Genomic DNA, 230,069 nt, shown 5'->3' on the forward strand with positions numbered 1-230,069 from the left:
CCCAAGGCGGTCCCCTCCCCGACTCCCCCGGGGGCCCCCGCCAACGATCTGGCGAGCCCTCTTTCGCCCCGGCCCTGACCGGACCCTGCGCGGGGATTCGCAAACCTGGTTGAATTCCGGTGAAGGACGCCTCGGTGGGGCGTACAGAGGCCAGTTGCGGGGAGAGCATGGACGACGGGAAGCCCACCGGGCCGCAGGCGAAGTGGTGGAGCCGCCCCACGGCGGGGCGTGCCGACCGCACGGCGCCGGACAGCGGGCCGGCCCCGTCGGACGCCGCACCGCCCGAGGACCGTGGGCCGACGGCCCCGGCCACCTCTTCGACCCCCGCCGCGGACGCCACGGCGACCTCGCCCCCGGACGGCACGGCCCCCGTCCCGGCCACCGATCCTGCCCCGGACGCCGCGCCGGCCCCGGCCCCGGCCGGCCCGCCGTCGGCTCCGCCCTCCGACGCCGCCGGCAGCCCGGCGGTCCACGGAGGCCAGGAGGTTCCGCGCCCCCGCCCCGCCGGAGCCCCGCTCCACGAGCCCGACGAGTACAGCACCCCGCCCTACGGCGGCCCCGGCCCCTGGGCGCCCGCCCCGCCGGTGCAGCACCCCACCCCGGCCCACGGCACGGCCGTACCGCCGGGGGCCGGAGCACCGGCCCCGCAGTACGCCGCGACGAACGGCGCCGGAGCCCCGGCCCCGCACCCCGCGCCCGCCGACGGCTTCCCGGCCCCGCAGGCCCAGCCCGCCGACGGCTTCACCGCCCACGCCGCCCACGTACCGCAGCCGCCGCACGGAGCCCCCGGGACGCCCCAGGGAGCCCCCGAGCACCAGGGGCAGCACCCGCAGCAGCACACCCAATGGCTCCAGTACGACCCGTGGGGCGCGCCGGGCCAGCCGCTGACCCGGCCGGGACCCCTCGGGGGCACCGAACCCGGCCGCGGGAAGAAGCGCCGGGGCGGGGCGTTCATGGGAGTGCTCCTGCTGACCCTGGTCGCCGGCGGTATCGGCGGAGGCGTCGGCGCGTACGTCGAGCGCAACGGCGGCCTGACCACCGTCGAGCTGCCGCAGGCGGGCCGCGACAACGGTGACCGGGCCCCCGAGAGCGTCGCCGGCATCGCCGCCAGCGCCCTGCCCAGCGTGGTCACCCTGCATGTCAGCGGGACCTCCGAATCGGGCACGGGCACCGGCTTCGTCCTCGACGGGCAGGGCCACATCCTCACCAACAACCACGTCGTCGCCCCGGCCGGCTCCAGCGGGGACATCACCGTGACGTTCAGCAGCGGCGAGACGGCCTCCGCCGAGCTCGTCGGCAAGGACAGCGGCTACGACCTCGCGGTCGTCCGGGTCCGCGGGGTCTCCGGGCTCAAGCCCCTGCCGCTCGGCAACTCCGACAACGTCCAGGTCGGCGATCCGGTGGTGGCCATCGGCGCCCCCTTCGACCTCTCCAACACGGTGACCTCGGGCATCATCAGCGCCAAGCAGCGGCCGATCACCGCGGGCGGCGAGAAGGGCGACGGCAGCGACATCAGCTACGTCGACGCCCTCCAGACCGACGCCCCGATCAACCCCGGCAACTCCGGCGGGCCGCTGGTCGACACCCGGGCCCACGTCATCGGCATCAACAGCGCCATCCGCGCGGCCGACAGCGGCAAGGGCCCCGAGGCGGGCGGCCAGTCCGGCTCCATCGGCCTCGGCTTCGCGATACCCATCAACCAGGGCAAGCGCGTCGCCGAGGAGCTGATCAGCACCGGAAAGGCCACTCACCCGGTCATCGGCGTCACGCTGGACATGAAGTACACCGGCGACGGGGCCAAGGTCGGCACGGAGGGCGCCGACGGTGCGCCCGCCGTCGCGAAGGACGGCCCGGCGGCCGAGGCGGGCATCCGGTCCGGCGACGTCATCACCCATGTCAAGGGGCAGCGGGTGCACAGCGGCGAGGAGCTGATCGTGAAGATCCGGGCCCACCGCCCCGGCGACGAGCTCGACCTGAAGCTGACCCGCGGCGGCGAGGAGCGGACGGTGACCCTGACGCTCGGCTCGGCGAGCGGCACGTGACGTCCACCGCGAGGTACCGCCCGGACACCTTCGACAGGTACCTTTGAGCGGTCCGGGCGGCTGGAAGACCCGGGCCGCGATCGCACGGAGAACACGCGGAGAACACGAGGAGCAACAAGGTGTTCAATGACATTGGCGCACTGGAGCTGTTGACGCTCGGGGTGCTGGCCGTGCTGGTCTTCGGCCCGGACAAGCTGCCCAAGCTGATCCAGGACGTCACGCGCACCATCCGTAAGATCCGCGAGTTCTCGGACAGCGCCAAGGAAGACATCCGCTCGGAGCTCGGCCCGCAGTTCAAGGACTTCGAGTTCGAGGACCTCAACCCCAAGACGTTCGTCCGGAAGCAGTTGATGGACGGCAACGACGACCTGGGGCTGAAGGAGATCCGCGAGAGCTTCGACCTGCGCAAGGAGATCTCCGACGTCACCGACGCGGTCAACGGGCGCACCCCGGCCGCGTCCGATACCGCCAACAGTGCGGTGAACGGCTCGGCGGGCGCTGCGGCCGACGGGGTGACGACCAGCCTCACCAAGACCGGCGAAACCACCCCTGACCTGCTGAAGAAGGCCCCGCAGCAGGCACAGCCCGAGCGCCCGCCGTTCGACGCAGACGCCACCTGACCCCGGTCAATCCCGGCTCGTCCGGACGGTATGGCTATTCTCCATCTGTCCGGTTGCGAGGATGCCCAAGCCCGCGGGGGGCGGGCCGCTCCGGATCCTGACTGATCGAGGAGGCGGCCGCGCAGATGGAGACGACGAGTCGGATTGATACGGACGGTGTCCCGGGCACGGCCACGGCGGAGGAGGGGCCGGCGACGCGGCGTGCCGTCGACGGCTACCGGGAAGCGACCTTCCCCTGGTACGGGCTGGACGAGGCCTTCACCGGCCCGCGCTGGCTGATGCAGGTGGCCACCGCGGCGGACGGCACCGTGCAGCACGGTGCGACGGGGCACGGCGACGAGCCGTCGGTGAAGTCGGACGGCTCCGCCGACAAGGAGCGGTTCGCGGCGGTGATCACCGTCGCCGCGAGTCCGGTGAGACGCAGCGGTGACGGCACGGGCGTGCTGGACGCCACCACGGTGTCCTCGGCGGCCTGGCTCGCGGGCTCCGGCCTGCTGGCGTACACCTGGCCGCCGCAGATGGACCACACCCTGCGCGACGACTGGCTGGACCAGCAGACCGAGACGGCGTTCACCCTCGCCGACGACCTCGGCGGAGCGCCCTGGTCGACGCTCTCCCTCCCGGTGGACGGGGTGCCGGTGGAGTTCCACTACCGCGAGTCCGAGTTCGGCTGGGTGCTGGCCGGGTCCGCCCACGAGGGCGTGCACATCGGGGCGTACGGGCGGGGGATGAGCGCCTACGGCCTCGGCTTCGCGGCCATCAAGGACATCGGGACCTACGCGTAGCCGACGCCACGACCGGGCGGGCCGCACGAGCGGCTGAGCGACTCGGCAGGACGTACGCGCGACGCGACAGGGCAGGACGTACGCGCGGCGACGCGACAGGGCGGGCCGGATGACCACCGGCCCGCCCTGTGCCGCCCCCGGGGGCGCGTCAGAACTTGTTGCGCGGGGTGATCCCCAGCGACATGCCCGACAGGCCGCGCTGACGGCCGCCCAGCTTCCCCGCGATCGAGCGCAGCGCGCTGCCGGCCGGGGAGTCGGGGTCGGACAGGACGACCGGCTTGCCCTCGTCGCCGCCCTCGCGCAGCCGTACGTCGATCGGGATCGAGCCGAGCACCGGCACCTCGGCGCCGACCGTACGGGTCAGCCCCTCGGCGACCCGTGCGCCGCCGCCCGAGCCGAACACGTCGACCATCTCGTCGCAGTGCGGGCACGGCATGCCCGACATGTTCTCCACCACGCCGACGATCTTCTGGTGGGTCTGCACGGCGATCGAGCCGGCCCGCTCGGCCACCTCGGCCGCCGCCTGCTGCGGGGTCGTGACGACCAGGATCTCCGCGCCCGGCACCAGCTGCGCGACCGAGATCGCGATGTCGCCGGTGCCCGGCGGCAGGTCCAGCAGCAGGACGTCCAGGTCACCCCAGTACACATCGGCGAGGAACTGCTGGAGCGCCCGGTGCAGCATCGGGCCGCGCCAGACCACGGGGGCGTTGCCCGGGGTGAACATGCCGATGGAGATGACCTTCACGCCGTGCGCGGACGGCGGCATGATCATGTTCTCGACCTGGGTGGGCTTGCCGTCCGCACCGAGCATCCGGGGCACGCTGTGCCCGTAGATGTCCGCGTCCACCACGCCGACCTTCAGACCGTCGGCCGCCATCGCCGCGGCGAGGTTCACCGTCACCGAGGACTTGCCGACACCGCCCTTGCCCGAGGCGACCGCGTACACCCGGGTCAGGGAGCCGGGCTGGGCGAAGGGCACCTCCCGCTCGGCGGTGCCGCCGCGCAGCGAGCTCGCCAGGTCCTTGCGCTGCTCGTCGCTCATGACGTCGAGGGTCACCTCGACCCGCGAGACCCCCTCGACCCGGGCGACCGCCTCGGTCACGTTCCGGGTGATCGTGTCGCGCATCGGACAGCCGGAGACCGTGAGATACACCGTGACAGCCACTACACCGTCAGGATCGATCTCGACCGATTTCACCATGCCCAGCTCGGTGATCGGGCGGTGGATCTCCGGGTCGTTCACTGTCGACAGTGCCTCAAGCACCGCGTCTTCCGTAGCCATACAGACGATGTTACGGCGCACGGCGCTACGGGCGGGTAGCCCTTCAGCGGTCGCCTTCGTCACTCTCGGACGGGAAGCGCACCTGCCGCTCCTCCAGGTCCCTCACCATGTCCTGGAGTTCCGAGCGGATCCAGTCCCGGGTGGCGACCTCGCCCAGGCCCATGCGCAGGGCGGCGATCTCCCGCGTCAGGTACTCGGTGTCGGCGATGGAGCGCTCGTTCTGCTTGCGGTCCTGCTCGTGCGTGACCCGGTCGCGGTCGTCCTGCCGGTTCTGCGCGAGGAGGATCAGCGGAGCGGCGTAGGAGGCCTGGAGCGACAGCATCAGCGTCAGGAAGATGAACGGGTACTGGTCGAAGCGCAGGTCCTTCGGCGCGAAGATGTTCCACAGCACCCAGACGATGATGATCAGCGTCATCCAGACGATGAACCGCCCGGTGCCCAGGAACCGCGCGATCCGCTCCGAGAACCGGCCGAACGCCTCCGGGTCGTACTCCGGCAGCAGCCGCCGGCGCGGGTCCTTCGGCTGGTCCAGCCTCGTGCGCGGGGGCCGCACCAGGCCCGAGGCGCCGGTCGACGACGCCGCCTTCGCCCGCTCGTCACCCGCCATGGCCGATCCCCTCCTCCCCGTGCAGATCCGTCTCGCGCCAGTCGTCCGGCAGCAGGTGGTCCAGGACGTCGTCCACGGTCACCGCGCCGAGCAGCGAACCGGTCTCGTCCACGACGGGCACCGAGACCATGTTGTACGCGGCGAGATAGCTGGTGACCGTCGGCAGCGGGGTGTCCGGCGACAGAGGCACCAGGTCGCTGTCGACGATCGAGCTGACCAGGGTGAACGGCGGGTCGCGCAGCAGCCGCTGGAAGTGGACCGTGCCCAGGTACTTCCCGGTCGGGGTGTCGTCGGGGGAGCGGCACACGTACACCTGCGCGGCGAGCGCCGGGGACAGGTCCGCCTGCCGCACCCGGGCCAGCGCGTCGGCCACCGTCGCGTCGGGCAGCAGCACGATCGGCTCGGTCGTCATCAGACCGCCCGCCGTCCGCTCCTCGTACGACATCAGCCGGCGGACGTCGGCGGCGTCGTCCGGCCGCATCAGCGCCAGCAGCCGCTCCTTGTCCTCCTCCGGCAGTTCGGAGAGCAGGTCGGCCGCGTCGTCGGGGTCCATCGCCTCCAGGACGTCGGCGGCCCGCTCCTCCGCGAGCTTGCCGATGATCTCCACCTGGTCGTCCTCGGGCAACTCCTCCAGGACGTCGGCGAGCCGGTCGTCGTCCAGGGCGGCGGCGACCTCCGCCCGGCGCTTGGGCGAGAGGTGGTGCAGGGCGTTCGCCACGTCGGTGGGCCGCAGCCGCTCGAACGTGGCGACCAGACTCTCCGCACCCTGGCCGTGCTCGTCCAGCGAGAACCCGCTGACCGCCGACCACTCCACCGTCAGGGTCTCGCCCTTGCGGCGCAGCGCCCCGCCGCGCCCCTTGCGGACGAAGTACTTGTCGATCTCCCAGTCGCGGCGGGCCGGCAGCTGCTGGATGGCCACGTCCAGGACGGTGACCTCCTCGTCGTTCTCGACCAGCCGGACCCTTCGGTCCAGGAATTCGCCGAGGACGAGACGTTCGGTGGGCCGCTGTTCGAAGCGCCGCATGTTGACGACGCCGGTGGTGATGACCTGGCCGGACTCGACGCCCGTCACCCGGGTCATCGGGAGGAAGATCCGCCGCCGGCTGATCACCTCGACGACCAGTCCCAGGATGCGCGGAGGGCGCCCGCCGACCCGCAGCATCGCCACCAGATCACGCACCCGGCCGACCTGGTCCCCGTTCGGGTCGAACACGGGGACGCCGGACAGGTGCGATACGAAGACCCTGGGGGTGACCGCCGCCATCCTCGGCCTCCTTCGTCCGTCCGTGTCCACTGTGCCGTCACGTGTCCCGTGACCGTCCGCGCCCCGACCGCCCCGGACCGGCGCCGCCGGCCGGCGAATCCGCCGGTGCGCCGGGATCAGGCTAGCCCGTACCGCCGCGCCGTGCCCCGGCGGACCGGTCCGTACGGCTGGCTGCCGGGGAGCAGGCGCCTCCCGGGTACGCTGCCGTCTGCCACCCCCGATCGCCGTTGAGAGGCAGTGCGCCCGTGACCTCTTTCGCCCCGGCCGTGCGGAACCATCGCCGGACCGCCCTCGCTCTCGTGCTGTGCGGAGGGCTCACCGCGGCCCTGGCCGCCTGCGGCACGGAGGAGGACCCGGACAAGGGGACCAACGGCGTCGCCAAACTCTCCGCCACCGAGATCGACGCGAAGGCCAGAGCGGCGGCCGAGGCGGCGAGCGCCGTACGCCTGTCGGGCACGCTCGTCAGCAAGGGCGGCACCTACCGGCTGGAGATGAAGCTCAACGCGGAGGGCGGCATGGGCTCCGTGACCTCCAAGAAGCAGAGCTTCGCCCTGCTGCGGGTGGACGACGAGCTCTATCTCAAGGCGCCGGCCGAGTTCTGGACCCACGAGGGCAGCGGTGCCGGGGAGGGCGGCGCCACCGATGTGGCGGCTGCCGACAAGCTGGGCGGCAAGTACGTCAAGGTCCCCGAGGACGACCCCAGCTACGGCCAGCTGCGCGGCTTCACCGACAAGAAGGTCCTGCTCGACGGGCTCCTCGCGCTGAACGGCGAGGTCAGCAAGGGCGGCCGGGACACGGTCGCCGGGCAGCGCACGATCCAGATCCTGGGCGGCAAGGGCGCGGGCGGGGCGTTCGACGTCTCGCTGGAGGACCAGCCGTATCCGATCCGGGTGGCCCGGGGCGGCGGCGGGGGCACGGTCACCCTGGCCGACTGGGGGCAGGCCTTCCCGCTGGAGGCGCCCGAGGAGGACGACACCGTCGACTACGGCGGCCAGCTCCCCAAGTCCTCCGGCTGAGCCGACGCCCCCTCGCGGGGCCGCTCAGCCCTTCCGGCGACGCTTCAGCAGCAGCCGGGGGAGCGCCGCCGGGGCCGGCCGCCGGGTGGTGGCCCCGGTCGGCAGGGGGACGGCCGCCAGCGAGGTGTCCGGCAGCGCGGTGCTCACGGTGTCCGGCGCCAGCCGCACCACGGTGCACTCGCGCGCCCACCGCTCCGGCATCGACTCGGCGTCCGGCGCGTTGAGCCGCTTGCCCTTCAGCTCGGCGACCGCGGCCTCCCACTCCTCGGAGCGCGGCGGGAGGAAACGGCACGCCGCGCTCCAGGCGACGATCCGGCCGCCCTTGTCCTTGCTCCGTACGGTCACCTCGGCGCGCCCGCCGTCGGTCAGCCCCTGGGGCAGCGGCTGCTCGCCGGGCCCGCCGCCGACCAGCAGCGCCGCGCCGTCGTGCCAGACGTGCCACACGGCGCGGGCCGGCCCGTCGCCCCGCACCCAGACGAGACCGGACTTCTTCGTGGCCTCCTCGACGAGGGCCCGCTCCAGCAGATCGGCGGCGGCATCGGGTGCGGCGGCGTCAGTCATGGGCGCGAGCTTAGACCCACCGCGCTCAGAGCCAGCCGTTGCGCTTGAGGATGCGGTGGATGGAGAAACAGACCACCCCGATGACGCCGAGCACCAGCGGATAGCCGTACTTCCACTGGAGCTCGGGCATGTGGTCGAAGTTCATGCCGTAGACACCGCAGATCATCGTCGGCACGGCGATGATCGCCGCCCAGGAGGTGATCTTGCGCATGTCCTCGTTCTGCGTGACGGTCGCCTGCGCCAGATTGGCCTGGAGGATCGAGTTCAGCAGCTCGTCGAAGCCGAGGACCTCCTCCTGGACCCGGGCGAGGTGGTCGGCGACATCGCGGAAGTACTTCTGGATGTCGGGGTCGATCAGCCGCATCGGACGCTCGCTCAGCAGCTGCATCGGCCGCAGCAGCGGCGAGACGGCGCGCTTGAACTCCAGCACCTCGCGCTTGAGCTGGTAGATCCGGCCCGCGTCCGAACCGCGCGGGCTGCCCTTGGCCGGGGTGGAGAAGACGTCGATCTCCACCTCGTCGATGTCGTCCTGCACCGACTCGGCCACCGCGATGTACCCGTCGACCACATGGTCGGCGATGGCGTGCAGGACGGCGGACGGCCCCTTGGCGAGCAGCTCCGGATCGTCCTGGAGCCGGTGGCGCAGGGCGCGCAGGGAGCCCTGCCCGCCGTGCCGGACGGTGATGACGAAGTCCCGGCCGGTGAAGCACATCACCTCGCCGGTCTCCACGACCTCGCTGGTCGCGGTCAGTTCGGCGTGCTCCACGTAGTGGATGGTCTTGAAGACGGTGAACAGCGTGTCGTCGTACCGCTCCAGCTTGGGCCGCTGGTGGGCGTGGACGGCGTCCTCGACGGCCAGCGGGTGCAGCCCGAACTCCCGGGCGATACCCGCGAATTCGGCCTCCGTCGGCTCGTGCAGACCGATCCACGCGAAGCCGCCCTCCTCCCGCACCTGGAGCATCGCCTCGTGCGGCGTCGGGGTCGAGGGCGTCGCCAGCCTGCGGCCGTCGCGGTAGACGGCGCAGTCGACGACGGCGCTGGAGGCGGACGGGTCGCGGGTGGTGTCGTACGCGCTGTAGGGCGCGTTGTTCTTGCGGAGGGACGGGCGCAGGGACGGGCGCACGGCGGCGCGCAGGTCACGGATCATCGACATGGCTGGCTCCTTCACGGAGGGCCGTCGGCGAGGGCGTGGAACAGCCCGGAACGAGGACGTGCGCGCACGTCCGCAAAGCGGGCGGCACCGCGCGGGCGCGATGACGGCGTTCGCTACAGACAGGCAAAAACGAAGGGCTCTTCCGTCGCGCGAACTGCTGTCGAGGAGTCGTCCGGAGGTGACGGCGATGTCGGCACCGGGCGACCGACGAGGCGTCGGATCAACGGGAAATGCGAGGCGCGGAGGAGCGGTTGGTACTGCACGGTCGACTTGGATCCATAGCAGTCCCCACCTCCTCCGGCCGGTCCCCCGTGGGGGACGACGTGTCGTCGGGACGAAGAAGAGCGACGCTTCTGCGTGCTGTCCCGACCGGCGGCCAGGCTATCAGCCGCCACAGACCCAATCCCGTACTTTGCCCATTCCCTACGCGATCTATGCTCGCGGCATGGCAGAAATTCTCGCTCTGGTCGAGGCCCGGCTCGTTTCCGCCCTCGGGGAACCGGACGCCCGCGCCGATGTGACGTTCCTGGGCACCGACCGCATCGAGGTGCTGCGCTTCCTCGACGGCGACGTGGTGCGCTACGCGACGCTCGGCATGTCCGGTCAGCCGATGGCCGACCCCACCTCCCCGCTCGCCGACCCGGTGAAGGGCCCCCGCGCCGAGCTGATCCTCTCCGTACGGGGCGGGCTCGCCGACACCGACCAGGTGCTGCGCCCGCTCGCCGTGCTGGCCGCGTCCCCGCAGGTCGAGGGGTTGATCGTGGCCGCCGGCGCCTCGCTGGACCTGGGGGAGCCGCTGTGGACCGGGGCGCCGTTCACCTCGGTGCTGGTCGCGGAGTCCGGCGGTCTGGTGGAGGACCTGGAGCTGGACGAGCCGATGGACCCGGTGCGCTTCCTGCCGCTGCTGCCGATGACGCGCAACGAGGCCGCCTGGAAGCGGGTGCGCGGCGCGCAGGAGCTCCAGGAGCGGTGGCTGACGCACGGTACGGACCTGCGCGACCCGCTGCGCACGTCCGTACCGCTGGACTGACCGTCCCGGGCGGTCAGTCGGCGAAGACCGCCACGCCGTCCTCCCGCGCGTGCACCGGCGCCAGCTCCTCGGCCTCGTGGGTCAGCGCCGTACGCCGCACCCCCACGACCGCCGCTCCGGCGAGGGCGGCGAGCGCGGCCACCACGAAGGGGACGTGGACGTCGGTCCACTCCTCGATCTTCGGGGCGAGGAAGGGGGCGGCGGCGGCCGCGAACCAGCGGACGAAGTTGTATCCGGCGCTCGCCACCGGGCGCGGCGCGTCCGAGACGCCGAGGGCCAGCTCGGTGAAGACGGTGTTGTTCATGCCGATGAACGCGCCGGAGACGACCGTGGCGACGATCGCCGCGGTGTGGCTGCCGTACCCGAGGACCAGCAGGTCGGCGGCGAGCAGGACCAGCGAGCCCCCGAGCACCTTGAGCGAGCCGAAGCGGCGCTGGAGGCGCGGGGCGACCAGCACGGAGAAGACGGCCAGCAGCAGGCCCCAGGCGAAGAAGACCGCGCCGGACTTGTACGGGGTCATGTCCAGCACGAACGGCGTGAAGGCCAGGATCGTGAAGAACGCGTAGTTGTAGAAGAACGCGGAGGCCGCGACCGAGGCCAGGCCGCCGTGGCCCAGCGCCTTCACGGGGTCGAGCAGTGAGGTCTTGACGGCGGGCTTCGGCTGCTCCTTGAGGAACGCGGCGATGCAGAGGAAGCCGATCGCCATCAGCGCCGCGGTGCCGAAGAACGGGTAGCGCCAGCTGGCGTCCCCGAGCAGCGCGCCGACCAGCGGTCCGCACGCCATGCCGAGGCCGAGCGCCGACTCGTAGAGCAGGATCGCCGCCGCGCTGCCGCCCGCCGCCGCTCCGACGATCACCGCGAGGGCGGTCGAGACGAAGAGGGCGTTGCCCAGGCCCCAGCCGGCCCGGAAGCCGACCAGTTCGGCGACGGAGGACGAGGTGCCGGAGAGCGCGGCGAAGACGATCACGAGCGCGAGACCGGCCAGCAGGGTCCTGCGGCCGCCGATGCGGCTGGAGACGAAGCCGGTGACCAGCATCGCGAAAGCGGTGATCAGGAAGTACGAGGTGAACAGCAGCGACACCTGACTCGCCGAGGCGTCCAGCCCCCGGGCGATGGACGGCAGGATCGGGTCCACCAGACCGATCCCCATGAAGGCGACCACCGAGGCGCCGGCCGTGGCCCAGACGGCCTTCGGCTGGCGCAGGATGCCGCCTCCCGTGGCCCCTTCGTCGAACGGATCCTCTCCCCGCATGGGTTCTCTCCTTCTCCCTCGGCCCCTCCGGAGTTCTCCGGCTCCGGATCGATGCGTTATGCACAGAATAAGTTAGGCGGGCTAATAAATGCAACCTACACCTATTCTTGCCGGTCAGGGCCACGCTGCGGACGGGTGATCGTCCTTGACGCGAGGACCGGCGGGGAGGACGGTTGGTCCCTATGAGGGGCGAACCCAGTTGCCCGAAGTGCGGTGGCCGGGTCAGGGCGCCCGGTCTCTTCGCCGACGCCTGGCAGTGCTCCGTGCACGGCCAGGTCCATCCGATGCAGCCGGTCATCCCGCCGAGCGTCGAAGGCCTCGGCGTCGTGGTGCACCGCACCCAGGTTCCCGTCTGGATGCCCTGGCCGCTCCCCGTGGGCTGGCTGTTCACCGGGGTCGCCAGCGCGGGCGACGACCGCAGCGGCGGCCGGGCGAGCGCCGTGGCCTGCGCCGGACCCGGCCCGCTCGGCGGGATGGGCGAACTCCTCCTGGTGGCCGAGGAGATCGGGGTCGGGCTCGGCGCCCGGTACGCGGGGATCGACGGCCCGGACCCCGGGCTCCACCTGGACATCGACTCCGCCCCCGACGCCAAGGTCCACGCCGCCGGCCGGCCCACCCCCCTCTGGCACGTCAGGAACGCCCCGGAGGACCGCGCCGTCTTCGCGGGCGAGGCGCGGGGGCTCTGGCTCTGGGCGATCCTGTGGCCCGAGCAGTCGGGGCTCCTCATGTACGACGAACTGGTGCTCACCGACCTCCGGGACGCCGGGGGAGAAGTGGACCTCGTCCCCTGCGGCGCGCTCACCCCCCGCCTCCTCACCGCCCCCGAGGCGCCGCCCCGGCAGGGGACGGGCGAGCGGTAGGTCCTGTCGTCGAACCGCCGCCCGCCCTTCGGGCGACGACGGCAGTTCGACGACAGGACCTCGATCACGCGGGGCGGAAGGCTTCCGCGGCCCGGGGCCCGGTGGGCGACGGTTATCCTTGAGCGGTCCCCCGTCCGCCCGCGAGCCCCGGAGTCAGCCGTCGTGCGCATCGACCTGCACACCCACTCCACCGCGTCGGACGGCACGGACACCCCCGCCGAGCTGGTCGCGAACGCCGCCGCCGCGGGCCTGGACGTCGTCGCGCTCACCGACCACGACACCGTGGGCGGCCACCGGCAGGCCATCGACGCGCTGCCCGACGGGCTCACCCTCGTCACCGGCGCCGAACTCTCCTGCCGGGTCGACGGCGTCGGCACGCACCTGCTGGCCTACCTCTTCGACCCCGCCGACGCGGAGCTGGAGCGCGCCCGGGAACTCGTCCGCGACGACCGGGTGCCGCGCGCCCGGGAGATGGTCCGCAAGCTGCGCGCCCTCGACGTCCCCGTCACCTGGGAGCAGGTCGCCCGGATCGCCGGGGACGGCTCGGTCGGCCGCCCGCACGTCGCCGCCGCCCTCGTCGAACTCGGCGTCGTCCCCACCGTCTCCGACGCCTTCACGCCCGACTGGCTGGGCAACGGCGGCCGGGCATACGCCGAGAAGCACGAGTTCGACCCCTTCGAGGCCGTCCGCCTGGTCAAGGCGGCGGGCGGGGTCGCCGTCCTCGCCCACCCGGGCGCGGTGAAACGCGGCGCGGTGGTCCCCGAGTCCACGATCGCCGCCCTCGCCGAAGCCGGCCTCGACGGCGTCGAGGTCGACCACATGGACCACGACGAGCCCACCCGGGCCCGGCTGCGCGGCCTCGCCCGCGAACTGGGGCTGCTCACGACCGGCTCCAGCGACTACCACGGCACCCGGAAGACCGTCGAGCTCGGCGCGTTCACCACCGACCCCGAGATCTACGGCGAGATCACCCGGCGCGCCACGGGAGCCTTCCCGGTGCCGGGCGCCGGCGGACCCGGCCACCGCTAGAGGGCGCCCGGCGCAACACGGCCGGACAGCTCCCGGGCCCCGCCCACTTCACCGCACCACTCTTTTCCGCACTCCGCGCGCCCCCGTGCGTACCGCCGCGTGTCCGACACGGCGACGGCGCCACGCCGGACCCCGCGCCGCCTCCGTACCACCCGATCTTCTCTCGCAAGGCTCACTGTGTTCGACGTCGCTGTCTTCGGATCCCTTTTTCTCACCCTATTTGTGATCATGGACCCGCCCGGGATCACCCCGATCTTCCTCGCGCTCACCGCGGGCCGCCCCGCCAAGGTGCAGCGCAAGATGGCGCTCCAGGCGGTCATGGTCGCCTTCGGCGTGATCGCCGTCTTCGGTCTGCTCGGTCAGCAGATCCTGGACTATCTGCACGTCTCCGTGCCCGCCCTGATGATCGCGGGCGGACTGCTGCTCCTGCTCATCGCGCTCGACCTGCTGACCGGCAAGACGGACGAGCCCACGCAGACCAAGGACGTCAACGTGGCGCTCGTACCGCTGGGGATGCCCCTGCTGGCCGGGCCCGGCGCGATCGTCTCCGTCATCCTCGCGGTGCAGCACGCCGACGGCGTGGGCGGCCAACTCTCGGTGTGGTCCGCGATCCTCGCCATGCACGTGGTGCTCTGGCTGGCCATGCGCTACTCGCTGGTCATCATCCGGGTGATCAAGGACGGTGGCGTGGTGCTGGTCACCCGGCTCGCCGGCATGATGCTCTCCGCCATCGCCGTCCAGCAGATCATCAACGGCGTCACCCAGGTCATCCAGACCTCGTGACCCCCGCGCACCACAGCGCCCCCGCACGGACGTTCCGAGCGGGGGCGCTTCGTCTTCAGCGGCGCGATGCGGTGAGGCGCGAGGCCTCGTCAGGCGTCATGAGCCCATGAGCGTTACGAAGCCGTGCTGTCGGCCGGACGGATGTAGATGCGCTGGCCCGTCGCCGCGGCCTGCTGCACGATCCGGTTGACGGAGGCGGCGTCCACGACGGTGCTGTCCACGGCGGTACCGTCGACGTCGTCGAGTCGCATGATCTCGAAGCGCATAGGGCTTCCCTTCGTCTGATCCTCCTGCTGGAGAACTGCTGGCGCCGGTAGGGGCGTCCCACCGGCAAGACCAGGAACGCGAGGCTTCCCTCGCGTTCCTCATGGGTGACAACGGATTGCCTCCTACAAACATTCCCTACGCTAAGGAAATTTTTTGGATGTCTAAGTACCCGTCGGTAGTCACGCCACCACAGACCATGGGGTTCGCATGAACGAGGCGGACCCGCGGTCCCTCGGCGGAGCCGGTATCGCCGCCCGCCTGGACCGCACCAACGAGCTGCTCGAGCGCATGCTCACCGAGGTCTCGAAGACCCCGTCGACGCACGCGATCTTCGTGGACGCCGGCTATGTGTACGCCGCGGCCGGGCTGCTCGTCACCGGCACCGAGGACCGGCGCTCCTTCGACCTCGACGCCGAAGGGCTGATCGAGGCCTTCATCGACAAGGCCCGCACGATCTTCGCGGACAGCAGGCTGCTGCGCGTCTACTGGTACGACGGGGCCCGCCGCCGCATCCACACCACCGAGCAGCAGGCCATCGCCGAACTCCCCGACGTCAAGGTGCGGCTCGGCAACCTCAACGCCAACAACCAGCAGAAGGGCGTCGACTCGCTCATCCGCACCGACCTGGAATCCCTCGCCCGGCACCGCGCCATCAGCGACGCGGCGCTCGTCGGCGGGGACGAGGACCTGGTCTCGGCCGTCGAGGCGGCCCAGGGGTACGGGGCGCGCGTGCACCTCTGGGGCATCGAGGCCGCCGAAGGGCGCAACCAGGCCGAACCGCTGCTGTGGGAGGTCGACAGCCAGCGCACCTTCGAGCTCGACTTCTGCCGCCCCTACGTCACGCGGCGGCCCGTCACCACGTACGAGGACGACAGCCCGGCCCCCTCCCGGGAGGACGTCCGCTTCGTCGGAGCGCAGATCGCCGCCGCCTGGCTCGCCGCCCGCGGCCGGGAGTCCCTGGCCGACCTGCTGCCCGGCCACCCCTACCTGCCGGGCTCCGTCGACCAGGACCTGCTGGTGGAGGCCGAACGCCTGCTCCAGCACTCGCTGCGCGGCCACGCGCACCTGCGGCGGGCGCTCCGCGACGGCTTCTGGCAGCACCTCCAGGCGCAGTACTGACGGAAGCGGGGCCGGTGGCGGCGCCTTCGACGGCCGACGGGACGCGTCGGGGGCGCCACCGGCGCGTCAGACGGCCGGCAGACCGTCCCAGAACGCGGCCAGCGCCTCCGCTGTCTCCAGCGGGCGCGCGGTGTTGGGGGAGTGCTCGGCGCCGGCGATCGTGGTGCGGCGGGCGCCGAGGCGCCGCGCCATGGAGTCGAACAGCTCCACCGGCCACACCTCGTCGCGCTCCCCGGACAGGACGTGGACGGGCAGGCCGACGGCGGCCAGCTCGTCCACCCGGTCCGGTTCGGCGGCCAGCTGGGCCCCGGTCGCGATCAACTGCGCCGGGTGGTGGGCGAGCCAGCGGTGGCGCATGTCCGCGCCGTCGCCGGTGTCCGCGTCCTGCGGCGGATCCAGCGCCCGCATCGCCTCCCACACCTCGCCCATGGTCAGCACCGACAACGCGTCGCTCAGCATCTTCACCTTGTCCCGCTGGGCCGCGACGACCTCCGCGGGGCCCGAGGACATCAACGTCAGCGAGCGGAACGCAGTGGCGTCCAGCAGGACGGCGGCGCGGGCGATCTGCCCGCCGAGCGAGTGCCCGAGCAGGTGCAGCTCGCCGTCCCCGCAGCCCAGGGCCGCCGCCTGGGCCAGCACGTCACGTGCCAACTCGCCCTGGGCGTAGGTCTCCTGGCGATCCGTTCCCCGCGACTCGTACTGCCCCCGGCCGTCCGCGGCGACCACCCGGTAGCCCGCCGCGCACAGCGGCTCCAGCAGTGCGATGAAGTCCTCCTTGCTGCCGGTGTATCCGGGCAGCATCAGGACGGTGGCGCGTACCGGGGCGGGCGGCGCGGCGTCCAGCACGGCGAAGTCGCCGCGCTCGGTCCCGAGGACACGGGCGCGGGCACAGGGCGGCGGGGTGAAGGTGGGCGGGCGGCTCATACGGCGAGGCTATCCCCGCCGCCCCCGTCCCCGCCCCACCGGGCAGCGCAACCGGTGAGCCCGGAGACCCCGCGGCGGCACCGGCCCCACGCTGCGTGGCGGCCGGGTCCCGGAACGGGGCGGCAAGGTCGTACGGCCCCGCACCTGCGGACCGGGTCCACGGGTGCGGGGCCGTACGTGTGGTGCGGTGTCGCCGGGAGCGTCAGCTCTCGGTCGTCGTCGCCGACGCCTTGCCCGCCGGGCGGGTGGCACGACGGCGGCGCGGCTTCGTCTCGGCGGCTGCCTCGCTCACCACGGCCTCGGCCTCGAAGACCACGGCGGCCTCCTGGGTCGCGGTCGAGGTGACGCTGCGGGTGGCACGGCGGCGGCGCGGCTTGGCCGCCGCCTCGGCGGCCGGGGCCTCGACCGGGGACGGCTCGACGGCGACCGCCTTCGCGGTGGCCTTCGCCGTGGTCGCGGCGGTCTCGGCGGTCTCCGCCTTGGCCCGCGACTTCGTCGTCCTGGTCGCCCGGGCCTTCGGCTCGGCCGTCGTGGCCGCTGCCTTCGGCTCGGACGTGGCCTTCGTCGTGGCGCGGGCCGGACGGCGACGCGTCTTCACCTCGGGCTCCGGCTCGGCGGCCGGGGCGATCTGGAAGTCGACCTCGTCGGCCGGCTTCACGATCCGGGTGCGGCGGCGCGGCTTGACGGCCTTCGGCTCGGCGACCGGCTCCGCGAGGCCCGCGGCGAGGGCCACGGTCTGGAACTCGACCGGGGCCGGTGCGGCCGGAGCCGCGGCGACGGGCGACGCCGTCTCCTCGGTCACCGGCTTCACGGCGGCGCGGCTGCGACGGCGGCGCGGCTTGGTCTCCGGCACGGTCTCCGCGACCGGCTCGGCCACCGGCGCGGCCTCGATCACGGGCGCCGCCTCGGCGACCGGAGCGGGGACGGCCGGAGCCTCGGCGACCGCCACGGCCGCCTCGGTGACGGCCTCGGGGGCGCTCACGCGGGTACGACGGCGACGGCGCGGCGTACGCGGCGCGTCGTCGGACGCCGCCTCACCGGCCGGTGCGACCGGGGCCGCCTCCTTGGCGGGTGCGGGCACCGTCGCCGAGCCCTCCGCCGCGGCGGCTCCGCCGCGGGTGCGGCGGCGCTGGCGCGGCGTACGGGTGCGCGGCTCGCGCTCCTCACGGGCCGGGGCCGCGGCGGCGGCCTTGCGGCCGCGGCCGCCGGTCTCGCCGAGGTCCTCGACCTCTTCGGCGCGCAGACCCGCACGGGTCCGCTCGGCACGCGGCAGCACACCCTTGGTGCCCGCCGGGATGCCCAGCTCCTCGAACAGGTGCGGAGAGGTGGAGTACGTCTCCGGCGGGTCCGGGAACTTCAGATCCAGGGCCTTGTTGATCAGCTGCCAGCGCGGGATGTCGTCCCAGTCGACCAGCGTGATCGCGGTGCCCTTGGCGCCCGCGCGGCCGGTGCGGCCGATGCGGTGGAGGTAGGTCTTCTCGTCCTCCGGCGACTGGTAGTTGACGACGTGGGTCACACCCTCGACGTCGATACCGCGTGCGGCGACGTCGGTGCAGACCAGCACGTCGACCTTGCCGTTGCGGAAGGCGCGCAGCGCCTGCTCGCGGGCGCCCTGGCCGAGGTCGCCGTGGACCGCGCCGGAGGCGAAGCCGCGCTTCTCCAGCTGCTCGGCGATGTCGGCGGCCGTGCGCTTCGTCCGGCAGAAGATCATCGCGAGCCCGCGGCCCTCGGCCTGGAGGATGCGGGCGAGCATCTCCGGCTTGTCCATGTTGTGGGCGCGGTAGACGTGCTGGACCGTGTTCTTCACGGTCGTGCCCTCGTCGTCGGGCGACGTGGCGTTGATGTGCGTGGGCTGCGACATGTAGCGGCGGGCGAGGCTGATGACGGCACCGGGCATGGTGGCCGAGAACAGCATCGTCTGGCGCTTGGCCGGCAGCATGGTGATGATGCGCTCGACGTCGGGCAGGAAGCCCAGGTCCAGCATCTCGTCGGCCTCGTCGAGGACGAGCCCGCGGATGTGGGAGAGGTCGAGCTTGCGCTGGCCCGCCAGGTCCAGGAGGCGGCCCGGGGTGCCGACGATCACGTCGACGCCCTTCTTGAGGGCCTCGACCTGGGGCTCGTACGCCCGGCCGCCGTAGATCGCGAGAACGCGGACGTTGCGGACCTTGCCGGCCGTGAGCAGGTCGTTGGTGACCTGGGTGCACAGCTCGCGGGTGGGGACGACGACGAGCGCCTGCGGCGCGTCGGTCAGCTGCTCGGGCTTGGCGCGGCCGGCCTCGACGTCGGCGGGGACGGTCACGCGCTCCAGGAGCGGGAGACCGAAGCCGAGCGTCTTGCCGGTGCCGGTCTTGGCCTGGCCGATGACGTCGGAGCCGGAGAGGGCTACGGGGAGCGTCAGCTCCTGGATGGGGAAGGGGGACGTGATGCCGACAGCCTCAAGGGCTTCGGCCGTCTCGGAAAGAATGCCGAGGTCGCGGAACGTAGTCAGGGTGCTGCCTCTTCTGTGAGACGCGGTCCGAGGCGAACGCTGGGGGTCGTACCGTGCCGGGGTTGGTCATCCGGCCGTGGATGGGCCGGGTGGCGCGGGACCACTGCCGTCGCTCGAGCGCTCGTGCCGCTGAGGGGGCCCCTCATCTGCAGTCGTACGTGTCGTACGCACCGCGTGGAGGGCTGTCGGGTCGGAGCCGATCGGGCCACCGACCGGGCATCCTCATTCAAGGGCGCGCCCCTGGCACAGCACAGTGCTCAGTAAGCGCAATACCACTGTACCCCGGATTCGCGCATGTGTGTTGGACGAATTCATCGGAACGGTATGAGGGCCCCGGCTGACCAGGCCCTTCCGCCCTGGGCTGAGCGGGCTATCGTTCCGTTCATGGAGACGCCTGACCACGCCACTGAGAACCCCGCCGAAGCTTCCGCAGCCACCGGGATCGCCGCCCAGGACTGGGCCACCGCGGCAGCCGACCCGCAGTACCGCGCCGCGGTCGTGGACCTGCTCGGCGCCCTTGCCTACGGAGAGCTGGCGGCCTTCGAGCGGCTTGCCGAGGACGCGAAGCTCGCGCCGACGCTCGGCGACAAGGCGGAGCTGGCGAAGATGGCCGCCGCCGAGTTCCACCACTTCGAGCAGCTCAACCAGCGGCTCACCGCCGTGGACGAGGACCCCACCGCCGCGATGGAGCCGTTCGCCAAGGCGCTCGACGACTTCCACCGCCAGACGGCGCCGTCCGACTGGCTGGAGGGCCTGGTCAAGGCCTACGTCGGCGACTCGATCGCGAGCGACTTCTACCGCGAGGTCGCGGCCCGGCTCGACACCGACACCCGGTCGCTGGTGCTGTCCGTGCTCGACGACACGGGCCACGGGAACTTCGCCGTGGAGAAGGTGCGCGCCGCGATCGAGGCCGACCCGCGACTCGGCGGACGGCTCGCGCTGTGGGCGCGCCGGCTGATGGGCGAGGCGCTGTCGCAGGCCCAGCGGGTGGTCGCCGACCGCGACGCCCTCTCGACGATGCTGGTGGGCGGCGTCGCGGACGGCTTCGACCTGGCCGAGGTGGGCCGGATGTTCTCCCGGATCACCGAGGCCCACACCAAGCGGATGGCGGCGCTGGGACTGGCCGCGTAACACCCGGCCACCGGGGCCCTTCGTCCGGATCATGTCGGGCTCGCGGATTCCGGACGACAGGGCCTAAGCCGCCGCCGACCGGGCGAGGCGGCGGCCGCGTGGGCGGATCAGGAGCGACAGCGTCACCGCCCCGACGGACACGGCTCCGATCAGCGTCCCGACGATGTGGTCGGTACCCAGCGCCGCATGCGTCAGATACGCGCCGAACAGGGCGCCCAGCGTGCCGGTGAGACAGACCGCACGGCCCGACGGCAGTCGGTCGGCCAGTGATCGGAGCGCCGCCCAGGACAGGGCGAGTCCGAGGACGGCGGCGCCGAAGGATTCCCAGATCACGGAAGATCACCTCGCGGGGGTGTGCGGGGCGGGCAAATCGGTCGTAGGCGGTACTACCCCCGGCCTGCGCGGAACAACCCTCCGGCGGCCCGTTCCGACCCGTACGGGAGATCCGTGCGGGAGAGGCGGACGGAAGACGGGAGCGGCCCGGCGGGGAAATCCCCGCCGGGCCGCTCCCGTGATCCACGCGTCCGATGGACTACAGCGTCCCGAACCCCACCCGCCGGGTGGTCGGCTCACCGATCTCCACATACGCGATCCGGTCGGCCGGCACCAGGACCTTGCGGCCCTTGTCGTCCGTGAGGCTGAGCAGCTCCGCCTTGCCGCCCAGTGCCGCGGCGACCGCGCTCTCGACGTCCTCGGCGGAAAGCCCGCTCTCCAGAACGATCTCGCGGGGCGTGTGCTGCACCCCGATCTTGACCTCCACGGCTATGTCCCTCCGACGGTCAGTCCTTGCGCGGCGAACCGCGCCGTACGCAGCCACATTAGCCCGGCGGGAGCGGGGCTCAGGGCCCGACCGGCAACGCCCGCAGCGAACACGGCGTCGGACGCTCCCCGCCCGCGGGCTCAGCTCTGCTCGACGCCGTGCAGCGGGAAGCCCGCGATGCCCCGCCAGGCCAGCGAGGTGAGGAGCTGGACGGCCGTGTCGCGGGGGATGGTGGACCGGCTGGAGAGCCAGTAGCGCGCCACCACCTGGGAGACGCCGCCGAGGCCCACGGCCAGCAGCATGGACTCGTCCTTGGACAGGCCGGTGTCCCCGGCGATCACGTCGGAGATGGCCTCGGCGCACTGGAGGGAGACCCGGTCGACCCGCTCGCGCACGGCGGGCTCGTTGGTCAGGTCGGACTCGAAGACCAGCCGGAACGCGCCGCCCTCGTCCTCCACGTACGCGAAGTAGGCGTCCATCGTCGCCTCGACGCGCAGCTTGTTGTCCGTCGTGGAGGCCAGCGCCGTGCGCACGGCCTGGAGCAGGGACTCGCAGTGCTGGTCGAGCAGGGCCAGGTAGAGCTCCAGCTTTCCGGGGAAGTGCTGGTAGAGCACCGGCTTGCTGACGCCGGCCCGCTCGGCGATGTCGTCCATCGCGGCGGAGTGGTAGCCCTGCGCGACGAAGACCTCCTGTGCGGCGCCCAGCAGCTGGTTGCGCCGGGCGCGGCGGGGAAGGCGTGTACCCCGCGGGCGCGCGGCCTCTGTCTGCTCGATGGCTGTCACGCCGCCTCCCAAATATGTGTTCCAGCACAGCCGGTCCGTGCACGCTGCGCCGTACAGCCATCGTACTTTTGGGTAACCCGGGTGTGCGCGGCGCGGACGCAGAATTTCATGGACCGGACGGCTGTGGAAGCCACAGTTCTCCCAGGTGGTGAGCAAACCGGGGCGTACTACCGGTAATCGTCCTCATCCAGGGGGATCACCCTGCGCTGTTCCGCCACATCGGCCTCGTTGGCGGCGCCCGGGTCGACGCTTCCGGCGCTTTCGTCCTCCTCGGGGCGGACGTCCGTCCGCTGCTCGGCGGCGTCCGCCTCGGGAGCCTCCGGCCCCGCGTCCTCCGGTTCGGCGTTCTCGAAGGTGTCCGGGTCGCTCGGGTCGACCGTCATGTGCGCTCCCTTCCTTCCCTGAAGCGTAGGAGCTACCCGCCCGCCCCGCGATGCGGCCTGTGACGGCGAACACATGAATCGTGGCGTGATCGTCTCGTAACATTGGCGCATGTCTTCGACCGAGCTGCCGGGTGTCCAGGCCGCCGCCGCCGCGGTGGCTCCCACGGTCAGTGCCGTCCGGGTCGCCGACGGCGAACGGCTGCGCTCCGTGTCGCTGCCGGGGATCGGCCTGAACCTCCGCTGCCGGCCGGGCGACCGGACCGGGCTGCCCCCGGCGCTGTACGTGCACGGACTCGGCGGCTCGTCGCAGAACTGGTCCGCGCTGATGCCGCTGCTGTCCGACCTGGTCGACGGCGAGGCGGTCGACCTGCCCGGATTCGGGGACTCGCCGCCGCCGGACGACGGCAACTACTCGGTGACCGGACACGCCCGTGCGGTGATCCGGCTGCTGGACGCGGAGGAGCGGGGGCCCGTCCACCTGTTCGGCAATTCGCTGGGCGGCGCCGTCGCCACCCGGGTCGCCGCCGTCCGCCCCGACCTGGTGCGCACCCTCACCCTGATCTCGCCCGCCCTGCCGGAGTGGCGGGTGCAGCGGCCCGCCGTCCCGACCGGTCTCCTCGCGGTGCCGGGGGTCGCGTCCCTGTTCTCCCGGCTGACGAAGGACTGGACGGCGGAGCAGCGGACGCGCGGAGTCATGGCACTCTGTTACGGCGATCCGGCACGGGTCTCCGACGAAGCCTTCCGCAACGCGGTGGCCGAGATGGAGCGACGGCTGGAGCTGCCGTACTTCTGGGACGCGATGACGCGTTCGGCCCGGGGCATCGTCGACGCGTACACCCTGGGCGGCCAGCACGGACTGTGGCGCCAGGCCGAGCGGGTGCTCGCACCGACCCAGCTCGTGTACGGCGGACGGGACCAGCTCGTCTCGTACCGGATGGCGCGCAGGGCGTCCGCGGCCTTCCGCGACGCCCGGCTGCTGACCCTGCCCGACGCGGGGCACGTGGCGATGATGGAGTACCCGGAGGCGGTCGCCCAGGCGTTCCGGGAACTGCTGGACGATAGCGGCGGGAGCTGATCCGGGGCGTGGGACGACACAGTCGAAAGGGGTCCGGGGCGATCAGCCCGGACACGGCGGCAACGGAACCGGGCGGCGAGCGCCCGGCGGCGAGGCCCGCACCCGGCGGCGGGCGGCGCAGGCGGACCGGCCCCGCGCCCACCGGTGACGGGCGGGGCCCGTTCTCCGCCGACGCCCCGCAGGTGCGCGGCGGCCATCCCGAACAGCGTGAGCAGGGCGGCGGCTGGGGCGCCGGGCCGGCCCCCCGTCGCGGCCAGGAGTCCGGCGGCCCCGCGCCCCGCAGCGCCCCCCACGCCCAGGCGTCCTCTCCGCACCCCGGCCGGTACGCCGGCCCGGACAACCGTCCCGGTGACGCCCGGCCGTATCCCGGCGGGTCCGCCGGGCCCCAGGACGCCGCCCGTCAGCAGGCAGTGGCCCGTCAGGTGTCCGCCCAGCGGGCGGCCCAGCGCGCCGCGGACGGCCGGGCCGCGCGGCAGCCGGCGCCGGCGGACGCCCCGCTGCCGGGCCCGCGCCGGGAGTTCGTCGACGCCTTCGACACCGACACCCCGTCGGGTGCGCCCACCGCGCCGCCGGGCGGGACCCCGGCCGGCGTGGACGACGCCGACACCGAGGCGGGGGAGCCGGACGAACGCGCCGCGGCCCGGGGCGGCAAGGGGCGGACCTTCACCGGCATCGCTGCCGCCGCGGTGACCACCGTGCTCGCGGTCGTGGTGGCCGGACAGGTCGCCGAGGACTCCGGCGGCCGTACGGCCGCCGCACGCGCCGCCGACGTGGAGCGGCAGGGTCCGGGCGGCGAGGCCTCGCGCTCGGACGCCCGCCCGACCCCGGAGCAGCCCTCGGTGAAGCCCGAGGTCAAGCCCCTCTCGTACGCGGCCAAGATGGCGCAGCCGTTTCCGCTCGCCGCGGACCTCAGGGCGAGCGGCACGTTCGAGGCGGTGCCCGGACTCGCGAAAGCCCCCGGGAAGGGGCAGAAGCACCGCTACCGGATTGATGTGGAGAAGGGCCTGGGCCTCGACGCCGGGCTGTTCGCCGAGGCCGTGCAGAAGACGCTCAACGATGACCGGAGCTGGGCGCACAACGGCGCGATGACCTTCGAGCGCATCTCGTCCGGGACCCCGGACTTCGTGATCACGCTCGCCAGCCCCGGCACCACCGGCGAATGGTGCGCGAAATCCGGTCTCGACACCACGATCGACAACGTCTCCTGCGATTCCGCCGCGACCGACCGCGTCATGATCAACGCCTATCGCTGGGCGCAGGGCGCCGCCACCTTCGGTCCGGAGAAGCTGCTGTCCTACCGTCAGATGCTCATCAACCACGAGGTCGGCCACCGGCTGGGCCACAACCACGTGAGCTGCCGCACCCCCGGCGCCCTGGCCCCGGTCATGCAGCAGCAGACCAAGACCCTGAAGCTGGACGGCGTGGCGTGCAAGCCCAATCCCTGGGTGCACCCCAAGGGCTGACGACTCCCGCACGCCCTCGCCGCGGGACCGCGGCGGCCCGCCGGGCGGCCCGTGAGGACCTGGCCCCGGCCTGACTCTCCGTAACAACCGACCGCTGTATCGCGACGGAACGCGACCGGGGCGGGAAAGTTACGACGGTTCACCCCTTTCGGTGGTGCGACGGACAACCGTCCGTCGCGCCACCGGCGTATCCGCTTACGGTCGTCCCGCTGCGGGTCGCCATTTCAACGGCGGCCCCCCACAAGGGAGATCGGGGGTGTACTCGTGCGGATCGGACTGCTCACCGACGGTGGTTATCCGTATGCGACCGGTGAGTCCAGACTCTGGTGCGACCGACTGGTGCGCGGACTGCCGCAGCACGAGTTCGACCTGTTCGCGCTGAGCCGCTCCGCCCACCAGGAGGACCAGGGCTGGGTCCGGCTGCCGCCCCGGGTCAGCCGGGTGCGCACCGCGCCGCTGTGGACCCCCGAGGACGGCACCCTGCGCGGCAGCGGCGAACGCGGCCTGCTGGCCCGGCTGGTGACCGGCGGCGAACAGTCCTACGGACGTCGCGACCGCAGGCGCTTCGCCGAGTGCCTCACCGCCCTGGCCACCGCGATCTGCACCCGCGACGAGGCCGGCACGGCAGCGGGGGAGGGGACGGGCGCGGAGCTGTTCGCCGAAGGACTCCACGGCCTCGCCGAACTCGCCCGCGAGCGCGGCGGACTCCACCTCGCCCTGCGCTCGGAGGACACCGTCCGGATCCTGGAGGCCGCCTCCCGCGCCCCCGGCACCGGCCGCACCGTGCAGAGCGCCACCGTCCCCGACCACCTCGCCTTCGCCGCCGAGCTGGAACGCGCGCTGCGCCCCCTCTCGCTGGACTGGTACGACCAGGAGAGCCTCGGGGCCGTCGACCTCTGTCACGCGGCCTCCGGCGGCCCGGCCGCCCTCCCGGGACTCCTGGCCAAACGCTTCTTCGGGGTGCCGCTGCTGGTCACCGAGCACGGCGTCCCGCTGCGCGCGCACTACCTGGCCGCCTGCGACACCCCGTACGCGCCCCCCGTGCGGGCCCTCCTCGCCGGATTCCACGGCCGGCTCGCCACCGAGGTCTACCGGCAGGCCGCGCTCATCACCCCCGGCAACACCCATGTCCGCCGCTGGCAGCAGCGCTGCGGCGCCGACCCCGCCAAGCAGCGCACGGTCTACCCGGGCATGGCGGCCGAGCGGTTCGGCCGGGTCGGCGAGGACGCCGAACGCCTCGGCGCGGCCGGGGACAGTGACGACGCGGGCGGCCCCGACACGCTCGTCTGGGTCGGCCGCATCGAGCCCGCCAAGGACCTCGTCGCCCTCCTCCACGCCTTCGCCGAGGTCCGCCGCGCCGAGCCGGGCGCCCGGCTGCGCCTCTTCGGCGCCCCGGCGGACGGCGACGAGGCCACCGCCTACCGCGCCCACTGCGAAGCCCTGGCCGCCCAGCTGTTCCCGGACGAGGCCACCGGTGCGCACGCCGAGGGCGTCTGCCCGGTCACCTTCGAGGAGATCGGCGGCCCCGAGGTCCCCGACCTCGCCGAGGCCTACGGCGCGGGTGGCGTGATCGTGCTGTCCAGCGTCGTCGAGGGCTTCCCGGTCAGCCTCGTCGAAGCCATGTTCTGCGGTCGGGCCACCGTCTCCACCGACGTCGGAGCGGTCGTCGAAGTCATCGGCGGCACCGGCCTGGTGGTGCCCCCGCGCAATCCCAAGGCGCTCGCCGACGCCTGCGTCGCGCTGCTGCGCGACCCCGAGCGTCGAGCACGCCTGGGGGCCGCCGCAAGGGCCCGCGCCCTCGAACTCTTCACCGTCGAACAGAACCTCGCGGCATTTCGCGGCATGTACCTGGAGCTGATCTCCCGCACCCCGGTGCGCCGCGAGGCCGACACCGTGGACGCCCACGGCGACCCGCTGCCCTTCGCCACCCCGCCGGAGGCCCGCCTCCTCGGCCACTGGACCCAGCCCGGGCCGCACCTGCGCGCACAGCCGGGCCGGGCCCGGCCCGGTGAGCCCGAGCCGCAGCACGCGCGGGAGCCGGAGCCCGAGGGCGTCTGCGCGGTCGCGGCAGGGCCGGCGGGGGACGGCGATGCGTGACCACCCGGCCCTCCACCGACCGAGCCCGCACGAAGCGACCCCGCGTGCACCGGTCCTCCGCGAACCTGCCTCCCGCGAGCGGGCCTTCCGCGAACCCGTCCTCCACGAACGGGCTTTCCGCGTACCTGCCGTTCACGAATCGCCCCTCCGCGAACCTGCCTCCCGCGAACCGGCTCTCCGAGAACCGGGCCTCCCCGGCCCCGGAGACCGCCCCGACCCCGGAGACCCCCCGATGACCCGTCCGGACGACCCGGCGATCCCCGCGTCCGCTCAGGAACGCCCCGCGGAGATCCGGCCCCGCACCACGGCGCGCCGGACGCCCGGCGGCGCCTCCCGCCGGGGCCCCGCCGACCCGGTGAAGACCCTCCTCCACCACCACCGCGACCTGTGCGAACGGGCCGTGGACCCGCTGGAGATCGCCGCCGGACTGGAAGCGCACGGGCTCACCGACCGCACCGCCGCCCGCTACCGCCACCGGGACGTCTTCGCCCTCGCCGAGGAGCTGTACGCCCGGGTCCCGCCCCGTACGCGAGCACCCGCCGCCGGCCCGACCACCGGTTCCGTCCCCGTCCCCGGGCCCGACGCCGATGCGCGGGCCGCGTGGACGCTCCTCGCCCTGCTCCCGGGGGCCGCCTGCCTGGCGACCGCCGGGGTGCTCCGGGTCACCGAGGGCGTCCTCGGCGACGGGACGCGGGCCCTCGTCACCGTGGTCGGCGCCGTCCTGGCCTGCCTGGCGCTCCGGGCGTGCCTGGCCCGCGGCCCGCTGCGCGCCCCCGAAGGAGCGGGCCGCGCGGGGATGTACGGCTGCTGGCTGCTGAGCTACGCGGTGTACGGCGAGGAACTGCTCGCCCAGGTCATGACCGGCGGACCGGACGGTCCGTGGGACGGCACCCCGGCTCCGCTGCTCGGGCTCGCCGCCGCCGTCGCCCCGGCCGCCTGGTGCGCCCACCTCTTCACCGTCCACGCCCAGCGCAGACTGGCCGGAAGCCGCGCCCTGGAGGAGTTCGGCGCGGGCGTCCGGCCCCTGCTCCTGGCGTCCGTCACCCTCTTCCTCGGCGCGCTGCTGCCCCTGCTCCTCCTGGCCGACCTCGGTCTCGGCGGCAGCGGCACGCCGGTCGCGGCGGCCTGCCTCGGGGTCCTGTTCTTCGTCGCCCGGCTGCTCGCCGCGCACGGGCTGCCCGAGCCGGGCACCGCGGCGCTCGCCGCCGCCTGCGCCGTCGAGGCGGGCGCCCCGGCGCTCGTCCTCGCCGCCCGGCTCCCCGGGCTCGAACCGCTCGCCCAGCCCGTGAACGCCCTCGTCTCGACGGGCGGGACGGGAGCCGTGTCCGCCCTCGCCTGCGGCGGGGCCGCCGTCGGACTGCTGCTGCACGCCGCGTTCGCCCTCTCGCGTGCCTCCGCGCACACCCGGAGCTGAGCCGGGGCCACCGACGTACCACCGCACGACCCACCGGCGTACCACCGCACGCCCCGCACACGGGCCACCGCCCCGCCCCAGCCACCCCGACCGTTCCACCGCTTCACCGCCCCTCCCGCGGAGCCGACGCCGCGGGCCCGTACAGCAACCGCACGACCGACTCGACGACCTAGGAGAAACCCGCCATGACCCCCCAATCCCCCGCACCGGCAGTGAGCCGTCGGCACCGAGGCGGTGCGCGATGAGGGTGCTGCTGCTCGGAGCCAACGGATTCCTCGGCCGCTTCGTCGCCGACCGTCTGCTCGCCGATCCAGCCGTCCACCTCACGGCTCTGGGCCGCGGCGACGACGCCGACGTCCGGTTCGACCTCGCGGGCGGCAGCCCCGGGGCGCTCACCCGCTTCCTGGACGCCGTCCACCCCGGAGTCGTCGTCAACTGCGCGGGCGCCACGCGCGGCGGGGCGCGCGACCTCACCCGGCACAACACCGTCGCCGTCGCCACCGTCTGCGAGGCCCTGCGCCGCAGCGGCTGCGGGGCCCGCCTCGTCCAGGTCGGCTGCGCCTCGGAGTACGGGCCCTCGCAGCCCGGGTCCTCCACCGCCGAGGACGCGGTCCCGCGCCCCGGCGGCCCGTACGGCGTCAGCAAGCTCGCCGCCACCGAACTGGTTCTCGGCTCCGGCCTCGACGCCGTCGTCCTGCGGGTCTTCTCGCCCGTCGGCCCCGGCACCCCCGCGGGCTCCCCGCTCGGCCGCCTCGCCGAGGCGATGCGCCGGGCCATGCAGTCCGGCGACGGCGAGCTGAAGCTCAGCGGGCTCGGCGTGCAGCGGGACTTCGTCGACGTACGGGACGTGGCGCGGGCCGTTCACGCCGCCTCGCTCTCCGCCGCCCAGGGCGTCGTCAACATCGGCACCGGGCGGGCCGTCCGCCTCCGCGACGCCGCCGCGGTCCTGGCGAGGGTCGCCGGGTACGCGGGCGCGCTCCACGAGCTGGACACGCCCCCCGCACGCCTGCCCATCGGGGCCCCGCGCACCTCCGCCGAGTCCGTCATGGAGCACCTCGCGGCCACCCCGTCCCCGTATCCCGACGGCTGCGGCGCCTGGCAGCAGGCCGACGTCCGCACCGCGCGGGACCGGCTCGGCTGGCGGCCCCGGATCAATCTGGAGGAGTCGTTGGCGGACATCTGGATGGAGGCGGCGTGCCGCATCTGACCGCTCCCGCCGACGCCCGGCGGACCGCGGGCGGCGAACAGCTCGGGTTCGGCGTCCCCGGCTACGCCCACCCGCTGCTCGCCCCCGCCGAATGGGCCGAACTGGCCCGCCCCGGCACCCCGCTGCACTGGGCCGTCCTCAACATCGCGGACGGCCCCGGCTCCCGGCCCGACCCGCACTGCCTGGAGGCCGCGGGCCGGCTGCGCAACGCCCGTGAACGGGCCCTGCACGGTGAGGCCCCGGACGACACGGTCCGGGCCTCCGGCGGCAGGCTGCTCGGCCACCTCGACCTGGCCTGGGGCGAGCGGCCGTTCGAGGAGCTGATCGCGGACGCCCGGTCCTTCATCGACTGGTACCGGATCGGCGGCTTCTACCTCGCCCGCTGCCCCGCCGAGCGGGCCGAGCTGCCGGCCGTCCGCCGGCTCACCGGGACGCTCCACGCCCTGCTGGCGGAGAGCGACAGCGCCGACGACGGGGGCCGTCTGGTGCTGGGCCTCGGCACGCACCCGCATCCCGGGTACGCGGAGGCGGCCGACCAACTGGTCACCTTCCGGGGGCCCTGGACCGACTACCGCTGGTCCCAGGTGGCCGAGTGGACGGCCGACTACCCACCGGAGCGCTTCGCCCACTTCGTCCACGGGGTGCCCCGCACCCACCTGGAGGAGGCGATGCGCATCGCGCGCTGGCAGGGCGCCGGGACGATCTTCTTCACCGACCGGAACGTCCGGAACGACCGGGACGAACGAAGCGGACAAAGCGACCCATTCGCCGCGCTGCCCAGTTACTGGGACGAAATCGTCTCGCGGATCGGACCTGGTATCTCGGAATGAGAAGGGGCGTGGCAGTGTTACGGGGAGAACAACCGTACGTAGTCGGCCGTGAGAAGCCGGTCTCCGTAGAATCCGACCACCTGCATTGTTGAGGTTCCTGTGTCGCTGCCACCCCTGGTCGAGCCAGCTGCTGAGCTCACCGTCGACGAGGTCCGCAGGTACTCCCGCCACCTGATCATCCCGGATGTCGGGATGGACGGACAGAAGCGCCTGAAGAACGCCAAGGTGCTGTGCGTCGGCGCCGGCGGCCTCGGCTCGCCGGCCCTGATGTATCTGGCCGCGGCCGGTGTCGGCACGCTCGGCATCGTGGAGTTCGACGAGGTCGACGAGTCGAACCTGCAGCGCCAGATCATCCACAGCCAGGCCGACATCGGCCGGTCCAAGGCGGAGTCCGCCAAGGACTCCGTGCTCGGCATCAACCCGTACGTCAACGTGGTCCTTCACGAAGAGCGGCTCGAAGCCGAGAACGTGAAGGAGATCTTCGCGCAGTACGACCTGATCGTGGACGGCACGGACAACTTCGCCACCCGCTATCTCGTCAACGACGCCGCGGTGCTGCTGAACAAGCCGTACGTCTGGGGCTCGATCTACCGCTTCGACGGCCAGGCCTCCGTGTTCTGGTCCGAGCACGGGCCCTGCTACCGCTGCCTCTACCCGGAGCCCCCGCCGCCGGGCATGGTCCCCTCCTGCGCCGAGGGCGGCGTGCTGGGCGTGCTCTGCGCGTCCGTCGGCTCCATCCAGGTCACCGAGGCCATCAAGCTGCTCGCCGGGGTCGGCGACCCGCTGGTCGGCCGACTGATGATCTACGACGCCCTGGAGATGCAGTACCGCCAGGTCAAGGTCCGCAAGGACCCCGACTGCGCGGTCTGCGGCGAGAACCCCACCGTCACCGAGCTCATCGACTACGAGGCCTTCTGCGGCGTCGTGTCCGACGAGGCCCAGGAGGCGGCGCTCGGCGCGACGATCACTCCCCAGCAGCTCAAGGAGTGGATCGACGGCGACGAGAAGATCGAGATCATCGACGTCCGGGAGAAGAACGAGTACGAGATCGTCTCGATCCCCGGCGCGAAGCTGATCCCGAAGGGCGAGTTCCTCATGGGTACCGCCCTCCAGGACCTTCCGCAGGACAAGCGCATCGTCCTGCACTGCAAGACGGGCGTCCGCAGCGCCGAGGTCCTCGCGGTCCTCAAGTCCGCGGGCTTCGCCGACGCGGTGCACGTCGGCGGCGGCGTGATCGGCTGGGTCAACCAGATCGAGCCCGAGAAGCCGGTGTACTAGGGAGTGGTGCGAGAAGGGGCCGGTCCGCGACGCGGACCGGCCCCTTCCGTGTGCCGGGAGCTATCCGCAGGTCTTCCCGTCCTTGGGGACCTTCCCGTCCAGGAGGTAGGCGTCGGTCGTCGCGGTCACACAGTCGTTGCCGCCGTAGGCCCCGTGCCCCTCGCCCTTGTTGGTCACCAGGACGCCGACGCCCCGGCCCAGCTCGTCCGCCATCCGCCGAGCCCCCTCGTACGGGGTCGCCGGGTCGCCGGTCGTCCCGACGACCAGGATCGGGCCCGCGCCGGGCGCGCTGGTCTCCGGCGTCTCGTGCTCCCCCTCGACCGGCCACTGGGCGCACCAGCCGGCGGTGTCCCAGGCCAGGAACGGGCCGAAGACCGGTGACAGCTTCCGGAACTCCGGCAGCAGCGCACGGGCCTCGTCCACGGTCGGCCGGGACGCCGAGTCGGCGCAGGAGATCGCCCGCTGGGAGTGGCTCTGGGTGTCGTAACGGCCCTTCTCGTCCCGGCCGTTGTACGAGTCGGCGAGCCGGAGCAGACCGTTGCCCGTGCCGGCGTTCTCCGCCTCGTCGAGCGCGGCCGTCAGTGCGGGCCAGCCGGACTCGGAGTACAGGGGCGTGACGATGCCGGTGATGGCGAGCGACTCGCTCAGCTCGCGGCCCGAGTCGGTCGGCAGCGGGCTCCGGTCGATGCGGGCGAGCAGCCGGGCGATGCGCTCCGAGCCCGCCTTCGGGTCCTGGCCGCCGTCCTTGAGGTAGTTCTCCAGGGCGCGCTGGAAGCCCGTGGCCTGGTTGCGGGCGTGCCCGATCCCGTCCGCCGTCGGGTCGACGACCGCGTCGAGCACCACGCGCCCCACCCGCTGCGGGAAGAGGTGCGCGTACGTCCCGCCCAGCTCCGTACCGTAGGAGAAGCCGAGGTAGGACAGCTTCTCGTCGCCCAGGACCTCGCGGATCAGGTCCAGGTCGCGGGCGGCGTCGGACGTGCCGACGTGCGGCAGGATCGCGCCCGAGCGGCGCTCGCAGCCGGCGCCGAAGTCCGCGGCGTCCTCGATGAACGCCTTCTCCTCGGCCGCCGTGTCCGGGGTCAGGTCGACGCTCCGGTGGGCCTGCTCCTGCTCCTCGTCGGTGCGGCAGCGCACCCCGGAACTGGCCGCGACCCCGCGCGGGTCGAAACTCACCAGGTCGTAGCGGGAGTTGAGGTTCGCGTACGCGTCGGCCGAGCGCGGCAGCGTATCGACGCCGGAGCCGCCGGGGCCACCGAAGTTGAACAGCAGCGAGCCGATCCGCCGCTCCTTGTCCCGGGCCTTCTTGCGGACCAGCGCGACGGACAGCGTCTCCCCCGACGGCCGCGCGTAGTCCAGCGGTACGTCCACGCTCGCGCAACGCCATGCGGAACCGGGTGCCTTGCCGCCCCGCGGGGCGGGGCAGCGCTTCCAGTCGAGGCGCTGCGAGGTGAGGGCGGAGGGCAGCTTCGGCGTCCCGGGGGAGTCCTCGGCCTCCGTCGGCGCGGGCGTGGCGGAGGGGTCGGCGGGACGGCCGCCCGCCGGATCGCTCACGTCCGGCTCCGAGCTCGACAGGCCGCAGCCGGCGAGCAGTCCCGCCGCGAGGAGAGCTGCTCCTGTCGAGACGGCGGCCCGCTGGGCACGACGGTGCGCACGCATGATCCGGCTTCCCTCCCCTTGGGGGCGTCGGGCCCGAAGCCGGTGGTGACGCGTCGGGCGGCTGTGCTGTGCGGCCATGCTAACCGCCTTGGGCGGCAGGGGAGTCGGGGGTCGGGGTCACCCGCAGACGGTGCCGGACTTCGGCACCCTGCCGTTCAGCAGATAGCCGTCGACCGTCCGTTGCACACACGCGTCCTTGCTGTTGTACGCCCCGTGCCCCTCGCCCTGGTAGGTGAGCTCGACGCCGACTCCCTCGCCCAACCGGTCCACCATCGCCTTCGCGCCCGCGTACGGGGTCGCCGGGTCTCCGGTGTTGCCGATGACCAGGATCGGGGCGGAGCCGGGGGCGCTGACGTCCGGGGTCTTCCAGGCGCCCGCCACCGGCCAGCCGGTGCAGCTCATCAGGCCCCAGCCCAGGTAGTCCCCGAACAGCGGGGACGCCTTGCGGAACGCGGGCAGCGCCGCCTTCGTCTGCTCCAGGGAGAACCGCTCGCTGCTGTCCGCGCAGTTGATGGAGATGTTGGCGGCGTTGGAGTTGTCGTACCGGCCGTCCTCCGAGCGGCCGTTCAGCGAATCGGCCAGGGCGAGCAGCAACCCGCCGTTCCCGCCGCCCGCCTCGTCCAGGCCCTGCTCCAGCAGCGGCCAGGTCTCCTGGGAGTAGAGCGCGGACGCGATGCCGGTGGTGGCGAGCGTCTGCGTCAGCGCCCGGTCGCCGAGCCCGTCGATCGGCTGCTCCTCCAGCTCGGCCAGCAGGTCGGCGATGCCCTGCTCGACCTCCTGCGGGGTGGCCCCGGGCAGAGCGCAGTCGTCGCGCTCCGCACAGTCCTTCGTGAAGTTGTCCAGGGCGAGCTGGAAGCCCTGCGCCTGTCCGAGGGAGGACTGCTCGGCGTCCTTCGTGGGGTCGACCACCGCGTCGAAGACCGCCCGGCCGACCTTGTCGGGGAAGAGGTGGGCGTAGACGCCGCCCAGCTCGGTGCCGTACGAGATGCCGAAGTAGTGCAGCTTCTCGTCGCCCAGCACCGTACGCATCAGGTCCATGTCGCGGGCGGCGTTCGTCGTGCCCACGAAGGGGAGTTCGGGGCCGGAGTTCTCCTCGCAGTCCGCGATGAAGTCCTTCTGCCCCTGGACGAACCGCTTCTCCTCGGCCGCGTCGTCCGGGGTGGAGTCCTCCTGGTAGAAGGCGTCGAGCTGGGCGTCGTCCGCGCACTCGACGCCCTCGCTGCGGCCGACCCCGCGCGGGTCGAAGCTCACCAGGTCGTACCGGGTGCGGAGTTTGTCGTACTCGGTGCCGAAGGCGGGCAGCGTCGCGACGCCGGACGCGCCGGGCCCGCCGAAGTTGAACACCAGCGAGCCGATCCGCCGCTTCTGCTCCTTGGCCTTGCCCCGCACCAGCGCCAGCTCGATCGTGCGGCCGTCCGGCTTCGCGTAGTCGAGGGGTACGTCCATGAAGGAGCACTCCCACACCACGCCGCCGGGCAGCGGGGACGGTGACGCGCCGCCGCCCTGAGCCGCGTTCGGGGGCGGGCACGGGGACCAGTCGAGCTCCTGGGACGCCAGGTCGTCGGCGGTGGAGGACGGCGAGGCGGTCGAGGCCCCGGTCGGCGTCGAGGCCCCCTCCCCGTCACCGTCGTCCGAACAGGCGGCCAGCGGCAGCAGCACGGTGGCGGTGGCGGCGAGGGCGGCGGCGCGCAGAGCGGGGGAAGTCCTCATGCCCCCATCGTGCGGCGGGCCGCCGGGGAGCGCGGCCGGGCACGGTCCATGCGGGTGGCGGCCGGGGGCGCGCCGCCGCCGCGGGGCTCCCGCCCGGCTACAGCTCGCCCTTGCGGGTGAGCTGGTTGAAGGCGATCCACCCGGGCAGTACCGGCAGCCACAGCGTCATCACGCGGTACAGCAGCACTGCGGGCGCCGCGACCTCCTTCGGCAGCCCGACCGCGATCAGGCCCAGCGTCAGGGCCCCCTCGACCGCGCCCATGCCGCCCGGGGTCGGGGCGGCCGAGCCGAGCGCGTTCCCGGCGAGGAAGACCACCGCGATGCTCGCGTAGCTCAGCTGCGGCACGTCCGGGCCGCTGAACGCCCGGATCGAGGCGTCCAGACAGAGCACGAACAGGCCGGTCAGCAGCAGCATGCCGCCGATGCCGGTGAGCAGCTTCTGGGGCCGCTGCACCACGTCCAGCATGCGCGGCACGACCCCGGCGAACAGCGAGCGCACCCGGGTCACCACGAACTTCCGCAGGAACGGGATCGCCGTCACCACCAGCACCAGCACCGCGACCGTCAGCAGACCCGCGATCACCGTCCGGGACGGGGTCAGCGAGTCCGGTGTCTTCTCCGTACCGGTGAGATAGCCGAACAGGGCCAGCAGCATGATGTGCGCACCCAGCCCGAACAACTGCGACGCCCCGACGCTCGCCACCGCGAGACCGGGGCGCACCCCGGCCCGCTGGAGGAAGCGGGTGTTCAGCGCCACGCCCCCGACCGCCGCGGGCGCCACGATCTTCACGAACGAGCCGGCCACCTGCGCCTGCACGGTCTTCAGGAACGGCACCCGCTCCGGCACGAAACCCAGCAGGCTCATCGCCGCCGCCACGTAGCTCAGCGCCGAGAAGCCGAGGGCGGCCGCCACCCAGCCCCACTCCGCCTGCTCCACGACCGTCCCGAAGTCGGCCTGGGTGACCTGCGAGATCAGGAAGTACGCGGCGATGGCCCCGGCGATGAAGCTGAACAGGGTGCGGGGTTTGATGCGCTCCAGGCGGACCGGCTCGACCGGGGCCAGCGGGCGGATCAGCAGCACCTGACGCCGGATCTGGGCGAGCAGATCCTCCTCGCGGGCTTCCTCCAGCGCGTCGTCGATGGCGCGCTTCTCGGCCTGCTTCTCGGTGCGCAGCGTCTTGCGCTCGGCCTTGTGGTCCGCCTTTTCCCCCTTGGGGCCCGTCCCCGGGCCCGGCTTCCGCTCGGCTCCCAGGCCCGTGCCCTGCTCCGGGACGGCGCCGTCGGCGGCCTCCGCCGCGGCCTGCGCCTTCGCCTGCTTGGCCGCCTGCGAGGCCTCCACCACGGCGTCCCGCTCGCGCTGCGAACGCTCGCGGGCGATCCGGCGCAGCGTCGCCCGGGTGGAGCGGCTCAGGGCGATCGGCTGGAGCAGCGGCAGACAGTCCGCCACCGCGTCAGGACCCAGCACGGCCAGCGCCCCGGCGACCGACCGTTCGGCGCCGACGCGCAGCCCCAGCGTGGTCAGCAGCTGGGCCACGTCCATCCGCAGCACCAGATCACCGGCGGCGATCTCGCCGCCGCGCAGATCGGTCACGAACGCCCGGCCGGAACGGTCCACCAGGAGCGCGTCTCCGGTCAGCCTGCGGTGCGCGATGCGCCGTGACTGGAGGGCCTTCACCTGACGCCAGGTGCCGCGCACCAGTTCGTCGGTGATCTCCTCGTCCTCCATCGAGTCCAGCGTCCGGCCGCCGATGTGCTCGTAGACGAGCATCACCGCGTCGGGGCCCAGCTCCGAGGTGGCGATCAGCTTGGGCGCGTTCGCCCCGGCGGCGATGGCCGCGTACGCGAGCAGCGCCTCCTGCTCCAGCGCCTGGCGCAGCGACTGGATCGACCGGCGCTGGGTGATCCCGCGCAGCGTGAGCCGCCGCCAGGCCCGGTAGAAGAACCCCTGCGCCTGCTGTTCCCGGTCGACGACGGTGACGTCCAGCGGGGGGCCGTCCTCCAGCGTGACCAGATAGCGCCGCCCCCGGTCCCCCTGGTCGGCGTTGTCCTTGTCCGGGGCGTCCTCGGTGCGCATCGCCGCGACGGGGCGGAAGCCCACGTGCCGCAGCCCGGCCATCAGGTGCTGGCCGGTGGGGCGGACGTTCGGCGAGCCGACCGCGTACAGCGTCCCGTACGCCACGGTCCACCCGATCAGCACGGTGAGGATGATCGAGAAGGGGGTGGTGTACCCGCCGACCAGCATCGCGAACGCGTCGAGCAGCAGCACCACCCACAGCACCACGCGCCAGCGCGGCCGCCGGGCCATCCCGACCGCCGTCATGTACGCGATGACCGGGGCGAGGTAGCCGTGCACCGGGTCGGTCAGACCGCCGGCCGTCTGCGGCTGGGTCAGGGCGTCCTGGATGGTGCCGGGAGCGGACCGCGAGACCCAGAGGTCCGTGGCGAGCGTCACCCCGTGGGCGAGCACGGCCGCGAGCACGCCGTCCGCGATGCGCAGCCCGTCGCGTTTGATGAGGCGTTCGATGGCGAAGGCGACCGGCACCAGCAGCACGGCGATGCTGGACACCAGACCGGCGATCTTGATCAGCAGATCGGGCGCCTGTTCGGTGCCCTTGGAGATGTCGTCCTCCAGGCCGGTGGTGGTGCCCTGGGCGAACGCGGCGATCGAGAACAGGACCCCGATCGCGAGCACACCGATGAGCAGCCGCATCAGGTCCGAGGGGCGGTGCACCCGGGCGGGGAGCAGCGGCTCGTCGCCGGAGACGCGGTCGGTCAGCGCGGCCTCGGCCGAGGCCCGCGTGGAACCGGCCAGATGTCCGGTGGTGGACGTCGTGGGGCCGTCGGCACGGGGCGCTCCGGGGGACTCGGAATCACCCTGCGGGCGCTCCCCGGCATCGGAGGCGTCCGCCGCCTTCGGTGGCTGCACGCCCTGCTCCTTCATCGCCTCTGGTTCGTCTTCGTGTTCTGGTATCACCGGTCACCGCCCGCATGATGGTGGCACGGCCCGTAGACGGAGGAGGGCATCAGGGTGCATCGCACGGGCGCGGGATGCGCAACATACGCCCCTTTGCACCTGTGTGCACGCGGTGTGTCCGGACGGGTACCGTTTCGGCCGCGCTGTCGGTGGCGTACGGCAGGATGGGACGGATGAGCCAGGACCAGACGGACGGGGGCGGGTCCGGCACCGCCCCGACCGGCGCCGAACTGCCGGAATACGCGGAGCGCGTCCTCGATGTGACCGACCTGATCCCGCCCGGCCGGGTGATGACGTACGGCGACATCGCGGAGTGGCTGGGCGAGGGGGGACCCCGCCAGGTCGGCCGGGTCATGGCGCTGTACGGATCGGCCGTGCCGTGGTGGCGCGTCGTCCGCGCCGACGGGACGCTCCTCCCCGCCCACGAGCTGCGGGCACTGGACCACTACCGCGCCGAGGGCACCCCGCTGCGCGAGGCGTCGCACCAGGCGGAGGGGCACATTCCACGCATCGACATGCGCCGCGCCCGCTGGGACGGCGGTGCGCGACCGGACGGCGGCGCCGGTGGGCGGCCGGGAACCGCGCCTCGGGAAGGCCACGGTCCGGGGGGTGACCCGGGCGGCCGGGACGGTGACGCCCGCGGCGCGCGCGGTCGGGGCGGCGACGGCGGCGCGGGCGGTCGGGGCGAGAAAGCTCACACCTGACAGCTTCCGCCATCGGCCCCCGGGGGACACGGCTCGACGCGGCAGAGCCCGCGCCGGCCGTCGCGCGCGTGACGGGGGGCGCGGCCCAGCCGCCGCCTCCCGCGCCGTCGCTGGCGTAGCGTCGTCATCGCGCGGCACGCTCCGCCTCTTCCCGCTTCCCCGTCCGCACCGACCCCGTCCCTCATCACCCGTACACCCGCGTACATCCACCAGGACCGGCGATCCACGTGAGCACCTCCTCCACCCGGCACAGTCCGCACCGTGAGTCACGGCCGCGGACCACGGGTGCGTACCGCCTGGTCCGCACCCCGCCGGGTTCCGTGGATCCCCCCCTCCTGGACGCAGGCCAGCGTGCGGTGGTTGACCACCCGGGCGGCCCGCTGCTGGTCCTCGCCGGACCCGGCACCGGCAAGACCACCACCCTCGTCGAGTCCGTCGCCGCCCGGGTGAACCGGGGCGCCGACCCGGCCCGCGTCCTCGTCCTCACCTTCAGCCGCAAGGCCGCCGTCGAGCTGCGGGACCGGATGGCCGCCCGTCTCGGGGCGGCGCGGGGCCCGCAGGCGACCACGTTCCACTCGTTCTGCTACGCCCTGGTCCGGGCCCACCAGGACGCCGATCTCTTCGCCGACCCGCTGCGGCTGCTCTCCGGGCCCGAGCAGGACGTCACCGTCCGCGAGCTGCTCGCGGGCCAGCTCGACCTGGAGAAGGCGGGCCTGGCCCACGTCCGCTGGCCGGACGAGCTGCGGTCCTGCCTGACCACCCGCGGCTTCGCCGACGAGGTGCGCGCCGTGCTGGCCCGCAGCCGCGAACTGGGCCTCGGCCCGGACGCGCTGGCCGCCTTCGCCCGCCGCACCGGCCGTCCGGACTGGAGCGCGGCGGCCCAGTTCCTCGCCGAGTACCTCGACATCCTCGACGCCCAGGGCGTCCTGGACTACGCCGAACTGGTGCACCGCGCGGTCCTGCTCGCCGAGCGCCCCGAGGTGGCGGAGCGGCTGGCCGGGAGCTACGACGCGGTGTACGTCGACGAGTACCAGGACACCGACCCGGCCCAGGTGCGCCTGCTGCACGCGCTGGCGGGCAACCGGGGGCGCACGCCGGAGTACACCCGAGGGCGCGGCGAAGAGGGGCGGGGCGACGGCGGGCGGGGCGACGGCGGGCGGGGCGAGGAGGCGCGCGCCGGGGGTGCGCGAAGCGAGGCCGCGCGCGGCGGGCGGACGCTGATCGCCTTCGGCGACCCCGACCAGTCGATCTACACGTTCCGGGGCGCCGACGTCAACGGCATCCTCGACTTCCCGGACGCCTTCCGCCGGGCGGACGGGGACCCCGCGCCCGTGGGCGTCCTCACCACCTCCCGCCGCTCCGGGGCCGGACTCCTCGCGGCGACCCGGCTGCTCACCCGCCGGATGCCGCTGACCCGGCTGCCCGCCGACATGGTCCGTGCCCACCGCGACCCGGCCGCCGTCCGCGACGGCGGCCGGGTCGAGACCTACACCTACCCGACCGCCTCCACGGAGCTGGAGAACATCGCGGACCTCCTGCGCCGCGCCCACCTGGAGGACGGGGTGCCATGGCAGGAGATGGCCGTGCTGGTCCGGGCCGGAGGCCGCTCGCTGCCCGCGGTCCGCCGCGCCCTCACCTCCGCCGGCGTCCCCCTGGAGGTCGACGGCGACGACCTGCCGCTGCGCCACGAACCTGCCGTCGCCCCGCTGCTGACGGCCCTGCGGACGGTGGCGACGGCAGCGCTGCGAGGCCTCCTCGACGGGGACCGGGACGAGACGGACGGGGCGGGCCGGGACGAGGCGGACGGGGCGGATCCGGGCGAGACCGCCGGGGCTGACCAAGGCGACACCGCCGGGGCTGACCCGGGCGAGACCGCCGGGGCGGGGCGTGCGGGGGCCCGGACGTCGTCCTGGCTCGACACCGAGACCGCCCTCACCCTCCTCACCTCGCCGCTCGGCTCCATGGACGCCGCCGATCTGCGCCGCCTCGGCCGCGCCCTGCGCGACGAGGAGCGCGCCGCCGGGATCCGGGTCCCCGCCCCCTCCGACGAACTGCTGGCCCGCGCCCTCGCCGAGCCCGAACGACTCGTCACCCACGACCCGGCGTACGCCCACGGCGCGCAGCGCCTCGGCGCGCTCCTGCGCAAGGCCCGTGAGCTCCTCGAAGGCGGCGGCACCGCCGAGGAGGCCCTGTGGGCCCTGTGGAACGGCACCCCCTGGCCCGGCAGGCTGGAGCGGGCCGCGCTGCGCGGCGGTGCGGGCGGGCGCAACGCCGACCGCGATCTCGACGCGGTGTGCGCCCTGTTCGAGACGGCCGCGCGTGCCGAGGAGCGCACCGGCGGGCGCGGGGCCCTCAACTTCCTCGAAGAGGTCGACGCCCAGGACATCGCCGCGGACACCCTCTCGCGGCGGACCGCCCGCCCCGACGCCGTACGCCTGATGACCGCCCACCGCTCCAAGGGCCTGGAGTGGCGGCTCGTCGTCGTCGCCGGCGTCCAGGAAGGGCTCTGGCCCGACCTGCGCCGCCGGGGCTCCCTCCTGGAGGCCGACCGGATCGGCCGCGACGGACTGGCCGAACCCCTCACGCCGGGGGCCCTCCTGGCCGAGGAGCGCCGGCTTTTCTACGTCGCCGCCACCCGCGCCCGCGACCGCCTCGTCGTCACCGCGGTGAAGGCCCCCGCCGACGACGGCGACCAGCCCTCCCGCTTCCTGACCGAGCTGGGCGTCGAACCCCGCGACGTCACCGGGCGCCCGCGCCGCCCCCTCGCCGTCGCCGCGCTCGTCGCCGAACTGCGCGCCACCACCGTCGACCCGGCCGCCTCCGAGGCGCTGCGCGAGGCCGCCGCCCACCGCCTCGCCCGGCTCGCCGCGCTCACCGACGACGAGGGGCAGCCACTGGTGCCCGCGGCCCACCCGTACCGCTGGTGGGGCCTGGAGGAGCCGACCCGCTCCGCGGTGCCGCTGCGCGACCGCGACCAGCCCGTCACCCTCTCCGGCTCAGCCCTGGACCAGCTCGCCAACACCTGCGCCCTCCAGTGGTTCCTGGGCCGCGAGGTGAAGGCCGACGCCCCGGCCACCGCCGCCCAGGGGTTCGGCAACGTCGTCCACGTCCTGGCCGACGAGGTCGCCTCCAGCCGGACCCCCGCCGACCTGGACGTGCTCATGGAACGCCTGGACTCCGTGTGGAACGGCCTCGCCTTCGACGCCCCCTGGAAGTCCGAACAGGAGAAGGACCAGGCCCGCGCCGCCCTGGAACGCTTCCTGCACTGGCACGTCCTGGACCGGGGCGGCCGGACCCCCACCGCGAGCGAGCACGACTTCGATGTGACGCTGGAGGCCGGCGAGTACGCCGTCCGCATCCGGGGCTCCATGGACCGGGTCGAACAGGACGCCGAGGGCCGGGCGTACGTCGTCGACTTCAAGACCGGCAAGGGCGCCCCCACCAAGGACGAGGTCGCCACCCACCCCCAGCTCGCCGTCTACCAGCTCGCCGTCCGCGAGGGCGCGGTCGACGAGGTCTTCGACGGCCGGCGGCCCGAGCCGGGCGGCGCCGAACTGGTCCAGCTCCGGCAGCCCGCGCCCAAGAAGGAGGGCGGCGACGCCTTCCCCAAGGTCCAGGCCCAGGAACCACTGGCGGGGGAGTGGGTCTCCGACCTGCTCGCCACCGCCGCCGGAAAGGTCCTGGACGAACGGTTCACGCCCACCACCGGAACGCACTGCTCCCACTGCGCCTTCCGCGCCTCGTGCAGCGCACAGCCGGAGGGGCGCCACGTGGTGGAGTAGCCGCCGCATCCGGTCCCCGGCGGTGGAGCGGCGGGTCAGGTGGTGCCGCCGCGGCATCCGTCCACCGGGCCCCGGTGCGTCCCGCGGCATCCGGTTCGTGCCGGGCTGTCGGCGGTCCCGGTTACCGTTGTCCGGGTGTCCCCGCGCATCACCGATCCCGAGCAGCTCAAGGAGCTCCTCGGGATCCCGTTCACCCCGGAGCAGACGGCCTGCATCACCGCGCCGCCCGCCCCGCAGGTGATCGTGGCCGGAGCCGGGTCGGGCAAGACCACGGTGATGGCCGCCCGCGTGGTCTGGCTGGTGGGCACCGGTCAGGTCGCGCCCGAGCAGGTCCTCGGCCTCACCTTCACCAACAAGGCGGCGGGCGAGCTGGCCGAGCGCGTCCGCAAGGCGCTCATCGCCGCCGGGGTCACCGACCCCGACGTCATCGACCCGGACAACCCGCCGGGCGAGCCCACCATCTCCACGTACCACGCCTTCGCCGGCCGCCTCCTCACCGAGCACGGCCTGCGCATCGGCCTGGAGCCCTCCACCCGCCTCCTCGCCGACGCCACCCGCTACCAGCTGGCGGCGAAGGTGCTGCGCGAGGCCCCGGGCCCGTATCCGGCGCTCACCCGGTCCTTCTCCACCCTGGTCAGCGATCTGCTCGCGCTCGACGGGGAGCTGTCCGAACACCTCGTACGGCCCGGGACGCTGGAGACGTACGACACCGAGCTGCTGCGGGACCTGGCCACCGCCAGGCTCAGCAACGCCGACCTGCGCAAGATCCCCGAGGCCGCCGAGGCCCGCCGCTCGCTCCTCGGCCTCACCGAGCGCTACCGGGCCGCCAAGCGGAGCCGGGACCTGCTGGACTTCGGCGACCAGATCGCCCTCTCCGCCGAGCTGGCCCTGACCCGGCCCGAGGTCGGGAGGATCCTCCGCGAGGAGTTCCGGGTGGTCCTCCTCGACGAGTACCAGGACACGTCGGTGGCCCAGCGGCTGCTGCTCTCCGCACTGTTCGGAGCCGGTACGGCGCCCGGGGAGGACGGCCAGGCGCCCACCGGCCACCCGCCCCCCGGCCAGGCGCCCACCGGCCACGCGGTGACCGCCGTGGGCGACCCCTGCCAGGCGATCTACGGCTGGCGCGGCGCGTCCGTCGCCAACCTCGACGACTTCCCCGAGCACTTCCCGCACGCCGACGGCACCCCCGCCACCCGCTACAGCCTCAGCGAGAACCGTCGCAGCGGCGGCCGGCTCCTCCAGCTCGCCAACGGCCTCGCCGAGCCCCTGCGGGCGATGCACGAGGGCGTCGAGGCGCTGCGCCCCGCCCCGGGGGCCGAGCGGGACGGCATGGTCCGCTGCGCCCTGCTGCGCACGCACACCGAGGAGATCGCCTGGCTCGCCGACTCCCTCGCCCACCTCGTACGCACCGGCACCCCGCCCGGCGAGATCGCCGTCCTGTGCCGCACCGCCGGGGACTTCCCCGAGATCCAGGCGGCCCTGGTCGCCCGGGACATCCCGGTCGAGGTCGTCGGCCTCGCCGGGCTGCTGCACCTGCCCGAGGTGGCGGACCTGGTCGCCGTCTGCGAGGTCCTCCAGGACCCGGGGGCCAACGCCTCCCTGGTCCGCCTCCTCACCGGACCGCGCTGGCGCATCGGCCCCCGGGACCTCGCGCTCCTGGGCCGCCGCGCCCGCCTCCTCGTGCACCGGGCCGGCCACGCGGACGACGCCGACGCCGACCAGCGGCTCGCGGACGCGGTCGAGGGCACCGACCCGGCCGAGGTGATATCGCTCGCGGACGCGCTGGACACCTTCCTGGTCGTGGCGGACGCCGCCGACGACGGGCTGCCGTTCTCCGCCGAGGCCCGCGTCCGCTTCGCCCGCCTCGCCCGGGAACTGCGCGACCTGCGCCGCTCCCTGGCCGACCCCCTGATGGACGTCCTGCACCGGGTCCTGGCCACCACCGGGCTGGAGGTCGAGCTGTCGGCCTCCCCGCAGGCACTGGCCGCCCGCCGCCGCGAGACGCTGGCCAACTTCCTGGACATCGCGGCCCGGTTCGCCTCCCTGGACGGGGAGGCCTCGCTGCTCGCCTTCCTCGGCTTCCTGCGGACCGCCGCGCAGTACGAGAAGGGCCTCGACAACGCGCTGCCCGGCGGCGAGAACACCGTCAAGGTCCTCACCGCCCACAAGTCCAAGGGCCTGGAGTGGGACGTCGTCGCCGCACCCGGGCTGGTCACCGGCCAGTTCCCGAGCGACCGGGGCCGGGAGGCGTGGATCGCCCAGCCCCAGGTGCTCCCGCACGCCCTGCGCGGCGACGCGGCGACGCTCCCCGCCCTGGACCCGCACGACGGCCTCGACGCCAAGGCCGTCAAGGCGTTCAAGGCGGAGATGAAGGAGCACCAGCACACGGAGGAACTGCGCCTCGGCTACGTCACCTTCACCCGCCCCCGTTCCCTGCTCCTCGGCTCCGGCCACTGGTGGGGGCCGTCCCAGAAGCGGACGCGGGGCCCGTCCGCCTTCCTGGAGGCGCTGTACGAGCACTGCGCGGCCGGTCACGGCGAGATCGAGGCCTGGGTGGACGAGCCCGCCGAGGACGAGGAGAACCCGGCCCTCGCGGAACGGGACGCCGACCTGGCCTGGCCGCTCCCCCTGGACGCCGACGCCCTCGCCCGCCGCCGCGCCGCCCGGGACACGGTCCTGGCCCACCTGGAGCGGATGGCCGCCGGTGAGCCTTCGTACGGGCCCGCGCCCGCCGACGTACCGGCCGACGAGCCACTGTTCGAGGAGGAACCCTTCAAGGAGGAGCCGGCCGACGAGGACTGGGACTGGGACGCACTCCCCACGGACCGCCCCCCGGGCCCGCCGGAGGCCGAACCGGACACCGACCCCGTTCCGCACATCCCGGCCGCACGTCACCCGCGGGAGGATCCGGCGGCCGGGCGGCTCACCCCCGAGGAGGCCCGCACCCTGGCCTCCTGGGACCGCGACCTGGACTCCCTCGCCGGGGAGCTGCGCCGCGCCCGCGCCTCCGTGCGCGAGGTCCTCGTGCCCGCCGCGCTCTCCGCCACCCAGCTGCTGCGCCTGGCCGAGGACCCCGACGCCTTCGCCCGGGAGCTGGCCCGCCCCATGCCCCGCCCGCCCCAGCCCGCCGCCCGCCGGGGCACCCGGTTCCACGCCTGGGTGGAGTCGCGGTACGAGGAACTGCCGCTGCCCATGCTCGGCCCCGACGAACTGCCCGGGGGCGACGAGAACGACGCGGAGATCGCGGACGAGCGGGACCTCGCCGAGCTGAAGGAGGCGTTCGAGCGCACCCCGTACGCCCGGCGCACGCCGTACCGGGTGGAGACCCCGTTCCAGATCACCCTGGCGGGCCGTGTGATCCGGGGCCGGATCGACGCCGTCTACCGCACGGGCGACCGGTACGAGATCGTCGACTGGAAGACCACCCGGCACCGCACCGCCGACCCGCTCCAGCTCGCCGTCTACCGGCTGGCCTGGGCCGAACTGCACGGCCTGCCGCTCGACGAGGTCTCCGCCACCTTCCTCTACGTCCGCAGCGGGGAGACCGTCCGTCCGCGAGACCTGCCGGGCCGTGCCGAGCTGGAGCGAATCCTGCTGGACGAGCCCACCCCCGAGGACGGATAGGCTCAAGAGTATGAGCGAGACCCCGGACAGCGCCGTCCGTACGTACACCGAACAGCACCGCGCAGCCTTCCTCGACGACCTCGCCGCATGGCTGCGCATCCCGTCCGTCTCCGCGCAGCCGGAACACCACGGGGACGTACGGCGCAGCGCCGAGTGGCTGAGCGCCAAGCTCGGGGAGACCGGCTTCCCGGTCACCGAGATCTGGGAGACCCCCGGCGCCCCGGCGGTCTTCGCCGAGTGGCCCAGCGAGGACCCCGGCGCCCCGACCGTCCTGGTCTACGGCCACCACGACGTGCAGCCCGCCGCCCGCGAGGACGGCTGGGCGACCGACCCGTTCGAGCCGGTGATCCGGGACGGCCGGATGTACGGGCGGGGGGCGGCCGACGACAAGGGCCAGGTGTTCTTCCACACCCTCGGGGTCCGCGCCCACCTCGCCGCGACGGGGCGCACCACCCCCGCCGTCAACCTCAAGCTGCTGATCGAGGGCGAGGAGGAGTCCGGCTCGCCGAACTTCCGCGCCCTGGCCGAGCGGCACGCCGACCGGCTCGCCGCCGACGCGGTGATCGTCTCGGACACCGGGATGTGGGACGAGGACACCCCGACCGTCTGCACCGGCATGCGCGGCCTCGCGGAGTGCGAGATCGAGCTGTACGGCCCCGCCCAGGACATCCACTCCGGATCGTTCGGCGGAGCCGTCCCCAACCCGGCCACCGAGATCGCCCGCCTCGTCGCCGCCCTCCACGACGCGGACGGCAAGGTCGCGATCCCCGGCTTCTACGACGGGGTCACCGACCTCACCGACACCGAGCGGGCCCTCTTCGCCGAACTGCCCTTCGACGAGGCCACCTGGCTGCGCACCGCGAAGTCCGGGGCGGCGGCGGGCGAGGCCGGATACTCCACGCTGGAGCGCGTCTGGGCCCGCCCCACCGCCGAGGTCAACGGCATCGGCGGCGGCTACCAGGGCGCCGGCAGCAAGACGATCATCCCCTCCTCGGCCCTGGTGAAGATCAGCTTCCGGCTGGTCGACGGCCAGGACCCCGACGCCGTACAGCAGGCCGTCCGCGCCTGGGCGGAATCCCGCGTCCCGGAGGGCATCCGCCACCGGATCGCCTTCCAGCCCGCCACCCGCCCCTGTCTCACACCGCTGGACCACCCCGCCCTCCAGGCGGTGGCCCGCGCGATGGGCCGGGCCTTCGGGAAGAAGATCCTCTTCACCCGCGAAGGGGGCTCCGGCCCCGCCGCCGACCTCAGGGACGTCCTCGGCGCACCCGTCCTCTTCCTCGGCATCTCCGTACCCTCCGACGGCTGGCACGCCCCCGACGAGAAGGTCGAGCTGGATCTGCTGCTCAAGGGCGTGGAGACCACCGCCCACCTGTGGGGCGAGCTGGCCACGGCACTGCGCTGAACGCCCGGGACTCCTGAGCGCCCGGAACCGGAACTCCGCTGAATCCTCTGCACACCCTCCACGTACCTGTGCCCACCCGATCCACCCAGGGGGAGTAGGAAGCACCTGTGAGCACCTTCGACAACGCCACCGCAGACCGCCCGATCGGCCTCACCGCGCCGAGCGGCATCGACCGCGCGGCACACCACCGCCTCGACGAGGCGTGGCTGGCCGTGGCGTGGAGCCACCCGACGACCCGCGTCTTCGTCGTCTCCGGCGGGCAGGTGCTGATCGACGACACCCCCGACGGGGGCACCGGGATCGTCATGACCCAGGCCTTCGAGGCCCCGGTCACCGAGACCCACCGGTACTTCCTCGGCACCGACGAGGACGGCGTCAGCTACTTCGCGCTCCAGAAGGACTCGCTGCCCGGCCGCATGGACCAGTCGGCCCGGCCGGCCGGACTCCGTGAGGCGGGCCTGCTCCTCGGGCCCCGGGACGCGGGGCTGATGGTGCACGCCGTCGCCCTGGAGAACTGGCAGCGGCTGCACCGCTTCTGCTCCCGCTGCGGCGAGCGCACCGTCATCGCGGCGGCCGGCCACATCCGCCGCTGCCAGGCCTGCGGCGCCGAGCACTACCCGCGTACCGACCCGGCGGTCATCATGCTGGTCACCGACGATCAGGACCGGGCCCTGCTGGGCCGCCAGGTGCACTGGCCGGAGGGCCGCTTCTCCACGCTCGCCGGGTTCGTCGAGCCGGGGGAGTCGATCGAGCAGTCCGTGGCCCGCGAGGTCTACGAAGAGGCCGGGATCACCGTCGGCGAGGTCGAGTACATCGCCAGCCAGCCGTGGCCGTTCCCCTCCAGCCTGATGCTCGGCTTCATGGCACGGGCGACCTCCTTCGACATCACCGTCGACGGCGAGGAGATCGAGGAGGCCCGCTGGTTCTCCCGTGAGGACCTCACCGCCGCCTTCGAGTCCGGCGAGGTCATGCCCCCGTTCGGCATCTCCATCGCGGCCCGGCTGATCGAGCTCTGGTACGGCAAGCCGCTCCCGAGGCCCGGCAGCGCCAAGCGGAACGGCTGAACGCCCCCGGACACACGACTGCCCCCGGCGGTGCCGGGGGCAGTGGTATGCGCGACGGGCGGTCGTCCATCGGCCGGGATCAGGCGGCGAGCGCCTGCTTCACCTGGGCGAGGGACGGGTTCGTCATGACCGACTCGGTGCCCGAGGGCGCCACGATCAGCAGCGTGGGGACCGTCTGGTTTCCGCCATTCGCCTTCTCGACGAACGCGGCCGACTCCGGGTCGTGCTCGATGTTGACCTCGTTGTACGCGATGCCCTCGCGGTCCATCTGACTCTTCAGCCGACGGCAGTAGCCGCACCAGGTGGTGCTGTACATCGTCACAGTGCCCGCCATGTCGCTGGCGCTCCTTCGTCTCGTCCGTACGCTGCGCGGCCGGCAGCGTCACCCGCGGTCGGCCGCCGTCGGCGGCCCCTCCGCATGGATAGGCAACGTCCGGGGCGCGACCGCCATTCCCACCTTCCCACCATGCCCCCCGTGCCGCCCGAGTGCCGGCCCCCTGCCGTCCCCGCACCGGCCCCCGTACCGCCGGAGCCGGTACGACGAACACCCCACCCCTGTGGACAACCGCCGCATCCGCCCCTGGAGACCTGGCAGCATGGCGGGGTGACAGCAGCAACGCACTCCACCCTCTTCCCCCAGGTCCCCGAGACCCCGGACGCCGTGCTGGACGGGCTCGACCCCGAGCAGCGCGAGGTGGCCCTGGCCCTGCACGGACCGGTGTGCGTGCTGGCCGGAGCGGGTACGGGCAAGACCCGCGCGCTCACGCACCGCATCGCCTACGGGGTGCGTGCGGGCATCCTCCAGCCGGCCACCGTGCTCGCCGTCACCTTCACCAACCGGGCCGCCGGAGAGATGCGCGGCCGCCTGCGACAGCTCGGCGCGACCGGCGTCCAGGCCCGGACCTTCCACTCCGCCGCCCTCCGCCAGCTCCAGTACTTCTGGCCGAAAGCAGTCGGTGGCGAGCTGCCCCGGTTGCTGGAGCGGAAGGTGCAGCTCGTCGCCGAGGCCGCCGCCCGCTGCGAGCTCCGGCTCGACCGCAACGAGCTGCGGGACGTCACCGGCGAGATCGAGTGGGCCAAGGTCACCCAGACCGTCCCCGCCGACTATCCGGCGGCGGTCGCCAAGACCCAGCGGGACGCCCCCCGCGACCCGGCGGTCCTCGCCCAGATCTACTCCACCTACGAACAGCTCAAGCGCGACCGCTCGGTGATCGACTTCGAGGACGTGCTGCTGCTCACCGTCGGCATCCTCCAGGACCGGAACGACATCGCCGAGCACGTGCGAGGCCAGTACCAGCACTTCGTCGTCGACGAGTACCAGGACGTGAGCCCGCTCCAGCAACGGCTGCTCGACCTCTGGGTCGGGGACCGGGACGACCTCTGCGTCGTCGGCGACGCCAGCCAGACGATCTACTCCTTCACCGGCGCCACCCCCGACCATCTGCTGAACTTCCGCACCCGCCACCCCGGGGCGACCGTGGTCAAGCTGGTGCGCGACTACCGCTCCACCCCCCAGGTCGTCCACCTCGCCAACGGTCTGCTGAGCCAGGCCCACGGCAAGGCCGCCGACCACCGTCTGGAGCTGGTCTCGCAGCGCGACAAGGGCCCCGAGCCGGTCTACACGGAGTACGGGGACGAGCCCACCGAGGCCGAGTCCACCGCCCGGCGCATCCGCGACCTCATCGCCGCGGGCGTCCCGGCCGGCGAGATCGCCGTGCTCTACCGCGTCAACTCCCAGTCCGAGGTCTACGAGCAGGCCCTGGCGGACGCCGGGGTGCCCTACCAGCTGCGCGGGGCCGAGCGGTTCTTCGAGCGGGCGGAGGTCCGCGAGGCGGGCACCGCCCTGCGCGGCGCGGCCCGCGCGGGGCGCAACGACTCCCTGCTCGACGGGGCGGAGGACCTGGCCTCCCAGGTGCGGGCGGTGCTCTCGACCAAGGGCTGGACCGGCCGGCCGCCCGCCGGATCGGGAGCCGTGCGCGACCGCTGGGAGTCGCTGGCCGCGCTGGTGCGCCTCGCGGAGGACTTCGAGGCGGCGAAACCGGGGGCGACCCTGACCGACCTGGTCCGTGAGCTGGACGAGCGGGCGGCCGCCCAGCACGCCCCGACGGTCCAGGGGGTGACCCTGGCCTCGCTGCACGCGGCGAAGGGCCTGGAGTGGGACGCCGTCTTCCTGGTCGGCCTCACCGAGGGCATGATGCCGATCGCCTACGCCAAGACCGACGAACAGGTCGAGGAGGAGCGCCGCCTGCTCTACGTCGGGATCACCCGCGCCCGGATCCACCTCTCGCTCTCCTGGGCGCTGTCCCGGTCGCCGGGCGGCCGGGCGAACCGGCGGCCGACCCGCTTCCTGAACGGGCTGCGGCCCGGCTCGACGGGGGCCGGCACACGGGGCGGCGTCGGTGGGGGCGGCGGGATCGACCGGGGAGCCGGCCGGGCCGCCGTCGGGCGGACCCCGGCCGTCGAGCGCAGACCCAGGAGCCCGGTGCGCTGCCGGGTCTGCGGACGCACGCTCACCGACGCGGGCGAGATGAAGCTGATGCGCTGCGAGGAGTGCCCATCGGACATGGACGAGGCGCTCTACGGACGGCTGTACGACTGGCGCGCCGCCCAGGCGGCCCTGCTGGGGCAGCCGGACTTCTGCGTGTTCACCGAGAAGACGCTCATGGCGATCGCCGAGGCCGTGCCGTCCACCGAAGGCGAGCTGGTCGTCATCGCCGGCGTCGGCAACCGGAAGCTGAGCCGCTTCGGCACCGATGTTCTGGCGATCTGCGCAGGTGAGGCGATTGATGGCGCGTCCGAGGAGGGCCCGGACGAGACCTGAGGAAAACTCGTCCAGAAAATAGTTTGCGCCCGCCCCAGTCGTCACCATAGGTTCTTAACCACGGGAACGGCGGCTTCTCTGAAGCCCTGATGCCGTGCTGTACTTATCCGAATACGCAGGACCGGTTTCGGCCGGTCCCCCTGAGACGCCGAGAGGAGGCGATTGAAGTGATCAGCATCATCGAAACCCAGAAAATGACCGATCTCTCGGTCGTCTCCGCCTGCTCGCTCGGCCTCACCCGCTCCTCGGTTGCCTCGCTTCGCGCCACCGGTCTGTCCGGCGTCTCCGCCGTCCGTCCGCTGTCCCCGGCGAGCCTCCCCGTGACGCGGGAGCGTAATGAGCGACCGATCGAGGCACCGGCGGCAGCAGTAGCGAAGGCAGCGCAGGCTCAGGCCTATGCCTTTGCGGCAGCCGGTGCCGGAGCCGAGAAGCAGACGCAGCAGCACCACACGATGTGGGCCTTCCGTGGGCCTGAACCCTGGAGCGATCCAGCCTGATCCAGCATCAGGCCGGCGCCTTCAGGGCCGCGGAACCCCACTCGGGATCCGCGGCCCTTTTGTTTTGTCCGAACGGACGGGACGGAATGAAGGAGCCTCGGGACAAGCAGGACCTGGTACCAGCAGCCGCCAACCGGCCAACAGGCCGGCACGACCAGACGAGGACACCACCCACCGTGCACACCGAAACGCACGCCCCGTCAGTACCGCTTTCCACCCCGATCTCGCCGCCCGGCTCCACGGAGGACTCCGCCTTGACCCCGCTCACCACGCTCACCGCGCTCGACGACGCCATCGAGAACCTCGGCGTACCGGTGCCGTGCCGTTCCTACGACCCGGAGGTCTTCTTCGCCGAGTCGCCCGCCGACGTCGAGTACGCCAAGTCCCTCTGCCGCACCTGCCCGCTCGTCGAGGCCTGCCTCGCCGGGGCGAAGGACCGCCGGGAGCCGTGGGGCGTCTGGGGCGGCGAGCTTTTCGTCCAGGGCGTCGTCGTGGCCCGCAAGCGTCCGCGTGGCCGCCCGCGCAAGAACCCGGTCGCAGCGTGACCGCGACCTGTGGGGTCCCCGCCCCCACACGCCGGCTCCGCCTCGGAACCATCGACCGTCCCCAGACCCATGACCCCCGGAATCAGGCACCGATGATCACCCCCACGAAGGAGCCCGTCGGCTCCGCCACCCCCGACGTCACCATCATCGGCGCGAACGACTCGCGTCAGAACAGGACCCGCGAAATGCAACTCATCCCAGAAGCCATGGCGCGTGCGCATATGCGCGACCGCCTGCGGGAGGCCCAGGAGGACCGCAGGTCGGCCCGCCTGATCACCGCCCGCCGGATGCAGCGACGGGCGGAGCGCGCCTCGCTGCGCGCCCGCCGCGCGCTGGCCATGGCGGTCATGCACTGACCGTGCACGCATCACCCCACCGCGGGGCCGTCCGGACACGGACGGCCCCGCGGTGCGTTGTACCCCCTGCGCCCGTCCGGCCGCGGGGATATCGTCAGGAGGTGGACGAGGAGACCCATCCCCCCGAACAGGCCGCCGGCCACGGCGCGGTGTGTGCTCGCTGCGGCACCGTGGCCGAGGGTGACACAGCCCCTTTGACCTGGCTCTGTTCCGTGGAGGACGGACGCCGACTCCTCTTCTGCGAGAGCTGCGCCCGCCTCCACATCCGCGCTGTAGAGAGCCGCCTCGACTCCGTCTGGTGGTGACCGAGGCCCCCCGGTGGTGACCGAGGCCCCCGGTGGTGACCGAGGCCCCCCGGTGGTAACCGAGGCCCCCCGGTGGTAACCGAGGCTCCTGACCTGTCCTACGCCTGGACGGGTTCTCCCTCGGGTTCCCCCTCCGGCTCGCCCTTCTCCTCGGCGTACTCCGCCTCCGCCACCCCGGTGTCCTCGGCGGTCTCCGCGAGGAACCCCGGCAGCCACTCCTCCAGCTCGTCGCGCAGCCGGACCGTCGCGCCCAGCTGGCACAGCACCCCGATCGTGCTGAGCGTCACCCGGTGTATGAGGACGTAGGACGGCGGGAGATTCAGCTGCCGGCCGAGCTGATGGGCGGGGGAGCGCGGATCGGCTATACGGGCCGCCTGTTCGCGGATCCAGCCCCGGCTGAAGGTGAACTCCTCCACCTGCGTGGGCTCGATGATCGGGACCAGATAGTCGAGCACCGCGTCCGGGTCCAGGCCGATCGACTCCTTCACGAAGCCCTCTTCGCGCAGCAGCCCGTACACCCCCGCCGCGTCACCTTCCAGCGTCAGCCGCAGGGAGTCGCCGATGTTCCGCGGCAGTCCGCCCGGCAGCCGGTCGACGGTGCCGAAGTCCAGCACCCCCAGCCGCCAGGACCCGATCGCACCGCCGTCCTCCTCCGGAAGCCCCGCGTCCCCGGTCCGCTCCACGTCCTCGGTCCCCACCCCCTTCTCGGTCCGACCCGCGTCCTCCGCCGCCGGTGGCAGCAGCCGGAAGTTGCCCGGGTGCGGGTCGGCGTGCAGCAGGCCGGTGCGCGCCGGACCGGAGAAGAGGAAGCGGGCCAGCAACTGTCCTGCCCGGTCCCGCTGCTCCGCCGTCCCCTCCGCGATGACCTCGGACAGCGGGATCCCGTCGATCCACTCCGTCACCAGAACCTGGTCGGACTGGTGCACCACCTGAGGGATCACCACATCCGGGTCGTCCGCGAACTCCGCCGCGTGCTCCCGCTGCGCCCGGGCCTCCAGCTCGTAGTCCAGTTCCTCCGAGACCCGGTCCCGCAACTCCTTGATCAGCGGCTTGATGTCCATCCCCGGAACCAGTGGACCCAGCAGCCGGGCGAAGCGGCTGAGCTGGCCGAGATCGGAGAGCAACGCCTCGCCCGCACCGGGATACTGCACCTTCACCGCGACCCGGCGGCCGTCGTGCCACACCGCCCGGTGCACCTGCCCGATCGAGGCGGCAGCCGCCGGGGTGTCCTCGAACTCCAGGAAATACTCCCGCCAGTCCTCTCCGATCCTTGTCGCCAGAACCTCGTGGACCGTGCGGGCGGGCAGCGGTGGCGCGGCCTCCTGGAGCTTGGTCAGCGCGGCCCGGTACGGTCCGGCAACCTCCTCGGGCAGAGCCGACTCGAAGACGGAGAGGGCCTGGCCCAGCTTCATGGCCCCGCCCTTCAGCTCACCCAGGGTCTTGAACAACTGGTCCGCCGTGCGCTGCTGCACCTCACGGGCGACCAGCTCGGCCGACTTTCCGCCGATCCGCTTGCCCAGACCCCATGTGGCACGGCCGGCGAAGCCGAGCGGAAGCGCGGCCAGCTTGGCCGTACGCGTAACCGCCTTTCGGGGAAGATCAGACATGTGCCCCTCCAGTTCCCAGACTGCCGTGCCGCTCGCGCCTGGCGGTGTCGCTCCGGCGACGGCGGTCACCCCGCCATTGTGTCCTGCGCCGGAAGGGCGCCGGAGGTCCGATCCCTCATAGCGCCTCCGGCCGCTCCGCAGGAGCAGTCCGCATGCGGGCCGATCGGCTCGGAACGCCAGTCCAGCAAGGGCAGAGCCGCCTCCCAGCGAACTCCGGTACAGGAAGGGAGGTCCCCGTCCAGAAACGCCAGGGCATGGGCCGCGGCGAGACCGGCGACCGCCGTCGCGAGCCCCAGATCGCAGGCGGGCACCGCTCCCCGCCGCCCGGAACGCCACTGCGCCAGCATCCGGGGCCACTGCGGATCCCGGTCCGCACGGTGCAGCTCCAGGCAGCCCGCGCACCCGGTGCCCCCGGGCAGGACGAGCGGCCCGACCACCCCGGTGGCCTCGATCACTCCCGCATAGAGATGGGGAGTGCCCGACGCGATCCAGGGACCGGCCGTGTCCGCGACGGGCGCGTACACCGCGAGGCCGTCCCGGGGAGCGACGACGATCAGGGACAGACCGGGCTGCCCGGCGCTCCCCGGTGGGCCGGCCGCCGCCCCGTCCGTCCCCGCCCGCCGGGGAGCGGGCCCGGGCGCGGACCGGCGGACGAGCCGACGGGCCGCCACGTCGCGCCGTTCCCCCACGGCTGCCGGGGGGAGTCCCCCGGGCGCCACGTCCCCGTGCTCGGTCCGGCCCCCGTCGAGCACTTCCACGTGCCCCACTCCGGCGCCCGACAGCACCGAGGCGATGGACGCCCCGACCCGGCCCGCTCCCCGGACCTGGACCCGCATCGCCCGCCGGGCCGCCATCCGGCGCGTGCCACCGCCCGGCTCGGGGCGGACGACCGAAAGGGACGCCACATCGGGGCGCTGGCGATCCATCACCTCGGCGCGGCGGCACAGGACATCGGCTCCCTGGCCGGCCGACCTCGGATCGTCCAGGAGTCCGGCCTCCGTCAACCGTGCCAGCAGTGTGTCCACATGACGTTCCGACAGATCCAGGGCGCGGGCCTCCTCGTGGAGGAGCGGCAGCCCTCGGGTGCCGTCGAGCAGTTCCAGAAAGCTCCCCGTGGCGAGGTCCACCGGCCCGAGCGTCACCGCATGTGCGGGTGTCACACCGAATTGCACGGTGTTCCGCCCGCGCCAGGCGCGGCGCAGTGCGGGCTTCAGCATCGGATACATGAATTCTCCCCCCGAGCGGTGTCGCGGGCGCGGATGTGCTCGCGGACCCGTTGACCCACGGCTCTTTCCGCAGGACCTCCGCCAGAATGCGGGCCCGCGCCGAACCGTGCCCGAAGTTGTCCACAGGCACAGGCCATCAGTCGTACAAGCCGCTATTCGTTCGATGGGTGTTCGACCGCTCGCCCGGTGTGTGGTCCGTGCTCAAAGGTCCGTGCCGCGGTCCGTGCCGCAGCGCGTGCGGCGGGTGCGGATCGATGCGAACCGTCCCCGGGGGCGGGACTTCCCCCACGGACAGCGGGTAACGTCGTGGCGTGCCCGCCGACCCGTTGCCCTGCTTCGCCGAGGAGCCCCCCGTGCCCAGCGCCGGAAGCCATCAGCGCGGCGCGGCAGCCCGCCCGGCCCGCGCTTCGGCGACGAGCGCGGTCGAGGTCGAGGTCCGCAGGAGCACCCGGCGCAGGAAGTCGGTCTCCGCGTACCGCGAGGGCGATCGCACCATCGTGCTCATCCCCGCCCGGATGTCGCAGGCGGAGGAGCGGCGCTGGGTGGGCGTGATGCTGGACAAGCTCGCCGCCCAGGAGAGCAAGCGCCACCTGGGCGACACCGAGCTCACGGAGCGTGCGGCCCGGCTGTCCGCCCAGTATTTCGACGGTCGTGCCAGGCCCGTCACGGTGCGCTGGGTGACCAACCAGAACACCCGCTGGGGCTCGTGCACCCCGGCCGAGGGCAGCATCAGGCTCTCGCACCGGTTGCAGGGCATGCCGGAGTACGTGGTCGACTACGTCCTCCTCCACGAGCTGGCACATCTGCTCGTTCCCGGACACGGCCCCGACTTCTGGCGGCTGCTGGAGGCGTACCCGCGCACCGAGCGCGCCCGCGGGTATCTGGAGGGCGTCGTGGCGGCCGAGCGGCTGCCCCACCTGCCCGCCGCCCGCGAGGAGTGACCGGGACCGGTCGCGTTCGCCGATTCTGTACCGGGTGTGTACCGGCTTGGTCCGATGTCGTCGTTTGCGGTTAGCCTGACGCGACGCATTTACCTTCGGGATGGGGGACGGTCGTTACGCATGGCCAGGGAATTCCAACGCGGCCACAAGGCCAAGATCAGTGACCTCACGGCAGGGACGGATCTGTACGTGGGCGTGCAGATCGCGGCGCCGGGGCTGACTTTCGACATCAGCTGCTTCGGCCTCGACGCCCATGAGCAGCTCTCCGACGACCGGTACTTCATCTTCTTCAACCAGCCGAAGTCGCCCGAGGAGTCCATCCAGCTCCTCGGTGCGCAGGCCGGTGACACCGAGTCCTTCCGCGTCACGCTCGACGCCATCCCGGCAGCCATCCAGAAGCTCTCCTTCACCGCGACGCTCGACGGCGCCGGCCAGATGTCCCAGATCGGCCCGGGATACATCCGGATCGTCGCGGGCGGCGAGGAAGTGGTGCGGTACTCCTTCACCGGATCGGAGTTCACCACCGAGCGCGCCGTGATGCTCGGTGACTTCTACCTGAAGGACGTCTGGCGCTTCGCCGCCGTCGGCCAGGGCTTCGACGGCGGTCTCGACGCGCTCCTGAAGAACTTCGGAGGCGAGATCGCCGAGGAGGAGCCGCCGCCCGCCGCACCGGCCGCCGCCCCGGGATTCGCCCCGCCTGCCCAGGCCGCCGCGCCCCCCGCGTTCGGCGCGCCGCCCCCGGCTCCGCAGCCCGCACCCGCCTTCGGCGCCCCGTCCGCGCCGACGCCGCCGTCCGCGCCGACGCCGCCGCCCGCGCCGCAGCAGCCGATGCACGCGGCGCCGACGATCGCGGCTCCGCTGGCCCCCCAGGCCCCGCAGGCACCCCAGGCCCCGTCCCCGTACGGCCAACCCCAGCAGCCGCACCAACCGCACCAGCCGCAGTTCGGCCAGGTCCCCGGCCAGGGCGCGCCGCCCGCCGCTCCTTTCGGCCAGCAGCCCCCGGCTCCCTACGGCCAGCCCGCACCGGCCCCGTACGGCCAGCAGCCCCCCGTCGGCATGCCCCCGGGCGTCCCCCAGGGCGTTCCCCAGGGAGTGCCGGCCGCGGGCGCGGGTCTCCGGGCGGCCCTCCAGCCGTACAAGGAGACCGCCACCGGCCAGCGCTGGACCCCGCAGAACCAGCAGCTCATGCGGGTCGACCTGACCATGGGCGGATCCGGGGTCCTGGCCCGGCAGGGCAGCATGGTGATGTACCAGGGCAAGGTGGACTTCGGCTACAAGAGCGCCGGGTTCGTCGGCCGTGCCGTGGGCAATGCCACCGGCCAGGAGATGCAGCTGATGCGCTGTACCGGCCGCGGCCAGGTCTTCCTCGCCGAGGAAGGCTCGCACCTGCACCCGATCGAGCTCCAGGGCGACGCCATCTGTGTCTCCGCCGAGAGCGTCCTCGCCTTCGACGAGTCCCTCCACTACGAGGTCCGCAGGGTCGAGGGGCACGGCATCCCCGGCGGGGCACTGTTCACCATGCAGTTCCAGGGCACCGGCACCGTGATCGTGAAGACCCACGGCACCCCGGTCGTCCTGCCGGTCACCCCCACCACGTTCGCCGACTGCAACGCGGTGGTCGCCTGGTCGGCCGCCTCCCAGGTGATCGTCTCGACCCAGGTCCGGCTGCGCCGCAACGCCTACCCCGGGCACAGCGGGGAGACCGTGAACCTCCAGTTCCGGGGAGCCCCCGGCAACTTCATCGTCGTCCAGCCCTACGAGGTCTGAGGGAGCCCGTCATGAACCAGCAACTCGCGGGCTTCGCCCCGACCCCCGTCACGGCCCGGATGGAGAACCACGGCAAGACCATGCTCAAGGTCGCCATGGCCTCCGGGCAGGACCTCTTCGCACGCACCGGCTCGATGGTGGCGTACGAGGGCTTCATCCAGTACGAGCCCAACCCGCCCGCCGCCCGGCAGATCGCCTCCCAGTGGATCACCGGCGAGGGCGCGCCCGTCATGAAGTGCTCCGGCGACGGGCTGCTCTACCTCGCCGACTACGGCGCCGACGTGGTCGTCGTCAACCTCGACAACGACTCCATCTCCGTCAACGGCACCAACCTCCTCGCCTTCGACGCCCACCTCACCTGGGGCGTCGAGAAGGTCAAGGGGCTCGCCAAGTTCGCCGGACAGGGCCTGTGGAACGTCGTCGTCCAGGGCACCGGATGGGTCGCCATCACCTCCCGCGGCACCCCGATCGTCGTCGACTGCGGACGCGGCGAGGACGAGACGTACGTCGACCCGGACGCGCTCGTCGCCTGGTCCCCGAACCTCAAGGTGAAGGGCAAGCGGAGCTTCAAGGCCGGCTCGCTGATCGGCCGCGGCAGCGGCGAGGCGTACCAGATGGCCTTCTCCGGCCAGGGCATCGTGGTCGTCCAGCCGAGCGAGGACAGCACCGACCGGCTGCGGATCCGGAACTGACGGGGAGGGAGAACACATCATGCAGAGTCCGCTTTTCAGCCACACCGAGCAGCAGACCCAGGACCGCTACGCGATCCAGAACCCGCAGCTCCTGCGGGTCTCGCTGACCGGCCACGAGGATGTCCTCGCCCGCAAGGGCGCGATGGTCGCCTACCAGGGCCTGATGGACTTCGACGGCGAATACCGGTCCCAGGGGCAGCGCCGCGCCCGCGCGAACACCGGCGAGGGCCTCGACCTGATGCGCGTGTCGGGCCAGGGCACCGTCTACCTCGCCAACCTCGCGCAGTACATCCACGTCGTGGACGTCGACCGCGAGGGGATGACCGTGGACAGCTCCTACGTCCTCGCCCTCGACTCCTCGCTGCACACCGAGGTCATCGCCGTGGACAGCCAGTACGGGATCTCCGGCAGCGGCAAGTACCAGCTCAACATCTCCGGCTCGGGCAAGGTCGCCCTCATGACCTCGGGCCAGCCGCTGATGATGCAGGTCACGCCCGAGAAGTACGTCAACGTCGACGCGGACGCGATCGTCGCCTGGTCCAGCTCCCTGCGGGTGCAGATGCAGGCCCAGACGCACTCCTCCGGCGTCTTCCGGCGTCGTGGCAACACGGGGGAGGGCTGGGAGCTGAGCTTCCTCGGCCAGGGCTTCGCCCTGGTCCAGCCGAGCGAGGTCATGCCTCCGCAGAACGCCCAGATCGGCCAGGGCGCCCGCGCCCAGTTCGGCGTGGGCCAGCAGGGCTCCCACGGCCAGAACCAGAACAACGCCTGGAGCTGACCGGCACCGGGACGGGTCCGGCGGAACACAGCGGTAAGGGGCGGCCTCCCGGAGGCCGCCCCTTACGCACATCCTTGCGGCCCGCCGCTACAACCGGGACCGCGCGGCCTCCAGCAGGCGCACCACGGAGGCGTCGGCCACCCCCGGCACGTCCGCGTACCCGAACCAGCGCAGCTCCAGGGACTCCTCGCTGATCCGCTCCGCCGCTCCGGGCGGGGCCACCGCGGCGTACTGCACATCGAGGTGCCAGTGGCAGGGGGCGGGAATCGGGTGCCGGTCCAGCCGGACCGGCCCGCCGGGCAGCAGGGCGAGCCCCGTGATGCCGGACTCCTCCGTCGCCTCCCGGAGCGCCGCCGCCTCCAGGGTGGTGTCCCGCTCCTCGCAGTGGCCGCCCATCTGGAGCCACATGCGCAGCTTCCGGTGCAGGGTCAGCAGCACCCGCTCCCGCTCCGGATCGATCACCAGGGCGCTGGCCGTGACGTGCCCGGCCCCGCACGCCTTCCACATGCCGTCCTCGTGCCGTGCCAGGTGGTCCAGGTAGGCCTGACGCAGCTCCGCCTGGTCACCGGCCTCGTCCCCGGGGGCATAGCCCTTCAGTACGAGAACGGCGTCGTCGCGCAGGGTCACAGGTCGCGGCCGTCCTTGCCCTCGCTCGTGCCCTCGTCGCCGCCGTCGTCCCCGCCCTCGACGGGCTTCGGCTTCGGCTCGTCCTCCGCGGCGGGCTTCGACGAGCCCTTCGCCGCCTCGCCGAGCATCTTGTCCAGCTCGGAGAAGTCGGCCTGCTCGTGATGGACGAAGCCGTCCGGGTCGTCCAGGTCGTGGGCCGTCGGCAGCATGTCCGGGTGGGCCCAGAGCGCGTCCCGGCCCTCCAGACCCCGGGCGTCCGTGAGCGAGGCCCACAGGCGCGAGGCGTCCCGGAGCCGGCGCGGGCGCAGCTGGAGACCGATGAGCGTGGCGAACGTCTGCTCGGCCGGCCCGCCGGAGGCGCGGCGCCGGCGCATCGTCTCGCGCAGCGCGTCGGACGAGGTCAGCCGGGACTTCGCGGCCTCGTGGACCACCGCGTCCACCCAGCCCTCCACCAGCGCGAGAGCCGTCTCCAGACGCGCCAGGGACGCCTTCTGCTCGGGCGTGTCCTCCGGCTGGAACATGCCCTGCTGAAGGGCGTCCTGCAACTGCTCGGGCTGGGCGGGGTCGAACTGGCCGACGACGTCCTCCAGCTTGCTGGTGTCGACCTTGATACCGCGGGCGTACGCCTCGACGGCGCCGAACAGATGCGACCGCAGCCACGGCACATGGGCGAAAAGCCGCTGGTGAGCGGCCTCGCGCAGGGCCAGATACAGGCGGACCTCGTCCTGCGGGACGCTGAGGTCCTTGCCGAACCTCTCCACGTTCAGCGGGAGCAGCGCGGCCTTGCCCGCCGGCCCCAGCGGCAGCCCGATGTCGGTGGAACCGACCACCTCGCCGGCCAGCACGCCCACGGCCTGGCCGATCTGCTGGCCGAACATGGCGCCGCCCATCGACCGCATCATGCCGATCAGCGGGCCCGCCATGGCCTGCATCTCCTCGGGCAGCACATCGCCCATCGCCAGGCCCACCCGCTCGGCCACCGGGTCGACCAGCTGCTGCCAGGCCGGCAGCGAGGCCTCGACCCACTCCGCGCGGCTCCACGCCACGGTGGAGACCGAACCGGACGGCATCGACGTCACCCCGTCCAGCCACAGGTCCGCCAGCCGCAGCGCCTCGTCGACCGCCGTGCGCTCGGACGGGCCGACACTCGCGTCCTTGGAGCCGTCCGGGGCGCCCTGCGAGACCGTCTGGCGGGCGATCTGCTTGGCCATGTCCCAGTTCACGGGACCGCCCTCGTAGCTCAGCATCTGACCGAGCTGCTGGAAGGCGGCGCCGAGATCGTTCGGATTCATCGAGCCGAACATCGCGGCGAACGGGTTGTCCCCTCCCGCTCCCGGCCCGAATCCGAACGGGCTCCCGGGCCCGCCCGCGCTCTGCCCACCTTCGGTGGGGTCCTTCTTCTTGCCCTCGTCGCCGTTCTCCGGCTCCTCCGGCGGAAGGCCGAATCCGAATGGGGTGTCACTCACGGGTTTCCTCGGCTCGTAGGGCCGCCGGCTCGAACCGACGGCGACTGCCCGACATCACCATCCAGCGTAGACACCACGCCCGCTTCGGGCCTCAGTGCTCCGCCGACTCCCGGCCTGCGGCAGGATGGACGCCACCTGGTACGTACGCGTCATTCGGGTACGTACTGAAGACAACCGCTGGAGACGCCCGGTGAGTTCCCCAGATCCGCAGGTTCGCGCAGCGCGAAACCTGACCGACCCCTCGCCCGAGAGCACGCCCGAGAACAAACGCCCCAGGTCCCCCGGGAACCGGGGTCCCGTCGTCGCGGTCACCGGCGCCGCCACCGGCATCGGCGAGCTGCTGACCGCCCACCTCGCCGCGTCCGACGCGATCAAGCAGGTCATCGCGATCGACGAGCGCCGTGGAGAGGTCTCCGAGGCGACCTGGCACATCCTGGACGTACGGGATCCGGCGATCGCGGAGAAGCTGCGCGGCGCGGACGTCGTCGTCCACCTGGCCCTCGACCTCGATCTGGAGACCGACCCCGCCGCCCGCACCGCGTACAACGTACGCGGCACCCAGACCGTGCTCACCGCCGCTGCGGCCGTCGGGGTCCACCGGGTCGTGCTGTGCACTTCGGCGATGGTCTACGGGGCGCTCGCCGACAACGATGTGCCGCTCTCCGAGGACGCCGAGCTGCGCGCCACCGCCGAGGCCACCGGCGTCGGCGACCTGCTGGAGATCGAACGGCTCGGCCGCCGGGCGCCCCGCGCCCACCCCGGGCTCAACGTCACCGTCGTGCGCCCCACCGTCCTGGTCGGCGGCACCGACACCGCCCTGACCCGCTACTTCGAGTCCCCGCGCCTCCTGGTCGTCGCCGGATCCCGCCCCACCTGGCAGTTCTGCCACGTCGAGGACCTGGTGACAGCGCTGGAGTACGCCGCCCTGGAGAAGATCGACGGCGAGTTCGCGGTCGGCTGCGACGGCTGGCTGGAGCAGGAGGAGGTCGAGGAGCTCAGCGGCGTGCGCCGGATGGAACTGCCCTCCGCCGTCGCGCTCGGGGCCGCCGCCCGGCTCCACCGGATCGGCCTCACCCCGTCCCCGGCCGGTGACCTGGCGTACACGATGCACCCCTGGGTGGTCAGCGTCAGCAGGCTGCACGACGTGGGCTGGCGGCCGAAGTGGACGAACGAGGAGGTGCTCGGCGCCCTCCTCGAAGAGGCCGAGGGCCGCCACACGCTCGCCGGACGCCGCCTCGGCCGCAAGGACGCCACCGCGGCCGGAGCCGCCGGAGCCACGGTCGCCCTGCTCGGCGCCGCCGCCGTGGTGCGCCGCGCCCGCAAGGCCCGCCGCCGCATCTGACCGCCCGGAGGTCCTGTAGGAGGCTCCAAAGCGGCCGGCCGGCGGCCGGAAGAACAGGCAATTCCGGGATGCCGGAGCCGTACGGCACGATGGGGGCATGGCACCCACCCACGACCACCCCGGCGAGCACGCGGCGGCCGACCCCGTCCGGCTGCTGGCGATCCGGGACACCCCGCTCTCCGTCGACGAGGTCTTCCGTGCCGTCGGCGACGACGCGGCGGGCGGCATCGCTCTCTTCGTCGGCACCGTGCGCAACCACGACGGTGGGCAGGACGTCGGCGCGCTCGGCTATTCCTGCCACCCCTCGGCCGAGGACGAGCTGCGCCGGGTGGCCGAGAAGGTCGTCGCCGACTACCCCGTCCGTGCCCTGGCGGCCGTCCACCGAGTGGGTGAACTGGAGGTGGGCGACCTGGCCGTGGTCGTCGCCGTCGCCTGCCCGCACCGCGCCGAGGCCTTCGAGGCCTGCCGCAAGCTCATCGACGACCTCAAGCACCAGGTTCCGATCTGGAAGCACCAGCGTTTCTCGGACGGCACGGAGGAGTGGGTCGGAGCCTGCTGAGCGCAAACCGGACCGGGGCGCATCAGCCCCGATTTGCGTAACCGCACCCCCGCCACGAGCGTTGGTCTTCCGGATCGTTAATCTGCTGATCGGGCACCCGGTCGCTCATGGGGTAGGGAGGTCGTGATGGCGGTACTCGCTTGGCTGTTGATTCCACTTTTCGCTGCTGTCGGTGGTGCGATATGGGCGAGTTGGGCTGCCCGCAATCGCACGACCGGCGATGTCACCGAACTCGCCGGCTACGCCAGGTTCCGTGACGCGATGGAGAAGTCGCACTCCGGTTCCGGGGCTCTCTGAGGACCGACGCACGCCGCGTGACCCCACTCCGCCGCGTTCCGGTCCCCTCGTACGGACCGGCCCCGGCGGTGCACTGACAGGCCCTTCCCGTACTGTCGTTCCATGCCACGCAGCACCGCGACGATGCTCGCCTCCGCCCTCGTCCTCATCGCGCTGCTCTGCGCAGGCGTGCTGATCAAAGTGCCGTACTCCGAGATGTCCCCCGGACCGACGGTGAACACGCTGGGCGACGCACGGGGCGAACCCGTCCTGCAGATCTCCGGCCGCAAGACCTACCCGGCGTCCGGGCACCTCAACATGACGACGGTCCGCGTCACCGGGGCGGACTACCGGATGAACATCTTCGAGGCCGTCTACGGCTGGCTGGCCCACGACAGCGTCGTGGTGCCGCACGACACGCTCTACCCGGACGGCAAGACCGAGGAGCAGTCCACCCAGGAGAACGCCGAGGAGTTCAGCCAGTCCCAGGAGAGCGCCAAGGTGGCCGCCCTCAAGGAGCTGGACATCCCGGTCGCCACTCAGGTCGTGGTCTCCACGGTGGTCAAGGGCAGCCCCGCCGAGGACAAGCTGCACGCGGGCGACGTGATCAAGGCCGTCGACGGTACCGCGGTCAAGGAGCCCGGCGACGTCGCGAAGCTCGTCACCAAGCACCAGCCGGGCGAGGACGTCACCTTCACCATCATCCCGGCGAAGACCGCCGCCGCGGCCGAGAAGGCCGGGCGGGCCCCCGAGGGCGGCGAGGAGATCACCATCAGGACCGCCAAGGCTCCCGCCGCCGAGGGCGACGGCGAGGAGGGCGGCAAGGACCGGGCGATCGTCGGGATCAGGGCCGGGACGGACCACACGTTCCCGTTCGAGATCGACATCAAGCTCGCGGACGTCGGCGGGCCGAGCGCCGGACTGATGTTCTCCCTCGGGATCATCGACAAGCTCACCCCGGGCGACCTGACCGGCGGCAAGTTCGTCGCGGGCACCGGCACCATCGACGACGCGGGCACGGTCGGCCCGATCGGCGGCATCACCATGAAGCTGGTCGGCGCCCGGAACGCCGGCGCCCGCTACTTCCTCACGCCCGACGACAACTGCGCGTCGGCCGCCGCGGACACGCCGGACGGGCTGACCCTCGTGCGGGTCAAGACCATCGAGGACGCCACGAAGTCGATGGAGCAGATCCGCACGGGGAAGACCGCCGGTCTGCCGAGCTGCTCGACCGGCTGACGGCCGCGCCGCCCGGGAGCCGCACGACGCGGCCCCGGGCGGCGGCCCGGTCAGGACTCGAACGTCGCCGCGAGCGCCTCGGCGAGGCCGGGCACCAGACCGGCGCCGGTCAGCACCTCGGTGGGGGAGTCCTTCTCGCGCAGCCGTACGGCGGACTCGCGGGCCCCGTCGCGCAGGACGGCCACGGTCATCCGCACCTCCTGCCGGTCGGGGTGCTTGGCGACCCACTGGGTCAGCTGCTTGTCGCTCAGACCGTCGGGCACGGAGGCCTCGGCGGACGGCGGCAGCATCAGCCGCTCCACCGTCATGGCGCAGCCGACCACGGCGTCGGGCCAGGCGATGGTGCCGAGGAAGTCGTCGAGAGCCGTGCCCGGGGGAAGCTCGTCCTGCTCGATCGGGGTGAGCGCGGCGACGGACGAACCGGGGTCCTCAAGACCCAGCTGAGCGGCGAGAGAGGGCTCCTGGACCCGCAGCTGCGCGGTGTCGACCAGGGCGAACAGCCGGGCGGGCTGGTCCCAGCCGAGGTTGGAGGCGTAGGCGTCGATTTCGAGGACGGCGACGGTGAGCGGACTCGCTGCCATCGGGGGTCCTGCGGGGGAAACGTTGGGCATGGGCAACATCCTGCCTCCTTCCGCCCCGGGAACGGGAACTAGGTAAAGCCTCAGTAAGTTGCATAGGTGGGCCCTAGGATCGCTGGGCCCGTCCACACGACCGCGAACTACGAGGTGCGCACGTTGGCTTTCCAGATGCCGGACCGCGGCGGAGGCCCGACCGGGCCACGGATCAGAGTCGGCCGCCCGTCCCGGCGCGCCCGTACCCTGCTCATGACATTGGGCGTCCTGGCGGTTCTCGCCATGGCCTTCGTCATGTTCGCCGGGTTCTGGACGGACTGGCTCTGGTACCGGTCGGTCGCGTATTCATCCGTCTTCACCACCACCCTGTGGACCAAGATCGGGCTGTTCCTCGTCTTCGGACTGCTGATGGCGATCGCCATCGGTGTGAACATCTGGCTCGCGCACCGGCTCAGGCCGCCGCTGAGCGCGATGTCGCTGGAGCAGCAGAGCCTGGACCGCTACCGGATGAGCATCGCCCCCTACAAGAAGTGGGTGCTGCTCGCCGTCACGGCGCTCGTCGCGCTGATCGGCGGAGCTTCCGCCTCCGGCCAGTGGCGCACGTGGCTGCTGTACGTCAACGGCGTGCCGTTCGGCCAGAAGGACCCCCAGTTCCAGCTGGACGTCGCCTTCTTCGCCTTCGACCTGCCGTGGTACCGCTTCCTGCTGGGCTTCGGCTTCGCGGCCACCGTGCTGTCGCTGGTCGCCGCCGCGCTGACCCACTATCTGTACGGCGGGCTGCGCATCACCAGCCCCGGCGCCCGTGCCACCGGGGCGGCCACCGGTCACCTCTCGGTGCTGCTGGGCATCTTCGTCTCCCTGAAGGCCGTGGCGTACTGGCTCGACCGGTACGGGCTGGCGGTGAAGTCCAGTGACTTCAAGGCTGCGGACAACTGGACGGGCCTGCGGTACGTCGACGCCAACGCCTACCTCCCGGCGAAGACCATCCTGTTCTGCATCGCGGCCATCTGCGCCGTGCTGTTCTTCGCGACGCTGTGGCGCCGCACCTGGCAGCTCCCGGTCATCGGCTTCGGCCTGATGGTGCTCTCGGCGATCCTGATCGGCGGCCTCTACCCGGCGATCGTGCAGAAGTTCCAGGTCCAGCCGAACGAGCAGGCCAAGGAAGCGGAGTTCATCAAGAAGAACATCAATGCCACGCGCGACGCGTACGACATCGATGACGCCACGGTGGACGACTACGAGGGCCAGGCGACGACGGAGGACGACAGCAAGCTGCGGGCCGCGGCCAACACGGCCGCCAGCTACCGGGTGATGGACCCCAACGTCGTCTCCCCGGCCTTCCAGCAGCTCCAGCAGCGGAGGAACTACTACCAGTTCCCCAAGACGCTGGACGTCGACCGCTACAAGGACAAGGACGGCAAGGAGCAGGACACCGTCATCGGTCTGCGTGAGCTGAACATTCAGGGCCTGCCCAAGCGGAACTGGATCAACGACCACTTCACGTACACCCACGGCTACGGCGCCATCGCGGCCCGGGGCACGACCACCGGGACCAACCCGACGGGTTCCCCGGACTTCACCGAGTCGGGGCTGCCCTCCACCGGTGAGTTCGGCAAGTACGAGCAGCGGATCTACTACGGCGAGAAGACCGAGCAGTACTCCATCGTCGGCGGGCCCCAGAAGGAGCTCGACTACGAGGAGGACGGCGAGAAGACCACCAGCTACAAGGGCGACAGCGGGGTCAGTCTCTCCAACACGTTCAACCGCGCCGCGTACGCGGTCTCCTTCAGCGAGCCGCAGATCATGTACTCCGGAGCCATCGGTGAGGGCTCGCGGATCCTCTACAACCGCACGCCCAAGGAGCGCGTCGAGGCGGTCGCCCCGTGGCTGACCATCGACGGCGACGCCTACCCGGCGGTCGTCGACGGCCGGATCCAGTGGATCGTCGACGCCTACACCACGAGCAACGGCTATCCGTACGCGTCCCGGACCACGCTCGGCGACACCACGGCCGACTCGCTGACCACCAACCAGCGCGCGGTCGTCGCCCAGCAGAACCAGGTCAACTACATCCGCAACTCGGTGAAGGCCACCGTCGACGCCTACGACGGCAAGGTCAAGCTCTACGAGTGGGACACCAAGGACCCGGTCCTCAAGACCTGGCGCAAGGCGTTCCCGGGGACGGTCGAGCCGCGTGGGGAGATCCCGCAGGAGCTCATGGACCACCTGCGCTATCCGCAGGACCTCTTCAAGGTCCAGCGCGAGCTGCTCACCCGCTACCACGTCGAGGACCCCGCCCAGTTCTACAGCGGCAGTGACGCGTGGCAGGTGCCGGACGACCCGACCAACAAGGAGCCCGGCTCCGTCCCGCCGTACTACCTGAGCATGAAGATGCCGGGCCAGGACGAGCAGCAGTTCTCACTGACCACCACGTTCACTCCCCGAGGGCGCCCCAACCTGGGTGCCTTCATGGCGGTGAACGCGGACGCGGCCAGCAAGGACTACGGCGAGATGCGGCTGCTGCGGGTCACCTCCACGGTGAAGGGCCCGGGCCAGGTACAGAGTGAGCTCAACGGCAACGACGACGTCGCCGAGTTCGTGAGGAACCTCAAGGGCACCGACTCGGACATCGAGTACGGGAACCTGCTGACGGTTCCGCTGGAGGGCGGGTTCCTCTACATCGAGCCGGTCTACACGCGCGGTGGCAACCAGAACTACCCGCTGCTGCGCAAGGTGGCCGCCTCGTACGGTTCGAAGATCGTCTTCGAGAACAGCCTCGGGGAGGCGCTCAACGCCGTCTTCGGGGTCGAGGACGGCGGGACCACGACACCGCCCGATCCCGATGAGCCGCCGGGCGAGACCGATGAGCCCCCGGCCACCGGCAGCGCGGCGCTCAAGAAGGCCATCGCGGACGCCCAGAAGGCGTACTCCGACGGTGAGAAGGCGCTGCAGGAGCAGGACTGGCCGGCCTACGGCAAGGCCCAGGAGGCCCTTCAGGACGCTCTGGAGCGAGCCGCCGCCGCGCAGCCCAAGCAGGGCGGCGAGGGGGACAAGGCCGACGGCGCCGAGAAGCCGGCGGCCGGCGCCGAGCCGGACAGCTCGGCCGAGCCCGCCAGCGCGGCCGGGACGGATCCGGCGAGAGAGCCGGATACGGCCGGCGGGGCCGAGAAGGGCTCCGACCAGGGCAGCTGAGAAGACTCCACCCCGCGTCGTGGTACGGTTTGAACACAACGACGCGGGGTGGAGCAGCTCGGTAGCTCGCTGGGCTCATAACCCAGAGGTCGCAGGTTCAAATCCTGTCCCCGCTACTGAAAGACGAAGGCCCGGATCCTGATGGATCCGGGCCTTCGTCGTGCCCGTTCCGCGCCCGGGCCGTGTCGGTCCCCATCCGTGGGCGTGAAGTGCGTTTCGCTGGGCACCAGTTGCATCCGGGCGTGTTTGACTTGTCTCCCTGTGGGCATGTCGACAAAACGCTGTAGTGACCTCACTGGCCGCGATATACCAGGTGTACGCGGGTTACAGGTGGTGCGACGATGGTATTTATGGGGGACAGGGCAACTCTGTTGGAGACAGGGCGGTTTGTGCAGCAGCGCGGCCAAGATGGGGAAAGCGCGGTAGACGCGGCTTTCGCTGCTGCCATCGCCGGAGCGGGCGCGCCGGTCCAGCGGACCGGCGCCGTCGACGCGAGTTCCACCGCGACCGCTGCCGACGAGGACACCACGGACGCGGTCGACGCCGCGGACAGCGCCGAGAGCGAGGCGCGCCACCGGCGCGCCGCCGACGCGGGGGACACCGCGTCCATGAGCGTCCTGGGCGCGCTGCTGCTGCGCCGCGGCGATCTGGACGGCGCCGAGAAGTACCTGCGCGCCGCCACCGCCGACGGGGACCGCGCCGCCGCGAACAACCTGGGCGTCCTGCTGCACCAGCGCGGCTACCCGGACGAGGCCGCGGGATGGTGGCGCATCGCCGCCGTGGCCGGATCCGCCGCCGCCGCGCACGCGCTCGGCCGGCACTTCCGCGAGCGGGGCGACGAACCCGGCGCGGAGTACTGGCTGCGCCAGTCCGCCGAGCAGGGCCACGCGCTGGGCGCGTACGCGCTGGCCGACCTGCTGGAGCACCGCGGCGACGTCGGCGCGGAGCGCTGGCTGCGCGCCGCCGCCGAACAGGGACACCGCGAGGCCGCCTACCGGCTGGCCCGAGCTCTGGAGCGGAAGGCCGTCGAGGACCCGCACGAGGCCTTCGGCCTGGGCCGGGGCGGCGCTTCCGGGCGAACCGGAACGCGCCTCGGCCTCCCCGGCGGCCCGCCCGTACCCGCCGGCGGACGGCCGACGGGCCCCGCGGGCGCCCGGAGCGCGGCCGACGGCGACAGCCCTGTGGCCGGCCCCGCCACCGGCCGGGTCGGCGAGGCCGAGCAGTGGTACCGCCAGGCCGCCGCCCGGGGCCACCGGCGCGCCGCCCTGCACCTCGGCGCGATCCTGGAGCAGCGCGGCGAGCTGAAGGAGGCCGGACGCTGGTACCTCACCGCCGCCAAGGACGGCGAGCCGCGCGCCGCCTGCGCGCTGGGCTTCCTGCTGCGCGACGCGGGCGACGAGGAGAGCGCCGCCGTGTGGTGGCTGCGCGCCGCCCAGGACGGTGACGGCAACGCCGCCAACGCGCTCGGCGCGCTGCACGCCGCACGCGGTGAGCCGCAGACCGCCGAGCGCTGGTACCGGGCCGCCATGGACGCGGGCGACGTCAACGGGGCGTACAACCTGGGGCTGCTCTGTGCCGCCCAGGACCGCACCCCGCAGGCGGAGCAGTGGTACCGCCGCGCCGCGTACGCCGGACACCGCGAGGCCGCCAACGCGCTCGCGGTCCTGCTCCTGCAGGCGGGCGACCACACCGGGGCCGAGCCCTGGTTCTCCAAGGCGGCCGAGGCCGGCAGCGTCGACGCGGCCTTCAACCTCGGCATCCTGCACGCCGGGCGCGACGAGGACCGTACGGCGCTCGGCTGGTACGAGCGCGCCGCGGCGGCCGGGCACACCGACGCCGCGCTCCAGGTCGCCATGGCCCTGCTGCGCGACGGCGAGGACCGGGAGGCCGAGCGGCACCTGCGCTGCGCCGCGGGCGGCGGCAGCGCCGAGGCCGCGTTCCGGCTGGCCGGGGTGCTGGACGCGCGCCAGCCGCCGCCGGGCCCGCCGGCGCTGGGCGAGGCGATGCCGGAGAAGACCGAGTGCGAGGAGTGGTACGAGCGGGCCGCCCAGCAGGGGCACCGCCGCGCCCAGGTCCGGGTCGGCATGCTCGCCGCCGCCCGCGGGGACGTGGAGAGCGCCGCCCACTGGTACCGGGAGGCCGCCGAGGCGGGCAGCCGCAACGGGGCCTTCAACCTCGGGCTGCTGCTGGCCCGTGAGGGCAGTGAGCGCGAGGCCGCCCTGTGGTGGACCCGGGCGGCCGCCGCCGGGCACGGCCGTGCGGCGCTGCGCCTGGCGCTCCTCGCCGCCCGTCGGGGCGAGCTCACCGAGGGGCAGCGCTGGTGCGCGCGGGCGGTGGAGCTCGGCCCGGCCGAGGTGGCCGAACGGGCCGCGCGGCTGCGGGAGGCGCTGCACCAGGAGCTGACCGCGTAACCCTGTCGTGCCCCCGGGCCGGCCTGAACGAATTTGCGCCGCCCGACCCGCTGACGTAATGTTGCGTTCACCGACGCGGGGTGGAGCAGCTCGGTAGCTCGCTGGGCTCATAACCCAGAGGTCGCAGGTTCAAATCCTGTCCCCGCTACTGAAAGACGAAGGCCCGGATCCATCAGGATCCGGGCCTTCGTCATGTCCGGGGATGGCCACCCGGAAGCCGGGCCCGCCCGGAGGCGGGCGCGGCTTCCGGGTCAGGCGGTGGCGGCGCAGTTCGGGCAGACGCCGCGGTACGTCACCTCGACACCCGAGACCGTGAAGCCGTAGCGCTCGTCCGCCGGCAGGTCCGCGAGCGGGTTGCCCGCGGGGTGCACGTCCTTGATGGCTCCGCACACGGCGCACACCAGGTGGTGGTGCGGCTGGTGCGCGTTCGGGTCGTAGCGCTTGGCCCGGCGGTCGGTGGAGACCTCCAGCACCTCGCCGAGGGACACCATCTCGCCGAGGGTGTTGTAGACGGTGGCGCGCGAGATCTCGGGCAGCCGGGAAACGGCCCTCGCGTGGACCTCGTCCGCCGTCAGGTGCACATGGTCCCCGTCGAGGACCTCGGCCACGACACGCCGCTGCGCCGTCATGCGCCAGCCGCGTCCACGAAGTCTCTCCAGCAGGTCGCTCATGCAGCCCAGCCTAACAGTGGGGGAACCGAGTCCCGATCGGGTGTGACTTTGGATGTTTGTTTGACTTAGACAATGTCCATTGTAGGATCGGGACCGGCATACGCCAAGGGACAGGCTGTGCGGAACATCGGACCGGCGATCGAGGCCGGCCGATCTCGGAAGTGCAGGACATGACGCAGGAGGCGCACGTGACGCAGGGACCGCTCACCACGGAGGCCGGCGCGCCGGTGGCCGACAACCAGAACAGCGAGACCGCCGGCGTCGGCGGACCGGTTCTGGTCCAGGACCAGGCGCTGCTGGAGAAGCTCGCCCACTTCAACCGCGAGCGCATCCCGGAGCGGGTCGTGCACGCCCGCGGCGCCGGTGCGTACGGCACCTTCACGCTGACCCGCGACGTCTCGCGGTGGACCCGGGCGACGTTCCTCTCCGAGGTCGGCAAGCAGACCGAGACCTTCCTGCGCTTCTCCACCGTCGCCGGCAACCTCGGCTCCGCCGACGCCGTGCGCGACCCCCGCGGCTTCGCGCTGAAGTTCTACACCGAAGAGGGCAACTACGACCTCGTCGGCAACAACACCCCGGTGTTCTTCATCAAGGACGCCATCAAGTTCCCCGACTTCATCCACACCCAGAAGCGCGACCCGTACACCGGCTCGCAGGAGGCGGACAACGTCTGGGACTTCTGGGGGCTGTCGCCCGAGTCGACGCACCAGGTCACCTGGCTCTTCGGCGACCGCGGCATCCCGGCCACGCTGCGCCACATGAACGGGTACGGCTCGCACACCTACCAGTGGAACAACGAGGCCGGCGAGGTCTTCTGGGTCAAGTACCACTTCAAGACCGACCAGGGCATCAGGAACCTCACCCAGGCGGAGGCCGACAAGCTCGCCGGTGAGGACCCCGACAGCCACCAGCGCGATCTGCGCGAGTCGATCGAGCGCGGTGACTTCCCGTCCTGGACGGTGCAGGTCCAGATCATGCCCGCGGCGGACGCGGCGACGTACCGCTTCAACCCGTTCGACCTCACCAAGGTGTGGCCGCACGCGGACTACCCGCCGATCGAGATCGGCAAGCTGGAGCTCAACCGCAATCCGCGGAACGTCTTCGCCGAGGTCGAGCAGTCGATCTTCAGCCCCGCGCACTTCGTGCCGGGCATCGGCCCGTCCCCGGACAAGATGCTCCAGGGCCGCCTCTTCGCCTACGGCGACGCCCACCGCTACCGCGTCGGCATCAACGCCGACCACCTGCCGGTGAACCGCCCGCACGCGACCGAGGCGCGGACCAACAGCCGGGACGGCTTCCTCTACGACGGCCGTCACGAGGGCGCCAAGAACTACGAGCCGAACAGCTTCGGCGGCCCGTTCCAGACGGACCGCCCGCTGTGGCAGCCGCTCCCGGTCACCGGGGCGACCGGCAACACCGAGGCCCCCGCCCATGCCGAGGACAGCGACTTCGTCCAGGCGGGCGACCTCTACCGGCTGTTCTCCGAGGACGAGAAGGTCCGGCTGATCGAGAACCTCGCCGGGTTCATCGCCAAGGTCTCGCGCGACGACATCGCCGAGCGCGCGATCAACAACTTCCGCCAGGCGGACGGCGACTTCGGCAAGCGGCTGGAAGCCGCGGTCCAGGCCCTTCGCGGCTGACCGGACGCCTGCCGTCGGCCGTGGGCCGGATCCCCTCGCGGGGGTCCGGCCCACCGGTCGTTCCGGCGCCGGCCGCGCGACGGCCGGGCGGTCAGCCGGCGGCCGCGAACGTACGCCGGGCGGGCGCCCAGCAGCGGATGATGTCGCGCACCGACACGATGCCCACCGGGCCGTCGCTGTCCAGCACGATCAGATGCCGGAACCCGCCGTGCGTCATGGCTTCCGCGGCCTCCTGAAGGGTCCAGGCCGGGGCGGCGAACACCACGTCGGTGGTGGTGTGGGCGGACGCGGTCTCCCGATCGGGGTCCAGCCCCGATCCGACCGCGTCGAGGATGTCGCGCTCGGTGATGATGCCGAGCCCGCAGGTGTCCGGATCATGGACGACGGCTGCCCCGATGCGGCGGGCCGACATCAGCCGGGCCGCCTGGCGGAGCGTGTGGGTGGGGCCGATGGTGAGGACCACCGTGCTCATGGCGTCACGGACGAGCATGAAACGAGCCACCTCCTCGGCGAGCCGACTCCGTGAGTCGATTCACAAGTTCACAAGTGGGGGGACTCTCAGAGTCGCACCCTCGGAGCGGGCCGACAAGGGGTGGACGAAGCGCGGGGAGGGCGCCCGAAAAGCACACAACGCGCCCCCGGCGCGCCGCGCGGACCGTGCGGTTGCGGACGGGCCCGGAAGCGGCGGTCAGTACCGCTGGTTCAGGTAGCCCAGCAGTTCGTCGTGGAGCGGCCCGTTGGAGGCCGCCGCGTTCCCGCCGCCCGGACCGTCGACCCCGTCCAGCGAGGTGAACCGGCCCCCCGCCTCCTGCACGATGATCGCGGTCGCCGCCATGTCCCACAGCGAGAGCTCCGGCTCCGCGCAGATGTCCACGGAACCCTCCGCGACCATCATGTACGGCCAGAAGTCCCCGTACCCCCGCGTCCGCCAACAGGCCCGGGTGAGGTCCAGGAGGCCGTCGAGGCGGCCCTGCGCCTCCCAGCCGGACAGCGAGGAGAACGCGAACGAGGCGTCGGCGACCCGCCCCACCTCCGACACGTTCATCCGGGTCGCGGAGGTGAGGCTGCGGCCGGTGAACGCGCCCGCGCCCTTCGCCGCCCACCAGCGCCGGTTCAGCGCGGGCGCCGAGACCACGCCCATCACCGGCTGGAAGCCGTCCTCCCCGGCCTCCATCAGCGCGATCAGCGTGGCCCACACCGGCACACCGCGCACATAGTTCTTGGTGCCGTCGATCGGGTCGATCACCCAGCGCCGCGGTCCGCTGCCCTCGATCCCGTACTCCTCGCCCAGGATCGCGTCCCTCGGGCGGGCCCGGTGCAGGTGGCCCCGGATCAGCTCCTCGGCGGCCTTGTCGGCCTCGCTCACCGGCGTCATGTCCGGCTTGGTCTCCACCTTCAGGTCGAGAGCCTTGAACCGGTCCATCGTCGCCGCGTCGGCGGCGTCCGCCAGTACATGGGCCAGGCGCAGATCATCGTGGTAGTCGGGCATGGCGTCACAGTATCCAGCGCCGTCGGGGGCGGGCTACAGCGCCCCCGCGCGGGCCGCGACCCTTGACAGCTCCCGGGAGCGCGTCAACTCTGAACCGCAGGGTCCCGGGGCGGGGAGGCGACGATGCCGACAGCGCGGCAGGCACTGCTGGACGCCGCCCTCAGGGCGCTGGACGAGGAACCCTGGCGCGCGGTGCGCATGGTTGACGTCGCGGCCCTCGCCGGCGTCTCGCGGCAGACCCTCTACAACGAGTTCGGCACCAAGCGCGGGCTGGCCGGGGCCCTGTTGCGACGGGCCGCCGACGGCTATCTCGCCGGAGTGGACCGCGCCCTGACCGCCCCCGCCCCCGACCGTCCGGCCGCCGTCGCGCTCTGGACCGTGCGGGCCGCCCGGCAGGACGTGCTGGTCAAGGCGCTGCTCACGGGGCACTGGGCGGAGGGGCTGCCCCGCCCGGAACCCCGGCCCGGACCGCGGGGGCGCGACGGCGGGCGGCCACCGCCGGCCCCCGAGGAACTGCTCGCGCTCGTGCGGGACCGGATGGCGGCGGTGTCGCCCGGGGTCGCCGCCGGCGGGTGCGAGATCGCCCTACGGCTCGCGCTGTCCTGTGTGGTCGTTCCGGTGCCGGGCGACGACGCGGCGGACAGCCGGGCGCTCGGGCTCGTACGGGCAGGGACGCGGGCGGCGGTTCCGGCGGGTCTCAGTGGGCCGAGCCGGACAGCTGGAGGCCGATCACCCCGATGATCACCAGCGAGATCGACACCAGCTTCAGCGTGGAGACCACGTCATCGAGGAAGACCATGCCGTAGATCGCCGTCCCGGCCGCCCCGATCCCGGTCCACACCGCGTACGCCGGACCGACGTCGAGCTTCTTCAGCGCCAGGGTCAGCAGACCGAAACTGCCCAGCGCGAACGCGGCGAACGCGATCGTCGGCCAGAGCCGGGTGAATCCGTGGGAGAGCTTCAGACACACGGCGAAGCCGGTCTCCAGCAGTCCTGCGACCACGACCAGCAGCCAGGGCATCGTCGGTTGCCTCCCGCGTAGGTGACGGCTTCGGTTCGGGAACCTGCCCGGTGGACGGCACGGCGCACCGATCACTCGGTGCGATTATGCCCTTACCGGTCGTTGAAGCTCGCAAACATGCCCGGGCCACCCCGATCGAATCCGGCCGGACGGACCGTCAGTCGCCCTCGCGCCGTTCCCGGGTCGCGAGCAGCCGGCGCAGGGAGTCCAGGCGCGCGGGGTCGGCGTGCCCCTCCGCCACCCAGGCGTCCAGCGCGCACTCCGGCTGGTTCGCGTCGTGGGTGCAGCCGCGCGGGCAGTTCTCCGTGCCCGGCTCCAGGTCGGGGAAGGCGTGGATGACCCGGGAGGGGTCGACGTGGTGCAGCCCGAAGGAGCGGACGCCCGGGGTGTCGACCACCCAGCCCCGGTCGCCGGGCAGCGGCAGCGCGAGGGCCGAGGTGGTGGTGTGCCGCCCCCGGCCGGTGACCGCGTTGACATCGCCGGTGGTCCGCCGCCGGTCCTCCGGCACCAGGGCGTTGACCAGCGTCGTCTTGCCGACCCCGGAGTGCCCGACGAAGGCGGTGACCTTGCCCTCCAGCAGCTCGCGCACCCGCTCCGCCGCGTCCCCGTTCTCCAGCTCCTCACGGCTGGTCACGATGTACGGGACGCCGAGCGGGGTGTACGCCTCCAGCAGCTTGTCGGGGGACGCGAGGTCGGACTTGGTCAGCACCAGGAGTGGGGTGAGACCGCCGTCGTACGCCGCCACCAGACAGCGGTCGATCATGCGCGGGCGGGGCTCCGGATCGGCCAGCGCGGTGACGATCGCCAGCTGGTCCGCGTTGGCGACGACCACCCGCTCGTACGGATCGTCGTCGTCGGCCGTGCGCCGCAGCACCGTGCGGCGCGGGGAGATCCGCACGATCCGGGCCAGGGTGTCCTTCTCGCCGGAGAGGTCGCCGACGATGGAGACGGTGTCGCCCACCACGGCGGCCTTGCGGCCCAGCTCGCGGGCCTTCATCGCCACCACGGTCCGGCCCTCGACCAGGCAGGTGAGCCGGCCCCGGTCGACGGTGAGGACCATGCCGTCCTCGGCGTCCTCGTGCTTGGGCCGGATGTGCGTACGCGGCCGGTTGCCCTTGCGGTTGGGGCGGACGCGGATGTCGTCCTCGTCGGGGTTCTTCCCGTAGCGGCGCATGCCCTAGGCCCCGAGCATTCCGGTCCACATGTCCGGGAAGTCCGGCAGGGTCTTGGCGGTCGTGCCCACGTTCTCGATCTCCACGCCCTTCACCGCCAGGCCGATGACCGCCCCGGCGGTGGCCATGCGGTGGTCGTCGTACGTGTGGAAGACGCCGCCGTGCAGCGGGCGCGGGCGGATGTGCAGCCCGTCGGCCGTCTCGGTGACGTCGCCGCCCAGTTCGTTGATCTCCTTGGTCAGCGCGGCCAGCCGGTCCGTCTCGTGCAGTCGCAGATGGGCGACGCCGCTCAGCGTGGAGGGGGAGTCCGCCAGCGCCGCGACCGCCGCGATGCCCGGGGTCAGCTCGCCGACCTCGCCGAGGTCCACGTCGATGCCGTGGATCCGGCCCGTGCCGGTGAAGGTCAGCCCGTGCTCGGTCAGCTCGCAGGAGCCGCCCATCGCGGTGAAGATCTCGCGCAGCGCGTCGCCCGGCTGGGTGGTGCGCTCGGGCCAGTCGGGGATCGTCACCCGCCCGCCGGTCACCAGGGCGGCGGCCAGGAACGGCTGGGCGTTGGAGAGGTCCGGCTCGATCGTCAGGTCCCGGCCCAGCAGCGCGGAGGGGGAGACCCGCCAGACGTTGGGCTCACCGCCCGTCTCCGGCTCGTCCACCTGCGCGCCGACGGCCCGCAGCATGTCGACGGTCATCCGGATGTGCGGCATGGAGGGGAGCACGGCCCCGGTGTGCCGGACCTCCACACCCTGGTTGAAGCGCGGCGCCGACAGCAGCAGCGCCGAGACGAACTGCGAGGACGACGAGGCGTCGATCGAGACCGGGCCGCCCTCCAGCGCCCCGCCGCCGTGCACGGTCAGCGGCAGCGCCCCGCGTCCGTCGTCGTCGATCCGTGCGCCCAGGGCCCGCAGCCCCTCGATGACGCCGGTCAGCGGGCGCTCGTAGGAGCGGGGGTCGCCGTCGAAGCGGACCGGACCGTCGGCGAGCGTGGCGACGGGCGGCAGGAAGCGCATGACCGTGCCGGCGTTGCCGACGTCGACCGCGGCCGGGCCGTGCAGCCCCGCCGGGATGACCCGCCAGGCCTCGCCCGAGCTGTCCGGGGAGGCCGCCGCGGACGGGCTGGAGGCGGACGAGGAGGAGACGGTCTCCTCGATGCCGACGCCCATGGCGCGCAGGGCGTCGGCCATGAGCAGGGTGTCGCGGGAGCGCAGCGGGCGGCGCAGCCAGCCCGGCTCGGCGGCCAGCGAGGCCAGCACGAGGGCGCGGTTGGTGACCGATTTGGAGCCGGGCACGGTGACGGTCGCGTCGACGGCCCCGGTCGCGTGGGGGGCGGGCCAGAGGGCGGGCTGCACGGAACTCTCGGTCATGGCCATCACTTTAGTGGGTTCACGCCGACCCGGATCCTGGCCAAAGGGGCGGAAACCCACCCGTAATCAGTCAGCGGCGCGGGCGGCGGCGGTCCGGCCCGCCCTCACCAGCCCAGCAGCCAGCGCCCGCCGCCGATCAGCGACGACAGCGACACCGCGTGGAAGAGGAACAGCCACAGCACCGCCGGGGCGTGGGTCAGCCGGGCCAGCTGGTCGGCGTCCGAGTCGGGGGCGCCCCCGTAACGCCGCTTGGACTGGAGCTCGAAGGGCGGCCGCACCCCGCCCAGCAGCAGGAACCACACCACCACGTACGCGAACGCCGACTGCACGTCCGAGGAGGCCAGCCAGGACACCAGCAGGAACGTGGTGCCGGTCAGGATGACGGTGAGGGCCCCGTACACATTGCGGATCATCACCAGCATCACCGCGAGCAGGGCCGTGGCCACCCACAGCAGGAGCGTGATCCGGCCGTTCGTGAGCAGCCAGGCGCCGCCCAGACCCAGCAGCGACGGGGCCGTGTACCCGGCCGCCGCCGTGAGGATCATGCCGATGCCCGTCGGCTTGCCGCGGCTCACGGTCAGCCCGCTGGTGTCCGAGTGCAGCCGGATGCCGGAGAGCTGCCGTCCGGTGAGCAGGGCCACCAGGCCGTGGCCGCCCTCGTGCGCGATGGTGATCGTGTTGCGGGCGAGGCGCCATAGCGGGTTCGGTACGACCGCGATCAGCGCGAGCGTGGCCGTCACCACCACCAGCCACTGCTCGGGAGCGGACTGGGTGCCGGTCACGCGATCCCACAGATCGCCCAGTTCGGTGCTGTTCATCGGCCGGGCGACTCCTTGCGGTCGGGGTGGGCGGTCGTGGCAGTCTGGCACTTATGTGCGGACGGTATGCGGCGAGCCGGAACCCCGAGGACCTGACCGGCCTCTTCGGCGTCGAGAAGTGGGAACCCACCGAGGCCCTGGAGCCGGACTGGAACGTGGCGCCGACCAAAGAGGTCTACGCGGTTCTGGAGCGTCCTGTTAAGGACGCGGACGACCGGCGTCCGGTTCGCCAGTTGCGCGCCCTGAGATGGGGACTCGTGCCGTCCTGGTCGAAGACCCCCGAGGGCGCCGCCCGGATGATCAACGCCCGCGCGGAGACCGTGCACGAGAAGCCCTCCTTCCGCCGCGCCTTCGCCCACCGCCGCTGCATCCTGCCCGCCGACGGCTACTACGAGTGGGTCACCGGAGCGCAGGAGCGGCAGCTGGAGGAGGAGAAGGGCAAGAAGCGGGCCCGCAAGCAGCCCTATTTCGTCACGCCGGCCGACGGGTCGGTCTTCGCGATGGCCGGACTGTACGAGTTCTGGCGCGACACGACCCTTCCCCCGGACCACGAGAACGCCTGGTGGGTGACCTGCTCGGTGATCACCACCGAGGCGGAGACCACCCCGCTGGCCGTCGCCCCCGCCGAGGGGCCCGGCGCGCTCGCCGACATCCACCCCCGGATGCCGCTGATGCTCACCCCCGACCGCTGGGACGCCTGGCTGGACCCCACGCACACCGGCGTCGACGAACTGCGCGCGCTGCTGGAGCCGCCGCCCGGCGGGCTGATGCGCGCCTACCCGGTCTCCACCGCCGTCAGCAACGTCCGCAACAACGGGCCCGAACTGCCGGCGGAGCTGGCCGCGCCGGAGGAGTCCACGCTGTTCTGAACCGTGGCAGGGGCAGGATGGCACCGTGAGCCGTCAACCACGTACACAGAACGTCACCACCGACGCCGGTGAGGCCAGGATCACCTGGGTCGCCTCGCCCGCGCCCCGCCTCGTGCTGGCCGTGAGCCACGGGGCGGGCGGTGGCATCGAGGCCCGCGACCTCCAGGCCCTCGCCGCGACCCTGCCCGGCCACGGCGTCACCGTCGCCCTGGTGGAGCAGCCCTGGCGGGTGGCCGGCAAGAAGCTGGCGCCCGCCCCGAAGACCCTGGACACCGGCTGGCGGGGCCTGTGGCCCGCGCTGACCGCTCCCGGGCTCCCCGTCGTCTCCGGGGGCCGCAGCGCCGGGGCCCGCGTCGCCTGCCGGACCGCCACCGAACTGGGCGCGGCGGCCGTCCTCGCGCTCAGCTTCCCGCTGCACCCGCCGGGCAAGCCGGAGAAGTCCCGCGCGGACGAACTCCTGGGGGCGGGCGTGCCCACGCTGGTGGTGCAGGGCGGCAACGACCCGTTCGGCCGGCCCGACGAGTTCCCGCCCGGCCCCTACGAGCTGACCGAAGTGCCCCACGGCGACCACGGGTTCGCGGTGGCGAAGCGGTCCGGGGTGACCGAGGAGCAGACCATGGCCGTCCTCACCGACGCGGTGGCCGGGTGGATCACGTCACTCGGATGACCGGATCCGCCCGGGGGTGACCGGGGCCTCACGCACGTGGCCGGGGCCCCGGGAATGCTCCGCCCGGGGGAGCTGTTGTTCGGGACGTCGGTACAGACACGTGGTATCCCCGAACAACGTGGAGAGGGAGTCCGTCGCATGGGTTCGACCATCTGCCCCAGTCGCTCGAACGCCGCTGATCTGGAGTGGACCGTGCTGCCCGCGGCGAGGACCGGCCACGAGCGGTCGCTGGGCGGTGCGGAACGACAGCCCGTCTCGAAGCAAGGTCGACTATTCTCCGATGCGAGCGGGTCCGGTTTCGGCTCCGCCACATCGTTGGAGGAGGTGGGTCCGGTCACTGGGACCGACACAGGGACCGACGACGGCCGTGCACCGGAGACGTCCGCCGAGCGCAACGCGCGCTTCGAGCGGGACGCCCTCGGCTTTCTCGACCAGATGTACTCGGCCGCGCTGCGCATGACGCGCAACCCGGCCGATGCCGAGGACCTGGTCCAGGAGACCTACGCCAAGGCGTACGGCTCCTTCCACCAGTTCCGTGAGGGGACGAACCTCAAGGCGTGGATGTACCGCATCCTCACCAACACCTTCATCAACTCGTACCGCAAGAAGCAGCGGGAGCCCCAGCGCAGCGCCGCCGAGGAGATCGAGGACTGGCAGCTGGCACGGGCCGAGTCGCACATGTCGACCGGTCTGCGCTCGGCGGAGTCCCAGGCGCTCGACCATCTCCCGGACTCCGACGTGAAGTCGGCGCTCCAGGCGATTCCCGAGGAGTTCCGCATCGCCGTGTATCTCGCCGATGTCGAGGGCTTTGCCTACAAGGAGATCGCGGACATCATGGGGACTCCCATCGGTACGGTGATGTCCCGGCTGCACCGTGGCCGCCGCCAGCTGCGCGGCATGCTGGAGGACTACGCCCGCGAGCGCGGGCTCGTCGCGGCCGGCGCCGGTGACGCGGACGATCGGAAGGGCTCGGCCTCATGAGCTGCGGAGAGCCGCACGAGACGGACTGCTCGGAGGTCCTCGACCATCTCTACGAGTTTCTCGACCGGGAGATGCCCGAGGGCGACTGCACCAAGTTCGAGGTGCATTTCGAGGAGTGCTCCCCGTGCCTGGAGAAGTACGGCCTCGAACAGGCCGTGAAGAAGCTGGTCAAGCGCTGCTGCGGGCAGGACGACGTCCCGACCGACCTGCGCTCCAAGGTGATGGGCCGGATCGACCTGATCCGGGCCGGCGAGGCTGTGCCCGAGCAGGATCTGACCGTGCAGGACACCGGCCGGTCGGCGTCCGCCGCCGAGTAGCCCCGTCCACCCGCAAAAACACCGGCGGATCCCTGGGATCCGCCCGGACGGCCGCTGCGCCCCGACAGCCCGGGCGCAGCGGCCCACGCATGTCCGGGGCCCCGCCGGAGCGGTTCGGCCCCGGCGCCGGGCGGGCCCACCGGCCACCGGTGGCCGAGGCTCCGGGGCCCGCTCGCGCGCGGACGGTCTGACCCCCACCGGAGCTGGGTAACCCATGGGTAATGAGCGGGCGTCCGGCCGGGCATGGTTGGATGCGAAAGCAGAGCGGATGACGAGGGTGTCCAGTCGGGACAGGCGGGAATCGTGAGGATCTTCGGGAAGGTACGGCATCGGCCGTCCGCCTCTTGGCGGCAGGCCACGGACCGCGCGTTCACGCTGATCGGCGACGGCCGGTACGAGGACGCGGGGGCGCTGCTGACGCGCGCGGCGGATCTGGAGCCCTGGCTCTCGGAGTCCTGGTTCAATCTGGCGCTGCTGCACAAGTTCCGGCACGACTGGGAGCAGGCGCGCGCGGCGGGCCTGCGGGCCGTCGCGCTGCTCGACCGGGAGTCGGGCGCCCCGGACTGGTGGAACGTGGGGATCGCGGCCACCGCGCTCCAGGACTGGCCGCTGGCGCGGCGGGCCTGGCAGGCGTACGGCCTGAAGGTCCCCGGCGGCGGTCAGCACAGCGCGGCCACCACCGAGCCGACCGGCATGGAGCTGGGCAGCGCCGCCGTGCGGCTCTCGCCGGAGGGCGAGGCCGAGGTGGTCTGGGGCCGCCGGCTCGACCCGGCCCGGATCGAGGTGCTCTCGATCCCGCTGCCGTCGTCCGGGCGGCGCTGGGGCGAGGTCGTGCTGCACGACGGGGTGCCCAACGGCGAGCGGGTCACCGCGGCCGGACCGGCGTATCCGGTGTTCGACGAGATCGAGCTGTGGGCCCCGTCCCCGGTGCCGACCTGGGTGGTGCTGCTGGAGGCGGCGACCGAGGAGGACCGGGACGCGCTGGAGAAGCTCGCCTCGGACGCCGGGTTCGCCGCCGAGGACTGGTCCTCGTCCGTGCGGCTGCTGTGCCGGGCGTGCTCGGAGAGCCGGATGGAGAGCGACGAGGGCGACGGGGAGCACCTGGACCCGCACGACCACAGCGAGCCGGGCCACCCCGGGCCGCTGGGCCATCGCACCGCGGGCGCCGGGGACCTGTGGGTCCCGGAGCGGGAGTGCGGTCTCGCGGCCCCCGCCGGGCTGGTGCGCGGGCTGCTGGACGGCTGGGTCGCCGACAGCCCGGACAGCCGCGAGTGGCGGGATCTCGAAGAAGTCTGCTGACCGGTGCCCGTAGGCTGTACGCGCACCGATCGCGGTGCTGCTCCTCCCGCGCTTCCCGGGTTCCGACGGGATGCGGCGGGATCACCGAGTTCAGGTTTCGCAGGAAGGCGTACGGCGGACATGTCGCAGCAGGAGACGGACGGGCGGATCGGCGTGGACGACGAGGGGTTCCTCGTCGACACGGAGGACTGCGAGGAGCGTGAGGCGGCTTACCGCGAGCGCGGCACCTCCCGTCCGATCACGGTCGTGGGCAACCCGGTGCTGCACAAGGAGTGCAAGGACGTCACCGAGTTCGACGACGCGTTGGCGCGGCTGATCGACGACATGTTCGCCAGCCAGCGGACGGCCGAGGGCGTCGGCCTGGCCGCCAACCAGATCGGCGTGGACCTGAAGGTCTTCGTCTACGACTGCCCCGACGACGACGGGGTGCGCCACACCGGCGTCATCTGCAACCCGGTCCTGGAGGAGCTGGCCCCCGAGGCGCGGGTGCTGGACGACTCCAACGAGGGCTGCCTCTCGGTCCCGACCGCGTACGCCTCGCTCGCCCGCCCCGACTACGCGGTGGTGCGTGGGCAGGACGCGCAGGGCAATCCGGTCAAGGTGCGGGGCAGCGGCTACTTCGCGCGGTGCCTCCAGCACGAGACGGACCACCTGTACGGCTACCTGTACATCGACCGGCTCTCCAAGCGGGAGCGCAAGGACGCGCTGCGGCAGATGGAAGAGGGCACGCCGCGCTACGAGGTCGTCCCGAACGCCTGAGAACGGCTCGGCGGGGACCCGGCACCGGTTCGCCGGCGCCGGGTCCCCGCCGCCCTTTTTTCCTCCTCCTGGCAGATAACTGCAGTTTCCCCAGGGGGAGTTGACGCGCGTAGCTGTCTGAGCCAGGCTCGCCTGGACATCGACCGTGACGTTCAGAGGGAGACCCCTGTGCTGAGACGCACCGCACGCGTTCTGCTCGGACTTGTCATGACCATTACGTTCGCGTTGGGGGGTGCGGTGCTGACCGCCGGCACCGCCCAGGCCGACGGCTGCTACACCTGGACCCGCACCCTGAAGGCCGGAGCCACCGGCAACGATGTCACCCAGCTCCAGATCCGGGTCGCCGGATACCCGGGCTACAACTCCGTGCTCGCCATCGACGGCTCGTACGGCCCCGCCACCACCGCCGCCGTCAAGCGGTTCCAGGCGGCCTACGGCCTGGCGGCCGACGGGGTCGCCGGACCCGCCACCCAGGCCAAGCTCTACGCGCTCCAGGACAACGACTGCACGCCGATCCACTTCACCTACCCCGAGCTGAACACGTGCAACAGCACCTGGGCCGGCGGGAAGGTCGCGGCGGGCACGGCCAGGGCCAACGCGCTGAGCAGCATGTGGAAGCTGGAGGCGCTGCGCCACGCGCTCGGCGACCGATCCATCAGGGTCACCAGCGGCTTCCGCTCCGCCTCCTGCAACGCGGCCGTGGGCGGCGCCTCCAACAGCCGCCACATGTACGGCGACGCGGTGGACCTCGGCGCCTCCCCGCACTCGCTGTGCACGCTGGCGAAGCAGGCCCGCTACCACGGCTTCCGGGGCATCCTCGGCCCCGGCTACGTCGGCCACAACGACCACGTGCACGTCAACCAGGGACCCAGCCGCTTCTGGTCGGCGCCCAGCTGCGGTATCTGACCCCGCGGACGACCGGGGGCCGGTGACCGTGCCCGGCGGCGCTCAGGCGACGTCGGGCACGGAGGTCGCCGCCGGCCCCCGGAACGTACGGCGGTAGGCGTTCGGCGTGGTGCCCAGCGACCGCACGAACTGGTGCCGCAGGGTCGCCGCCGTGCCGAAGCCCGTCCGCCCCGCGATCGTGTCGATCGTCAGCTCGGAGGTCTCCAGCAGGTGCTGGGCCAGCAGCACCCGCTGCCGCAGCAGCCACCGGTAGGGCGTGGTCCCGGTCTCCTGCTGGAACCGCCGGGCGAAGGTCCGCGGCGACATGTGCGCCAACGCCGCCAACTGCTCCACGCTCATCTCCTGGTCGAGGTGGCGCTCCATCCAGGCCAGGGTCGAACCGACCGTGTCGCAGGAGCTCCGGGGCAGCGGGCGGCTGATGTACTGCGCCTGGCCGCCGTCCCGGTGCGGCGGCACCACCATCCGCCGGGCCAGCGTGTTGGCCGCCTCCTGGCCGTACTCCTGCCGGATCAGATGCAGACAGGCGTCGATCCCGGCGGCGGTGCCCGCCGAACTGATCACCGCCCCCTCGTCCACGTACAGCACGTCCGGCTCGACGATCGCCTTCGGGAAGCGCAGGGACAACTCCGCCGCGTGCCGCCAGTGCGTGGTGCAGCGGCGGCCGTCCAGCAGCCCGGCCGCGCCCAGGACGTACGCCCCGGAACAGACGCTCAGCACCCGCGAGCCGCGCTCCACGGCCCGGCGCAGCGCGTCGAGGACCTCCTCGGGATACTCCCGCCGCATGAAGTGGCTGCCCGCCGGCACGGCGATCAGATCGGCCTCCTCCAGCCGCTCCAGACCGTGCGGCGTGGAGATGGTGAAGCCCGCGTGGGTCCTCAGGACGGGGCCCTCGGCGGAGACCACCGCGAAGTCGTGCACGGGGAGGCCGTCTTCGCTGCGGTCCAGGCCGAACACCTCGCACAGGACGCCGAGTTCGAAGGGGTGGACCTCGTCGAGGAGGAGGGCGGCGACATTGGTCAGCATGGAACGAGTGTGGCAGCTATTTGATGTCTCATGGCAGTCCTGCCACTGCTGAACTTCCTTCCGGCGGTCCAGAGTAGAGGCATGAACACATTCCTGAACTACCTGGTCGTAGTAGCCCTTTTCGCCCTCGTCCTGGCGCCCGTGGCCGTCGGCGCCGCCCGTGATCTCCGCATCGACCGCCAGCTGCGGGAGGCGGAACGCGGGCGACGGCCGGCCGGACCGCCGGAAACGGAGAGCGCCGCGCGGCCTGTCACGGCCACGCGGCGCCCTCACCTCGGAAACTGGGCCAGGGTCTGAGGCCCCCGCTCCCGGGTCACTCCTAGAAGTCGTCGTCGAACCCGACCGAGCCCTCCACGGCCACCTGGTAGGCGGACGGACGGCGCTCGAAGAAGTTCGTCAGCTCCTGGACGCCCTGGAGCTCCATGAAGGAGAACGGGTTCTCCGAGCCGTACACCGTCGGGAAGCCGAGGCGGGCGAGCCGCTGGTCGGCGACGCACTCCAGGTACTGGCGCATCGACTCGGTGTTCATGCCCGGCAGGCCCTCACCGCACAGGTCGCGGCCGAACTGCAGCTCCGCCTCGACCGCCTCCTTGAGCATGTCGGTGACCTGCTGCTGGAGCGCGTCGTCGAAGAGGTCCGGCTCCTCCTTGCGGACGGTGTCCACGACCTCGAACGCGAAGTTCATGTGCATCGTCTCGTCACGGAACACCCAGTTGGTGCCCGTGGCGAGACCGTGCAGCAGACCGCGCGAGCGGAACCAGTACACGTAGGCGAACGCCCCGTAGAAGAACAGCCCCTCGATGCAGGCCGCGAAGCAGATCAGATTCAGCAGGAAGCGACGTCGGTCGGCCTTCGTCTCCAGCCGGTCGATCTTCTCGACCGAGTCCATCCACCTGAAGCAGAACTGCGCCTTCTCGCGGATCGAGGGGATCTCCTCGACCGCGTCGAACGCCGCCGCGCGGTCGTCCGGGTCGGGCAGATAGGTGTCCAGCAGCGTCAGATAGAACTGGACGTGCACGGCCTCCTCGAACAGCTGCCGCGACAGGTAGAGCCGCGCCTCGGGGGAGTTGATGTGCTTGTACAGCGTCAGCACGAGGTTGTTCGAGACGATCGAGTCGCCGGTCGCGAAGAACGCCACCAGCCGGCCGATCATGTGCTGCTCACCCGGCGACAGCTTCGCGAGGTCGGCGACGTCCGAGTGGAGGTCGACCTCCTCGACGGTCCAGGTGTTCTTGATCGCGTCCCGGTAGCGCTCGTAGAAGTCCGGGTAGCGCATGGGACGCAGGGTCAGCTCGAAACCCGGGTCGAGCAGGTTCTTCTCTTCGGTGGAGCTCATTACTGGCAGGCCTCGCAGGACTCGGGGTTTTCCAGGGAGCAGGCGATGGCGTCCGCGTCGGGCGCCGAAGCCTGTTGTACGGGAAGGGGGGCGGCGGCCGACGCCTGGCCGGACGCGGCACGGGCGATCCGGGTCGCCGGGCGCGAACGCAGGTAGTACGTCGTCTTCAGCCCCTGCTTCCAGGCGTACGCGTACATCGAGGAGAGCTTGCCGATCGTCGGCGTCTCCAGGAACAGGTTGAGCGACTGGCTCTGGTCCAGGAACGGCGTACGCGCCGCCGCCATGTCGATCAGACCGCGCTGCGGGATCTCCCACGCCGTGCGGTACAGCGCCCGCACGTCCTCGGGGATCCAGGCGAAGCCCTGCACGGATCCGCTGGCCTCGCGCAGCGCCTCACGGGTGCGGGCGTCCCACACGCCGAGCTTCTTCAGCTCGTCGACCAGGTAGGCGTTGACCTGGAGGAACTCGCCGCTGAGCGTCTCGCGCTTGAACAGGTTGGAGACCTGCGGCTCGATGCACTCGTACACACCGGCGATCGAGGCGATCGTCGCGGTCGGCGCGATGGCGAGCAGCAGCGAGTTGCGCATCCCCGTCTTCGCGACCCGGGCGCGCAGGGCGTCCCAGCGATCCGGCCAGTTCAGCTCGGTGGCGTAGTGGTCGGGGTGCAGCACCCCGCGCGCGGCACGCGTCTTGGACCACGCGGGCAGCGGGCCCGAGCGCTCGGCGAGGTCGCAGGACGCCTCGTACGCGGCGAGCATGATCCGCTCGGAGATCTTCGTGGAGAGCGCGCGCGCCTCGGGCGAGTCGAACGGCAGCCGCAGCTGGAAGAAGACGTCCTGGAGGCCCATCGCGCCCAGGCCGACCGGCCGCCAGCGGGAGTTGGAGTTCCCGGCCTGCTCGGTCGGGTAGAAGTTGATGTCGACGACCCGGTCCAGGAAGGTCACGGCCGTACGGACGGTGGAGTCCAGGCGGTCCCAGTCGATCGAGCCGTTCGCCACGAAGGCGCCCAGGTTGACCGAGCCCAGGTTGCAGACGGCCGTCTCGCCGTCGTCGGTGACCTCCAGGATCTCCGTGCACAGGTTCGACGAGTGCACGACCCGGCCCGGCTCGGCTGTCTGGTTGGCGGTCCGGTTGGAGGCGTCCTTGAACGTCATCCAGCCCTGGCCGGTCTGCGCGAGGGTCCGCATCATCCGGCCGTACAGCTCACGCGCCGGCATCGTCTTGCGGGCCAGGCCCTTGGCCTCGGCCGCGCGGTAGGCCGCGTCGAACGCGTCGCCCCACAGGTCGACCAGCTCGGGCACGTCCGCCGGGGAGAACAGCGACCACTCGGTGTCCGCGTCGACCCGGCGCATGAACTCGTCCGGGATCCAGTGCGCCAGGTTGAGGTTGTGCGTACGCCGCTGGTCCTCACCGGTGTTGTCGCGGAGCTCCAGGAACTCCTCGATGTCCGCGTGCCAGGTCTCCAGGTAGACCGCCGCCGCGCCCTTGCGCCGGCCGCCCTGGTTCACCGCCGCCACCGAGGCGTCCAGCGTCTTGAGGAACGGCACGATGCCGTTGGAGTGCCCGTTGGTGCCCCGGATCAGCGAACCCCGGGCGCGGATGCGGGAGTACGACAGACCGATGCCGCCCGCGTGCTTGGAGAGCCGCGCCACCTGGTGGTAGCGGTCGTAGATCGAGTCCAGCTCGTCCTTCGGCGAGTCCAGCAGATAGCAGGAGGACATCTGCGGGTGCCGGGTGCCGGAGTTGAAGAGGGTGGGGGAGGAGGGGAGGTAGTCCAGCTTGCTCATCAGCCCGTAGAGCGCGGCGACCTCGTCCAGGGCCCGGACCGACTCGTCCTCGGCGAGGCCCGCGGCCACGCGCAGCATGAAGTGCTGCGGGGTCTCGATGACCTGCCGGGTGATCGGGTGGCGCAGCAGGTAGCGGCTGTGCAGCGTCCGCAGACCGAAGTAGCCGAAGCGGTCGTCGGCGCCGTCCGTCAGGGCCTGCCCGACGAGCTGGTCGAGCGCGGTCGCGTGAAGGGCGACGAACGCGGCGGTGCGGTCGGCGATCAGACCCTCGCGGTGCCCGACGGCGACCGAGGCGGAGAAGGACGTCGCGCCCTGGCCGGCGGCCTCGTCCGCGATCGTCCGGGTCAGCAGCCGGGCGGCCAGCCGGGAGTACGCCGGGTCCTCGGAGATGAGCCCCGCGGCGGCCTCGGTGGCCAGCGAGCGCAGCTCGGCCTCGTCGGAGCGGGCGTTGCGTCCGCGCAGCGCGGCGGCGGCGACCCGTCCGGGGTCGGTGTCGGGAAGATCGACGGTGAGATCGGTCAGGGTCCGCAGCAGGGCGGTCCCGGGTCCGTCGTTCGGGGCTTTCCCGGCCGGGGTCGACTCGGCGGATTCGGTGGCTGAAACCGGATCGGCGGGCGCGATGGTCACTGGGCTTTCCCTCGCTCGGCAGGGGCCGGCGGCAGCAGGGGAAGCCGGGCAGCGCGAAACCCTGGGCGGGGCAGCACCGCTGACGGCGTCCACCGGCCTATCCGCGAGGCCCGGACGTCTGGCGTCCGGTTCGGTCGAGCCGGACGCGCTGTCGGCAGGTCTTCGGACTTGCGGGTGTGCAAAAGCGCACCGATCACACCGTTGCGGGACAGTTCCGGATTCGCACCGGATTCCCCTGCGGCGACAGCGAGGTCGAGCATACATGTGGGGGCCGCCGGATGAAGCGGCCCCCACATGTTGTGTCGCGACGATTCCACAAGCCCCTCAGGAGGGCGCCCGCAGCTCCAGCCGGAAGGTCATGAGCCCCAGTCCCGGCACCGGTTCCCAGTCCCGTTCGGGGGTCCGGACGAAGCCGAGCCGACGGTAGATCCTATGGGCCCCGAGCATGGCCGGCTGCGTCGACAGCACCAGCGCCACCACCCCGTCGGCGGACCGGGCGCGGTCGACGCACGCCCGTACGAGAGCCTCTCCCACGCCCCGTCCGCGCCCCTCGCGGGCCACGGCCAGCATCCGGAACTCGGCCTCGTCCGGACCGGCGATGTCGCGCCACGGGGTGCCGGGTGCGGCATAGGTCACACCGCCGAGCACCGCCCCGTCCGCGTCGAGCGCGACGAGGACCTCGGCCTCGGCCGCGCGCTGTCCGACCGCTCGCAGTCGGTGCAGATACGGGTCCCGCGGGCCGTCCAGCAGCCCGTCGCCGAGATACGCCTCGGCGATGATCTCGCCGAGCGCGGCGTACTCGCCGGGCTCCACCGCCCTGATCGTCAGATCCATCAGCCACTCGCTCCCACGTCGGGCACCTGCTCCACGTCAGCCACTCGCTCCCACGCCGTTGTCGGGCGCGCCGTCGCCCACCGGCGGCAGGTCGCCGCGCTCGACGGGCCGCCGCCCGGGGTCCCCGCCGGCCGGCGGCAGCACCTGGTCCAGCTCGTGGTCGTCGGCGAGGTGGGCGGCCCGCGCCGCCGACCGCAGGGTCGCCCGGTCCACCTCTTCGGGCGTCCCGCTCACGGTGACCACGAGGTCGCCCCGCTCCCGGGCGTACGCGTGGCCCGACTCCGTGGCCCGGTACCACTGCTCGCCGTCCCGCTCGCACGTCACCACGGGGTCCTGGGCGCTCCCGGACGCGGGCCCGTCCGTGCAGTCCGCGTCGGCGTGCGGGAGGCGCTCCACCCGCAGCTGGATCTGTCCGCCGTCGGGCGCGGTGTAGACGCTGCCGAACCCGTCGTCGCCGATCACCCCGACCGACTGGCGGGCCAGGGCGTACCCTCGGACCTCGGTCACCCAGACGTGCTCGGTGACGGTCTGCGCGGCCGCCGCCCGCGCCTCCAGCTCCGCCCGGTCGGGCGGCGGGGTCGCCGAGGCGCTCCGGGCCGCCGCGCGCGTGCCGGTCGCCACCTCGGTGCCGCAGCCCGCCACCGCCGCCAGGCCGAGCGCCAGTGCCAGGGTCGTGAGTACGGGACGGAGCCGGAGCGGCCGGGGTCGCGATGTCATGGGCACATCCTTTCGTACGGTGAGGGCCCCGCGCACCGTGAACGCGAGCGGCGCCCGGGCGCGGGCGGGAGCGCGAGACGGGCCGCCGCGCCCCCGGAGGGGACACGGCGGCCCGATCGGCCCGTGCGGTGCCTCAGCAGCAGCGGAAGCCCTCGCGGGGATCCGCCTCGCGGGCGTCCGTACGGCTGCGCTCGAAGGCGCGACGGCTCATCACCGGCGCGTCCGGATCGTGGGTCCGCGCGTGCGCCACATAGCGGTCGTACGTGGACTCGCCGGTCAGCTCACGGACGTACCAGCGGATCCTCCCCGCCACCCGTCGCACGTCCGCGACCGTCATGTCCGGCTCCCCGTCTCCGCCGCCTCCTTGCGGATGCCGCCCTCGGGACCGACGCCGGCGGCGGCCAGCTCGGCCTTCTCCTCCTTGGTCGCGAAAAGCGAGGCCGGGGCGACGAGCTTGGACTCGACGTACGGCGTCTCGTGGAGCTTCACGCTCTCCGGATCCCGGATGGCCTTGTAGCAGACCCGCCCGGCGTCCACGAGCACCACGATGATGAGGAGCGCGAAGAGGGCGCTCAGCACCCCGTCGACGGTGGAGTTGGTGACGACGGTGCGCATGTCGTCCATCGACTTGGCCGGCGCCAGCACCTCGCCCGCGTCGATGCCGGCCTGGTACTTGTCGCGCTGGGCGAAGAAGCCGACCTTCACGTCGTCGGAGAAGATCTTCTGCCAGCTCGCGGTGAGGGTGACCGCGACGTCCCAGGCGAGCGGGACCGCGGTGACCCACGCCCACTTCAGGCGGCCGGACTTGACGAGCAGGGTGGTGCAGACGGCGAGCGCGACGGCCGCCAGCAACTGGTTGGCGATGCCGAAGAGGGGGAACAGCTGGTTGATGCCGCCCAGCGGGTCGTGCACGCCGACCCAGAGGAAGTAGCCCCAGCCGCCGACCACGACGGCACTGGCGAACCAGACGCCCGGCTTCCAGCTGACCTCGCGGAACGGCTTGTAGACGTTGCCCAGCATGTCCTGGAGCATGAAGCGCCCGACCCGGGTGCCGGCGTCCACGGTGGTGAGGATGAAGAGTGCCTCGAACATGATGGCGAAGTGGTACCAGAACGCCTTCATCGCGGTCCCGCCGACCACCGCGGAGAAGATCTCCGCCATACCGAGCGCGAAGGTGGGCGCGCCGCCGGTCCGGGAGAGCAGGCTCGCCTCTTCCACGTCCTTGGCGGCCTGGGCCAGCGCGTCCGGGGTGATGGTGAAGCCGAAGTTGGCCACGGCCTGGGAGGCCGACTGGACGCTGTCGCCGATCACCCCGACGGGTGCGTTGATGGCGAAGTAGAGGCCGGGGTCGATGATCGAGGCGGCGATCATCGCCATGATCGCCACGAACGACTCGACCAGCATGGCGCCGTAGCCGATCATCCGGATCTGCGTCTCCTTCTGGACCATCTTCGGCGTGGTGCCGGAGGAGACCAGGGAGTGGAAGCCGGAGAGCGCGCCGCAGGCGATGGTGATGAAGACGAACGGGAACATCGAGCCGGCGAAGACCGGGCCCGAGCCGCTGGAGGCGAAGTCGGTGACCGCGGGCATCTTCAGGGTCGGCATCGCGATGACCACGCCCAGCGCCAGCAGCGCGATGGTGCCGACCTTCATGAAGGTGGAGAGGTAGTCGCGCGGGGCCAGCAGCAGCCACACGGGCAGCACGGAGGCGAAGAACCCGTACACGATCATCCAGATGACCAGCGTGCCCGGCTCCAGCGTGAAGAAGTCCGCCCACGAGGACTCGGCGACCCAGCCGCCCGCGACGATCGCGAGGAGCAGCAGCGCGACGCCGATGAAGGAGACCTCGCTGACCTTCCCGGGCCGCAGGGTGCGCAGATAGACGCCCATGAAGAGGGCGATCGGGATCGTCATGCCGATGGAGAAGACGCCCCACGGCGAGTGCGCGAGCGCGTTCACGATGACCAGCGCGAGAACCGCGAGCAGGATGATCATGATGATGAAGACCGCGATCAGGGCGGCGATCCCGCCGACCGGGCCTATCTCGTCGCGCGCCATCTGGCCGAGCGAACGGCCGTTGCGGCGGGTGGAGAAGAACAGCGTCACCATGTCCTGGACGGCGCCGGCGAAGATGACGCCGACGACGAGCCAGATCGTGCCCGGCAGATACCCCATCTGCGCGGCGAGCACCGGGCCGACCAGGGGCCCCGCCCCCGCGATGGCGGCGAAGTGGTGGCCGAACAGGACCCGGCGGTCGGTGGGGTGGAAGTCGACGCCGTTGTCCAGCTGTTCGGCGGGGGTCGCGCGGTTCTTGTCGGCCTTCAGGACCCGGTTGGCGATGAACCGGGAGTAGAAGCGGTACGCGATGGCGTACGAGCCGAGGGCCGCTGCCAGCATCCAGGCGGCGGAGACCTCCTCACCCCGCGAGAGCGCGAGGGTGGCCCAGCCGATGGCGCCGACCAGGGCGACCAGGCTCCAGACCACGACGGATCTGGGGGAGATGCCCCGTTTCCCCGGCACCTGTGATGCCGATGGTGCTGGTGTGGGCGTTTTCGCCATGTGGTGACTCCGTCCCCTCGCTGATCACCGGTGCAATGGGCAGGAAATCTAGGGGACGCGTCCGCCCAGCGTCACCCCCTGTCCGCATTGCGGTCCGGCAACGGTGATGTATCGCAACGGGACACGGGTCCGGCGCCGATTCGGTTCACCCCGGTCGTGACCGGTCCGGGACGGTCCGACGCCCGGTCGGACCGGGCGGCGCGGAGGGGGTCCGAGCCCGGTCGGACCCGTCGGCGCGGAAGGGGCCCGCGCGCGGTGGGCCCGCCGGTACGGGGTCGGGCTCGCGCCCGGTCAGATCCAGCCCAGGCGGGCCGCCTCCGCGCCCGCCTGGAACCTGCTGCGCGCCTGCATCCGGGCCGTCAGCTCCGCGTTCATCCGGCGCACCGTGCGCAGGGACACCCCCAGTCTGCGGGCGGCCGTCGCGTCCGTGTGCCCCTTCGCGAGCAGGGACAGCAACTCGTCCTCCTGCGGGGTCAGCCCGTTGCCGTCGCGGCGGGGAGCCGAGCCGAGCGGGGTGGCGGCGGCCCACAGCTGCTCGAACAGGAGCCTGGCCACCGCGACGGCCCCCTTGCTCCGCAACTCCAGCGCACCCGCCCGGCCGTCGTCGGGGTCCAGCGGCACCAGGGCCACCTCCGCGTCGACCACGACCATGACCAGCGGCAGGGTGGGCAGCGTACGGCTCTCCGCGCCGAGCAGGCCCAGCCGGTTCACGTAGCGCAGGGTCGACGGATCGTTGCGGAAGCTGTCCTGATAGATGCTGCGGAGCCGCACACCGCGCTCCAACGCCCGCCGGTCCAGCGGCCCGCTGGCCTCCAGGGTGTCCGGGGACTGCGCGCCGCCGGGCAGCAGGGAGAGGCACTCCGTCCGGGCCAGTTCGGCCAGTTCGGTCAGCCGCTCGCGCACCGCGTCGAGCCCCTCCAGCCGTTTGATGACGTCGAAGCCGCCGCCCGCGCGCCGCCCCCGGTCCGTCGTGAGGGCCGACATCGCGTCCCGCGCGACCTCAAGTCCTCTTTGCTGCCGGGCCAGTTCGGCCTCCCGGCGGGAGAGGAGGAACGGCAGGCTGGCGGCCGGGTCCAGTGCGCGGAAGACCGGCGGGCCCTGCTCCGTACCGCGAGGGCCGTCGTCCAGCAGACACAGCTCGGCCAGTTGGTCCAGAGCCCGGCGCACATCGTCCTCGCTCCGCCCGAGCCGCGCCACGATCTCGTCCAGCCGCAGCTCCGGCTCCTCCAGAACGAGCCGGTACACCAGCTCCGTCCGTGCGTCCAGCCCCAGTACCTCTAACATCCCTGGCTCCCCCGCAGATGTCACGCCGTCCCCGCACTTCCGTACGGGACGCCACTTCAGCACCGGGCGCGAGTGTAGGGCCGACGGGTTGTGAAGGTATAGACCAGGTCCACGGGATGGATGGACCCCGAAAGACCCCGCATGGCCGGAAAAGCCGAGGCCCCCGACGGTCGCTACGGCCGCCGGGTGCCGGTGCGCATGGCCGCAAGGTGTCTGGCAGTTGCCTGCCACCACCGCATCGTCCCTGGCAGCGGGCCCCGTACGGCGGCCCGCGGAGCTGGCACCCTGCTGCCCCGCAACTCCCGGCCACCCGGAGACCGTGGCCTCCGGGCAGGCGATGGCGACAGGATCAGGCCGTCACAAGGCATTCACACACCGCTACATTCTCGAGGAGTTCCCGATGCGCGCGTTCCGTTCCCCGACCCGCCGCCCCTCCCCGGCCGTCCTCGCCGCCACGGGCCGGCAGGGCTTCTCCTGGGGGTGACCCGGGCGGACGGGACGCCTCCGTGTTCCTGGTGACCGCGCTCCTGGTGCGTACCGCACCCCCGCACCCCGGCCGGTGGACCGCAACGGACCTGGCCGGTCGGCTGCGCGCCCACCCCGTCGGCGCCCGCGTCCGAAGCACCGGACCGAGCCCCGGCCCGGTCCATGTGTACGTCTCCGAGAGCCCGGACGGCTCGGTCCGCGCCGCGCTCTACATGGAGAGCCCCGACTCCTTCCACGCCGAACTGGCCGCGCTGGACTTCCTCCTGGCCCTCCTGAGGGCCGCGCGCCCCGCCTCCCTCGGCTGGCGGCCCGCGGCCCTGGGCGGCCCGGATCCGCACCGACTCCCCGAACCGAAAGGACCGGACCCGCCATGCCACGGGAGCGCCCCACCGTGTCAGTGATCATCCCCAACCACAACTACGAGAAGACCCTGCGGGCCTGCCTGGAATCCGTCTACGCCCAGACCCTGCGGCCTCGGGACGTGGTCGTCGTGGACGACGCCAGCACCGACCGCTCGCGCGACATCGCCCGCGAGTTCCCCTGCGTACTGATCGCCCGGCCGGACAACGCGGGGGTCTCCGCCGCCCGCAACCTCGGCGTCGCCGCGTCCGCCGGTCAGGTCCTGTTCTTCCTCGACTCCGACATCGCGCTGGCCCCCGACGCGATCGAGAACGCCGTCGACCTGCTCATGGAGGACCCGGAGACCGGCTGTGTCCACGGCGTCCTGGACCCCGAACCGCTGTTCGACGACGGTCCGGTGGAGGTCTACCACTGCCTGCACGCGCACTTCTGGCGACACCGCAGCGCCGGAGTCGTCGGCACCGCCTTCTTCGCGCTGGCCGCGATCGAGCGGCGCGTCTTCGAGGCGACCGGGCCCTTCGACGAGAACCTCCGCGACTCCGAGGACGTCGAATACAGCGACCGGCTCGCCGCCACCCACCGCATCCGTCTCAGCGAGCGGGTGACCGGCCGCCACGACGACGTGGACCGGTTGCTGCCGATGCTCGCCGAGCAGTACCGCCGCTCCCAACTGCTCGTCCCCGTCGCCGCCGTCGAGCGCCGGCGCGGCGGCGGTCTGCGAGCCAACCGCACCGGCGGCGTCCTGGCCGCCGGCCTGGTCCCGCTCACCCTCCCGCTCGCCCTGCTCACCCCCTGGCTGCTCGCCGTGCCGCTGGCCTGCGCCGTGGCCTTCGCGCTGGCGGACCCCGGGCTGTCGCGCTTCGTGGCCCGCCGCAAGGGGTGGATCTTCCTGCTCCGCTTCACCGCGCTGCACTTCGCGGTGCACCTGGCGCTCGTCCTCGGCGCGGTGGTCGGCGGGCTGCGCTGGCTGGTCGACCCCCGCTTCGGCCCCTCCGTCCGGGGCCGCCGGGACCGGTCCGCCCCGGTGACCGCCCCGTGAGCGCCGGAGTGGACCACGAGCGAGCGGCGGCGGGGACGCCCGGGGCCGGGGCACGGGCGGAAGCCGAGGTCGCCGAGGCCGGGGCGCCCGAGGCCGGGGCACGGGCGGAAGCCGAGGTCCCCGAGGCCGGGACGCCCGGGCCGGGCCCCGGTGACGGTACGGAGGCCGAGGCCCCCGCCCGTCCCTCCCGCCGCTCCCGGCTGCTGCGCACGGCCGCCGCGCTCGTGCTCATCGCGGCGACCGCCTTCGCCGTGGGCGGTTCGCTGCGCGGAGCCGGTACGGAGATGGCCGAGGCCGCCGCGCGCCCCGGGGGAGTGCTCCTGCTCGTCGCCGCCCTCCTCGCCAACGCGGCCGGACTCGCCCTGTCGATGCTCTCCTGGCGGGTCCTCGTCGTGGACGGCGGTTCCACGGCCCGCACCAGCGACACCGCCCGGATCTTCTTCATCGGCGTCATCAGCAAATTCGTGCCCGGCCGCATCTGGGGCGTCCTCGCCCACATCCAGCTCGGCAAGGCCGTCGGCATCGCCCCCGAGCGGATGATCGCCGCCTTCGGCCTCGGCCTCGTCATCGGGATGACCACCGGGGCCGCCGCCGGACTCCTCGTCGCACCGGCCGTGTTCGGCACGGGCGCCTGGGTCTTCGCCCCGCTCGTCCTGCTCGCCGCCGCCGCCGTGGCCCGCCCCGGCTGGGTGGGACGCCTCGTCGCCTGGACGATGCGACTGGCCCGCCGCCCCGCCGGGGCCGCCGAGAGTTCGCCCCGGGCCCTGCGGCTCTCCATCGGCTGGGCCTGCGCCTCCTGGGCGGTCTCCGGACTCCACCTCTGGGCCATCGTCGTCCTCCTGGGCGCCCCGCCGCTGCTCTCCCTGCCGGTCTGCGTCGGAGGCTTCGCCCTGGCCACCGTCGCCGGAAGCCTCGCCTTCGTCCTGCCCGACGGCTGGGGAGCCCGCGAACTCGTCCTCCTCGCGCCCCTCGGCGCGGTCATGCCCCTGTCCGCCGCCACCGCGGCCGTCATCGCCAGCCGGCTGGTCTGCGTGCTCAGCGAGGTGGCCGCCACCGGCGCCGCACTCGCGTGGGCCCGCGCGGCCGGACCCCTGCCCACCCCCCGACCCGCGCTCCAGGAAGGAGCCGCATGACCTCCGCCGCACAGCCCCTGCTCACCGTGGACGACTGCGAACAACTGTCGACGAGCCAGGTGCACGACCTGTACCGGTCCCACGTCAACAAGAGCCAGGTCTCCCTGATGACCTCCTTCGGCTTCGGCCGGGAACTCGTCGACCACGCCGAGGGATCCTGGATCCACACCCGCGACGGACGCCGCGTCCTCGACTTCACCGGCGGCGTCGGCGTCCTCAACCACGGCCACAACCACCCGCGGATCCTCGCCGCCCGCCGCCGCTTCCAGGAGCAGCGCCGGATGGAGGTCCACAAGACCTACTTCTCGCCCTACATCGCCGCCCTCGGCCACAACCTCGCGCAGCTCCTCCCCGGCGACCTGAACCTCTCCTTCTTCCCCAACTCGGGGGCCGAGGCCGTCGAGGGCGCGGTGAAACTCGCGTACAAGTACCACGGCGGGCGCCGGCAGCGGATCCTGCACGCCGACATCAGCTTCCACGGCAAACTGCTGGGCTCCGGAAGCCTCACCGGCAGCGCCCAGAACAGCTTCGCCTTCCCCGGCATACCCGGTGTCTCCTCCTTCCGCTACGGCGACCTCGCGTCCGTACGGGAAGCGGTCGCCGGAGCCCGGGACGCCAAGGGCCGCTGCGACGTCTACGCGATCCTCATCGAGCCCTTCTCCGCCTCCACGATGACCGAGTGCTCCGAGGAGTTCCTGCGCGGACTGCGGGAGTTGTGCACCGAGGAGAAGATCGTGCTGATCTTCGACGAGATCTACACCGGCTGGGGGAAGACCGGCAGCCTCTTCCACTTCATGCGCTACCCCGGGCTCGTCCCCGACGTGGTGACCACCTCGAAGTCCTTCGGCGGCGGCAAGTCCTCCGTCTCCGCCTTCATCGCCCGCGAACCCGTCTTCCGCAAGGCCTACGACAGCCTCGGCGACGCCATGCTCCAGTCCACCAGCACCACCTACTACGGCTTCGGCGAGGAGACCGCCACCGCCCTGGAGGCCGTCAACATCGCGGTCGAGGACGACTACCCGGCCCGCGCCCGCGCCATCGAACGCGTCCTCCGGCCGGGCCTGGAGCGGCTGCGCAAGCAGTACCCCGACATCATCGCGGACGTCCGCGGAGCCGGAGCGCTGTACGGGATCTTCCTCGACGGCGGCCCCCGCCTCCTGGACCTCGCCGCGAAGATCGCCCCCGGCGGACTGGCCCGCGACCCGCTGCTGCGCACCAAGATCATCACCTGCGCGGTCGTCAACGCGATGTACCACGACCACGACGTGTACATGTACTACACGCTCAACGGCCGCAGCCCCCTCGTGGCGGCCCCCTCCCTGGTCGCCGGGGCCGACGAGGTGGAGATCTTCCTCGACGCCTTCGACAGGACCCTCGCCAAGGGCATGAACCGGCTCCTCACCGCCTTCCTCAAGGACAAGGCGGTGTCCCGATGGGCGGCCTGACCATCGCCGTGACCGGAGCCGCCGGCATGCTCGGCTCCCACCTGGTGGCCCGGCTCGCCGCCGACGGCCACGACGTCGTCGGCGTCGACCTGCGCGACGACCCCCACCCGCCCGCGGGGGCCCGCCACATCGTCGCCGACATCCGCGACGCGGCGGCGCTCGCCCGCGCCTTCGACGGGGCCCACGCGCTGGTGCACTGCGCCGCCGCCCTGCCCAGCTACCCCGTCGACCAGATCCGTTCCATCACCGTCGACGGCACCCGCACCGTCCTGACCGCCGCGCACCGCGCCCGGGTCGACCGGGTCGTGCACATCTCCTCCACCGCCGTCTACGGACTGCCCAAGCGGGTCCCCACCCCGGAGGAGCACCCCCGCGAGCCCGTCGACCCCTACAGCAGGGCGAAGGCCGAGGCCGAGGAGGTCTGCGAGGAGTTCCGGGCGCGCGGGATGTGCCTGCCGGTGCTGCGCCCCAAGACCTTCCTCGGGCCCGGCCGGATGGGCCTCTTCTCGATGCTTTTCGAATGGGCCGAGGAGCGCCGCAACTTCCCGGTGCTGGGCCGGGGCGACGTCCGCATCCAGATGTTCGGCATGGCCGACCTCGTCGACGCCGTGGTGCTCGCCCTGAACGCACCGCCCGAGATCGCCAACGACGTCTACAACCTGGGCGCCGCCGAATTCGGCACCCTGCGCGAGGACTTCCAGGTCGTGCTGGACGCCGCCGGGCACGGCAAACGCGTGGTCCCGCTGCCGGCAGCACCGGCACTCGCGGTCCTGCGCCTGCTGGAGCGCACCAAGCTGTCGCCGGTCTACGGGCGGCTGCTGTTCAAGCTCCTCGACGACAGCTACGTGGACATCGGCCGGGCCACCGAACGGCTCGGCTTCCGTCCCGCGCTCTCCAACCAGGACGCCATCCTCGGCACGTACGCGTGGTGGCGCACCCAGCGGGGGGCCAGCGCACCCGCTCCCGGAGCCGGCCGGACCAGCCGGGAACCGTGGCGCCAAGGGGCGCTCGGCCTGGCCAAGGTCTTCTTCTGATCCCCTGGAGCCCTGCCGTGGACATCACCCGGTCCTCACCCGCGCCCGTGCGCGTGGTGGCAGTCCCGCCCGAACCCGAACCCGCCGACCCCACCGCCCCGCCCGAACCCGCCGACCTGGCCACCCTGCCCGAACCCGCCGGCCTCACGACCCTGCCCGAACCCGCCTACGCCGAGCCGCTGGCGCCCGCCCCCGCCGACCTGGCCACCCTGCCCGAACCCGCCTACGCCGAGCCGCTGGCGCCCGCCCCCGGCGCCGGAGCCCGGGCCCGCCGCCGGTCCCGGCCCCGCGACCTCCTCGCCCTCCTGCGCCCCGGCCAGTGGGTGAAGAACCTGGCCGTCGTCCCGCTCGCCCTGCTCGACACCCACCCCTGGGGGGCCGCCGCCTTCCTGCGCACCGGCTGGGCCGTCCTCGGCTTCACCCTCGCCTCCGCGCTCGTCTACGTCGTCAACGACCTCGCCGACCGGGAGCGGGACCGGCTGCACCCGGTCAAACGCCACCGCCCGATCGCCTCCGGGCGGGTGTCCACGGCCGCCGCCGGGGTGCTGACCGGCGTCCTCGCCCTGTCGCTGACCGGCTGGGCGGTGGCCGGGCCCGCCTGGCAGTGGTGGCCCACCGCGCTCTACCTGGCGCTGAGCCTCGCCTACTCCCAGGGCCTCAAACACGTACCGCTGGTCGACGCGTTCATCGTGGCCACCGGCTTCGTCCTGCGGCTCGTCCAAGGGGCGCTGCTCGTCGGCGCCGAGGTCTCCGAATGGCTGGCCCTGTGCGTCTTCTCGCTCTGCCTGATGCTGGCGCTCGGCAAACGCCGGCACGAGATGACGGCGGCGGGCCGCGCCCACCGCCCCGCCCTGAGCGGCTACACGCTCGCCTTCCTCGACCACCTCGTGGTCCTGGTCGCCGTGCTGACGGCCGTCAGTTACGTGCTCTACCTGCGCGACGACGCGGCCCTCGCCGCCGGGGCCTCCCTCGTCACCCTGCTCTCCGCCCCCTGCGCCGTCTTCGGCCTCGCCCGCTACCTCCAGCTCCTCCTCGTCGAGCAGGGCGGCGGCAACCCCGTCCACGTCCTCTTCCGGGACCGCGCCACGCTCGTCAACGCGGCGCTGTGGGCGGCGCTCGTCACCCTGGCCCTCGTCCTCCCGCACGCGTCCGCATGACCCTCCGACCGCCCGAAGGCGCCGCCCCATGAACCGGAAGCAACCGCTCGTCTCCGTCGTCATCCCCAACTACAACTACGGCCGCGCGCTGGAGCTCTGCCTGCGCGCCGCACTCGCCCAGACCTACGAGCCGCTGGAGGTGCTGCTGATCGACGACTGCTCCACCGACGACTCGGTCGCCGTCGCCGAGGCCTGCGGCGTCCGGGTGATCAGCACCGGCGTCAACAGCGGAGTGGCCACCACCCGCAACACCGGGGCGGCCCACGCCCGCGGCGAGATCATCGTCTTCGTCGACTCCGACGTGGCGATGGAGCCGGACGCCGTCGCCAACGCCGTGGCCCTGCTCGACTCCGACCCCCGCATCGGCGCGGTCTGCGGCACCTACGACGCCGAACCCCTCATCCGGGACAGCCTGGTCGAGGAGTACCGCTGCCTCCACCAGTTCTACTGGCTCGCCGAGACCGAGGGCCGCATCGGCACCCTGCACACCGCGATCTGCGCCATGCCCGCCCGGGTCTTCGCCGAGATCGGCCCCTTCAACCCCCGGCTGCGGCACACCGAGGACGGCGACTACGCCGCCCGGATCTGCCGGAGTTACGAGGTCCACAGCTCCACCGCCGTGCGCGGCCGGCACGACCACGACGACACCTGGCGGGTCGTGCTGCGCAAGGTCTTCCACCGCACCCGGCTGCACATCCCGCTGTACGTCCGCCGCGGCGACCTCCCCGGCGGCATCGCCACCGGGCCGCGCGCCGGAGCCAGCGTCGCGGCCCTGCTCGCCCTGCTGACCCTGCCGCTCGGCCTGATCGCCCCGCCCTGGCTGCTCGCCCCGGCCGCCCTGCTGGCCTTCACCCTCCTCGCGGACACCGCCCTCCACCGCTTCGTCCTGCGCCGCCGGGGCCCCCTGTTCGCCGCCTACTTCGCCTTCACGCACACCGTGGTCAACGCGGTCATCGCGGCGGGCGCGGGCGTCGGCGTCCTCCAGTGGCTGGCCTCCCGCCGCTTCCGCCGCCTGTACGAGCCGGGGGAGCACCTCGCCCCGGTGCGGGCCGCCGGATGACCGGGACCCTGACGGCGGGCGGCTCGGCGGACCGCCCCGGCGCCGTTGACCCGGACGCCCCCGACGCCGTACCGGACACGCCGCCGCCCGCACCCGGGGATACGGCGGCCCCGCCCCGCCGGTGGCCCGGCCGGCTGCTGCTGGCCGTCGCCGTCCTGTGGGCCCTGTTCGTGGCCGCCCGCGCCCTCCTCAGCGGCCGGTGGTGGGCGTGGAACGGCCTCGGCCTCGCCCCGCCCGTCCTCCATCTGGTCTTCCCGCTCGTCCTGTTGATCCCGGCCGCCCTGATCCGGCACGGCCGGCGGGCGGCGGTGGGCGTCGTCCTGCTCTCCCTGCTGCTCGGCTCCTGGCAGACCGGACTGCACCCCGGGGCCCTCCTGCGCGGGCAGCCCGCCGTGCCCGCCGGAGCGCTGAAGGTGGTCAGCTGGAACACCTTCTTCTGGGACCAGGACAGCGACACCGACGCCTTCTACGCCTACCTCAGGTCCCGCTCCGCCGACGTCTACCTCCTCCAGGAGTACCAGAACGCCCGGGGCGACGAACCCGCGCCGATCGACGACCTGGCCAGGATCCGGAAGGAGTTCCCCGGCTTCCACATCGCCACCGAGGGCGAGTTCCTCACCCTGTCCCGCTTCCCGATCACCTCGGCGCGGGCGCTGCGCCCCGACGGGCTCGCCCCGCCCGACACCTCCTGGGCCGACTACTGGAACGTCCGCGTCCTGCGCACCGACATCGACGTCGACGGCCGGACCCTGTCCCTGTACAACACCCACCTGCCCGATCTGCTCAACGTCGACCGCAACCCGCTGACCCCCGCCTACCACCGCTCCGTACGGCAGCTTTCCGAGCGACGCGACCGCCACTTCGAGGCGCTGCGCGAGGACCTCGACGGCAACGGCCACCCGGTGGTCCTCGCCGGGGACCTCAACGTGCTGCCGGGCACCGGGGACCTGCGCTGGTTCGACGGGCTGCGGGACGCCGCCGACGCGGGGGACTCGGTGTACCCGGCGACCTTCCCGGTCAGCGGCCCGGCGCTCTGGCGGCTGGACTGGGCGTTCGTCTCGCCCCGGATCGACCTGCACCGGCAGTCCGTCCAGGACCCGCCCGCCGCGCTCTCCACCCACCGGCTGATCGATCTCCGCCTCTCCCTGCCCGCCCCCGGGGCGTCCGCCCCGGCCACCGAGAAGGACCGGTCATGACCCGGCGCTCCACGCGCTCGCCCCGCTTCGACGCGACGATCGTGCTGACCTACTACCTCCCGTACACCAGCGGACTCACCGAAGTGGCCCGCACGGTCGCCGAGGGGCTGGCCGCGCGGGGCCGCCGGGTCGCCGTCGTCGCCTGCCGGCACGATCCGGACCGCCCCGTACGGGAGACCGTGGGCGGCGTCGAGGTGTTCCGCGCCCCGGTCGCCGCCCGGCTGGGACGCGGGGTGATCAGCCCCGGTTTCGCCCCGCTCGCCGGGCGGATCGCCCGCGCCTCCCGGGTCGTCAACCTCCATCTGCCGATGCTGGAGGCCGGGCTCGTGGCCCGCCTCGCCGGGAGCACCCCCGTGGTCGCCACCCACCACGACGACGTCTGGCTGGCCGGGGGCGCCCTCGCCCCGCTCCAGGTGAAGGCCGTCGACGCCTCGGTGGCCGGGGCGCTGCGCCGATCGGCGGCGGTGGTCGTCAACAACGTGGACCACGCCGAGCATTCGCGCCACTATCCCCTGATGCGCGAGCGCCGGCTGCTGGCCATCGCCCCGCCCTGCCGCGAACGCGAGCCCGCCCCCGCCGCGTTCCGCGAGACGGCCGGGCCGCACTTCGGCTTCCTCGGCCGGATCGCCCCGGAGAAGGGGCTGCACCACCTGGTCGACGCCTTTCGGACGATCCCGGACCCCGAGGCCCGGCTGCTGATCGCCGGCGACTACTCCAAGGTCGCGGGCGGCAGCGTCGTCGGGGCCCTGCGCGCCCGGGCCGGCGACGACACCCGTATCCGGTTCACCGGCTTCCTCGCCGACGAGCGGGTCGCGGGCTTCTACGCCTCGCTGGACGCCTTCGCCCTGCCGTCCGTCGCCGAGGAGTCCTTCGGCATCTCCCAGGCCGAGGCGATGATGCTCGGCGTCCCCTCCGTCGCGAGCGACGCCCCGGGCATGCGCGTGCCGGTGTCGGAGACCGGTTTCGGCCGCCTCTTCCCGCCCGGCGACGCCCGCGCCCTGGCCGGGGCGCTGCTGGACGTGGCCGCCTACGCGCCGGAGCGCCGCGCGGAGGGGGGCCGTGACGCCCGCGCCCGGTACGGGACGGACAGCTGCCTGGACGCCTACGACGCGCTGTTCCAGGAGGCCGGGGCCGCACAGGGAGCCCCCGCGTGACGACGATCGGCCAGGTGGCGGCGGCCGGTGCGAACGGGCCTCTCGCCGGGGGCGGTTGGGTGCTGTGGGCCGGCGGGGCCTGGGCGGTCTTCCTGGCCGCGCACCTCGCCCTCAACGGCCGCTGGTGGTTCTGGCTGCTGCCCTCGCTGCTGCCGCCGCCCGTGTTCGTCGCCCTGCCCGCCCTGCTCCTGGTGGCCGCGGGGGCGACGGGGGACGTCACGGCCGCCGTCGTGGCGGGCGCGGCCCTGCTGCTCGGGGCCCGGCAGTCCGGCCTCGTGCCCGGCGCGCTCGTACGGGGGAGGCGCCGCCCGCCGCCGGCACCGGACGGGGCGGTACGCGTCGTGTCCTGGAACACCCAGCACTGGTGCCAGTCCACCGACCCCGAGCCCTTCTACGCCTTTCTGCGCGGGCTCGACGCCGACGTCTACCTCCTCCAGGAGTACCACCACGACGAGTTCGACGGCACGTACCGCCTGATCGACGACGAGCGGCGGCTGCGCGAGACCTTCCCCGGCCACCGGGCCGTCATCGCCCGCGGCCTGATCACCCTGTCCCGGCTCCCGGTCGTCGCGACCGTCGAGACGGCCGCCCGCCGGACCCTGCGGGTGGACCTGGAGATGCCGGGTGACGGTCGGATTCTCGCCACCTTCAATGTCCACATCCCGGTACAGCTGCGACTCATCAGCCCGTTGCGCGCAGACTTCTACCGCGCGGTCCGCACCCGGGCCGCTGACCGGGAACGGGAGTACCGGGGACTCCTCGCGGACGTCGCCGGCTGTCCCCATCCGGCCCTGATCGCGGGGGACTTCAACACCACCGCAGCGATCGGGGACGCCCGCCGCATCGCCCGCCTGGGCTCCGACGCGGTCGCCCTGTCCGGACGCCTCTGCCCCACCTCGTGGCAGGCCCGTCCGGGGCTGCGCTGGTGGCGGCTGGACTGGGTGCTCACCACACCGGGCGCCCGGGTCCACCGCTACCGCTTCCGCGACCCGCGCGGCCTGTCCGACCACAGCGTCCAGGAGGTGTCCGTGTCGCTCGCCGAACCGGACCACCGGGCCCGCACCGACCTCCGTATCCGCCACCACGACGGTCTCCGCCACCACGACGGTCTCCGCCGGCACGACGGTTTCCGCCATCACGACGAAGGAACTCACCATGCGTTACCGCTACCTGGGAAAGACCGGCCTGCGGGTCAGTGAACTCTGCCTCGGCGCCATGACGTTCGGCCGCGAGGCCGACGAGACCACCAGCCACGCCCTGCTGGACCGCTTCACGGAGGCGGGCGGCACCTTCGTGGACACGGCCGACATCTACTCCGCCGGAGCCTCCGAGGAGATCCTCGGCCGCTGGCTGAAGAGACAGCGCCGTGACGACGTGGTGATCGCCACCAAGGTGCGGTACGGCACGGGGGAGGGCCCCAACGACCGGGGGCTGGGCCGCAACCACCTGATCGCCGGGGTCGAGTCGAGCCTGCGCCGGCTGGGCACCGACCACATCGACCTCTACCAGGTGCACGCCTGGGACCCCGGCACCCCGCTGGAGGAGACCCTCGCGACCCTGGACGCCCTCGTCACCTCCGGCAAGGTGCGCTACATCGGGGCCAGCAACTTCTCCGGCTGGCAGCTCCAGAAGGCCGTCGACCTCAGCCGTGCGAACGGCTGGGAACCCTTCACCGCCCTCCAGCCGCTCTACAACCTGCTGGACCGCTCCGCCGAGTGGGAGCTGATGGAGGTCAGCCGCAACGAGGGCCTGGGCGTCATCCCGTGGAGCCCGCTGCGCGGCGGCTGGCTGAGCGGCGCGATCCGGCGCGGTACGGAGCGACCGCCCACGGGCACCCGCGTGGAGACCGCCGAGAAGCTCGGCTGGGGCGAGTCGTGGAGCGCGTACGAGGGGGACGAGCGCACCTGGCGGGTGCTGGACGCCCTGCACGAGGTCGCCGGACGCACGGGCCTCGCGGTGCCGGTCGTGGCCCTCGCCTGGCTGCTGGGCCGGCCCGGGGTCACCGCCCCCATCGTCGGCGCCCGCACCCTTGAGCAGCTGGAGACCAACCTGGGCGCGGCGGACCTGGACCTCGACCCGGCCGACGCGGCCCTGTTGACCGCCGCGAGCGACCAGGTGCTCCCGTACCCGTACAGCGTCATCGAGATGGACCCCGAGCTGCGCTGACGCACCCCGTGTGACCGAAAACGGGCGGTGGCCCGGGGACGAGCTCCCCGGGCCACCGCCCTGTGCGTACCGCGCCGTCCGTGGTGGTGCTCAGTCCGTGGGCCGCTTCAGGCGGGCCACGAACTTGTACCGGTCGCCCCGGTACACCGATCGCACCCACTCCACGGGTTCGCCCTGGCCGTCCACCGAATGGCGGGACAGCATGAGCATCGGCAGCCCCACGTCGGTGCCGAGCAGTCCCGCCTCGCGCGGCGTCGCGAGCGAGGTCTCGATGGTCTCCTCCGCCTCGGCGAGGCGCACGTCGTACACCTCGGCGAGCGCGGTGTAGAGCGAGGTGTACTTCACCAGCGAACGGCGCAGCGCCGGGAAGCGTTTGGCCGAAAGGTGCGTGGTCTCGATCGCCATCGGCTCCCCGCTGGCGAGCCGCAGCCGCTCGATGCGCAGCACCCGGCCGCCCGTCGAGATGTCCAGCAGGCCGGCGAGCGTGTCGTCCGCCGTCACATAGCCGATGTCCAGCAGTTGGGACGTCGGCTCCAGTCCCTGGGCACGCATGTCCTCGGTGTACGAGGTGAGCTGGAGGGCCTGGGAGACCTTCGGCTTGGCCACGAAGGTGCCCTTGCCCTGGATGCGCTCCAGCCGGCCCTCCACGACCAGCTCCTGGAGCGCCTGGCGCACGGTGGTGCGCGAGGTGTCGAATTCGGCCGCCAGGGTGCGTTCGGGCGGCACGGGGGTGCCGGGCGGCAGGGTGTCCGTCATGTCGAGGAGATGGCGCTTGAGCCGGTAGTACTTCGGTACGCGCGCTGTGCGCGTACCGGTACCGGTCTCGCCCCCCGTACTGCCCCCTTCGGCGCCCATGGCCCGCCTTCCCGACGCTTGCGTTGCTGCCGTCACCGGCTCCTCCGTCTGTCGCGGCTCACATGGTGGCACGGTCCGGTCACGGGTCGTCGCCCTCCCTTAGGTGTCGGTCCTATAACGGACGCGAGTGCACTTCTTATACACCCTTGACACCCCTAAAGGTCTAGGCCAAGCTCCCGGTACTGGTCTAAACCATTAAAGACCAGGTCCAGCCCCAGCAGAACTCGTCGAATGTCTTCGCGGTGGGTGGGGTTGCAGCATCCCTGAGGAGGGTTTGACGTGAAGCGCAAGCTCATCGTGGCTATTGGTGTCGCGGGCATGTTGGTTTCGATCGCGGCGTGCGGTTCGGGTGACAAGGACTCGTCCGCCGACCCGAAGGACCGCAAGGAAGACCTGACCGTCTGGCTCATGGGCGAGGCCCAGTCCACCTGGCCGGAGCTGGTCAAGGACGTCAACGCCGAGTTCAACAAGAAGTACCCGGGCGTCAAGGTCAAGGTTCAGTACCAGCAGTGGGCCGACAAGGTCAAGAAGCTGGACACCTCCCTCGGTGGCGACAAATTCCCGGACGTCGTGGAACTCGGCAATACCGAGACCATGCAGTACATCCTCAATGGTGCGCTCGGAGAAATCGACCCCAAGAAGTACGAGAACTCGGACACCTGGATCAAGGGTCTGAAGGACACGTGCTCCTTCGAGGGCAAGACGTACTGCGTTCCTTACTACGCCAGCGCCCGTCTGGCCGTGTACAACAAGGACATGCTGAAGGCCGGCACCGGCAGCGACGCCCTCCCGCAGACCGAGACCGAGTTCCTCGCCGCGATGGACAAGGTCTCCGCCGAGCTCGGCAAGAAGGACAAGCGCGCCTCCTCCCTCTACTTCCCGGGCCGCTACTGGTACGCCGCGATGTCCTACGTCGCCGCCTACGGTGGCCAGATAGCGTCGTACGACGAGGGCAGCAAGGAGTGGAAGGCCGCCCTGTCCACCCCGGAGGCCCAGAAGGGCATCCAGCACTTCGTCGACCTGGTCAAGAAGTACAACAAGGCCGACGTGACGAAGGACGAGCAGGACCACGCCAACGTCATGGCCAACGAGAAGGCCGCGGTCATCTACGGCCAGGCCTGGGAGGCCGGCAGCGTCACCACCGGCGAGAACGGCAACCCGAAGCTCGAAGGCAAGATCGCCACGGCCGGTATGCCCGGCCCCGAGGGCAAGGCCCTCCCGTCCTTCATCGGCGGCTCGGACCTCGCGACCATCTCCAAGTCCAAGGTCCAGGACCTCGGCGAGGAGTGGATCTCCCTCTTCACCAACGCGAAGTCCATGGAGGTCCTCGCGTCGAAGAACATCCTCCCCAACAACGAGAAGCAGCTTGAGCCGCTGAAGCAGAAGCCGGAGACCGCCGCCATCGCCAACGCGGTGCCGGACGCCTGGTTCACGCCGATCGCGCCGGGCTGGGCCTCCGTGGAGAAGGAGGAGATCCTCCAGAACATGCTCCTGGAGATCGTCAAGGGCGCCTCCGTGGCCGACGCCACCAAGAAGGCCGACGAGAAGATCAACGCGCTGATCAACAAGGAATCCTGACCTTCCGATCGCCAGGCGGGGCCCGGCGTCAGCGCCGGGCCCCCGCTCCTTTCCCCGCAAGTGAACGCCGTGAATTCCGGGGCCCGCCCCGGACCCGCGATGGAAGGTCAGCCACGTGTCTGCCGCTGATACCAAGGCCGCCGGGCCGCCGGTCCCCGTACCACCCGACCCGCAGACGACCGGGAAGTCGTCCTCCCACGACGATGCGCCCCGGGTGCAGAAGAGGAAGCGGAAGAAGGGGGAACTGCTCCCCTATCTCCTGATCCTCCCGGCGATCGTGGCGATCGCCGCCGTCTACCTCTACCCGCTCGGCAAGACGGTCATCATGTCCTTCCAGGACATGGGCCGCCGTGAGCTGTGGTCCGGCGAGCCGGCGCCATGGGTCGGCCTGGAGCAGTTCACCAACATCCTCGGCGACTCCGAGTTCTGGTGGGTCACCTTCCGCACGATCGTCTTCATGGCCATCTGCGTGGTGCTGACCATGGGCCTCGGGCTGCTGATCGCCCTGCTCATGCGCAGGCTCTCCAACTGGGTCCGGCTCGTCCTCACCGCCTGCCTCATCGCCGCCTGGTCGATGCCGCTGATGGTGGCCGCCTCCATCTTCCGGTTCATGGCCGACTCCGACTACGGACTGATCAACACCCTGATCGCCAAGGTCGTCGGCGAGGACTGGCTCGGACACAACTGGTACCTCAACCCCATCCAGGGCTTCGGCATCATCACCCTGCTGGTCGTCTGGGGCGCCATCCCGTTCGTCGTCGTCACCCTGTACGCCGCCCTCACCCAGGTCCCCAAGGAACTGGAGGAGGCCGCCGCCCTCGACGGCGCCAGCGCGTACGGCATCTACAAGTTCGTCACCTGGCCGGTCATCAAGCCGGTCTTCACCATGGTCGCCACCCTCTCGGTGATCTGGGACTTCAACGTCTTCGGCCAGATCTGGCTGCTGCGCGGCAACAAGCCCGAGCCGGAGTACGAGACCCTCGGCCTCTACTCCTACTCCAAGGCGTTCGAGTCCACCTCCTTCAGCCAGGGCACCGCGATCGCCCTGATCACGGTGCTGCTGCTGTCCGGCGTGGCCGTGTACTACCTGCGCCAGCTCATGAAGACGGGAGAGGTCGAATGAGCAGCTCGACCCAGACGACACAGGCGCTGCGGCCCGACCGCAAGAAGAGCCGGCTCCACCTCGACATCGTCGGCCTCGGCATCGCCCTGGTCATGGTCTTCCCGGTCTACTGGCTGATCATCAGCGCCCTGCGGCCCAACCGGGAGATCCGCAGCTACGACCAGACGCTCTGGCCCACGTCGATCACCTTCGACAACTTCGTCCGGGCCACGGAGCAGCCGAACTTCGGCACCGCCATCCAGTCCAGCCTGATCGTCGCGGTCACCGCGGTGGTCGGCGGCATGATCATCGCGACCCTGGCGGCGCTGGCCATCGGCCGGTTCCGGTTCTTCGGCCGCAAGGCCCTGGTCCTGATCATGATCCTGGTCCAGATGCTGCCGCCCACGGCGATGCTCATCCCGATCTACGCCCAGCTCAACGCGATGGGCGGGATCGACGAGTACTGGGGCCTGATCGTCGTCTACCTGGTCTCCACGCTGCCCTTCGCCACCATCATGATCCGCGGCTTCGTCGTGAACATCCCGGTGGAGCTGGAGGAGTCCGCGATGGTGGACGGCTGCACCCGCTTCCAGGCCTTCCGTCGCGTGATCTTCCCGCTGCTCGCCCCCGGGCTCGCCGCCGCGTCGATCTTCGCCCTGGTGAACGCGTGGAACGAGTACCTCTTCGCGTACATCCTGATCAACGACAACTCCAAGTACACGCTGAACGTATGGCTCATGACGTTCACGACCGAGCGCGGAACGGACTACGGCGCCCTCATGGCGGCGTCGACCATGATCGCCATCCCCGTCGTCGTGTTCTTCATGATCATCCAGAAGAAGATGGCCACCGGCCTCACTTCCGGCGCTGTGAAGGGATAGTGCGGGCCCATGACCACCCTCGTTTCCACCACGGACACCCTGACACGTGACGCGCTCGCGGTGCTCCAGCCCGGGTTCACCGGCACCACCGCGCCGGACTGGCTGCTGCGCCGCGTCGGCGAGGGGCTCGCCTCCGTCGGCCTGTTCGGCCGCAACATCACCTCGCCGGAGCAGCTCTCCGCCCTCACCGAGCGGCTGCGCTCCGAGCGGGAGGACGTCCTCGTCGCCATCGACGAGGAGGGCGGCGACGTGACCCGCCTGGAGGTCACGCACGGCTCCTCCTTCCCCGGCAACTTCGCGCTGGGCTCGGTGGACGACGTCGACCTCACCCGGGCCGTCGCCCAGGAGCTCGGCCGCCGCCTCGCCGAGTGCGGCGTCAACCTCAACTGGGCGCCGTCCGCCGACGTCAACTCCAACCCGGGCAACCCGGTCATCGGCGTGCGCTCCTTCGGCGCCGACACCCGGCTCGCCGCCCGGCACACCGCCGCGTACATCGAGGGGCTCCAGGCCGCCGGCGTCGCCGCCTGCACCAAGCACTTCCCCGGACACGGCGACACCGCGGTGGACTCGCACCTGGCGCTGCCCCGCATCGATGTGGATCTCGACACCCTGCACGCCCGTGAACTGGTGCCTTTCCGGGCCGCCATCGCGGCGGGTTCCAAATCGGTGATGAGCGCGCATATCCTGCTTCCCGCACTCGACCCGGACCGTCCGGCGACCCTGAGCCCGCAGATCCTCACCGGTCTGCTGCGCCAGGAGCTGGGCTACGACGGCCTGATCGTCACCGACGCCGTGGAGATGGACGCCATCGCCGGTACGTACGGCATCGAGCGCGGGTCCGTCCTCGCCCTCGCGGCGGGCGCCGACGCCATCTGTGTGGGCGGCGGCCTGGCCGACGAGGAGACGGTGCTGCGGCTGCGCGACGCCCTCGTCGCGGCCGTGCGCAGCGGGGACCTGACCGAGGAGCGGCTCGCCGACGCGGCCGCCCGTGTACGAGCCCTGGCGTCCTGGACGCAGAGGGTCCGGGGGGACATCCGGGAGTCGGGCGCGGCAGTGCAGGAGGGGACCGCGCCCGGCACCGGAGTCAGCTCCGACATCGGTCTGGTCGCCGCCCGCCGCGCGGTCCGGGTGACCGGCTCGGGCGACCGGCTGACCGGGGCGTCCTACGTCGCCTCGTTCAGCGCGGTGGCGAACATCGCGGTCGGCGACGAGACCCCGTGGGGCATCGCCGCCGAGCTGGAGCGGATCCTGCCCGGCACCGGCTCGGACACGTACACCGACCAGTCCACCGCCCCGGCGGACGCGATCCTGGCGGCTGCGGGGGAGCGGCGCATCGTCGCCGTCGTCCGCGACGAGCACCGGCACGCCTGGATGGGCGCCGCGCTCGACGCACTGCTGGCGGCCCGCCCGGACACGATCGTGGTCGAGATGGGCCTGCCGCAGTCGGACCCGCGCGGCTCGCTGCACATAGCGACCCACGGAGCGGCCCGCGTCTGCGGCCTGGCGGCGGCGGAAGCGATCACCGGTACGAAGGCCTGACCCGCCGGGACCCGTACGGGCCCGATGCGCCGGAACCCCGTACGGGCCCGGCCCGCCGGGATCCGTACGGGCCGGCCACGATCAAGCGCGTCCGGCGATCGAGGACAGAGCCTCCCGCCGGACGGGCTGCACCCTGCGGCGCACCGGACGCCACACGGCTCAGGGCCGGGACACCACGACGGTGTCCCGGCCCTGAGCCGTGCGGGAACGAGGGGCGTGGGGCGAAGCCCTACAGGCCCTGCCACCCCGGCTTCGCCGCGTAGGTGGCACGGAAGTAGTCCGCCAGCTTCAGCTTCGACGCGGCGGCCTCGTCCACGACCACCGTCGCGTGCGGATGCAGCTGGAGCGCCGAGGCCGGCACGATCGAGGCGACGGGGCCCTCCACCGTCTGCGCGACGGCCTCCGCCTTGCCCTCACCGGTGGCCAGCAGGATCGGGTGGCGGGCGTCCAGGATCGTCCCGATGCCCTGCGTGATCACGTGGTGCGGCACCTGCTCGATGTCGTCGTCGAAGAAGCGCGCGTTGTCCACCCGGGTCTGCTCGGTCAGCGTCTTGATCCGGGTGCGGGAGGCGAGCGAGGAGCACGGCTCGTTGAAGCCGATGTGTCCGTCCGTGCCGATGCCCAGGAGCTGGAGGTCGACGCCGCCGGCCTCGGCCAGCGCCCGGTCGTAGGCCTCGCAGGCCGCCTGGACGTCCTCGGCCGACCCGTCGGGGCCCATGAAGGAGGCCTCGGAGAGCCCGAGCGGCTCGATGACCTCGCGCAGCACCACGGAGCGGTACGACTCCGGGTGGCCCGCGGGCAGCCCGACGTACTCGTCGAGCTGGCAGATCCGGGTGCGCGACGCGTCGACGGCGCCGGAGGCGACCTTCGCCGCGAGCGCGCGGTAGATGGGCAGCGGGGTCGAGCCGGTGGCAACGCCGAGCAGGGCGTCGGGCTTGCGGGCGATCAGCGCGGCGATGGCCTCCGCGATCAGTTCGCCGCCTGCCGCGGCGTCCGGGACGATGACAACTTCCACGCTGTGCCTGCCGATCTGACTAGGGGAGCCGGTGGTATAGACCAATCAAGTTCCCAATTTAGCAGAATCGGGCAGCCGTACGGTGAACAGTCCGCCCATCGGCACGCGCGCGCCCGGGCGCGCGCCGCGCACCCCGCGCGCCCGCCTACCCGCACGCACCGGCCCGCTGGCGGGGCCCGGCATTGCCTGGTCGACTGGGGAGGCCCGACCGGAGCGGCGTGGAGCGCGCACCCCCGCGCACGCGCCGTCCCGTACGCCGACAGCGCAGGAGGCCCCTCATGTCCGCCACCCCTCCGGCCGGCCCGGGCGACGAGCCCGGCCGCATCATGTCCGGCGAGATGGCCGAGCAGCCCGCGATGCTCCGCCGCATCCTCGAACAGGGAGCGTCCCGCATCCAGGAGGTCGCCGCCGAGATCGCCGCCCGCAGGCCCCGGTTCGTGCTGCTCACCGCCCGGGGGACTTCGGACAACGCGGCGCTGTACGCCAAGTACCTGCTGGAGATCCGGCTCGGGCTGCCCTGCGGACTGGCCTCGATGTCCACCACGACGGCCTACGGCGCCCGGCCGGACCTGCGGGACGTCCTGGTGGTCACCGTCAGCCAGTCGGGCGGCTCACCGGATCTGGTGGCCTCCACGAGGGCCGCCCGGGAGGCCGGGGCCGTCACCCTCGCCGTCACGAACAACCCGGACTCCGCCCTGGCGGCGGTCTCCGAGTACCACATCGACATCCTGGCGGGCCCGGAGAAGGCCCTCCCCGCCACCAAGACGTACACCGCCTCCCTGCTCTCCCTCTATCTCTTCGTGGAGGGGCTGGGCGGCCGCGACGGCCGCGAAGCCGCCGCGGGCCTGCCCGACCTCGCGGGCGCGGTCCTGGGGCGCCGGGCCGAGGTCAAGGCGCTGGCCTCCCGCTACCGCTTCGCCGAGCGCATGGTGATCACCTCGCGCGGCTACGGCTACCCGACGGCCAAGGAGGCGGCCCTGAAGCTGATGGAGACCAGCTACATCCCCGCCCTCTCCTACTCCGGCGCGGATCTGCTGCACGGGCCGCTGGCGATGGTCGACAACATCTCCCCGGTGATCGCCGTGGTCACCGACGGCCGGGGCGGCGAGGCCCTCCAGCCCGTGCTGGACCGGTTGCGCGGACGCGGCGCGGATCTCTTCGTGGTCGGCCCCAAGGCCCAGGTGGAGGCGGCCTCGGCCGGCTTCTCGCTGCCCACGGCGGGTGTCCTGGAGGAGTTGCAGCCGATCCTGGAGATCCTGCCGCTGCAACTGCTGGCGTACGAGGTGACGATCGCCCGCGGGCAGGACCCGGACGCGCCCCGTGCCTTGGCGAAGGTCACCGAGACCCGCTGACGGCCCCCGGAAACACCCGCGGGCCGCGGCGCCAGAACGGGACCCTCAGCCCGTCCGGCACCGCAGCCCGGAGCTACCTGGCCGGCGGTGTGCGGTGCCCCCGGCCACTGGAGGCACCGGCGCAGTCAGGGCAGAGAGTGCCGGAGCCTCGGTCCGCTCTCCTGTGCGGGGAGAGCGGAGATCTTGATGAACATTGTGGACTAGACCAATTGCCCGTGTCCATCCATGTGCACGACATTCTCGGTGCACGAGATTCTCGGGCGGTGCCCCGCGCCTGTCCACCGTCGTACCCATGGCACGGCCCCGCGGGCCGATCGGTTCGAACGCCCGCGGTAACCACAGGTACGCTCCACAGGTGCCCTCCATGAACGACCTCGTCCGCCAGCACACCGCTCTGAGCGACACCGACCTCGAGTGGCTCCATCTGCTGGTCTCGGAGTGGCAGCTGCTCTCCGACCTGTCCTTCGCCGACCTGGTGCTGTGGGTTCCCACCCGCGACGGCACGCGGTACGTCTCCGTCGCCCAGATGCGCCCCAACACCGGGCCCACCTCCTACCAGGACGACATGGTCGGCCACCTGGTGCCGCGCGGCCGGCGCCCGCTGCTGGACGCGGCCCTGGACGAGGGGCGGATCGTGCGCGAGGGCGACCCGGAGTGGCGCGAGGAGGTGCCCGTACGGGTCGAGTCCATCCCCGTGCGCCGCGAGGGCCGGGTGCTCGGCGTCATCGCCCGCAACACCAACCTGCTCACCGTGCGCACCCCCTCCCGGCTGGAGCTCACCTATCTCCAGTCCGCCTCCGACCTGGCCCAGATGATCGCCGCCGGGGCGTTCCCCTTCCCCGGTCAGCAGGTCGACATGGACGCCTCCCCGCGGGTGGGCGACGGCCTGATCCGGCTCGACGCCGACGGGATCGTCCAGTACGCCAGCCCCAACGGCCTCTCCGCCTACCACCGCCTCGGCCTCGCCTCCGACCTGGTCGGCCACCACCTCGGCACCACCACCGCCGAACTGGCCCCGTCCCGCGGGCCGGTGGACGAGGCCCTGGTCAAGGTGGCCAGCGGCTACGCGCCCCGCGAGTTCGAGGTCGAGTGCGCGGGCGGCGTGATCCAGCTGCGGGCCATCCCGCTCAAGCCCAAGGGCGTCCGCATCGGCTCCCTGGTCCTGCTCCGGGACGTCACCGAACTGCGTCGCCGCGAGCGCGAGTTGATCACCAAGGACGCGACCATCCGGGAGATCCACCACCGGGTGAAGAACAACCTCCAGACGGTGGCCGCCCTGTTGCGGCTCCAGTCCCGCCGGATGGACTCCGAGCAGGGCCGCGAAGCGCTCAACGAGGCGGTCCGGCGCGTCGGTTCGATCGCCATCGTCCATGAGACGCTGTCCCAGAATCTGGACGAGCGGGTCGAGTTCGACGAGATCGCCGACCGCGTCATCGCGATGGTCTCGGAGATCTCGCCGGGCAAGGTGACCTGCCGGCGCACCGGACGCTTCGGCATCCTCGACGCCGAGGTCGCCACTCCGCTCTCCATGGTGCTGACGGAGGTTCTGCAGAACGCCCTGGAGCACGCCTTCGCCGTGGCCGACCACGGGGCGGTGGAGGTCTCGGCCGTGCGCGGCGGATCGCCCACGGACGGGCGGCTGCTGATCACCGTCACCGACGACGGGCGCGGGCTGCCGGAGGGCTTCGACCCGAAGCAGGCGGGCAACCTCGGGCTCCAGATCGTACGGACGCTGGTGGAGGGGGAGTTGGGCGGCACGTTCGGCATGGTCCCGGCGCCCGAACGCGGCACCCAGGTGGTGCTGGACCTCCCGGTCCGCGCCGACAAGTAGGCGAAGCGGCGCGGACCGGCCGGGCGGGAAACACCGGAGCGCACAGCAGAGCGGGCCCGGACCGTGGTGACGGTCCGGGCCCGCTCCGTGATGCTCACGTTGCGATGCGCTCCGGGGTACTGCGCGCTGCGACTCGAAGGCGGGGCTGTGCGTACGCTCTGTACGCGCCGCCGGGCTGAGGCTTGGTGCGGTTCTCGCTCAGGCGCTTGCGTTGCGCGCCCGGTTGCGGGCGGCGCGGCGCTTCATCGCGCGGCGCTCGTCCTCGCTGAGGCCACCCCAGACGCCGGAGTCCTGGCCGGACTCGAGCGCCCACTGCAGGCACTGCTCCATGACGGGGCAGCGGCGGCAGACAGCCTTGGCTTCCTCGATCTGCAGCAGCGCAGGACCGGTGTTGCCGATGGGGAAGAAAAGCTCAGGGTCTTCCTCACGACAAACGGCGTTGTGACGCCAGTCCATGGCTGCTACCTCTCCTTGGTATTACACGCTTGTTGCTTGTGAATGTGAACGCTTTCACGAATCCCCCCGCAGATGACGGGCCGACCCCCAGATGGACTGGGTGTGGTCTGTGATGGTGAGGAGGGGTTCTGGCTCTCATGGGGGCCGGTGTTGCGGGCCGTCCCGATCGCCATGTAGAGATTCGCAAACCTCGGCGGCGGATACAACCCCTTCTGGAAAGTTTTTTTTGATTCCTCGGTGTCGACTAGGTCACAGCCGCACTTCTTAGGGGTGGGGGCCAGTCCAAACGTTCGAGTTAAAGGACTTTAGGCCCTTCCACTCACACAATCACACGCAGTGCACGGCGTACGCCTGTGAACGTCACGCTCGTACGCAGTCCCAGGTGGTCGCCGTCCATCTGGAAGGGCAGCGGAACCTTTGAATGCAAGGTGAAGTCCGTGAGGTCATGCCGTGAAACGGCGTGCTTGCCGCGCGGCCCCTTCTCGGGGCTCGAAGTGAGCAGCTGGGTGCCGTAGAGGGCCACCGCCGGAGTGGACAGACGCTTCAGCCCGAGGACGTCCAGCGCCGTGTCGAAGGAGGCCTTCGGCGAGGCGTAGACCGGGCGATTGCCCAGGTAGGTCCAGGGGGCGGTGTTGCAGACTATGGAGAGCGCGAGGTCGGTCACCGGCTCCTGGCCGGGCACCTCCAGCGTGATCTGCCCGTGTCTGCGGTGGGCCTCGTTCAGGAACTGCCGCACCACCTGGCGCACATACAGGGCATGGGTCGAACGCTTTCCGCCCTCGCGTTTCTGTTCGACCCGGCCGACGACTCCGGCGTCGAATCCGAGACCGGCGCAGAAAGTGAACCAGCGTTCGGGGACGGACTCGTCCTCCGTTCCCGGGGTGCCGGCCGCCAGTCCGAGCCCGACCGTGCGTTCGGTCCGGTTCTCCAGGGCGTCCAGGATCGCGCCGGTCGCCTCCACCGCGTCGTTCGGCAGCCCCAGGGCGCGCGCGAAGACGTTGGTGGATCCGCCGGGGACCACCGCGAGCTTCGGAAGGCGGTCCACGTCCGGGCCCCGGTGCAGCAGCCCGTTCACGACCTCGTTCACCGTGCCGTCGCCGCCGAGGGCCACCACCAGATCGATGTCGTCGCTGTCCGCGGCCCGCCGTCCCAGGTCCCGCGCGTGCCCCCGGTACTCGGTGGTCACCGCCTCCAGCTTCATCTCGCTGGCCAGCGCGTGGATGAGCACATCGCGGGTGCGGGCACTGGTGGTGGTAGCAGCTGGGTTGACCACGAGGAGTGCGCGCATGACCGCCAGCCTACCTACCGCGGTTCGGCGCCGTGGTCCCGGTTCGCTGCGCTCCGGGCCGGTGACGGAGCGTGACCGGGCGTCCCGGGCCGCGGGCCCGGACGGGGGGCCCTTCGCACACCCCGGCTTCACTTCCGGGCCCCCGGGATGCCAACCTGAAGGGCGTGAGCACTCAAGCGACCCCCTCCACTCCGTCGCCCGCCGCGGCGGAGCGCCCGGTCAGGATCACCGTTCTCGCCGGGGTCAACGCCCTCGAAGGCCTGGCGCTCGCCCTCGGCGGCGTCTACATGCTCGTCATGGGGCTGCTCGGGAAGCTGGAGAGCACCCAGCAGGCGGAGACGGTCGGGATCACGCTGGTCGCGCTCGGCGCGATCCCGCTGATCGCCGCCCGCGGACTGCTGCTGCTGCGCAGCTGGAGCCGGGGGCCCGCGCTGATCACCCAGATCATGGCGCTGCCGGTGGCCTGGACGCTGCTGCGCTCGCAGGGCGCGCTGATCCCCACCGGGATCGTCCTGGCGGCGGTCGCCGTCACCGGCCTCGTGCTCGTCCTCAACCCGGCGACCACCCGGATCCTGGGCATCCGCCGCGGGCCCGGGACGACCCCCGGGGCCTGAGCCGACGGGCGCCGCCCGGCTCGCCCGCTCCTCCCCGCCTACTCCTCGACGAGCAGCCGCTCGCGCAGCTGCGCGAGGGTGCGGGCCAGCAGCCGGGAGACGTGCATCTGCGAGATACCGACCTCCTGGGCGATCTGCGACTGGGTCATGTTCCCGAAGAAGCGCAGGAGCAGGATGCGCTTCTCGCGCGGCGGCAGGTCCTCCAGGAGCGGCTTGAGCGACTCCCGGTACTCCACGCCCTCCAGCGCCTCGTCCTCCGAGCCCAGCGTGTCCGCGACGGCCGGCGACTCGTCGTCCGTGTCCGGCACGTCCAGCGAGAGCGTGCTGTACGCGTTGGCCGACTCCAGGCCCTCCAGCACCTCCTCCTCGGAGATGCCCAGCCGCTCGGCCAGCTCGTGCACCGTCGGCGAGCGGCCGTGCTGCTGGGAGAGCTCCGCGGTGGCCGTGGTCAGCGACAGCCGCAGCTCCTGGAGGCGGCGCGGCACCCGCACCGCCCAGCCCTTGTCCCGGAAGTGGCGCTTGATCTCGCCGACCACCGTGGGGGTGGCGTACGTCGAGAACTCCACGCCCCGGTCCGGGTCGAACCGGTCCACGGACTTGATCAGCCCGATCGTGGCCACCTGGGTCAGGTCGTCCAGCGGCTCCCCGCGGTTGCGGAAGCGGCGGGCCAGGTGCTCCACCAGCGGCAGGTGCATCCGCACCAGTCTGTTGCGCAGCTCGGCCTTCTCGGCCGAACCGTCGGGCAGCTCCCGCAACTCGAAGAAGAGGGCCCGGGCCCCGCTGCGGTCGTGTGGATCGTGGTGCCCGTGCTCGCTCATCTGGCCCGCCCGCCCTGCCTGCGACTGCTGCTCCACCGCGACGTCGATGCTCTCGGCCCCGTCCGCTCCGTCCACCGGATGCGGCCGGGCCTGTTGCTCCGGGATGCCTGCCGGCCGCACCACCCCGGATCGGATCGTCTCGTCCCGCACAGGACCGTCCCCGTTCCCGTCGCTCACGCCGGCCCGGGGCCCGCGCCGCGCTGTTTGTAGAGGCTGATGCTGACCGTACGGTCGTCGGCGACCGTGGAGTCGACCTTGCCGGCCAGTGCGGAGAGCACCGTCCAGGCGAAGGTGTCGCGCTCGGGCGCCCGACCGTCGGTGGTGGGCGCCGACACCGTCACTTCGAGGGAGTCGTCGACGAGTCGGAAGACGCAGCTGAGGACGGAGCCCGGCACGGCCTGCTGGAGCAGGATCGCGCAGGCCTCGTCGACCGCGATGCGAAGATCCTCGATCTCGTCGAGAGTGAAGTCCAAACGCGCTGCGAGGCCGGCCGTGGCCGTTCGCAGCACCGACAGGTAGGCACCCGCAGCGGGCAGCCGGACTTCCACGAAGTCCTGATTCCCGGGCTCGCCTGCGATCTGGGACACCCTCACCTCCAAGGTGGCACAAACTCTTTCGAGGTTCCGGGAAGGGTGGCCCGGAGCCATGCGGTCCGTCGACGGTTCTTCGGCTCGGCGACGTTATCGGATCCATGATGCCGTGTCGTACGGACCCCATACCCCGACCATCACTCATGGTAAGCCCATGCGTACGCACAGTGGCTAGGGGGTCGCGGCGTCCAATTGCGAAGAACCGGCGCCGCATTGACGTACCCAGGCGTCAGACGATCGAACCGTCCTCGAAGCACCAGCGCCAGCTCTCACCCGGCTCGAAGCTCCGCATCACGGGATGACCGGTCGCCCGGAAGTGTCCGGTGGCGTGCCGCAGCGGCGACGAATCGCAGCAGCCGACGTGCCCGCAGGTCAGGCAGAGCCGCAGTTGCACGGGGTGGGTGCCCGCCTCCAGGCACTCGGGGCACGTCTCGCCGAGCGGCACGGGCTCGGGGCGTGGCAGATCCGCTACATGCGCACACTCGCTCATGATGGGCAGGTTACGACGGATCCGAGGACGGTGGGATGGACGCGCTGCCGCTGGTGGCCCTGGTCGCGGTCAGTGCGGCGGTCGCCGGCGCGGCCCGCCGCACCCCGGTGCCCGCCCCGCTCGTCCTGGTCGCCGCCGGGCTCGTGGCCGGTTATCTGCCCGGAGTGCCGACGTACCACCTGGACGCGCACGTGGTGCTGCCGCTGCTCCTTCCGCCCTTGCTCTACACGGCGGCCGTGGACAGCTCCTACCTGGATCTGCGGGCCAACGTCCGGCCGGTCGCCCTGCTCTCCGTGGGCTACACCCTCTTCGCGACCGTCGCGGTCGGCTGGCTGGCGTACCGGATCATCCCGGACCTGCCGCTGACCGCCGCACTGGTGCTGGGGGCGGTCGTCGCCCCGCCCGACGCCGTGACGGCCGCCGCCATCGCCCGCCGGGTCGGGCTGCCCTCCCGCGTGACCACGATCCTCCAGGGCGAGTCCCTGGTGAACGACGCCACGGCGATCACCGCGTTCAAGGTGGCGCTGGCCGCCGCGGTGGGGGAGGGGATGAGCTGGGGCGCCGGGATCGGCGAGTTCCTGCTGGCCGCGGTGGGCGGGGTCGGCGTCGGGCTGCTGCTGATGGTGCCGCTCCACTGGCTGCGCACCCACCTGAGGGAAGCGCTCCTCCAGAACACCCTCTCCCTCCTGATCCCCTTCGTGGCGTACGCCGCGGCCGAACGGGTGCACGCCTCCGGTGTGCTCGCCGTGGTCGTCGTCGCCCTCTATCTGGGCCACCGTTCCTGGCAGGTCGATTTCGCCACCCGTCTTCAGGAGGCGGCCGTCTGGAAGATGGTGGCGTTCGTCCTGGAGTCCGCGGTGTTCGCCCTGATCGGGCTCCAGCTGCCGTTCGTCCTGAAGGGGCTCGGCTCGTTCGGCGTGTGGGAGGCCACCGGTTACGCGGCCATCGTGTTCCTGGCCGTCGTCGTGGTCCGCTTCGTCTGGGTCTACCCGGCCACCTATCTGCCCCGGTGGCTCTCGCGCCGCGTCCGGGAACGCGAACCGGGCACCGACTGGACCGCCCCGCTCATCGTGGGCTGGGCCGGGATGCGCGGGGTCGTCTCGCTGGCCGTCGCCTTCTCCGTACCGCTGGTCACGCACGACGGCGAACCCTTCCCGGCCCGCAGCCTGGTGCTGTTCCTGACCTTCACCACCGTCATCGGCACGCTGGTGATCCAGGGCCTCACCCTGCCCGTCCTCGTGCGCGTGCTGAAGCTGCCGGGCCCCGACCCGCAGACCGTCACGCTCATCGAGGCGCAGGCCCAGAGCGAGGCCTCCGAGGTCGCCGAGGCCCGCCTGGACCGACTGCTCGCCGACCCGCGCAACAGCCTGCCGCCACCGCTGGCGGACCGGCTGCGCAGCGTGCTGGAACGCCGCCGCAACGCCGTGTGGGAGCGGCTGGGCGCCGCCGACCCGGTCACCGGGGAGTCGGCGGACGACACCTACCGGCGGCTGTCGCGGGAGATGATCGAGGCCGAGCGCGAGGTCTTCGTCCGGCTCCGGGACGAGCGGCGGATCGACGACGAGATGATGCGCACGCTGCTGCGCCGGCTGGACCTGGAGGAGGCGGCGGCCTACCGGGAGACGGACGATTCCTGAAGCGGCGCGTCCGGGGCGCCGGTGATCACGGCGGCCAGCCGGGTGCCCGGCGCGAACGCCCCCTCCTCGGCCAGTGCGGTCAGCGCGAACAGCAGCTTGGCGACATAGACGCGCTCCACGGGCAGCCCGTGCCGGTCCTCGAAGCCGTCGGTGAAGGCGGCCAGTTCCGGGGTCGTACGGGCGTAACCGCCGAACGTGAAGCGCTCCTCCAGCGACCAGTCCCCGGCCGGGCCGTCGAACGCCTCGCGCTGGAGCCGCGCCACCTCCTCGCCCAGGAAGCCGCCGCCGACCACCGGCACGCCCAGCGCCCGCTGCCCGGGATCCAGCCCGGCCGCGAGCCCGGCCAGGGTGCCGCCGGTCCCACAGGCCACGGCCGCCACATCGACCTCTCCGGCCACCTCGCGCCCCAGCGCCGTACAGCCCTGTGCGGCCAGGGCGTTGCTGCCGCCCTCCGGGAGGACCACCACGTCCCCGAACAGCCCCAGCAGCCCCTCCAGGACCTCGGAGGAGGCCTTCGCCCGGTACGTCGTACGGTCCACGAAGTGCAGCCGCATGCCGTCGGCCGCACACCGGGCGAGCGACGGGTTGAGCGGCCGGCGCGCCAGCTCGTCACCGCGGACGACGCCGACGGTGGGAAACCCCAGCAGCCGCCCGGCCGCCGCGGTGGCCCGGAGGTGGTTGGAGTACGCGCCGCCGAACGTCAGCACGGTGCGTCCGGCGGCGGCCTCCAGGTTGAGGGCGAGTTTGCGCCACTTGTTGCCCGGCAGATCGGGGTGGATCAGGTCGTCCCGCTTCAGGAACAGCCGCACCCCGTGGCGCGCGAAGCGTTCGTCGCGGACCTCCTGCAAGGGGGAGGGGAGGCGGGGCCGGAGTGCGCGGGAGAGGTCTGCGGACGGGGTCACCCTCCCCATTGTCGCCTCTCCCGTCGCCCTCCTGGGGCGTGCTGGTTCGTCGTGGGCCGGTCAGGAAGAGGCCAGCCAGAGGTCCGGGCCGAACACCTCGTAGTGGACGTCGGCCGGCCGTACGCCCGCCTCCAGCAGCTGGGCCCTGACGGCCCGCATGAAGGGGAGCGGGCCGCACAGATAGGCGTGCGTCCCCGGTCGTACGGTGATGTCCGCCAGGTCCACGAGGCCGGTGCGGTTCGCCGGGTGGGCGGCGTCCGGGGTCTCGTACCAGAAGTGCGCCTCGGCCTCCGGGAGCTTCTCCGTCAGGCGGACGTGGTCGGCGCGCAGGGCGTGGCCGGCCGGTGAGCGGTCGCCGTGCACGACGGTGACCGGGCCGCTGTGGCCCTCCTGGGCGAGGTGTTCCAGCATCGACAGCATGGGGGTGCAGCCGATGCCCGCCGAGGCCAGCAGCAGGGGCGCGTCCAGGTGGTCGAGCACCAGGTCCCCGTAGGGGACGGAGACGCGCAGCGGATCGCCCGCGCGGGTGTGCTCGTGCAGGTGCCGGGAGACCTCGCCGTCGGGCGAGCCCTCGCCGCGCACGCGCTTCACGGTGATCGACCGCAGCCGGGAGCCGGGGGCGCTGGAGAGGCTGTACTGGCGTATCTGGCGGGCGCCGTCCGGGAGTTCGACCTGTACGGAGACGTACTGGCCGGGCCGGAAGGCGGGCGTGGGCGTGTCCCCGGCGGGGCGCAGCAGGAAGGTGGCGACGTCCTCGGTCTCCTCGACCCGGGCGGTCACCTCCCAGGTGTGCCACACATCGCCGGCCAGGACGCCCTGCTGTGCGTAGAGGCGCTCCTCGACGGCGATCAGGGAGCCCGCCATCAGCCAGTAGACCTCGTCCCAGGCGGCGGCGACCTCCGGGGTGACCGCGTCGCCCAGGACCTCGGCGATGGCCGCGAACAGGTGGGTGTGCACCACCTCGTACTGCTCCGGGGTCACCCCGAGCGAGGCGTGTTTGTGGGCGATCCGGTCCAGCATCACGTCCGGCCGGGTGCCGGGCCGCTCGACCAGCTGGGTCGCGAAGGCGGCGATGGAGCCCGCGAGCGCCCGACGCTGGTCGCCTGAGGCCTGGTTGCCCCGGTTGAACAGGTCCCGCAGCAGCTCGGGGTGGGCGGCGAAAAGCTTCTCGTAGAAGAGGTCGGCGATGTCCCCGATGGCCGCGCCGACGGCGGGGAGGGTGGCGCGGACAGTGGCGGTGGACCGGGCGGAGAGCATGGAAGGGGGCTCCTCGGGGTGGGGTGTACTGCCGGACGGTAATTGGTATGTGTGATGCTTATTTTCGGGCGTGCGGCGCCCCGTGGTGGGGTGGATGTGTTTCGCGCGTCCGGGGCGGGGTGCGGCGGCGGCTCAGTCGGGCGGCGGGCCGCTGCCGATGCCCAGCAGTAGGGGGCCGGTGGGGGAGGCGACGAGGTCGGTGACGGTGATCGGGTCCAGGGCCGCGTAGAAGGCCTCCTGGGCCCCGCGCAGGGCTCCGCGCAGCCGGCAGGCGGAACGGAGCGGGCAGGGGGTGTCGCCCTCGCACTCGACGACCTCCTCCGGTCCCTCCAGCTCCCGCACCAGCGAGCCGATCGGCGTGGAGCGGCCGGCCGGGGTCAGGGTGAGTCCGCCGCCCCGGCCGCGGCGGGCGTCGAGGAGGCCGAGGTGCTGGAGCCTGGCGACGACCTTCGCGGTGTGCGTGTACGGCACCCGCATGGTGGCGGCCACCTCGCGGGTGGTCGGCGGCTCCCGGCCGTCCGCGACCGCCAGTCGCATGAGGACGCGGAGCGCCACGTCGGTGAATCTCGTCAGCCGCATGGGTCCACCGTAGATAAGTTGCATCCTTGATGCAACTTAAGTGGTCCGCCGGGCGACGAGGGGCAACGTGCCCCGACCGAAGGCGGATTAGTCGCACTCTTTTGTGTAATGGCGACCCGATCCTCCTGCTGAAAGGCTTTTGCACGCAGGTCAGCCCAAGATCGAAAGGACGTCAGATGTCCGTTGGTGAAGAGGTTCGCGACACGCAGACGCCACCGCAGCAGAGTCTGGGCACGGCGGCTGCGCGGAACCTCGCGACGACCACCAAATCCGCGCCGCAGATGCAGGAGATCACCTCGCGGTGGCTGCTGAAGACGCTGCCGTGGGTGCAGGTACAGGGCGGTACGTACCGGGTGAACCGTCGGCTCAGCTATGCGGTCGGCGACGGCCGGGTGACCTTCGTCCAGACCGGGGACCGGGTCTCGGTCATCCCCGCGGAGCTGGGGGAGCTGCCCGCCCTGCGGACGTTCGGCGACGAGGAGGTGCTCGCCGAGCTCGCCCGCAGGTGCGAGCAGCGGGACGTGGCCGCGGGCGAGGTGCTCGCCTCCTCGGGGGACGCGGCGGACCGGGTCTTCCTGCTGGCGCACGGCAAGGTGGCGAAGGTCGGATCGGGCCCCTACGGGGACGAGACGGAGCTCGGGGTCCTCGCCGACGGCGCGTACTTCGGCGACCGGAGCCTGATCGACGGCGACGCCGTCTGGGAGTACACCGCCCGGGCGGTCACCCCGTGCACGCTGCTCACCCTGAGCCGTGCCGACGTGTACAGCCTCGCGGAGCGCGCGGCACCGCTGAGGGACCATCTCGCCGGTCAGCTCTCCATCCCGCAGCAGCGGACCAACCCCTACGGCGAGGCGGCGATCGACCTCTCCGCCGGCCACGTGGGGGAGGCGGTCGTCCCGCACACCTTCGTCGACTACGAAGCGGCGCCGCGCGCGTACGAACTGAGCATCGCCCAGACGGTGCTGAAGGTGCACAGCAGGGTCGCCGACCTCTACAACCAGCCGATGAACCAGACCGAGCAGCAGCTGCGGCTCACGGTCGAGGCGCTGCGCGAGCGCCAGGAGCACGAGCTGATCAACCACAGGGAGTTCGGACTGCTCAACAACTGCGACTACGGGCAGCGGATCCAGCCGCACGACGGGGCGCCCACCCCGGACGACATGGACGAACTGCTCTCGCGCCGCCGCGGATCCAAGCTGTTCCTCGCCCACCCGAAGGCCATCGCCGCCTTCGGCCGCGAGTGCAACCGCCGCGGCCTGGTCCCGGAGAGCGTCGACGTCGGCGGCCACCACGTGCAGGCCTGGCGCGGGGTGCCGATCTTCCCGTCCGACAAGATCCCCGTCTCCGACGCCCGCACCACCTCCATCATCTGCATGCGGACCGGAGAGGCCGAGCAGGGGGTCATCGGCCTCCAGCAGACCGGTATCCCCGACGAGATCGAGCCGAGTCTCTCGGTCCGTTTCATGGGGATCGACGAGCAGGCGATCATCTCCTACCTCGTGACGGCGTACTACTCCGCCGCGGTCCTGGTGCCGGACGCCCTCGGAGTGCTGGAGAACGTCGAGGTCGGCCGTCGGCACTGACCCGGTTCACCCCGGGGGCCGGGCGGCAGCCGCCGGCCCGGCCCCCGGATCCGCACCCCACCGCCTCGCCCAGGGAGTGACCGTGACCATGACCAGTACGGACGCAGCGACGGAAGGGCACGAGGCCGCGGCGCTCCTGGAGCGCACCCGTGCCGCCGTCGACCCGCATCTACGAACGGCCGTGGAGTCGCTGCCCGGCGGCATACGCCGCGTCGCGATGTACCACTTCGGCTGGGAGAACGCCGACGGAACCCCGGCCGCGGGCCAGGCGGGCAAGGCCATCAGGCCGGCCCTGGTGCTGGCCGCGGCCAGTGCGCTGGGCGGCGATCCCGAACGCGCCGTCCGGGCCGCCGTCGCCGTGGAGCTCGCCCACAACTTCACCCTGCTCCACGACGACGTCATCGACGAGGACACCACCCGCAGACACCGGCCCACCGCCTGGGCGGTCTTCGGCATCCCGGACGCCATCATCACCGGTGACGCCATGCTCGCCCTGGCCCAGCGGCTGCTGGCCGAGGACCCGCACCCGGCCGCCGCCCGCGCGGTCGCCCGCCTCTCCTCCTGCATCATCGAGCTGTGCGCGGGCCAGCAGGCGGACTGCGCCTTCGAGGAGCGCGGCCCCGAGGAGGTCACGCTCGACGAGTGCCTCACCATGGCCACCGCCAAGACCGGCGCGCTCCTTGGCTGCGCCTGTTCGCTCGGAGCCCTCTACGCCGGTGCGGAGGACCGGGCGGTCCGCGCGATGGACGGGTTCGGGCGGGAGGCCGGCCTCTCGTTCCAGCTCATCGACGACCTGATCGGCATCTGGGGCGACCCGGACCGCACCGGCAAGCCCGTCGGGGCCGACCTGGCCGCCCACAAGAAGTCCCTGCCCGTGGTCGCCGCTCTCACCTCGGGCACCCCGGCCGCGGCCGAGCTGGCCGCGCTCTACCGGGGGCCCATGGCCACCGCCGGGGAGGTGAGCCGGGCGGCCGACGCGGTGGACCGGGCCGGCGGCCGGGACTGGGCCCAGGTCTCCGCGGCCGACCGGATGGCCCGCGCGGTCCACCACCTCTCCCGGGCGGTCCCCGACCCGAGCGCGGCCGGCGATCTGCTGGCCCTGGCCGAATTCGTCACCCGCAGGACCAGCTGACCCACCACGTGCGACCGGCGCCCTTCCGTCAACTCTAGTATTCCGGAGGTGGGTTGAGTCAGAACGGCACGGAGGGGCGGCAGCCGGTCATGGGATTGCGGATTCAGCGGGCGGAGCAGCGCGACCGGGAGCTGGTCGTCTCGGTCATGGAGGAGGCCTTCCACCGCGACCCGGTCAGCGGTTGGGTGTTCCCCGACGAGGCGCACCGGCGCGCGGTCCACGGCAGGTTCCTCGGCGTCTTCGTCGACATCGCCCTCGCCGAGGGCCGGATCGACATCGCCGAGGACGGGGCCGCGGTGGCGCTCTGGCTCCCGGTGCCCGCCGGGGCCCCCGAGGGGGAGGACCCCACGCCCGCCCTGATGCGGCGGACCGCCGACCCCGACAACGAGCGGTGCGAACTGGTGGGCAGGCTCACCGGAGCGGTCCACCCGCACGACCGCGCCCACGCCTACCTGCTGATGATCGGCGTCACCCCCGACCGTCAGGGGGAGGGCATCGGCGCGGAGCTGATCGGGACGGAGCTGGAGCGCTGCGACCGGGAAGGGCTGCCGGCCTATCTGGAGGCGAGCAGCGCCCGGAGCAGGGCGCTGTACGAGCGGCTCGGCTTCCGTTTCCTCGGGCACGCCGTCGACCTGCCGGACGGCCCGCCAATGTACCCCATGTGGCGCGAACCCCAAGGGGGTTGAACCCGGAGGGTGGTACGGAAGCCGGTCGGCGCAGGGGCTACAGTCCCTGCTCATGACAGATGAGTCGTGGGCCGGCTGGTACCGGGACAACAAGGGTTCCGACGCCGTCGTTCTCACCACGGACGGGCGGCAGCTCCGGATCCGGATCAGAGGGGTCGACTTCGAGGGCGATAGCTTCGACGACCTGGGGCCGGTCGCCGGCATGCCGCCGGAGAGCGGGATGTTCGCCCTCGCGGACGGTGCGCTCACCGACTGCGTACTGGAGTGGGATCTGCCGCTGCCCGTGCTCGTCGGGGGCACGCTCCGGCACGCCACGCTCAGCTGCCTGCTCTCCCTGCGCCGGGTCGACCCGGACCTCCACCTCGCGCTCCACCTGGACGGCGCGGTGTACGAATCGGCCCGCGCCGAGCGCGACTTCAACGCCGCCCTGACGGCCGTCCAGCGCGTCCTCCCGGACGGCGTCCGGATCCAGACCTGTATCGCCTGCGCCTTCTCCGACTACTTCCCGGCCCCCGGCCGGGGCTTCTCGGGCGGGCTCGCCTGTTTCCGGGGGGCCAAGGACGCCTATCGGGGCTCGGCGGGCGAGGACGACGTGCTGGACCTGTGGGACCAGCGCTCCGGGTTCGTCCAGGAGGTCTGGAGCTGCCGCGAGTTCGAGGTGCGCCCGGCCGACGGGGCGGGCACCGGCCATCGGGGAGCCTTCCCGCTGGAACTCGCCTGACCTGGCGGCCGCCCGCAGCCGCGTCCGTAACCGGCTCCGCCCCGTTCCGCGTCCGCCCCGTGCCGTGCCCGGTACGGGGCGGACGTGCGTCACCCCGTTGCTCACACCTCATTGTTCTACTAGCATGCGAACAACGGAGGTTTTCCATGACAAGCAAGAACCTTGGCCGCGCAACTCTCGCGGCCCTGCCCTTTGTCCTCGCTCTCCTCGCCGAACTCGCCGTCCACATGACCGTCAAGGACCGGCTGCCCGCGCGGCTGGCCGTCCACTTCGAGGCCGGCGGCACCGCCGACGGCTACATGGGCGTCGGGGCCCATCTCCTCTACACCGCCACATCGCTGCTCGTGCTCGGCGCGCTGTGGGCCTTCATCGGGGTCAACGGCAAGCTCTACGGCCGTTCCCACCGGTGGTTCATCGGCGGGGGCTTCGCCGTCGCCGCGTTCCTCGGCTACCTCTTGACCGCCGTCCTGTTCGTCAACGTGGACGCCCCCGAGGGCGGGCCGGTGGACGGCTTCCCGCTCCGGCACATCGTCGTGGCCCTCGGGGCGGCCGTCCTCGCCGGAGCCCTCGGCCTGGCCGCGTCCCGGCTCGTCCCCGCACCCGAGGACCCCCGCGACCGGGACCCGGCGAGCCGGGACCGGATCGTGCTCGCCGACGGGGAGGTGGCCGGCTGGGCGCGCGGGATCGGCGCGTGGTGGGTGCCGGTCGCCGTGCTGGTGCTCCTGGCGGCCGGCGTCACCGTCGGCCTGGCGCAGAACTGGTTCATCGGGGGCCCGCTCCTCCTCCTCGGCCTGGTGGCGGGCACCTTCTGTCGCCCCCACGTCACCGTGGACCGGCGGGGCCTCACCGTCTCCGGCCTGCTGCCCCGGCCCCGGGTGCGGGTGCCGCTGGAGCGGATGGCGGGGGCGGACAGCCGCGCCGTCAACGCGCTGGCGGAGTACGGCGGCTGGGGCTATCGCATCCGCCCCGAGCGCAGCGGGGTCATCACCCGCTCGGGCGAGGCCATCGTCGTCAGCCTGACGAGCGGCCGCGAGTTCGCCGTCACCGTCGACGACTCGGCCACCGGCGCGGCCCTGCTCAACACGCTGCTCGACCGGCAGCGGACGGGGCGCTGACCATGCTGTTCCGGGTCGATCCGACCTCAACCGTTCCGCTCGGCGACCAGATCGCCGCCTCGGTCCGCCGCGCGGTCGCCGAGGGCGCGGTGGCCCCGGGCGAGCGGCTGCCCGCCGCCCGGGTGCTCGCCGAATCCCTCGGCGTGAACGTCCACACGGTGCTGCGCGGCTACCAACGGCTCCGCGAGGAAGGGCTCATCGAGCTGCGCCGCGGCCGGGGTGCGGCCATCACCGCGGGCGCTTCGCCGCAGCGGGCCCGGCTGCTGGAGCACGTCCGCGAAGCCGTCGCGGACGCCCGGGACCTCGGCATGACCGAGGACGAACTGCTGGCCCTCGTCCGCGGCGAGCTCAACGCCTGACCCGCGCGCGGGCGTGGAGGGGCGCGCACGGGTACGGAGGGGTGCGCGGCCCGGCAGGCCACGGGCGCGGACCGCGCAGAGGACCGTTCCGCCCGCGGAACGGTCCTCTGTCGTGTGGGGGGTGCCGGCCGGTCCCGGGACACGGGACCGGCCGTCCTCCGCCGGACTGCCGGTGCGTACCGGTGTCAGGAGGCGGAGCGGGCGAGCGCGGCCAGGCCGTTCTGCCACAGCTGGTTCACCCGGGCCCGCTCGTTGGCGTCCGGCTGTGAGTTGGTGCAGGACGGGCCGGGGCCGCCACCGGACATCAACTCGCTGCACGGACCGGAGTAGTTGTCCGGCAGCCCGAGCACGTGCCCGGTCTCGTGCGTGGTGACCCGGGTCGAGTCGTACTGCTGGTTCTGGGCGTAGTCCAGGAAGATGTATCCGCGACCGTGCCCGTCGGTGCTCGCGTAGGAGCCGCGGGGGTCGTTGCCCTCGCGGTACGTGAAGTCCGCGCCGGAGCCCTCCTGGAGCTGGACGTTGGAGACCGAGCTGTTCCAGATCCGCGTGCTGTTGGCTATCTCGCCGCTGAAGGACGGCGCGCCCGACGCGTCGTAGGTGACCGTGACGGCCTTGATGCCCGGGTTGGCGGCGCGCTTCTCGGCGACGGACTTCATGACCGCGTCGAGGAAGGCGCGGTTGGCGGCGGCGTTCTCGCCCGAACCGTTGTACGCGGCGACGGTGGTGGAGGAGGGGGCGGCAGGTGCCGGAGCGGCAGCGACGACGGGTGCGGTGCCCAGAGCGGCGACGAGGCCGAGCCCGGCGGCGGCGGTGGCGACAGCGGTCCTGAGGTGTCTCATGGGGGGATTTCTCCTACCTGTCCGATCGAACCCGCGCCGTGGGGGTGTCCGCTGGGCGGACAAGGCGTGGGGCGGTACGGGGAAGAGTGTGGTGCAGCACACAGTCACCGGGGATGATGTCGAACGGCGATAGCGCCGCCCTATCGCCGCCGGGCGGCTTCTCTCTGCGCACGTCAGCGGCCCGTGGGCATGCCATGTGCACGCCACCGGCACGGCATCGTCACATGTCTGTGGGCCCAACACTCCCTGAATTGCCGCCGTTTGGCCGGGTTGCGACGTCTGGTGCGGGGCGTGCGGCAGTCATAGTCTCCGCTGCATGGAGCTGGAGGTGAGGCACCTCAGGGCGCTCTGCGCCATCGCCGACGCCGGCAGCCTGCATCAGGCGGCCCGGCGCCTCGGCGTGAGCCAGCCCTCCCTGACCACCCAGCTCCGGCGGATCGAGAACGTGCTCGGCGCCGAACTGTTCCGCCGCGAACGGACCGGCTGCCGGCCGACCTCCCTGGGGCGGGCCGTCCTCAGCCGGGCACGGCCCCTCGTGGACGGCATGAACGACCTGGTCGCCGAGGCGCTGGCGGAGGCCGAGGCCGCCCGGCCGAGCGGATCCCGGCTGCGCATCGGCTCCACCGCCAGCCGGGTCATCGGCGGCTGGCTGCGCCGGCTGCGGGTCGCCCTGCCCGGCACCGACATCTCGCTGAGGGTCGACGTCTCCGCCCACGCGCTGCTGCGCTCGGTCGAGGAGGGCCGCCTGGACGTCGCCTTCGTGCACGAGGTGGAGGGCTCCCCGCTCGCCGTGCCGGAGCGCCTGGAGCAGCGCGTCCTCGTGGAACGGGAACCGCAGTTCATCTCGCTCTCCCGCGACCACCCCGCGGCCCGCCGTCGAGTGGTGGAGCTCGGGGACCTGGCGGGCGACCCGTGGATGGTCGATCCGACGGTGGACGGCGAGTGGGACGGGGTGCGCCGGGTGCTCGGCGCCGCCGGGCTCAATCCGCCGGTCCTGCACGGCGACTACCTCACCGCCGCCTCGCTGGTCGTGCTCGGCGAGGCCGTCGCACCCTGCCAGCCGACGTCGGGACCGCGCGACGACATGGTGATCCGCCCCCTGCTGGGGGACCCGCTCGCGGTGCGGCTGCTGCTGGTCTCCCGGCCGGGGACGGACATCGCCGTGGTGTACGCGCAGTTGGAGGACGCCTACCGGGACGCGGCGCGACGGGCCAGCGGCTACCACGAGTGGCTGCTGCGCCACCGCTCCCCGCTGGCCCGCACGCCCTGACCCGCTGCCCGCTCGCGCCGGCGGCGCCCCGCGGGCCGGAGCCCCGGCCCCCGGCTCCGGCTTCGGCCCCCGGACCCGCCCCGGACTCTCGGCGACGGAAGGTTCCCCGTTCTGCTGACAGCGTGCCCGGGTTCCCCCGCCGCCCGCGGGTGGGCAGAGTCGCTCCATGAGGCTTCTGATGCTGGGCGGTACGGAGTTCGTCGGACGGGCGGTCACCGATGCCGCGCTCGCGCGGGGTTGGGACGTCACGGTGTTCCACCGGGGGCGCCACGCGCCCCCGCCCGGCGCGCGGACGCTGACCGGGGACCGGACCGCGGGCGAGCGCGGACTCGCGGCACTCGCGGAGAGCGTGCGGGACTGGGACCTGGTCGTCGACACCTGGAGCGGCGCGCCCGCCGCCGTCCGTGACGCCGCCCGTCTGCTGTCCGGCCGGGCCGGGCACTTCAGTTACGTCTCCAGCCGCTCGGTCTACGCCCACCCGGCCGCCCCGGGGCTCGACGAGGACGGCCCGCTGGTGGCCGGCGCCTCGCCCGACGACGGCGCGGGCGTGCCGTACGACCGGGCCAAGCGCGGCGGTGAGCTGGCCGCCCTCGACGCCTTCGGGGACCGGGCCCTGCTGGCGAGGGCCGGCCTGATCATCGGCCCCGGCGAGAACATCGGCCGGCTGCCCTGGTGGCTGTCGCGGATCGCCCGGGGCGGACCGGTGATCGCTCCCGGGCGGCCCGGGACCGAGCTCCAGTACATCGACGCCCGCGACCTGGCGGCCTGGATCCTGGACGCGGCGGCGGGCGGGCTGCACGGCGCGTACAACACCGTCAGCCGCCCCGGCCACACGACCACGGGAGAGCTGTTGGAGTCCTGTGTACGCGTCACCGGGTCCGACGCCGAGCTGCGCTGGACCGAACCGGAGGTCCTGCTGGCCGCCGGGGTCGAGCCCTGGACCGACCTGCCGATCTGGCTCCCGCCGGGGGAGCTGTACGACACGCTCCACCGGGGCGACTCCACCAGGGCGTACGCGGCGGGACTGCGCTGCCGCCCGGCCGCGGAGACCGTCGCGGACACCTGGACCTGGCTGCGCGGCCTCGGTGGCGTGGCGCCCCGGCGCCCCGACCGCCCGGCCGTCGGCCTCGATCCCCGGCTGGAGGCGAAGCTGCTGGCTCTCTGACGCCCCGCCCAGCTGCACGTTTTCCGCCGAAGAAACCCCCTATAGGCCTATACAAAGGGACAAAGGCGGCGTGTCATACAAACTGACAAAGTGTTAACCATGCATATTGCGCGGCATGGAACAGAAGGCGCGCAGGCGCGGCAACGCAATCCGGGCAGCAGTGACAGTGGCCACGGCCGCGGCGATGGTGGGCGTGCTGGCCCCGGCCGCGGGTGCCGATCCGCTGCCGGGCGGACTGGGACCCTGCCTCGGCAGCTCATGCCCGCCCAGCTGGAACGACCCCAACAACGGCCCGGTCACCAACTTCGACAGCAACATCAACGTCTACGTCGGCGGGGACTTCCTGGTCCGGGAGGCGGCGGCCGAGGCGGAGGGGAAGGTCGTCACCCTCGGCCGGTTCGACATGGACAAGCGGGACGGGGTCTCGCAGATCTACAACGTCGGTATCGCGGGCGTCGGTTCGCGGGTGCCGCCGCCGGACGGCTCCGACTACCTGACGGCGGGCGGCGACGTGACCATCGCCGACGGCGAGCGCCTGCTCGCCGAGGAGGGCACGCACTCCGGCCGCGTCGCGTACGCCGGTGACCTCACGGGCACGGTGGAGCCCGCCACCGCCCCGCGCTTCGACGAGGACGCGGCCGCCCCGTACACCGGGCTGCGCCCGCAGCTCACCGAGGCGAGCCGGTGCTACGCGTACGACGGCGACGAGCACCGGGAGGCGACGGGCACCTGGGTGAAGACCGGTGACGTCATGACGTTCACCGGTGACGGCTCCTCCGCGATCCAGATCTTCGACGTGGACGCCGACCTGGAGTCGGAGGCGGGCGGCAACACGGGGTTCGTCTTCAACGGCATCCCGGAGGGCGCGACCGTCCTCGTCAACGTCTACGGCTCCACCCGCAGCGTCGCCTCGTTCGCGGGCGCGCTCCCCAACGAGGGCCTCCGCGAGAACCTGCTGTGGAACTTCCCGGACGCCACCGACCTGACCATGAGCGGCCCGGCCCAGTTCGACGGCAGCGTGCTGGTGGGCCAGCCGACGAGCACCACCGTGCTCAGCATGAGCGGCACCAACGGGCGTTTCTACACGGCGGGTTCGCTCACCCACACCTCGTCGGGCGCCTCGGGCGGCCAGGAGATCCACGCGTACCCCTTCGACGGCGACCTCCCGTCCTGCTCGCCGGAGCCGACGCCGACCCCGACGGAGCCCACGCCGACCCCGACTCCCACCGAGCCCACGCCGACTCCCACGGAGCCGACCCCGACGCCGACGGAGCCGACGCCGACTCCCACGGAGCCGACGCCGACGCCGACGGAGCCGACGCCGACTCCCACGGAGCCGACGCCGACGCCGACGGAGCCCACCCCGACGCCGACGGAGCCGACCCCGACTCCCACCGAGCCCACGCCGACGCCGACGGAGCCGACCCCGACTCCCACCGAGCCCACTCCCACCCCCACCGAGCCCACGCCGACGCCGACGGAGCCGACCCCGACTCCCACCGAGCCCACGCCGACCCCCACCGAGCCCACCCCGACCCCCACCGGGCACACGCCGCACCCCACGCACTCGCCGAGCCACCCGGGTGAGCTGCCCGACACCGGTTCCCGGGGCGGCGAATGGATCATCGGATCCATCGCGGCAGCGCTGGTCGCCGCAGGCGGCACCGTGCTCGTGGCCACGCGCAGGGCTCGTCGCCGCACCTTCTAGCGGGCGCGGAGCACCGACCGTTAGCGTGGTTCGATGACCGAGCCGCTGCTGCACCTCGCCGAAGCACCTCACTGGGAGGCGGCCCGCGGGACAGGGACGTACGAGATGTCCACCCGCGGGCGCACCCTCCAGGAGGAGGGCTTCATCCACCTCTCGCTGCCCCACCAACTCCCCGGGGTGGCCCGGATGCTGTACGGGGACGACGGCCGGGACCTCGTGGTCCTGGTCGTCGACCCCGCCCGCCTCGCCGACCCCGTCCGGTACGAGGCGATGAAGCCCGGCGGCGAGGAGTTCCCGCACCTGTACGGACCGCTCCCGGTGAGCGCCGTCGTGGAGGTGCGGTCCTGGGACGGAGGACGACGAGAGGAAGACGAACCCCAGTGATCGGCCCCCTCATCGCGGTGACCGGAGCGACCGGAGCCGTCGGCGGCCGGGTCGCCCGACGGCTGGCCCGGACCGGCGTACCCGTACGGCTCCTCGGCCGCGACCCCGACCGGCTGCCCGACCTGCCCGGCGCCGACCACGCGCCCGCCGCCCGCTACGGCGACGCACAGGCCATGCGCCGGGCCCTCGACGGGGCCCACACCCTGTTCCTGGTCTCCGCCCACGAGAGCCCCTACCGGGTCCGCGAGCACACCACCGCGGTCGACGCCGCCGTGGCGGTGGGCGTGGAGCGGATCGTGTACGTGTCCTTCCAGGGTGCCGCGCCCGACGCCACGTTCACCTTCGCCCGCGACCACTGGGACACCGAGGCCCACATCCGCACGGCCGAGGTGCGCCACACCTTCCTGCGCGACAACTGGTATCTGGCCGGGCTGCCCGCGATGGCCGGGACCGACGGCGTGCTCCGCGGGCCCGGCGGCGACGGGCGGGTGGCGGCCGTCGCCCACGAGGACATCGCCGACGCGGCGGCGGCCGTGCTGCTGGACGAGGGCACGGACCACGACGACCGGGTCTACGACCTCACCGGCCCCGAGGCGTTCACCCTCGCCGAGGCGGCCGACGAACTGAGCCGGGTCACCGGGCGGCCCGTCGTCTACGTCCCCGAGACCCGCGAGGAGGCCTACGCCTCCCGGGCCGGCTACGGGGCGGAGGACTGGGAGGTGGCCGGCTGGGTCACCTCGTACGAGGCCATCGCCAACGGGGAGCTGTCCGCCGTCTCCGACGCGGTGCCCGCGCTCACCGGCCACCCGGCCAAGAGCTTCGCGCAGTTCCTGGTGGAGAACCCGGACAGCTACCGCCACCTGCTGGCGGGCGGCTGACCGGGAGGCCCCGCACGGGCGCGGCGGCCCGCCTCACCGCCACGGGATGTGACGCCACGGGCTGCCCTCGCTCTCCGCCAGCAGACGGTGGGCGAGGACGTTCTGCTCGTAGAACCGCCCGTACTCCTCCTCGTCGAACCGCAGGACCCGGCCCAGCGCGTACCCCGCCGAGAAGTCCTCCCAGGAACGGTGGGCCGACTTGGCGAGGGCCCCGGCGTACACGATCGCCGCTTCCGCGTCGGCCGGTGCGCAGTAGCGGGCCGACAGCCCCCAGCGCGCCAGGTTCACCGCCCGCCCGTAGTCGTACGCGACCGTCGTGTGCACCCGGCCGTCCGGCGGCAGCAGACCGTCCGCGCGGAACCGCGACTCGTAGCGCGTGATCCGGCGCACCAGGTCCTCGATGACCTTCACCGTGTCGGCGTCGGCCCCGAGGTCCTGGGCGTGCCCGGCGGCGGTCTCGCGCCACAGATCGGCCGAGGGCAGCTCGCCGAGCCCGGCCGCCAACCGCTCGCGGGCCCGCAGCACGAAGTCCGGCTCCGGGGGACTGTTGCGGGCCTCCAGCAGGACGTCCAGCTGCCTGCGCCACTTCGCGTGGTCGGTGATGCCCCAGGAGTCGCGCAGCTGATCGCGCTCGGCGGTGTAGTCGCGGCAGACCGTCCCGACCTCGTTCCACGGCACCGCGTTCCCGATCGCCAGGTGCGCCCCGCAGGCCAGCCCGTACGCCAGCGGCCCGTGCAGCGCCCCGTGGCGCAGCGCGAGCAGCCGGTTCTCCGGGAGGCGGTCGTTCTCCGCGTACGCGCGCTGCCACAGCGCCAGGTCCGTCGGGCCCGTCGGCAGCAGCAACTGGCCGGGCGTCCCGACGTTCACCCCCAGGAGGACGCCCGGGTCGGACCAGCCGAACTCGGCGGCCCAGCGCAGCGAGACCCCGTGGAAGACCCAGTCAGGATGCCAGGCCGGCAGCATCCCCCGGGTGAGCACCGGCCGGCAGACGAAGCCGGCCGGGTCGTGGTGCGCGCGCCAGGTGACCGTGTCGGGCCTGGCGTCCACCTCGGCGCGCGGCGCCGGGATGTACAGCTCGGTCCCCGCCAGCGCGGCCAGTCGGGCCCGGAGGTCGCCGCGCAGCGCCGCCTCGTGGAGGAGCTGCTCGGTCTCGGACGGCGGGACCCAGGGCGCCGGGGGAGCCGGGGGGTGGTTCGGGTGCATCGGGTTCATGACCACGCGATGTTCCGGTACGGGCTGGTGGGGTCCTGGACGAGGACGCGGTGCTCGTCGAGCGACTGCCGGTACGTGGGCTCCGCCGCCTCCGGCCCGTCGTCCTCGGCCCGGTGGACCACCCGGGCCATGAGGTAGCCGAGGGAGAAGTCCGCCCACGAGGAGTAGGCCGCCCGGGCGAGCCCGCCGAGCCGCAGCACGTCCTGCTCGGCCTCCTGCGGATCGACGTACCGGGCGCCGAGCGCGAGCCGCACGACGTTGACCGCCCGGCCCAGGTCGAAGGCGGCCAGGGTGTCGACGCGGCCCTCCGGGGCGAGCACGCCGTCGGCCTGGAACCTCTCCTCGTACCGGGTGACGTGTCGCAGCGCCCGGTCCGCCGCCGCCCGGTCCTCCGCGTCGCGCGCGGCGAAGGCACGGGCCACCGCGTCGGACCACTCCTCGTGCGTCGGGGTGCGCCCCAGCCGGTGCGCCAGGGTGTGCCGGGTCCGCAGGACGGCTTCCTGGACACGCCCGACCAGCTGGTTCTTCATCAGGGAGGCGAGGCGGTCGCGGTACTCGGCGCGGTGCGGGATGCCCCACGGGCTGCGCAGCCGGGCCCGGTCGGTCGCGTAGTCCTCGTAGGCGGCGCCCAGCCGGTTCCAGATCAGGCCGTTGGTGACCGCCAGATGGGCGCCGAGCGCCAGCCCGTGGGCGAGCGGCCCGTGCAGCGGCCCGCCGACGTCGGTGAGCAGGACGCCCCGCCGGGCCCCGCCGGAGAGCTCGTCCGCCCTCGCCCAGGCCTTCAGCCGCTTGGGCCGGGCGTCGACCATCGCCGCGTACGGGGTGCCGTGGTTCACCGCGAGCCGGCGCACGTCGTACGGCCAGAGCCGGGCCAGCTCACCGAGGCTCACCTCGCGGAAGACCCACTCCGGGTGCCAGGGCGGCAGCATCCCCTGGGTCAGGACCGGGACGCAGCTCCGCCCGGAGGCCTCGTCGCGGATCGCGGGCAGGGGGGCCGTCCAGCCGGGGATGTCCGCGTGCAGCCGGGCGCCGAGCACGTACAGCCGGGTCCGCGCCAGCAACTCCACGACCGCGTCGGCCTCGCCGCCCGCCACGGCCGCGGACAGCGCGCGCTCGATCTCCGTGGGCGCCACCGCCGTGCCGCCCGCTGTTCCCGCCCCGTTCCCCGTTCTCACGGAGCCGATCCTACGAAACGGGCACCGGGCCCGGTACGGGCGGTCAGAGCCCGGCCGGGCGCACCAGCCCCGACTCGTACGCGAACACGGCTGCCTGGGTCCGGTCGCGGACGCCCAACTTGACCAGGATCCGGCCCACATGGGTCTTCACCGTCTGCTCCGCCACGATCAGCTGCCGGGAGATCTCCGCGTTCGACAGGCCGCCGGCGATCAGCGTCAGCACCTCCGTCTCGCGCTCCGTCAGCTCCCCGACCCGCGCCTTCAGCGGCGGGCGCGGGGCCCCGGCCGTCCGGGAGAACTCCACGATGAGCCGCTTGGTGATGTTCGGGGAGAGCAGCGCGTCGCCAGCCGCCACCACCCGTACCGCGTGGGCGAGTTCGTCGGCCGAGGCGTCCTTCAGCAGGAAGCCCGAAGCGCCCGCGCGCAGCGCCTCGTAGACGTACTCGTCGAGATCGAAGGTGGTCAGCACGAGCACCTTCACCGCCGAGCCCTCGGCGGAGGTGATCCGCCGGGTCGCCTCGATACCGCCCAGCTCCGGCATCCGGATGTCCATCAGGACGACGTCCGGGGCGAGTTCGGCGACCTTGGCCACCGCGTCGAGCCCGTTGACGGCCTGACCGACGACCTCGATGTCCGGCTCGGCGTTCAGCAGGACCGTGAAGCCCTGGCGGACCATCATCTGGTCGTCGGCGATCACGGCGCGGATGGGCGGCGGTGTCATGGGGCGTCCTCGGTCGACTCGGTGCCGGTGGGCAGGATCGCGGTGACTTCCCAGCCACCGCCGGGCGTGGGGCCGGTGGCCAGCTCACCGCCGAGCATCGCCGCGCGTTCGCGCATGCCGAGCAGACCGTGACGCACCCCGGGGGAGGGGGCGGCCGGCCGGTCCGGCGGCGAGTTGACGACCCGGACGGTCACCCCGGCGGGCCGGTGGCCGATCACCACATCGGCGCTCGCCCCGGGCGCGTGGCGCAGCACGTTGCTCAGGGACTCCTGCACGATGCGGTACGCGGACAGCTCGACGCCCGGCGGGAGGGGGCGGGGGTCGCCCGTCGCGGAGAAGGAGACGGCGAGACCGGCCGAGCGCACCGTAGCGAGCAGGCCGTCCAGGCCGTCGAGGCCCGGCTGCGGTGCGTGCCGCGCACTCCCCGACGGGGCGCTCTCCGAACGCAGGACGCCGAGCACCCTGCGCAGCTCGGCCAGGGCTTCGAGGGCGTTCTCACGGATGCCGGCCAGATTCTCCCGCAGCTCCTCGGTGGGGTGCTCCACCAGATGCGGGGCGACCTGCGCCTGGATGGAGATCACCGACATGTGGTGGGCGACCACGTCGTGCAACTCGCGGGCGATCCGGCCGCGTTCCTCCAGCAGAGTCCGCCGGGCACGCTCCTCGGCGGTCAGCTCGGCCTGGACGACGAGGTCCTTGCGGGCGAGGCGCAGGCTGCGCAGCGCGGCGCCCAGGACCAGGGCGACGACGAACACCGGCGCGGAGCGGTCGAGGTCGAGGTTGTGCGGCTGGGTGGTGCGCAGGGTGAGGGCCAGCCCCGTCAGCAGGGTGAGGGCCAGCGCACCCGTCGCGCGGCGCAGGGGGACCCGCAGCGCCAGCAGGAACAGCGCCCCGCCCTGGAACGCCATCCCCATGATGCTCCAGGGGAACAGCCGGTCCTGGCTCATCACGGGCTCGGTGACCAGGATCGTGGCCGCCGACAGGGCCGTCGCCGCCCACCAGGCCCCCACCGGCCGGATCATCCCGGCCACCAGCGCCGCGGACTGCGCCAGCGCGGCCAGCACCGCCCACCCGCTGACCCCGTCGGTCGCGTCCACGGCCAGTTCGTTCGTACGGGGCACCGCGAAGCAGGCGGCCACGATGATCAACAGCACCAGCAGCGACGGCCGCCACACCGGAACGTCGGGCTCGCCCATGCGCGGCACCCGGTCGGCGGGCGCGGCCCACAACTCCTCGTACAGGGCACGCGGCGCACGGCGCACCGCCGCCCGCAGCCGGGCCCCCCTCGATGACGCCACCGCCCCCACCGCCCCCTCGGCTCCACTCCTGCTCAGCCTAGGACGTCTCCCGAAACACCTAGGCACGACGTGCGTGTCCCCTCTGCCCGGGGGAGGACTCCCGTACGACGAGGGAGCCCCCGCCGGGGCGCCGCCCACCCTGCTCGCAACCCCGGAACGCGGCCCAGCACACCAGCAGGGCCAGGGCGAACACCGGCAGCCAGAGCAACCGCGCGAGCACCCAGCCGGCACCGTCGGGCACGGTGTGCAGCCCCGGCAGCGGCCCGTCCGCGAACATCACCGCACTCGTCGTGACGATGATCATCGCGGTCTGGTGCCACAGGAAGACGGTCATCGCCGACAGGTTCACCACCGCCACCGCCGCCCAGAGGGCGGGTCTGCGCAGCGCCCGGCGCAGGGGCCCGAGCAGCAGGAGCGCCGCTCCGCACTGCGCCAGCCCGAACGCCACCGCGGCCAGGCTCGGCGGATCCAGATTGGACATCCGGCCCCCCGGAACGCCGACCATGGAGGCCGGATATCCGGCCCACAGCACGAGCGCGACCGCCGCGGAGGCCCCGCCGAGCAGCAGCGCCCAGCGGCCCGTCCGACCGCGCAGCCCGCCCCGCGCCACCCGCGCCCCCAGGCAGGAGAACACCAGCCAGCCGGCGACCACGTTGACCCACCCCAGCTCGCGAGGACCGCCGAGGCCCAGGCGTACGAGGTCGACGTGCAGCACCACCACGAGCGGCCACAGCGGGTGCAGCCGCGCCACCAGCGGAGTCAGCGCGGTCAGCGCGGCGAAGACCAGCAGGAACCACAGCGGGGACCAGACCAGCTTGACCAGCGCCCGGACCGTCGACCCGCCCACCCCGGCCATCAGCATCGCCACCGCCGCGAGCGCCCACACCACGAGCACCGCCGCCACCGGCCGGAACAGGCGCCCCAGCCGGCCGCCCACCCACCGCCCGTACGGCACGCCGCGCAGCCGGGCCGACGCCCAACTCCCGGCCGCCACCTGCCCGCCCACCAGGAAGAACACCGCGAGGGTCTGGAACACCCAGGAGGCCGGAGTCAGTTCGGGCAGATACGTCAGCGGGCTCGCCCCGCGCACCGTGCCGCTGTCGGTGACCAGCGCGGTCACCAGCCAGTGCCCGCCCACCACGCCGAGGATCGCCAGGGCCCGCAGGGCGTCGACGGCCCGGTCCCGGCCGGGCGGGGTGGCGGCCTCGATCCGTGCGACGAGACCGGTCATCGGGAGGCCTCCAGCGGTTCGGCGCCCGCCGCTATCCGGGCCAGGTTCGTCAGGGAGCGGGAACCGGGCAGCAGATAGTCGCTGTGGCCGCCGTCGCCCGCGTCGAACACCCCGGCCCCGAACCGGTCCGCCACCGGATCGGTCCCGAAGCCGACCGTCGCCACGAACGGCACCCGCACCCGGACATGGGGCACCCGGGCGATCCAGTCCCCGCCGCTCCGGCCCGCCCACACCCGGGCCCCGGTGCGCAGCGCGGCGGCGTCCGGGGCTCCGACCCCGGGGCTGCCGTAGAGGACGAGGGCGTCGGCCGCCGTCCCCCGCGCGGACCGGGCGCAGACCACCGAACCGTAGGAGTGGCAGAGCAGGCTGATCCGGGCACCGGGGAGCATCGCGCGCACCCCGTCCACCAGGGCGCGCAGCCCCGGCGCGGCCTCGTCGGCCCGACCGGCGGTCAGGGCGGCGGGGCCGACGGCGGCGGGCGTGCGGTAGCCGAGCCAGGCGACGACGGCCGCGTCCGCCCCCAACTCCCGGTGCAGTGCCCTGGCGTCACGCCGCAGCCGCCAGTACGCGTCCAGTCCGACGCCCGCCCCGGGCACCAGCACCGCGACCCGCCGGGCGGCGGACAGGTCCCCGACGACCTCGGTGCTCCGCCCGCCGTCCCGCCCGTCGAAGGCGAGGAACCGCCGCCCGGGCTCGGCCATCTCCCGCAGCGAGGCGGCCCGCCGCAGGTCCCCGTGCTCCGCCGCCGCCCGTTCGGCGGCCCGGATGTCCTGCCGGCTCACCGCGTACCGCCGGGCGAGCGCCGTCGGGTCCGCGTCCCGCAGCGGACCGTGAACGCTCGGCGCGGGGGCGGGCACGGCTGCGGGCCGGGCCGCTCCGGACACCGGCACGGCCACCGCGAAAGTGACGAGGGCGGCGAGCAGGGCGCGGAACCGGCGGGCTCCGCGCGGGCGGTCGGGCATGGGGTGGGGTCCTTCCGTACCAGGGGCATCGCGTGCTTGCGGTACAGAAGTTAGGGACGGGGGCCGGTAGTCGGCGTCCCGCTGGAGGGGGCTCTCGCGGGGTGGCTCTCAGGTATGACGTGGGGGACACGGGCGGGGACGGGCCGGCGGGGTCCGGCTGCCGGGGCGGGGCGGGCGGGGCGTCGAGGCGGCCTCGTCCGGTGCGGGGCTCGGACGCCGGGGCGGCGCGGCGGGGTGGGGGCGGTGCGGGGCTCCGCCGGTGTCGTAGCGGGGGCCTCGGCCCGTGCGGTGCGGGGCTCCGCCGGGGTCGTGGCGCGGGCCTCGTCCGGCGCGGCGGGTGTGGGCGCGGTGCCGGCCCGGGGTTCCGGTCCTTCGGAGGCGGCGCGGTGTCAGGCGCGGGCGGTGTGCTCCAGGATCGCGGCGGCGAGCGGGGCGTGCACCTCGCGGGGGAGCGCGTGGCCCATGCCCGGGATCTCGACGAGCCGCGCGCCGCGGATCGCCTGGGCGAGGTGTTCGGAGTGCGGGGGCGGGAAGACAGGCTCGGCGAGGGCCGAGACGACCAGGGTGGGCACCCGGGTCCCGGCGAGCTGCTCGGTGCGGTCCATCCCGGAGTAGTCGGCGCGGGCGTGCGCGTCACCGGCACGGTGGTGCCCGGTGTGCTCGATGATCCGGCGCTCCAGGGCGCGGGTGCGGTCGGCGTCGAAGGGGAGCACATCGCCGCCCAGCGCCCGCCAGTGCTCCACGCGCCGCTCCAACTCGGCCTCGGGGCCCCGGTCCTCCACGGGCCGGGACCACAGCTCCAGCAGAGCGGGCGCGACGCCGGGAAGCCGATCGGGCGGGACGCGGGTGCCGTCCGGGGCGGTGTAGGGAAGGGAGCTGAGCGCTCGTGTCCCGAACACCGTCGCGCTCAGCAGCCGCTCGGGGCGGTCGGCGACGAGCAGCTGGGCGAGCATGCCGCCCAGCGACATCCCCGCGATGTGCGCGCGCTCCACCCCGAACGCGTCGAGCACGGCCACGGCGTCCTCGGCCAGCGCGGTGAGCGGGTAGGGCCGCTCGTCGAAGGCCCAGGTGGACCGGCCGGTGTCCCGGTGGTCGTAACGGATCACGCGGTGCCGGGCGGCGAGCAACTCCACCAACTCGTCGGGCCAGCCGAGCCCGGACGCCTGCGCGCCCATGATCAGCAGCAGGGGGGAGGCGTCGGGAGCGCCGTGGTCCTGGGCCCAGAGGCGGACGCCGGGGGCGACGTCGACGAAGCGTTCCATGGTGGACCTCGCTGTTCTGCTGAGCCGGACACTAGACGAAACGGTTCGTCTCGCTTTGAGGTTAGCGCATCGCCGGGCGCGGGTCCAGTGGACAGGGAAACGGCCCCGGCCCCGCGTGAACACGCGTGGCCGGGGCCGCCGAGGCGTTGATCCGGAGATCAGGCCTTCTTGGTCTCCCAGAAGATCCGGTCGACCTCGGCGATCAGGTCCAGGGCCTTCTGGCCCGTCTTCGGGTCGTTCGAGCCCTTGGCCGCGGAGAGCGCCTTCAGGGTGTCGTTGATCAGCTGGTGCAGCTCCGGGTACTTCTCGAAGTGCGGGGGCTTGAAGTAGTCGCTCCAGAGCACCGAGACGTGGTGCTTCGCGAGCTCGGCGCGCTGCTCCTTGATCAGGACGGCGCGGGTGCGGAAGTCCGCGTCCTCGTTGGCCTGGTACTTCTCCTGGACGGCCTTGACCGACTCGGCCTCGATGCGGGCCTGGGCCGGGTCGTACACGCCGCAGGGCAGGTCGCAGTGGGCGCTGACCTTCACCTTGGGGGCAAACAGGCGGGAAAGCATGGAGCTGTCCTCCTCGTGATCGTCTTCTCAGGTGGGACATTACTCCGTGGAGAGCCGCTTTCCGTGGCTGCCCCAGGGGCTTAGGTCAAAAGTCCGGTGTGAGAATCGGGCCGTCGGCCGAATGTACGGAGCGGTGCCCCGGCGTTGTGCTGACGATGTGGCGGAGGAAGAACGGGGAGGTGCCGGAGATGCCGGAGCGGCGACAGGTGTCCGGAGGCGGACGGGTGACGCGGCGTCCGTTGCGGGTGGTGGAGGTGACGGGCCCCTCGATGGTGCCCACGCTCTACCACGGCGACCTGCTGCTCGTGCAGTACGGAGCGCCCGTGAGCCCCGGTGACGTGGTGATCCTGCGCCACCCCTTCCAGCAGGACCTGCTGGTGGTCAAGCGGGCCACCGAGCGGCGGCCCGGCGGCTGGTGGGTGCGGGGCGACAACGCCTTCGCGGGCGGGGACAGCACCGATTACGGGACCGTGCCGGAGGAGCTGGTGCTGGCCCGGGTGCGGGCCCGCTACCGGCCCCTGGCCAAGGGTCAGCGGTCGGTGACGGCGGTGCTGGGCTGGGCGGTCTCCGCGCTGCGGCCGGTGCGCTCGGCCTCCTCGCGTTTGCGGGCCCGGTAGGCGGCCACGTTCGCGCGGGTCGCGCAGCGGTCCGAGCAGTAGCGCCTGGAGCGGTTGGTGGACGTGTCCAGGTAGGCGTTGCGGCAGGGCGCCGCCTCGCACAGGCCGAGGCGGTCCACGCCGTGCTCGGTCAGGTGGAAGGCCAGGCCCATCGCCGCGATGGCCGCGTAGCCGGCGGTCGCGTTCGACGGGTGGTCGGCCAGGTGCATGTGCCAGTCCGGCCTGCCGTCCTGGTCGCGTACGTCGTGCCCCGAGATCTGCGGGCTCACCGGGAACTCCAGCAGCAGCGAGTTCAGCAGGTCGACCGCGAGGGTCTCGTCGCCGCCGTCCGCCGCGTCGAAGACCGCGCGCAGCCGCGCCCGTACGGAACGGAACCGGGTCACGTCCGCGTCCGTCGTCCGCCGGGCCGCCTGCTGATTGGCTCCGAACAGCTCCCGGACCGCCTCGACGGAGGTGAGGGCGTCCTTGTTGCGGGCCGGCTCCTCGGTGTTGACCAGGCGCACGGCGTAGTCCGAGTAATAGGCCAGTTCCACTTGTAGTCCTTACGGTGTCGGTCTAGAGTCGGGGCGTCGGCCAGTGTAATGGTCGATTGGCGTAAACGGGCATTACGTAAACGGGCATGACGTGGAGGTTGGCGTGACGGAGACGGCTACGGGCACCGACTGGCAGTCCTGGCAGGAGAGCTGGGACCGGCAGCAGGAGTGGTACATGCCCGACCGTGAGGAGCGGTTCCGGGTGATGCTGGACATGGTCGAGGCGGTCGTCGGGCCGGAACCGCGGGTACTCGACCTCGCGTGCGGTACGGGAAGTATTACGGACCGGCTCCTCAAGCGGTTCCCGAACGCCACGAGCACCGGGGTCGATCTCGACCCCGCCCTCCTGGCCATCGCGCGCGGCACCTTCGACGGCGACGACCGGGTCGCCTTCGTCACCGCCGATCTCAAGGACCCCGACTGGACGGCCCGGCTGCCCCACACCTCGTACGACGCCGTCCTCACCGCCACCGCCCTGCACTGGCTGCACCGGGATCCGCTCACCACGCTCTACGGGCAGCTCGGCGGCCTCGTCCGGGACGGCGGGGTGTTCATGAACGCCGACCGCACGATCGACACCGCCACCCCCCGCATCAACGCCGCCGAACGCGCCCACCGGCACGCCGCGATGGACCGCGCCAAGGAGGCCGGGGCGCTGGACTGGGCCGACTGGTGGGCCGTCGCCGCGAAGGACCCCGTGCTGGCCGCGCCCACCGCCGAGCGGTTCGCGATCTACGGCGAGCACGCGGACGGTGACATGCCGTCCGCCGACTGGCACGCCCGCACCCTGCTGGCCGCCGGTTTCGGTGAGGCCCGCGCGGTCTGGGCGTCCCCCTCGGACTCCCTGGTCCTCGCGGTGAAGTAGCCGCCCGCGCAAGGCCGTGGGGCGAGGAGAGGGGCGGTACGGGCTTCGGGCCCGTGCCGCCCCTCGTTCTTTCTCCGCCGCCATCCGCAACTCTCCGCCGCCACCCGCAACCTCCGCCGGGCCCCGGCGCACTGGAAGGGTGAGACGGTCCGCCTCCGCGGGCCGGGAAGCGGTGAGAGAAGGGGGCGGGGACTTGTCCGTTCCGGGGAGGGGCCGCCATGCGGGCCGATGACGACGTGGCGCTGCGCGCCTTTGTGGAGAGCAGACGGACCGCGCTGTTCCGCAGCGCCTATCTGCTCTGCGGCGACCGGCACGAGGCCGAGGACCTCGTCCAGAGCGCCCTGGTCAAGGTCGTCCTCGGCGGTCGCCGCCACGGCCGGCTCGACAACATCGAGGCGTACGCCCGCAAGACGCTGGTCAACACGTTCATCGCCGGCCGACGGCGGTTCTGGCGGCGGGAGCGGGCGTACGGCGAACTGCCCGACCGTCCGGGGAACACGGCCGACACGGACACCGGTCTGGTCGTCCGGCAGGCGCTCGCCCGGCTCACGGCCAGGCAGCGGGCGGTGCTGGTGCTCCGCTACTGGGAGGACCTCAGCGTGGAGGCCACGGCCGAGGCGCTCGGTATGCGGACGAACACGGTCAAGAGCCACACGGCTCGGGGGTTGGCGGCGCTGCGCGCCGGGATGGCGGAGGAATTGGTATGAACGAGGTCCGTGAACTGCTCGACCGCGCAGCCGAGGGAGCGGGGCAGCCCGCGTTCTCCGCCCGGGCGGTGTACGCGAAGGCCGCCCGGATCCGCAGACGCCGCCGGGCCGCCGCCTCGGCGGCGGTCCTCGCGGTGGTCGCCGCCGGGGCGTTCGCCCTGCCCCGTACGGGCGGCGACGAGGACCCCGCACCCGCCTCGGTGGCGTCGGCCGGGCCGTCCCCGTCCCCGTCCGCCGCCGACCGGGCCGGGCGGCTGGCCGCGCTGCTGCCGCCGGACGTGGGGGAGATCGAAGAGGTCGCGCTCCTCGCCCTCATCAAGGGGGCGACTCCCGAACAGGCGCGGACCACCCGTCTCGGACCGCTGGACGGGCAGTACGCGTTCCGCAGGGACGGCGGCGTCGGCTATCTGGTGCTGAGCCTGGAGGACCGGGAGGCGGTGGTGAAGAAGACGGGCCGCCCGGCCGATCCGGACGAGGACCTCTGCGTCCGGGTGGGCCAGGAGCCGTCCCGTACCGACTGCGAGCGCGAGGCGCTTCCCGACGGCCGGGCGCTGACGACGTGGCGCGACACGATGGACGTCGGGGGAGACGACAGCGTCGGCTGGGGGCCCGAACTGGCCGGCCGGCTCGTCCAGCCGGACGGCTCGCAGTTCCTCGTACGCTCCAGCACCGGTTTCGAGGGCACCGGCACCCAGGGGCCCCTGCTCCCGGAGCCGCCGCTCTCCCGGGCGCAGCTGAAGGCGCTGCTCACCGGCCCGGAGGTGCTGCCGAAGGGCTGACGCCCCTGACGCGCGGGAGGGCGGTACGGACCGGGGTCCGTACCGCCCTCCCGTGTGCGACGGGGCCGCCGCGGCGGCCCTACAGCACCTTGGACAGGAACGACTTCGTCCGGTCGTGCTGGGGGTCGGTCAGCACGTCGCGCGGGTGGCCCGACTCGACCACCACGCCGTCGTCCATGAAGACCAGCGCGTCGCCCACCTCGCGGGCGAAGCCCATCTCATGGGTGACGACGATCATCGTCATGCCGTCCTCGGCGAGGCCGCGCATGACGTCCAGGACGTCGCCGACGAGCTCCGGGTCGAGCGCGGACGTCGGCTCGTCGAAGAGCATCAGCTTCGGCTCCATCGCCAGCGCGCGGGCGATGGCCACGCGCTGCTGCTGACCGCCCGACAGCTGGGTGGGGTAGTTCCCCGCCTTGTCGGAGAGGCCCACCCGGTCCAGCAGCTTCTCGGCGCGGGCCCGGGCCACGGCCTTGGTCTCGCCCTTGACCTGGATCGGCGCCTCCATGACGTTCTCGATGGCCGTCATGTGCGGGAACAGGTTGAAGCGCTGGAAGACCATGCCGATGTCCCGGCGCTGGAGCGCGACCTCGCTGTCCTTCAGCTCGTAGAGCTTGTCGCCCTTCTGCCGGTAGCCGACCAGCTCGCCGTCGACCGAGAGCCGGCCGGCGTTGATCTTCTCCAGGTGGTTGATGCACCGCAGGAAGGTCGACTTGCCGGAGCCGGACGGGCCGATCAGGCAGAACACCTCACGCGGGGCGACCTCCAGGTCGATGCCCTTGAGGATGTGGGCGGCGCCGAAGGACTTGTGGACGCCCTCGGCCTTCACCATGGGGGTGGTCATGCGGAGACACCTCCGGAGGGCCGGTTGCCGAACGCGGCGAGGTTGACCTTGACGCGCTGCCACGGGGTGAGCGGCAGCGAGCGCAGCGAGCCGCGGGCGAAGCGGCGCTCCAGGTAGTACTGGCCGACGCTGAACACACTGGTCATCACGATGTACCAGATGGACGCGACGAACAGCATCTCCATCACCGCGTACGACGTGGAGCCGATCTGCGAGGTGGAGCGGAGCAGTTCGTTGTACGTGACCGCGTAGACCAGCGAGGAGGTCTTCAGCATGTTGATGAACTCGTTGCCGGTCGGCGGGATGATCACCCGCAGCGCCTGCGGGAGGACCACCCGGCGCATGGTCTTGCCCTGGGTCATGCCCAGCGCGTGCGAGGCCTCGGTCTGGCCCTCGTCGACCGACTGGATGCCGGCCCGGCAGATCTCCGCCATGTAGGCGGCCTCGTTCAGCGCGAGCCCCAGCAGGGCGCACATGAACGGGGTCATGACGTCCGTCATCTCGTCCTTGTAGATGAACGGGATGTTCAGGACCGGGAAGATCAGCGCCAGGTTGAACCAGAGCAGCAGCTGTACGTAGACCGGGGTGCCCCGGAAGAACCAGATGTACAGCCAGGCCACCCAGCTGGTGACCGGGTTCTTCGACAGCCGCATCACGGCGAGCACGACGCCGAGGATCACGCCGAGCACCATCGCGAGGACGCTGATCAGCAGGGTGCGGCCCGCACCGGCGACGACGTTCTTGTCGAACAGCTTGTCGCCGACGGCGTGCCACTGGATGTTGCCCTGCGAGAAGGCGTACCCGAGGGCGACGAGGAGGCCGATGACCACGACGCCGCTGATCCAGCGGCCGACATGGCGGACCGGAATGGCCTTGATGTTCTCCGGGGCCGGGGTGGCGCCCTTGGAGACGGACACCGGGCCGGCCGGTGAACCGGCGGGTGTCCTGTCGAACTTGTCAGTCATGGTGACTGCCCTTCAGTGAAGCGTCCGGTCACTTGCCGCCGTTGATGGCGGCCTTGTCGATCGCTCCCGTACCGGCGCCCCACTTGTCGAGGACCTTCTGGTACGAACCGTCGGCGATGATCGCGTCGACGGCCTCCTTCAGGGCGTCGCGCAGCCCGGTGTTGTCCTTCTTGACGGCGATGCCGAACGGGCCGGCGTCGACCTGCTCGCCCACGACCTCGAAGGCCTTGCCGCCGTCGGCCTTGCGGGCCAGGTCCACCGCGACCGGGTAGTCGTTGACACCGGCGACCGAACCGCCGGACTTCACGCGGGTCTGCGCCTCGGTGTCGTTCTCGAACGACTCGATCTTGATGGCCTTCTCGCCGCCGTCCGTACAGGCCTTCGACTGCTTCTTGAGGGCCTCCTCGTACGTGGTGCCGCGCTGCACCGCGGCCGGCTTCCCGCACAGGTCCTCGATGGACTTGATGTTCTGCGGGTTGCCCTTCTTCGTGTACACGGCGGTGCCGGCGAGGAAGTAGTCGACGAAGTCGACGCCCTCGCCCAGCTTCTTGCCGGAGTCGTCCAGGCCCTCCTGGCGCTGCTTGTTGTCCGTGATCGACGACATCGCGATGTCGTGACGCCCGCTGTTCAGGGCGGTGATCAGGCCGTCGAAGGAGCCGGAGGTGAACTCGAACCTCACCCCGAGCTGCTTTCCGAGAGCCTCCGCGATGTCGGGGTCGACACCCACGATCTTTCCGTTCTCCACGGACTCCATCGGGGCGTATTCGGCATTCGTGCCGACCTTGATCACACCGGACTTCTGGTACTTCTCCGGCAGCTTCGAGAAGAGCGGAGCGCCGCTCTTGGTCTCCTTGCCGCTGCCGCTCTCCTGGGAGGAGCTGTCTGTCTGGTCGCCACAGGCGGTGAGCAGCAAGGTGCCGGCGACCGCGATGGCGCCGATCGCCGCAATCCGGGACTTCGCGGTCGTACGACGCGTGGTGCTTGCGGTCATGTCGGGATCCTCCGGCAGGTGAGGGTGTGGTGCTGGTGGGCGGCTTGGCACGCACCTTCGAGTGTCGCCACCTTGTGTGATGACGGCATCCTGCCATTTGGACTGGCCCATTCAGGGGTCCGGTCATGTCAAAATCGGATAACGGGCGACCCCCGAACATCAACGGCCGGTGCGCGAGAACCGGACCATCTGTGGGGATTCATTCCCCCCGCCGGAGAATCTTCGGCGTGTCTCGACCGGTGGACGGCATTTATGCCGGTTTGCCGACTTGTCCAGATATTCGACTATGAGTCACGTCACCGCGTCGATATGGACTCGTCCGTAACATCGTTCGTCCGGTAAGAAAGACGTTTACACCCCTCATCCGGGGCTCAGGGCGCGTGTGCGGCGCGCCCGCGCGTACGTACCACCTCCCTGCCGGAGCGGGCCAACCGCTCGGTGCGGGGCGCGTACGCGGTGCCCGCCCACCCCTCCTCAACCAGGAGTGGCCACCCTCAAACGATGAATACCTAAGGGGTCAACACCATGGCAGCGGAGATCGTCAATCCTCGCAGCGACAGCAGCATCGACAGTGGCATCCAGCGCACGGGCGCGGCGGACACCGGGGCCGACGAGCCCTTCGATCCGGCCTTCGCCCTTCACCGGGGCGGGAAGATGGCCGTGCAGGCCACCGTCCCGATCCGGGACAAGGACGACCTTTCCCTGGCCTACACGCCCGGCGTGGCGAAAGTGTGCAGCGCCATCGCCGACAACCCCGAGCTCGTCCACGACTACACCTGGAAGTCCCAGGTCGTGGCCGTCGTGACGGACGGCACCGCCGTGCTCGGCCTCGGCGACATCGGGCCCGAGGCGTCCCTCCCGGTCATGGAGGGCAAGGCCATCCTCTTCAAGCAGTTCGGCGGGGTCGACGCCGTCCCGATCGCGCTCGCGACCACCGACGCCGACGAGATCGTCGACACCGTCGTCCGGCTCGCCCCCTCCTTCGGCGGGGTCAACCTGGAGGACATCTCGGCGCCCCGGTGCTTCGAGATCGAGCGCAAGCTCCAGGAGCGGCTGGACATCCCGGTCTTCCACGACGACCAGCACGGTACGGCCGTCGTCACCCTCGCCGCCCTGCGCAACGCGGCGAAGCTCTCCGGGCGGACGCTCGGCGACCTGCGCGGCGTCATCTCCGGCGCGGGCGCTGCGGGCGTGGCCATCGCCAAGTTCCTGCTGGAGGCGGGGATCGGCGACATCGCGGTGGCCGACCGCAAGGGCATCGTCAGCCGCGACCGCGACGACCTCACCGAGGTCAAGCGCGAACTGGCCGAGCTGACCAACCGGGCGGGCCTCTCCGGTTCGCTGGAGCAGGCGCTCGCCGGCGCGGACGTCTTCATCGGCGTCTCCGGCGGTACGGTCCCGGAGGCGGCGGTGGCCTCCATGGCCCCCGGCGCGTACGTCTTCGCGATGGCCAACCCGAACCCGGAGGTCCACCCGGACGTCGCGCACAAGTACGCGGCGGTCGTGGCGACCGGTCGTTCGGACTTCCCGAACCAGATCAACAACGTGCTGGCGTTCCCGGGCATCTTCGCCGGCGCGCTCCAGGTCCGGGCCTCCCGGATCACCGAGGGCATGAAGATCGCCGCGGCGAACGCGCTGGCCGACGTGGTCGGCGACGAGCTGGCGGCGGACTACGTGATCCCGTCCCCGTTCGACGAGCGGGTCGCGCCTGCCGTCACGGCGGCTGTCGCCGCGGCGGCGCGGGCGGAGGGCGTGGCCCGGCGCTGAGGTCGTTGTCGAGCGGAGCTTGATGGGCGGGGCCCGTACTCGTACGGGCCCCGCCCGCGCGTTTCCGCCTTGCGGCGATCACCCCAGGCCCCGCGGGGGCTCCATGGTGCGGGCCCACCCCGGTTGGTGTGCGTCACACCCCAAGGCGGTTACGTGCACGCCCCGCCCCGCCTATCGTCGAGCCATGTTCGCCGCCTACGCAGCCCGCATCGATCCCGACCAGCCCCTCACCGGCCTGGAGCTGGGCGATCGCCCGGCCCCCGAGGCGCGTCCCGGGTGGAGCACCGTCACCGTCCGGGCCGCCTCCCTCAACCACCACGACCTCTGGTCCCTGCGGGGCGTGGGCCTCTCGCAGGACCGGCTGCCGATGATCCTCGGCTGCGACGCGGCCGGCGTCGACCAGGACGGCAACGAGGTCGTCCTGCACTCCGTCATCGGGCAGTCCGGGCACGGCGTCGGGCCCGACGAGCCGCGCTCCATCCTCACCGAGCGCTACCAGGGCACCTTCGCCGAGCAGGTCACCGTCCCCACCTGGAACGTCCTGCCCAAGCCGAAGGAACTCAGCTTCGCCGAGGCGGCCTGTCTGCCGACCGCCTGGCTCACCGCCTACCGGATGCTGTTCACCAACGCCGGGGTGCGGCCCGGCGATTCCGTGCTCGTCCAGGGCGCCGGCGGCGGGGTCGCCACCGCCGCGATCGTCCTCGGCAAGGCCGCCGGGCTGCGGGTCTTCGCCACCAGCCGGGACAAGGCCAAGCGCGAGCGGGCGGTCGAACTCGGCGCGCTGGAGGCGTACGAGCCCGGCGCCCGGCTTCCGCAGCGGGTGGACGCCGTCATCGAGACCGTGGGGGCCGCCACCTGGTCCCACTCCGTCAAGTCGCTGCGGCCCGGCGGGACCCTCGTCATCTCCGGGGCCACCAGCGGCGACCGGCCCGCCCACGCCGAGCTGACCCGGATCTTCTTCCTGGAGCTGAAGGTCGTCGGCTCCACCATGGGGTCCAGGGACGAGCTGGAGGACCTGCTCGCGTTCTGCGCGACCACCGGGGTGCGCCCGGTCATCGACGAGGTGCTGCCGCTGGACCGGGCCCGGGAGGGGTTCCGGCGGCTGGAGTCGGGTGACCTGTTCGGGAAGATCGTGCTCACTCCCTAGGACCGACGGGAACTTCTCCGTTCCGCATACTTGAACAAGTCTCAGCTTTGCTGGTGAGATGCCGCCCATGCGAATGGGCAGAGCACTCATGGCAGTTGTCGTCGCGTCCGTGCTCGCGGCGGGGGCCCTCGCCCCCGCCGCCTCGGCGCGCCCCGCACCCGTCTCCCCCTCCTCGGCCTCGTCCCCGTCCCCGTACGAACGCGCCATCCCGCCCCTCACCGACGACCGCGGGCGCACCCTCACCCTGCGCGGCTGGAACGTCGAGGACAAGGCGAACCGCGGCGAGGACGCCCTCAGCGCCATCACCGAACGGCACTTCCGCGACCTGCGGGCCCGCGGCTTCAACTTCGCCCGGCTGCTGGTCTTCTGGGACGACCTGGAGCCCCGGCGCGGCCAGTACAGCGCGCGCTACCTCGCCAGGATCGAGCGCATCCTGGACTGGGCGCACCAGCACCGCGTCCACGTCCTCATCGACGCCCACCAGGACGTCTTCGGGCCCGCGTTCGGCCACCGGGGCATCCCGGAATGGGCCACCAGGACCGACGGGCTGCCGTTCACCCCGAACCCCGACGACTGGTTCTCCGAGTATTTCCAGCCCGCCGTGCAGCGGGCCTTCACCCACCTCTACGAGGACCCCGACCTCCAGCGCGCCCAGGCCGCCATGTGGCAGGTCCTCGCCGACCGTTTCGGCCGCCACCCCGCCGTCATCGGCTACGACCTCATCAACGAGCCCATGGGGGAGCTGAAGGAGGGCGAGGACCTGCCGGCCGCCGCCCGCCGCATCGAGGCCGAGCACCTCACGCCCCTGTACAACCGGCTCGCCCGGGCCGTCCGGGCGAAGGACCGTACCACCTGGATCTTCGTCGAGCCGACCCCCATCGTCGGGGAGGGCGTCCCCACCGGGCTGGGGCGCATCGAGGACCGGCGGACCGTGTACGCCCCGCACTTCTACAACACCGCCATGGAGGCGGGCGCGGACTACGATCCCTCGGCCGGCTGGATCGAGGCGTACGAGGCCGCCATCACCGCCTACCCGGCCCGCCACCGGATGCCCGTGGTCGTGGGGGAGTGGGGGCCGCTCAACAACGCCCTTCCCAACATGGGCCGCTTCTACCGCGAGGCCGTCGACTCCCTGAACCGCTACAGCTCCGGCTGGGCGGGATACGTCTGGTGCTACGGCGGCGGCTACTGCGCCGTCGACGCGCAGGGCCGCTTCCGTACGAACAAGGAGCGGACGGCCACCCCGTACGCCCCGGCCGTCGCGGGGGCCGTCCGATCCGAGGCGTACGACGCGGACACCCGCTCCTACCGCCTCGCCTACCGTGCCGCCGCCCGCCCCGGGGCGACGGAGCTGTCCCTCCCGCCGTCGCCCCGGGGCTGGCGTGTCTCCGTCACCGGCCCGGCGCTGGTCACCGGCGGCCCCGGCGCGCCGTCGCGCGGCGGATGGCCGGTCGTACGGGCGTGGCCCGGGAGCGAGGTGGTGGTGACCGTGCGGGAGGGTGGCCCGTATGGACGAACTGACCACCCCTGAAGGGTTCCTGCTGCGCCCCTGGGAGGCCGCCGACGTCTCGGCGGTGCTCCGCGCCTTCGCCCCGGCCGAGATGGACCGGCAGACGGACCGCCCGGTGTCCGACCGGCCCGGGGCGCTGGCCTGGATCGCGGACCGCACGCGTGAACGAGGGGCGCGCACCGGCTACTCCTGGGCGGTCGCGGGGGAGGACGGTGTCGCCCTCGGCTGTGTCGCGGTCGGCGCCGTCAACCTCGCCCACGGCACCGGCTGGGTCTCCTACTGGACCACGGAGGAGGCGCGCGGCCGGGGTGTCGCCCCGGCCGGTGTGCGGGCGTTGGCGCGCTGGGCCTTCGACGAGCTCGGGCTGTACCGGCTGGAGCTGGGCCACCGCACCGACAACCCGGCCTCCTGCCGGGTCGCGACCCGGTGCGGATTCGTTCCCGAGGGCGTCGAGCGGGCCAAGCTGCGCTATGGCGACGTCCGGTACGACGTCGAGCGGCATGCCCGCCTGGCCGACGATGATGTCAACTTTGATTGACGAGGAGGTTATGTCAATGTAGGTTGACACCATGACCGAAGCAACGGATCTGGCCGCACGTGCCGGTGACCGCGACCCGCGCGTCGGGCTGCGGGCGGTGGCCGCGCTGCGGCGGCTGCTGGAGCAGCTCGAAGCCGTACAAGTCAGAAGTGCCCGCGTCCAGGGCTGGTCGTGGCAGGAGATCGCCGCCGAGCTGGGCGTCAGCAGGCAGGCCGTGCACAAGAAGTACGGGAGGCGTTGATGTTCGAGCGATTCACCCGAGGGGCCCGCGCCACCGTGAAGGGCGCGGTGGCCCGGGCCGAGCGCGTCGGAGCCGACTCGGTGACCGAGGAACACCTGCTGTACGCCCTGCTGGAACAGGAGGGCGGCCGGGCCGCGTTCGCCGCCACCGCGCTCGGCCTCCCCGACCGCCGCGCCTCCCTGGACGCCGCCTTCGCCGAGGCCCGCCGCCGCGGTGGCCTGACCAAGGCCGACACCGACGCCCTCGCCGACATCGGGATCGACATCGGCGCGATCGTCTCCCGGGTCGAATCGGCCCACGGCGAGGGAGCCCTGGCCGCCGACCGGGGTGGCCGCCGGTGGTGGTCGGGGCACCGTGCGTTCACCCCGGGCGCGAAGGCCGTCCTGGAGAACTCCCTGCGGGTCGCCCTGGGGCGCGGCGACCGCTTCATTGGCGAGGAACACCTGCTCCTCGCCCTCACGGCGAAGCCCGGAGTCGTCGCCGACGTCCTCGCCGAGCACGGCGCGACCTACGCGACCGTGCACCGCGCGCTGTACGGCCCCGACGCCGACGGGGGGCAGGGACACGCGAAGGCCGGGTGAACCGGGTGCGCCGAACGGGGCCCGAGCAGGCGAGCAGGGGCCCGGAGGGGGCGGGGCGGTCGTCCGGCGTCGGACGACCGCCCCGCCCCCGCGGAGCCGAGCCGGCTCAGGCCTTCCGCTCGTCCTCCGGCGTCAGCAGGGCCTCGATCCGCGCCGTCGCCGCCCCCAGGTGGCGGCGGGCCTCCGCGAGCTGGGCCTCCGTCACCCCGTGATCGCGGGCCGTGTCCCGGATGCCGTCGCGGAAACGGTCCAGCAGGCGGTCCAGGTCGCGCACCGGGTCTCCGGTGCCCGGCACGCCCTCGGCCCAGTCGAAGCCGTCGTCGGGGGCCGGGGCGGCCGGGGCGGAGTCCGCTCCGGGCTTGCCGAACGGGGGCCAGGCGCCGGAGCGCGCGAAACCGCCCAGCTGGCCGGTGATCTCCGCGAGGCCCTCCCGCACGCCCGAGGGCCAATCGCCCCGTGCGAAGTGCTCCTGGACCTGGCGGGCGGCGGTCTGCATCTGCTCGTGCGCCCTCTCCTGGGCCTCCCTGGCCTGGCGGCGGGCCTGCTGGGCGTCCTCGCGGGCGCGCCGCGACTCGTCCTTCGCCCGGCGCGCCTGCTCCTTCCACACCTGCTTGGCCCGGTTCAGCTCCTCCTTCGCCGTGCGCCACGTCTCGCTCTCGCCGAGGTCGCCCAGCCGCCCGAAGTCACCGAAGTCACCGAAGTCGTCGAAGGGGGAGGACGGTTCGTCCTTCGCCCGGCCCTTGCCGCTTCCGGCCCCGGCCCCGGCCTTCGCGCCCTGCCGGGACTCGGACGCGGCCGCCCGCATGTCGCTGCGGAGCCGGCCGGCCGCCCCCCGTACGTCGTCGCGTATCTCGGCGGCCAGCTCGGAGACCGAGTCGCGGATCTCCAGCTCCAGGTCGGCCAGCTCGCCGCCCCGGCCGGCCAGCTCCTCGCGCCCCGCGTCGGTGATCGAGTAGACCTTGCGGCCGCCCTCGGTGGCGTGGGTGACCAGACCCTCGGCCTCCAGCTTGGCCAGCCGGGGGTAGACCGTGCCAGCGGACGGGGCGTACAGCCCCTGGAAGCGCTCCTCCAGCAGGCGGATGACCTCGTAGCCGTGGCGGGGGGCCTCGTCCAGGAGCTTGAGGAGGTACAGCCGCAGACGGCCGTGGGCGAATACGGGAGGCATGTCAGAGAACCTTTCCGGTCGGCTCGGCGGCGTACGCGTCGTCCTCGGCGGGTGGCCTGCGCAGCAGGGCGATCGAACCGGACACGGTCGTCGCCCGCAGGGTCCCCGTCCCGGCGCCCAGCGTGCCGGTGATCTTCTTCGTGCCCCACTGCCCGCCGACCCGCAGGCCCTCGAAGGCGTTGGAGACGGTCCCGCTCGCGGTGTTCGCCTCGACCCTGGCGTCGGCCGGGTGCGGCAGCCGGATCGCGATCTCGCCGGTCACCGTGGCCAGCCGGATGTCCGTGGGCCGCCCGGACGGGTCGACGTCCAGCACCATGGCGCCGCTGACCGACTCGGCCCGGACCGAGGTCCCCGCCCCGTCGACCACCGTCAGATCGCCGGACACGGAGTGGAAGCGCAGGTCCCCCGTGACCCCCTGGGCCTCCAGGCTGCCCGACACGGACTCCCCGCGCACCGCGCCGGTCAGCCCGACGAGCGTGGAGTCGCCGGTGATGCCGCGGACCTCCGTACGGCCGCTGATGCCGGAGACGACGGCCCCGGCGCCGATCACGCCGACCTCCACCGAGGAGGCGGCCGGCACGACGAGCGTGACCACGGCACTGCGGCGGCGGTTCTTGGGGTCGAACCAGCGCAGGAGGTCCTGCCAGGGCAGGTCCTCGTAGGCCACGGTCAGCCGGCCGTCCTCCTGGGTCACGATCAGCGGCGGGCCCTCGATCGCGGAGATCTCCAGCCGGGCTTCCGGCTCGTCGGTCCCGACCACGTTGACCGTGCCGTCCACGACGCGCACGTGGAGCGCCGTCACCGGATCCTCGAAAGCGAGCTTCCTCGGCTCGGCGATGGTCCATGTCGACACAGGCATGGATGTGACCTCCCGGGAAGCGTGGCAACGCAACATATCGCGTCTCGTCCAGAACACGATATATCGCGGATGGGCGTTGTCAAAGGGGATCGGGAGGGAGGGGCGTCGGGGTAAACGAGCGCAAAAATGATCAGACATGGGCAAATTGCCCTAGCGTGTGATTCATGAACGCGACATCCACCGGGGCCCTCCTGCTGTGCCGGGCCGACCCCGAGACCGTAAGGCCGCTCGCCCACCTGCTGCGCGAGCAGATGCTGCTGGCCCGCGCGGGGGAGGAGTGGAGCGTGCTCGTCCCGGAGGGCAAACCCTGGAACGGGGGCGCCGAGCAGGACCCCGAGCCGGTGGACCGGATCCTCGGCGGCTGGGCCACCGCGCTCGCGGTCGGCTCCACCTGGCCGGTGCTCGCCCTGTGGTGGGACGCCGACCGGGCCGGATTCACGCTCGCCGCCGGATTCCGCCGGCCGGTGGGCTACATCTGGCTCACCGACGGCACCCCGGTGGGCGAGGACGAGGCCCTGCGCACCTTCGCGGTCCGGCTCGGCCTCGACCCGGTGCTGGACGTGCAGGCGCTGGAGGAGCTGACCCGCCCGGATCCGGACGCCGACGCGGACGCCCGGCTGCGAGGACTGCTCGCGGTCCTCACCCGCACCGGGCTGACCCTGCCCACCGGACTCTCACCGGGCGAGAGCGCCGACCGGCTGCGCAGCGTCGCCGCGGTGCAGCGCGAGGTGGATCGCGTCGAGTGGGCCGGCTGGCGCGATGCCGTACGCGTCGAACTGGACGCGGTCGAGAGCAGCAGGATCGGCCCGTGGGTACGCGGCCCCCGCGCCCGCGCCGTCGCCGCCGCCCAGCTCGCGGCCGGGCTCCCGCTCCTGCTCTGGGGCGCCCGTCGCCGCAGCGGCGGGTGGGCGGCGGCCGGAGCGGTGCTGCTGGCGCAGGGCGTGCTGGGGCTCGTCTACGAACGGGCCAGGGCGGGCGCGGACGCCTCCTGAGCCGTGCGGGTCACGCGTCCTCGTCGTCCTCGTCGTCCAGCCGGGCCAGCCAGGTGGCGAGGCGCTCGACCGGCACCTCGAAGTCGGGGTTGAGATCGACGAACGTCCGCAGCTGCTCGGCGAGCCACTCGAAGGTGACCTCCTCCTCGCCGCGCCGCTTCTCCAGTTCCTCGATGCCACGGTCCGTGAAGTACATGCGCACAGGATATCGAGGCCCGGACGCCCTCCGGGACGCCGGGCGCACCGAGAACGCCGGGGCCCGGCCCCGCGACAAGCGCGGAACCGGGCCCCGGTGACGTACGGGCGGCCCGTGCGGCCGCCGTGTGGTCCTAGGCCTCGAAGACCTCGTTGACCAGCTGCGTCTGCTCCGCCTGGTGGCGCTTGGCCGAGCCGACCGCCGGGGACGAGCCGTGCGGCCGCGAGATGCGGCGCAGGCGCTCGCCGTGCGGCACGTCCGAGCCGACCGCGAGGTCCAGGTGGTCGATCAGGTTGAGCGCGATGAACGGCCACGCACCCTGGTTCGCCGGCTCCTCCTGGGCCCACAGGTACTTCTCGGCGTTCGGGTACTTCGCGATCTCGGCCTGGATCTCCGCACCCGGCAGCGGGTACAGGCGCTCCAGCCGGATGATCGCCGTCTCCGTGTCGCCGCGCTTCTCCCGCTCGGCGTCCAGGTCGTAGAACAGCTTGCCCGCGCAGAAGACGACCTTGCGGACGTTCTCCGGCTTGACCGACGTGTCGCCGATCACCGGGCGGAAGCCGCCGGTGGTGAACTCCTCGATGGACGAGGCCGCGGCCTTCAGACGCAGCATCGACTTCGGGGTGAAGACGATCAGCGGCTTGTGGTGCGGGTTGTGCACCTGCCAGCGCAGCAGGTGGAAGTAGTTCGACGGCAGGGTCGGCATCGCGACCGTCATGTTGTCCTGCGCGCACATCTGGAGGAAGCGCTCGGGGCGGGCGGAGCTGTGGTCCGGGCCCTGGCCCTCGTAGCCGTGCGGCAGCAGGAGCGTGACGCCGGAGGTCTGGCCCCACTTCTGCTCGGCCGAGGAGATGAACTCGTCCACGACGGTCTGCGCGCCGTTGACGAAGTCACCGAACTGGGCCTCCCAGATGACCAGCGACTCCGGACGGGCCAGCGAGTAGCCGTACTCGAAGCCCATCGCCGCGTACTCCGAGAGCAGCGAGTCGTAGACGTTGTACCGGGCCTGGTCGTCGGCCAGGTACAGCAGCGGGGTGTAGTCCTCGCCGGTGACCTGGTCGACCAGGACCGCGTGGCGCTGGCCGAACGTGCCGCGGCGGGTGTCCTGGCCGGCGAGCCGGACCGGGGTGCCCTCCATCAGCAGCGAACCGATGGCCAGAGTCTCGCCCATGCCCCAGTCGATCGTGGCGTTGTCCACCGAGGCCGCGCGACGCTGCATCTGCGGCATCAGGCGGGGGTGGACGGTGATCGACTCGGGGATGTTGACCTGCGACTCGGCGATCCGCTTGACGACCTCGGCCGAGACGGCCGTCTCCACGGCCACCGGGAACGCGGCCTGCGGCTCCGGGACGTGCGGGGCGGCGGGCTGCGAGGTGGCCTCGCGGACCTCGGCGAACACCTTCTCCAGCTGACCCTGGAAGTCCTGGAGCGCCTGCTCCGCCTCTTCCAGCGTGATGTCGCCGCGGCCGATGAGGGACTCGGTGTACAGCTTGCGCACCGAGCGCTTCTTGTCGACCAGGGTGTACATCTGCGGGTTGGTGAACTCCGGGTTGTCGGTCTCGTTGTGACCGCGGCGCCGGTAGCAGATGAGGTCGATCACGACGTCCTTGTTGAACGCCTGCCGGAACTCGAAGGCGAGCCGCGCGACGCGGACCACGGCCTCCGGGTCGTCGCCGTTGACGTGGATGATCGGCGCCTCGATCATGCGCGCCACGTCGGTGGCGTACATCGAGGAGCGCGAGGACTCCGGGGCGGCGGTGAAGCCGACCTGGTTGTTGATCACCACGTGCACGGTGCCGCCGGTGCGGTAGCCGCGCAGCTGCGACATGTTGAGCGTCTCGGCGACGACGCCCTGGCCGGCGAAGGCCGCGTCGCCGTGGAGCGCGACCGGCAGGACCGTGAAGTCCGTGCCGCCCTTGTTGATGATGTCCTGCTTGGCGCGGGCGATGCCCTCCAGGACCGGGTCGACCGCCTCCAGGTGCGAGGGGTTGGCGGCCAGCGAGACCTTGATCTGCTCGCCGTCCAGACCGGTGAAGGTGCCCTCGGCGCCCAGGTGGTACTTGACGTCGCCGGAGCCGTGCATCGAGCGCGGGTCGAGGTTGCCCTCGAACTCGCGGAAGATCTGCGCGTACGACTTGCCGACGATGTTCGCCAGGACGTTCAGCCGGCCGCGGTGGGCCATGCCGATGACGACCTCGTCGAGGCGGGCCTCGGCGGCGGAGTCGATGACCGCGTCGAGCAGCGGGATGACGGACTCGCCGCCCTCCAGCGAGAAGCGCTTCTGGCCGACGTACTTCGTCTGCAGGAACGTCTCGAACGCCTCGGCCGCGTTCAGCCGGCGCAGGATGCGCAGCTGCTCCTCGCGCTCGGGCTTCGGACGCGCGCGCTCGACGCGGTCCTGGAGCCACTTGCGCTGGCTCGGGTCCTGGATGTGCATGAACTCGATGCCGGTGGTGCGGCAGTACGACTCGCGCAGCACGCCGAGGATGTCGCGGAGCTTCATCATCGTCTTGCCGGCGAACCCGCCGACCGCGAAGTCCCGCTCCAGATCCCACAGGGTGAGGCCGTGCTCGGTGATGTCCAGGTCGGGGTGCTTGCGCTGGTGGTACTCCAGCGGGTCGGTGTCGGCCATGACGTGGCCGCGGACCCGGTAGGAGTGGATCAGCTCGAAGACCCGCGCGGCCTTGGTGACGTCGTCGTCGTGCGAGGCGTCGATGTCCTTGAGCCAGCGGACCGGCTCGTAGGGGATCCGCAGCGCCTTGAAGATCTCGTCGTAGAACTCGTTCTCGCCGAGCAGCAGCTGGGAGAGGACCCGCAGGAACTCGCCGGAGGCGGCGCCCTGGATGACCCGGTGGTCGTAGGTCGACGTGAGCGTCATGACCTTCGAGATGCCGAGCTTGTTCAGGGTGTCCTGGGACGTGCCCTGGAACTCCGCCGGGTAGTCCATCGCGCCGACGCCCATGATGAGGCCCTGACCGGGCATCAGGCGCGGCACCGAGTGGACGGTGCCGATGCCGCCGGGGTTGGTCAGCGAGGCGGTGACGCCGGTGAAGTCGTCCATGCCGAGCTTGCCGATGCGGGCGCGCCGGACGATGTCCTCGTACGCCTGCCAGAACTCGAAGAAGTTGAGCGTCTCGGCCTTCTTGATGGCCGCGACGACCAGCTGGCGGTCGCCGTTCGGCTTCACCAGGTCGATGGCCAGACCCAGGTTGACGTGCTCCGGCTTGACCAGCGTCGGCTTGCCGTCCTTCTCCGCGAAGGAGTAGTTCATCGACGGCATGGCCTTGAGGGCCTGCACCATCGCGTACCCGATGAGGTGCGTGAAGGAGATCTTCCCGCCGCGGGCGCGCTTGAGGTGGTTGTTGATGACGATGCGGTTGTCGAAGAGCAGCTTCACCGGGACCGCGCGGACGGAGGTGGCCGTCGGCAGCTCCAGCGAGGCGTTCATGTTCTTCGCGACGGCCGCCGAGGGGCCGCGCAGCGTCACGTACTCCGGGCCGGCCGGCGCCTCGGTGGACTCGTCCGCCTTGGGCTTCGCCTTGGCGGGCGCGGCGGCGGGCTTGGCCGCCGCGGGCTTCGCCGGAGCCGCCGGGGCGGCCTTCGCCGGGGCCGGCTGCGCGGGAGCCGCCGGAGCGGCCGCGGGCGCGGCCTTCGCCGGAGCCGGGGCGGCCGCCGGAGCGGACGCGGCCGGGGCGGCGGGCGCCCCGGTCACCGGTGCGACGCCGGGAACGGGCTTGTCCGCCGTGCCGGAGGCACCCGGCTTGTAGTCGGCGAAGAAGTCCCACCAGGCGCGATCGACCGAACTGGGATCCTGGAGGTACTGCTGGTAGATCTCGTCGACGAGCCATTCATTGGCGCCGAACGCGGCGGCCGGGTTCGTGCCCGGGCCGGCTTGATCGGTCGAGATGCTCGAGTTACTGGGGGACTGAGACGACACGGCGGCAACCGCCCTCTTCCGCTTCACAAGGTGATGGACAGCGGAAATCAAGGCTACGCCCCCCGAACCGTTCCTTGCAGGCCGGGCCGGTGCTTCGTCGTGCACATCACATCGGAAGGCGGGTTTCGGCGCAGGAAATGGCGGGAAACAAGCGAGGTTCCACTGCACTTCGGGTACGCGGGACCGAGGATACGGCCATCGACCGCGTCCCCTTGAGGCCCCTTGCTGGCAGGACACGGATGAACGTGCCCTTCCGGTTCGACCCTATGTCAACCGCGCCGTCAACCGCGCGGCTCGGGGATTCCCGGGAGCGTGACCTGGATGCGGCAGCCCTTCGAGGATTCGGCCACCCCGATCCGGCCGCCGTGCAGATCGACCGCCCAACGGGCGATGGCCAGCCCCAGCCCCGTACCGCCGTCGCTCCCCGGACCCTGCGGCGAGGGCGCCTTGCCCCGGTTGAAGCGCTCGAACACCCGGTGGCGCTCCGCCTCCGGGATGCCGGGCCCCTCGTCGACGACCTCCAGCTCCAGCGACTCGGGAGCGTCCCCGCGCCGCGCGAGCACCGTCACCCGGCCGTGCGGCGGGCTGTGCTTGACGGCGTTGTCGATCAGGTTGGCGACCACCTGGTGCAGCCGCTCCGCGTCCGCGTGCGCGGTGAGGTCCGGCGGCGAGACGTCCAGGTGCAGGTGGACGTCCGTACGGGAGTGATTGCCCGAACCCGAGGAGAGGCGCCGGTGCGAGGCGGCGAGGTTGGCCTCTTTCAGTACGCCCGAGAGATAGGGCCAGACCTCGAAACGGCGGGCCTTGAGCGCCACCACCCCGTTGTCCAGCCGCGACAGGTCCAGCAGCGTCTCGACGAGCCGGCCGAGCCGTTCCGTCTGCTTCAGGGCCGTGCGCATCGTCTCCGGATCGGCGGCGGACACCCCGTCGACCACGTTCTCCAGCACGGCTCTCAGCGCCGCGATGGGGGTGCGCAGCTCATGGCTGACGTTGGCGACCAGCTCTTTTCGATGGAGGTCCTCCGCCTCCAGGTCGTCCGCCATGCGGTTGATCGTCTGCGCCAGGTCCCCCAGCTCGTCCCGCCGCCCGGCGCCGCTCACCCGGCGCGTGTAGTCGCCGTGCGAGATGGACCGGGCCACCGCTCTCATCTCGTCCAGCGGCGCGGTCAGACCGTGCGCCACGAACTGGGTGATCAGCAGTGTGGCGATCACCGAGAACACCGTGATGAAGCGGAACTCCGTCCGGGTCCGCAACGCGACGATCAGCAGCCCCGTGGTGATGAACACCGACACCACGACGAGCGTGCCGAGCTTGGCCTTGATGGAGAAGGGCCGCAGTCCGGACCCTGGCCGCGTCATGGCGCGGGGGTCTCCAGGGCGTAGCCCACGCCGTGCACGGTACGGATCCGCTCCGCGCCGATCTTCCGGCGCAGCGCCTTGATGTGGCTGTCGACCGTGCGGGTGCCCGAGGCGTCCGCCCAGTCCCACACCTCGGCCAGCAGCTGCTCACGGGAGAGCACCGCCCGCGGGGTGTTGGCCAGGCAGACCAGGAGATCGAACTCGGTCGGCGTGAGGTGGACGTCCTCGGCCCGGACCCGGACCCGGCGCTGCGCGTGGTCGATCTCCAGCTCACCCAGACGCAGTATCCCGCTCCGCGGGGTGACGGCGGCCAGCGCGGCCCGCTCCACCCGGCGCAGCAGCACGTGCACCCGGGCGGCCAGCTCCCGCATGGAGAACGGCTTGGTCATGTAGTCGTCCGCGCCGACCCCGAGCCCGACCAGCATGTCGGTCTCGTCGTCCCGCGCGGTGAGCATCATCACCGGTACCGGGCGCTGCGCCTGTACCCGGCGGCAGACCTCCAGGCCGTCGAAGCCGGGAAGCATGATGTCGAGCACCATCAGGTCGGGCTGCCAGGCCTCGGCCGCGTCCACGGCCGCGGGGCCGTCCAGCGCGGTCTGCACCAGGAAGCCCTCCGCCCGCAGCCGGGCGGAGATGGCGTCGACGATCGTGGGGTCGTCCTCGACCACCAGCACCCGGCGCTGAGCTCCCGGGGTGGCCGCGACGCCGTTGTGGGTGGTGTGTGTCTGTTCCATCGCCCCGCCCCTGCCCGTTCTCGCGGGAGCCATTCCCCCGGAGGCACGGTCTTCGCTCGTGGATTTCGGTGGGTGATCCCGTGTGCCGGTCAGCAGCGTAAAGGCAGCGGAGGCCTCCCGGCTACGCAGGGTGTTGCCCCGGACGTGCCCGTTCGCGCCGGACGGGCGGCCGGATCGCCGGGCTTGTGCCGGTTGACCCGTGCCACGTCCGGTCCGCGCGTACCGGGGCGTGGCTCAGATCGTCCGGAGTGCGAGATGGACCACGTCGGGCACACCTCGGGCAACGGCCACCTCTTCCGTCCTAACCCCGCTGAACCCGGCATTCCGCAATGCCTGTTCGAAGGCCGGCGACGGTTGCGCCGACCAGACGGCGAGCACGCCGCCCGGGGTCAGCCGGTCGTGGCAGTGCGCCAGACCGGCGGGGGAGTAGAGGCTTCCGTTGTCCTCCGTGACGGTCCAGTCCGGCCCGTTGTCGATGTCCAGACACAGGGCGTCGTAACGCTCCGTGGTGGTACGGAGGTGGGCGACGAGATCCGCGTGGAGGATCCCGGTCCGGGGGTCGGCCAGCGCCGGCCCGGAGATCCGGTCCAGCGGCCCGGCCAGGTGCCAGTCCACGATCGCCTGCTCCCGCTCCACGACCACGATGCGGCCCCAGCGCTCCTCCTCGGCGGCGCGGACCAGCGAGAACCCGACGCCCAGGCCGCCGATCAGCACCGAGGGACCGGTCCGCGCGGCGGGCAGGGCGGCCAGCGCGGCGTCGATCAGCAGCCGCTCGGAGCGCCCGTCGGCGGTGTCCATCAGGAAGCAGCCGTTGGCGATGATCTCGAAGTGCTCCCCGCGCTCCCGCAGCACGACCTCGCCGAACGGCCCCTCGCGCCGGTCGAGGACGACGGGGGCGCCGCCGGGGCGCGTCGGCATCGGGTCGGGGGCGGGCGTCGCACCCGTCGCGGGCATCGCGGGCATCGTGTGGCTCTCCGGTCTCCGGTCGTAGCGGTCGGTGTTCGCCATCCTGTCCCGCGCCGGGGAGGAAGGCCAGCGAGTTCCCCCTCCCGGGGCGGGCCCGGGGGTGGGAACAACGGCCCGCCCCGCGTCGCTGCCGTAGAGGCGGCCCCGAAGGCCGGAAAGCGTCTGATCGCTCAGAGCGAACAAGCGATGGGGAACATTCGGCGGCTCAGGAGCATTGAGTCGACATAGCTCAACTTGCCTGCCGAAGGGGAGATCATGACTAACGAGTCCGAGGCGTTCACACCGATCGACCTGCCCGTGCTGCCGCTCGACGACGAGGTCGTCCTGCCCGGCATGGTGGTGCCGCTCGACCTGTCCGACACCGAGGTGCGCGCCGCCGTCGAGGCCGCGCAGGCCGCGGCCCGCCCCGGCGGCAAGCCCCAGGTGCTGCTGGTCCCGCGGATCGACGGCACGTACACGGGGACCGGTGTCCTCGGCGTCGTCGAGCAGGTCGGACGCCTGTCGGACGGCGACCCGGGCGCACTCATCCGGGCCCGTGACCGGGTCCGCATCGGCGCCGGTACCAGCGGCCCCGGCCGGGCGCTCTGGGTCGAGGGGACCGTGCTGGAGACCGCCGCCCCCGACCCCCTGCCCGGGTCCGCCGCCGAGCTGGTCAAGGAGTACAAGGCGCTCGCCACCAGCTGGCTGAAGAAGCGCGGCGCCTGGCAGGTCGTGGACCGGGTCCAGCAGATCGACGACCTCTCCGCGCTCGCCGACAACTCCGGATACTCTCCGTTCCTCACCACCGCCCAGAAGGTCCAGCTCCTGGAGACCGTGGACCCGATCGCCCGGCTGAAGCTCGCCATCCAGTGGCTGAGCGAGCACCTCGCCGAGCAGGACGTGGCCGAATCCATCGCCAAGGACGTCCAGGAGGGCGTCGACAAGCAGCAGCGCGAGTTCCTGCTGCGCCGCCAGCTCGACGCGGTGCGCAAGGAGCTCTCCGAGCTCAACGGCGACCCGGAGGACGAGTCCGACGACTACCGGGCCCGTGTCGAGGCCGCCGACCTCCCCGAGCACGTCCGCGAGGCCGCGCTCAAGGAGGTCGAGAAGCTGGAGCGGGCCAGCGACCAGTCGCCCGAGGGCTCCTGGATCCGCACCTGGCTGGACACCGTCCTCGAACTGCCCTGGACCGAGCGGACCGAGGACGCCTACGACATCCGCGGCGCCCAGGAGGTCCTGGACGCCGAGCACGCCGGCCTCGCCGACGTGAAGGAGCGCATCACCGAGTACCTCGCGGTGCGCAAGCGCCGCGCCGACCGGGGCCTCGGCGTCGTCGGCGGGCGGCGCGGCGGTGCGGTCCTGGCCCTCGTCGGCCCGCCCGGCGTCGGCAAGACCTCGCTCGGCGAGTCCGTCGCGCACGCCATGGGCCGCAAGTTCGTCCGCGTCGCGCTCGGCGGCGTCCGGGACGAGGCGGAGATCCGCGGCCACCGGCGTACGTACGTGGGCGCGCTCCCCGGCCGGATCGTGCGGGCCGTCAAGGAGGCCGGTTCGATGAACCCGGTCGTCCTGCTCGACGAGATCGACAAGGTCGGCTCCGACTTCCGGGGCGACCCGGCCGCCGCCCTCCTCGAAGTCCTCGACCCGGCCCAGAACCACACCTTCCGCGACCACTACCTGGAGGTCGAGCTCGACCTCAGCGACGTGGTCTTCCTGGCCACCGCCAACGTGCTCGAAGCCATCCCGGAGGCCCTGCTCGACCGCATGGAGCTGGTCCGCCTCGACGGCTACACCGAGGACGAGAAGGTCGTCATCGCCCGGGACCACCTGCTCCCGCGCCAGCTGGAGCGGGCCGGCCTGGAGAAGGACGAGGTGGCCCTGGAGGAGTCCGCCCTGCGCAAGCTGGCCGGCGAGTACACCCGCGAGGCGGGCGTACGGAACCTGGAGCGGTCGGTCGCCCGGCTGCTCCGCAAGGTCGCGGCCCAGCACGAGCTGGGCGACCGCGAGCTGCCGTTCACGGTGACCGACGCCGATCTGCGCGGCCTCATCGGCCGTCCGCACCACGTGCCCGAGTCCGCCCAGGACCCGGCCGGGCGCCGCACCGCCGTGCCGGGCGTGGCCACCGGACTCGCGGTGACCGGTGCGGGTGGAGACGTCCTCTTCGTCGAGGCGTCGCTCGCCGACCCGGAGACCGGGGCGTCCGGACTGACCCTGACCGGTCAGCTCGGGGACGTCATGAAGGAGTCGGCGCAGATCGCGCTGAGCTTCCTGCGGTCGCACGGCGCCGAGCTGGAGCTGCCGGTCGCGGACCTCAAGGACCGGGGGGTGCACATCCACTTCCCGGCGGGCGCGGTCCCCAAGGACGGTCCGAGCGCCGGCATCACGCTGACGACCGCCCTGGCCTCGCTGCTCTCGGGACGCCTCGTCCGCACGGATGTGGCGATGACCGGTGAGGTGTCGCTGACCGGACGGGTGCTGCCGATCGGCGGCCTCAAGCAGAAGCTGCTGGCCGCCCACCGCGCGGGCATCACCACCGTGGTGATCCCCCAGCGCAACGAGGCCGACCTGGACGACGTCCCGGCCGAGGTGCTGGAGAAGCTGGACGTCCACCCGGTCACCGACGTCCGCCAAGTGCTGGAGATCGCCCTCGCCCCGGCCACGGCCCCGGCCGGAAGGGTCCCGGCCGCGGCCTGAGTGCCGTACGCCGGCGAACGGCCCGCTCCCCGAGTCGACGGGGGGCGGGCCGTTCCGTGTGCCGTACGTACCGGTCAGGGGCGGTAGATCGTGCCCGGCTCCGGCACGGCGGGAGCCATCAGCTCCGGGACGGTCACGAAGGTGTAGCCGTCCTTCTGGAGCGCGTCGATGATCCCGGGCACGGCGGGCACGGTGCCCTTGTAGATGTCGTGCAGCAGGATGATGCCGTCCTTGCCCGCCTGGTCCAGGATCCGCTTCTCGATCAGCGCGGAGTCGTTCGTCGAGTAGTCCTTGGCGGTGGCGCTCCACAGGACCTGGGAGAGCCCCAGGTCCTTGCTGATGTCCGAGACGGTGTCGTCGGTGCGGCCCTGCGGCGGGCGCATCAGGGTGGGCTGCTTGCCGGTGATCTTCTCGATGGCCAGCTGGGTCTTCTCCAGCTCGGCGCGTATCGCGTCCGGCTTCTGGTCGGTCAGGACCTTGTGCGTCCAGGTGTGGTTGGCGACCTCGTGGCCCTCGTCCGCGATGCGCCGCACCACCTCGGGGTACTTGACGACGTGGTGCTTGCCCAGCAGGAAGAAGGTGGCGTGCACCTTCTTCTCCTTGAGGATGTCCAGCAGCCGCGGAGTGTCCTTGCCCGGACCCGCGTCGAAGGTCAGGGCGATGCACTTGGCCTTGCGGCAGTCCGCCGGCCCGAAGGAGCCCTTGGCGTCGGACGCCGCCTCCCCGCGTGCCGAGCCCGGCGCCGTGGTGTCCATGGAGCAGCCGCTCAACGTCAGTGTGAGCGCCGTCACCAGGGCCGCGGTCAACCCCATCGTGGACGACGGCATCTTTCTGGGCACGACACATCACTCCTCTGCGCGGGGAAATCCCGCACAGGTGTGCGGTACACCGAGGACTATACATCGTGCGTATACATGCGGTGCATAGTGGGGGATCCGCCCGCGGGGAGCCCCGGTGACCTGGGGTGCGGTCGCCGGGGCGGGTCGAGCGGTCGGTGCGGGGTCAGCCGTTGGCCAGCGCCTGTACGCGGTCGAGGGCGCCGTTGAAGCGGTTGTGGTCGCCGACCGTCGGGCCGGTCGAGGTGTACTGCCACATGGTGTGGAAGCCCCAGCCGGCGGGCAGCTCGCCGACGGTCGTGTTGTACCGGGCGACCCACAGCGGGTTGGTGGCGCCGAAGCCCGCGTTGTTGCCGGTGCAGTCCTTCCACCAGCTGGTCGCGGTGTAGATCACCGCGTCCCGGCCGGTGCGCGCGCGGTAGGTGTTCGTGAAGTCGCGGATCCAGTTGACCATCGCCGCCTGGCTGAGGCCGTAGCACTGGGCGCCGTACGGATTCCACTCGATGTCGAGCACGCCCGGCAGGGTCTTCCCGTCCCGCGACCAGCCGCCCCCGTTGTCCACGAAGTAGTGCGCCTGCGCGGCGCCGCTCGTCGTGTTCGGGGTGGCGAAGTGGTACGCGCCGCGGATCATGCCGACGCCGTACGAACCGTTGTACTGCTGCCCGAAGTAGGGGTTCTTGTAGTAGGTCCCCTCGGTGGCCTTCACGTAGGCCCACTTCACCCCGCTGTTCCACAGCGTCGCCCAGGCCACGTTGCCCTGGTGGCTGCTGACGTCCACGCCCTCGGTCTGGGCGGCCCGGGAGTCGCGCGGCAGGCCGCCCTGTCCGTCGTGCTCGATGACGCCCTGGCCCATCCTGGCGGTGCCGCGCGCGGGGGCGTCGCCGGACGGGGCCGCGGCGCCGGCCGCGCCGGGCAGGGTCAGGAGGAGGGCGAGGGCGGCCAGGAGCGTCCCCGCGGCGGCGAGGCGAGGGCGGCGGGGCGTGCGGGGCGGAGCGGATCTGTGCACAGGCATGAGCGTGCCTCCGAGGTGGGTGGGGCCGGGAGGAGCATGGGTGCGGGCGCGGGGTGCCGGGACGGGGCGCACTCATGACATGGTGTGTCCATGTCATGAATACCGTCGTCGCTGACGCTACGCACGTAGACCCGGGGTGCGGAAGGGGGCCAGGCCGCCGCCGTTGGTCTACTCCTGCGAAATACTGGCCGAACTGCGGCGTTGACCGGTCGCGGAAGAAACTTTCATCGGCAGGAAACCGTACGAGGGGTACTGACGTGCGCGGGAACGACAGCGGGCCGGAGCCGGGCGCTACGGACGGAAGTGGTGTGGACCACGAATTTCTCTCGCTGGAGCGTGAGTTGGCCGTGTTCCTGCGCCGGGCGCGCGCCACCTCGGGAGACATGGCCCGCGAGGTCCACCCCGAACTGGAGCCGGCCGCCTACGGCCTGCTCGTCCGCCTGGAGGAGGCGGGCCGTCAGCGGGCCACGGAGCTGGCCGCCTACTTCGGCGTCGGCAAGGCCACCATGAGCCGCCAGCTGCACTCCCTGGAGAACCTCGGGCTGGTGGCCCGCGAACCCGACCCGGCCGACGGGCGGGCCTGGCTCGTCCACCTCACCGACGACGGCCTGGCCCGCTTCCGCAGCGTCCGGGACGCCCGCCGGGGACGCTACGTGCGCAAACTGGCCGACTGGGACCGGGCCGAGGTCGCCGAACTGGCCCGGCTCCTGCACCAGCTGAACGCCCGCGCCGAGAGCTGAGCCCGCCCGCCGTCGGCCTCAGTCCAGCTCCACCAGGAGCGCGGTGGCGTCGTCGTGCGTCTTGCCGCGCCGCAGCCGTACGCGCCCGGCCGCCGCGTCGGCGTCCTCCAGCTCCCGCACCCGGTCGATCAGCCCCCGGGGCCCGGCCTTCCGCAGCAGCCCGAGCACGTCCGTCCAGTCGCCCTCGCCGAACACCTCCGTCCAGCGGGTCGCGCCGTCCGTGAGCGCGGCGAGCGCCCGGACGTCGGCCGCCGGGGTGCTGCCCGTCACCGCGCGCGCTGCTACTGAGGGGTCGGCGGCTGCGGTGAAGAAGCCGCCCTCCTTGTTGCGCACCGTGGAATCGGCGATCTCGTTCGAGGCGAGCGAGCCCGGCGGCAGCCGGTCCAGCCGGTCGTCGAGGACCGCCCGGACCGCACCGTCGGGGGACTCCAGCAACAGGGCCGAGTCGGAGAGCACCAGGTGCTCGATCGCGCGTTCGTCCCAACGCGCCAGAACCACGGTCGCCTGAGGCGTACGCACGTGAGAAAGGTCACAGGTGACTCGATGCGTGTCGGCTGTACGGGAGATGGCCTCGGCCAGGACCTCGGTCAGGGTCAGGTCGGGGCGGGAACCGGACAGTTCCACCAGCGCGCCGCCCAGCCGTGCGGTGAACCACGGGACCGAGTGCACACAACCGTCGTCCCCCGGCGGCGGGGTGACGCCGTCGAGCAGCACCAGGACACCTCCCTGGCCGGACGCGGGCAGGACCCCGGAGACCCAGTCCTCGTTGGGGCGTTCGGGGCTTCCGGGCGCGGTGGCGAGTTCGATGCGCATGCCGCCAGTCTGCACGAGCCCTTCACCATCTCCGCACGCGACCGGAAATGGCCTGTACCAGCAGGTCAACGAGGGCGCGCGGGGTGGAGGGGGCGGCTCCGGACCGATGCGGGCGGGCATCCTGCCAAAGGCGGAGCGGAACTTCCACCCCGCGGCCCACGCATGGTCAGGGGCGCACCGGGGGAGACTTGTTCGCCAACTCCAGAGTGATGTTCACTCCTTCGAGTGGCGGAGCGGTTGATGCGCGCCCCCCTCTCAAAAGCGCTGGAATGGTCAGAAGCCGTACCAGGAGCGGGGCGCCCTTCCACGTGACCGTGCGTCACCTCTGCTTCAAGGGTGGACGAGTCAAGATTGCGAGCACCGGTGCAGAAGAAGCGGCCGCGGAGCAAGGGCACGACGCGCGACGGTTCCGGGGCGACGCCTCCGGCACCCGGCGCGGACAAGCGGACCGTGCGGGTGCGCAGCCGACTGGTGGCCGGAGTGGCGGTCGTCGGCGTCATCGTCGTGGCGGCGGGCGCCCCCGCCGTGTTCGGGGCCTCCGCCGATCTGACCGAGTCCCAGCGGCTGGTCACCCTCGCCGAGCTGAACCAGCAGGCGGTCACCCTCGGGCACTCCCTCGCCGACGAGCGTGACGCGATCACCGCGTACATCGCCGACGGCCGGGACGAGAAGGCCGACGACAGCGCCGACGCGAAGAACCGCGCCGCCCGCACCACCCGCGTCGACCAGCAGATCGACGAGATCCACGAGGCGGCCCCCGCGGCCCTGCGCCGCGACCTCTCGACGGTCCCCTCGCTCCGCCGTGAAGCGCTGACCGGCAAGGGCTCCGCCCTGGAGGCGCACCAGGCGTACTCCGACGTCATCGCCAAGCTGCGCGGCATCGCCGCCGAACTGGCGGAGAAGACCCCGCCGCGCGCCGCCGACGCCACCCGGGCCCCGCTCACCCTCGGAGGCGCGTCCGAACAGGCCTCCGCCACCCGCGGGCTCCTCCTCGCCGCGCTCGCCGTGCCGAGCCCCGAGCCGACGACCCCGCAGACGGACCCCTTCACCGGGCTGCCCGTGCAGACCCAGGACGAGGACGACACCCGGGCCGGCCGCGAACGCGACGAGCTGAGCGCCGCCGCCCAGCAGGCCCGCGTCCGGGAGCTCGCGGCGCTGGCCGACTTCGACCAGGCGGCGGACCCGGAGGCCCGCGACAAGCTCGCCGCCACCGTCACCGGGTCCCAGGTCAACGACGCGGAGAAGTACCTCACCCGCCTCACCGACCGCCCCGAGCTCTCGGAGGCGGAGCGCGGGATCAGCCCCAAGAAGCTGGAGGCCGCGCTCTCCGCCCGCGTCGACCGGATGCGCAGCGTCGAGTCGGCCCTGACCACCGGCCAGGTCCAGCATCTGGAGGGCCTCCGCGACGACGACGTCACCGCCCTCGAACTGAGCATCGCCCTGCTCGGTGGCTGCTTCCTGCTCGCCGTCGGCGTCTCCACGGCCGTCGCCCGCACCCTCACCCAGCCGCTCGCCGTCCTGCGTATCGGCGCCGCGCGCCTCGCCGAGGACCCCGAGGGCGCCGAACCGGTCCGCTACACCGGCCGCAACGACGAGTTCGCCCAGGTCGTCCGGTCGATGAACGCCCTGCACGGCAGGCTCGCCGGCCTCCACCAGGACCTCGGCGGACGGGTCGGGAGCCTCACCGACGAACGGTCCAAGCTGATCGCGGGCCGCGAGGCCCTCGTCGCCGAGCGGGCCGAACTCCAGAAGAAGACCACCGAGCTGGCCACCCAGCTGGAGCAGCTGCGGAACACCGTCAACCACACCTTCGTCAACCTCTCCCTGCGCACCCTCGGACTGGTCGAGCGGCAGCTCGGCGTCATCGAGGGCCTGGAGGAGCGCGAGCAGGACCCGGAGCGGCTGGCCACCCTGTTCAAGCTGGACCACATGGCCACGGTCATGCGCCGCCACAGCGAGAACATGCTGGTCCTCGCCGGGGCCGAGCACGGCCACGGGCACGCCGGACCGATCCCGCTGGTCGACGTGGCGCGCGCGGCCGTCAGCGAGATCGAGCGGTACGAGCGGGTCACCATCCAGTCCCTGCCGCCGCACGCCCAGATCGCCGGATTCGCCGCCGACGACCTCAGCCACCTCCTCGCCGAACTGCTGGAGAACGCGACCTCCTTCTCGCCGCCCGACTCCCAGGTCGAGCTCTCCGGCTGGCTGCTGGAGAGCGGCGAGGTGATGCTCTCCGTGTCGGACGCGGGCATCGGCATGTCGACGGTCCGGATGGGCGAACTCAATGCCAGGCTGGCCGACCCGGCCTCGTTCGAGCCGGGGGAGCGGCACATCGACATGACCGGGGCCGGACTCGGCCTCCAGGTCACGTCGTTGCTGGCCGCCCGGCACGGAGTGCGGGTCCAGTTGCGCGAGCAGAAGGGGAGTGGTGTGACGGCCGTCGTCGTTCTGCCGAGCGCCCTGCTGCCCAACTCCCTGCCCGCCGCCTCGCCGCCCGCCGTGCAGCTTCCCGGCGACGCGCCCACGCTCAACCTGCCGGGCTCGGTCGCCGAGGCGAACTCCAACGCCCTCCCCAGCCGTTCACCGCTGGCGCCCCCGGCGTCCGGGCCCGAGACGCCGACGGAGCCGACGCCTGCAGCGACACCGGCTCCGGAGCCCGGGGCGGCCCCGGACGCGGAAGCGGAGAGCGCCCCCGAGAGGGCCGGCGAGCCCCTGCCCGCCGACCCGCTGATCGTCGCCGCCGAGCGGACGATCCGCGAGAACGCGGCGGCCGAGGACACCGCAGCCGACGAGCGCCCGGAAGCCTCCGCCGTACCGCCGCGGGAGCAGGAGCAGGAGCAGGAGGCGCGGCGATCGGCCGCCGAGGCCGGAACGGACGTCGGGCCCGAAGCGGCGGACGAGGACGGGCCCGGAACCGAGGACCGGCCCGGAGCCGGAGCCGAGTCGGACTCCGAGATCACCCTTCAGGTCCGCCTCCCGAAGCCTCCCCCGGCCCCCGCCGACCCGGTGGCCCCCACGGCTCCGGACGCCCCGGCGACAGGGGGCGCCCCGGCCGGGCCCGGCACCGCCGACCCGTACGCGATCGGCCCCGACCGCCACGAGCGCCCGGCCGAGGACGGCCCCGGGGGCCAGGACCCGGACGGACCCGCGTTCCGCCCCGCGCCCCACGCCGAGGCGGCCCCGGCCCCCGCGGACACCGTCCCCGGCCCCCGCCGCCCCGAGGCGGCGCGAATCACCGACAAGGGGCTGCCGAAGCGCACGCCCAAGGTGGTCCGGCCCGACGCGACACCCGCCCCCGGGCGCACCGGCAGCCTCGACCGGGACGCCCTGCGCCGCCGGCTCGGCAGCTTCCACCAGGCGGCCAAGGAGGGCCGGCGCGACGTCGAGGCGGAGATCGCCGAGACCGGCGGCATCACCGTCGCCGACCCCGGAGGCGTACCCACCGGGCGTACGGGGCACGAGACCACCACCGCGCCCACCCCAGGCGCCGCACAGGACGCACGCAACGCAAGGACCGCACGGACCGCAGAGACCGGCGGCCGGGCGGACGGCCGGAACGAAGAGACGGGGGACACAGTCGAGGAGGCACGCAGTTGACTGCGCCCAGCACATTCGGGCTGAGTAACGAAGCCCGGAACCTTCACTGGTTGCTGAGCAATCTCGTGGAGGAGGTGCCAGGGGTCCACTCGGTCACCGTCGTCTCGTCCGACGGCCTGATGCTGCTCTCCTCCGACCCCGGCCATCTGACCGCGAAGGCGGCCGGACCGGCCGCCGGGAAGCCGGACGGACCCAAGGGCTCCAGCGCCGACCTGGCCACGATCGTCTCCGGCATCGGTTCGCTGACCGTCGGAGCCGCGAAGCTGATGGACGGCGGCGGCGTCAAACAGACCATGGTCGCCATGGACGAGGGCAGCGTCTTCGTCATGTCGATCAGCGACGGCTCGCTCCTCGGCGTCCACGCCGCCCCGGACTGCGACATGAGCGTCGTCGCCTACCACATGGCCCTCTTCGTCGGCCGGGCCGGACACGTACTCACCCCCGAACTCCGCAGTGAGCTGCGCACATCGATGGAGAGCGCCCTGTGACCACCGCCGCCGCAGAACCCGCCCCCCGGCTCCCCGTCCGCGGGGCCGACAAACGCCCCGCCCGGGTCCGCCCGTACTCCCTCACCGGCGGTCGCACCCGGTTCGGGCACGTCCTGCTGGTCGAGACGTTCGTCGCGGCCCTCGAAGCACCCGACGAGCGCCGTGAGCTCACCAACGGCAACCTCGCCTCCCGGGTGATGCCGGAGCTCCGCGCCATCGTCGAACTCTGCCGCCGGATGCGTACGGTCGCGGAGATCTCGGCCCTGTTGAAGATGCCGCTCGGAGTCGTCCGGGTGCTGCTCAGCGACTTGGCCGACCAGGGAAAGATCCGCGTGTACGGAACCGGCCACGGCGCCGGCCAGCCCGACCGCGCACTGCTCGAAAGGGTTCTCAATGGACTCCGCCGTCTCTGAGGCGCCGCTTTTCGCCCCGCGCCAGCCGGGGCCCCGGGAACAGGCCGAGGAGTCCATCCAGGCCTGGCAGCTCGACCACACCCGCGCGCCCACCGCCACCAAGATCGTGGTGGCGGGCGGATTCGGCGTCGGCAAGACGACGTTCGTCGGCTCGGTCTCCGAGATCACACCGCTCCAGACCGAAGCGCTGATGACCCAGGCCAGCGAGGAGACCGACGACCTCTCCGCGACGCCCGAGAAGACCACCACCACGGTGGCCATGGACTTCGGCCGGCTCACGCTGGAGGACGACCTCGTCCTCTACGTCTTCGGCACCCCCGGCCAGCAGCGCTTCTGGTTCATGTGGGACGACCTGGTGCGCGGGGCGATCGGCGCGGTCGTCCTCGCCGACACCCGGCGGCTGGAGGACTGCTTCCCCGCGCTCGACTACTTCGAGAGCTGCGGGCTGCCGTACATCGTGGCCGTCAACCACTTCGAGGGGACACCCGGTTACGAGGCGGAGGACGTCAGGGAGGCCCTGACCGTACCCCCGCAGGTCCCGATAGTGATCATGGACGCTCGTAACAGGATCACGGTCGTCGAGTCGCTGCTGGCCCTGGTGGGCCACGCTCTCGACGCCACCCCCGCCTGAGGGCCGCCCCTCAGACCCCTCGAACCAGAGACAACGGAGAGCCGCGATGCGGAAGATACTCATAGTCGGAGCAGGCCAGTCCGGGCTCCAGCTGGCCCTGGGACTCCAGTCCAAGGGCTACGAAGTCACCCTGATGTCCAACCGCACCGCCGACGAGATCCGCACCGGCCGGGTCATGTCGACGCAGTGCATGTTCCACACCGCGCTCCAGCACGAGCGGGACTACCAGCTGAACTTCTGGGAGTCCCAGGCCCCGAAGATCGAGGGACTCGGCGTCTCCGTCGCCGCCCCCGACTCCTCGCGCGCCGTCGACTGGGTCGGCAAGCTGGACGGCTTCGCCCAGTCCGTCGACCAGCGCGTGAAGATGGCCGGCTGGATGGAGACCTTCGCCCAGCGCGGCGGCCAGCTCGTCATCCACGGGGCGGCCGTCTCCGACCTGGACTACTTCTCCCGCACCTACGACCTGGTGATGGTCTCGGCCGGCAAGGGCGAGCTGGTCTCCATGTTCGGCCGGGACGCGGCCCGTTCCCCCTTCGACGCCCCCCAGCGCGCCCTGGCCGTCGCCTACGTCCACGGCATGGGCCCGCGCCCGGAGCACCCGGAGTTCGACGCGGTCCGCTGCAACCTGGTCCCGGGCGTCGGCGAGCTGTTCGTCATGCCGACGCTCACCACCTCCGGCCGCGCGGACATCCTCTTCTGGGAGGGCGTCCCGGGCGGACCGCTCGACGCCTTCCAGGGCATCAAGGACCCCTCCGAGCACCTGGCGAAGACGCTGGAGCTCATGGAGAAGTTCACTCCCTGGGAGTACGCCCGTGCCACCAAGGTCGAGCTGACCGACGCCAACGGCACCCTCGCCGGCCGCTACGCCCCCACGGTCCGCAAGCCGATCGGCCGACTGCCCGGCGGCGGCCTGGTCCTCGGCGTCGCGGACGTCGTCGTGGCCAACGACCCGATCACCGGCCAGGGCTCCAACTCCGCATCCAAGTGCGCGAACGCCTACCTGGACTCGATCGTCGAGCACGGCGAGAAGGAGTTCGACGCGGCGTGGATGCAGTCCACGTTCGACCGTTACTGGGAGACCGCGCAGCACGTCACGAAGTGGACCAACGCGATGCTCGGCGTCCCGCCGGAGCACGTGCTGAACCTCATCGGCGCCGCCGGTCAGCTCCAGCCCGCCGCGGACCGCTTCGCCAACGGGTTCAACAACCCCGCGGACTTCGAGAACTTCTTCTACGAGCCCGAGAAGACCAACGCGTACCTGGCCTCGCTCTCCGGCGCCTGAGCGGACCGCCCACCGCTTCGGCGGCCGGACCAGCACCGTCGATCCGGCCGCCGAGCCGTCTCCGCTACGAGGCGTCGGGCGCCGCGTCCGTGCCGTACCCCGTGTCCGAACCGTCGCGCGCGCCCTCGGGCAGCTCCGGGCGGGTGTACGTCGGCAGCGGGGCGCCGCCGGGGTCGGGCCGGACGGCGCCCAGCAGCGGGTTCGCGGCGAGCGGTGAGACCTTGACCTCGGTGCCGGGGCGGGGGGCCTGGACCACCAGACCGTCGCCGATGTACAGCGCCACGTGGGTCGCCTTCGGGAAGTAGACCACCAGGTCCCCGGGGCGCAGCGCGGACACCGGCACCTTCGGGAGCCGCTTCCACTGTTCCTGCGAGGTGCGCGGGATCGTCCGCCCCGCCGAGGACCAGGCCTGGGACGTGAGCCCGGAGCAGTCGAAGGAATCGGGGCCCTCGGCCCCCCACACGTACGGCTTGCCGATCTGCCGGACCGCGTACGCGACGGCGTCACCGCCCTGTCGGGTGGGCGGCCGGGCGGAGCTGAGGGCCCCGGAGGCCACCAGTTCGCGCTGCGCCTCGTCCACGCCCCGCTGTTCGAGGCCGGCGACCTGCGCAAGCTGCTCCTCGGAGAGCGTGGCCAGCAGCCCTTCGACCTCCTTCAGCCTTCCGCGCACGGTGTCGCGCTGCTTCTTCTGCCGCTCTGCCAGCTTCTTCTGCTGGTCCAACGCCTTGCGGGAGGCGGCGGCCAGCCGGTCGGCCCGCCGGGCGTCGTCGGTCAGCCGGCCCATCGTCGCCGCGCGGTTGGCGGCCAGCCGCTCCACCACATGGGTCTGGTCGAGGGCCCGCAGGGGGTCGCGGGACAGCAGCAGCCGGAGGTAGGCGGAGAACTCGGTACGCCCCTGGTACTGCTCCCGGGCCAGCCGCCCGGCCTCCCCGCGGCTGCGTTCCAGCGCGGCCCGCGCCTTCGCCAGGTCCGTGCTCACCTGCTTCACCTGCGCGGTCCGCCGCTTCAGCTTCTCCGCGGTGGCGTTGTAGGTCTCGCTCGCCTCCTCCGCCGCCTGATAGCGGGTCTGGAGCTCGCGCAGCAGGGCGGCGACGCTCCGGGGCGCCTCGGGCGCGGCGAGGGCGGTCTCGGCGTCGACCTCGGCCGCGTCGGTGTCGGTGTCGTCGTCGGCCGCGTCGGTGTCGGCGTCCCCGGTGTCCGTCGCGGCGTCGGCCTCCGCCGCGTCGGGCTCGTCCGGTTCCTCCGCCGCGCCGGACGCGTCGGGTTCCTCCGGAGCGTCGGGGCCGGCCGTACCGGAGGCCTCCTCGGACGGTACGGGCCCCGGCTCGGACGACGCGGTGGTGGTGGGGGAGACCGTGAGTGCCGCGGCCAGCGCGGTCGTGCAGACCACGCGCAGGAGCCTGCCTGACACGACATCACCTCCGGGACGGAGACGGAGCCCGGCTACGGACTCGTCCATACATGGGCGAATCCGATCATCCGGTCATGTGATGTCAGGCGATGCAAGCACCGCGCCGCGTGCCGCCCGGGGACCCCCCGGACGGCGGCGGCGGGGGAGGGAGCGGCCGACGGACCGGATCCTCAGGCCACCGGGAAGGCGTAGAAGGCCCTGTCGCGCTGGATGACGACGGTCTCCCCGGCGGCGAACGCCCGGTACGAGGCGCTCACCGTCGCCCCCTTCGGATCGGCCGATCCGATGTCCTGGAACTTCCACAGCCGCTCGCCGTCGGCCGCCGAGAACGCCGTGACCTGGACGGCGTCGGCGGCGATCAGGGTCTTCTCGCTGCCGCTGAGCGTGAGCGACGGGGCGTTCCCGATGCCCGGCACCTCCGTGGAGCGCCGCCACACGAGCCGGCCGCTCCCGCGCTCCACCGCGCCGACCAGCCGGCTGCGCTCGGTGGTGTGGATCAGGGGTCCGGCGACCAGCGGGGTGCCGAACGCCGAGCCGGCGCTGCCCTCGACGCGCCACAGCGGCTTCGCCGTGTCCGTCTCGAAGGCCTGGAGGTCCTTGCCGACCGCCGCGTACAGCGACCCGTCCTCGTCACCCGCGGTGGCCGCCTCGGGGGAGACCGCGCCGTAACTCCTGGTCCACAGCAGCTTGCCGGTCTTCTGGTCGAACGAGCGGACGGAGCCCTTCCCCTTGGCCGCCTTGAGCTCCGCCGCCGTCAGGCTGACCGCGTCCTGCCGTACGAGGATGTCGGCGGAGCGGTCGCCGACCACCCGGTAGACGGGGGCGCCGGGGGCGCGGCCCGCGGGCACGGGGGTCCGCCACAGCTCCTTGCGCTGCACGATGTCGTACGCGAAGAAGTGGGCCTGGACGACTTCCCTGTCCTTGCCCTGCTTCTTGCCCTTCTTCGGCTTCGGGGCCTTCACGGTGACCGTGTGCGAACCGGTGAACCAGACGACCGGCCCGGAGCTCCCGGCCGGCCGCCCGACGGCGAGGCCCGGCAGGTCGCCGAAGGCGTCCGTGTAGCGCTCGCGGTGCACGACCTTGCCGTTCTTCGGCGACAGCCACAGGAACTCCGTCGGGCTCGCCACGAAGACCAGATCGGCGCCCGCCGCCAGCGCGGCCTGCCCCTTCGCCCCGTCCGCGCGCTGCCACAGCCGCTTGCCGGTGCGCAGGTCCACGGCGCTCGCCTGGCTCTCGCTGGTCACCACGAGCAGTTCGTCGCGCCATACGGCGGCGGTGAGCGGGGAGGACTCGGAGGCCGGGTGCGCGTAGCTCCAGCGCGGCTCGGGGGGCTGCCCGGGGAGCGTGCGGCGGGGCTTCGGCGCGGGCTTGTCGTCCGTCGCCACCGCGGTGTCCTCGGAGCCGAGAGCGGCCACCGAGCCGCCGCCCACGATCAGCCCGCCGACGGCCGCCGCCGCGATGGTCAGCAGGGTCCGGCGGCTCGCTGCGGGGTCGGGCGCCGGGGCCGGCGCGGGAGGCAGCGGCAAGGACACCATCGGGCCCCCGGCCGGGCCCCCGGGGCCGGCGGGCCCGGCCGGGAGCGCCGCGGCGGGGTACGGAGCGGGTCCGCCGTGCGCGGGCCCCGGCTGCCGCGGGGCGGTGGGGCCGCCGGGCAGGGCGGGCGGCAGGGGTCGCGCCGCCGGGGCGGGGGCGGCCTCCGGGGGTGCGGTGAGCTCGTGGGGGAGGGCGAGCTGGGTCGTCGGGCGGTCGTTCCGCGGAGGCCGGGGCCCGGTGTTGAGGAAGCGGGTGGTGCCGCGGTCCTCCCCGATGCCGCCGTCGCCCGCGGGGACCACCGCGGCGGGCGCCCCCGACGCGGGCCCGTCCGACGGCGCGGGCAGCGGCCGGGCGTCCTCCGGCTCCGGGGCCGTACGGGCGTCCTCCGGCTCCGGGGCCGTAGGGGCGTCCTCCGGCTCCGAGTCCTCCCGCGGCACGTCCAGGGCCAGGACCCGCGCCTCCTGGTCCGCGACCGCCGCCGCGAGGGGTTCGGGCAGCCAGCCGCCCCGGGCGAGACCCGCCGCGCCTTCCAGGGCCAGTTGGGCGGCGACCGTCCCGGCGGTGGGCCGCTCGGCCGGGTCCTTCGCCAGACATCGCGTGATCAGCTCGCGCAACGCCTCCGGCACGGCGTCGAGTTCGGGCTCGTCCTCGGCGATCCGGCGGGCGGCCTCCTCTGCGGGCCCCTCGGTGAACGGGGTCGTCCCGGTCGCCGCGTACGCCAGCAGCAGCCCCAGCACGAACAGGTCGGAGGCGGCGGAGACCTCCTTGCCCTCGATCTGCTCGGGCGTCAGATAGCCGAGCCGCACCGAGAGCTGGCCGCCCGGCCGGGCCTCCGCCGACGCCGCCGCGCCCAGCGGGCCGAAAGCGGTGAGGCGGGGCCCGTCGGCGGCCAGCAGCACCGTACCGGGGGCCAGCCCCTGGAGCACGGCCCCGGCGGCGTGCACCCGGGAGAGGATCTCGGCGATGCCCGCGCCCAGTATCCGCAGGGCCCGTTCGTCCAGGGGGCCGGCGATCCCGATCGCCTCGGCCAGCGGCAGCGCGGGGACGTACCCCGCGGCCGTCCACAGGGGTTCCGGCCCCTCGGCCGGGGCCTCCGGCTCCTCGCCGGTGTCCAGGGGCTCGGCGACCCAGCCGCCCGCGAGGCGTTCGGCGGTGCGCGCCTCCGCCTGGAAGCGGCGGCGGTACGCCGGCAGGCCGGCCAACTCCGGGCGGGCGGCGGTGATGAGGGCCACCTCGCCGGTCGCGGTGTCCCGCGCCACGTACCGCACGGCGCTCGCGCCTTCGTGGAAGCGGGCCAGCGCGGTGAAACGGCCGAAGCGGCGTGGATCGTCCTGACGCAGCGCCTCCATGGCGCACCCCCCTTGTGACCGTCCTGCGGCGGCCGGGTGACCCGTCCCCCGGCGCCTGACCGTCGATCTTAGGGCCTGTGCCCCACGGGCGGTCGCCCGCCGCTCAGTCGCGGTCCGGGGGGCTCGGAGGAGTCCTGGACCAGGGCCACTTGAGGGTGCGCTGCTCGCGGCCCTCCGGCGCGTACGCGTACACCCAGCCGCGCTGGAGCCCGAGCCGCTTGGTGTAGCCCGCCGGGACCCGCCGATAGGCGTGGACGGTTGCGGGGCCGCCGTCGGGCGAGGGCACCGGGACCTCGTACCACTTCGGCGGATGGCCGGTCGGTCCGAGCAGGATCGGCAGGACCCGGCCGTCCAGGGGGCCGCCTCGGAAGGGGGTGTTCTCGCTTTTCACCCGGTCAGTCTGACGCAGCGGCGGCGGGCAGCAGGTGCGCCGCCTCCGCGACGATCGGAATCACCCGTTCCGCCAGCTGTCCGGCCGGGCCGTCGGAGGTCTCCAGGGCCAGCAGCTCGTTCACCACCGCCGCGGTCTCCGCGTCGGTGGCGGCGGTCGCGGCGAGCAGGGCGATCAGGTGGTCGACCAGCCAGCCGCGCAGCTCGGCCGCGTCCGGCCGCTTCCCGTCGTCCAGCCAGATCAGGGAGGCCGCCTCCACGGCGGCGATCCAACTGCGCACCATCATCCGCAGGCGCGGCCCGGCGCTCTGCTCCCCGGCGCCGCCCATCCGCCCCAGGTGGCGCAGGATCTCATCGGCGGCGGCCCGCCGCACCCCGTCCACGATCGTCGTCGTCCGGGAGGTCTCCACGACGCTGCCGCCGCGCAGCAGGGCGCTGAACCCGGTGTCGTGCTCGTCGACGAAACGCAGATAGCGGTCCAGCACCCGGGCGACCCGCTCGGTGGGCGGGCCCACCGGCGGCTCGGTGAAGCACAGCGTCAGCTCGTCGGCCGCCGAGCCGAGCGCGGCCTCGTACAACTGCTGCCGTCCGCCCGGGAAGTAGCGGTAGACGAGCGGCCGGGACACCCCGGCCGCCACCGCCACCTCGTCGAGCGAGACCTCGTCGGGCGCCCGGTGGGCGAAGAGGCCGAGCGCGGCGAGCAGGAGCTGGGCGCGGCGCTCCTCGACGCTGAGCCTGCGGTACGTCGCCCGGGGCGGCGGGACTGCGGCGGTGGAGGTCATGCCACCGACCCTAAGGCCTCGCGTCCGGATGATGCCGGGCCCGCGGGCCCCCCGCTCCCCGTCCGCACGGCTTTCAGGCCAGCAACCCGGAGCTGCGCCACAGCCGCCGCCCGACGCCGTTCAACAGCCCGATGTCGTCGAAGAAGTCGGTCAGCCGTTTCGCGCCGGACTGCATCACCTCGGCGCGGTGACCGCTGGCCCTGACCTGGGCGACGGCCTCGCGTCGGTCCAGGCCGACGTTCTCGTACACCTGCGGGTTGACGAAGCAGACGGAGAAGACCCGGGCCGCCTCGCCGCAGCTCACCTTGGTGAGTTCCCGCTCCCAGCGCGGGGCGGTCACCATCTGGCGGCGCAGCTCCTCGCGGGCGTACCGGACGTGCCGGGCCTCTTCGATCACATGGATCCGGGTCACGCCGCGCACCAGGGTCTGCACCCGCTCGTCCGGGAAGGTCAGGCGCTGCATCCAGTCGAGGACCTCCTCGCCGAGCAGGGTCGCGGCGAACGAACCGGGCGTGGTGGAGACGGTCTTCAGGACGCGCGCGAGGTTGTGGTAGACGCGCGGCACCGGATACGTCGGGGCGCCGCCCCAGTCGATCATGCGGCCGAACATGATGGAGTGCCGGCACTCGTCGGCTATCTCCGTGAGCGCGTAGCGGACGTGGTTGCTGGTCACCGGCTTGTCGTAGACGTGCCGGACCAGCAGCTGCATCAGGATGATCTCGAACCAGATGCCGAGCGAGGCGAGCGCGGCGCCCTCGTGCCGGGAGAGGTCCAGGCGCTGCTCCTCGGACATGCGGTCCCACAGCGGGGTCCCGTACAGCGAGAGCAGCTCCGGCGGCCAGAACCACTTGCCCTCCTCGACGGCCGAGTCCCAGTCGAGTTCGGTGTCGGGGTCGAAGGAGTGCTTGGCCGAGGATTCGAGCAGCCGCAGGGCGATCTGCTCGCGGTCGCGGAGCGGGCCGAGCGCGTCGCGGAGCGCGGTGGTGTCGCGAGCGGGGGCGGTCGTCATGGCGGGAGCACCTCACACGGATGGCCGGCAACGGGTGTTACCGGCGGTTACTCCTTATGAGACTAGTTGTCAGCAGTGCCCGTCAATCCCTTGGACGCGACTCCGTCCGACTTGTTGACTCACTGTCTACCAACGTGTGAACCTGCCGGGGAGGCGGCCGGTGCGCGCACTCAACTGCCTTCTGTGTCACGTGACTTGTCGATCACATTGATCACGCGGATCAAGCAGATCAGACGGATCACGCGGACCGCCTCGGCGGATCACACCGATCGCGCCGATCACGTCCAGCACGTCCGTCACGTCGAGCCAGTCGAGGCGAAGGAGCCGTCCGTGTCCACCCATGACCTCTACACCACTCCGCCCGCCGAACCCGTCTGGCAGGTCCCCGCCACCGGGGCCGCCCGGTTCAGCTGGGACTACGACGACGGCCGTGAACGCCTGCTCGCCCTCTACCAGAAGGGCAAGGACAAGCAGTGGGACGGCGACAAGCGCATCGACTGGTCCCTGGAGGTCGACCCCGCCGACCCGCTCGGCACCCCCGACGAGGCGCTCACCCTGTACGGCACCCCGCACTGGGCGAAGATGACGGAGAGGGACCGGGGCGAGCTGCGTACGCACTACACCTCCTGGCAGTTCAGCCAGTTCCTGCACGGCGAGCAGGGCGCGATGGTGTGCGCGGCGCGCATCGTGGAGTCCGTCCCCGACCTGGACGCCAAGTTCTACTCCGCCACCCAGACCATGGACGAGGCCCGGCACGCCGAGATCTACGGCCGCTTCCTGCACGAGAAGGTCGGCATGCTCTACCCGGTCAACGACAACCTCCAGGGGCTGCTGGGCGACACCCTGCGCGACTCCCGCTGGGACATGCCCTACCTCGGAATGCAGGTCTTGATAGAAGGCCTGGCGCTGGCCGCCTTCGGGATGATCCGCGACACCACGACCAAGCCGCTGCCCAAGCAGATCCTCGCGTACGTCATGCAGGACGAGGCCCGGCACGTCGCCTTCGGGCGGATGGCGCTGCGCGACTACTACGGGCAGCTGAGCGACGCGGAACTCCGCGAGCGGGAGGAGTTCGTCATCGAGGGCTGCTACCTGATGCGCGACCGGCTCAGCGGCGTCGAGGTCCTGGAGAACTTCGGCATCGGCAAGCAGGAGGCGAAGGACCTCACGGAGCGCTCCGAGTTCCTCCAGCTGTTCCGCAAGCTCCTGTTCAGCCGGATCGTCCCGTGCGTGAAGGACATCGGCCTCTGGGGCCCGCGGCTCCAGAAGGCGTACGTCGACATGGGCGTCCTCGAACTCGGCGACTCCAACCTCGACCTGCTGATGTCGCAGGACGAGGAGATAGCCGAGGAACTGGACCGCGAGCGCTTCGCCGCCGAGGAACAGGCCCGGGTGGCGGAGGTCGCGGAGGCGATCGGCGAAGGCAGGCAGGTGGCCTGAAGGGCTCCCCGGATACCGGATGTACGCCACGGGGCCCGGCGGGCCAGGATGGAGGCATGACGACGAACGCGACCACAGCCGCGGGCCGCTCGGCCGCCCGCCGCAGCCTCGAAGCGCTCGCGCTGGGCGACGCGTTCGGGGAGCGGTGGTTCCCCCTCTTCCGCGCGCCCCGGCAGGCCGTGAACGAGATCCGGGCCCGCCGCACCCCGCCGGAGCCCCGCTGGCACTGGACCGACGACACGGCCCTGGCCCTCGCGCTGACCCGCTCCCTCGACGAGCACGGCCACGTCGACCAGGACCACCTGGCCCTCTGCTACGCCCTGGCCTTCGACGCCGACCAGGCCCGCGGCTACGGCCACGGCATGCACCTCCTGCTGCCCCGACTGCTGGAGGCGCCGGCCGACTGGCGCACCCTGGCCCCCGGACTCTTCGACGGCGGCAGCCTCGGAAACGGCGCGGCCATGCGGGTCGCGCCGCTGGGCGCCCGGTTCCACGAGGACCTGGACCACGTCGCGGCGCAGGCCGTGCTGTCGGCGGAGGTCACCCACGCCCACCCGGACGGCATCGCGGGCGCGGTGGCCGTCGCGGTGGCCGCGGCGCTGTCGGCGCGCGGCGAACTGGTGCTGGACGCGGTGGCGGACCGGACGCCGGAAGGACCGGTACGCGACGGAGTGCGGCACGCCGCGCGGACGCCGTTCACCACCGAACCGTGGAAGGCCGCGGACCTCCTCGGCAACGGACAGCGCATCCGGGCCGACGACACCGTGCCCTTCGCGCTGTGGACCGCCACCCGCCACCGCGACGACCTGGAGGCGGCGCTCTGGGCGACCGCGGAGGGACTCGGCGACGTCGACACCACGTGCGCGATCACCGGGGGCGTGGTCGGGGCGGCGACGGGGACGGCCGGTGCGCCGGAGGACTGGCTGCGCCGACGCGAGCCGTTGGGCTGAAGGGCCGGACCGGCGGGCCGGGGGCGATGCTCTCGACCTGATACCGATACCGGCCTCATCGAAATTCCGTTCGCAAACGTGTCGTACGGTGAGCGCATGACCACCCCGCCGCACCCGCCGCAGGGCCCGTACGGGCCGCCGTCCCCGCAGAATCCGTACGGCCAGAACCCCTACGGCGCGCCGCCCGCCGCGCCCGGTTCCGTGCCGCAGCCGCCGCCCTACGGCTACCCGCAACAGCCCCCGGCGCAGCCCCAGCAGGGCGGCTGGGGCCAGCCCGGCATACCCGGCGGCTGGCCGCCCCAGGGCCCGCAGCCGCCGCGGCGCAAGCGGACCGGACTCGTCGTCGGGATCGCCGTCGGCGCGGTCGTGGTGGCGGGGGCCATCGTCTTCGGCGTCACCCAGCTCGCCGACAAGGGGACCGACCTGGCGTACCCGAAGGCGGAGTACCGGCTCCTCGTGCAGCAGAAGCTCCTGGACGGCGAATTCCGCCTGGGCCAGGACCTCTCGGAGACCGAGGGCAAGGAGATCGAGGACACTCCCGACCCCAGCATCCGGGACGGTGAGGCGGTCGTCGCGCACTACACGTCGGACAAGGGCGGCGCCCTGGTGCTCTCGGGGATGTACGGGCGGCTCGCCAGCCCCGGCTTCATGCGCGGCAAGATCATGGAGGGTGCGGCGGAGGCCGACGGGGCGAAGCTCGTCGTGCCCGCCGAGGAGTTCACGCCCGAGGGGTACGACATCACGATCGAGTGCCAGGTCGTGCAGTCGAAGGAGGCCGGTGGCGTCGCGAACATCCCGATGTGCGCCTGGGGCGACGACAACACCGCCGCGATGATCGCGGTGATCCGCCCGGAGAGCGTGCTCAAGGACGCCGAGTCCATCGACCTGGCCGCGGTCGCGGCGGAGGCGGCCAAGGTCCGCGAGGAGGCCCGCAAGCCGATCGGCTGACCGGCGGCGACGGGCCGGCGGGGACCGAGCGGCGGCCTGACACCGGACATGTGACGGTTGGCCCCTGACGACCGGACGCCGGGACCGGGCGTCGGCTCCACCCGCCGGAGCCCCGCCCCCGCCCCGCCCGTCAGCGGTTCGGGGCGGGGGGCGGGCTCGGCGCGGCGGGCAGGGCGCCCTCCACCGCGCGGGCCGCGGCGAGCAGCCGGACGTCGGCGCCCCGCGCCGCCGCCACCTGGAGTCCCACCGGGCAGCCGTCCCCGGTGAACCCGGCGGGCAGGCTCGCCGCCGGATGCCCGCTCAGGTTGAACACCCAGGTCAGGGCCGTGGAGTAGAGGGCCCCGGGACCCTCGTGGCCGTGCGGCCGGTTCGGGGTGGCCGGGGTCAGCAGCAGGGCCCCGCCCGCGAGCAGCGCGTCCAGCCGCTCGTCGTTCTCCCGCCGCACCCGCACCGCGCCGGGATCGTCCGGCGCCCCGCCCCGTATCGCCGTCCACGCCCCCACCGGGTCGAGCAGCGCGGCCTCGCGCCCCAGGAGGCGTACGGTCCCCGCCGCGACGAGCCGGTCCACCGCGGCCCGGACGACGGCCGCCACCTCCGGGTCCACCTCCGCGTACCCGAGGTCCTCGCTGTACACGGCGGGCAGCGGGAGGGCGGGAGCGGTGACCGGTTCGTACCCGTCCAGCATGTGGCGCAGATACGGTTCCGCCGCGTCCGCCGACCGGGCCAGCACCCCGGCCGAGGCCAGCCCCGACCGGTCGGGGGAGGGGAGCAGCCCGTTCGTCGTCTTCAGCCCGAACACCCCGCACCAGGCGGCCGGGATGCGGACCGACCCGGCCCCGTCGCCGCCCGTCGCCAGTTCCGCCATCCCCGCCGCCACCGCGACCGCCGACCCGGCCGAGGAGCCGCCCGGAGTACGGTCGGCCCGCCACGGGTTGACCGTACGGCCGTGCGGACCCAGGCCCCAGGTCTGCCAGTGGGCGCCGGGCCCGGGCACCGAGGTCGCACCGACCGGGGAGCCGCCCGCCGCGAGCAGCCGACGGGCCGCGAAGGACCGGATCCCGGAGGGGCCCTTCACCGCGAACGGCAGCCCGCCCAGGGGGAGTCGGCGCGCCACGGCCTCCCGTTCCCGGGCGAGCGCTTCGTCCGGCCAGAGCTCGATGAACGCGCCCAGCGCCGGATCCAGCCGGTCGATCCGCTCCAGGGCCCGCGCCACGGCGGAGGTCGTCCGAGTCATGGGCCCAGTCTGCCGTGCGCTCCGCCGTGCGCTCCGCCGTGCGCCCCGGCTACTCCTCCAGCGCCGCCTCCATCACGGCCCGGGCGATCGGGGCCGCGCTGCCGCCGCCGCTGATGTCGCCCCGGTCGGCGGCGGCGTCCTCCACGACCACCGCCACCGCGACGGCCGGGCGGCCGGAGTCGGGGGCCCGGGCCCAGGAGATGAACCAGGCGTACGGCAGACCGGAGTTGTCGACGCCGTGCTGGGCGGTGCCGGTCTTCCCGCCGACCTCGACTCCGTCGATCGCCGCGTTCGACCCGGTGCCGTTCTCCACCACGTCGACCATCATCCGCTGGAGCTGCACCGCCGTCGCCGGGTTCATCGGCCGCTCGTACGCCTCGGAGCCCTCCCGCCGCACCGTGTCCCCGTCGGCGGTGGTCACCCGGTCCACCAGATGCGGACGGCGCAGATCCCCGCCGTTGGCCACCGCCGAGGCGACCATCGCCATCTGGAGCGGGGTCGCCGTCGTGTTGAACTGCCCGATCGAGGAGAGCGCGAGCTGGTCGTCGCTCATGTCCGTGTCGAAGTTGCTCCTCGCCACCCCGGACGGGATGCGCAGCCCGGAGTCGTTGAAGCCGAACCTCTCCGCCGTCTCCACCATCCCCTCCAGTCCGACCTCCACCCCGAGATGGGCCATCACCGTGTTGCAGGAGACCCGGATCGCGTCCGCCAGCGACGCCTGCTCGCACCCTCTCGCCTCGTTCGGCAGGGTCGTCCGCGTCCCCGGCAGGACGTACGGCGACGGCGTGTCCGTGGCCGCGTCGGCGTCCGTCACCACCCGCTCGTCCAGGGCCGCCGCCGCCGTCACGATCTTGAAGGTGGAGCCCGGCGGATAGGTCTGCCGGATGGCCCGGTTGAGCATCGGCATACTCGTGGCCGCGTTCAGCCGGGCCCAGGCGTCGGTCACCGCGGAACCGGTCCCCGACAGCCGCTCGGGGTCGTACGACGGGGTCGAGACCAGCGCCAGGATCGCGCCCGTGGACGGGTCCAGCGCCGCGACCGCGCCCCGCCGCCCGCGCAGCCCGTCGTACGCGGCCTGCTGCATCGACGCCCTGATCGTGGTGACGACGTCGCCGCCCGGCTGCCGGCCCCGGGTGAACTCGTTCCAGAAGGGCAGCGGCGCCAGCAGGGAGTCCGTACCGGAGAGGACGGCGTCCTCGGCGTTCTCGATGAGCGTCGTGCCGTACGTCTGCGAGGCGTATCCGGTCACCGGCGCGTACAGCGGGCCGTGCAGATAGGTGCGTTCGAAGCTGAGCCGCTCGCCGGTCTCCTTGTTGCCGGTCACGGGCCGGTCGCCGACCAGGATGTTGCCGCGCGGCTGGTCGTAGCGGGCGATGGTGTTGCGGCGGTTGGCCGGATTGTCGTCCAGTTCGTCGGCCTCGAAGACCTGGATCCGGGCCGCGTTGACGAGCAGTGCCACCAGCAGCAGCAGACAGAAGGCGGCGGCCCGCCGGATGCAGCGGATCACCGGTCCTCCCCGGCGCCCGCGACGACCCCGGTCCCGGCCTGTTCCGGGTGGGGTCTGCGCGAGACGTCGCTGAGCCGGATCAGCAGCGCCACGATGATCCAGTTGGTCACGACCGACGAGCCGCCCTGCGCCAGGAACGGCATCGCCATCCCGGTCAGCGGGATCAGCCCCATCACCCCGCCCGCGATCACGAACACCTGGAGCGCCAGGATCGACGCCAGACCGATGGCGAGCAGCCGCCCGAACGGGTCGCGCAGGGCGAGCCCGGCCCGGTAGCCGCGCGCCACGAGCAGCGCGTAGAGCAGGAAGATCGCGGTCAGCCCGCTCAGGCCCAGCTCCTCGCCCGCGGTCGCCAGGATGAAGTCGGACTTGGCGGCGAAGCCGATCAGGACGGAGTGGCCCGCGCCGAGCCCGGTCCCGAGCATCCCGCCCGCGGCGAAGGCGAACAGCGACTGGGCGAGCTGGCTCGGCCCCCGCCCCGCGTCGATCGAGGCGAACGGGTCCAGCCAGTCCTGCACCCGGCTGTGGACGTGCGGTTCGAAGGAGCCGACGACGAAAGCGCCGACGGCCGCAAGGAGCAGCCCGACCGCGATCCAGCCGGTCCGGCCGGTCGCCACGTACAGCATGATGACGAAGAGTCCGAAGAACAGTAGCGAGGTGCCCAGATCGCGCTCCAGCACCAGCACCCCGACGCTCAGCAGCCAGATCGCCACGATCGGCCCGAGCACCCGGCCGGAGGGCAGTTGCAGCTTCCAGAACGTGCGGCCGGTGTACGCGAGCGCGTTGCGGTTGGCGGCCAGATAGGCGGCGAAGAACACCGCGAGCAGGATCTTGGCGAACTCGCCCGGCTGGAAGGAGAGACCGCCGATCCGGATCCAGATCTTCGCCCCGTTCACCGCCGGGAAGAAGATCGGCACGGTCATGAGGACGAGCGCCGAGGCCACCGAGAGGTACGCGTACCGCTGGAGCACCCGGTGGTCCCGCAGCACCACCACCACGGCCGCGAACAGGGCGACGCCGAGGGTGGACCAGACGAGCTGGGTGGGCGCGGCCTGGTCCCTCGGGGTCTCCAGGTCGAGCCGGTAGATCAGCACCAGGCCGAGCCCGTTGAGCAGGACGGCGATGGGCAGCAGCAGCGGATCGGCGTACGGGGCCCGGAAGCGGACCGCGACATGGGCGAGCAGCGCGAGCGTGCCGAGCCCGGCGCCGTATCCGGCGACGTCGGGGGGCACGGTGCCGTCATGGGCGAGGCCGACCGCCGCGTAGCCGAGGACGGAGATCAGGACGCCCCCGACGAGGAGGGTGAGCTCCACCCCGCGCCTCTTGGGCAGGCGTAGCTCGGGCGGGGGAGCGTCCGCCGTCGTTGCGGTCATGCCCCGCAACGTAGCAAGAGGTGCGCGGTATTTCCCTTATGTCACACCTATGCCCCGGCCGGCGCCCACCGGACGCGCACCCGCCCGCGGAGCCGGCGGCGACGCTGCCGGGACGGCTCCACGGGCGGGCGGATGTGCGGGTGACGCGAGGTCAGCACCACTTCGGCGCGGCGCCGATGTTCTCGATGTAGCGGGCCGAACCCCAGGCCCAGGTGCCGTCGGTCAGCAGGTACCAGCGGTTGTTGCCGTCGACGTTGTCGCCCTCGGTCTTGCAGAAGATGTTGACGACCTCGCCGTACTCGACCGAGCCGACGATGCGGCTGCTGCGGGTCGGCTTGTCACGGAGCAGCAGGTACGGCTTGGCGATGACGCGTCCCTTGTAGGTCCGCTTCGGCGCCTGGGGCTTCGCCTGACCCTGCTTCTGCGCCTCCTCGCGGGCCTGCTTCTGCTGCGCCTCGTACTCGCGCTGCAGCGCCGAGGCGGAGAGCTCGTCGGACGTCGGGTCCGGAGCGGCGGCCTCCGCACGCTGTCCGACAGGCTGGGGGTCGGCCGCCAGCGCGGCGGGAGCGGCGGCGGTGAGCGCCGCGAGCGTGCCGGTGGCGACGACGAGACCGAGCCGGCGGAGCCGCGAGGAGCGGGACAGGGGGGACATGCTGCCTCCATGCGATGAGGAAAGGACCGTGGGGGACACGAGCTGGGCTCGTGAGCGTCACGCTAAATTCGCGACACACGGTCCGCAACGCGTCACATCGCGTGAGGCGGCCGGGGGGTTGGGCCGTCCGGGTCGTCCGTGGCGCCCCGACCCCCGTCGCCACCGGGGTTCCCGTCCGCGTCGCCGTCGTCGAGGCGTACGTACTCCGGCAGGGTCATCCGCACCAGCGCCCCGCCGTCCGGCGGATTGGCGAAGTCCAGCCGGGCGCCGATGACCTGGGCCTGGCCGAGGGCGATGGTCAGCCCGAGGCCGTGCCCCTTGCCCGCGCCGTCCGTGCGGAACCGCTGCGGCCCACCGTCCAGCAGGTACGCCGGGAACCCCGGCCCGTGATCCCGTACGGAGACCACCGCGCCGTCCACGCTCAGCACCACCGGGGGCCGCCCGTGCCGGTGCGCGTTGGCCACCAGATTGCCGATCACCCGCTCCAGGCGCCGCCGGTCGGTCTCCACCCGGGCCGCGCCCGCCACCCGCACCTCGGTGTCGGTGCCCGACGCCCGGACGACCCGCTCCGCCAGCGGCGCGAGTTCGTGCACGGCCAGGTCGACCTGCTCGGTACGGGCGTCGAGCCGGGAGATCTCCAGCAGGTCCTCCGTCAGCGCCCGCATCGCCCGCACCCGGTCGCGCACCAGCTCCGCCGGGCGGCCGTCCGGCAGCAGTTCGGCGGCGGCCGACAGGCCGGTCAGGGGGGTGCGCAGCTCGTGCGCCACGTCGGCGGTGAACCGCTGCTCGGTCTGGAGCTTGCGCTGGAGGGTCGAGGCCATGGTGTCGAGGGCGCCCGCCACGATCGCCACCTCGTCCTGGGCGCGGACCGGGCGGGCGGTCCGGGGATCGTGCACCCGGGCGTCGAGATCGCCCGCGCTGATCCGGCGGGCCACCCGGGCGCTCTGGTGGAGCCTGCGGGTCACCCGGCCGACGGCGAACAGCCCGACGAGCAGGGTGGCGGCGATGGCCAGCAGCGAGGAGCCGATGATCGCCCGGTCGAGGCCGCCGATGGTGCGGGCGCTGTGGCTGTAGTCCGTCCAGGTGGCGAGCGCCCGTCCGTCCGCCGGACCCGCCGCCCACATGGCGGGTCCGCTCCGCCCGTCCCGGTCCCCGGGCCGGTGCGGTCCGTCCGCGACGACGGTGCCGCGCTCGCCGTCCGCGGCCAGGGCGCGCAGTGAGGCGGGCAGGCCCGGCGGGTCGATGCCGGACCCCGGAGGCAGCGGCTCCCCGGCCTCGTACGCGTCGGTGACCACCTCCAGCCGGCTCAACGTCTTCTCCCGGGCCTGTTCGACCGTCTGCCGGGTCACCGCCGTGTGCACGAGGAAGCCGAGGAGGGCCGCCAGGGTGCAGCACATGGCGGTCAGGAAGACCGCGGACTTCCAGGTGAGGCTCGCGGTCCAGGAGGGCGAGCGGAACCCGCGCCGCCTCATCGCGTCCCCGTGGAGGGCGTGGCGGATTCCGGGGTGGCGGCCGAGGGTTTCGGGGGCTTCGGGGCCTTCCGGTGCTCGGGCGTTCGCAGGATCTCGTCCCGGGTGGGCAGCATGGCGCGCTGGCGGTCGTCCCAGGACCACGCGGTGCGGTACTCGTACCCCGGGATCACCGAGGGGGCCCGCATGATCAGGTCCCGGTCCGCCAGCTCCACGCTGATGACGGCGTCGTAGGTGGACATGATCCGGGTCAGGCCGCCCTGGTCCGGCATGTAGACGCGCACGGCGAGCTGCCGGTCGGGCATCCGGATGCCGAGCACCAGTTCGTCCCTGCCGTCGCCGGTCAGATCGCGGTAGTACGGCGGGAGGACCGGGCAGTCGTCCGGGGCGGTCCGGCACGCCTTGATCTGCCGGACCGTCCCGTCCGGCAGTTCGTCGAGACCGCTGTCCCGGTCCGTCCTCGCCTTCAGCCCGGCCTGCGCCACGGCCACCGGGTCCAGCGTGCGCACGTCGCCGCCGGTCACCCGGATCCCCGGGATGCGCGCGGTCTCGCCCTCGCCGTAGTCGTACGGGGCGGCGGAGGCGGGCGGCAGGTCCGGCCAGAGGCTCTTGGGCTCGACGGCCGACGGCGCGTCCCCCGCGCTCCTCAGCTCGCCGGCCGCGCCGCAGCCGGACAGCAGGGTCAGCGCGGCGAGGGCGCACGCGGCGGTACGGGGCGCCGCCGGGACGCGGTGCGGGCGCAAGGCTCGCCTCCTCTTCGACGACGGACGACACAGCGGTCTCACACCCTAATCGGACGAGCGTGCGCAATGTCGACTTCGTACCCCTGTGTAACGTACGCGGCCCCGTGGTCGGGGACCACGGGGCCGGAGCGGTCGGAGGGCCGCGGGTTCGGCGCCGCCCACGGACTCGGTGCCGGTACGGGTCCCGTACCGCCCGCGGACTCCGGGTTCGGTGCCGCCCACGGACTCGGCGCCGGTGCGGATCCCGTACCCCGCCCGCGGACCCGGCGCCGGTGCGGGTTCAGCGCTGGTACGGGTTCTGCCCGGGAGGCGTGAAACCGGGCTGCTGCGGGGCCTGGCCGTGGACGTTGCCGTCCTGCCCGGCCGCGGCCTGGGCGAGCAGCCGGTCGGCCTCCTCCCCGGGTATCTGCCGCTCGCCGCCGCAGAACGTGCACTGCGTGGCGAACTTCGTCGAGAACGGGAACAGCGGGACGAAGAACAGCGTGAACTTCGTGACCCGCTTGCGCAGGGTGTGCGCGGCCGGATTGCCGCACCAGCCGCACACCATCGTCAGGATGGCCAACTGGTGGAGGTAGCCCTTGGTGCCGAAAATGATCATGCCGTGGTTCCCTTCCCGGTCCCCCGGAGTGCCTGTCGGCACAGCGCCAGGAGCTTCTCGTCCTCGTGGATGTCATGACTGCCGTACCCGCCGTCCATCGCGTTGTGACGGCGTACGGAGACGAGTTCGCTCCGCAGGACGTGTGCTGCGGCCGACCCCTCCGGGACCGGCCCCATCCGTGCCACGCATTCTGCCACCCGGACCCGCACGTGACGGCTGCGCTCCCAGTCGGAGAGCAGGGCCTCGACGGTCTCCTGCGTCCGGCCCGACACCTCCCACAGCGCGATCGCCGCGTCGACCCGCAGCCACAGGTCCTCGTGCGCCAGCAGCCCGCGCAGCCGGGGCGCGACCACCGCGGCGCGCGGCCCGAGGGACCCCAGCGCCACCGCCGCGGCCCGGCGCTCGTGCACCTGGTGCGACTGGAGGCCCTCGATCAGCGCCGGCAGCACCGCGTCGGCGTCCCCGGAGATCGCCCACAGCGCCTCCGCCACCTCGGTCGCGGAGGCCGTCCCCGGCCGGCTGATCAGCGCCCGCAGCTCCGGAACGGCCTCCCGCGCCGCCGGCCCGAACGAACCCAGCGCCCGCAGTGCCGCCGTGCACAGCCACTCGCCCCGGTACTCCGGGGCCCCGCGCAGCACCCGCAGCACCTCGGGGGTCGCCTCGCCCGCCCGCAACCCGGCCAGCCCGGCCAGCAGCGGGCTCGCCCGGTCGTAGGCCCCCTCGTCCAGCTCCACCTCCGCGAGTCTGCTCCGCAGCGCCCCGGCGAGCGGCCGGGCCGCCGCCCCCAGGTGGCCCACCGCGAACCCCACGTCGTGCGCCACCCGCGGCAGCTCCAGCGCCGCCGCGAGCGCGGGCACCGCCCGGGCGTCGCCCAGCCGCGCCAGGGCCTTCACGGTGGAGCCGAGCCCGGGCGGTCCACTGGCCCAGGACTTCACCCAGTCCCCGGGCCGGTCCTCCAGCCGGGCGGCCAGCGCGTCCGCGGCGGGCGCGGCGAGGCCGAACAGCTCCTCCAGCACATGGGACGCGGCCTCGGCCAGCCGGGGTTCGGGGTCCGACAGCTGATCGCCGACGAGCGCCACCAACTCCTCGTAGGGGCCGCGCCAGGCCCGTATCAGCCCGCCGCTCATCCGTACGGCGTCGATGCGCTGCCGACGGTCGGGGCTGCGCAACTGATCGGCGAGCAGCGCCGTCCGGTCGGCGACCCGGTCGTCGAGTCCGACGTGCAGGGTGCGCAGCAGATCCGCGGCCCAGGGGGCCCCGCGCCCGGCGCTCTCCTGCGCGGCCAGCGACCGCAACTGCCCCACGAGCGTCGGCGTCGCGACCTGCTCGCCCCGACAGGTCTCCGCGGCGGTCACCGGCTCCGCCTCCGGGTCCACCGCCTCCGCTTCCGGGTCCCGGTCGGGATCCGGGCAGTCCTTCTCCGCCGCACCCCCCTCCGGCAGGGAGCGCATCTCGCGCAGCAGCCCCGAGACCACCGGCACCACGTCACCGGGCAGTCCGTCAGGCGAACAGCGCGCCAGCTGGGCCAGGGCCGCGAGCCGCAGCCCCGGGGAGTGCGCCCGCGACGCCAGCCGGCCCAGCCACTCCGCGACCCGCCCCGCCAGCGGCCGGTGCCGCAGCGCGACCCGCCCGGCCGCCTCCACGAGAGCGAGCCGCACCTCCTCGTCCGGCTCCACCGGCAGCCGCTCCCGCAGCAGCGCGAGCACCCGCACGGGATGGCGGTGCAGCGTGGCGAGCGCCAGCGGGGCCGCGAGCCGCACCCCGGGGTCCTCGTCGGCGATCAGCTCGAAGAACACCCCGGCGCCCGCGGTGACCGCCGCCGCGGCCATCGCGTAGTTCGCCGCGCCCTCGATCTCGTCCTCGTCGATCTCCGCCTCGTCGTCCTCGTCGAGGTCGAAGCCGCCGATGCTGGTGAGCAGTTCGACGACGCTGCCGCGGTCCTGCACCCCCGGGTCCACGGCCAGCTCGAACAGGAACGGGATGCACGCGAGCGTGCACGCGTACACATCGCCCTGGTGGTGCACCGCGCCGTACATGCCGTCGAGCGCCGCCTCGCGCTCCGCCGGATCCTGGGACGCGAGCCCCCGCAGAAGCTCCGGCACGTCGTCGGCAGGCCCGTAGGCATGCTCCATCGAGGCCCAGTCGACCTCGTCGATCCCCGAGAACACGCCATCCCCTCCCCGCGATCACGACAGCGCCCGGACCGGCGCGCCCCGTGGCGCGCCCTGTCCGCCACACCCCTCCCGGCGCGCTCCGGAGAAAGCGCCTGCGCAGAGTGTGCACCACGGGTCCGACAATCCACCCGCCACTTGTGGCCTTTCCTCGTGCCGTGACGAGGTCATGACCCGGTCAAGACGATTCGGCTGTGGATTCCTGTGAAACGGGGGACCGTCACACGGGTAGCGGACGCGCCTGTTCCGGGTCGTTCAGGGGCGCGAGCAGATCACCGTGCCGGTCCAGCCGGGCGGCCATGTCCCCGGCCCGGAACACCAGGGCGTCCGCCTCCCGGCACTCCGCGATCTCCTCCCAGGTCACCGGGGCCGACACGGTGGGCTCGGACGCGGCGCGCAGGGTGTAGGGAGTGGCGGTCGTCTTGGACGCGGCGTTCTGGCTGAAGTCGACGAAGACCTTGCCCGGCCGCAGCGACCGCTTCATCCGGTGCAGGGCCAGCCCCGGAAGGTCCGACTCCGCCTCCACGGCCAGCCGCTTCGCGTACGCGGACACCTCGCCGGACGGGGTCGGCTCCAGCGGGACCAGCAGGTGCATCCCCTTGGAGCCGGACGTCTTCCCGTACGCCGTCAGTCCGTCGGCCGCCAGGCGCTCGCGCAGCCAGAGCGCCACCGTGCAGCACTCCACGACCGTCGCGGGTGCGCCGGGGTCCAGGTCGAAGACCATCCGGTCGGCGACCTCCGGCGCGTCGTCACGCCACTGCGGGGTGTGGAACTCCACCACCAGGTTGGCCGCCCACATCAGGGAGGCCAGATCCCGCACGACCACCTGCCGGGCGCCCGGGTCCTCGCTCCGGGGCACGGGGGTGGTCCCCACCCAGGCGGGCGTACCGGGCGGCGGATTCTTGGTGAAGAAGACCTGGCCGTCCGGTCCGTCCGGGTAGCGCAGGAACGACACGGGGCGGTCACGCAGATGGGGCAGGATCACGCCGCCCGCGGTGGCCGCGTAGTAGTGCAGCACCTCGCCCTTGGTCGTCCCGGTGGCCGGATACAGGACCTTGTCGAGATTGCTGAGCGAGACCCGTCGCCCCTCCACCTCGGTGATCGGCGTCATACGATAAGAATCACACGAAACAGCATGAAATCGCTTGGAAGCATCTCCGATGCCCCAAGGTGCTCAAGGGTCGGCGATCGGCGAGGGGTGAACGGTGAGATCCATCTGGAACGGCGCGATCTCCTTCGGGCTGGTCAGCATTCCGATCAAGCTGGTCAACGCCACCGAGAACCACTCGATCAGCTTCCGGCAGATCCACCTCGCCGACGGTGGCCGGATCCGGTACCGCAAGGTCTGCGAACTGGACGAGCAGGAGGTCTCCGGCAGTGAGACGGGCAAGGCGTACGAGGACGCCGACGGCACGATGATCCCGATCACCGACGAGGATCTCGCCCAGCTCCCGCTGCCCACGGCGAAGACGATCGAGATCGTCGCCTTCGTCCCCGCCGACCGGATCGACCCCCTCCAGATGGACGCGGCGTACTACCTCTCCGCCAACGGGGTCCCGGCCGCCAAGCCGTACACGCTGCTCCGCGAGGCCCTGAAGCGCAGCAACAGGGTCGCCGTCGCCAAGTACGCCCTGCGCGGCCGCGAACGGCTCGGCATGCTCCGCGTCGTGGGCGAGGTGATCGCCCTGCACGGCCTGCTGTGGCCCGACGAGATCCGGCCTCCCGAGGACGCGGCCCCGGACGGCGACATCACGGTCCGCGACGCCGAACTCGACCTGGCGGACACCCTGATGAGCACCCTCGGCGAGGTCGACATGGACAGCCTCCACGACGACTACCGGGAGGCGGTGGAGGAGCTCGCCGCCGCGAAGGCGTCCGGTGAGAGCGTGCCCCCGGCCGAACCCGAGGACACCGGCGGCGAGGTCATCGACCTGATCGCGGCGCTGGAGAACAGCGTGCGGGCGGCCAGGACGTCCCGGGACGACGAGGGCGCGGGCGGCGACGGCGGTGACATGGCCGACGTCCACCCCATCGGGAGGGGGGCGAAGGCTTCGTCGAAGACGTCCGGGCAGAGCTCCGGGAAGGCCGCGCGGACCACCAAAACCGCGCGGAGGACCACGCACCGCACGCCCACCGGCAAGACGGTCACCCGCTCCGGAGACTCCACGGCGGAGAAGTCCGCCCCCAAGTCCTCCGGCGCGAAGAAGTCCACGGCGAAGAAGTCCACGGCGAAGAAGACCGCAGCACAGAAGACGACGGCGCGGAAGACGACGGCGAAAAAAACGACGGCGAAGGGGACCACGGGGACGACGGCCGCGGCCAAGAAGCGGACGTCGTCGGGCGGCGGCACGGCGAAGAAGTCGGCGTCCTCCCGCAAACGCACCTCGGCCTGACGGAGGCCCGCCCTGACCGTGGGGCGGCCCGAGGAGGGCGCGCGTCCTGTCGGAATGCGCCCTGTCGGGCGCGCGGCCCCGACGGAGCGCCGGCCCGACGCTCACCAGCCCCGGCCGCACCTCGCCTCGGCCCCCGGCCGACGGTGTGCGCCCGCCCGCCCGAGCGCCAACCGGGGCCGTCCCCCCGGCCGTCGGCGCATCCCCGCCGCCCCGCTGTCCTCCGTCCCCCGTACGCTACGGCCCATGAGCGCAGAGGCCCCCTCGGGACGGGTGATCGACGGCCGCTTCACGCTGGTGGAGCGGCTCGGCAGCGGTGGCATGGGCATGGTCTGGCGGGCCCGCGACGAGGCGCTCCACCGCGATGTCGCCCTCAAGGAGGTACGGCCCCCGGACCCGGCGCTCGCGGAGTACGACCCCGAAGGCGCCCGCACCCTGCGCGCCCGGGTGTTGCGCGAGGCCCGGGCCCTGGCCCGGGTCGACCATCCGAACGTGGTCACCGTCCACCACATCGTCGACCCCGGCGAGGACGGCTACCCGTGGATCGTGATGGAGCTCGTGGCCGGCTCGTCGCTGCATGACCGGCTCGCCCACGGGCCCATGGAACCCGCCGAGGCCGCCGAGCTGGGACGCGGCATCCTCGCCGCCCTCCGCGCCGCCCACGCCACCGGCATCCAGCACCGCGACGTCAAGCCCGCCAACGTGCTGCTGCGCCCCGACGGCCGCCCCGTCCTCACGGACTTCGGCATCGCCGCCATCCGCGAGTCGACCAGCCTCACCGCGACGGGCGCCCTCATCGGCTCGCCCGACTACATAGCCCCCGAGCGGATCCGGGGCACGGAGGGCGACCCGTCCTCCGACCTCTGGTCGCTCGGCATGATGCTGTACGTGGCCGTCGAGGGCCGCCACCCGCTGCGCCGGGCCACCACCCTGGCCACGCTGGCCGCCGTGCTCGACGAGGAGGTCCCGCCGCCGACGCGGGCCGGGTCCCTCGCCCCGGTGCTGAACGCGCTCCTCACCAGGGACATCGCCGCCCGCCCGGACGCCGAGGCCCTCGACCGCCTGCTGGCCGGGGCCGCGCGGCCGGGCGCGAGCCCCGCCCCCACGCCCACGGAGCCCGTACGGGACCGCCCCGCCTCCGCGTGGCCCGGATCCGTGCACAGCACGCCCACGCAGACGGCCGCCACGCCGCCGCCCCGGCCGGGACCCGCGCCCCGGTCCGTGCCGACGCCCCCGTCACCCGGGTCCGACCGGACCGGCGGCTCCTTCGCCCCGCCGTCCACGGGCCCCCAGGACCGCGTTCCCACGGGCTACGGCTTCCCGCCCCCCGCCGCCGCCACGTCCGCACCCGGCGGCACCCCGTACCGGCAGCCCGCCCCCGGCGCCGACGGCGCCCCGCACGAGCGCCGCCGCCGCGTCGAGCGCAGGGCCTGGCGGATCAGCGCCGCGTCGTCCGTCGTCTCGGCGGTGGTGATCGCGGGCGCCGTCCTCTGGACCGCCGACCCGTTCTCGTTCCGGGGCTCCGAGGGCGACGACCGCCCCCGCGACCGGGCGAGCGCCCCGCAGGCCTCCGCTCCGGCGCCCGCCCCGGTGGCCGACGACGCCGGCGGATCCGCGGACACCGGCGGCTCCGAGGAGGAGGCGCCGGAGGCCGTGGACCTGCTCACCCCGGACGGGGCGCGGTCGGCGATCAAGGCGATGAAGCCCCTCATGGGCGGGACGAAGGTCACCGACTTCACCCTCTACGGCGAGCACGCCTCCGCCGAGGCGCCCCTGAAGTCCAACGCCGCGCTGTACGACCGCTTCAGCTACCGCGACGGCCGGGCGGAGAACGACGACATGGGCGGCACCCTGACGCCCGGATCCACCACCATCGACCTGGACTCCGTCGACTGGGACGCGCTGCCCGCCCTGCTGAAGTCGGCGGAGAAGACGCTCAACGTCGACGAGCCGGAGAGCCGCTACGTGATCGTGGACCCCTCGTCGCCCTTCCACGGAGACCGGCCCGTGCTGCGCGTCTACGTCTCCGACTCGCACGGCGGCGCCTTCCTCACCGCCGAGCTGGACGGCCGGGTCATCGAGAGGAACCCGCGCCCCAAGGGCTGAGCGCCGGCCGGATCGAATCCGGAAGCTGCGGCAGGTCCAGGTCGAACGGGCTCCGCTCGATGACGTACGTGCAACTCGTGTACGTGTAGCCCGGCTGGACCTTCGTCCCCGAGGAGTAGCTGTCCACCCGGGCGGTCGCGCCCGTACCGTGCTTGTACAGGAAGTGGTACTCCCCGGCGGGGAGCCGCAGCCGGGCCTTCGGGTAGTCCCGGCCGCTCGCCCCGCAGGCCCGCCGCGGGCCCTCGGACGCGCTGTACCGCTCACAGCCCGCGCAGGCCTTCAGCGTGGCGGTGCCGGTGACCGGGCCGGTGTAGAGCACCTCGACCGCGTTCGGCGCGTCATTGCTGATGACCAGCTCCATCCGGGAGCCGCCGGGCCGCTTCGACGGCGGCAGCCGCTTGCCCGCCGCCGGACGGTCGTCGGCGATCTCCGCCGCTATGGCGATGTTCCGCGCCTGCCGCGCCCGCCCGTCGCTCCGGTACGTCCGCGCGAAATCGGTCAGCGTCGTGCGCGCCGCACCGAACTGCTCGTCCTCGAACTGGTCGACCCCACAGGCGTACACCCCGTCCACCACGCCCTTGTCGGCATCGCCGCGCAGCGCCTTCACACCCTCGTCGGGGAGGCCGGACGCGGTGGCTCCCAGGCCCCGCAGCACCTCGGTGGCCGCACACGGCTCGGCCCCCTCCAACGCCGCGACCTGCTCCTTGATCCGCTTCCCGATCGCCGGGCCCACCTGGCGCGCGGAGGCCGAACCGGGGAACGTGCGCAGCAGCTCTCCCAGCTCCGTGCCGCCGCCGCCCGGCCCGCCCAGACGCGATACGCCGCACCCGTACAACGACGCGGCGAGGGGCTCGTCGGGCCACGCGGCGAGCGGGCCCAGCAGTTTCTCGTCCACCGAGTCCGGCAGCGTCCGCAGATAGGTCAGCGGCGCGACGGCCTCACAGAGCCGCTTCTCGGCGTACGGGGTGGAGACCGCGTCGTAGTACGCCTTCAGGCGGTCCGGGACCAGCTTCGCGGCCCGGGAGCCCGGGTGGTCCTCGCCGAGCGCGCGATAGGCGTCGAGCGCCCGCTCGTACTCGCCCTTCGCCGCGTCGAACGGCCGTCCCGAAGCCGTCGCGACCCGCTCGTCCCCGGCCGCCAGCCGGTCCAGCAGCATCTGCTCCCGCGCCTCGTTCCGCGCGGAGCCGTACACCACGGCCCCACCCGTCGGCACGGCCAGCAGCACCACGCCGAGCCCGACCGCCACGACGGGCCGCCACGCCCCGCCCAGCGCCGACCGCAGGGCGATCCGGGCCCCGTCGGCGGCAGCCGCCACCAGCACGAGCAGATACCCGGCGAGAACGCCCCCGGGCACCCCGTCCGGATCGGCCGGCAACGCCGCCCACAGCAGCACCGCCGTGGCCGCCCAGCACACCGCGGCCCGCGTCCAGCGGCCCAACAGGGCGTAACCGAGCCCGAGTCCGGTCAGATTGAGCAGCGCCGCGCCGACCGCGCGCAGGGGCGCACCGGGCGGTGGCGGCCCGACGGCCGGCGCGCGGGAGGGCGGCGGCGGTGGCACGGGCCCGTCCTCCCCGCCCCGGTCGGCTCCCCACCCCTGCCCCGCGGCCCCGTACCGATCGTCGGACTCCATAACGGTCCCCCCACCGCCGAGCCGAAAAAGGTCATCCTGACTCTGCCCGGGGCCGTACCGCCTCACGCGCGATCGGGCGGGCATTTTGCCCCCTCCATGACGTCGTTCAGCACCCTATGTGGCGAAATGACACGCCAGATACGGGAGTTGGTGGAAGAGGCCACAGAAAATGCACTCGAAAGGGTGAGCCTGTTCGGATCTTCGAGGCCTCGACGTGTGCCATGATCGCGGAGTCAGGTTCCCGGCATCGGTAACGCAGTCAATTCTGTTCAGAGCGAAGGTAGTTGCAACGCCTATGTGGAAGATCCTTCAGTGGATGTGGTGACCCCGCGCGGCCCGAAGGGCCACGTCACCAGCGGTTGATCCGCACCGCGGTCGAACGGACCGGCACCCGGGCGAGGCTCAGGAGCCGGTCCTTCCTATGTCCTCCCGAAGCAGCCGCCGCAGGCTCTCCGCCTCGGCCTCCGCGCCCAGGCTCCGGTACACCTCCTGCGCCCTCCTCGCGTACTCGGGGGCCAGGTCGCCCCGGCGCGTCCGCAGCGCCGTACGCGCGAGGCCGGCCAGCGCCCGCGCCGCGCCGGGACGGGAGCCGGTGCGCTCGGCCAGCTCCAGCGCCTGCCCGTACGCCTCCGCCGCCGGTTCCGGCCTGCCCCCCGCCTCGTGCACATCGGCCACGCCGAGCAGTGCCCGGGAGCGCTCGTAGGCGCTGTCGATCGCCCGGGCCACCTCCTCCGCCACCGTGAAGTGGAGCAACGCCGCACCGGAGTCGCCGTTCTCGGCGTACGCGGTGCCCATGCTGATCAGCGCGTTCGCCTCGCCCAGCGCGTCCCCCCGGGCCCGGTGGCTCGCCAGCGCCCTCCGGAAACCGTCCAACGCCCGTGACGTGTCCCCCATGGCCTGGTGCACCGCGCCCAGATTGGTGTCCAGGATGGCCAGTTCACGGGCGCCGCTGTGCAGCCGGGCCAGTGCCCGCGACCTTTCGAGGTGGTCCCGGGCGTGCTCGATCCGCCCCTGGAGGTGGTGGATCTCGCCGATGTTGTTGAGCGCGCGGATCTGTCCCAGCAGGTCCCCCGTCCCCTCGTGGATGTGCAGGGTGAGCCGCGCCCGGCCGAGCGCCTCGTCGTACCGGCCCTCGTAGTACAGCGCCGCGCCCTCGACGTTGAGGCAGTCCGCCTCGCCGTGCAGATCGCCCAGGCTCCGGTAGAGCGCCAGCGCCCGCGCCACCATGCGCAGCGCCGGGCCGGTGTGCCCGGCGGCCAGGTGCGCGCGGCTCGCCTGGAGCGAGCTGTCGGCGCACCCCGCGGGGTCCTTCAGGTCCTGGAACAGGGTCAGGGCCTCGCCCGCACAGCTCAGGGCCTCACCCGGCCCCGACTGCGCCAGCACCTCCGCCGCCTCCACCAGCGTCTGCGCCAGCAGCAGGGGGTTGCCCCGGGAGCGCAGCGCCTCCACGGCCGCGCCGTACAACTCGTTGGTCACCGCCCAACTGCCCCAGATCCTGAGCGAGGGGGCGAGCGCGTGCGGGAACAGCGCCGCGCTGTCCCGGCCCTCCCCGGCCGCGGTGCGGCCGGCGGCCAGCAGGTTGGCCCGCTCGGCGTCCAGCCAGGCCGCCGCCTCCCGGGCGTCCCCGAACCCGGCCGCGTACACCGGCAGGCGCTCGGGCTCCAGGGCCCTGCGGCGCGGGTGCGTGAGGCGGTGGGCCCGGTGCGCGGAGGTGAGGCAGTATTCGAGGAGCCTGTCGACGGCTTCGCGACGCTCCTCCTCCGGCTCCTCGGCGATGGACATACGCAGCGCGAACGCCCGTGTGAGGTCGTGCAGTTGGTAGCGTCCGAGCACCGGCTCCGCCAGCAGATGGCAGTCCAGCAACTCCTCGATGCTGCGCCGCACGCCCTCGGCCCCGCCACCCGGTCCGAGCCCGTTGCCCCGCCCCGACAGGGCGGCTGCCGCCGCCGCGGTGATGTCGGGCCCGGGATGCAGCGCGAGCAGGCGCAGTAATCGGCGCGTGCCGGACGTCAGCTCCGCGTACGAGAAGCGGAACGCCGAGACGAACACCTCCTCGTCGAGTTCGTCCAGCGGATCGCTCGACTGGGCCAGCCGCTCCAGGAGATGGCGCAGATCCCAGATCTCCCGGTGCCGGAAGCGGCCCGCGAGCAGCGTCGTGGCCAGCGGATGGCGGCCGCAGGCGTCCACCAGCAGCTCCAGCGCCTCCGGATCGCGGGAGGTGCGGGCCGTGCCCGCGATCCGCGTGAACAGGGCCGCCGCCTCCGGCGCCGACAACGCGTCCACCGCCAGGGAGGCGGCCCCGTCCAGGGCGGAGAGCCGGTTGCGGCTCGTGACGATCGCCAGGCACCCGGCCGATCCGGGCAGCAGCGGGCGGACCTGGGCGGCGTCCCGCGCGTTGTCGAGGACCACCAGCACCCGGTTGCGCGCGGTCCACTCCCGCCACGCTGCCGCCCGTCCGTCGAGGCCGGCCGGCAGCTTGTCCCCGACGCCGGCGGCGTGCAGCAGGAAGGCCAGCGCCTCGGCCGGGTCGAGCGGCCGCCGCCCGCTGAACCCGTGCAGATCGACGTACAGCTGACCGGCCGGATAGTCCTCGGCCAGCCGGTGCGCGGTGTGCACCGCCAGCGCCGTCTTGCCGATGCCGGGCATTCCGTGGAGCACGGCGACCGGCAGCGCGTAGCCGTCGGCGCCGGCCACCCCGTCACGCAGGAGCGCCGACTCCCTCTCGCGGCCGGTGAAGTCCGGGGTGTCGCGGGGGAGGTTGTTGCGGGCCGGCAGGGCGGACCGGGCACCCGCCGCCGGGGCGGCGACGGGGGCCTGCCGCGGTGCGGCGGGGGCGAGGGCCCTGACGGTGACGGCCTCGGCCCGGGGACCCGTCAGCCCCAGGTCCTGTTCCAGGATCCGCTGGTGCAGCGCCCGCAGATCGGCCCCCGGCTCCATGCCGAGCCCCTCGCGCAGGCGGGTGTGCGTCGTGCGGTAGAGCTCCAGCGCCTCGCTGTGCCGGCCGCTGCGCGTCAGCGCCAGCATCAGGGAGCCGACCACTCCTTCCGCCAACGGGCTCTCCGCCACCAACTCGCGGAGTTCGCCGATCAGATCGGCGTGCCGCCCGAGCTCCAGCTCCAGCCGGATGCGCTCCTCCCGGACATGGCGGTGGTCCTCCACCAGCCGCGTCCGCACCGAGGCCGCCCACTCGCCGGAACTCTCGGTCAGCGGCTCGCCCCGCCACATGCTCTCGGCGGTCCGCAGCAGCCCGATCGCCCAGTCGGTGCGGCCCTGCTCCGCCGCGACCGCCGCCTCGGCGCGGAACCGCTGGAAGCGGACCAGATCCAGATCGTTCCGGTCGCTCATCCGGAGCCGGTAGAGCCGGGGCGGCACATGGTCCAGCCGCACGAGCGGCCCCACCGCGTCGCGCAGGTTCCTGCGCAGCTTGGAGAGGTACGTCTGGAGCGTGGCCGGACCCTTGGGCGGGGGCTCGTCCCCCCAGACCCGCTCCATCAACGTGTCCACGGCGACGGGTTCCCCGCGCGCGTGTACCAGAACGGCGAGCACGCAGCGGTGTTTCACCGAACCGAGCTCGTGCTGCTGGTCCCCGTGCCATAGTTCCAGAGGTCCCAGAGCAAGAAGGTCCATATCGCCCCCCGATGGGTGCGCCACTTCCTGCCGCCACCGGCAGCGTCCGCACGTCTGTGCGGAACAGTCCACTGTTCCCTGAGCCACCTGCCCGGACCAGAGCGCACGGGGGCGTGAGCGGGGCGCATGGCGCGGCGCTTTTCCCCGTACAGCTGGAACGCAGGATTCCTGCAAGCCGCCTGTCCACGCCCGTGGGCAGATGCGTCCCGGGCCGCCGTCAGCCGCGGCCTCCGCGGGCCCCGTGTCCGCGGCGACCGAAACGGGGACTGATCAAGATGAGCCTGACCATGCCGGACGCGTACCGGCCCCTTGTACCCGTGCGCCTGGACGTCGACCGCTGGGCCACCCGCCGGACCCGCAGGAAGATCCTCGCCGTGGTGCACACCGTCACGGCGGGGCAGCGGCTGCTCGAAGCCGTACGGCTGCTGGAGGGCGACGCCCGGGTGCAGGTGTTCTTCACCCAGGCGCCCGACGTGTTCAGCCACGGGGTGGGCCCCTTCCTGGAACGACTGGGCGGCCTGGTCCTGCCCTGGCACCAGGCGGTCCAGCTGCCCTTCGACCTGGCGGTGGCGGCGGCCCACGGCGGACTCCAGGAACTGCACGCCCCGGTGATCGTGCTCCCGCACGGCGTCGGGCACAACAAGCTGATCCCCGCCGGGCAGCGCGGACGCCCGGTCGCCGGGCGCGGGATCTACGGGCTCGACCGGCAATGGCTGATCCAGGACGGCCGGCTGGTGCCCGAGTCGATCGTGCTGGCCCACCACGAGGACCTGACCCGCCTCGGCCGCGCGTGCCCCGAGGCGCTGCCGGCGGCCGAGGTGGTCGGCGACCCCTGCTCCGACCGGATCACGGCGAGCCTCCCGCAACGCGCCCTCTACCGCGACGCCCTGGGGGTCGGAGCCCGACAGCAACTGGTCACCGTCTGCTCCACCTGGGGGCCGGGCTCCCTCCTGGGCCGCCAGTGGGAGCTGCTGGAACGGCTGGTCGAGGAGTTGCCCCGGGAGGACTTCCGGGTCGCGCTCCTGCTGCACCCGCACGTCTGGAACGCCCATGGCGAATGGCAGATCCGCAGCTGGCTCGCGGGGCTCGTCGGCTCGGGGCTCCTGGTGATCAGCCAGCACGCCGACTGGGTCGGAGCGCTGGTCGCCGCCGACCACGTGGTGGGGGACCACGGCTCCGTCTCGCTGTACGGGGCGATGACCGGGGTCCCGGTCCTGATGGGCGACGTCCCCGACGGCGACCTGGACCCCGCCTCGCCCGCGGCCGAACTGGCCTCCCTCGCCCCGCAGCTGCACGCCGACCGCCCCCTGGACCGCCAGCTCGCCCGCGCCGCCGCGGCCTACCGCGCGGAACGGTACGCGCAGGTGACGGCCCGGATCACCTCGGAGCCGGGGCGGTTCGCCGTCAGGATGCGGGCCCTGATCTACCGCAAGCTCCGGCTGCGCGCCCCCGCGGCCCGGCCGCGCACCGACCACGCGCCGCTGCCGGTGACGGCACGTCACGACGCAGGAGGGTACGCCCGATGACCGCGACGACCGTACGGCTCACCGAGCACGCCCCGCAGCGCGGAGTCCGCCGGACCGGAGCCACCCTGCTGCACCCCGACCGCCCGCTGCGGGTCGTCGACGAGCACCTGCGCGTCCGGCTCCAGGCCGCGCATCCGATGCCGCTCCTGGCGGACGTCCTGGTGGCCGAGGTCCCGTCGGGGGCGTGGCCGCCGTACGGGAGCCCCCTCGGCTACGCCGCCGAACTCGCCGACTGCCACCCCGGCGCCCTGGTCGTCGCCGTCTACCGGGGCCCGCGCTGCTGGCTGCGGCTGGGCGGCCGGCCAGGGCTGCTCGTCCGCGGGCCCGGAGGGCCGGTGCAGCCCTGGGCGGTATGGGCCTCGGTCGCCCACGTCTGGCTGGTGGCGGGCCTGGACCCGGCCGCGTTCGACCCGGCCGCCGTACAGGTCGTCAGGACCGTACGCGACTACGCGCCGGACCCGCGCCGATCGTCCCCGGACGGGTCCGGCGCCGGGGGCGCGGGCGGGGAGTCCGCCGTCCCCGGCGACTCCAGCGCGCCGAGCCGGGCCGCCGCCCCGACGGCCTCCGCCGACCGCGACCGGCCGACGGAGCCGTACAGGGACACCGCCTCCCGGTAGTACTGCCGGGCCTGCCACGGTTGCCCGCGCCGCTCGGAGAGCCGGGCCAGGCCTCCGAGCACATGGGCGGTCTCGAAGCCGGCCGCCTCCGCCCGCAAGGCGGACAGCGCGGTCGACAGCTCCGCCTCGGCCCGCTCCAGCCGGCCGAGGCCCACGCAGGCCCGGCCGGTCAGGCCGGCGGCACGCGCCGCGTTGTACGTGTCGCCGGCCGCCTCCAGCGTGAGGCGGGCGGCCTCGGCCTCGACGGCGGCGGTCTCGTACCGCTCCTGGGCCAGGGCGATGTCGGCCAGATTGAACCGGGCCAGCGCACCGGCCCGGAGATCGCCGTGGGCGGGCAGCTCCGCTGCCGCGCGGGCGAAGAACTCGGCCGCGCGGTCCCGCTGCCCGAGCCGCTGGTGGGCCAGCCCCCGGTAGTTCAACGTCCTGGCGTGCCCGAGGGCGTCGCCGCGCTCCAGGAAGGCGGCGGCGGCCCGCTCGAACATGGCCAGCCCCTCGGCGTGTTCGCCGGTGGCCAGCATCCCCAGGGCGCCCGAGGTCAGCATCCGGCAGGAGGCCTCACCGTTCCCCGCCTCCTCGGCGGCCAGCAGCCCCTCCCGGTGCGCCTCGATCCACTCGCGGTACAGCTTGCGGCGCGGGAACAGCGGCCACAGCGCGTCGGTCAGCTGCCAGGCGAGCTCCGGAGCGCCCATCGGGCGCGCGAGACGGACCACCGCCATCAGGTTGGGCAGCTCCCGCTCCAGCCAGTCCAGTGCCGCTTCCGCGGCCGTCTGTCCGCCGACGGGACCGAAGTCCTCCTCCGCGACGGACTCCGCTGCCACGCCCCGCCCGAAATCCCGTTCCGGACCGACGCGTCCGGGCTCGATGATCTCCTCGGCCCGGCCGGCGGCGGCGAGGTAGTGGCGGCCGACGCGCAGCAACGCGGCGGCCCGTTCGTCGCCGCTCTCGTCCTGAGCGGCCCGTTCGGCGGCGTGCAGCCGCACCAGATCGTGGAACCGGTAACGCTCGCCCCCCGACGCCTCGGCGACGTCGACGAGCAGATTCGCGTCGTGCAACGCGTCGAGCGCCTCGGCGGCGTCCCCGCCCAGCAGCGTCCGCGCCACCGGGGCGCCGAACTCCCTGCCGGGGTGGAGCCCCAGCAGCCGGTAGAGGCGGGCCGCCCTGGGCGGCAGGCCCTGGTAGGAGAGGTCCAGCGCCGCCCGCACGTCGTGGTCGCCCTCTATCGCCAGTGCCTCCAGCCGTTCGTGCTCCTCGGACAGGGCCCGGACCATCGCGGTGATGCCCTGCTTCGGGCGGGCCGCCAGCCGCGCCCCGGCGATGCGCACCGCGAGCGGCAGCCCCGCGCAGAGCGCGACGAGGGCCCGCGCCTCCTCGGGCTGGGCGGCGACCCGGCCGTCGGCGAGGGTCGCTTCGAGGAGTTCGACCGCCGCCTCGGGGGAGAGGGGCTCCAGATGGATCACATGCCCCCCGTCGAGGCTCAGCCCCGGCATCCTCCGGCGGCTGGTCACCGCGGTCACGCTCTGTCCCGCCGGCAGCAGCGGCCGTACCTGCGCCGCGGTCGCCGCGTCGTCCAGGAGCACCACGAGCTGCCGGTCGGCCGTCAACGACCGGTAGAGCGCGACCCGTTCACCCAGCGTCGGAGGCACCTGGCCGCTCGGAACACCCAGCGCCCGCAGGAACCGGGCCACGACCTCGCCGGGGTCGGCGGGGCCGTCCGGCGCCTGCGCGCCGAGGTCGGCGTACAGCTGGCCGCCGGGAAAGTGCGGGCGCAGGGTGTGCAGCCAGGCCAGCGCGACCGCGGTCTTCCCCACCCCTCCCAGCCCGCTCACCGCCGCCAGCGTGGGATGCCCGTCCTCCGTGGCCCGGTCCCGGTGCGCCTCCAGGGCGCGGATCTCGTCCGTGCGGTCGGTGATCCGGACCGAGGGCGGTAACTGCCAGGGCGGCGGCACCACCTCACGCGCCCCGCCCCCGGAGACATGGATCCCGCCGTGCACACTTCCCGTCTGCACCACGAAGCCGTGGACCGTGCCGCTCAGTTCGTTGGCATTCGTGCTGTGCTCGTGCCCCCGCATGCGTCCCCCTCCGGACAGCCGAGTACCAGCTTCCACCAGACATCCTTTCCGTACAGGCGCTCGATACCCGGCCCCACGGCTATCGGCTCCGGCCGGACCGAGTGCGCTTCCGAGCACGCGATGCCGCTGGCATATGCCCCTGGTATTTACGTACCCAGACGTGACGGTACGCGCGCTCTGTGCCTGTCCGGTCCGTTCGGATGTTCTCCGTCTTCCCGACCACCTTTTGTGGCAACGTAGTTCGACTCGCGCCGCGCGTGTTCGGACGGGCGGGCGGCCGTGCGGGGCACGGGTTCCGGCCCGGCCTCTTCACAGGTTCTCCGCCCTCCGCACCGCACGGTGTGGGACCGTGGATCGACTGATGATCCGGGCGCCCGGGCATCCGTGTAGGGGGGATCCTCATGCGACTTCGTACCGCCGCGGCCTCGGCCGCGCTCGTCCTGTGCGCCGCGGCGGGCGCGGCGGCCTGTTCGTCCTCGCCGGACGCGGCGGACGCCGAACGCACCACCTCCCGCACCGGGCCGGCGTCCGTGGAGGGGCTCGCGGAGAGCGTCGAGACCGGAAAGCGTCAGGCGGCCCCGCCCGAGCTGAACGGCCAGAGCGTGCCCGGTCCCGAGAAGTGCGCCACCTCCGTCGCCGAGATCCCGGCGGACTGCGCCGTCGACCCCTCGTTCGCGGAGTCCACCGAGGGGGAGCGGGCCGCCGAGCCGCCCACCCTGCCGTGAGACCCCGCCCGTGAACGGGTGAGAGCGAGCCGCCGCAGGGGGCGGGCACACACCGGTGTGTGCCCGCCCCCTGCGGCGTGTCCGCACCGCCCGCGCGACCGACCGCGCGCGCCCGGCCCGGATCGCTGAGGCACCGGGGGCACTCGCGTCACAGAAGCCCCTTCCATCCGTCACAGCGATCTCTTAGTCTCACACTCTGTTCACCATGGGTAAGGAATGATCTCGTCACAGAGGTCAGGCGCGGGGGTTGTGAAGTATGCGTGAAAACTGGCGCGCGAAGCTGAGCGTGCTCGCCGGAGCGTCGGCGCTCGCCCTCTCGGCCGTCACCGCCACGCCGGCGCAGGCCGACGACGCCCCCGCGGCACCCCTGGAAGTGCAGCTGCCCGCCGACGTGAGCATCGTCGAAGGCGTCACCCCGGAGCCCGGCACGGAGATCCCCTTCCCGGTGGAAGGGACGGAGACGGCGGGAGCGCCGGGCGCGGTGGTCTCCGCCAAGGCCGCGCCGCCGGCCAACACCTGCGTGGGCTCGACCTCCGCCTTCGGTTCCACCGGGTGTTTCCAGTACAACGGCGACGTCGTCTGGGCGGGCGACACGAAGAAGGACGGCATGTCCGCCGCCATCGGGATCTACACCGACTACGGGCGCGCCGAAGCGGTCTGCGTCAACAGGCTCGGCGTGAACACCTGGGCGACCTGCGACAAGGACTACCGCGAGAGCGGGAACGTACGTCTGCGCGCCCTGCGCTACGACGGCGACACCGGCAAGTTCTACCAGCCCGAGGGCTGGTCCGGCTGGATCCCGGTCGACGGCAGGTACTGACCCCGCCACCCCGGGCGGGCGACCTGAACCGATCCGGTCGCCCCGGGGCCAGGGCCGCTCACCGGGGTGCGTCGGGCCCCTTCCGCGGCAGCGTCCGCGCACCGCTCGTCGTCGCCCGGGCGTCGGCGCCGATGGCGAAAGTGCTGTCCACGACCGCGTCGATGTTGACGCCGCCGTTGGTGATGTAGACGACCTTCTGCGCGAATTCCCCGGTTTGGTAACCGGCTTCGGACAGCGCTTCCTTCACCCCGTAGGCGATGCGGTCCTGGACGCTTTTCAGGTAGCGGTCGACGTCCATGCGGTGGAAGAGCGACCCGACGGGCTCGGAGGCGAGTTCGCGGACCGACAGGGCGGGACCGTCGGTCCCGGCGCCGTCGGCCTCACCGGTGAGCCGGCGCCAGCCGCGTACGAGGTGGCGGCCGAGCGTCATCAGGGACTGTCCTGGCGCCCCGGCCACCAGGGTGAAGATGTGCACGGTCCTGCCGAAGGCGTTCATATCGGCGAAGCGATAGGCGAGATGGTCGGCGTCCTTGAAGTCGGCCCGAACCGGCAGGAGCGCGTGCGGGGCGATCTCCAGCATCAGCATCCGGCCCTGCGTGTGGACGCGTACGAAGACCGTGACGACCAGCCCCTCCTCCCAGCCGTCCACGCTGACCCGCAGGAAGTGCCGCCGCTTCTCCCCGCCTTCCTCCACGGCCCGCGCCCGGTGCGCCTCGAAGGAGGCCCGGTCGTACGGGGTCTCCTCACGGTGTTGCAGGCCTTCCATCGGCAGCAGCACGCACTCGTCGATCCGCAGATGACGCAGTCGGTCCCGTACGGCCTGGCCACCCCCCTCGACGGACTCCGCCACCTCGCGCAGCTGCTCGATGAAGGGGCGCATCGCGGCGAGGACCGTCGCGTTGCCGAGGGGCCGCCTCTCCCTCGTTCCGTTCGGCCGCAGTTCGACCGCCAGGACCCAGGGGTCCTGGGCGGTGCCGGCGCCGCAGAAGGGGTGTGCCTCGTGGTACATCACCAGCGGGGAGTGCTGTTCGAGCCGGATGCGGCGGGTGACCCGGAGGAAACGGCGTCCCTGGAACCGCTCGGCCCGGTCGACGGCCGTGCTCGCGAAGCCCCGCCGGGACAGTTCGCCGCGCAGCACGCGCACGAAGTGCAGCTCCTGCCCGGCGACGCACGCCCCCAGCGCCAGCAGCACGCCGAGCGAGACCCACGCCTTCCACGGCCGGATGTCGGGGGTCACCGCGTTCAGCACGGCGAGCGGGACGGAGTCGTCGTCGGACGTGGTTTCGGCGTCGGTGCCCTGTGTGGTTCCGGTGTCGACGCCCGGGGTGCTCCCGGTGTCGACGCCCGGGGTGCTCCCGGCCTCGACGCCGGTCGGCCTCCCGGCCCCGGCCTCCGGTTGTGGAACCTTTCCCAGCCCCTGGGCCACGCTGTAGACCACCAGATAGGCCAGGAGCAGCCGCCCGATCCAGCGCATGAGGAACAACGGCAGGCGCCGATAGCCCGGCGAGGCGCCGGCGTTGGCCCTGATCGCCTTGCCGATCGTCATCAGCAGACCGGGAACCACGAGCACCAGCAACCAGAGGGAGACCGTCGCGCCGATCACCATGAGCAGGACGACCGCGACCGCCCAGGCCAGCTCGACCCGCCGGGCACGCAGCGCGTGAGCCAGCACGCGGGCGGCGTCGAACCCGAACGAAGGTGCCACCACCCGCTCTTGGCTCAGATACAGCTCGTCGATCACCTGATCGCGGTACCCGGCGTCCAGATAGGTTCCCGTGCAGAGAAGGCGGGTCGCCTCGCTCACCCGCGGAGCGGTGGACGGCGGCCGTGCGGCGTTTGCCGGCGCCTGCCGGGGCCGCGGTGGCACGTGGTTGGTGCTCAAAGTGCTCCTCACCGAAAAGCCTTGCGAAATAGGTCAGTTCAGTGCTTCGAGTCTAGGGCGGGGGCGTCCGGGACCGATGAGAAGCAGACACCCCGCCGTGTCGCGGACGGCCCGCACGCGTGCCCTCGGACTCCGCCCGACGCCGACGCGTGCATCGGCCCGACCGTCACCGTCGGGACTCCGGACGCGCCTCGGGCGCCGTGGCCGATGGCCGTTCTCCGGCCGCCCATGAGGAGCCCCACGAGAAGCTCCGGGAGGAGCCCCGGGGAGAAGCTCCGGGAGGAGCCCATGAGAACAGGCCCCCCGATCCGGCGAAATGCCTGATCAGAGGGCCTGAATGGCACCTGAATCACGGTGCCCCCGGCAGGATTCGAACCTGCGCACCCGGCTCCGGAGGCCGATGCTCTATCCCCTGAGCTACGGGGGCGTATCGCGGTGTTGCTCTGCGACGGGTGAAACACTACCAGCTCCCGCAGGGTGTCCGTGAACAGGTATTCCGCCGTGCCGACGCCGCGCTTCCGTCCCCGCCCGGGCGGGCGCGGAAGCGATGGCCACCCGTCCGGGGCGGAAGTGGACAAAACCCGGACGCCGCACCTCCGGCCGACCTACTCTCGAAGGGTGTCAGGGGCGTACGGCCGCGTGCTTGTTGTCGACGACAACAAGGTCATCCGGCAGCTGATCAGGGTCAATCTCGAGCTGGAGGGCTTCGAGGTCGTGACCGCGGCCGATGGTGTCGAGTGCCTGGACCTGGTCGAGCGGGTCCGTCCCGACGCGATCACCCTCGACGTCGTGATGCCCCGGCTGGACGGTCTGGAGACCGCCACCCGGCTGCGCTCCGACCCCCGCACCCGCCGCCTTCCCATCGCCGTCATCAGCGCCTGTACGCCCTACGAGGTCGACGCGGGTGTGGCGGCCGGAGTCGACGCGTTCCTGGCGAAGCCGTTCGAGCCGAGCGAGCTGGTGCGGATCATGCGGCGGCTGGTGACGGGGGAGGAGGAGCCCTCGCTGGACGGCCGGCGCGGTGCCGGGCGGGCGGGGAGCGCCACCGGCTGACCGGGGCGGCGAACGGGGTCCGGACCGGCCGGGGCGGTGCCGCCGGGGCCGGTCGGCCGGGATGGGGACAGGCGTCAAGAGGCCGTCGGGCGGGGCCGGACCGACCGGATGGCGAAACGGGGTCGCGAAGTGCCCCCCTCTCTCACCTACGCTTGACCCGTGACCCCCGCCGACCTCTCCCGGACCGTGCTGCACGCCGTGCGCCGCGCGGTCGACGAGGATGCCTTGCGCGCGCCCGTGCCCGCGCGCGTGCGGGTGGAGAGGTCCCGGCCCGGCGGCAGCGGCGACTACGCCTGCGCCGTCGCGCTCCAGCTCGCCCGGCCGGCCGGGCTGCCCGCCCTGGAGATCGCCCGCATCCTGCGCGAACGCGTCGCCGCCGAGCCAGGCGTCGGACGGGTCGAGATCACCGGGCCGGGGTTCCTGAGTTTCACCCTCGACGCCCCGGCCGTGGGCGACCGGGCCGTGCTCGGCGCGGTACGGGAACAGGGTCTCGGGTACGGGCACGGGGGCGCTCTCGGGGGCGAGATCCACCAGCTCCACCACGCGCGGGAGGTCCGCGCCGCCGTCACCGCCCAGGCCGTGTTCCGGCTCCTCGTCGCCCAGGGCGCCCGGGGCCGGACCACCTGCGAACAGGCGCCCGACCCTGACTGGGCCCGCCTCGGCGTCACCGTCGACGCGTACGGGACACCCCCCACACCGCTCGCCGAGATCCGCCCCGTCCCTGCCGGGGCCACCGCGGGGGAGCTGCTGGAGCGGCTCGGGCCCGACGCGGCCCGCTGGGGACTCCTGCGGGCCGCCGGACACGACCGTGCCGCCCTCGGCCCCGAACTGCTCGTCCAGGGCGAGGCCAACCCCCTCTTCCGGGTCCGTTACGCCCACGCCAGGGCCCGCGCCCTCACCCGAGGTGCCACCGCCCTCGGCTTCACCGCCGACGCAGCCCCGTACGGCGAAAGCCCCGCCCCGTACGACGAGGCCGCCCGCCCCCTGACCGACCTCATCGCCGACCACCCCGGCGTCCTGCTCGCAGCAGCTCGTCACCGCGCGCCCGACCGGGTCGCCCGGCAGCTGGAAGCCGTCGCGCACGCGTTCTTCGACTTCCACGACTCCTGCCCGTCCCTGCCCGCCGGTGACGAGAAACCCTCGGCCGCCCACCGCGCCCGGCTGGCTCTCGCCGAAGCCGCCGGGACGGTGCTGGCAGGCGGCCTGTCCCTGCTCGGTATCCGTGCGCCCGAACACCTCTGACGCGATCAGAAGAGACCCGAGAGAACGAACACGATGAGCCGCTCCGCACATCCCGCAGGCCCCCGTCACGCCGACGTCCTCCACGAGGGGCACTACTCCGCGCCCGCCGCCGACCTCAACCTCCTCGACGAGAAGGTCTGGTCGCGTACCGTCACCCGCGACGCGGACGGCGCCCTCACCGTCGGCGGGATGACCGTCGCCCGGCTCGCGGAGGAGTTCGGCACCCCCGCCTACTTCCTCGACGAGAGCGACTTCCGGGCCCGCTGCCGCGCCTGGTCCGATGCCTTCGGCCCGGACGCCGACGTCTTCTACGCCGGGAAGGCCTTCCTCTCCCGCGCCGTCGTGCGCTGGCTCAAGGAAGAGGGGCTCAACCTCGACGTGTGCTCCGGCGGGGAGCTGACCACCGCGCTCGACGCCGGTATGCCCGCCGAGCGCATCGCCTTCCACGGCAACAACAAGACCGTCGCCGAGATCGAGCGCGCCGTGGAGGCCGGCGTCGGGCGGATCGTGCTCGACTCCTTCCAGGAGATCGTCCGCGTCGCCCACATCGCCCAGCGCCACGGGGTGCGCCAGCGCGTGCAGATCCGCGTCACCGTCGGCGTCGAGGCCCACACCCACGAGTTCATCGCCACCGCCCACGAGGACCAGAAGTTCGGCATCGCGCTCGCCGACGGGCAGGCCGCCGAGGCCGTCCGCCGCGCGCTCTCGCTCGACGGCCTCGACCTCATCGGTGTCCACTCCCACATCGGCTCGCAGATCTTCGACATGGCCGGCTTCGAGGTGTCCGCCCGGCGCGTGGTGCAGCTGCTCGCCGAGATCCGCGACGAGCACGGCGTCGAACTGCCCGAGATCGACCTCGGCGGCGGCCTCGGCATCGCGTACACCTCCGAGGACGACCCCCGCGAACCGCACGAGATCGCCAAGGCGCTCAGCGACATCGTCACGCGGGAGTGCGAGGCCGCGAAGCTGCGCACCCCCCGGATCTCCGTCGAGCCCGGGCGCGCCATCGTCGGACCCACCGCGTTCACGCTGTACGAGGTCGGCACGATCAAGCCCCTTGAGGGGCTGCGCACGTACGTCAGCGTCGACGGCGGCATGTCCGACAACATCCGCACCGCGCTGTACGACGCCGAGTACAGCGTCGCGCTCGTCTCCCGGACCTCGGACGCCGAGCCGATGCTGGTCCGGGTCGTCGGCAAGCACTGCGAGAGCGGCGACATCGTGGTCAAGGACGCGTTCCTCCCCGCCGACCTGGCGCCCGGCGACCTGATCGCGGTCCCCGCCACCGGCGCGTACTGCCGCTCGATGGCGAGCAACTACAACCACGCCCTGCGCCCGCCGGTCGTCGCGGTCCGCGACGGAGAGGCGCGTGTCATCGTCCGGCGCGAGACGGAGGAAGATCTCCTGCGTCTCGATGTCGGCTGATGAAATAGTCATCTCAGGATCCGGACAGGGGTCAGAAACTCCCGTCCGGTGAGTGAGACTGGTCCCCAATGAGCACGACCCTCCGGCGATGGGAGGGTGGGAGAAGGAGCGGTCCCGGGTGCGTGCGGCTGCGAGGCGGAGAATCGAGGCATGGCGGAGCCATGGTGATTGACGACGTCGCCGCGGACGCGCGTGGCCGGCACCGCGCCCCCGCCCCCCGACCGCCGGAGGGTCTAGGTATGAGAAACGAGGTCGGATGATGCGTACGCGTCCGCTGAAGGTGGCGCTGCTGGGCTGTGGTGTGGTCGGCTCAGAGGTGGCGCGCATCATGACGACGCACGCCGACGACCTCGCGGCGCGCATCGGCGCGCCCGTCGAGCTCGCTGGCGTGGCCGTCCGCCGCCCCTCGAAGGTGCGTGAGGGCATCGACCCCGCACTGATCACCACCGACGCGACCGCGCTCGTGCGGCGCGGCGACATCGACGTCGCCATCGAGGTCATCGGCGGCATCGAGCCCGCCCGGTCACTCATCACCACGGCCTTCGAGAACGGCGCGAGCGTCGTCTCCGCCAACAAGGCGCTGCTCGCCGAGGACGGCGCGGCCCTGCACGCCGCCGCCGAGAAGTACGGCCGCGACCTGTACTACGAGGCCGCCGTCGCCGGGGCCATCCCACTGGTGCGACCGCTGCGCGAGTCGCTCGCCGGGGACAAGGTCAACCGGGTGCTCGGCATCGTCAACGGCACGACCAACTTCATCCTCGACAAGATGGACACCAGCGGGGCCGGCTACTCCGAGGCGCTCGACGAGGCCACCGCCCTCGGGTACGCCGAGGCCGACCCGACCGCCGACGTCGAGGGCTTCGACGCCGCGGCGAAGGCCGCGATCCTCGCCGGGATCGCCTTCCACACCCGCGTGAAGATCGGTGACGTGCACCGCGAGGGCATCACCGAGGTCACCGCCGCCGACATCGCGTCCGCGCGCCGGATGGGCTGCACCGTCAAGCTGCTGGCGATCTGCGAGCGCGCCGCCGACGGGGCCTCGGTCACCGCCCGCGTCCACCCCGCGATGATCCCGCTCAGCCACCCGCTGGCCTCGGTCCGCGAGGCGTACAACGCGGTGTTCGTGGAGGCCGAGGCCGCCGGACAGCTCATGTTCTACGGGCCCGGCGCCGGCGGCTCGCCGACCGCCTCCGCCGTCCTCGGCGACCTCGTGGCGGTCTGCCGCAACAAACTGGGCGAGTCCACCGGACCCGGTGAGTCCGCCTACACGCGCCTGCCGGTCAGCCCCATGGGCGAGGTCGTCACGCGCTACCACATCAGCCTCGACGTGGCCGACAAGCCGGGCGTGCTCGCCCAGGTCGCGACGGTCTTCGCCGAGCAGGGGGTATCGATCGATACCGTCCGCCAGCAGGGAAAGGACGGCGAGGCGTCCCTCGTCGTCGTCACCCACCGCGCGCCCGACGCCGCCCTCTCCGGGACCGTCGAAGCGCTGCGCAAGCTCGACACCGTGCGCGGTGTCGCCAGCATCATGCGTGTTGAAGGGGAGTAAGGACCCATGACCAGCAAGGGCACCCACCAGTGGCGCGGCATCATCGAGGAGTACCGGGACCGGCTTCCGGTCACGGCGACGACACCGGTCGTCACGCTTCGTGAGGGCGGTACGCCGCTCGTACCGGCGCAGGTCCTCTCCGAGCGCACGGGCTGCGAGGTGCACCTCAAGGTCGAGGGCGCCAACCCCACCGGTTCGTTCAAGGACCGCGGCATGACCATGGCCATCACCCGGGCCAAGGAGGAGGGCGCGAAGGCCGTCATCTGCGCCTCCACCGGCAACACGTCGGCCTCCGCCGCGGCGTACGCGGTGCGCGCGGGGATGGTCTGCGCCGTCCTCGTACCGCAGGGCAAGATCGCGCTCGGCAAGATGGGCCAGGCCCTCGTGCACGGCGCCAGGATCCTCCAGGTCGACGGCAACTTCGACGACTGCCTGACCCTGGCCCGCTCGCTCTCGGACAACTACCCGGTGGCGCTGGTCAATTCGGTCAATCCGGTCCGTATCGAGGGCCAGAAGACCGCCGCGTTCGAGATCGTCGACGCGCTCGGCGACGCCCCCGACATCCACGTCCTGCCGGTCGGCAACGCGGGCAACATCACCGCGTACTGGAAGGGGTACACCGAGTACGCCGGGGACGGCGTCTCGACCCGTTCCCCGCGCATGTGGGGATTCCAGGCCTCCGGCTCCGCGCCCATCGTGCGCGGCGAGGTCGTCAAGGACCCGTCGACCATCGCCACCGCGATCCGCATCGGCAACCCGGCCTCCTGGAACTACGCGCTGGCCGCGCGCGACGAGTCGGGCGGCTTCATCGACGAGGTGACGGACCGGCAGATCCTGTCCGCGTACCGGCTGTTGGCCTCCCAGGAGGGCGTCTTCGTGGAGCCCGCCTCGGCCGCATCCGTCGCCGGCCTGCTCAAGGCCGCCGAGGAGGGCAAGGTCGACCCCGGCCAGCGCATCGTCTGCACGGTCACCGGAAACGGCCTCAAGGACCCCGACTGGGCCGTCGCGGGCGCACCGCAGCCGGTCACCGTCCCCGTCGACGCGGCCGCCGCCGCCGAGAAGCTCGGTCTGGCCTGATCCGTTCCCCGGGCCGGCCGTCGCCACGCGCCGCGGCCGGCCCGGGAAACCGCGACAACCCGCTCAACCAGCCCCTTTCCGGGGCGGAGAGCGCATGGGAGGCGGGCGACACGCATCGTGCGCCTCCTGTGCGCCCTATGTCGCCACAGAACCTTCCTTCGATAAGCTGTACCCCATCCGCCCGGCATCCGCCCGCCGGACCGCCACGCCTGCGGTCCCCGTCGTGGCCGTCGGGCCGGCCGCCGGATTCCGGACCGTCCCGGAGCCCTCCGCGCAGCCGCGACCCCCACCGCCATGACCCCCGCCGATCACCCCCGCCCCACAGCACCGCCCCCACGCCCCGCCGCCGCAGAGCCACCCGCACTGCATCCCCGCCGCCTTACAAGGAGTGGTCCGACCGATGGCCGGTCCCGCGTTCCGAGCCGCCGCCGTCAGGGTGCGCGTCCCCGCAACCAGCGCCAACCTGGGGCCGGGTTTCGACGCCCTGGGCCTCTCGCTGGGGCTGTACGACGACGTCGTCGTCCGGGTCGCCGACTCCGGGCTGCACATCGACATCGCAGGTGAGGGCAGTGACACGCTGCCCCGCGACGAGAGCCACCTGCTCGTGCGCTCCCTGCGCACCGCGTTCGACCTGCTCGGCGGCCAGCCCCGCGGACTGGAGATCGTCTGCGCCAACCGCATCCCGCACGGCCGCGGCCTCGGCTCCTCGTCCGCCGCCATCTGCGCCGGAATCGTCGCCGCCCGCGCCGTGACGACCGGGGGCGACGCCCGCCTCGACGACGCGGCCCTGCTGGAGCTGGCGACCGAGATCGAGGGGCACCCCGACAACGTCGCGGCCTGCCTGCTCGGCGGCTTCACCCTCGCCTGGACGGACGGCGGCGCGGCCCGGGCGATCCGGATGGACCCCGCGGAATCCGTCGTCCCGGTGGTCTTCGTACCGGGGCGCCCGGTGCTCACGGAGACGGCGCGCGGCCTGCTCCCGCGCACCGTCCCGCACGTCGACGCGGCCCTCAACGCCGGCCGGGCGGCCCTGCTCGTCGAGGCCCTGACCCGCCGCCCCGAGCTGCTGCTCGCCGCCACCGAGGACCGGATCCACCAGGAGTACCGGGGCCCGGCCATGCCGGAGAGCGTGGAACTGGTCAACCGCCTGCGCGCCGACGGCGTGCCCGCGGTGATCTCCGGCGCGGGACCCACGGTCCTCGCGCTGACGGAGGAGGGCTCGGCCGACAAGGTCGCCCGGCTGGCGGGGGAGGGCTGGGCGGCGAACCGGCTGGCCCTCGACGCGACGGGCGCCAGTGTGCTGCCGCTGGCCGCGTAACCGCATGTGATTACCGGTGAGCGAGAGGGGGAATGTTTGTTGGAGCCGGTAGTGTTAACCTCAAGTCTGCAACCGACGTCTTTGAGGCGCGTTGCTTCGTGTCCCCCTCCGGGACCACCATTCTTCCGGGAGCCTCCCCAACTGCCTGAGCAGCCTGCCTGAGCAGTTTCGAGCACGCTCCGGAACCGGCACGACACCCCTCGCTCGTCCAGGAGTGGGCCGAGCAGGGGGATCTCGCGCCGGACCCCGCACGTTCATCTCTCCGCCGTACACCCGGCGGACCACCGCCCCGGCAAGGTCCGCGATCCAGCAAGATCAACAGACCGCAGTCGGACAGCACAACCGGTCGCCGAGCCAGAAGGCCGACGTCCGCTCCAGGGAAGGACCCTTCGTGAGCGACACCACCGATCTGATGGGCGTGACTGCCGACAAGAGCGTCGACAGCGCCGCGCCCGCCGAAGGTGCTGCCACTGGCACCACCGCACGGCGCCGCCGCTCCGGCACCGGCCTCGAGGGCATGGTCCTGGCCGAGCTGCAGCAGGTCGCGTCCGGCCTCGGCATCAGGGGCACCGCGCGGATGCGCAAGAGCCAGCTGATCGAGGTCATCAAGGAGGCGCAGGCGGGTGGCGGATCCGCCGCCCCCAAGGCCTCCTCCAAGGCCGCAGAGGCCCCCGCCGAGGCGGAGAGCAAGCCGAAGCGCCGCGCGACCTCGAAGGCGCGCACCGGGGACGAGGCCGCCGCTGCCGCAGCCGAGAAGGACCCGGCCCAGCAGCAGATCGACATCCCCGGTCAGCCGGCCAGCGACGACCAGCCCGCGGGCGAGCGTCGTCGCCGTCGCGCGACCGCGCAGGCGGGCAGCCCCGACACCAAGACCGAGGCGAAGACCGAGGTCAAGGCCAAGGCGGAGCCCCAGGCCGAGCAGAAGACCGAGGAGCGGGGCGAGCCGAAGGGCGACGCCAAGGCCGAGAACGCCGCCGACGCGGCCGAGGGCCGTCGTGGCGACCGTCAGGGCCGCGGCGAGCGGGGCGACCGCGGTGAGCGTCGCGAGCGTCAGCGCGACCGCCGCGGCAAGGGCGACGACCAGGGCCAGCAGGGCGGCGGCGGGCAGCGCTCGCAGCGCCAGGGCCAGGGCGGCGGCGGCCAGGGACAGGGCGGCCAGAACCGTGACAACGGCCCGCAGGACGACTTCGACGACGAGGCGGGCGGCCGTCGCGGCCGTCGCGGACGTTACCGCGACCGCCGTGGCCGTCGTGGCCGCGACGACTTCGCGAGCGACGTGCAGGTGGCCGACGACGACGTCCTGATCCCCGTCGCGGGCATCCTGGACATCCTCGACAACTACGCGTTCATCCGGACCTCCGGCTACCTGCCGGGCCCGAACGACGTGTACGTCTCGCTCGCCCAGGTCCGCAAGAACGGCCTGCGCAAGGGCGACCACGTCACCGGTGCGGTGCGCCAGCCCAAGGACGGCGAGCGGCGCGAGAAGTTCAACGCGCTGGTCCGCCTCGACTCGGTCAACGGCATGGCCCCGGAGTCCGGCCGCGGCCGCCCCGAGTTCCAGAAGCTGACCCCGCTCTACCCGCAGGACCGGCTCCGCCTGGAGACCGACTCCAACGTCCTGACGACGCGGATCATCGACCTGGTGGCCCCGATCGGCAAGGGGCAGCGCGGCCTCATCGTGGCCCCGCCGAAGACCGGTAAGACCATGATCCTGCAGGCCATCGCCAACGCGATCACGGTCAACAGCCCCGAGTGCCACCTGATGGTCGTCCTGGTCGACGAGCGTCCGGAAGAGGTCACCGACATGCAGCGGTCGGTGAAGGGCGAGGTCATCTCCTCGACCTTCGACCGTCCCGCCGAGGACCACACCACCGTCGCCGAGCTGGCCATCGAGCGCGCCAAGCGCCTCGTCGAGCTGGGCCACGACGTGGTCGTCCTGCTCGACTCGATCACCCGTCTGGGCCGCGCGTACAACCTCGCGGCGCCGGCCTCCGGCCGCATCCTCTCCGGTGGTGTCGACTCGACCGCGCTCTACCCCCCGAAGCGCTTCTTCGGCGCCGCGCGCAACATCGAGGACGGCGGCTCGCTGACCATCCTCGCCACCGCGCTCGTCGAGACCGGCTCGCGCATGGACGAGGTGATCTTCGAGGAGTTCAAGGGCACCGGCAACATGGAGCTCAAGCTCGACCGGAAGCTCTCGGACAAGCGCATCTTCCCGGCGGTGGACGTCGACGCGTCCTCCACCCGCAAGGAGGAGATCCTGCTCGGCACCGACGAGCTGGCGGTGGTCTGGAAGCTGCGCCGGGTGCTGCACGCGCTCGACCAGCAGCAGGCGATCGAACTCCTCCTGGACCGGATGAAGAAGACCCAGTCCAACGCGGAGTTCCTGCTCCAGATCCAGAAGACGACGCCGGGCAGCGGAAACGGCAACGACTGACGTTCTTCGGCCGTTCCGCCGTTCCGCGAAAGCGCCCCGTCACTCCGGTGACGAGGGCGTTTTCGCGTTGTGCGGTCAACGGCGGCAGACGGGGTGACTCCCTCCTCCGCATTGACGTACCGCAGGCTCAACTCCCCGACGCGGTAAGGACATCGGGCGATGCGCCTCACGAGGGGGGCGGCCGCGCGGTCGTCCACGGGGCGCGGGGGCGCACCCTCGTTCGGACCCGGGCCGAGGGCCAGCACCGGCGGGAGGTGCTTCGACCCTCCGGCCGGTCCGGTCGACCGCGGGCACACCGGGCGGCCCGAGACCTTGGCCACACCGGCCCCGGTCCCCGGGCCGCCCGACATCTCGCTGTACCGGGCACGAAACCCCAGGTGAACGCCGCCTCACGGCCCGTTCCCCCGTACGTCCTGTGGCCCCCGTCCTCCGACGGGGGCCACAGGCGCGTGTGCAACCCTTCTTGCTGCTTCGGCCGTCCCACCAGGGGAGGCCGACCGCGCGTGGAACACCACGGCAGGGGGCAGACGGGCCACAGGAGTGACGAGGGAGACGCGTGAGCGAGCAGAGCAGGAGCACCGGCCGCATACGCGGCACCGGCAGCCGACGCCGGAAGCCGTCCCGCAGGCACCGCGCCAAGGTCGTCGCGGCCTGGACGGTGGCGGGCGTCGTGGTCGTCGGCGGGGCAGGCCTCGGATACGCGTACCTGGCGCTCGACGGCAACCTCGCGAGCGTCGACATCGACGCCAAGCTCGGCACCGACCGACCCGACGACGTGGACGACGGCTCCCAGGACATCCTGGTGCTGGGCTCCGACTCGCGCTCCGGCGACAACGGGACGTACGGCGAGGACGAGGGCGCGGCCCGCTCGGACACGGCGATGGTCGTGCACGTCGACAAGGGCCACAAGTCCGCGAGCGTCGTCTCGATACCGCGCGACACCCTGATAGAGCGCCCCGCCTGCGTCAGTGACACGACGGGCGAGGACGTCGGCGCCGAGCAGCGGGCGATGTTCAACACCGCCTACGAGGTCGGCGGGCCCGCCTGCGCGGTCAAGACCGTCGAGTCCATGTCCGGCATCCGCATGGACCACTACCTGGAAGTCGACTTCACCGGCTTCAAGGAGCTCATCGACGAGCTCGGCGGCGTGGAGATCACCACGAGGACCGCGATCGACGACTCCAAGAGCCACCTCGACCTGGA

199 protein-coding genes, 3 tRNA genes and 1 riboswitch (2 of these 203 only partly in view) are annotated in these 230,069 nt (G+C 72.8%); of the genes, 113 read left to right on the forward strand and 89 right to left on the reverse strand.

What is annotated here, in order from left to right; translation table 11 throughout:
• From DTB53_RS18795 to DTB53_RS18810, 4 genes are all read left to right on the forward strand, one after another.
• On the forward strand, positions 1-78 hold the end of the coding sequence (locus DTB53_RS18795; protein WP_012379152.1) for an anti-sigma factor family protein. 972 nt of this gene lie to the left of the window's left edge; 78 of the gene's 1,050 nt are visible here — the last part of the coding sequence; the start codon falls outside the window, past its left edge; its stop codon occupies positions 76-78.
• 89 nt (positions 79-167) lie between these two features.
• Positions 168-2,042 carry a S1C family serine protease gene (locus DTB53_RS18800; protein WP_012379151.1) on the forward strand — a complete coding sequence of 625 codons (1,875 nt, stop codon included), beginning with the start codon at positions 168-170 and terminating at the stop codon, positions 2,040-2,042.
• A 119-nt stretch (positions 2,043-2,161) separates the two neighbouring features.
• Entirely contained in the window at positions 2,162-2,662 is a 501-nt protein-coding gene (locus tag DTB53_RS18805; RefSeq protein ID WP_012379150.1) for a sec-independent translocase, read from the forward strand.
• Positions 2,663-2,787: 125 nt separating this feature from the next.
• On the forward strand, positions 2,788-3,447 hold the full coding sequence (locus DTB53_RS18810; RefSeq protein WP_003966484.1) for a hypothetical protein: 660 nt from the start codon (positions 2,788-2,790) through the stop codon (positions 3,445-3,447).
• A gap of 148 nt (positions 3,448-3,595) precedes the next feature.
• Here DTB53_RS18810 and DTB53_RS18815 read toward each other — a convergent pair whose 3' ends face one another.
• The 3 genes from DTB53_RS18815 to DTB53_RS18825 are packed head-to-tail and all read right to left on the reverse strand — an operon-like array spanning position 3,596 to position 6,600.
• A complete protein-coding gene (locus DTB53_RS18815) occupies positions 3,596-4,729 on the reverse strand; it encodes an Mrp/NBP35 family ATP-binding protein (protein WP_003966483.1) in 1,134 nt (377 codons plus the stop codon).
• A 43-nt stretch (positions 4,730-4,772) separates the two neighbouring features.
• Positions 4,773-5,336 carry a DUF1003 domain-containing protein gene (locus tag DTB53_RS18820; protein ID WP_003966482.1) on the reverse strand — a complete coding sequence of 188 codons (564 nt, stop codon included), beginning with the start codon at positions 5,334-5,336 and terminating at the stop codon, positions 4,773-4,775.
• A complete protein-coding gene (locus DTB53_RS18825) occupies positions 5,326-6,600 on the reverse strand; it encodes a magnesium transporter MgtE N-terminal domain-containing protein (protein WP_003966481.1) in 1,275 nt (424 codons plus the stop codon). The genes DTB53_RS18820 and DTB53_RS18825 overlap by 11 nt, the downstream gene beginning before the upstream one ends.
• A gap of 245 nt (positions 6,601-6,845) precedes the next feature.
• On the opposite strand from DTB53_RS18825, the gene DTB53_RS18830 reads away from it, so the two are divergent.
• Entirely contained in the window at positions 6,846-7,616 is a 771-nt protein-coding gene (locus tag DTB53_RS18830; protein WP_003966480.1) for a hypothetical protein, read from the forward strand.
• 24 nt (positions 7,617-7,640) lie between these two features.
• Here the strand turns inward: DTB53_RS18830 and DTB53_RS18835 are convergent, their stop codons facing one another.
• The gene (locus tag DTB53_RS18835) at positions 7,641-8,177 is read right to left on the reverse strand and encodes a hypothetical protein (RefSeq protein ID WP_003966479.1); all 537 of its coding nucleotides are present in this window, start codon (positions 8,175-8,177) and stop codon (positions 7,641-7,643) included.
• Between the two features lie 25 nt (positions 8,178-8,202).
• Positions 8,203-9,330 (reverse strand): magnesium and cobalt transport protein CorA, encoded by a 1,128-nt coding sequence (locus DTB53_RS18840; RefSeq protein ID WP_003966478.1) that lies wholly within the window; start codon positions 9,328-9,330, stop codon positions 8,203-8,205.
• A 445-nt stretch (positions 9,331-9,775) separates the two neighbouring features.
• On the opposite strand from DTB53_RS18840, the gene DTB53_RS18845 reads away from it, so the two are divergent.
• Positions 9,776-10,360, forward strand: a complete 585-nt coding sequence (locus tag DTB53_RS18845; protein ID WP_003966477.1) for a suppressor of fused domain protein — start codon at positions 9,776-9,778, stop codon at positions 10,358-10,360.
• Positions 10,361-10,373: 13 nt separating this feature from the next.
• Here the strand turns inward: DTB53_RS18845 and DTB53_RS18850 are convergent, their stop codons facing one another.
• Positions 10,374-11,612: an MFS transporter gene (locus DTB53_RS18850; protein ID WP_012379149.1), complete on the reverse strand. Its 1,239-nt coding sequence runs from the start codon at positions 11,610-11,612 to the stop codon at positions 10,374-10,376.
• A 182-nt stretch (positions 11,613-11,794) separates the two neighbouring features.
• Here DTB53_RS18850 and DTB53_RS18855 point away from each other — a divergent pair, with 182 nt between their 5' ends.
• The 3 genes from DTB53_RS18855 (at position 11,795) to DTB53_RS18865 (ending at position 14,284) form a co-directional block, all read left to right on the forward strand.
• The gene (locus DTB53_RS18855; RefSeq protein ID WP_012379148.1) at positions 11,795-12,472 is read left to right on the forward strand and encodes a DUF6758 family protein; all 678 of its coding nucleotides are present in this window, start codon (positions 11,795-11,797) and stop codon (positions 12,470-12,472) included.
• A 162-nt stretch (positions 12,473-12,634) separates the two neighbouring features.
• Positions 12,635-13,501 carry a PHP domain-containing protein gene (locus DTB53_RS18860; protein ID WP_003966474.1) on the forward strand — a complete coding sequence of 289 codons (867 nt, stop codon included), beginning with the start codon at positions 12,635-12,637 and terminating at the stop codon, positions 13,499-13,501.
• A gap of 177 nt (positions 13,502-13,678) precedes the next feature.
• A complete protein-coding gene (locus DTB53_RS18865) occupies positions 13,679-14,284 on the forward strand; it encodes a MarC family protein (protein ID WP_012379147.1) in 606 nt (201 codons plus the stop codon).
• 113 nt (positions 14,285-14,397) lie between these two features.
• On the opposite strand, the gene DTB53_RS36875 is transcribed toward DTB53_RS18865, so the two are convergent.
• Positions 14,398-14,550, reverse strand: coding sequence for a DUF8834 family protein (locus DTB53_RS36875; RefSeq protein ID WP_003966472.1), 153 nt, complete (start codon positions 14,548-14,550; stop codon positions 14,398-14,400).
• A gap of 208 nt (positions 14,551-14,758) precedes the next feature.
• Here DTB53_RS36875 and DTB53_RS18870 point away from each other — a divergent pair, with 208 nt between their 5' ends.
• The gene (locus tag DTB53_RS18870; RefSeq protein ID WP_012379146.1) at positions 14,759-15,670 is read left to right on the forward strand and encodes an NYN domain-containing protein; all 912 of its coding nucleotides are present in this window, start codon (positions 14,759-14,761) and stop codon (positions 15,668-15,670) included.
• 66 nt (positions 15,671-15,736) lie between these two features.
• On the opposite strand, the gene DTB53_RS18875 is transcribed toward DTB53_RS18870, so the two are convergent.
• Positions 15,737-16,594 (reverse strand): alpha/beta fold hydrolase, encoded by an 858-nt coding sequence (locus tag DTB53_RS18875; protein ID WP_012379145.1) that lies wholly within the window; start codon positions 16,592-16,594, stop codon positions 15,737-15,739.
• A gap of 202 nt (positions 16,595-16,796) precedes the next feature.
• Entirely contained in the window at positions 16,797-18,992 is a 2,196-nt protein-coding gene (locus DTB53_RS18880; RefSeq protein WP_012379144.1) for a DEAD/DEAH box helicase, read from the reverse strand.
• Positions 18,993-19,466: 474 nt separating this feature from the next.
• Here DTB53_RS18880 and DTB53_RS18885 point away from each other — a divergent pair, with 474 nt between their 5' ends.
• Positions 19,467-20,213 carry a ferritin-like fold-containing protein gene (locus tag DTB53_RS18885; RefSeq protein WP_012379143.1) on the forward strand — a complete coding sequence of 249 codons (747 nt, stop codon included), beginning with the start codon at positions 19,467-19,469 and terminating at the stop codon, positions 20,211-20,213.
• Between the two features lie 63 nt (positions 20,214-20,276).
• On the opposite strand, the gene DTB53_RS18890 is transcribed toward DTB53_RS18885, so the two are convergent.
• From DTB53_RS18890 to DTB53_RS18905, 4 genes are all read right to left on the reverse strand, one after another.
• Entirely contained in the window at positions 20,277-20,546 is a 270-nt protein-coding gene (locus tag DTB53_RS18890) for a hypothetical protein (protein ID WP_003966468.1), read from the reverse strand.
• A 199-nt stretch (positions 20,547-20,745) separates the two neighbouring features.
• Entirely contained in the window at positions 20,746-20,973 is a 228-nt protein-coding gene (locus tag DTB53_RS18895; RefSeq protein WP_003966467.1) for a DUF3107 domain-containing protein, read from the reverse strand.
• Between the two features lie 140 nt (positions 20,974-21,113).
• Positions 21,114-21,755 carry a TetR/AcrR family transcriptional regulator gene (locus tag DTB53_RS18900; RefSeq protein WP_003966466.1) on the reverse strand — a complete coding sequence of 214 codons (642 nt, stop codon included), beginning with the start codon at positions 21,753-21,755 and terminating at the stop codon, positions 21,114-21,116.
• A gap of 167 nt (positions 21,756-21,922) precedes the next feature.
• Positions 21,923-22,138 carry an Rv3202a family protein gene (locus DTB53_RS18905; RefSeq protein ID WP_003966465.1) on the reverse strand — a complete coding sequence of 72 codons (216 nt, stop codon included), beginning with the start codon at positions 22,136-22,138 and terminating at the stop codon, positions 21,923-21,925.
• A gap of 109 nt (positions 22,139-22,247) precedes the next feature.
• Between DTB53_RS18905 and DTB53_RS18910 the strand changes: the two genes are divergently transcribed.
• The 7 genes from DTB53_RS18910 to moeZ all read left to right on the forward strand — a co-directional run bounded on the left by DTB53_RS18910 (position 22,248) and on the right by moeZ (position 31,502).
• The gene (locus DTB53_RS18910; protein WP_042496185.1) at positions 22,248-23,213 is read left to right on the forward strand and encodes an alpha/beta fold hydrolase; all 966 of its coding nucleotides are present in this window, start codon (positions 22,248-22,250) and stop codon (positions 23,211-23,213) included.
• An 8-nt stretch (positions 23,214-23,221) separates the two neighbouring features.
• Entirely contained in the window at positions 23,222-24,676 is a 1,455-nt protein-coding gene (locus DTB53_RS18915) for a DUF3152 domain-containing protein (RefSeq protein ID WP_042496182.1), read from the forward strand.
• Positions 24,677-24,940: 264 nt separating this feature from the next.
• Positions 24,941-26,773, forward strand: a complete 1,833-nt coding sequence (locus DTB53_RS18920) for a DUF3492 domain-containing protein (RefSeq protein WP_012379139.1) — start codon at positions 24,941-24,943, stop codon at positions 26,771-26,773.
• Positions 26,774-27,005: 232 nt separating this feature from the next.
• The gene (locus tag DTB53_RS18930; RefSeq protein ID WP_106431690.1) at positions 27,006-28,187 is read left to right on the forward strand and encodes a hypothetical protein; all 1,182 of its coding nucleotides are present in this window, start codon (positions 27,006-27,008) and stop codon (positions 28,185-28,187) included.
• 241 nt (positions 28,188-28,428) lie between these two features.
• Complete coding sequence (locus DTB53_RS18935; protein WP_003966459.1) at positions 28,429-29,394, forward strand: NAD-dependent epimerase/dehydratase family protein; 966 nt, start codon at positions 28,429-28,431, stop codon at positions 29,392-29,394.
• Positions 29,382-30,224 (forward strand): spherulation-specific family 4 protein, encoded by an 843-nt coding sequence (locus DTB53_RS18940; protein WP_003966458.1) that lies wholly within the window; start codon positions 29,382-29,384, stop codon positions 30,222-30,224. The genes DTB53_RS18935 and DTB53_RS18940 overlap by 13 nt, the downstream gene beginning before the upstream one ends.
• Positions 30,225-30,323: 99 nt before the next feature.
• Positions 30,324-31,502, forward strand: coding sequence for an adenylyltransferase/sulfurtransferase MoeZ (moeZ, locus tag DTB53_RS18945; RefSeq protein WP_003966457.1), 1,179 nt, complete (start codon positions 30,324-30,326; stop codon positions 31,500-31,502).
• A 60-nt stretch (positions 31,503-31,562) separates the two neighbouring features.
• On the opposite strand, the gene DTB53_RS18950 is transcribed toward moeZ, so the two are convergent.
• The 3 genes from DTB53_RS18950 to DTB53_RS18960 form a co-directional block, all read right to left on the reverse strand.
• Positions 31,563-33,158 (reverse strand): alpha/beta hydrolase, encoded by a 1,596-nt coding sequence (locus tag DTB53_RS18950; RefSeq protein ID WP_042496176.1) that lies wholly within the window; start codon positions 33,156-33,158, stop codon positions 31,563-31,565.
• A gap of 117 nt (positions 33,159-33,275) precedes the next feature.
• Positions 33,276-34,868, reverse strand: a complete 1,593-nt coding sequence (locus DTB53_RS18955; RefSeq protein ID WP_012379135.1) for an alpha/beta hydrolase — start codon at positions 34,866-34,868, stop codon at positions 33,276-33,278.
• Positions 34,869-34,965: 97 nt separating this feature from the next.
• Complete coding sequence (locus DTB53_RS18960) at positions 34,966-37,794, reverse strand: lysylphosphatidylglycerol synthase transmembrane domain-containing protein (protein ID WP_042498315.1); 2,829 nt, start codon at positions 37,792-37,794, stop codon at positions 34,966-34,968.
• Positions 37,795-38,015: 221 nt separating this feature from the next.
• On the opposite strand from DTB53_RS18960, the gene DTB53_RS18965 reads away from it, so the two are divergent.
• The 5 genes from DTB53_RS18965 to nudC all read left to right on the forward strand — a co-directional run bounded on the left by DTB53_RS18965 (position 38,016) and on the right by nudC (position 48,421).
• Positions 38,016-38,546: an MGMT family protein gene (locus DTB53_RS18965; protein WP_003966453.1), complete on the forward strand. Its 531-nt coding sequence runs from the start codon at positions 38,016-38,018 to the stop codon at positions 38,544-38,546.
• A gap of 227 nt (positions 38,547-38,773) precedes the next feature.
• A complete protein-coding gene (locus DTB53_RS18970) occupies positions 38,774-42,328 on the forward strand; it encodes an ATP-dependent helicase (RefSeq protein WP_012379132.1) in 3,555 nt (1,184 codons plus the stop codon).
• A 135-nt stretch (positions 42,329-42,463) separates the two neighbouring features.
• Complete coding sequence (locus DTB53_RS18975) at positions 42,464-45,952, forward strand: ATP-dependent helicase (protein WP_012379131.1); 3,489 nt, start codon at positions 42,464-42,466, stop codon at positions 45,950-45,952.
• Positions 45,953-45,962: 10 nt separating this feature from the next.
• Positions 45,963-47,357: a dipeptidase gene (locus DTB53_RS18980; RefSeq protein ID WP_003966450.1), complete on the forward strand. Its 1,395-nt coding sequence runs from the start codon at positions 45,963-45,965 to the stop codon at positions 47,355-47,357.
• 107 nt (positions 47,358-47,464) lie between these two features.
• On the forward strand, positions 47,465-48,421 hold the full coding sequence (gene nudC / locus DTB53_RS18985) for an NAD(+) diphosphatase (protein ID WP_003966449.1): 957 nt from the start codon (positions 47,465-47,467) through the stop codon (positions 48,419-48,421).
• Positions 48,422-48,500: 79 nt separating this feature from the next.
• Here nudC and DTB53_RS18990 read toward each other — a convergent pair whose 3' ends face one another.
• Positions 48,501-48,755 carry a glutaredoxin domain-containing protein gene (locus tag DTB53_RS18990; RefSeq protein WP_006127421.1) on the reverse strand — a complete coding sequence of 85 codons (255 nt, stop codon included), beginning with the start codon at positions 48,753-48,755 and terminating at the stop codon, positions 48,501-48,503.
• A gap of 270 nt (positions 48,756-49,025) precedes the next feature.
• Between DTB53_RS18990 and DTB53_RS18995 the strand changes: the two genes are divergently transcribed.
• From DTB53_RS18995 to DTB53_RS37450, 5 genes are all read left to right on the forward strand, one after another.
• Positions 49,026-51,242, forward strand: coding sequence for an ATP-dependent DNA helicase UvrD2 (locus DTB53_RS18995; RefSeq protein WP_003966447.1), 2,217 nt, complete (start codon positions 49,026-49,028; stop codon positions 51,240-51,242).
• Positions 51,243-51,409: 167 nt separating this feature from the next.
• Positions 51,410-51,739 (forward strand): hypothetical protein, encoded by a 330-nt coding sequence (locus DTB53_RS19000; protein WP_042496173.1) that lies wholly within the window; start codon positions 51,410-51,412, stop codon positions 51,737-51,739.
• Between the two features lie 176 nt (positions 51,740-51,915).
• Complete coding sequence (locus DTB53_RS19005) at positions 51,916-52,284, forward strand: WhiB family transcriptional regulator (protein WP_003966445.1); 369 nt, start codon at positions 51,916-51,918, stop codon at positions 52,282-52,284.
• Positions 52,281-52,640, forward strand: coding sequence for a putative WhiB-interacting protein (locus tag DTB53_RS19010; protein WP_012379129.1), 360 nt, complete (start codon positions 52,281-52,283; stop codon positions 52,638-52,640). Before DTB53_RS19005 ends, DTB53_RS19010 begins: the two co-directional genes overlap by 4 nt.
• A 101-nt stretch (positions 52,641-52,741) precedes the next feature.
• Positions 52,742-52,945: a hypothetical protein gene (locus DTB53_RS37450; RefSeq protein WP_012379128.1), complete on the forward strand. Its 204-nt coding sequence runs from the start codon at positions 52,742-52,744 to the stop codon at positions 52,943-52,945.
• Positions 52,946-53,043: 98 nt separating this feature from the next.
• Here the strand turns inward: DTB53_RS37450 and DTB53_RS19020 are convergent, their stop codons facing one another.
• Both DTB53_RS19020 and DTB53_RS19025 read right to left on the reverse strand, forming a co-directional pair.
• On the reverse strand, positions 53,044-54,552 hold the full coding sequence (locus DTB53_RS19020) for an ABC1 kinase family protein (protein ID WP_012379127.1): 1,509 nt from the start codon (positions 54,550-54,552) through the stop codon (positions 53,044-53,046).
• 65 nt (positions 54,553-54,617) lie between these two features.
• Complete coding sequence (locus DTB53_RS19025) at positions 54,618-55,778, reverse strand: ThiF family adenylyltransferase (RefSeq protein ID WP_012379126.1); 1,161 nt, start codon at positions 55,776-55,778, stop codon at positions 54,618-54,620.
• Between the two features lie 311 nt (positions 55,779-56,089).
• Between DTB53_RS19025 and DTB53_RS19030 the strand changes: the two genes are divergently transcribed.
• From DTB53_RS19030 to DTB53_RS19045, 4 genes are all read left to right on the forward strand, one after another.
• Entirely contained in the window at positions 56,090-56,719 is a 630-nt protein-coding gene (locus tag DTB53_RS19030; RefSeq protein WP_042496169.1) for a M48 metallopeptidase family protein, read from the forward strand.
• Positions 56,720-56,839: 120 nt separating this feature from the next.
• A complete protein-coding gene (locus DTB53_RS19035) occupies positions 56,840-58,486 on the forward strand; it encodes a TerD family protein (RefSeq protein ID WP_012379124.1) in 1,647 nt (548 codons plus the stop codon).
• Between the two features lie 11 nt (positions 58,487-58,497).
• Entirely contained in the window at positions 58,498-59,178 is a 681-nt protein-coding gene (locus tag DTB53_RS19040; RefSeq protein ID WP_003966438.1) for an AIM24 family protein, read from the forward strand.
• A gap of 19 nt (positions 59,179-59,197) precedes the next feature.
• A complete protein-coding gene (locus DTB53_RS19045) occupies positions 59,198-59,953 on the forward strand; it encodes an AIM24 family protein (protein WP_012379123.1) in 756 nt (251 codons plus the stop codon).
• A gap of 87 nt (positions 59,954-60,040) precedes the next feature.
• Here the strand turns inward: DTB53_RS19045 and DTB53_RS19050 are convergent, their stop codons facing one another.
• Both DTB53_RS19050 and DTB53_RS19055 read right to left on the reverse strand, forming a co-directional pair.
• The gene (locus tag DTB53_RS19050; RefSeq protein WP_003966436.1) at positions 60,041-60,580 is read right to left on the reverse strand and encodes an NUDIX hydrolase; all 540 of its coding nucleotides are present in this window, start codon (positions 60,578-60,580) and stop codon (positions 60,041-60,043) included.
• Positions 60,577-62,046, reverse strand: coding sequence for a zinc-dependent metalloprotease (locus DTB53_RS19055; RefSeq protein ID WP_003966435.1), 1,470 nt, complete (start codon positions 62,044-62,046; stop codon positions 60,577-60,579). Before DTB53_RS19055 ends, DTB53_RS19050 begins: the two co-directional genes overlap by 4 nt.
• A gap of 190 nt (positions 62,047-62,236) precedes the next feature.
• On the opposite strand from DTB53_RS19055, the gene DTB53_RS19060 reads away from it, so the two are divergent.
• From DTB53_RS19060 to DTB53_RS19070, 3 genes are all read left to right on the forward strand, one after another.
• Complete coding sequence (locus DTB53_RS19060) at positions 62,237-63,388, forward strand: SDR family oxidoreductase (protein WP_003966434.1); 1,152 nt, start codon at positions 62,237-62,239, stop codon at positions 63,386-63,388.
• A gap of 97 nt (positions 63,389-63,485) precedes the next feature.
• The gene (locus DTB53_RS19065) at positions 63,486-63,947 is read left to right on the forward strand and encodes a molybdenum cofactor biosynthesis protein MoaE (protein WP_003966433.1); all 462 of its coding nucleotides are present in this window, start codon (positions 63,486-63,488) and stop codon (positions 63,945-63,947) included.
• Positions 63,948-64,346: 399 nt separating this feature from the next.
• Complete coding sequence (locus DTB53_RS19070; protein WP_012379122.1) at positions 64,347-65,462, forward strand: YlbL family protein; 1,116 nt, start codon at positions 64,347-64,349, stop codon at positions 65,460-65,462.
• Positions 65,463-65,512: 50 nt separating this feature from the next.
• Here the strand turns inward: DTB53_RS19070 and DTB53_RS19075 are convergent, their stop codons facing one another.
• A complete protein-coding gene (locus tag DTB53_RS19075; protein WP_012379121.1) occupies positions 65,513-66,082 on the reverse strand; it encodes a PPA1309 family protein in 570 nt (189 codons plus the stop codon).
• A gap of 126 nt (positions 66,083-66,208) precedes the next feature.
• On the opposite strand from DTB53_RS19075, the gene DTB53_RS19080 reads away from it, so the two are divergent.
• From DTB53_RS19080 to DTB53_RS19095, 4 genes are all read left to right on the forward strand, one after another.
• Positions 66,209-69,226: a UPF0182 family protein gene (locus DTB53_RS19080; RefSeq protein ID WP_012379120.1), complete on the forward strand. Its 3,018-nt coding sequence runs from the start codon at positions 66,209-66,211 to the stop codon at positions 69,224-69,226.
• Positions 69,227-69,268: 42 nt separating this feature from the next.
• Positions 69,269-69,342 (forward strand) — tRNA-Met (locus DTB53_RS19085).
• A 225-nt stretch (positions 69,343-69,567) separates the two neighbouring features.
• Positions 69,568-71,637 carry a tetratricopeptide repeat protein gene (locus DTB53_RS19090; RefSeq protein WP_012379119.1) on the forward strand — a complete coding sequence of 690 codons (2,070 nt, stop codon included), beginning with the start codon at positions 69,568-69,570 and terminating at the stop codon, positions 71,635-71,637.
• A 74-nt stretch (positions 71,638-71,711) separates the two neighbouring features.
• Positions 71,712-71,785 (forward strand) — tRNA-Met (locus tag DTB53_RS19095).
• A gap of 103 nt (positions 71,786-71,888) precedes the next feature.
• Here DTB53_RS19095 and DTB53_RS19100 read toward each other — a convergent pair.
• Complete coding sequence (locus tag DTB53_RS19100; RefSeq protein ID WP_003966427.1) at positions 71,889-72,308, reverse strand: Fur family transcriptional regulator; 420 nt, start codon at positions 72,306-72,308, stop codon at positions 71,889-71,891.
• A gap of 170 nt (positions 72,309-72,478) precedes the next feature.
• Between DTB53_RS19100 and DTB53_RS19105 the strand changes: the two genes are divergently transcribed.
• A complete protein-coding gene (locus tag DTB53_RS19105) occupies positions 72,479-73,948 on the forward strand; it encodes a catalase (protein WP_042496161.1) in 1,470 nt (489 codons plus the stop codon).
• A gap of 91 nt (positions 73,949-74,039) precedes the next feature.
• On the opposite strand, the gene DTB53_RS19110 is transcribed toward DTB53_RS19105, so the two are convergent.
• Both DTB53_RS19110 and hisN read right to left on the reverse strand, forming a co-directional pair.
• On the reverse strand, positions 74,040-74,438 hold the full coding sequence (locus DTB53_RS19110; RefSeq protein ID WP_012379117.1) for a CBS domain-containing protein: 399 nt from the start codon (positions 74,436-74,438) through the stop codon (positions 74,040-74,042).
• A gap of 198 nt (positions 74,439-74,636) precedes the next feature.
• Entirely contained in the window at positions 74,637-75,437 is an 801-nt protein-coding gene (gene hisN, locus DTB53_RS19115) for a histidinol-phosphatase (protein WP_012379116.1), read from the reverse strand.
• A 123-nt stretch (positions 75,438-75,560) separates the two neighbouring features.
• Here hisN and DTB53_RS19120 point away from each other — a divergent pair, with 123 nt between their 5' ends.
• Positions 75,561-76,178 carry a TetR/AcrR family transcriptional regulator gene (locus DTB53_RS19120; RefSeq protein WP_012379115.1) on the forward strand — a complete coding sequence of 206 codons (618 nt, stop codon included), beginning with the start codon at positions 75,561-75,563 and terminating at the stop codon, positions 76,176-76,178.
• Here the strand turns inward: DTB53_RS19120 and DTB53_RS19125 are convergent.
• The 4 genes from DTB53_RS19125 to DTB53_RS19140 all read right to left on the reverse strand — a co-directional run bounded on the left by DTB53_RS19125 (position 76,135) and on the right by DTB53_RS19140 (position 79,806).
• Positions 76,135-76,458 (reverse strand): DMT family transporter, encoded by a 324-nt coding sequence (locus DTB53_RS19125; protein ID WP_003966422.1) that lies wholly within the window; start codon positions 76,456-76,458, stop codon positions 76,135-76,137. The genes DTB53_RS19120 and DTB53_RS19125 overlap by 44 nt on opposite strands.
• Positions 76,459-76,615: 157 nt before the next feature.
• Positions 76,616-77,632, reverse strand: a complete 1,017-nt coding sequence (gene rsgA / locus DTB53_RS19130; protein ID WP_003966421.1) for a ribosome small subunit-dependent GTPase A — start codon at positions 77,630-77,632, stop codon at positions 76,616-76,618.
• Positions 77,633-77,635: 3 nt separating this feature from the next.
• Entirely contained in the window at positions 77,636-78,988 is a 1,353-nt protein-coding gene (aroA, locus tag DTB53_RS19135) for a 3-phosphoshikimate 1-carboxyvinyltransferase (RefSeq protein WP_012379114.1), read from the reverse strand.
• Positions 78,989-79,092: 104 nt separating this feature from the next.
• The gene (locus DTB53_RS19140; protein ID WP_003966419.1) at positions 79,093-79,806 is read right to left on the reverse strand and encodes a M50 family metallopeptidase; all 714 of its coding nucleotides are present in this window, start codon (positions 79,804-79,806) and stop codon (positions 79,093-79,095) included.
• Between the two features lie 53 nt (positions 79,807-79,859).
• Between DTB53_RS19140 and DTB53_RS19145 the strand changes: the two genes are divergently transcribed.
• The 7 genes from DTB53_RS19145 (at position 79,860) to DTB53_RS19175 (ending at position 85,604) form a co-directional block, all read left to right on the forward strand.
• The gene (locus DTB53_RS19145) at positions 79,860-80,675 is read left to right on the forward strand and encodes an SOS response-associated peptidase (protein WP_012379113.1); all 816 of its coding nucleotides are present in this window, start codon (positions 79,860-79,862) and stop codon (positions 80,673-80,675) included.
• A 25-nt stretch (positions 80,676-80,700) separates the two neighbouring features.
• The gene (locus DTB53_RS19150; RefSeq protein WP_012379112.1) at positions 80,701-81,342 is read left to right on the forward strand and encodes an alpha/beta hydrolase family protein; all 642 of its coding nucleotides are present in this window, start codon (positions 80,701-80,703) and stop codon (positions 81,340-81,342) included.
• Positions 81,343-81,666: 324 nt separating this feature from the next.
• Positions 81,667-82,323 carry a sigma-70 family RNA polymerase sigma factor gene (locus tag DTB53_RS19155; RefSeq protein WP_012379111.1) on the forward strand — a complete coding sequence of 219 codons (657 nt, stop codon included), beginning with the start codon at positions 81,667-81,669 and terminating at the stop codon, positions 82,321-82,323.
• Positions 82,320-82,640, forward strand: a complete 321-nt coding sequence (gene rsrA, locus DTB53_RS19160; RefSeq protein WP_003966415.1) for a mycothiol system anti-sigma-R factor — start codon at positions 82,320-82,322, stop codon at positions 82,638-82,640. The genes DTB53_RS19155 and rsrA overlap by 4 nt, the downstream gene beginning before the upstream one ends.
• Before the next feature lie 303 nt (positions 82,641-82,943).
• Positions 82,944-83,939 (forward strand): tetratricopeptide repeat protein, encoded by a 996-nt coding sequence (locus DTB53_RS19165; RefSeq protein ID WP_006127468.1) that lies wholly within the window; start codon positions 82,944-82,946, stop codon positions 83,937-83,939.
• A gap of 120 nt (positions 83,940-84,059) precedes the next feature.
• Positions 84,060-84,698 carry a peptide deformylase gene (def, locus tag DTB53_RS19170; protein WP_003966413.1) on the forward strand — a complete coding sequence of 213 codons (639 nt, stop codon included), beginning with the start codon at positions 84,060-84,062 and terminating at the stop codon, positions 84,696-84,698.
• 168 nt (positions 84,699-84,866) lie between these two features.
• A complete protein-coding gene (locus tag DTB53_RS19175) occupies positions 84,867-85,604 on the forward strand; it encodes a D-Ala-D-Ala carboxypeptidase family metallohydrolase (protein ID WP_012379110.1) in 738 nt (245 codons plus the stop codon).
• 42 nt (positions 85,605-85,646) lie between these two features.
• Here the strand turns inward: DTB53_RS19175 and DTB53_RS19180 are convergent, their stop codons facing one another.
• Complete coding sequence (locus DTB53_RS19180) at positions 85,647-86,627, reverse strand: helix-turn-helix domain-containing protein (RefSeq protein WP_003966411.1); 981 nt, start codon at positions 86,625-86,627, stop codon at positions 85,647-85,649.
• An 81-nt stretch (positions 86,628-86,708) separates the two neighbouring features.
• On the opposite strand from DTB53_RS19180, the gene DTB53_RS19185 reads away from it, so the two are divergent.
• The gene (locus DTB53_RS19185; RefSeq protein ID WP_030702860.1) at positions 86,709-86,924 is read left to right on the forward strand and encodes a hypothetical protein; all 216 of its coding nucleotides are present in this window, start codon (positions 86,709-86,711) and stop codon (positions 86,922-86,924) included.
• A gap of 22 nt (positions 86,925-86,946) precedes the next feature.
• Here DTB53_RS19185 and DTB53_RS19190 read toward each other — a convergent pair whose 3' ends face one another.
• The 7 genes from DTB53_RS19190 to DTB53_RS19220 form a co-directional block, all read right to left on the reverse strand.
• Complete coding sequence (locus tag DTB53_RS19190; RefSeq protein ID WP_003966409.1) at positions 86,947-87,963, reverse strand: ribonucleotide-diphosphate reductase subunit beta; 1,017 nt, start codon at positions 87,961-87,963, stop codon at positions 86,947-86,949.
• The gene (locus DTB53_RS19195) at positions 87,963-90,377 is read right to left on the reverse strand and encodes a ribonucleoside-diphosphate reductase subunit alpha (protein WP_012379109.1); all 2,415 of its coding nucleotides are present in this window, start codon (positions 90,375-90,377) and stop codon (positions 87,963-87,965) included. Before DTB53_RS19195 ends, DTB53_RS19190 begins: the two co-directional genes overlap by 1 nt.
• Before the next feature lie 136 nt (positions 90,378-90,513).
• A riboswitch (cobalamin riboswitch) is annotated at positions 90,514-90,637 on the reverse strand.
• A 64-nt stretch (positions 90,638-90,701) separates the two neighbouring features.
• The gene (locus DTB53_RS19200; RefSeq protein WP_012379108.1) at positions 90,702-91,211 is read right to left on the reverse strand and encodes a GNAT family N-acetyltransferase; all 510 of its coding nucleotides are present in this window, start codon (positions 91,209-91,211) and stop codon (positions 90,702-90,704) included.
• A 36-nt stretch (positions 91,212-91,247) separates the two neighbouring features.
• Positions 91,248-91,928 carry a hypothetical protein gene (locus DTB53_RS19205; protein ID WP_012379107.1) on the reverse strand — a complete coding sequence of 227 codons (681 nt, stop codon included), beginning with the start codon at positions 91,926-91,928 and terminating at the stop codon, positions 91,248-91,250.
• Between the two features lie 133 nt (positions 91,929-92,061).
• A complete protein-coding gene (locus DTB53_RS19210; RefSeq protein ID WP_003966405.1) occupies positions 92,062-92,265 on the reverse strand; it encodes a YbdD/YjiX family protein in 204 nt (67 codons plus the stop codon).
• The gene (locus DTB53_RS19215) at positions 92,262-94,487 is read right to left on the reverse strand and encodes a carbon starvation CstA family protein (protein ID WP_012379106.1); all 2,226 of its coding nucleotides are present in this window, start codon (positions 94,485-94,487) and stop codon (positions 92,262-92,264) included. The genes DTB53_RS19210 and DTB53_RS19215 overlap by 4 nt, the downstream gene beginning before the upstream one ends.
• Positions 94,488-94,778: 291 nt before the next feature.
• Entirely contained in the window at positions 94,779-95,771 is a 993-nt protein-coding gene (locus DTB53_RS19220; RefSeq protein ID WP_003966403.1) for a helix-turn-helix transcriptional regulator, read from the reverse strand.
• Positions 95,772-96,277: 506 nt separating this feature from the next.
• Here DTB53_RS19220 and DTB53_RS19225 point away from each other — a divergent pair.
• The 11 genes from DTB53_RS19225 to DTB53_RS19275 are packed head-to-tail and all read left to right on the forward strand — an operon-like array spanning position 96,278 to position 108,001.
• Positions 96,278-96,658 (forward strand): hypothetical protein, encoded by a 381-nt coding sequence (locus DTB53_RS19225; protein WP_042496154.1) that lies wholly within the window; start codon positions 96,278-96,280, stop codon positions 96,656-96,658.
• Positions 96,655-97,656: a glycosyltransferase family 2 protein gene (locus tag DTB53_RS19230; RefSeq protein WP_012379104.1), complete on the forward strand. Its 1,002-nt coding sequence runs from the start codon at positions 96,655-96,657 to the stop codon at positions 97,654-97,656. The genes DTB53_RS19225 and DTB53_RS19230 overlap by 4 nt, the downstream gene beginning before the upstream one ends.
• Positions 97,653-98,789 carry a lysylphosphatidylglycerol synthase domain-containing protein gene (locus DTB53_RS19235; RefSeq protein ID WP_012379103.1) on the forward strand — a complete coding sequence of 379 codons (1,137 nt, stop codon included), beginning with the start codon at positions 97,653-97,655 and terminating at the stop codon, positions 98,787-98,789. Before DTB53_RS19230 ends, DTB53_RS19235 begins: the two co-directional genes overlap by 4 nt.
• Complete coding sequence (locus DTB53_RS19240; RefSeq protein ID WP_003966399.1) at positions 98,786-100,234, forward strand: aspartate aminotransferase family protein; 1,449 nt, start codon at positions 98,786-98,788, stop codon at positions 100,232-100,234. The genes DTB53_RS19235 and DTB53_RS19240 overlap by 4 nt, the downstream gene beginning before the upstream one ends.
• A complete protein-coding gene (locus DTB53_RS19245; protein WP_003966398.1) occupies positions 100,222-101,268 on the forward strand; it encodes an NAD-dependent epimerase/dehydratase family protein in 1,047 nt (348 codons plus the stop codon). The genes DTB53_RS19240 and DTB53_RS19245 overlap by 13 nt, the downstream gene beginning before the upstream one ends.
• 17 nt (positions 101,269-101,285) lie before the next feature.
• Positions 101,286-102,425: a UbiA prenyltransferase family protein gene (locus DTB53_RS19250; protein ID WP_012379102.1), complete on the forward strand. Its 1,140-nt coding sequence runs from the start codon at positions 101,286-101,288 to the stop codon at positions 102,423-102,425.
• Between the two features lie 28 nt (positions 102,426-102,453).
• On the forward strand, positions 102,454-103,485 hold the full coding sequence (locus tag DTB53_RS19255) for a glycosyltransferase family 2 protein (protein WP_012379101.1): 1,032 nt from the start codon (positions 102,454-102,456) through the stop codon (positions 103,483-103,485).
• Complete coding sequence (locus DTB53_RS19260; RefSeq protein WP_012379100.1) at positions 103,482-104,681, forward strand: endonuclease/exonuclease/phosphatase family protein; 1,200 nt, start codon at positions 103,482-103,484, stop codon at positions 104,679-104,681. Before DTB53_RS19255 ends, DTB53_RS19260 begins: the two co-directional genes overlap by 4 nt.
• On the forward strand, positions 104,678-105,835 hold the full coding sequence (locus tag DTB53_RS19265) for a glycosyltransferase family 4 protein (RefSeq protein ID WP_012379099.1): 1,158 nt from the start codon (positions 104,678-104,680) through the stop codon (positions 105,833-105,835). Before DTB53_RS19260 ends, DTB53_RS19265 begins: the two co-directional genes overlap by 4 nt.
• Positions 105,832-107,034 carry an endonuclease/exonuclease/phosphatase family protein gene (locus DTB53_RS19270; protein WP_012379098.1) on the forward strand — a complete coding sequence of 401 codons (1,203 nt, stop codon included), beginning with the start codon at positions 105,832-105,834 and terminating at the stop codon, positions 107,032-107,034. Before DTB53_RS19265 ends, DTB53_RS19270 begins: the two co-directional genes overlap by 4 nt.
• Positions 106,991-108,001, forward strand: a complete 1,011-nt coding sequence (locus DTB53_RS19275; RefSeq protein ID WP_042496150.1) for an aldo/keto reductase — start codon at positions 106,991-106,993, stop codon at positions 107,999-108,001. The genes DTB53_RS19270 and DTB53_RS19275 overlap by 44 nt, the downstream gene beginning before the upstream one ends.
• A 90-nt stretch (positions 108,002-108,091) precedes the next feature.
• Here DTB53_RS19275 and DTB53_RS19280 read toward each other — a convergent pair whose 3' ends face one another.
• Positions 108,092-108,856: a GntR family transcriptional regulator gene (locus tag DTB53_RS19280; RefSeq protein ID WP_003966387.1), complete on the reverse strand. Its 765-nt coding sequence runs from the start codon at positions 108,854-108,856 to the stop codon at positions 108,092-108,094.
• Positions 108,857-109,135: 279 nt separating this feature from the next.
• Here DTB53_RS19280 and DTB53_RS19285 point away from each other — a divergent pair, with 279 nt between their 5' ends.
• The 4 genes from DTB53_RS19285 (at position 109,136) to DTB53_RS19300 (ending at position 113,956) form a co-directional block, all read left to right on the forward strand.
• Complete coding sequence (locus DTB53_RS19285) at positions 109,136-110,434, forward strand: sugar ABC transporter substrate-binding protein (protein ID WP_012379096.1); 1,299 nt, start codon at positions 109,136-109,138, stop codon at positions 110,432-110,434.
• 115 nt (positions 110,435-110,549) lie between these two features.
• A complete protein-coding gene (locus DTB53_RS19290; protein ID WP_003966385.1) occupies positions 110,550-111,557 on the forward strand; it encodes a carbohydrate ABC transporter permease in 1,008 nt (335 codons plus the stop codon).
• On the forward strand, positions 111,554-112,417 hold the full coding sequence (locus DTB53_RS19295; protein ID WP_003966384.1) for a carbohydrate ABC transporter permease: 864 nt from the start codon (positions 111,554-111,556) through the stop codon (positions 112,415-112,417). The genes DTB53_RS19290 and DTB53_RS19295 overlap by 4 nt, the downstream gene beginning before the upstream one ends.
• 9 nt (positions 112,418-112,426) lie before the next feature.
• Entirely contained in the window at positions 112,427-113,956 is a 1,530-nt protein-coding gene (locus DTB53_RS19300; protein WP_003966383.1) for a glycoside hydrolase family 3 protein, read from the forward strand.
• A gap of 229 nt (positions 113,957-114,185) precedes the next feature.
• On the opposite strand, the gene nagB is transcribed toward DTB53_RS19300, so the two are convergent.
• On the reverse strand, positions 114,186-114,971 hold the full coding sequence (nagB, locus tag DTB53_RS19305) for a glucosamine-6-phosphate deaminase (RefSeq protein WP_012379095.1): 786 nt from the start codon (positions 114,969-114,971) through the stop codon (positions 114,186-114,188).
• 278 nt (positions 114,972-115,249) lie between these two features.
• Between nagB and DTB53_RS19310 the strand changes: the two genes are divergently transcribed.
• Together DTB53_RS19310 and DTB53_RS19315 are read left to right on the forward strand one after the other, a co-directional pair.
• On the forward strand, positions 115,250-116,323 hold the full coding sequence (locus DTB53_RS19310; RefSeq protein WP_012379094.1) for an SIS domain-containing protein: 1,074 nt from the start codon (positions 115,250-115,252) through the stop codon (positions 116,321-116,323).
• Positions 116,324-116,687: 364 nt separating this feature from the next.
• On the forward strand, positions 116,688-118,154 hold the full coding sequence (locus DTB53_RS19315) for a sensor histidine kinase (protein ID WP_003966380.1): 1,467 nt from the start codon (positions 116,688-116,690) through the stop codon (positions 118,152-118,154).
• Positions 118,155-118,352: 198 nt separating this feature from the next.
• On the opposite strand, the gene DTB53_RS19320 is transcribed toward DTB53_RS19315, so the two are convergent.
• Both DTB53_RS19320 and DTB53_RS19325 read right to left on the reverse strand, forming a co-directional pair.
• Positions 118,353-118,610 carry a WhiB family transcriptional regulator gene (locus DTB53_RS19320; protein ID WP_003953983.1) on the reverse strand — a complete coding sequence of 86 codons (258 nt, stop codon included), beginning with the start codon at positions 118,608-118,610 and terminating at the stop codon, positions 118,353-118,355.
• 319 nt (positions 118,611-118,929) lie between these two features.
• Complete coding sequence (locus DTB53_RS19325; protein WP_003966378.1) at positions 118,930-119,898, reverse strand: diacylglycerol/lipid kinase family protein; 969 nt, start codon at positions 119,896-119,898, stop codon at positions 118,930-118,932.
• Between the two features lie 164 nt (positions 119,899-120,062).
• On the opposite strand from DTB53_RS19325, the gene DTB53_RS19330 reads away from it, so the two are divergent.
• A complete protein-coding gene (locus DTB53_RS19330; RefSeq protein WP_003966377.1) occupies positions 120,063-120,512 on the forward strand; it encodes a hypothetical protein in 450 nt (149 codons plus the stop codon).
• A gap of 38 nt (positions 120,513-120,550) precedes the next feature.
• Here DTB53_RS19330 and DTB53_RS19335 read toward each other — a convergent pair whose 3' ends face one another.
• From DTB53_RS19335 to DTB53_RS19345, 3 genes are all read right to left on the reverse strand, one after another.
• Entirely contained in the window at positions 120,551-121,507 is a 957-nt protein-coding gene (locus tag DTB53_RS19335; protein ID WP_003966376.1) for an RNA polymerase sigma factor SigF, read from the reverse strand.
• Complete coding sequence (locus DTB53_RS19340; protein WP_003966375.1) at positions 121,504-121,917, reverse strand: ATP-binding protein; 414 nt, start codon at positions 121,915-121,917, stop codon at positions 121,504-121,506. Before DTB53_RS19340 ends, DTB53_RS19335 begins: the two co-directional genes overlap by 4 nt.
• Positions 121,918-122,149: 232 nt before the next feature.
• Positions 122,150-122,410: a UBP-type zinc finger domain-containing protein gene (locus DTB53_RS19345; RefSeq protein ID WP_003966374.1), complete on the reverse strand. Its 261-nt coding sequence runs from the start codon at positions 122,408-122,410 to the stop codon at positions 122,150-122,152.
• A gap of 35 nt (positions 122,411-122,445) precedes the next feature.
• On the opposite strand from DTB53_RS19345, the gene DTB53_RS19350 reads away from it, so the two are divergent.
• The gene (locus tag DTB53_RS19350; protein WP_003966372.1) at positions 122,446-124,047 is read left to right on the forward strand and encodes a Na+/H+ antiporter; all 1,602 of its coding nucleotides are present in this window, start codon (positions 122,446-122,448) and stop codon (positions 124,045-124,047) included.
• On the opposite strand, the gene DTB53_RS19355 is transcribed toward DTB53_RS19350, so the two are convergent.
• From DTB53_RS19355 to DTB53_RS19365, 3 genes are all read right to left on the reverse strand, one after another.
• Positions 124,023-124,958 (reverse strand): 1-aminocyclopropane-1-carboxylate deaminase/D-cysteine desulfhydrase, encoded by a 936-nt coding sequence (locus tag DTB53_RS19355; RefSeq protein ID WP_012379092.1) that lies wholly within the window; start codon positions 124,956-124,958, stop codon positions 124,023-124,025. The two genes, DTB53_RS19350 and DTB53_RS19355, sit on opposite strands and share 25 nt — an antisense overlap.
• A 51-nt stretch (positions 124,959-125,009) precedes the next feature.
• Positions 125,010-126,206 (reverse strand): globin domain-containing protein, encoded by a 1,197-nt coding sequence (locus DTB53_RS19360; protein WP_012379091.1) that lies wholly within the window; start codon positions 126,204-126,206, stop codon positions 125,010-125,012.
• Between the two features lie 132 nt (positions 126,207-126,338).
• Positions 126,339-126,785 carry an RrF2 family transcriptional regulator gene (locus DTB53_RS19365; protein ID WP_030702831.1) on the reverse strand — a complete coding sequence of 149 codons (447 nt, stop codon included), beginning with the start codon at positions 126,783-126,785 and terminating at the stop codon, positions 126,339-126,341.
• Between the two features lie 176 nt (positions 126,786-126,961).
• Here DTB53_RS19365 and DTB53_RS19370 point away from each other — a divergent pair, with 176 nt between their 5' ends.
• The 6 genes from DTB53_RS19370 to DTB53_RS19395 all read left to right on the forward strand — a co-directional run bounded on the left by DTB53_RS19370 (position 126,962) and on the right by DTB53_RS19395 (position 132,381).
• Positions 126,962-128,368 carry a family 2B encapsulin nanocompartment shell protein gene (locus DTB53_RS19370; RefSeq protein ID WP_003966367.1) on the forward strand — a complete coding sequence of 469 codons (1,407 nt, stop codon included), beginning with the start codon at positions 126,962-126,964 and terminating at the stop codon, positions 128,366-128,368.
• An 88-nt stretch (positions 128,369-128,456) separates the two neighbouring features.
• Complete coding sequence (locus tag DTB53_RS19375; protein ID WP_012379089.1) at positions 128,457-129,500, forward strand: family 2 encapsulin nanocompartment cargo protein polyprenyl transferase; 1,044 nt, start codon at positions 128,457-128,459, stop codon at positions 129,498-129,500.
• Between the two features lie 89 nt (positions 129,501-129,589).
• Complete coding sequence (locus DTB53_RS19380) at positions 129,590-130,186, forward strand: GNAT family N-acetyltransferase (protein ID WP_012379088.1); 597 nt, start codon at positions 129,590-129,592, stop codon at positions 130,184-130,186.
• 52 nt (positions 130,187-130,238) lie between these two features.
• Positions 130,239-130,907: a DUF6304 family protein gene (locus DTB53_RS19385; protein ID WP_012379087.1), complete on the forward strand. Its 669-nt coding sequence runs from the start codon at positions 130,239-130,241 to the stop codon at positions 130,905-130,907.
• 146 nt (positions 130,908-131,053) lie between these two features.
• Positions 131,054-132,022 carry an SdpI family protein gene (locus tag DTB53_RS19390; RefSeq protein ID WP_030702823.1) on the forward strand — a complete coding sequence of 323 codons (969 nt, stop codon included), beginning with the start codon at positions 131,054-131,056 and terminating at the stop codon, positions 132,020-132,022.
• 2 nt (positions 132,023-132,024) lie between these two features.
• Positions 132,025-132,381 carry a GntR family transcriptional regulator gene (locus DTB53_RS19395; RefSeq protein ID WP_012379085.1) on the forward strand — a complete coding sequence of 119 codons (357 nt, stop codon included), beginning with the start codon at positions 132,025-132,027 and terminating at the stop codon, positions 132,379-132,381.
• Between the two features lie 185 nt (positions 132,382-132,566).
• Here the strand turns inward: DTB53_RS19395 and snpA are convergent, their stop codons facing one another.
• On the reverse strand, positions 132,567-133,220 hold the full coding sequence (gene snpA, locus DTB53_RS19400) for a snapalysin (RefSeq protein WP_012379084.1): 654 nt from the start codon (positions 133,218-133,220) through the stop codon (positions 132,567-132,569).
• A 316-nt stretch (positions 133,221-133,536) separates the two neighbouring features.
• Between snpA and DTB53_RS19405 the strand changes: the two genes are divergently transcribed.
• The 5 genes from DTB53_RS19405 to DTB53_RS19425 all read left to right on the forward strand — a co-directional run bounded on the left by DTB53_RS19405 (position 133,537) and on the right by DTB53_RS19425 (position 138,625).
• Entirely contained in the window at positions 133,537-134,490 is a 954-nt protein-coding gene (locus tag DTB53_RS19405; RefSeq protein ID WP_012379083.1) for a LysR family transcriptional regulator, read from the forward strand.
• 166 nt (positions 134,491-134,656) lie between these two features.
• On the forward strand, positions 134,657-135,655 hold the full coding sequence (locus DTB53_RS19410; RefSeq protein ID WP_012379082.1) for an NAD-dependent epimerase/dehydratase family protein: 999 nt from the start codon (positions 134,657-134,659) through the stop codon (positions 135,653-135,655).
• A gap of 115 nt (positions 135,656-135,770) precedes the next feature.
• Positions 135,771-137,363, forward strand: a complete 1,593-nt coding sequence (locus tag DTB53_RS19415; protein WP_202549300.1) for a choice-of-anchor A family protein — start codon at positions 135,771-135,773, stop codon at positions 137,361-137,363.
• 33 nt (positions 137,364-137,396) lie between these two features.
• A complete protein-coding gene (locus tag DTB53_RS19420; protein WP_003966354.1) occupies positions 137,397-137,747 on the forward strand; it encodes a DUF952 domain-containing protein in 351 nt (116 codons plus the stop codon).
• A complete protein-coding gene (locus DTB53_RS19425) occupies positions 137,744-138,625 on the forward strand; it encodes an NAD(P)H-binding protein (protein ID WP_030702815.1) in 882 nt (293 codons plus the stop codon). The genes DTB53_RS19420 and DTB53_RS19425 overlap by 4 nt, the downstream gene beginning before the upstream one ends.
• Before the next feature lie 33 nt (positions 138,626-138,658).
• Here the strand turns inward: DTB53_RS19425 and DTB53_RS19430 are convergent, their stop codons facing one another.
• The 8 genes from DTB53_RS19430 to sodN all read right to left on the reverse strand — a co-directional run bounded on the left by DTB53_RS19430 (position 138,659) and on the right by sodN (position 147,040).
• Positions 138,659-139,837: a DUF1266 domain-containing protein gene (locus DTB53_RS19430; RefSeq protein WP_012379079.1), complete on the reverse strand. Its 1,179-nt coding sequence runs from the start codon at positions 139,835-139,837 to the stop codon at positions 138,659-138,661.
• Positions 139,834-141,012 carry a DUF1266 domain-containing protein gene (locus DTB53_RS19435; protein WP_012379078.1) on the reverse strand — a complete coding sequence of 393 codons (1,179 nt, stop codon included), beginning with the start codon at positions 141,010-141,012 and terminating at the stop codon, positions 139,834-139,836. Before DTB53_RS19435 ends, DTB53_RS19430 begins: the two co-directional genes overlap by 4 nt.
• 43 nt (positions 141,013-141,055) lie before the next feature.
• Complete coding sequence (locus tag DTB53_RS19440) at positions 141,056-141,733, reverse strand: response regulator (RefSeq protein ID WP_012379077.1); 678 nt, start codon at positions 141,731-141,733, stop codon at positions 141,056-141,058.
• Entirely contained in the window at positions 141,730-143,040 is a 1,311-nt protein-coding gene (locus tag DTB53_RS19445) for a sensor histidine kinase (protein ID WP_042496131.1), read from the reverse strand. Before DTB53_RS19445 ends, DTB53_RS19440 begins: the two co-directional genes overlap by 4 nt.
• A gap of 49 nt (positions 143,041-143,089) precedes the next feature.
• Complete coding sequence (locus DTB53_RS19450) at positions 143,090-144,262, reverse strand: acyltransferase family protein (protein ID WP_012379075.1); 1,173 nt, start codon at positions 144,260-144,262, stop codon at positions 143,090-143,092.
• On the reverse strand, positions 144,259-145,224 hold the full coding sequence (locus tag DTB53_RS19455; RefSeq protein WP_003966345.1) for an alpha/beta hydrolase: 966 nt from the start codon (positions 145,222-145,224) through the stop codon (positions 144,259-144,261). Before DTB53_RS19455 ends, DTB53_RS19450 begins: the two co-directional genes overlap by 4 nt.
• Positions 145,225-145,613: 389 nt before the next feature.
• Positions 145,614-146,486, reverse strand: a complete 873-nt coding sequence (locus tag DTB53_RS19460) for an alpha/beta fold hydrolase (RefSeq protein WP_012379074.1) — start codon at positions 146,484-146,486, stop codon at positions 145,614-145,616.
• Positions 146,487-146,644: 158 nt separating this feature from the next.
• Positions 146,645-147,040, reverse strand: coding sequence for a superoxide dismutase, Ni (gene sodN / locus DTB53_RS19465; RefSeq protein ID WP_003966342.1), 396 nt, complete (start codon positions 147,038-147,040; stop codon positions 146,645-146,647).
• A gap of 188 nt (positions 147,041-147,228) precedes the next feature.
• On the opposite strand from sodN, the gene sodX reads away from it, so the two are divergent.
• Positions 147,229-147,657, forward strand: a complete 429-nt coding sequence (gene sodX / locus DTB53_RS19470; protein WP_012379073.1) for a nickel-type superoxide dismutase maturation protease — start codon at positions 147,229-147,231, stop codon at positions 147,655-147,657.
• On the opposite strand, the gene DTB53_RS19475 is transcribed toward sodX, so the two are convergent.
• Positions 147,570-148,190, reverse strand: a complete 621-nt coding sequence (locus DTB53_RS19475; protein WP_003966340.1) for a CGNR zinc finger domain-containing protein — start codon at positions 148,188-148,190, stop codon at positions 147,570-147,572. The genes sodX and DTB53_RS19475 overlap by 88 nt on opposite strands.
• A gap of 103 nt (positions 148,191-148,293) precedes the next feature.
• Here DTB53_RS19475 and DTB53_RS19480 point away from each other — a divergent pair, with 103 nt between their 5' ends.
• From DTB53_RS19480 to DTB53_RS19490, 3 genes are all read left to right on the forward strand, one after another.
• Positions 148,294-149,055, forward strand: a complete 762-nt coding sequence (locus tag DTB53_RS19480) for a class I SAM-dependent methyltransferase (protein ID WP_042496128.1) — start codon at positions 148,294-148,296, stop codon at positions 149,053-149,055.
• A 218-nt stretch (positions 149,056-149,273) separates the two neighbouring features.
• Positions 149,274-149,762 (forward strand): SigE family RNA polymerase sigma factor, encoded by a 489-nt coding sequence (locus DTB53_RS19485; RefSeq protein WP_012379071.1) that lies wholly within the window; start codon positions 149,274-149,276, stop codon positions 149,760-149,762.
• Positions 149,759-150,541 (forward strand): hypothetical protein, encoded by a 783-nt coding sequence (locus DTB53_RS19490; protein WP_012379070.1) that lies wholly within the window; start codon positions 149,759-149,761, stop codon positions 150,539-150,541. Before DTB53_RS19485 ends, DTB53_RS19490 begins: the two co-directional genes overlap by 4 nt.
• Before the next feature lie 79 nt (positions 150,542-150,620).
• On the opposite strand, the gene DTB53_RS19495 is transcribed toward DTB53_RS19490, so the two are convergent.
• From DTB53_RS19495 to DTB53_RS19505, 3 genes are read right to left on the reverse strand one after another with little or no spacing between them, the layout of a single operon-like run.
• Positions 150,621-151,385 (reverse strand): amino acid ABC transporter ATP-binding protein, encoded by a 765-nt coding sequence (locus DTB53_RS19495; protein ID WP_003966336.1) that lies wholly within the window; start codon positions 151,383-151,385, stop codon positions 150,621-150,623.
• On the reverse strand, positions 151,382-152,350 hold the full coding sequence (locus DTB53_RS19500; RefSeq protein ID WP_003966335.1) for an amino acid ABC transporter permease: 969 nt from the start codon (positions 152,348-152,350) through the stop codon (positions 151,382-151,384). The genes DTB53_RS19495 and DTB53_RS19500 overlap by 4 nt, the downstream gene beginning before the upstream one ends.
• Before the next feature lie 28 nt (positions 152,351-152,378).
• Complete coding sequence (locus DTB53_RS19505; RefSeq protein WP_003966334.1) at positions 152,379-153,341, reverse strand: ABC transporter substrate-binding protein; 963 nt, start codon at positions 153,339-153,341, stop codon at positions 152,379-152,381.
• Between the two features lie 525 nt (positions 153,342-153,866).
• Here DTB53_RS19505 and DTB53_RS19515 point away from each other — a divergent pair.
• From DTB53_RS19515 to DTB53_RS19540, 6 genes are all read left to right on the forward strand, one after another.
• On the forward strand, positions 153,867-155,108 hold the full coding sequence (locus tag DTB53_RS19515; protein ID WP_003966332.1) for an NAD(P)-dependent malic enzyme: 1,242 nt from the start codon (positions 153,867-153,869) through the stop codon (positions 155,106-155,108).
• Between the two features lie 184 nt (positions 155,109-155,292).
• A complete protein-coding gene (locus DTB53_RS19520) occupies positions 155,293-156,255 on the forward strand; it encodes a zinc-binding dehydrogenase (protein WP_012379069.1) in 963 nt (320 codons plus the stop codon).
• Between the two features lie 88 nt (positions 156,256-156,343).
• On the forward strand, positions 156,344-157,786 hold the full coding sequence (locus DTB53_RS19525) for a cellulase family glycosylhydrolase (RefSeq protein ID WP_042496125.1): 1,443 nt from the start codon (positions 156,344-156,346) through the stop codon (positions 157,784-157,786).
• Complete coding sequence (locus DTB53_RS19530) at positions 157,764-158,303, forward strand: GNAT family N-acetyltransferase (protein WP_012379067.1); 540 nt, start codon at positions 157,764-157,766, stop codon at positions 158,301-158,303. Before DTB53_RS19525 ends, DTB53_RS19530 begins: the two co-directional genes overlap by 23 nt.
• Before the next feature lie 31 nt (positions 158,304-158,334).
• A complete protein-coding gene (locus tag DTB53_RS19535) occupies positions 158,335-158,544 on the forward strand; it encodes a sigma factor-like helix-turn-helix DNA-binding protein (protein ID WP_006127526.1) in 210 nt (69 codons plus the stop codon).
• Positions 158,544-159,125, forward strand: coding sequence for a Clp protease N-terminal domain-containing protein (locus DTB53_RS19540; protein ID WP_012379066.1), 582 nt, complete (start codon positions 158,544-158,546; stop codon positions 159,123-159,125). Before DTB53_RS19535 ends, DTB53_RS19540 begins: the two co-directional genes overlap by 1 nt.
• A gap of 106 nt (positions 159,126-159,231) precedes the next feature.
• Here the strand turns inward: DTB53_RS19540 and DTB53_RS19545 are convergent, their stop codons facing one another.
• Both DTB53_RS19545 and DTB53_RS19550 read right to left on the reverse strand, forming a co-directional pair.
• Positions 159,232-160,290 carry a PadR family transcriptional regulator gene (locus tag DTB53_RS19545; RefSeq protein WP_012379065.1) on the reverse strand — a complete coding sequence of 353 codons (1,059 nt, stop codon included), beginning with the start codon at positions 160,288-160,290 and terminating at the stop codon, positions 159,232-159,234.
• Between the two features lies 1 nt (position 160,291).
• Positions 160,292-161,149, reverse strand: coding sequence for a DUF4097 family beta strand repeat-containing protein (locus DTB53_RS19550; protein WP_042496121.1), 858 nt, complete (start codon positions 161,147-161,149; stop codon positions 160,292-160,294).
• A 164-nt stretch (positions 161,150-161,313) separates the two neighbouring features.
• On the opposite strand from DTB53_RS19550, the gene DTB53_RS19555 reads away from it, so the two are divergent.
• Positions 161,314-162,141 carry a hypothetical protein gene (locus DTB53_RS19555; protein ID WP_012379063.1) on the forward strand — a complete coding sequence of 276 codons (828 nt, stop codon included), beginning with the start codon at positions 161,314-161,316 and terminating at the stop codon, positions 162,139-162,141.
• Between the two features lie 10 nt (positions 162,142-162,151).
• On the opposite strand, the gene DTB53_RS19560 is transcribed toward DTB53_RS19555, so the two are convergent.
• The 5 genes from DTB53_RS19560 to DTB53_RS19585 all read right to left on the reverse strand — a co-directional run bounded on the left by DTB53_RS19560 (position 162,152) and on the right by DTB53_RS19585 (position 169,284).
• Positions 162,152-162,337, reverse strand: a complete 186-nt coding sequence (locus tag DTB53_RS19560) for a DUF6104 family protein (RefSeq protein ID WP_003966321.1) — start codon at positions 162,335-162,337, stop codon at positions 162,152-162,154.
• A 133-nt stretch (positions 162,338-162,470) separates the two neighbouring features.
• A complete protein-coding gene (locus DTB53_RS19565) occupies positions 162,471-166,274 on the reverse strand; it encodes a multifunctional oxoglutarate decarboxylase/oxoglutarate dehydrogenase thiamine pyrophosphate-binding subunit/dihydrolipoyllysine-residue succinyltransferase subunit (protein ID WP_012379062.1) in 3,804 nt (1,267 codons plus the stop codon).
• Positions 166,275-166,555: 281 nt separating this feature from the next.
• On the reverse strand, positions 166,556-167,632 hold the full coding sequence (locus DTB53_RS19575; protein ID WP_003966318.1) for a HAMP domain-containing sensor histidine kinase: 1,077 nt from the start codon (positions 167,630-167,632) through the stop codon (positions 166,556-166,558).
• A complete protein-coding gene (locus DTB53_RS19580; RefSeq protein ID WP_003966317.1) occupies positions 167,629-168,366 on the reverse strand; it encodes a response regulator transcription factor in 738 nt (245 codons plus the stop codon). The genes DTB53_RS19575 and DTB53_RS19580 overlap by 4 nt, the downstream gene beginning before the upstream one ends.
• A gap of 234 nt (positions 168,367-168,600) precedes the next feature.
• Positions 168,601-169,284: a spermidine synthase family protein gene (locus DTB53_RS19585; RefSeq protein ID WP_012379061.1), complete on the reverse strand. Its 684-nt coding sequence runs from the start codon at positions 169,282-169,284 to the stop codon at positions 168,601-168,603.
• A gap of 303 nt (positions 169,285-169,587) precedes the next feature.
• On the opposite strand from DTB53_RS19585, the gene lon reads away from it, so the two are divergent.
• Complete coding sequence (gene lon / locus DTB53_RS19590) at positions 169,588-172,002, forward strand: endopeptidase La (protein WP_030702779.1); 2,415 nt, start codon at positions 169,588-169,590, stop codon at positions 172,000-172,002.
• A gap of 74 nt (positions 172,003-172,076) precedes the next feature.
• Here lon and DTB53_RS19595 read toward each other — a convergent pair whose 3' ends face one another.
• Both DTB53_RS19595 and DTB53_RS19600 read right to left on the reverse strand, forming a co-directional pair.
• Positions 172,077-172,829, reverse strand: a complete 753-nt coding sequence (locus DTB53_RS19595; RefSeq protein WP_172595276.1) for a polysaccharide deacetylase family protein — start codon at positions 172,827-172,829, stop codon at positions 172,077-172,079.
• Between the two features lie 175 nt (positions 172,830-173,004).
• Complete coding sequence (locus DTB53_RS19600) at positions 173,005-173,850, reverse strand: lysozyme (RefSeq protein ID WP_012379059.1); 846 nt, start codon at positions 173,848-173,850, stop codon at positions 173,005-173,007.
• 257 nt (positions 173,851-174,107) lie between these two features.
• Here DTB53_RS19600 and DTB53_RS19605 point away from each other — a divergent pair, with 257 nt between their 5' ends.
• Positions 174,108-174,590 carry a MarR family winged helix-turn-helix transcriptional regulator gene (locus DTB53_RS19605; protein WP_003966312.1) on the forward strand — a complete coding sequence of 161 codons (483 nt, stop codon included), beginning with the start codon at positions 174,108-174,110 and terminating at the stop codon, positions 174,588-174,590.
• An 18-nt stretch (positions 174,591-174,608) separates the two neighbouring features.
• On the opposite strand, the gene DTB53_RS19610 is transcribed toward DTB53_RS19605, so the two are convergent.
• A complete protein-coding gene (locus tag DTB53_RS19610; RefSeq protein ID WP_012379058.1) occupies positions 174,609-175,403 on the reverse strand; it encodes a protein phosphatase 2C domain-containing protein in 795 nt (264 codons plus the stop codon).
• 363 nt (positions 175,404-175,766) lie between these two features.
• On the opposite strand from DTB53_RS19610, the gene DTB53_RS19615 reads away from it, so the two are divergent.
• The 5 genes from DTB53_RS19615 to DTB53_RS19635 are packed head-to-tail and all read left to right on the forward strand — an operon-like array spanning position 175,767 to position 181,814.
• On the forward strand, positions 175,767-179,000 hold the full coding sequence (locus DTB53_RS19615; protein WP_042496119.1) for a sensor histidine kinase: 3,234 nt from the start codon (positions 175,767-175,769) through the stop codon (positions 178,998-179,000).
• A complete protein-coding gene (locus DTB53_RS19620; RefSeq protein WP_003966309.1) occupies positions 178,997-179,488 on the forward strand; it encodes a roadblock/LC7 domain-containing protein in 492 nt (163 codons plus the stop codon). The genes DTB53_RS19615 and DTB53_RS19620 overlap by 4 nt, the downstream gene beginning before the upstream one ends.
• On the forward strand, positions 179,485-179,901 hold the full coding sequence (locus tag DTB53_RS19625; protein WP_003966308.1) for a DUF742 domain-containing protein: 417 nt from the start codon (positions 179,485-179,487) through the stop codon (positions 179,899-179,901). Before DTB53_RS19620 ends, DTB53_RS19625 begins: the two co-directional genes overlap by 4 nt.
• Positions 179,882-180,532 carry a GTP-binding protein gene (locus DTB53_RS19630; protein ID WP_003966307.1) on the forward strand — a complete coding sequence of 217 codons (651 nt, stop codon included), beginning with the start codon at positions 179,882-179,884 and terminating at the stop codon, positions 180,530-180,532. Before DTB53_RS19625 ends, DTB53_RS19630 begins: the two co-directional genes overlap by 20 nt.
• A gap of 46 nt (positions 180,533-180,578) precedes the next feature.
• Positions 180,579-181,814 carry a styrene monooxygenase/indole monooxygenase family protein gene (locus DTB53_RS19635; RefSeq protein ID WP_012379055.1) on the forward strand — a complete coding sequence of 412 codons (1,236 nt, stop codon included), beginning with the start codon at positions 180,579-180,581 and terminating at the stop codon, positions 181,812-181,814.
• A 64-nt stretch (positions 181,815-181,878) separates the two neighbouring features.
• Here DTB53_RS19635 and DTB53_RS19640 read toward each other — a convergent pair whose 3' ends face one another.
• The 5 genes from DTB53_RS19640 to DTB53_RS19660 all read right to left on the reverse strand — a co-directional run bounded on the left by DTB53_RS19640 (position 181,879) and on the right by DTB53_RS19660 (position 188,288).
• Positions 181,879-183,225, reverse strand: a complete 1,347-nt coding sequence (locus tag DTB53_RS19640) for a C40 family peptidase (protein ID WP_042496116.1) — start codon at positions 183,223-183,225, stop codon at positions 181,879-181,881.
• Positions 183,226-183,395: 170 nt separating this feature from the next.
• The gene (locus tag DTB53_RS19645; protein ID WP_012379053.1) at positions 183,396-186,107 is read right to left on the reverse strand and encodes an outer membrane protein assembly factor BamB family protein; all 2,712 of its coding nucleotides are present in this window, start codon (positions 186,105-186,107) and stop codon (positions 183,396-183,398) included.
• Positions 186,108-186,210: 103 nt separating this feature from the next.
• On the reverse strand, positions 186,211-186,498 hold the full coding sequence (locus tag DTB53_RS19650) for a DUF8847 domain-containing protein (RefSeq protein ID WP_012379052.1): 288 nt from the start codon (positions 186,496-186,498) through the stop codon (positions 186,211-186,213).
• A 4-nt stretch (positions 186,499-186,502) separates the two neighbouring features.
• Positions 186,503-187,279, reverse strand: coding sequence for a TetR/AcrR family transcriptional regulator (locus tag DTB53_RS19655; protein ID WP_012379051.1), 777 nt, complete (start codon positions 187,277-187,279; stop codon positions 186,503-186,505).
• 73 nt (positions 187,280-187,352) lie between these two features.
• Positions 187,353-188,288 carry an AurF N-oxygenase family protein gene (locus DTB53_RS19660; protein ID WP_012379050.1) on the reverse strand — a complete coding sequence of 312 codons (936 nt, stop codon included), beginning with the start codon at positions 188,286-188,288 and terminating at the stop codon, positions 187,353-187,355.
• A gap of 330 nt (positions 188,289-188,618) precedes the next feature.
• Between DTB53_RS19660 and DTB53_RS19665 the strand changes: the two genes are divergently transcribed.
• From DTB53_RS19665 to DTB53_RS19675, 3 genes are all read left to right on the forward strand, one after another.
• Positions 188,619-189,728: a ferritin-like domain-containing protein gene (locus DTB53_RS19665; RefSeq protein ID WP_012379049.1), complete on the forward strand. Its 1,110-nt coding sequence runs from the start codon at positions 188,619-188,621 to the stop codon at positions 189,726-189,728.
• Between the two features lie 56 nt (positions 189,729-189,784).
• On the forward strand, positions 189,785-190,678 hold the full coding sequence (locus tag DTB53_RS19670) for an ADP-ribosylglycohydrolase family protein (protein WP_012379048.1): 894 nt from the start codon (positions 189,785-189,787) through the stop codon (positions 190,676-190,678).
• Positions 190,679-190,774: 96 nt separating this feature from the next.
• Complete coding sequence (locus DTB53_RS19675) at positions 190,775-191,626, forward strand: hypothetical protein (protein ID WP_042496114.1); 852 nt, start codon at positions 190,775-190,777, stop codon at positions 191,624-191,626.
• A 130-nt stretch (positions 191,627-191,756) separates the two neighbouring features.
• On the opposite strand, the gene DTB53_RS19680 is transcribed toward DTB53_RS19675, so the two are convergent.
• The 9 genes from DTB53_RS19680 to ligD form a co-directional block, all read right to left on the reverse strand.
• Entirely contained in the window at positions 191,757-192,860 is a 1,104-nt protein-coding gene (locus DTB53_RS19680; protein WP_012379046.1) for an amidase family protein, read from the reverse strand.
• A gap of 49 nt (positions 192,861-192,909) precedes the next feature.
• Positions 192,910-194,367: a peptidoglycan D,D-transpeptidase FtsI family protein gene (locus DTB53_RS19685; protein WP_003966291.1), complete on the reverse strand. Its 1,458-nt coding sequence runs from the start codon at positions 194,365-194,367 to the stop codon at positions 192,910-192,912.
• Complete coding sequence (locus tag DTB53_RS19690; protein WP_012379045.1) at positions 194,364-195,740, reverse strand: FtsW/RodA/SpoVE family cell cycle protein; 1,377 nt, start codon at positions 195,738-195,740, stop codon at positions 194,364-194,366. The genes DTB53_RS19685 and DTB53_RS19690 overlap by 4 nt, the downstream gene beginning before the upstream one ends.
• A gap of 151 nt (positions 195,741-195,891) precedes the next feature.
• Positions 195,892-196,392: an SH3 domain-containing protein gene (locus DTB53_RS19695; protein ID WP_003966288.1), complete on the reverse strand. Its 501-nt coding sequence runs from the start codon at positions 196,390-196,392 to the stop codon at positions 195,892-195,894.
• A gap of 92 nt (positions 196,393-196,484) precedes the next feature.
• Positions 196,485-197,864 (reverse strand): ATP-binding protein, encoded by a 1,380-nt coding sequence (locus tag DTB53_RS19700; RefSeq protein ID WP_003966287.1) that lies wholly within the window; start codon positions 197,862-197,864, stop codon positions 196,485-196,487.
• Positions 197,861-198,604, reverse strand: coding sequence for a hypothetical protein (locus DTB53_RS19705; RefSeq protein WP_042496111.1), 744 nt, complete (start codon positions 198,602-198,604; stop codon positions 197,861-197,863). Before DTB53_RS19705 ends, DTB53_RS19700 begins: the two co-directional genes overlap by 4 nt.
• Before the next feature lie 280 nt (positions 198,605-198,884).
• Positions 198,885-199,202, reverse strand: coding sequence for a zinc ribbon domain-containing protein (locus tag DTB53_RS19710; RefSeq protein ID WP_012379042.1), 318 nt, complete (start codon positions 199,200-199,202; stop codon positions 198,885-198,887).
• Complete coding sequence (locus DTB53_RS19715) at positions 199,199-201,370, reverse strand: HEAT repeat domain-containing protein (RefSeq protein WP_012379041.1); 2,172 nt, start codon at positions 201,368-201,370, stop codon at positions 199,199-199,201. Before DTB53_RS19715 ends, DTB53_RS19710 begins: the two co-directional genes overlap by 4 nt.
• A 223-nt stretch (positions 201,371-201,593) precedes the next feature.
• A complete protein-coding gene (gene ligD / locus DTB53_RS19720) occupies positions 201,594-202,484 on the reverse strand; it encodes a non-homologous end-joining DNA ligase (RefSeq protein WP_012379040.1) in 891 nt (296 codons plus the stop codon).
• A gap of 94 nt (positions 202,485-202,578) precedes the next feature.
• Here ligD and ku point away from each other — a divergent pair, with 94 nt between their 5' ends.
• Entirely contained in the window at positions 202,579-203,766 is a 1,188-nt protein-coding gene (gene ku, locus DTB53_RS19725; protein WP_012379039.1) for a non-homologous end joining protein Ku, read from the forward strand.
• Positions 203,767-204,009: 243 nt separating this feature from the next.
• A complete protein-coding gene (locus DTB53_RS19730) occupies positions 204,010-205,869 on the forward strand; it encodes a serine/threonine-protein kinase (RefSeq protein ID WP_012379038.1) in 1,860 nt (619 codons plus the stop codon).
• Here the strand turns inward: DTB53_RS19730 and DTB53_RS19735 are convergent.
• Both DTB53_RS19735 and DTB53_RS19740 read right to left on the reverse strand, forming a co-directional pair.
• Positions 205,838-207,499: a hypothetical protein gene (locus DTB53_RS19735; protein WP_172595273.1), complete on the reverse strand. Its 1,662-nt coding sequence runs from the start codon at positions 207,497-207,499 to the stop codon at positions 205,838-205,840. The two genes, DTB53_RS19730 and DTB53_RS19735, sit on opposite strands and share 32 nt — an antisense overlap.
• A 402-nt stretch (positions 207,500-207,901) precedes the next feature.
• On the reverse strand, positions 207,902-211,126 hold the full coding sequence (locus DTB53_RS19740) for an AfsR/SARP family transcriptional regulator (protein WP_012379036.1): 3,225 nt from the start codon (positions 211,124-211,126) through the stop codon (positions 207,902-207,904).
• A gap of 275 nt (positions 211,127-211,401) precedes the next feature.
• Between DTB53_RS19740 and DTB53_RS19745 the strand changes: the two genes are divergently transcribed.
• Positions 211,402-212,652, forward strand: a complete 1,251-nt coding sequence (locus DTB53_RS19745) for a hypothetical protein (RefSeq protein ID WP_012379035.1) — start codon at positions 211,402-211,404, stop codon at positions 212,650-212,652.
• 445 nt (positions 212,653-213,097) lie between these two features.
• Here DTB53_RS19745 and DTB53_RS19750 read toward each other — a convergent pair whose 3' ends face one another.
• Entirely contained in the window at positions 213,098-215,338 is a 2,241-nt protein-coding gene (locus tag DTB53_RS19750) for an ATP-binding protein (RefSeq protein ID WP_003966276.1), read from the reverse strand.
• A gap of 401 nt (positions 215,339-215,739) precedes the next feature.
• Here DTB53_RS19750 and DTB53_RS19755 point away from each other — a divergent pair, with 401 nt between their 5' ends.
• Both DTB53_RS19755 and DTB53_RS19760 read left to right on the forward strand, forming a co-directional pair.
• A complete protein-coding gene (locus DTB53_RS19755; protein ID WP_003966275.1) occupies positions 215,740-216,063 on the forward strand; it encodes a hypothetical protein in 324 nt (107 codons plus the stop codon).
• A gap of 256 nt (positions 216,064-216,319) precedes the next feature.
• Positions 216,320-216,883, forward strand: coding sequence for a hypothetical protein (locus DTB53_RS19760; protein ID WP_012379033.1), 564 nt, complete (start codon positions 216,320-216,322; stop codon positions 216,881-216,883).
• A 58-nt stretch (positions 216,884-216,941) separates the two neighbouring features.
• On the opposite strand, the gene DTB53_RS19765 is transcribed toward DTB53_RS19760, so the two are convergent.
• Together DTB53_RS19765 and DTB53_RS19770 are read right to left on the reverse strand one after the other, a co-directional pair.
• Positions 216,942-218,765: an AbeC-like domain-containing protein gene (locus DTB53_RS19765; protein WP_042496107.1), complete on the reverse strand. Its 1,824-nt coding sequence runs from the start codon at positions 218,763-218,765 to the stop codon at positions 216,942-216,944.
• A gap of 355 nt (positions 218,766-219,120) precedes the next feature.
• Positions 219,121-219,192, reverse strand: a tRNA-Arg gene (locus DTB53_RS19770).
• Positions 219,193-219,404: 212 nt separating this feature from the next.
• Between DTB53_RS19770 and DTB53_RS19775 the strand changes: the two genes are divergently transcribed.
• The 8 genes from DTB53_RS19775 to DTB53_RS19810 form a co-directional block, all read left to right on the forward strand.
• Positions 219,405-219,818: a response regulator gene (locus tag DTB53_RS19775; protein WP_030702746.1), complete on the forward strand. Its 414-nt coding sequence runs from the start codon at positions 219,405-219,407 to the stop codon at positions 219,816-219,818.
• 159 nt (positions 219,819-219,977) lie between these two features.
• Entirely contained in the window at positions 219,978-221,060 is a 1,083-nt protein-coding gene (gene nrtL, locus DTB53_RS19780) for an ArgS-related anticodon-binding protein NrtL (RefSeq protein ID WP_012379030.1), read from the forward strand.
• Positions 221,061-221,093: 33 nt separating this feature from the next.
• Complete coding sequence (gene lysA, locus DTB53_RS19785; protein ID WP_003966270.1) at positions 221,094-222,485, forward strand: diaminopimelate decarboxylase; 1,392 nt, start codon at positions 221,094-221,096, stop codon at positions 222,483-222,485.
• A gap of 259 nt (positions 222,486-222,744) precedes the next feature.
• The gene (locus DTB53_RS19790; protein WP_003966269.1) at positions 222,745-224,034 is read left to right on the forward strand and encodes a homoserine dehydrogenase; all 1,290 of its coding nucleotides are present in this window, start codon (positions 222,745-222,747) and stop codon (positions 224,032-224,034) included.
• Between the two features lie 6 nt (positions 224,035-224,040).
• Complete coding sequence (gene thrC, locus DTB53_RS19795; protein WP_012379028.1) at positions 224,041-225,111, forward strand: threonine synthase; 1,071 nt, start codon at positions 224,041-224,043, stop codon at positions 225,109-225,111.
• Between the two features lie 400 nt (positions 225,112-225,511).
• Positions 225,512-226,429: a homoserine kinase gene (gene thrB / locus DTB53_RS19800; RefSeq protein ID WP_030702744.1), complete on the forward strand. Its 918-nt coding sequence runs from the start codon at positions 225,512-225,514 to the stop codon at positions 226,427-226,429.
• Positions 226,430-226,820: 391 nt separating this feature from the next.
• Positions 226,821-228,866: a transcription termination factor Rho gene (gene rho, locus DTB53_RS19805; RefSeq protein ID WP_003966266.1), complete on the forward strand. Its 2,046-nt coding sequence runs from the start codon at positions 226,821-226,823 to the stop codon at positions 228,864-228,866.
• 556 nt (positions 228,867-229,422) lie between these two features.
• On the forward strand, positions 229,423-230,069 hold the 5' portion of the coding sequence (locus tag DTB53_RS19810; RefSeq protein ID WP_012379026.1) for an LCP family protein. Its footprint extends 457 nt past the window's final position; 647 of the gene's 1,104 nt are visible here — the first part of the coding sequence; it begins with the start codon at positions 229,423-229,425; the stop codon falls past the right edge of the window.

This window comes from Streptomyces griseus (assembly GCF_900460065.1).
Lineage (GTDB): Bacteria > Actinomycetota > Actinomycetes > Streptomycetales > Streptomycetaceae > Streptomyces > Streptomyces griseus.

Bases quoted from the DNA above. Each gene is read 5' to 3' on its own strand.
- DTB53_RS18800 (WP_012379151.1), top strand. From the start codon at position 168: ATGGACGACGGGAAGCCCACCGGGCCGCAGGCGAAGTGGTGGAGCCGC.
- DTB53_RS18810 (WP_003966484.1), top strand. From the start codon at position 2,788: ATGGAGACGACGAGTCGGATTGATACGGACGGTGTCCCGGGCACGGCC.
- DTB53_RS18815 (WP_003966483.1), bottom strand. From the start codon at position 4,729: ATGGCTACGGAAGACGCGGTGCTTGAGGCACTGTCGACAGTGAACGAC.
- DTB53_RS18820 (WP_003966482.1), bottom strand. From the start codon at position 5,336: ATGGCGGGTGACGAGCGGGCGAAGGCGGCGTCGTCGACCGGCGCCTCG.
- DTB53_RS18825 (WP_003966481.1), bottom strand. From the start codon at position 6,600: ATGGCGGCGGTCACCCCCAGGGTCTTCGTATCGCACCTGTCCGGCGTC.
- DTB53_RS18835 (WP_003966479.1), bottom strand. From the start codon at position 8,177: ATGACTGACGCCGCCGCACCCGATGCCGCCGCCGATCTGCTGGAGCGG.
- DTB53_RS18840 (WP_003966478.1), bottom strand. From the start codon at position 9,330: ATGTCGATGATCCGTGACCTGCGCGCCGCCGTGCGCCCGTCCCTGCGC.
- DTB53_RS18845 (WP_003966477.1), top strand. From the start codon at position 9,776: ATGGCAGAAATTCTCGCTCTGGTCGAGGCCCGGCTCGTTTCCGCCCTC.
- DTB53_RS18850 (WP_012379149.1), bottom strand. From the start codon at position 11,612: ATGCGGGGAGAGGATCCGTTCGACGAAGGGGCCACGGGAGGCGGCATC.
- DTB53_RS18855 (WP_012379148.1), top strand. From the start codon at position 11,795: ATGAGGGGCGAACCCAGTTGCCCGAAGTGCGGTGGCCGGGTCAGGGCG.
- DTB53_RS36875 (WP_003966472.1), bottom strand. From the start codon at position 14,550: ATGCGCTTCGAGATCATGCGACTCGACGACGTCGACGGTACCGCCGTG.
- DTB53_RS18870 (WP_012379146.1), top strand. From the start codon at position 14,759: ATGAACGAGGCGGACCCGCGGTCCCTCGGCGGAGCCGGTATCGCCGCC.
- DTB53_RS18875 (WP_012379145.1), bottom strand. From the start codon at position 16,594: ATGAGCCGCCCGCCCACCTTCACCCCGCCGCCCTGTGCCCGCGCCCGT.
- DTB53_RS18885 (WP_012379143.1), top strand. From the start codon at position 19,467: ATGGAGACGCCTGACCACGCCACTGAGAACCCCGCCGAAGCTTCCGCA.
- DTB53_RS18905 (WP_003966465.1), bottom strand. From the start codon at position 22,138: ATGACGGTCGACCCGAGCGACCCGGACACCTTCGAGAACGCCGAACCG.
- DTB53_RS18910 (WP_042496185.1), top strand. From the start codon at position 22,248: ATGTCTTCGACCGAGCTGCCGGGTGTCCAGGCCGCCGCCGCCGCGGTG.
- DTB53_RS18930 (WP_106431690.1), top strand. From the start codon at position 27,006: ATGACCCGTCCGGACGACCCGGCGATCCCCGCGTCCGCTCAGGAACGC.
- DTB53_RS18935 (WP_003966459.1), top strand. From the start codon at position 28,429: ATGAGGGTGCTGCTGCTCGGAGCCAACGGATTCCTCGGCCGCTTCGTC.
- DTB53_RS18950 (WP_042496176.1), bottom strand. From the start codon at position 33,158: ATGCGTGCGCACCGTCGTGCCCAGCGGGCCGCCGTCTCGACAGGAGCA.
- DTB53_RS18955 (WP_012379135.1), bottom strand. From the start codon at position 34,868: ATGAGGACTTCCCCCGCTCTGCGCGCCGCCGCCCTCGCCGCCACCGCC.
- DTB53_RS18965 (WP_003966453.1), top strand. From the start codon at position 38,016: ATGAGCCAGGACCAGACGGACGGGGGCGGGTCCGGCACCGCCCCGACC.
- DTB53_RS18980 (WP_003966450.1), top strand. From the start codon at position 45,963: ATGAGCGAGACCCCGGACAGCGCCGTCCGTACGTACACCGAACAGCAC.
- DTB53_RS18990 (WP_006127421.1), bottom strand. From the start codon at position 48,755: ATGGCGGGCACTGTGACGATGTACAGCACCACCTGGTGCGGCTACTGC.
- DTB53_RS19020 (WP_012379127.1), bottom strand. From the start codon at position 54,552: ATGTCTGATCTTCCCCGAAAGGCGGTTACGCGTACGGCCAAGCTGGCC.
- DTB53_RS19025 (WP_012379126.1), bottom strand. From the start codon at position 55,778: ATGTATCCGATGCTGAAGCCCGCACTGCGCCGCGCCTGGCGCGGGCGG.
- DTB53_RS19035 (WP_012379124.1), top strand. From the start codon at position 56,840: ATGGCCAGGGAATTCCAACGCGGCCACAAGGCCAAGATCAGTGACCTC.
- DTB53_RS19040 (WP_003966438.1), top strand. From the start codon at position 58,498: ATGAACCAGCAACTCGCGGGCTTCGCCCCGACCCCCGTCACGGCCCGG.
- DTB53_RS19045 (WP_012379123.1), top strand. From the start codon at position 59,198: ATGCAGAGTCCGCTTTTCAGCCACACCGAGCAGCAGACCCAGGACCGC.
- DTB53_RS19065 (WP_003966433.1), top strand. From the start codon at position 63,486: ATGGCACCCACCCACGACCACCCCGGCGAGCACGCGGCGGCCGACCCC.
- DTB53_RS19070 (WP_012379122.1), top strand. From the start codon at position 64,347: ATGCCACGCAGCACCGCGACGATGCTCGCCTCCGCCCTCGTCCTCATC.
- DTB53_RS19075 (WP_012379121.1), bottom strand. From the start codon at position 66,082: ATGTTGCCCATGCCCAACGTTTCCCCCGCAGGACCCCCGATGGCAGCG.
- DTB53_RS19080 (WP_012379120.1), top strand. From the start codon at position 66,209: ATGCCGGACCGCGGCGGAGGCCCGACCGGGCCACGGATCAGAGTCGGC.
- DTB53_RS19090 (WP_012379119.1), top strand. From the start codon at position 69,568: ATGGTATTTATGGGGGACAGGGCAACTCTGTTGGAGACAGGGCGGTTT.
- DTB53_RS19100 (WP_003966427.1), bottom strand. From the start codon at position 72,308: ATGAGCGACCTGCTGGAGAGACTTCGTGGACGCGGCTGGCGCATGACG.
- DTB53_RS19105 (WP_042496161.1), top strand. From the start codon at position 72,479: ATGACGCAGGAGGCGCACGTGACGCAGGGACCGCTCACCACGGAGGCC.
- DTB53_RS19110 (WP_012379117.1), bottom strand. From the start codon at position 74,438: ATGCTCGTCCGTGACGCCATGAGCACGGTGGTCCTCACCATCGGCCCC.
- hisN (WP_012379116.1), bottom strand. From the start codon at position 75,437: ATGCCCGACTACCACGATGATCTGCGCCTGGCCCATGTACTGGCGGAC.
- DTB53_RS19120 (WP_012379115.1), top strand. From the start codon at position 75,561: ATGCCGACAGCGCGGCAGGCACTGCTGGACGCCGCCCTCAGGGCGCTG.
- DTB53_RS19125 (WP_003966422.1), bottom strand. From the start codon at position 76,458: ATGCCCTGGCTGCTGGTCGTGGTCGCAGGACTGCTGGAGACCGGCTTC.
- rsgA (WP_003966421.1), bottom strand. From the start codon at position 77,632: ATGCGCCGCTACGGGAAGAACCCCGACGAGGACGACATCCGCGTCCGC.
- aroA (WP_012379114.1), bottom strand. From the start codon at position 78,988: ATGACCGAGAGTTCCGTGCAGCCCGCCCTCTGGCCCGCCCCCCACGCG.
- DTB53_RS19140 (WP_003966419.1), bottom strand. From the start codon at position 79,806: ATGAACAGCACCGAACTGGGCGATCTGTGGGATCGCGTGACCGGCACC.
- DTB53_RS19145 (WP_012379113.1), top strand. From the start codon at position 79,860: ATGTGCGGACGGTATGCGGCGAGCCGGAACCCCGAGGACCTGACCGGC.
- rsrA (WP_003966415.1), top strand. From the start codon at position 82,320: ATGAGCTGCGGAGAGCCGCACGAGACGGACTGCTCGGAGGTCCTCGAC.
- def (WP_003966413.1), top strand. From the start codon at position 84,060: ATGTCGCAGCAGGAGACGGACGGGCGGATCGGCGTGGACGACGAGGGG.
- DTB53_RS19180 (WP_003966411.1), bottom strand. From the start codon at position 86,627: ATGCTGACCAATGTCGCCGCCCTCCTCCTCGACGAGGTCCACCCCTTC.
- DTB53_RS19185 (WP_030702860.1), top strand. From the start codon at position 86,709: ATGAACACATTCCTGAACTACCTGGTCGTAGTAGCCCTTTTCGCCCTC.
- DTB53_RS19190 (WP_003966409.1), bottom strand. From the start codon at position 87,963: ATGAGCTCCACCGAAGAGAAGAACCTGCTCGACCCGGGTTTCGAGCTG.
- DTB53_RS19200 (WP_012379108.1), bottom strand. From the start codon at position 91,211: ATGGATCTGACGATCAGGGCGGTGGAGCCCGGCGAGTACGCCGCGCTC.
- DTB53_RS19205 (WP_012379107.1), bottom strand. From the start codon at position 91,928: ATGACATCGCGACCCCGGCCGCTCCGGCTCCGTCCCGTACTCACGACC.
- DTB53_RS19210 (WP_003966405.1), bottom strand. From the start codon at position 92,265: ATGACGGTCGCGGACGTGCGACGGGTGGCGGGGAGGATCCGCTGGTAC.
- DTB53_RS19215 (WP_012379106.1), bottom strand. From the start codon at position 94,487: ATGGCGAAAACGCCCACACCAGCACCATCGGCATCACAGGTGCCGGGG.
- DTB53_RS19220 (WP_003966403.1), bottom strand. From the start codon at position 95,771: ATGTTAGAGGTACTGGGGCTGGACGCACGGACGGAGCTGGTGTACCGG.
- DTB53_RS19240 (WP_003966399.1), top strand. From the start codon at position 98,786: ATGACCTCCGCCGCACAGCCCCTGCTCACCGTGGACGACTGCGAACAA.
- DTB53_RS19245 (WP_003966398.1), top strand. From the start codon at position 100,222: ATGGGCGGCCTGACCATCGCCGTGACCGGAGCCGCCGGCATGCTCGGC.
- DTB53_RS19255 (WP_012379101.1), top strand. From the start codon at position 102,454: ATGAACCGGAAGCAACCGCTCGTCTCCGTCGTCATCCCCAACTACAAC.
- DTB53_RS19260 (WP_012379100.1), top strand. From the start codon at position 103,482: ATGACCGGGACCCTGACGGCGGGCGGCTCGGCGGACCGCCCCGGCGCC.
- DTB53_RS19265 (WP_012379099.1), top strand. From the start codon at position 104,678: ATGACCCGGCGCTCCACGCGCTCGCCCCGCTTCGACGCGACGATCGTG.
- DTB53_RS19275 (WP_042496150.1), top strand. From the start codon at position 106,991: ATGCGTTACCGCTACCTGGGAAAGACCGGCCTGCGGGTCAGTGAACTC.
- DTB53_RS19280 (WP_003966387.1), bottom strand. From the start codon at position 108,856: ATGGGCGCCGAAGGGGGCAGTACGGGGGGCGAGACCGGTACCGGTACG.
- DTB53_RS19295 (WP_003966384.1), top strand. From the start codon at position 111,554: ATGAGCAGCTCGACCCAGACGACACAGGCGCTGCGGCCCGACCGCAAG.
- DTB53_RS19300 (WP_003966383.1), top strand. From the start codon at position 112,427: ATGACCACCCTCGTTTCCACCACGGACACCCTGACACGTGACGCGCTC.
- DTB53_RS19310 (WP_012379094.1), top strand. From the start codon at position 115,250: ATGTCCGCCACCCCTCCGGCCGGCCCGGGCGACGAGCCCGGCCGCATC.
- DTB53_RS19315 (WP_003966380.1), top strand. From the start codon at position 116,688: ATGAACGACCTCGTCCGCCAGCACACCGCTCTGAGCGACACCGACCTC.
- DTB53_RS19320 (WP_003953983.1), bottom strand. From the start codon at position 118,610: ATGGACTGGCGTCACAACGCCGTTTGTCGTGAGGAAGACCCTGAGCTT.
- DTB53_RS19325 (WP_003966378.1), bottom strand. From the start codon at position 119,898: ATGCGCGCACTCCTCGTGGTCAACCCAGCTGCTACCACCACCAGTGCC.
- DTB53_RS19345 (WP_003966374.1), bottom strand. From the start codon at position 122,410: ATGAGCGAGTGTGCGCATGTAGCGGATCTGCCACGCCCCGAGCCCGTG.
- DTB53_RS19350 (WP_003966372.1), top strand. From the start codon at position 122,446: ATGGACGCGCTGCCGCTGGTGGCCCTGGTCGCGGTCAGTGCGGCGGTC.
- DTB53_RS19355 (WP_012379092.1), bottom strand. From the start codon at position 124,958: ATGGGGAGGGTGACCCCGTCCGCAGACCTCTCCCGCGCACTCCGGCCC.
- DTB53_RS19360 (WP_012379091.1), bottom strand. From the start codon at position 126,206: ATGCTCTCCGCCCGGTCCACCGCCACTGTCCGCGCCACCCTCCCCGCC.
- DTB53_RS19365 (WP_030702831.1), bottom strand. From the start codon at position 126,785: ATGCGGCTGACGAGATTCACCGACGTGGCGCTCCGCGTCCTCATGCGA.
- DTB53_RS19370 (WP_003966367.1), top strand. From the start codon at position 126,962: ATGTCCGTTGGTGAAGAGGTTCGCGACACGCAGACGCCACCGCAGCAG.
- DTB53_RS19375 (WP_012379089.1), top strand. From the start codon at position 128,457: ATGACCAGTACGGACGCAGCGACGGAAGGGCACGAGGCCGCGGCGCTC.
- DTB53_RS19380 (WP_012379088.1), top strand. From the start codon at position 129,590: ATGGGATTGCGGATTCAGCGGGCGGAGCAGCGCGACCGGGAGCTGGTC.
- DTB53_RS19385 (WP_012379087.1), top strand. From the start codon at position 130,239: ATGACAGATGAGTCGTGGGCCGGCTGGTACCGGGACAACAAGGGTTCC.
- DTB53_RS19390 (WP_030702823.1), top strand. From the start codon at position 131,054: ATGACAAGCAAGAACCTTGGCCGCGCAACTCTCGCGGCCCTGCCCTTT.
- DTB53_RS19395 (WP_012379085.1), top strand. From the start codon at position 132,025: ATGCTGTTCCGGGTCGATCCGACCTCAACCGTTCCGCTCGGCGACCAG.
- snpA (WP_012379084.1), bottom strand. From the start codon at position 133,220: ATGAGACACCTCAGGACCGCTGTCGCCACCGCCGCCGCCGGGCTCGGC.
- DTB53_RS19405 (WP_012379083.1), top strand. From the start codon at position 133,537: ATGGAGCTGGAGGTGAGGCACCTCAGGGCGCTCTGCGCCATCGCCGAC.
- DTB53_RS19410 (WP_012379082.1), top strand. From the start codon at position 134,657: ATGAGGCTTCTGATGCTGGGCGGTACGGAGTTCGTCGGACGGGCGGTC.
- DTB53_RS19415 (WP_202549300.1), top strand. From the start codon at position 135,771: ATGGAACAGAAGGCGCGCAGGCGCGGCAACGCAATCCGGGCAGCAGTG.
- DTB53_RS19420 (WP_003966354.1), top strand. From the start codon at position 137,397: ATGACCGAGCCGCTGCTGCACCTCGCCGAAGCACCTCACTGGGAGGCG.
- DTB53_RS19430 (WP_012379079.1), bottom strand. From the start codon at position 139,837: ATGAACCCGATGCACCCGAACCACCCCCCGGCTCCCCCGGCGCCCTGG.
- DTB53_RS19440 (WP_012379077.1), bottom strand. From the start codon at position 141,733: ATGACACCGCCGCCCATCCGCGCCGTGATCGCCGACGACCAGATGATG.
- DTB53_RS19450 (WP_012379075.1), bottom strand. From the start codon at position 144,262: ATGACCGGTCTCGTCGCACGGATCGAGGCCGCCACCCCGCCCGGCCGG.
- DTB53_RS19455 (WP_003966345.1), bottom strand. From the start codon at position 145,224: ATGCCCGACCGCCCGCGCGGAGCCCGCCGGTTCCGCGCCCTGCTCGCC.
- DTB53_RS19460 (WP_012379074.1), bottom strand. From the start codon at position 146,486: ATGGAACGCTTCGTCGACGTCGCCCCCGGCGTCCGCCTCTGGGCCCAG.
- sodN (WP_003966342.1), bottom strand. From the start codon at position 147,040: ATGCTTTCCCGCCTGTTTGCCCCCAAGGTGAAGGTCAGCGCCCACTGC.
- sodX (WP_012379073.1), top strand. From the start codon at position 147,229: ATGCCGGAGCGGCGACAGGTGTCCGGAGGCGGACGGGTGACGCGGCGT.
- DTB53_RS19485 (WP_012379071.1), top strand. From the start codon at position 149,274: ATGCGGGCCGATGACGACGTGGCGCTGCGCGCCTTTGTGGAGAGCAGA.
- DTB53_RS19490 (WP_012379070.1), top strand. From the start codon at position 149,759: ATGAACGAGGTCCGTGAACTGCTCGACCGCGCAGCCGAGGGAGCGGGG.
- DTB53_RS19495 (WP_003966336.1), bottom strand. From the start codon at position 151,385: ATGACCACCCCCATGGTGAAGGCCGAGGGCGTCCACAAGTCCTTCGGC.
- DTB53_RS19500 (WP_003966335.1), bottom strand. From the start codon at position 152,350: ATGACTGACAAGTTCGACAGGACACCCGCCGGTTCACCGGCCGGCCCG.
- DTB53_RS19505 (WP_003966334.1), bottom strand. From the start codon at position 153,341: ATGACCGCAAGCACCACGCGTCGTACGACCGCGAAGTCCCGGATTGCG.
- DTB53_RS19515 (WP_003966332.1), top strand. From the start codon at position 153,867: ATGGCAGCGGAGATCGTCAATCCTCGCAGCGACAGCAGCATCGACAGT.
- DTB53_RS19520 (WP_012379069.1), top strand. From the start codon at position 155,293: ATGTTCGCCGCCTACGCAGCCCGCATCGATCCCGACCAGCCCCTCACC.
- DTB53_RS19525 (WP_042496125.1), top strand. From the start codon at position 156,344: ATGGCAGTTGTCGTCGCGTCCGTGCTCGCGGCGGGGGCCCTCGCCCCC.
- DTB53_RS19530 (WP_012379067.1), top strand. From the start codon at position 157,764: ATGGACGAACTGACCACCCCTGAAGGGTTCCTGCTGCGCCCCTGGGAG.
- DTB53_RS19535 (WP_006127526.1), top strand. From the start codon at position 158,335: ATGACCGAAGCAACGGATCTGGCCGCACGTGCCGGTGACCGCGACCCG.
- DTB53_RS19540 (WP_012379066.1), top strand. From the start codon at position 158,544: ATGTTCGAGCGATTCACCCGAGGGGCCCGCGCCACCGTGAAGGGCGCG.
- DTB53_RS19545 (WP_012379065.1), bottom strand. From the start codon at position 160,290: ATGCCTCCCGTATTCGCCCACGGCCGTCTGCGGCTGTACCTCCTCAAG.
- DTB53_RS19550 (WP_042496121.1), bottom strand. From the start codon at position 161,149: ATGCCTGTGTCGACATGGACCATCGCCGAGCCGAGGAAGCTCGCTTTC.
- DTB53_RS19555 (WP_012379063.1), top strand. From the start codon at position 161,314: ATGAACGCGACATCCACCGGGGCCCTCCTGCTGTGCCGGGCCGACCCC.
- DTB53_RS19560 (WP_003966321.1), bottom strand. From the start codon at position 162,337: ATGTACTTCACGGACCGTGGCATCGAGGAACTGGAGAAGCGGCGCGGC.
- DTB53_RS19575 (WP_003966318.1), bottom strand. From the start codon at position 167,632: ATGACGCGGCCAGGGTCCGGACTGCGGCCCTTCTCCATCAAGGCCAAG.
- DTB53_RS19580 (WP_003966317.1), bottom strand. From the start codon at position 168,366: ATGGAACAGACACACACCACCCACAACGGCGTCGCGGCCACCCCGGGA.
- DTB53_RS19585 (WP_012379061.1), bottom strand. From the start codon at position 169,284: ATGCCGACGCGCCCCGGCGGCGCCCCCGTCGTCCTCGACCGGCGCGAG.
- lon (WP_030702779.1), top strand. From the start codon at position 169,588: ATGACTAACGAGTCCGAGGCGTTCACACCGATCGACCTGCCCGTGCTG.
- DTB53_RS19595 (WP_172595276.1), bottom strand. From the start codon at position 172,829: ATGCCGTCGTCCACGATGGGGTTGACCGCGGCCCTGGTGACGGCGCTC.
- DTB53_RS19600 (WP_012379059.1), bottom strand. From the start codon at position 173,850: ATGCCTGTGCACAGATCCGCTCCGCCCCGCACGCCCCGCCGCCCTCGC.
- DTB53_RS19610 (WP_012379058.1), bottom strand. From the start codon at position 175,403: ATGCGCATCGAACTCGCCACCGCGCCCGGAAGCCCCGAACGCCCCAAC.
- DTB53_RS19630 (WP_003966307.1), top strand. From the start codon at position 179,882: ATGGACTCCGCCGTCTCTGAGGCGCCGCTTTTCGCCCCGCGCCAGCCG.
- DTB53_RS19635 (WP_012379055.1), top strand. From the start codon at position 180,579: ATGCGGAAGATACTCATAGTCGGAGCAGGCCAGTCCGGGCTCCAGCTG.
- DTB53_RS19645 (WP_012379053.1), bottom strand. From the start codon at position 186,107: ATGGAGGCGCTGCGTCAGGACGATCCACGCCGCTTCGGCCGTTTCACC.
- DTB53_RS19655 (WP_012379051.1), bottom strand. From the start codon at position 187,279: ATGACCTCCACCGCCGCAGTCCCGCCGCCCCGGGCGACGTACCGCAGG.
- DTB53_RS19660 (WP_012379050.1), bottom strand. From the start codon at position 188,288: ATGACGACCGCCCCCGCTCGCGACACCACCGCGCTCCGCGACGCGCTC.
- DTB53_RS19670 (WP_012379048.1), top strand. From the start codon at position 189,785: ATGACGACGAACGCGACCACAGCCGCGGGCCGCTCGGCCGCCCGCCGC.
- DTB53_RS19675 (WP_042496114.1), top strand. From the start codon at position 190,775: ATGACCACCCCGCCGCACCCGCCGCAGGGCCCGTACGGGCCGCCGTCC.
- DTB53_RS19680 (WP_012379046.1), bottom strand. From the start codon at position 192,860: ATGACTCGGACGACCTCCGCCGTGGCGCGGGCCCTGGAGCGGATCGAC.
- DTB53_RS19690 (WP_012379045.1), bottom strand. From the start codon at position 195,740: ATGACCGCAACGACGGCGGACGCTCCCCCGCCCGAGCTACGCCTGCCC.
- DTB53_RS19695 (WP_003966288.1), bottom strand. From the start codon at position 196,392: ATGTCCCCCCTGTCCCGCTCCTCGCGGCTCCGCCGGCTCGGTCTCGTC.
- DTB53_RS19700 (WP_003966287.1), bottom strand. From the start codon at position 197,864: ATGAGGCGGCGCGGGTTCCGCTCGCCCTCCTGGACCGCGAGCCTCACC.
- DTB53_RS19710 (WP_012379042.1), bottom strand. From the start codon at position 199,202: ATGATCATTTTCGGCACCAAGGGCTACCTCCACCAGTTGGCCATCCTG.
- ligD (WP_012379040.1), bottom strand. From the start codon at position 202,484: ATGACGCCGATCACCGAGGTGGAGGGGCGACGGGTCTCGCTCAGCAAT.
- DTB53_RS19730 (WP_012379038.1), top strand. From the start codon at position 204,010: ATGAGCGCAGAGGCCCCCTCGGGACGGGTGATCGACGGCCGCTTCACG.
- DTB53_RS19735 (WP_172595273.1), bottom strand. From the start codon at position 207,499: ATGGAGTCCGACGATCGGTACGGGGCCGCGGGGCAGGGGTGGGGAGCC.
- DTB53_RS19740 (WP_012379036.1), bottom strand. From the start codon at position 211,126: ATGGACCTTCTTGCTCTGGGACCTCTGGAACTATGGCACGGGGACCAG.
- DTB53_RS19745 (WP_012379035.1), top strand. From the start codon at position 211,402: ATGAGCCTGACCATGCCGGACGCGTACCGGCCCCTTGTACCCGTGCGC.
- DTB53_RS19750 (WP_003966276.1), bottom strand. From the start codon at position 215,338: ATGCGGGGGCACGAGCACAGCACGAATGCCAACGAACTGAGCGGCACG.
- DTB53_RS19755 (WP_003966275.1), top strand. From the start codon at position 215,740: ATGCGACTTCGTACCGCCGCGGCCTCGGCCGCGCTCGTCCTGTGCGCC.
- DTB53_RS19760 (WP_012379033.1), top strand. From the start codon at position 216,320: ATGCGTGAAAACTGGCGCGCGAAGCTGAGCGTGCTCGCCGGAGCGTCG.
- lysA (WP_003966270.1), top strand. From the start codon at position 221,094: ATGAGCCGCTCCGCACATCCCGCAGGCCCCCGTCACGCCGACGTCCTC.
- DTB53_RS19790 (WP_003966269.1), top strand. From the start codon at position 222,745: ATGCGTACGCGTCCGCTGAAGGTGGCGCTGCTGGGCTGTGGTGTGGTC.
- thrC (WP_012379028.1), top strand. From the start codon at position 224,041: ATGACCAGCAAGGGCACCCACCAGTGGCGCGGCATCATCGAGGAGTAC.
- thrB (WP_030702744.1), top strand. From the start codon at position 225,512: ATGGCCGGTCCCGCGTTCCGAGCCGCCGCCGTCAGGGTGCGCGTCCCC.